We start from the raw sequence: 230,686 nt of genomic DNA, 5'->3' as shown, positions 1-230,686 counted from the left end.
CTGACAAAAGACTGACAAAAGATTTAATATTTATTTTGGAGTAAAAATCTGTGAAAATATAGTAATTTTAATTAATAGGAATAATTATGCAGAAGGAATTTTGATTTATGGAAAATTTGAAATTGAAGATGATAGATTTTACTGGAAAAAGTGAGAATGTTGTAAGCGAGCGGGATATGATTTTTTCTTTTAATAACGGAGAGATAAAAATATATTTGTCTTATGAAACAGGAGAACTGAAAAAAAATAGAAATAGTTAGTGAAAATGAGAAAATTGAAAAAGAAATTGGAATGGAAGCAGTATTAAAATTTAAGGGGAATTCGGTTATTTTGGATTATGAATATGGATTATATGAGTATGTGGAAATAGAAATTGAGGATAAGATGAAAAGATATTGGGTTGATGGAAAAACAGTTTATTTAAAGGAAAGGAAGAAAATTTTTTTAGAAGTTGAAATTTGGGAAGGATATTTGCTATTTTTTGATGATGAATGCAGGATGGCGGGATTTGGTACGGAATTTAAAAATCGGAAGGAATAAAAACTTTGAAAAGGCGGAATTATAAATGAATAAATATATTTTACTGATGTTGCTTTGTTTGTTAATAGGATGTAGAAATCAAGGAAATGATGTGGTAATAAAAGATATTGATGATGTTTATTTTTATCTGGAAAATAAGAAAAATCCTGAAAAAGCTCAATTAATGGCAAGAATTGTTTTTGAACTGGAAAGGGAAAACTATGAAGAAGCAGAAAAGTATTTTTTAAAACTGGCAAAATACGATAAAACTGCTTATGTTTCACTTGCGAATATGTATTATGAGCATATTGATAAAAAAGAAGGGGAAAAGAGATATGAAATAGCTTTTGAAAAAGGAAATAAAAGGGCAGGTACAATTTTGGGGATGATTGCTGAATATAATAATGATTATAAAAAGGCGGAAGAATGGTACAAAAAATCGTTGGATAAAGAGAATATGTTAGGATATAAATTTTTTGCTAAATTTTTATATAAAACAAATAGGAAAAATGAGGCTGAGAAATATTTCATAGAAGCTGGAAATCGTAAGGATGCAGATTCGATGTTATATTTAATAAAAATATATTATATGAAAAAAGATACTGAAAAATTGAAATACTGGCAAGACAAAATATTAAATACAAAAGAAATTTTTAAATTTGACGATGAAACGAATGATTTATTGAAATATAGTTTGTCAAAAGATAAGATAGATAAGGAGTTTTTTGAATTGTATATAAAAGGGGAAGAAAGTGTTTTAAAGAAAGACTATGAAACAGCAGAAAAATATCTTGTACAAATGGAAAAGCTAAAAAAAGAAGGAATTTTATATACAGCTGATTTTTATTATCGTTTTAAGGATGAAAAAGAAAAGGGGATAGAAAAGTATAAAAGGGCATACGAGAATGGTATAAAGGAAGCAGCGGCTTTTATGGGAATTATTGAGCATAGAAACAGGAATATCGATGAAGCAAAGAAATGGTATAAAATAGCGTCAGAAGCAGGAAATACTAATTCACAAATATATTTGGCACAAATTCTGAAAGAAGAAGGCGATAAAACCGAAGCTCTAAATTTGTATTTAAAAGCGGCTGAACTAAAAGATTATAGAGCGATAAATTATTTATTAAAATATTACTACAGAGAGAAAAATTTGAAAGAAATAAAAAAATGGGTAGATGTAGTTAAAAAATCAAATGGATTAAAAAATTATAGTGAAGCTGACAGTGGAAGAATAAGAGAATATGAAAAATTTTTAAAAGAAAAAGAGTAAAATGCTTAATTAATTGTGAAACAAAATTATGAATAGAGGTATTTTGATATGAAAATGAAAAATGGAGATTTTATGTTTGATGAATATGATGTAGTAAAAGCAAAAAGAAAATTATCTGATAAAGTTTTAAAGAATTCGATTGGAACAGTTGTGATGATATTTCCTGAATTTCCAAATGATTATACGGTAGAGTTTATGAAAGATGAGAAGACTTTGGATATTTTAGTTATTAAGGGAGAGGATATTGAAAAAATTAATATAAATTTGTAAACACAAATACTCTTGTTTTTTTACAAAAAATGTGGTACTCTTATAATATAAAAATTAATTTTATAATAAATACAATTATGTAACTATAATTGTATAAAATGGAAAGGACGAAGAAAATGAAAAAATACGATGCAGTAATAATTGGATTTGGAAAAGGTGGAAAAACTTTGGCAGGATTTTTGGCTGGGAAAGGTCAGAATGTGGCTTTGATTGAGAAATCGGATAAGATGTATGGAGGGACTTGTATAAATATTGGGTGTATTCCTACAAAAAAACTTGTTGACAGTACAAAAGTTCTTAAAAATAAAGGATTAAGCAGTATTGAGGAAAAGGAGAGTTTTTATACAGAAAGCATAAATAATAAAAATACACTGATTGGTGCATTACGTGGAAAAAATTATGAAATGCTGGCTACAAAGGAAAATATTGATATTTATGATGGATTTGGAAGTTTTGTTTCAAAAAATGTTGTTAATGTTGAAAGCAATGGGGAAAATGTTCAGATTGAAGGGGAAAAGATATTTATAAATACAGGTTCGACTACAATAATTCCTGGTATAAAAGGACTTAAAGAAAGTAATCACGTTTATACAAGCACTTCAATTATGGAACTAAAGGAACTTCCTAAAAAATTGACTATTCTGGGAGCAGGGTACATTGGACTGGAATTTGCTTCGATGTATGCTGATTTTGGGTCAGAAGTTACAGTGATTGATTTGGCACAAAGACTTATGCCTAGGGAAGATGAAGAAATTGCCGATAGAGCAAAGGCTATATTTGAGGCAAAAGGAATTAAATTTTTACTGGAATCAAAAATTGAGGAAATTATTGATAAAAACGGAAAAGGATATGTGCAAATTTCACAAGGAGCAAGCAAGAGCGAAATTGAATCAGACGCAATTCTTGTGGCAATTGGAAGAAAACCTAATACAGAAGGTCTTAATCTGGAAGCGGCAGGAGTAAAAACTGACGAAAAAGGTGCGGTTGTAGTTGACGAAACACTGAAAACAACAGCTGATAACATTTGGGCAATGGGAGATGTGAAAGGCGGACTTCAATTTACATATATTTCTCTTGATGACTTTAGAATAATAAGAGATAATCTTTACAATGGAGGAAATAGAACAGTAAACGACAGAAATGTAATTCCATACAGCGTATTCATAAATCCACCATTATCAAGAGTTGGAATGACTGAAAGTGAAGCAATTGCCAAAGGATATGAAATAAAAACAGGAAGACTTGAAGCAATGGCAATTCCAAAAGCAAAAATAGAAGGTGTAACAGATGGACTACTTAAAGCAGTTGTAGATGCAAAAACAGATAAAATATTGGGATGTACTTTATTATGCAACACTTCTCACGAAATGATAAACATTGTTGCAGCGGCTATGAAAGCTGAACAAAAATATACATTCTTAAAAGATATGATATTTACTCATCCGACAATGAGCGAAGCTTTGAATGATTTATTTGGAAGCGTGAAATAAATTGAAAGAATTGATTGTGCTTATATTTTTGAATTGATTGATGCTTTATAGCTTATTTAGATTATTTTTTGGTTTTTATAAATTACAATATTGAAATTAAGGGAATTTTAGAAAAAAATAACATTTGAAATTATATAAAAATTTTGATACAATAAATTTAAATTATTTTGTATCAATTGTTTCTATTTTATGAACTATAAAAAGAGAAAAGGAGGAGATGTTAAAATATGGAATTTTATAATTTTACTTATTTAGAAAACCAAAAATTTGTAACAGATAAATTTTTTCTTGTTGTAATAATTTTAGTGATAGCGTTTATATTGTTTGCATTTTGGAAATGGTTTAAAGGAAGCATTTCGCTTAGAGATAAACAGCTTAGTTTGCTTGGATTGATGTTTATTTTCTTATTTGCATTATATCATTATGATAATTATAGAGCTAGAAATAATGAAGAAAAAGTTTATAAAAATTCGGCAAGTGTTATAAAAAAATTATCTGAAAAATTTAAAGTTAGCGAAAATGATATTTTTATAAACACGCCTGAAATAACAGAGGACACTGTTTATAAAATAAAAGATAAATATTATCAAATTCACTGGGTAGGAACTAATATTTTAGTTGAACAAATGACAGTTCCTTATGTGGATGAAGTAAAAATGCTTAAAGAATAATAGCATGGAAAAAAATATAAAAGAAAGGAAGATGATGTAATTTTGGATTTCATAATTCTTGTAGCAATAAAACTTACAATTGGATTTATTGCGTTAGTTTTGTTCATGAATTTAAATGGACGGAGCCAATTGGCACCAACATCAACAGAAGATCAAATAGGTAACTATGTTCTTGGGGGAATTATCGGTGGTGTAATTTATAGTCCAAGTATATCAATAGTTCAATTTTTGATAGTTCTTTTAATATGGGGACTTTTAATGACAGTAACTGATTTTCTAAAAAATACAAATAAACGCGTAAAAAAAATGATAGATGGACAAGTTGTGTACTTAATAAGAGATGGAAAAATGCTAACAGAAAATTTTGCACAAGCCACACTTTCAATTCCTGATTTTTACACAAAATTGAGAACAAAAGGAGTTACACAAATATCAGATATAGAAGAAGCTTTTATGGAATCAAATGGACAGCTTATCATTATACAAAAAGGTGAAAATGGTTACTCAAATTTATTGGTTTCAGAAGGAAATATACAGGAAGATAACCTGAAACATATTGGAAAAGATGAGAAGTGGTTAAAGGATGAATTAGCTAATTATAATGTTACAGATCTTAGTGGACTTTTCATTGTTGAATATGGTAGTGATGGGAAATTATTTATTGTTAAAAAGTAATGGATAATCAAAAGAAGAAAAATACTCAAACAGCGATGGAATTTGCTATCTGAGTATTTTTTATTTATTTTGTTAAAAAAATTAAATTTATTTGACAATAATTGACTCGTTTGATAAAATTTTATAGATAAGAAGCTTTAAATAAAAATTTATAATTTGGAGGTGGATGTTTTGAACGAGGAAGTCCCGGAAGAGAGATTTAAAAATCTGAATAAATTAAAATTTACAAATTTATGCAAATACGGATAAAGGGAGTATCTTCGTTGCTGTTATTTTCCTGATTTTTATTTGCATAAAAATTTAAAAAAATTGAGAATGCAAAAAAGAAAGGAGATAATGATGAAAAAAAACATTATTCAAAAACTTATAGATGAAAAAAAATATTTTGAAATTAGAAAATATTTAAACGATTTAAACATTGTGGAAGTTTCAGAGCTGCTAAATCAGTTTGAATCTTCTGAATTAATAATGATTTTTAGGTTACTTTCCAAAAATAGGGCAGCTGATGTATTTTCGTATCTGGACAGTGAACATCAGGAAATGATTATTAAAACCATGACAGATGTGGAAACAAAAAATATATTTGATGAGCTTTATTTTGATGACATTGTCGATATCATCGAAGAAATGCCGTCGAATGTAGTAAAAAAAATATTAAAGAATACCGACGCAAAAGATAGACACACAATAAATCTTTTGTTAAAATATCCTGAAAATTCAGCTGGAAGCATTATGACAACTGAATACATGGATTTGAAAAAGAATATGACAGCTTCTTCTGCAATTTCTAAAATTAGAAATGTTGTAGAAGATATGGCAAATGTCTACACTTGCTATGTGATTGATGAAAGTAGAAAGCTGGAAGGGGTAGTTTCTTTAAAAGAGCTTATTACAAGCGAGGACGATGAACCTATTCAAAATCTTATGAATAGAAATGTAATAAGTGTTCATACAAATGATGATCAGGAAAAAGTTGCAGAAATAATAAAAAAATATAATCTTATCGTACTTCCTGTGACAGATAATGAGAATAGACTTTTAGGAATTATTACGATTGATGATGTAATGGATGTTGTGGAACAGGAAGCGACAGAGGATTTTCATAGAATGGCTGGGATTTCGCCTGTGGAGGAGTCTTATTTGAAAACAAGCGCCTTTACAATGGCAAGACAGAGAATTAGCTGGTTAATTGTACTTATGATTTCTGCCACATTTACTGGAAGAATTATAAGCAAATATGAAGATGTGCTGCAGTCTGTAGTTATACTTTCTTCATTTATTCCTATGCTAATGGATACTGGAGGAAATGCAGGTGCGCAGTCTTCAACAATTGTAATTCGTGCTTTGGCGTTGGGGGAAGTTGATACAAAAGATACTTTTAAAATATTAAAAAAGGAATTTCTTATTTCATTTATAGTAGCCATAGTTTTAGCGGCAATAAATTTTTTGAGAATTATAACTTTGACAAAGACACCTTTAAATGTTGCAATAACAGTTTCAGTAACTTTAATTTTTGTAGTTATAATTTCTAAAATAATAGGTGCTTTTTTACCAGTTGTCGCTAAAGCCTTTAAAATGGATCCGGCAATAATGGCAGGCCCTTTAATAACTACGATTTTAGATGCGCTTACTCTTACTATTTACTTTAGGTTTGCAACTATGTTTTTAAGTAATGTTATAAAGTAAATATTTTTATAAAATAATGTTTTATAAAATTTAAGAATATAAAAATTGATTGTCTAATCGAAGTTATATGATAACTAATATAGGAAAAATGAGGTGAGAAAAAATGAAAAAAATAAAAAGAATAATTGAAGATCTTTTAAAAGAAAAAAAATATTTTGAAATAAAAAAAGAATTAGATAAATTAAATGCAGTTGAAATTTCAGATGTGATAAATTTATTTAAACTGCCAGAGCTTGTAATAATGATTTTTAGACTTTTAAAAAAGGATAAAGCAGCCGATGTATTTTCATATTTGGACAGCGAACATCAGGAAATGATTATTCACGCTTCAACTGATGTTGAAACACGAGAAATATTTGATGAACTGTATTTTGACGATATTGTCGACATTATTGAGGAGATGCCGTCGGATATTGTAAAAAAAATCTTGAAAAATACGGATAGAAAAGATAGACATTTGATAAATCAGCTTCTAAAATATCCAGATAATTCAGCTGGAAGCATTATGACGACTGAATATGTGGATTTTCAGAAAAATATGACAGTTCAAGAGGCGATAGGACAGCTTAAAAAAACTGGAAAAGACAAGGAAAATATTTATACTTGCTATGTTACGGACAAAAATGGGAAATTGGAAGGTGTGCTTTCACTAAAGGAGTTGATTTCTAAAAAGGACAGTGCTGCAATTGAAGATATTATGAATACAAATTTTGTAAGTGTAAATACAAATGATGATCAGGAAAAAGTCGCAGATTTGTTTAAAAAGTACGATTTTATCGTTATGCCAGTCGTTGACCAAGAAAATAGGATTTTAGGAATAATTACGGTGGATGACGTTTTGGATGTTGTGGATCAGGAAGTTACGGAAGATTTTCATAAAATGGCTGGAATTACTTCACCTACAGATGATTCCTATTTAAAGACAAGTATCTTTACGATGGCAAGACAAAGAATCGGGTGGCTTGCAGTTCTTATGATTTCCGACACGATTTCTGGAAATATAATACAAGGTTATGAAAAAGTTCTGGCAAAGTCAATAATTTTAACGGCATTTATTCCAATGCTTATGTCAAGCGGTGGAAATGTAGGTTCACAATCTTCAACGGTTGTAATCCGTTCACTTGCACTTGGGGAAATTTCTCCAAAAGATGCCTTTAAAGTGATTAAAAAGGAATTTTCAATTGGAATAATGGTTTCAATAGTTTTGGCAATATTAAATTTTATAAGACTTGTAACACTTGAAAAAACTAATTTTATAATTGCTTTTGTCGTTTCATTGACACTTGTATTTACAGTAATAGTTTCAAAGCTGGTAGGAGCACTGCTTCCGCTTGGGGCAAAAATTGTGAAGGCTGATCCGGCGGTTATGGCAACACCTTTGATAACAACGATTTCTGATGCCGTAACACTTATAATTTATTTTAATTTTGCAACAATGTTTTTGAAACTTTAGTAAATTACGGAAATTAAATGTTTTAAAAATATAATTAAGTTTACAAAGCAGAAAAAATGTAGTATAATAAAAAAGTGAGTTTATTGGTATAGTACAATATAAAAATAAGCATATTTCAAATCGTGCAAAAATAAAATTAACTATTGATAAAGTGCGATAAATGTGTTATATTTAGATTGTAGGTATGTTATAAACTTATAGATAAAATTAACATTTTGAAAGTTGGTTTTATTACAAATTTATGAGAGGAAATAAATGATGAAAATAGGTAGAGAGTTTTCTGATAAAAAAAGCACCGGGAGGAATATTTTAATACTGATAGTCATAATAATTATACTATTCGCACTAAAAAATAGAATTTCCAGTTCATTTTCCTTTTTGGACGGGATTACTAAAGAAATAGATTTTAAGCTTGTAAAAGTTAAAAGTATGTTATATACTCAAACTTTAAAATTAAAATCTAGAGTACAGGACATCAGTTACATCGAAGAATATGTAAAAAACAATAAGACAAGAGATTTTGAACTGCAAAAAAATAAGGTTCAAAACACAGAATTAGCATATTTAAAAGTTGAAAATGAAAATTTGAGAAAAATGCTTGATATGCGTCAAAAAAATCCCGCTGAGTTTATTGCGGCAGATGTTGCATTAGTGGAAAATATAAATTATTCAGAGAAGTTTTTTATCAATAAAGGTCAAAATCAAGGAGTAAAATTAAATTTACCAGTTATGTACAATGGTTATTTAATCGGAAAAATCTCAAAAGTTGATGCGGAATATTCAGAAGTTACTCTTTTAACAAGTAAAAACTCAAAATTAAGCGTAACTTTGAATGGTACGAATTTACAGATTTTGCGTGGAAATGGAGATGGAACCTTTTCAGTACAAAACTTTAATGAAGGTTCAGTTAACGAAAAGACATTATTTAACATAGAAACTTCAGGTGTGAGTGATGTTTTTCCAAAAGGAATAAAAGTGGGGACGTTTAAATTAAAAGATTTAAATGCGTTCAAAAAAATAAAAGAAATCAGATTTACACCAGAATATGATATTTTTCAAATCCAAAATGTAATGGTTTATAAATGGAGCAGAAACGATGCAATTGACAGTCAAATTCAGACTCAGGTAAATTTGGAAAAAGAACAGGATTCAGAGAAATCTCACGATTCAGTGCAATAAAACTTAGTTTAACTTTTAAAATAATTTTTGGAGGATAAAAGATGTTTAAAAAATTAACAATGAGTAAATTAGTAATATTAATGACAATTTTTATTTCAGTTTTTTCTTTTTCAAAAGATTTTTGGGAAAAGAGAAATTTTACCGTAAATGTGACTGAAGATGTGACAATTAATGGTCAAAATAGAAGCAAAAGATATATAATGAGCTACAATTCAGGAACATTAAAATTGCAAATTACAGCTCCTAGCGTGAATCGAGGTGAAATTTACACATTTAGCGGAAACACAAAAACTGTTTATTATCCTTCTTTAAAACAAACTGTTAAACAAAAAGTTGAAAAAGATGAAGCAAATATTTTGGCAGTATTTAACAAAATAGCGAGAATAAATGGTAAAAAAACGCAGACTAAAAATGGAGATACATTTCATTTTTCAGGAAATTGGCTAACTTCAATTACTAGCAAAGGATATACAGTAAATTTCAGCGATTATAAGTTGTCAAATGGCTATTATTTCCCAACAAAAATTTCTGTAAAAGACGGAAATTCACAAGTGATTTACAGATTATCAAATTTTAAATAAAGGTTTTTATGAAAATTTTTAAAATAAATGGAATAATTTTAAAAAAAAAGGAATATGGAGAAAATAATTTATTAGTTACTATTTTTTCTAAAGAGATTGGTAAAATTGTGGCAATGTCATTTGGAATAACAAAGTCCAAAAAAAGAAATTTGGCCGCATATAATTCGATGAATGTTGTCGAATTTACCATTTCTAAAAGAAATAATTTTTATTCAATAAAAGAGGCAAATATAACAAAAGTTTTTAAAAATATTTTGATTGACATTGAAAAATTGGAAATTTCATTATATATTCTAGATAGTATAGATAAAATTTATGATGAAGTTGTGGAAAATGAAAGATTTTTTTTAAAATTGATAAATATTTTGAACTATATAAACGAAGCGATTAATCTAAAAAGAGGATATAAATATTATATTGTTGTAGCGTTCTTGCATAGAATTATGACTGAACACGGAATTTATGAAATTAGTGAAGTAAAATCACTATTAAAAAAAGAATTGTTTTTAGAATATAAAAAAATATTAGCTTTAAATAAAGATTTAAATTTTCAGAAAAAAGTTGAAGAGCATAAAAAAAATTTAAAAAAAATAGTTATTATTTTTGAAAAATACATAAATATGCAGTTGCAAGTGGAACTAAATGTACAAAAATTTATTTTGGAGGGAATTTATGGAAAATAAAAAGATAGCTGATTATATTCAGACGGACACGATTTGTTTGAATTTAAAATCAACCAGTAAGAATTCGGTTATAAAAGAACTTTTTGAAAATTTAAAGAAATGTGGTTTGGTAAAAGATGAAGAATTGGCGCTAAATGATATTTTTTTGCGTGAAAAAATGGGAACCACGGGAATTGGAAGGAAAATTGCTCTGCCTCATGCTAAAACTAAAGCTGTCAATGAGTTAATAATAACTTTGGGTATTTCTAAGGATGGAATTGAATATGAATCACTTGACGAAGATAAAGTAAATATTTTCTTTATGTTCTTATGTCCTGAAAATCAAACTCAGGAATACTTGAGAATACTTGCGAGAATCTCTAGATTTATTAGGGAAACAAGGTTTGTTGATTCTTTGTTAAGAGCAAGGTCAAATGAAGAAATTGAAAAAATAATAAGAGAAGAAGAAAATTAGGTGAAATTATGAGATGTCCGTTTTGTGGGAATGAAAATACTAAAGTAGTTGACAGTCGTGCATATTTTGAGGGGAATTCAATCAAAAGAAGAAGAGAGTGCGAAAAATGCGGTAAAAGATTTACTACACACGAAAAGGTGGCAGAGTTGTCGCTAAAGGTGATAAAAAAGAGCGGAGAAAAGCAAGTTTATTCTCGAGAGAAAGTCTATAATGGAATTATTCGTGCATTTGAAAAGAGATATTGCAATACTGAAAAAATTGAAGAAATTATAGATAGGATTGAAAGAGAAATTTTGACAGAGTATTCTGGTGAAATAAAATCGAGCATCTTGGGCGATAAAATACTTTCATATTTGATTGATCTGGATGAAATAGCGTATGTTAGATTTGCTTCTGTCTATAAAAAGTTTGATAGTTTGGACAGTTTTATTTTTGAAATTGAAAAAATTAGAAACGACAAAAAAATAAAAAATATAAAAAGTTGGGAGAGTAAATGAAAAGATTGATTTTTTTGTGGAATATTATTTTTGGATTGATTGTAGCATATCAACTTTATGATAGTATAATAAGATATTCTGGTAGAAAAGAAATACAAAAAAATATTGCATCAGTTAACAAGGATATAAAAAAAGCTACTGAGCAAAAGAATAAAATTATCCAAAATACAAATGATCTTACAGATGAAGATAAATTTGAAAGATATGCGAGAGATAATTTGAATTTTAAGAAAAAAGGAGAAGTTGCTTACAAATATTAAGTAATATTGCGAAATATGAGAAATTTATTTGATTCAAAAAGTTTGAGTGAAGAAGTGGAAAAATATAAAATAGAAGATGAAAAGAAAAAATATATTTTTAGAGCCAATACAAAATATATATTTTCATCGTCTATTTTTTTTATAGTAATTGTATTTATTGCATCAAATTCATTGTATAAAGGAATTACAGGAATTGAAAAATTATCAGGATTAAAAATTATTTTGATTTTAATTTTGTTTTTGTATGTTTTTATTTCTATTTTTTTGATATTTAGCTATAAAATCGTATTTGAAAATGACGCTATTTTTGTAAAAAATTTGAAAATAGAAGTTTCGAATATAGAAAGCGCAACTGTAAAAGTGGCAAAAGTGAGTGCGGCAAAAATTGATAAAGTCTTGGAAATAATAACTTTTGACAATAAAAAAGTACAAATTAGATTAAATATAAAAAACGAAATACTGTTATTAAAATTATTAAAAAATCGAATTGGTGATAAATTGATTTTTAGAATATAAAAAATAAATTTTAAAAATATAAAATAAAAATCAAAAAAATTAAAAAAATTAAAAAAAATAAGAAAAATATTTAAAAGAAAGGAAAGTGAGAAAGAAAAAATGGTGGAATTTTTTATTGCGTTTAGGCATATTGTGGAGAGAAAATTTCAAAGTATATTTTCCACGCTTGGGATTGCGATTGCTGTGACAGTTTTTATTGTGTCCCTGACAGTTTCAAATGGACTTGGAAGAAATATGATTAGTTCACTTCTTACAATGAGTCCGCATATTCTGATAAAGCACAAGCAAAAGAATTTTTTTGAAAATTATGACGAAGCAGTGGAGAATCTGAAAAAAGTTGACGGCGTAAAAGCGGTTATTCCAAAAATAAACAGTCAATCGATTATAAAGTCGCAAGGATTTGCAAGAGGAGTTTTGGCTTATGGGATTATGCCAAATAATGTAAAAAATGACTTAGATTTGAGAATAATTTCTGGAAATAATAATATTGAAGAACTAAATTCAATTTTGGTCGGAGAAGAGTTGGCAAAAGGAATGGGACTTAAAGTCGGTCAAGAAGTAAGTCTTGTTTCAGCGGAAAATAAAGAGATAAAGTTAATTGTACGTGGAATTTTTAAAACAGGATTTTTGGAGTATGATACAAATCTTGCCATTGTACCAATGAAAACTATGCAAATATTGGCAGAACAAGGAGAAGTGGCAACGGATATTTGGTTAAAAACAATTAATCCGCAGAAAGTTGAAAATGTTGAGAAAAAAATAATCTCAAATAATGTAATTCCTCATTCAGAATATGGAATTATGGATTGGAAAATGATTAATCAAAGTCTTTTGAATGCAGTTAGATTTGAAAAATTTGTTTTGGTCGCCATTTTAAGTCTTTTGCTGTTAATCGCAAGTTTCGCCGTATCGGTTATTTTAAATATGGTTGTCAGGGAAAAAATTAAAGATATTGGAATTTTAAAATCAATTGGCTATACAAATAAAAATATTCGTAGAATTTTTATGATAGAAGGACTTTTGTTAGGATTTTTTGGAATGGTAATGGGGAGCATACTTTCACCGATTGTTTTATTTATACTAAAAATATTGTTTAAAGTGTTTATGAGAAATGGAACTTATTATTTGGAAGAATTACCACTTTATATTTCAGCAAATGAATTAATTATAATATATGTCGTTACAGTCATAGTAATATTTATTTCAACTATTTTTCCAGCGTCAAGAGCAGCAAAATTAAAACCTGTGGAGGCTTTAAAATATGAATAAAATAATAGAATTAAAAAATATTAATAAAATTTATAAGACGAAAGTTGAAGAAATTCACGTATTAAAAGATATTAGTTTGACATTTAATAAAGGAGATTTTGTTTCCATTCAAGGAAAATCTGGAAGTGGAAAAACTTCACTTTTGAACATCGTGGGACTTTTGGATGAGCCGACAAATGGTGAAATTATAATTCATGGTGAAAAGGTTGACTATAAAAATGAAAATATGAAAAATATCATAAGAAATGAAAAAATAGGTTTTGTCTTTCAATTTCACTATTTATTAAATGAGTTTACAGCACTGGAAAATGTCATGATGCCGTCTTTAATAAATAAAAATATGACTCACGAAAAAGCTAAAAAGAAAGCGAAAGAGCTTTTGTCCCTTGTAAATTTGTCAAATAGAACTAAACACAAGCCAATGGAGCTATCTGGCGGAGAAAAGCAAAGAGTTGCTATAGCTAGAGCTATGATGAATGATCCAGACATAATTTTGGCGGATGAACCGACAGGAAATCTGGACACGGAAACGAGTAATATAATAAATGACTTGTTTATCAAAATAAATAAAGAAAGACAGCAGTCAATAATAATTGTAACTCACAGCTTGGAACTTGCAAATTTGGCAAAATATAAATATAAAATTGAAAATGGTAAATTTAATATGATTTTGCCGACGATAAAATTATAAAAAATGGTAGCTGATTATGAATAACAAGATATATCTTCATTATGATATGGACGCATTTTTTGCTTCAATTGAGCAGAGGGATAATCCAAATTTACGTGGGAAAGCGATTGCAGTGGGAAGTGGCGTTGTCACAACGGCAAGTTATGAAGCTAGAAAGTTTGGAATAAAATCGGCTATGGCGATGGCAAATGCAAGAAAATTGTGTCCACATTTAAAAGTAGTTTATCCCAGAAAAAATTTCTATTTTGCTGAAGGAAAAAAAATACAGGATTTAATAAGAAAAATCATTAAAATTTATGAATTTACTTCGGTAGATGAAGGTTATTTGGATATTACACAATTCATTTTTGCAGAAAATCAGACGGAAATAAAAAAAATTTCCAAAATTAAAAGATTTATAAAAAAATTTAAGGAATATATATACAAAAATGTGAATTTAACTTGTTCAGTTGGAATAGGTTTTAGCAAAGTTAGTGCGAAAATTGCAAGTGACGCTAACAAACCAAACGGATTTTTTATTTTTGAAAATAAAAATCATTTTATGAATTATATTTCTGAAAAAGATTTTTCAATAATTCCTGGAATTGGAAAAAAAACGAAAGAAATTTTAAACTTTCATTTTGGAGTGACAAAAGTTTCACAACTTTATGAGATCTCAAAAGATGAATTAATTAAAAAATTTGGTGCAAGTAGAGGCGAATATATTTATGATGTCATTCGGGGAGAACATTTCGCTAAAATTAATGTTGACAGAAAGAGAAAGTCTTATGGCTATGAGATAACTTTTAGTCAAAATGTTGATGAAATTTATGAGTTGCAGGAAGAAATAAAAGCGCAAGTAAAAAAGATTTGTCAAAAGTTAAAAGAGCAAAAAGAATTCGTAAAAACGGTTACAGTAAAAATAAAATATTCTGATTTTGCTGTTCACACTCGTTCAAAGACACTGGAAAATGTAACAAATGATGAAAAATTAATGTATAAAATTGCGCTTGAAAATTTTAATTATCTTATAAAAAAAGATGAAGTGAGACTCATCGGAATTTATGTGAGCAACATTTTTAAAAGAAGCTATATCCAGTTAAAACTGATTGATGCAACTTGACAAAACATAAAAAAACTGATAGTATTATAAGAGTGGTTAATGACTTTTTGGTCATAAATAAACATTAAAATATCATAATTTTGAAAATGAAATGTTTTAATGATTTTTTTAAAAAGAAGGAGGTTACATCTTGGCAAGAGAAATTTTAGAAAAAATAAAAAATGCTGAAAGAGAAGCTGACAGTATTATTTTAAACTCCAATGAAGCTGCAAAGGATATTTTAAAAAATATTGACGCGAAAATAAAAGCTGATAGTGAAAAAATACTTTTGGAAGCATCAAAAGAAGCAGAAAGCATAAAAAAATCTTCAGTGGAAAAAGCCGAAGAAAAAGTTAAGTTTCTTTTAGACAGCGAAGCGGAAAACATAAAAAAAATTCTTGAAATTGATGACATAAAAATAGACAAAGTCGTTGATTTATTGGCAGAGAGGATTGTAAAATAATGGCAATAGTAAAGATGAGTAAATTTGATTTGGTCATTTTTAATTCTAAGAGAGCGGAAATACTAAAAAGACTTCAGAGATTTAAAGAAGTCAATTTTGTCGATATAAATTTAAGTGATAGTGAAGATGAAAATGATGAAATCAACGAAAATAAAATTGAAGGTGTAACAAAATATGTGAACAATGAAGAATTGACACATATTGAAGAAAGACTTCATCAAGTGAGAAGTGCAATTTCCTTGATAAAAAAGTATGATGTGAGAAAAACTCGTTTGAGAGATGTCATTAAGGGAAATGAAAATTACACATTTGATGAATTGTATAAAAAAGTTTTGTCGTATGACTGGAAAAAAATATCTTCTGAATTAAATGATATTGGAGCTCAATATGCCAATATTAAGAGCAGAATTTCTAAAAAATACAGCAAGTACGATGAAATTGATTTATGGGAAAGACTTGATGTCAATCCGAAAGAATTAAAGCAATTAAAAAAAGTTAATTCTTATTTAGGAACTGTGCCGTTAAAATTAAAAGGCACATTTATTGAACAAATTTCAAATTTGAGTAATACTTATTATGAAGAATTGAAAATTGTAAAAGATGAAGTTTATTATCTTGTAATCTCACTTATTGAAGAAAATGAAGCCAAAAAACTGTCTGAAGTATTTAGAGATAGCAGTTTTACTGTGGCAAATCTTGATATAGATGCAGTTCCTCAGGATTATAAAGACAAGCTGCAAAAAGAAATTTCTGAACTAAAAAAAGAAAAAAGAAAATTAAAATCAAAAATCAAATCATATGGTGAAGATTTAACAGATTTGGAAGCAATCTATGAATATTTACAAAATAAAAAATTGAGAATCACCGAATCTGAAAAATTGGCACAAACAGAAAATACTAATATTATTAATGGTTGGATACCAACAGCAAAAAAAGATGAATTTGAAAAATTGATAAGAGAAGAAACAGATGGAAATTATTATTTAAGTTTTGAAGAAGCTAAAAAAGACGACGAAACGGTTCCAATCAAATTAAAGAATGGAAAAATTTCAACTAATTTTGAAACTCTTACACAGATGTATGCTTATCCGAGATACAATGAAATTGATCCAACGCCGTTATTTACACCATTTTACATCTTGTTCTTCGGTATGATGGGAGCTGATGTCGGATATGGATTAGTTCTTTTACTTGCAACAGCCATCACTTTAAAAATTGTTAATTTAAATGACAGTATGAAAAAATCAGTTAAATTTTTCTTTTACTTGAGTTTTTCAGTTATCTTTTGGGGATTTTTATACGGTTCGTATTTTGGTGCAACAATACCAAAAATGTGGCGTTTAATTGATCCTTCCAGCGAATATAATACACTTCTTATAGGTTCTATTGCATTTGGAGTTGTCCATATTTTTGTAGGACTTGGAATAAAAGCTTATATGTTGATTCGTGATGGAAAATCGCTTGAAGCAGTTTATGATGTATTATTTTGGTATATGGCACTTGCAGGTGGAATTGTATTTTTAATTTTCAAATTAAAGAATTTATCGCCTGTCGTAACTCAAGTTTCAATGTGGGTAATGATTTTAGGAATGGCTGGAATTATACTTACGGGTGGAAGAGAAGCTAAAAGTGTCGGTGCAAAACTAGGTGGCGGACTATACAGTCTTTATGGAATCTCAAGTTATATCGGGGATTTCGTATCTTATTCAAGACTTATGGCGCTAGGGCTTTCTGGTGGATTTATCGCTTCAGCAATTAATATGATTGCAGGAATGATTGCGGGAAATTGGGCTGGAATGATATTTGTGCCTGTGATTTTGGTATTTGGACATCTATTTAATATGTTTTTATCATTCTTAGGTGCATATGTTCATACATCAAGACTTATGTATGTAGAATATTTTGGAAAATTTTACGAAGGTGGAGGAAGACCTTTTAAAGATTTTAGAACAGAAACTAAAAAAATAAATTTAAAAGACTAAAAAATTAGAGAATTAATCTATAAATAAAAATAATAAATAATTTTAGGAGGAAATAAAATGAATTTGAATTTATCACAATTTTTAGCACAAAATGGGGGTGCAATATTTGCAACATTAGGAGCGGCATTAGCAACATTGCTAGCAGGAATTGGTTCTGCTAAAGGAGTAGGATTAGTTGGTGAAGTGGCAACAGGGCTTATGAGTGAAGAACCAGAAAAATTTGGTAAATCACTAGTATTACAATTGTTACCAGGTACACAAGGGTTGTACGGTTTCGTTATCGGACTTATGGTTTTAGGAAAAATAACTAAAGATCTTACTGTTGCAAATGGTTTAGGAATTTTAATGGCTTGTCTTCCAATCGCAATCGCAGGATATGGTTCAGCAATCGCACAAGGTAGAGTAGCGGCATCAGGAATTAGCTTACTTGCAAAAAATGAAGAACAAAATACAAAAGGTATCATTTATGCGGTAATGGTTGAAACTTATGCGCTACTTGCATTCGTAGTATCTATTATGTTGTTAGGTAAATTTTAATTAAAGAAAAAAGTTAATTAAAAAATTTGCGAAAAAAGGAGGCAGACAATGTCTAACATTGACAATTTGACATCGAAGATTTTAAGTGATGCGAAAGTTGCTGGAGAGCAGATTGTGAGTGAAGCACAAGAAAAAGCTGATGAAAAATATGAAAAAAGCATGAAACAAGTTTCACAAAAAAAAGAAAAAATTCTTGAATCAGCAAAAAAAGAACAAGTACTTTTAACTGACAGAATAAAATCAAGTGCAAATTTGAAAATAAGAAATGAAAAATTAAAAGCAAAACAAATAGTAATTGATAAAGTTATAGAAAAGTTAAAAGAAAAATTAGCAAATATGAAAAAAGAAGATTATATGGCATATTTAAATAAAAATATTGATAAAAATTCGATTTCTTCAAAAGAATTAATTGTAAAAAAAGAGTTTTTACAAGATGTGAAAAAAGAATTTAAAAACGCTAAAATTAAAGAAAATGAATTTGTAAGTTCAGGATTTATCATTGAGGAAAATGGTGTTCAAAAGAATTATACTTTTGAAGTAAAAATAGATTTTATGAGAGACGAATTGGAAGTTGAAATTTCAAAACTTCTTTTCTCATAAAAAGTAAACTTAGCTATGAATTACTTTAAAATTGCAAATTTAAAATATTTTTGCAATTTTAAGTAAAATTAAGGGAGAAAAAAATATGGATAGAATGGATTACGGTCAAAGTGTCGTAACTATTAGAGTATTAGAAAAAAGACTCTTAACTAAAAATAGGATTGAGCGAATGATAGAATCTGAAACTTGCGAAGAAGTTTTAAAATTATTGTCAGAAACTGAGTATTCTCAAGATATGACGGACATTCAAAATAGCAGAGATTATGAAAAAATTTTAAAAAGAGAAACAGAAAGAGTTTTTTCACTAGTTCGCAATATGTCTAAAAATAAAGAAGTTGTTGATATTTTGTCACTAAAATACGACTATCACAATTTGAAAGTATTGATAAAAAGCAAAGTTTTTGAAAAAGATAACACAAATTTATTGATGAATGCTGGAACGATTGATATAACAAAATTTAAGACAAAATCTGAAACTCAAAGTTTAGATTTGCCAGAAGAAATTTTGGAAGCAATTGCAGAAATAAAAAAAGAGGAAAATCTTACTCCGCAAAAAATTGATATTATTGTAGAAAAATATTATTTCAAAAATTTAGTAAATTTATCAAAAAAAATTGATGTGAAAGTTATAACAGATTATGTCAAAGGACTTATTGATTTTCAAAATATAATAACCTTATTTAGAGTTCAAAAACAAAATAGAGATGCAAAATTTCTGGACAGCGTAATATTTGAGGGCGGAACAATTTCAAAAGATAAAATTGTGGCGTCATTAAATGACAGTTCAGAAACAATTTTGAATAAATTTAAAAAAGAAAAATTGGGACCATATTTAGTAAAAGGTGTAGAAGTTTTTAACGAAACAAAAAGATTATCGGAATTTGAAAAAATATCGGATAATTACTTGATGGAATTAAATAAAGAATCTAAATACATTGTATTTGGACCTGAACCGCTATTTACATATCTTGTTGCAAAAGAGAGGGAAATTAATGCAATTAGACTTATTATGGTCAGCAAAATTAATAATATAAGTTCAGAGAAAATAAGGGAAAGGCTGCGTGATACATATGCATAAAATAGGTGTTGTTGGAGATAAAGATACAATTTTACCATTTAAAGCACTAGGACTTTGCGTGTATCCTGTAATAACTAAAGAAGAGGCAAGACATTCCATAGATGAAATGGCAAAAAATAACTTTGGTATTATTTTTGTAACTGAGCAGACAGCCATTTTGGTAAAAGAAACGATTGAAAGATATACAGATAAAATAGTACCGGCGATTATTGTCATTCCTAATAATCAAGGAACACTTGGATTAGGATTAAATAAAATAGATGAATATGTAGAAAAAGCAATAGGCTCTAACATATTTTAATTTTTTGAATAGTTAAATTAAAATAGTTTTCAAAATTTAAAGAAAGAAGGTAGATTAGTTGAAAACAGGAAAAATTATTAGAGTATCAGGACCTCTTGTGGTTGCAGAAGGTATGGAAAACGCCAATGTTTATGATGTGGTAAGAGTTTCTGATAGTAAACTTATAGGTGAAATTATCGAAATGAGAGGGGACAAGGCCTCTATTCAAGTATATGAAGAAACAGTAGGAATAGGTCCAGGAGAGCCTGTTTATACAACAGGAGAACCTTTGAGCGTGGAGTTGGGACCAGGATTACTGGAAGCGATGTTTGATGGGATTCAAAGACCGTTAAAAGAATATCAAAATATTGCTGGAGATTTTTTGACTAAAGGAGTGGAAGTTGCTCCATTAAACAGAACGAAAAAATGGGAATTTGAGCCGGTGCTAAAAGTTGGAGAAAAAGTGCAAGAAGGAGATATTTTAGGAGCTGTTCAAGAGACATCGGTTGTAAGTCATAAAATAATGGTGCCATTTGGAATAAAAGGGACGCTAAAATCAATAAAAGCAGGAAATTTCACAGTAACTGAAACAGTTGCAGTAATTGAAACTGAAAAAGGTGATGTAGAAGTTCAAATGATGCAAAAATGGCCAGTTAGAAGAGGTAGAAAATACGCAAAAAAATTAAATCCAGAAGCTCCATTGATAACAGGACAAAGAGTAATTGATACATTTTTTCCTGTAACAAAAGGTGGAACTGCTTGTGTACCAGGACCATTTGGTTCAGGGAAAACAGTTGTGCAGCACCAGATGGCAAAATGGGCGGATGCTGAAATTATTGTCTATGTAGGTTGTGGGGAACGTGGAAACGAAATGACAGATGTTCTTATGGAATTTCCAGAAATTGTCGACCCTAAAACAGGGGAATCACTTATGAAAAGAACAGTACTTATAGCAAATACTTCAAATATGCCAGTTGCAGCAAGGGAAGCTAGTATTTATACTGGAATTACGATTGCTGAGTACTTTAGGGATATGGGATATTCAGTTGCAATAATGGCGGATTCTACATCGAGATGGGCAGAAGCGCTAAGAGAAATGTCAGGGCGTCTTGAAGAAATGCCGGGAGATGAAGGTTACCCAGCATATCTTGGTTCGAGAGCTGCTGAATTTTATGAAAGAGCCGGACATGTCGTTTGTTTAGGAAAAGATGGAAGAGAAGGTGCGCTAACTGTAATTGGTGCGGTATCGCCTCCAGGTGGAGATATTTCTGAACCAGTATCACAGGCAACTTTGAGAATCGTTAAAGTGTTCTGGGGGCTTGACGCAAACCTAGCTTACAGAAGACATTTCCCAGCGATTAACTGGTTAAATTCTTATACTTTGTATCAAACAAAAGTCGATGGATGGATGGACAAAAATGTAGGACCTGAATTTTCTAAAAATAGATCAAAAGCTATGTCATTACTTCAAGAAGAATCTAGTTTGCAAGAAATTGTAAGACTTGTAGGAAAAGATACTTTGTCTGAGAAAGACCAATTGAAACTGGAAGTTGCAAAATCAATAAGAGAAGATTATTTGCAGCAAAATGCATTTATGGAATCTGACACTTATACTTCTCTTGAAAAACAAGATAAAATGTTAGCATTAGTTTTAAAATTTTATGATGAAGGAATAAGAGGTTTGGATAACGGAGCGTATCTAAACGAAATTTCAGAGTTAGCGGTAAGAGAAAGAATTGCCAGAGCAAAATATTTGCCAGAATCTGAATTAAATAAAATTGACGAAATTTCAAAAGAGTTGACTGAACAAATTGATAATTTAATTAACAAAGGAGGTGCATTAAATGCTTAAAGAATACAAAACTATAAAAGAAATAGTGGGACCGCTTATGGTAGTTGAGGGAGTTGAAGGAATTACTTATGAAGAATTGGTAGAAATTCAAACTCAAACTGGAGAACTTCGTCGTGGTAGGGTCTTGGAAGTTAGTAGAGATAAAGCGGTTGTGCAATTATTTGAAAATTCAGCTGGAATTAACTTAAAAGACTCAAAAGTTAGATTTTTGGGAAGACCATTATCCCTTGGAGTTTCTGAAGATATGATAGGACGTGTATTTGATGGGCTTGGAAGACCAAAAGACAACGGTCCTAAAATTATACCAGAACAGACACTAGATATTAACGGAGTTGCGATAAATCCAGTTGCTCGTGATTATCCATCAGAGTTCATTCAAACTGGAGTTTCAGCAATTGATGGGTTAAATACGCTTGTAAGAGGGCAAAAATTGCCGATATTCTCTGGTTCAGGTCTGCCACACGCTGATTTGGCGCTGCAAATTGCAAGACAGGCGAAAGTTTTAGGAAAAGATGAAAAATTTGCGGTTGTATTTGGTGCAATTGGGATTACATTTGAAGAAGCGCAGTTTTTTATTGATGACTTTACAAAAACGGGTGCGATTGATAGAGCGGTGTTATTTATGAACTTGGCAAACGATCCTGCGATTGAAAGACTTGCAACTCCTAAAATGGCTCTTACTTGTGCTGAATATTTGGCATTTGAAAAGGGAATGCACGTGTTGGTAATACTTACTGACTTAACTAACTATTGTGAAGCGTTAAGGGAAGTTTCGGCTGCAAGAAAAGAAGTTCCAGGTCGTCGTGGTTATCCAGGATACCTTTATACTGATTTATCAACAATTTATGAAAGAGCTGGAAGAATTAAAGGAAGAAAAGGTTCAATTACACAAATTCCTATTTTGACAATGCCTGAAGATGATAAAACTCACCCAATTCCAGATTTGACTGGATATATTACAGAAGGACAAATTATTTTATCAAGAGATTTGTATAAGCAAAATTTGATGCCACCAATTGATGTTTTACCATCACTTTCGAGATTGAAAGATAAAGGGATTGGAAAAGGTAAAACTAGAGAAGATCACGCTGATACGATGAATCAGTTATTCGCAGCTTATGCGACTGGAAAAGAAGCTAAAGAACTTGCGGTAATTTTGGGAGAATCGGCGCTATCTGAAACAGATAAAGCATTTGTTAGATTTACAAATGCGTTTGAATCGCAATACGTGGCACAAGGATTTGAAAATAATAGATCAATTGAAGATACACTAAATTTAGGATGGGATTTGTTAAAAATATTACCAAGAACAGAGCTTAAGAGAATTAGAGACGAATATTTGGAAAAATATTTACCAAAAGGTGATGAATAATTATGGCAAAATTAAATGTAAATCCCACTAGAATGGAGTTATCAAAACTAAAAGTCCGTCTAAAAACTGCAACAAGTGGACACAAACTTTTAAAAGATAAGCAAGATGAACTTATGCGGCAATTCATAGGCTTAGTGAAAGAAAATAGAAAATTGAGGTTAAAAGTTGAAGGTAAATTACAGGATTCGTTCAAGGACTTTTTATTAGCTCGTGGAGTTATGTCAGATGAGATGCTGGAAGATGCGATTACTTTTTCACAGCAGGAATTAGGTGTAGATATTAAGACTAAAAATGTAATGAGTGTAAATGTACCTAAAATGACTTTTAATCAAACTGAATCTGAAGAAATTGCCTACCCTTATGGATATGCACAGACTTCGGCGGATTTAGATGATGCAATTGAAGGTTTAAACAAAGTTATGAGAAATTTACTGGAGTTAGCAGAAGTGGAAAAAGCGTGTCAATTGATGGCGGATGAAGTTGAAAAGACAAGACGGCGTGTTAATGCGCTAGAATATATGACAATTCCGCAATTAAAAGAAACTATCAGGTTTATCCAAATGAAACTGGATGAGAATGAAAGAGGAAGCATAACAAGACTTATGAAAGTCAAAGATATGATGGCAAAAGATAAAGAAGCATAATTTTATTAAATGCGCTAAAATATTAAAATTATAAAAATAATATTTTAGCGTAATTTTTAAATATAAAAAATAAATATTATCGGACTTATTTTGTAATTTTACAAAAAAATTTTTTAAAATAATTAATTTTAACTTCTTTAATTTAAGAAATTATTTAAATTAATAAATTAATTGACTAAAAAAGAAGAAATAAAAAAATATAAAATACAAAAAATAATAGAATAGAATAAAAAAGAAAAGAAAAAAGAAAGGAACTAAAAAATAAAATGGTAAAGTTAATAGCGATAGATATGGATGGAACTTTATTAAGTGAAAAAAAACACATTGAAGAACCGCAAAAAAAAGCGATTCACAAAGCGATAGAAGCTGGAGTGAAGGTCGTTCTTTGTACAGGAAGACCACTTTTTGGGATATTGCCACCTTATAAGGAATTGGAGCTGGAAAAATATAATTTGGATGAATATGTGCTTTTAAACAATGGATGTTCAGTTCATAAAACTACAGATTGGGAATTACTTGCTTTTGAAGAAATTACAAAAGAAGATGTCGTATATTTGAATGAGTTGAGAAAAGGTTATGATTTGGATTTTACGGTTTCAAATGATAACGATTACTTTGTGATTGGCGAGAGAGCAAATGAATATACAAAAGAAGATGGAAAATTAGTCTATGTTGAAGTTCAGCCAATTTCAATTGAAGAAGCGACAAGTGGAAAGCATACATTTTTTAAATCAATGTTTTTAGGTAATGAAAATGAAATCACAAGATTTGTAAAAGACAAGGGAGAATTGATAAATAGCAGATACAGTGGCGTATTAAGCCAAAAATATATTTACGAAACATTGCCAAAAGGTGCAAATAAAGGTGTGGCGTTAAAAAAATTAGCAGAAAAGTTAAATATTCCAAGAGAAGAAGTTATGGCAATTGGAGATGGAAATAATGACATTGAAATGCTAAAATTTGCTGGAGTTGGAGTCGCTATGGGAAATGGAACTAAAATGGCTAAAGATGCGGCAAATTATATAACTGACACAAATGAAAATAATGGAGTGGCGAAAGCTATAGAAAAATTTTTGGGGGAATAACCCCCCAACTTTATTTAGATTTATTAAAGTTCAAAAATTCATTTATAAATAAGTCAATATCCCCGTCCATAACTTTTTCAATATTTCCTTCCTCAGCTTTTGTTCGGTGGTCTTTAACCATTTTATAAGGCTGAAATACATACGAACGAATTTGGCTTCCCCATTCAATTTTTGATTCTGCGCCTTTTATATCGGAAATTTCTTTTTCCCGTTTTTCCATTTCCAGTTCAAATAGTTTCGCTTTTAATATTTTCATCGCCGTCTCTTTATTTTTTAGTTGAGAACGCTCATTTTGGCAAGTTACGACTGTATTTGTGGGAAGATGTGTAATTCTAACTGCTGAATCAGTTGTATTTACATGCTGTCCTCCAGCACCACTTGCACGATAAGTATCAATTTTCAAATCTTCACTGCGAATATCAATTTCCACTTCGTCGTCAATTTCTGGAATGACATTTACAGCGGCAAATGAAGTGTGTCTCCGAGCATTTGAATCAAATGGCGAGATTCTCACAAGTCTGTGAACCCCTTTTTCTCCTTTTAAATAACCATATGCGTAATTTCCTTTAATATTTAGCGTGATACTTTTAATTCCAGCTTCTTCTCCAGCAAGTGAGTCTAAAATTTCAACTTTAAATTTATGATGGTTCGCCCATCTGTCGTACATTCTGTAGAGCATTTGTGCCCAATCACATGCTTCAGTTCCACCAGCACCAGCATTTATCGTAAGAATTGCACTGTTCATATCATATTCTTCGTTTAAAAGTAATTTTGTCTTAAAATTTTTTATTTCTTTGTCTAAATCTGATATTTTTGGTTCTAGTTCAGTTTCAAAAGAGTTATCGCCCATCTCAATAAATTCTACAATTGTATCAACTTCTTCGTAAGAATTTTTTAGAATATCGTATTCTTCCAATAATTTTTTTTTATTATTTAAATTTTTTAATATTTCTTTACTATCTTTTCTATTCCAAAAATCGTTTTCAAAAGTCTTTTTTTCCAAATTATCAATTTCGTTTTTTAAATTTTCTGGGTCAAAGATGCCTCCTGATTTCTTCAATATCAACATTATTTTGTTCTTGCTGTTTTTTTATTTCAAATAAATCCATATTTTTACCTCTCTTTTTTCTTTTTTGTTAATAAAATTGTTAAAAAAACATAAATCATATTTTATTTACTGACAAGAGCTCAAGACTTCTTATTGGGAAAATATAAATATTAAAAGAAGCTGCTCTTCCAAAAAAACAGCCTCTCATTAATTTCTTAAAAAATTGAATAGTAATTATTTTCTCAAACCTTCAACAACTTTACCAGTTTCTTCGTTGTACCAAACTTCGTTTACTAATGGTTCTTCTTTAACGTAAGATAAAATATTGTTAAATGTTGCTTCAGCAATGTTATCTAGTGCTTCTTTTGTCAAGAATGCCTGGTGAGAAGTTAGTACAACATTGTTAAATGACAACAATCTAGCTAATAAATCATCTTCTAACACACTTGCTGATTCATCTTCAAAGAAATAGCTACTTTCATTTTCGTAAACATCAAGTCCTGCTCCACCGACTTTTTTATCTTTTAATCCTTCGACTAGTGCTTCTGTGTCAATCAATCCACCTCTGGCAGCATTAATTATGATAACACCGTCTTTCATCTTAGCAATAGTTTCTTTGTTAATTGTGTGTCTTGTTTCAGGGAATAATGGGCAATGTAATGAGATTACATCAGATTTTGCAAATATTTCATCTAATGTCACATAAGTGAAATTTCCTTCTTTTGCAGCTTGTTCATTAGGGAATTTATCATAACCAATAACTTTCATTCCTAATCCATTCAAAATTCTTATGAAAATTCTTGCTATTCTACCAGTTCCAATAATTCCAGCAGTTTTTCCGTTTAAATCCATTCCAGTTAATCCTGCTAGGCTGAAGTTTCCTTCTCTTGTTCTGTTATAAGCTTTGTGAGTTTTTCTATTTACTGACATAAGTAGAGCTAGTGCATGTTCAGCAACAGCATATGGAGAGTAAGCTGGTACTCTTAAAACAGTAATTCTATTTTCACGAGCTGCTTTTAAATTAATGTTGTTGTAACCAGCACATCTTGCTGCAACCACTCTTACTCCATTTTTTGAAAGTATGTTTAATACTTTTTCGTTTAAATCATCATTTACAAATGTACAAACAACATCTTGGTATTTTGTAAGCATTACATTTTTTAAACTTAATTTTTCTTCAAAATATGTAATTTGCGCACCAAATTCTTTGTTCCATTTGTTAAAAAACTCAATGTCATATGGTTTTGCATCGAAAACTACAATTTTCATCTTAAATTCCTCCTAAATATTATTATAATATTATTATAGTAGAAAAAATCGATTAAGTCAAATAATTTTTAGACTTTAATAAAATAAAAAAATTTTTATAAATATAAAGTTTGAAATAAAAAAATTTTAGTGATATAATTAAAATTATAAAAAATATAGAAAGTGAGGATTTTTTATGCTAAACGATTATCATATGCACTTTGAATACGGAAGTTACAAGGATGAATTCGCAAATCCTTTTTTTGAACAGGCTAAAAAAATGGGACTTAATGAAATTGGAATAACGGAGCATACACACGGGTTTAAAGAGTTTAAGGACTTGTATTATGAAGAGTTGATTCTAGATGACAGTGAAGTTGGAAATTTTCAGAAAAAATGGCTTGAGCAGAAAACGAAGTTTGTTCACACGCTCGATGAATACAAAGATTACATAGATTCGTTAAAAAAACGAGGTTATCCTGTGAAATGGGGGATTGAAGTTTGTAATTTCAAAAATCAAAAAAAAGCTCAAGAAATTTTGTCAAAATATGAATTTGATTATTTAATAGTCTCAATTCATTTTATAAAAGGCTGGGGGTTTGATTTTAGCGCATTAAAACATAAATTTACAGATGAAAATTTAACTCAAATTTGGCGTGATTATGCAAAAGAGATTGAAAATGTAGCAAATACTGGATATTACGACGTTTTAGGACATCCTTTTAATTTGAGATTATTTAAAAATATTCCAAATCCAAATGAAGTTGAAGATTTACTTGAAAATACAGCAAAAGTTTTGAAAAAAAATAATATGATTGTGGATGTGAATACAGGGACTTCTTATCGTTATCCGATAAAAGAAATTACACCATATGAAGATTTTATGAAATATGTGAAAGAATATGATATTCCAGTGATTTTGTCAAGTGATGCCCATTACAGCGAACATGTGGGAATGAATATAAAGGAAGCGGCAGAATATGTGAAAAAATTTGGAATAGATGAAATTGTAACATTTGATAGGAGAAAAAGAACTTTGGAAAAGATATAAAAATAAAATTTTTTAGCATTTCAATTTAAATATTTAGCAAGGGGATATTTCCCCTTGTTATTAAACAAAATTTATTTTTTATTTCAAAAGTCCCCAATTTTTAGCAATATTCCCATTTGCTTTTAACGGCACTTTTTCAAATTTTACTGTGTTTTCCATAATATCTTTAATTTTTGTCATATAAGTTTCTTCAAATCCATCTTTTACTTCAAAAATTAATTCATCGTGAACTTGCAGCAGCATTTTTATATTTTCATCGTTTTTCAACTCTTCATAAAGTTTTATCATGACAATTTTTATAACATTTGCCGCAGTTCCTTGAACGACAGTATTTACAGCCATTCTAATCGCCTGTGCCAAAATATTTTTATTTTGTGAGTCAATTCCTTTTATATATCTTCTCGTTCCGAAAAAGGTTTCTACAAAACTATGAAGTTTAGCAGTTTCAGTCACAATATCCAAAAATTTCTGAACTCTTGGATATTCTTCAAAATAAGTTTTTATATATTGTGCGGCATCTCCAACTGAAATATTTAGCTCTTTGGACAATCCAAAGTTGGTTTTTCCATAAAGAATACTAAAATTAATGACTTTTGCAATACTTCTCTCTTCTCTTGAAACTTTCTCGCCGTCATTTTTTAAAAATATTTTTCTTGCAGTTAAATCATGTAAATCTTTGTCTTCTTTGTAAGCGAAAATTAAATTTTTATCTTTTGAAAGTTCAGCAAGAACTCTTAACTCAATTTGTGAATAGTCAAATGAAATCAAGCTATGTCCACTTTTTGCAACAAATCCAGTTCTGATTCTAATTCCATCATCGGTTCTCACAGGAATGTTTTGCAAATTTGGATTAGCTGAAGACAGTCTTCCAGTTGCAGTTCCATTTTGATTAAAAGTCGTGTGAATGCGGTCGTCTTTGTCGGCATACTGCGGAATAGGCTCAATGTAAGTTGAAAGTAGCTTTTTAAACGCTCTATATTCCAGCAAATTTTTTGCAATTTCCCGTTTTTCATCGCTTAGTTCTTCATTATTTGCAATTTTCTCCAAAACTTCAACATCGGTTGAATATCTCGTCTTTGTCTTTTTCACGACTGGAATTTGCATTTTTTCAAATAAAATTTCTCCTAGCTGTTGTGAAGAATCTATGTTAAATTCTTCATTTGCGATCTTGTGAATATTTGAAATCAATTTATCAATTTTTTCGTTTAATTCATTTTCAAAATCTTTAAAATATTTTTTATCAATTTTAATTCCATTTTCTTCCATTTGTGCAAGTACGGGAATTAGCTTACTTTCTAAATGTTCGTACACATCAAATAAGCCGTTATTTTTAAGTTCAATTTTTAATATCTTTTCAAGATGATAGATATAAAATCCACGAATTGCTAAAAAATTAGCTTTTATTTCATCGCTCAGTTCACTAAAATTTCTTTTTCTTCTCTCTTTTTGAAATTCAGTTTCAAATGGTGCAATTTCAATTCCCAGCTCATCTTTTATAATATTTTCAATTTCATTTTCCCCTTCAGTTTCAAGGACATACGAAGCAATCATAACATCAAAATAATTTTCACATCTAAGTGTGTAGTCAATTTCGGTATCTTTATTTCTTAAAGGCGAAAAAGAATAATTTTTTCCAGAAATAATGACATCAAAATAATTTGAGTGCTTTTTCATATATTCTTTTATATTGTAAGCGATAATTTCTTTTTTATTTAGCTCTTCATAAATTTTAAAAACATTTTCAGAATCGTTATTCTCCATTTTTTCAAACAAATTAATCTGAACAGTTTTTTCGCCGTTTAAAACTTTTTCTAAATCGCTGTTTAAAAGAACAATATTTTCGCTTCCGTCAGAAATTGAAAGTCCAAATATATTTTCAAAAATAGAAACTTTGTTTTCCATTTTTTTTATTATTTCGTGGGCTTCATTCCAATTCACAATTTTATAGTCTATATTTTTTTGCGAAATTTCTTTTTTTATATCCAAAATATTCAAAATATCGAATTTTTCTGAATTATTTTTATTTGAATAAAAACTTGAAATTCCATTGTAAATAGGATTTTCTCTGTCATATTTAGCTTCTTCTTCCAAAATTCTTTTTTCTTTTCTTTCATTTCTTCAAGTTCTTTTTGTAATTTAAGCTGAATTTTTTTCTTCTTCACTGATTTTATCAGAATTTTTTAAATTTTGATTTAAAACTTTTTTCTTTCTTCTTCTAGATTTGCACTAAATTTCTTAAATTCCGTTTTTTTGTAAATTTCCAAAAGTTTTTCAAAATTTTTAGTCTCAAATTTTAGTTTGTTTTTGTCATATTCTATTTCAAGTTCCCTTTTTACAGTCGCAAGATCTCTACTCAAAAAGGCTTTTTCTTTATCGTTTATAAGATTTTCTTTTTGTTTTCCTTTTAAATCTTCAATATTCTTATAAAGATTTTCCAAATTTTGGTAAGTTGTTATAAGTTTTACACCGTTTTTAGGCCCAATTCCTGTAACGCCTGGAATACCGTCGGACTTGTCTCCCATAAGTCCAAATAAATCAGGAATTTTATCAGGAGTAACTCCCAAATAGTCGACGACATCGTTATCATTTCTTATATATTTAAAATTCGAGTCTTTGTCATTTCCTTTGCCAAGTAGTGCAATGTTTATTTTCCCATTTACAAGCTGAGCTAGATCTTTATCTCCTGTTATGATAAAAGTTTCTATCGGTTCCTCATCTTTTGAAAAATGTGTTGCAAATGTCGCAATTACATCGTCAGCTTCTTGTCCTCTTTTTTTATATTTTGGGATGTTGTAGCCGTCCAAGATGTCCATTATAATATCCAGTTGTGCGACAATTTCTTCTGGCATACTTTCCCTATTGGCTTTGTATGTCTCAAGCTCATCACTTCTTTCAAGCTCCTCTCTTTTCACATCGAGACAAGCAACCAGATAGTCGGGACTAAATTCTTTTATGACATTTTCTAATGTATTGATAAATCCAAATGTAGCTCCTGTTGGAAGACCTTTAGAGTTTCTCATTCCCATCAGTGCAAAGTGGCTTCTGTAAATAATTGCACTCGTATCTAATATTACTGCTTTTTTCAAGTTAAAACCTCATTTCTAAATTTCCATTTCTAGTTTAATCATTTTAATATTTTTTCTAAGCGGATTATTTTTAAAATCTTCTGTCTTTTTAAATCCAATTTTTTCATAAAATTTTATCTCATTTTCCAAATCGTCTGAAACATAAGTAAAAATTTTCTCAAATCCTTTTTTGTAGCAAAATTCCAGAATCTTAGTGAGAAGTAATTTTTCTAATTCTTTTGCACGGTAATTTGGGTGCAAAATAAACCATCTAAGCTCGGCTTCTTTATAATCGTTTACCATAATGCAAGAAAATCCTATGATTTCGTTATTATATTCGACAATCCAGATTTTGTCACTTTTTTCATCATAAGTTTTAAAAAAATTTGAAAAAGAATTAACAATATTTGCTTCAAACGACAGCGGAAAATTATACTTTTGGATGTAAATTAAGCTATAAATATAAATTAGATAACTTATATCACCATACATCAAAGTATCTCTAATAAAAATATTTTCCAAGTTAATTTTTTCGTTCACATCCAAAATCATTTTTATCGAAGACATATCTTTTACAAGTCTTTCACGATCATAAATATCCAAATTAGAAAATATTTCTTTAGTTTTTTTGTCAGACATTCTGTTAAAATTTTTTAATTTATTTTTTCCTTCTTTAGTCAAATCGAAATAATAAAGCCTTTTATCTAAAAGCGATAATTTCTTTTTAACCAAGTTAAATTTTTGAAATTTTCTCAAAGTTCTGTTTACAAAATTGCTTTCCAAATATAAATTCCTGCAAATTTTTTTGGAAGTGCAATCTCTTAAATTATTAATTTCATTTAATATTCGATATTCATTTAAAGAAAAATTATAATTTACAATATCTTTATAGAAATTTTTTATAATATTGATGTAATAAAAATTAAAATTTCTCATAGTTTCAATTTTCTTTTTTTCGTATTCCATCTAAAAATTTCACCACCCAAAAAATTATACCTTTAGTTATAATTTTTAATGTTTTAACACAGAGATTATACAATTATTTTACATAATATGCAAATTTTTAATTTAGAAGTGACTTATAAGAAATATTTTTAAAAAAATTGTAAAAAAAATTGAAAAATGGTATAATTATATTGATTTTAAGAAGTTTGGGGAGTAAGTAATTGTAAAGATTTTTGTTTTTGTAAAAGTTTTTACTATTATTTGCTTCTCTTCTTAAAAAAATAAAAAAATTAGGAGGAAAAATGTTTGACGAAAAAATATGTGAATTTGATTTAGGAAGACAGAAAATAAAAATAAGTACAGGAAAAATAGCTAGACAAGCGGGAGGTTCTGTAGTTGTTAGTTGTGGCGGAACGATGCTTCTAGTCACAGCTACTCGAAGTAAAGATGTAAAAGAAGGACAAGATTTTTTCCCGCTTACTGTGGATTATATCGAAAAATTTTACGCTTCCGGGAAATTTCCTGGTGGATTTATAAAAAGAGAAACTAAGCCAGGGACTGATGAAATCTTGATTTCAAGACTTATTGACAGACCGATTAGACCACTGTTTCCAGAAGGATTTTTAAATGCAGTGCATATTGTAATTACAGTTATTTCTTATGATGAAATTAATTTTCCAGAAAATTTGGCGACTATTGGAGTGTCAGCGGCGCTTGGATTATCGGATATACCATTTGCAGGGACGGTTGCTGGAGTTACAGTTGGGTACATTGACGGCGAATATATTTTAAATCCGACGGCGGAAGAACTTTTACAGAGTGAAATTCAACTTTCTGTTGCTGGAACTAAAGAAGCCGTTACAATGGTAGAAGCAGGAGCAAAAGAAGTTAGTGAAGAAGTGATGTTAGAAGCGATAATATTTGGGCACGAAAAGATTAAAGAAATTTGTCTTGAGCAAGAAAAATTTTTGTCTCAATTTGATGTGAAAAAGTATGAATTTGATAAAAAAGAAGTTCCATCTGAAATAAAAGAATTTGTTGACTCATTTGAAAATGAAGTGGAAAATGCGATTATGACTCCTGGAAAACTGGAAAAATATGAAGCAATTGACAATTTGGAAACTGAATTATTTGAAAAATATTTAGAAAAATTGGAAAATGATGGAAATGAAAATCTGAAAGATAAAGACTTTTTAAAAGATTTGGAAAAGGCTTTTAAAGGATATTACAGAGATGTTGAGAAAAAATTGGTAAGAAACGCTATTTTATATAAAAAATATAGAGCGGATGGAAGAACTACGACACAGATCAGACCGCTTGATGTGGAAATTGATACACTTCCTGTGCCACACGGTTCAGCTTTGTTTACAAGAGGAGAAACACAGGCGCTTGTCGTTGCAACGCTTGGAAGTAAGGAAGACGAGCAAATTATAGATGGAATGGAAGATGAGAGCAGAAAAAAATTCTTCTTGCATTACAATTTCCCACCGTATTCAGTTGGAGAAGCAGGATTTATGAGAGCACCTGGTCGGCGTGAATTGGGACACGGAAACTTGGCTGAAAGAGCACTAAAATATGTAATGCCAGATGAAGAAACATTCCCTTATACAGTGAGATTAGTTTCAGAAATTACAGAATCTAACGGTTCATCTTCGCAAGCAACTATTTGCGGCGGTTCACTTGCACTGATGGCAGCTGGAGTTCCAATAAAATCAACAGTTGCAGGAATTGCGATGGGACTTATAAAAGAAGGGGAAACATTTACTGTGTTAACTGATATTCAAGGTTTGGAAGATCACTTGGGAGACATGGACTTTAAAGTCGCTGGAACTAAAAATGGAATTACAGCAATTCAAATGGATATAAAAATCGAAGGAATTACTAGGGAAATAATGGAAATTGCGCTAAAACAGGCTTTGGATGGAAGAATGTTCATTATTGATAAGATGGAGCAGGTGATTTCCAAACCAAGACCAGAAGTTGCTAAAAATGCTCCAAAAATAGAAATATTTAAAATTAATCCTGATAAAATTGCAGGACTTATCGGGTCTGGAGGAAAAAATATAAGGGCAATTATTGATGAAACTGGAGTTTCTATTGATATTGAAGATGATGGAAAAGTATCAATTTTTGGAAATGATACTGAAAAAATGGCAAGAGCTTTGGAACTTGTCAAACTTCAAACTCAGTCAGTTGAATTGAATTCAATTTATGAGGGAAAAGTTACAAAAATTATGAAATTTGGTGCTTTTGTAGAAGTTTTACCAGGAAAAGAAGGACTTCTTCATATTTCTGAAATTAGCGATAAAAGAATTGCAAAAACTGAAGATGCGCTAAAAGAAGGTGATATTGTAAGAGTAAAAGTAATTTCAATTGAAAATGAAGATAAATTTAATTTGAGTATCAAAGCGTTAAATAATTAATAAAATTTAAATTAAAGTTAAGGAGTGATGTTTATGAATTTACCTAATAAATTAGCAACATTAAGAATTATTTTAGTTATTCCCTTTGTCATGGTTTTGACATTGGCATTAAAAGCTGAAAATTCAGCGTTTGAAATAACTATGAGAATTTTGGCGACAATTATTTTTGCAGCGGCTTCTATTACAGATTACTACGATGGGAAAATTGCCAGAAAATATAATTTAGTCACAAATTTGGGAAAACTTTTGGATCCGCTTGCCGATAAAATTCTTGTAATTTCAGCTTTGGTAACACTTACAAAGTTTGACGAAATAAGCCTTTGGTTTGTACTTATAATCATTTTTAGAGAATTATTAATAACAGGGCTTCGTTCGATTGTAGCGGCGGAAGGTGTTGTAATTGCAGCGGGAAATTTAGGAAAATGGAAGACATTTGTTCAAATGGTCGTTTTGGTAATTATAATTTTATTTCCATTAAGTTTTAAAATAAATAATATATTGCTTTTAATTCCTGTTATTTTAACAGTTGTGTCAGGAGCAGAATATCTTTTGAAATGTAAAAAAATTTTAAATAAATAAGGAGAATTTAAAAATTGAATTTTTTTCTAATTGCTGATATAATTAGCGTGTTGTTAGATATATATGAAACCATCATCGTTCTTAATGTTTTAGGCTCTTGGATTGATCCTTTTAATAATATGGCTTTTTTTAGAATTATTAAAAAAATTTCTGATCCATATCTTAAAATATTTAAGGTTAATATATTCATTGGAGGAAGAGGTTTTGATTTTTCAGCTATTATAGGATTGATGGTTTTAGAATTTATCAGAAGCCTTTTTGGTATGGCTTTTTAAAAAATAGTTTTTTTATAAAAATATTACATTTTTGAAAGTGACGTAAAAATAAAATTTTGAAATGGTAATTTTTTTAGTTGCCATTTCTTTGTGTAAAAACTTTTTAAGGAGGGAAATTTTGCAAAGAAAATATAAAAAAGTTTATTTGGATATAAAAGGAAAAATTATAGATGGAACTTTTAAGTCGGGAGAATTTCTGAAAAGCGAAATGGAACTTGCAAAAAGTTATTCATATTCCAAAGATACAATAAGAAAGGCACTTTCAATGCTTGAATTTGACGGTTACATTCAAAAAATAAAAGGAAAAAATTCTCGTGTTTTGGAGTATGGGCGATTTAAAAATAGTCTGTCGAATTTGCAGACTTCACAAGAATTAAATAAAATTGAAAAAATTGACATAAAAACAAATGTTATAAGTCTTTATGTAGTACAAGGTGAAGAAGAAATTATGGAAATTTTTGGAGTGGATGAAAAAATTGATTTTTACAAGGTTGTGAGAAACAGAGTTTTAGATGGGGAATCCTTGGAGTATGAAGTTGCATATTTTGATAGGAGAATTGTGAGATTTTTAAATAGGGAAATTGTGCAAAATTCTATTTACAATTATTTAGAAAATGAATTGCAACTTAAAATTTCACATTCTAGAAGGGAGATAAAATTTCGCAATGCAACTTGCCATGAAAAAAAATATTTGGATTTAGGGGATTATAATATGGTTGTTTCAATAGAAAATTATGTTTATCTTTCAAATGGTACGTTGTTTCAATATGGTATAACTTCTTATAAACCTGATAAATTTGTATTTTCAACTATGGCAAAAAGATAACTATAAAAAATTTAAAATTAGGAGGACAAAATGAAAAAATTTTTAAGTTTAGTTATAATATTTTTATCTATTTCTTCACTAAATTTTTCAAAACCAAGTATTTTTAATAAAAAGGAACTTGCACCGATAAAAGTAAAAGAAATAGTGCTTTCAAAAATTCCAGGCGCAACATTTGCAAATATTTTGGAATTTGACAAGGAAAATGACTTTTACAGAGGTGAAGTAAAATATCGAAATATGACTTACAATTTTAAGATTAATCCTTATAATGGAAAAATTATTGAGTGGGAAGAAAATGAGATAAAGATAAATTAATAAAAATAAAAAAACCCAAGTTTCTCTGAGTAGAAATTTGAGTTTTTTTTAATTATCCTTGCATTCCTAAATATGCAGCTCCTAAAATTCCAGCATCATTTCCAAGTTTTGCTGTAACGATTTTCAATGTTTCAAGAGTTGAAGGGAAAGCCACTTCTTTTATTTTTTCTTTAACTTTGTCGAATAAGAAATCTCCACTAAGTGCAACTCCACCACCAATTACAACAATTTCAGGATCCAAAATATTTAATAAATTACCAATTCCAAGTGCTAATTTTTCTGCTTCATAGTCGACAATGCCAAGTGAAAATTTATCACCTTGTTTTGCAGCGTCAAATACATCTTTTGCTTCTAAATCTCTTCCCTTTGTCATTTTGTACAGCAGATTCTGTTTATTCACTGCAAGACGGCTTTGAGCCTCACGGATTATTCCCGTAGCTGAAGCATAGGCTTCCCAACAGCCTTTTTGTCCGCAACCGCATAATTTTCCATTATGTTCAATTTTTATATGTCCAACTTCTCCACCAGCACCATTTAGTCCGCTTATAAGTTTGCCATCTACGATAATTCCGCCACCGATTCCAGTTCCAATAGCTAGCCCTAAAACATTTTTATAGCCTTGTCCAGCACCTTGCCACATCTCACCTAGTGTTATGACATTTACATCGTTGTCAGCCTTCACTGGAATTCCAAGATTTTTTTCAAATTCAAGTGCCAAGTCAACACCGTTTTTCCATGGAAAATTTGCCCAGAATTTTACTATCCTATTGTTTAACACGGGTCCGGGAACACCAATTCCAACTGATTTTACGTCACTAAAACTGACATTACTAGTTTCAATTTGTGCTTTTAAAATATTTGAAAGTCTTTTTATTGTTTCTGAGAAACCTTCAATGGAATCTGTTTTTGCGATTGTGGTAAAAATGATATTTCCACTTTCATCAACTAAACCTAATTTTGTGTTAGTTCCACCTAAATCAATTCCAACATAATATTTCATATTTTCTTCTCCTCAAATTTTTATTAAATAATTTACTTTACTTATAGTTTACCTCATTTTTTTTTGATTTGCAAGTCTAAAAATTATTAACTTTTTATTCAATTATTTTTTTAATTGTAAAATACTTTTAAAAATGAAAAATATAGACTTTTTTTCCAAAGATGAATAGTTAGATTAGAATTTTAAACTGAGTAAATTAAGGTAAAAAAAAATAAAAATATTGGAATTTCTAAGAGAAAAATAGTATAATAAAAAATAAAAAATTATTCAAAATTATTGAAAGGACTTAAAAGAATGAAATTTAAAAATATATTAACGTCATCATTTTTAGCGGCAGCTCTTGCTAGTGGAACAACTATGGCAGAAACATCAGTTTTGCAAAATAAACAAGTTGTTCAAAATACGAATGTATCTAGTGACATGTACAGAGCGCAAGATGCATTTGCAGCTGTTTATGACAAAGCAAAAGATTCGGTTGTAAATATTAGAACAAAATCGACAATCGTGGTGGAAACTTATAATCCGTTAGAAGCTTTCTTGTTTGGAACTTCAGGAAGAAGACGTGAAAAAAAAGAAACAGGAAGTTTGGGATCAGGATTTATTATTTCAAGTGATGGTTATATTATGACAAATAACCATGTTATCAATGGTGCGGATGAAATTTATGTAAAAATGTCAGATGGACAAGAATATTTGGCAAAACTTGTGGGAACTTCTCCAGAAGTTGACATCGCCATATTGAAAGTTATGGCAAATAGAACATTTAAACCGCTTAAATTTGCAAATTCAGACAATATAAAAATAGGACACTGGGCTATTGCGTTCGGAAATCCTTTAGGATTAAACAGTTCGATGACAGTTGGAGTGATTGGTGCATCTGGAAGAAGTTCACTTGGAATTGAGCAAGTCGAAAACTTTATCCAGACAGATGCTGCAATTAACCAAGGAAATAGTGGAGGTCCTCTGCTTAACATCAATGGAGATGTAATTGGAGTAAATACGGCAATTTATTCAACAAATGGTGGAAGTGTTGGACTTAGTTTTGCGATTCCATCAAACCTTGCATCAAATGTAAGAGATTCAATCCTAAAATCTGGAAGATATGAAAGACCTTATATTGGAATTTCTGTGCTAGATTTGACACAGGAAATAAAAAAACAAAGAAATATTCCATATTCAACAGGAATCATGGTTCAGCAGGTTTATTCAGGTTCTCCGGCTGCAAAATATGGACTAAAAGTGGGGGACGTCATTCTTGAAATAAATGGAAAAACAGTGACTTCTGCGGGAGCGTTTATTGGAGAATTGGCAGCTAAAAAAGTAGGGGAAACTGTAAATTTAAAAGTTTTCTCAGGTGGAAAAGAAAAAAATATATCGATGAAATTGGAATCATTTAGTTATTCTAATCAACAGACAAATACTCGAAGAAGATAATTTGAAAAATAAAAAAAGATTCTCTCAAAATTGAAGGAATTTTTTTATTTATTTAAAAAAGTTTGAAAATACTAAAATAATTCTTGATTTTTATATAAAAAAAGGTATAATACAAGTGATGAAAAAAACAAATTAAAATTAAAATTAAAAATTAAAAAAATTATTAATAAATTATCACTTATTTACTCATCTTAAAACTATTTTTAAATATTTTTTTGATTTTTATTTAAAAAAAAGTGAGGTACAGTTATGACTAGTAACTTAAAGGAAATAAAAAAACAATTAAAATCTTTTGCAAAAAGAGTTAAAGATTTTAAATATACCGATTCAGCACTTATTACATTTTTACTTACTGGAATGATAGCAATCAGCGGTATTTCATTTAATCTTTATTCAGCTCCGGATGAAATAAAAGTGCAGACGCAAGCGATAAACACGTCGGTTATGCAACTTAAAAGAGACTTTAAGCGAGCAAGACAAGAAAATAATAAACTTCTAAGAAATACAAATTTGGAATTAATTCAATTAATGGAACAGGGAGATCACGTAGTTAAATCACCTTGGAGCTCTTGGCAATATGGAATGAATTATGTGTATAACGACTGGCAAGGAACTTATAAAGGTCGTGGAGATAAAAAGGCAAAATATCCTTATGAAGGAGTTTATCAGAGAAGTTTGGACATTTACGAGAGATCAGTTTCGCCAGACAGTGACAAATACGGACTGTTAAGCAGAAACAGAAGACCAAATTTTGCCTTGGGTTCAGCCGCTGGATACGGTATAGGAAGTTTCAAACCTGTTAAGGAGCCAATTGTACCATTTGAAGTGAACGCAGGGATACGTCCAAGAAGCATAAATAAATCAGCAATAAGAATAGCAGATAAGACTGCGGTTACACCTACGTTGCCAGAAGCAATTAGTTTTACACCGCCAAAACCAGTTATTAGTATTCCAAAAGATCCGTTTACTCCAAATCCGCCGACATTTGCGATAGTATTGGGAGCAGATTGTAATGTTGGGTGCAATAGTAGTCCTAGGGCAAGACAAAATCAAAATACTAGTTTTGCTTTAAATACAACAAATCAAGCTGTATATAACATACAATCTATATTACACTATACATGGCCAACTGGAGGGTTACCATATGGACTTCCACAAGAACAAGCTGGACTCGCATTTAAAATGTATTCGGATACACGTAATGATTTTACTTTAGGAACAACAATTCCATATAATGCTACTACAAATGGTAGTCTTCATTGGGGAGCTTCAACAGCCGCTGGAAACACAGCAAATGAATACTATTTTAACTCATATAACTTTGGAGATAATACTGAATTTGGAGCAATTTCTAATTCCGATAGTACAACAGATAAAAATCATCAACATTTTTTTGTGGGTGGTTCTAGATTTATTGAAAATGATAATAGCGGCTCAACTAATGTAAGAAACGAAATTCCAAACGGAAAAACTGTAAATTTGGGAGGAATCTTAACTTTAGGATTAGTATCTCAAGGTTGGAATACAGATCAAGTAAATAACGGAAAAATTACAGATGAAAAAGAAAAAGAAGATGGTTGGATAAAAAATATGACCTATAATACAGATACAGATATGGATGGAGTAAATGATTCGTTATTAATACATGGACCTACAGAGGATTATTATGTAAAAAGAAATGAAGATGGTTATGTAGGATATAAAGTGGGGATAGCATTAGTAGAAGAAGATCAAGTACAAGGTGGTAAAATATTAAATGATAGTAATGGAGTGATAGATTTTAGAGGAGAAAGATCTATTGGACTATATACTTATCTTACAACATTAGTATCAAATAGACCTATGATTAACAAGGGGGAAATTAATTTAAGTGGAAAAGAAAGTTATGGTATGAAACTAGGTTCTCATACTACAAGTGCTGTAACGTTTACTAATGAGGGAAAAATAAATTTAAGAAAAAACGTAAATGCTAAAGCAGATAATTCAGCAGCAATGGCACTTATGGAGGATACAAGTGTTACAACAAATGTAAATTTGGATAGAGGAAAAGCTATAAATGAGTCATTAGGTACTATTAAACTTGAAAATGTACAAAATTCGTTAGGAATGTTTGTTAATATAGACTCAGATATGACAAATAAAGGTAAAATTCAAATAGATTCAGATATAGCTGAAGTTGATACAGATCAACCTATGAACGTAGCAATGAGAGCTGATTATGGAACTGGGCATGGAGGGACTCAAGCTGTTGGTTTAAATGCTGAAGTAATAAATGATACTACTGGTGAAATTAGCTTAAAAGGGAAGTTTGCAATTGGACAATTGGCAAGATTATCTACGGCTACAAATAAAACAGGTGGTAAGATAATAACTAATGGTGATGTAAAAAATTCTATTGGAATGTCTACTTTAGGTGGAGTACTTAATAATGATGGAACAATAACAGTAACTGGAAGTGGAGTTACAAAAAATATTGGAGTATTTTTGAATAAGTATGAATTATCAGGAACTACATATAATCCAAAAGGTACTTTAGGAGCAAATAGTAATATAACTGTGTCCGGAGATAGCTCAACAGGTATATTGATTAATGGTTTATCAACTGGAATGCCAGCTTCTTTAAAGTATGGTGGAAATGTATCAGTTACAGGAAATGGAGTTTCAGGAATAATTGTTGGAGATAATGATACTGGTAAGGCTGAAGTAACAGTAGAAAATGATGGTACAGTAACTGTAAATAATGGAACATCAGCATCTGCTGGAGTTTATGAATATATGGAAGGTGCTAATAAGAAGAAACAAGGTTCTTATGGTATTATTGTAAGTAAAGATTCAAAACTTGTAAGTGATGGAACTCACAAGATTAATGCTGATATTAATATAAAAGGGCAAGAATCAGTTGGACTATATACTGGTGAAAATGCTAAATTAGATGTTAACAATCACACAGTAAAAGCCTACGAAGGAGCAGTAAACTATGATGCTGAAAAAGGTTCTACATTGACATTGACAGGAACAGGAACTGCAACTACAGGGCAAAAGTCATTGCTGTTCTATACAGGGTCAGATAATGCAAACCAAGGAAAAGTTTTAATAAATGGAACTATGACAGCAACTGTTGAAGGTGGAACAACTCCTAATACTAGAGGTAACGCTTTTCTTTATGTAGGAAATGGTGGAGACTTTGGGAAATCTCAAATTGAAAACTGGGCAAAGAATAACTTTGGAGATGGAACAAATACAACTTTAGGGCATTTAACATTAAATATGAACAGCGGTTCAAGACTTTTCATTGCACAAAATGTTAAGATGGACCTGTCTGATACGACTGGAAATACAGTTTCAACTGCTACAGGTGCACATATAAATGGAACTGACTATAAGACATTCATGCTGTATTTAAGCAAACTTGCAATCAACCAGGATGTAAATTTAGATGATGCAACTGACGCATATAACCAGCTTGAAATTTCAAATTCATCAATAACAAATGCAAATACTAAGACTATCACAGGAACAAAGGCTGATCAGGTTGCAATGGCACAAGAAAATGATAAGGTTTTATATCATAGAAATGATGTTGTCTTGTCAAATGAAGGAACAATTAACTTGAGCGGTGCAGGTTCTACAGGAATGTATGCCAAGTTTGGAGAATTATACAACAAGGCAACAGGAGTTATGACAATTGGTGACAAATCAACTGCTATTTATGGTATTGATGATTCATTGATTGAAAATGCAGGTAAGATCACAATAGGTTCTAATTCTACAGGACTGTATTCAGAAGGTTCCACATCACAGACAATAAAAAATACAGGAACTATAGAAACGTCTGGAAATGATTCGGTTGCGATTTCCTACAAGCCAGATGCGGGACTTGGTTCAGGAACAGTGCTTGAAAATACAGGAAAAATCACAATGACAGGTGACAGAAATACAGCAGTTTATGCAACAGGAACACCAGGATATACAGCTAAAAACAGCGGAACAATCACATTGGGAGATTCAGCCTCAATTACAAGTCCTAATGTCGGGCTTTACACAGATCATAATAGTGTACCATTGCAAAATACAGGAAAAATAGAATCTGGAAACAATACAATTGGAGTATATGGACACAATGTAGAAAATTCAGGTGACTTGAAGATAGGAAATGCTGCAATTGGAATTTACTCTCAAAGCGGAAATGTTAATTTAACAGGAGGAACAATTACAACTGGAACAGATGAGGCAGTTGGAGTTTACACAGTGGGAAGCGGACAAACTGTTACAAACAGCGGAACTGCATTCAACATTGGAAACAACTCATTTGGATTTGTAAACGTCGGAACGGGGAATACAATAACTTCAAGCATTTCAAATGTAGGGCTTGGAGACAACAATGTGTACATGTATTCAAATGATACTGCAGGAACTGTGACAAATTCTACAAAAATAACTTCTACTGGAGAACAGAACTATGGAATCTATTCAGCAGGAACAGTAACAAATAATGCAGATATTAATTTGTCAAGCGGAAAAGGAAGTGTGGCAGTTTACAGTATAAAAGGTGGAACTGCGACAAATAATGCGACAATTACGGTAGGAGAGTCAGATGTTGCAAACAGCCTTTACTCAATAGGTATGGGTGCAGGATATTCTACAACTGATACAGGAAACATTGTAAATAAAGGAACAATTAATGTAAATGGAAAACACAGCATAGGTATGTATGCAAGTGGAGCAGGAAGTACGGCGACAAATGATGGAAACATTGTATTGAATGCAAGCAACACGACAGGTATCTACGTTGACAATGGAGCGACAGCAATTAATAACAAATCAATTACGACTGGTCCAGGAACTTACACAAATGCAGTAGGGGTATATCTTGGAAAAGATTCTAAACTGATAAATAACAAAGGCGCAACAATTAACATAAATGCCAAGAACGGTGTGGGAGTTTACTTGAAAGGTGGAATAGTAGCAAACTACGGAACAATCACAGTAAATGGTGCTTCTAAAACAAATAACAATGATGTGGACGGAAACATAATATACCAATTTACAGTGCCTGAAACAGGAAAAGGAGTAGGCGGAGTAGCAATTGATGCACCAGCAGGAGCTCAGACTGCTACAATCACACTAAATGGAGTGCCGCAAACACCAGTGGTAGTAAATACAAAAGGTAGAAACCCGATAACAGTATCAGCTTCAAGTATTGGACTGTATGTAAATACATCAGGAGTTGACTACACAAGATCAATAGACGGATTGCAAAACTTGACAAGTGAAGCAGACTTAATTATTGGTAATGAAGCGGCTGAGTCAACAAACAGCAAATATATATTAGTAAACGATCCTAATATAATAAATCCGTATAAAACAGCAATGCTAAGCAATCCAAACATTAAATGGAATGTGTACTCAGGTTCAATAAGTTGGATAGCTACTCCAACACTAGATCCGAATGACGGTTCAATAACAAGCCTATATATGGCAAAAATACCGTATACAGAATGGGCAGGAAAACAGGCTACGCCAGTAGACAGCACAGATACATACAACTTTGCAGACGGGCTTGAGCAAAGATACGGAGTTGAAGCTTTAGGAACTAGGGAAAGACAGGTATTCAGCAAATTGAATGGAATTGGAAACAACGAGGAAGTATTACTGTACCAAGCATTCGACGAAATGATGGGGCACCAATATGGAAATGTTCAACAGAGAATAAATTCCACAGGAAATGCTTTGGACAAGGAATTTAGTTATTTGCATGATAACTGGAAAAATTCATCTAAACAAAGCAACAAAATTAAAGTATTTGGTCAAAGAGATGAATACAAGACTGATACAGCAGGAATAATTGATTATACAAGTAACGCCTACGGTGTGGCTTACGTTCATGAAGATGAAACTGTAAGATTGGGAAATTCTTCTGGATGGTATGCAGGAGCAGTAAACAACAGATTTAAATTCAAAGATATAGGAAAATCAAGAGAAAATCAAACTATGGTAAGAGCAGGATTATTCAAGACAATGACACCAGCAAAAGATTATAATGGTTCACTTAGATGGACAATAGCAGGAGATGTATTTGCAGGAAGAAATGAAATGAAACGTAGATTCCTAGTAGTTGATGACATCTTTAATGCAAAAGCTGACTATACATCATATGGTGCGGCATTCAAGACAGATTTGGGATATGATGTCCGTTTGAGTGAAAGAGCACACCTAAGACCATATGGAGCGTTAAAGATGGAATATGGAAGATTTACTGATATTAAAGAAGATTCAGGGGAAATCAGACTAGAAGTTGACGGAAACGACTATTTCTCAGTAAAACCGGAAGTTGGATTGGAATTTAAGTATGTACAGCCAATGGCATTAAAAACAAACTTGTCAGTAGGACTTGCAGCAGCGTATGAAAATGAATTGGGAAGAGTTGCAAACGGTAAGAACAAGGCAAGAGTAAGATACACAGAGGCCGACTGGTTTGGAGTTAGAGGAGAAAAGGAAGATAGACGAGGAAACGGTAAATTTGACCTTAATGTCGGAATTGACAACACAAGATTCGGAGTAACAGTAAATGCTGGATATGACACTAAGGGAGAAAATGTAAGAGGTGGACTTGGATTTAGATTGATTTATTAGTTAAATTTTTGAAAATACAGTAAAATAAAAAAATAACTCTTTATAAATTTTAGAATTCATATTGAGTTATTTTTTTATTTTTTTACAGTTAATTTATTTTTTAAAAACGATGGAATAACTCAGTAATTTGTGATATACTTAAAGTGCAATTTTAGTAAAAAAAATTAGGAGAAAATTGAAAATGGAAACGAAAAAAATTAATAGAGTTGCCTTGATTATGGCGGGAGGAAGTGGTACTAGATTTTGGCCCTTGTCGACTAATGAAAAGCCGAAGCAATTTTTGGACTTGGTGTCGGAAAAGACAATGATTAAAGAAACAGTTGACAGAATTTTGAAACTGATACCAAGTGAAAATATATTTATTTCAACAAATATAAATTATTTGGAAATTGTAAAAAAGGAGTTGCCGCAAATACCAGTAAGGAATATTATTTTTGAGCCAATGGCACGGGATACTGCAGCTTGTATTGGGTATGCTTCGCAAATAATTGACAAAATTATGGGAAATAGCATTATGGCTGTGTTGCCGTCTGATCATTTGATTGAAAAGGAGGATGAATTTTTAAAAAGCCTTGAATTTGCATTTGAGGCGGCAAAGGAAGACAGGATTATTACGCTTGGAATAAGACCTTCGTATCCTGAAACTGGGTACGGATATATTGAATATGTGAAAAAAAATAAAAGTTGCGAGAAAAAAGATGGACTTTGCATATACAAGGTTAAGAGATTTAGGGAAAAGCCAAATAAGGAACTTGCGGAAAAATATATTGAGCAGGGAAATTTTTTATGGAATAGCGGAATATTTGTCTGGAAGACGAAGTTCATTTTGAGCGAGATAAAAAAACATATGGATTCGCACAAAAGTGTTTTGGAAAATATTGAAAAATTACTTGAGAAAGTTGATTTAAAAGAGTTTCATGGAGAAAAATTGAGTAGTTATGTCAGAGATGAATTTAAAAATTTTGAAAAAATCTCGATTGACTTTGGCGTGATGGAGCATACAAAATCTGTGAGCGTGATTCCTGTGAATATTGGTTGGAATGATGTTGGAAGTTTTAAGTCACTGGGAGATATTTTTTCAAAAGATGACAAGGGAAATGTTGTAAAATCTGAAAAATTTGAGAAAATTGACTCTGAAGGAAACATTATCATCAACAAGGAAAATGATAAAATGATTGCAACAATTGGACTGGAAAATATTGTTATTGTAAATACAAAAGATGCACTTCTGGTCTGTCATAAGGATAAAAGTCAGGAAATTAAAAAGATACTGGATAAAATTGAAAAAAATAAAAGTTAAGGAAGTTTAAGAAAGATGAAAAATAAAAATAAAATTGATGTTATTGATGAAGGAAAAAAAGTTTTTGAAATTGAAATAGACGAATTAAAAAAAGTTAGAAATAAAGTTGATGAAAATTTTGAAAAACTTGTGAATATGATTTTTAATTTAGAAAAAAATAAAGTTGTAATTACAGGGATTGGAAAATCTGGAATAATTGGAGAAAAAATAGCTGCGACTTTGGCTTCAACTGGAACAAGTGCCATTTTTGTAAATTCAGCAGAAGCGCTTCACGGCGATTTGGGAATGATAAGCTGTGGGGATATTGTCATAGCAATTTCAAATAGCGGAAATTCAGATGAAGTTTTGAGCATTTTGGATCCAATAAAAAAAATTGGAGCAAAAATTGTCAGCCTTACTGGAAATAAAAATTCAGCACTTGCGAAACATTCTGAAGTTGTAGTAAATATCGGAGTTGATAAGGAAGCGTGCCCAATTGGTCAAGCGCCGACAAGTTCGACAACTGTAACACTTGTCATGGGAGATGCAATAGCATCAAGTCTTATGAAACTTAGAAATTTCACAAAAAATGATTTTGCAAAATATCATCCTGGTGGAAGTCTTGGAAAAAGACTTTTGTTGCATGTGTCAGATTTAATGCACATTGGCGATGAATTACCTGTACTTTGTGAAGATGATCCGATAGAAAATGTCATTATGACTTTGACAAAAAAGAAGATGGGAGCTGTCTGCATTTCTGAAAATGGAAGAATTAATGGAAAACTTAAAGGAATTATAACAGAAGGAGATATACGACGAGCATTGCAGCACAAAGAAAAATTTTTTGGCTACAAGGCAAAGGACATTATGACAAAATCGCCTATTTTTATTCATAAAGAAGCGATGGCACTGGAAGCGTTGAAACTTATGGAAAATAGAAAAAATGAAATTGGAGTGCTTCCAGTTACGGAAGATGGAAAAGTTATTGGAATTATTAGAGTGCACGATTTGGTTGGGTTAAAATAGGAAAATTGGATTAAAAAAAATAGAAAAAAATAGAAAAGATAGAGAAAGAAAAAGAGAAAGGAAATTGATGGATAATAAAAGTTTATTAAAGGGAACGCTTGTCTACACGCTCTCAAATGTTGTCACAAAAATGGGTTCACTTGTATTTTTACCGATAATCACAAGGCTTTTGACCGTTGAAGAATATGGAATTGTCGGAATGTTAGAGCCAATTGCCACGCTTTTTGCGGTATTTTTAGGACTTGGAATTTATAATGCGCAAATGAAAAAATATGTGGATTTAAAAGATGATCCAAAAGAATTTGGAAGTTTCTTGTTTTCTTCGTTTTTTGTCATAATAGTTTTTAACTTATTAGTTTTTTTATTTTTAATAACGCCGTTTTCAAAAAAAATATTTTCATATATAATTGACTTAAATAAAATTGATTACAATTCACTGATTATTTTAACAATTGTAATAGGATTTGTAAATGCTTTAAATACACTTGCAATAACACTTTTTAGAATGAAAAAGATGTACAGAAAAGTTGCATTTGGAAGTTTAATCAAACTTTTTTCAAATTATTTCTTAGCGATATATTTTATAAAATATATGAAGTTAGGAGCGCTTGGAAATCAAATTGCAAATTTTGCGGCTGTAGTTTTGCTTTTGATTTATTGCTTTAAAGATTATTTTGGAAAATTTAATTTTAAATTTAAGAAAGAATATGTAAATTATTCACTAAAAAATGGATTGCCACTAATTTTCATTGAATTAACTGACCAAATTGTAAATTTTAGCGACAGAATCGTTTTGGGAAAATTTATTCCAATTGCAATTGTTGGAGCTTACAGCCTTGCATTTACTGGTGGAAGGGCGCTTTCAGTAATAACTGGCTCGTTTATAAACAGCTGGACTCCAGAGTTTTATGAAGCAATGAAAACTGATAGAAATAATCCCAAAATTACAAAAAGTCTTGAAACATTTTTGGGAATAATTTCGTTTGCATGTGTAATTGCGCAGCTTTTTGCGCCAGAAGCGATAAAACTTATTTTTCCAAAAAGTTATGCCGCTGCAATTGACTTTATTCCGTATGTTCTTGCGGGAATTGTGATACAGGCGCTTGTATGTCTGGATTATTTTTTCCATTTTCATGAAGACAGCATGTATATTTTCTATTTTTCAGTTTTTGCGATGGCTTTTAATTTAATTGGGAATTTAATTTTGATTCCAAATTTTAAAAGTTATGGGGTATTTATTGCATTGTGGACAACAATTTTAGCATTTTTATTGAGAGCAGTTGCCGAAATGGTCGTCATAAAAAGAAAATATCATATTTCTTTTAATTACAAAAAAATGTTTTTTTATTTGATAATTTTATTAAATCCAGTGATTTTTTATCTGTCAAATCATGAAGTTTCGTGGATGAAATTTGCGTTAAAAATAGTTTATTTGGGAATTATTGCAAAAATACTTATTAATAAAGAAGTTGCTGAAAAAATAAAAAATATTTTTAAAAAATTTGTGAAAAGATGAAATAAATAGGAGAAAATTATGAAATTTACAATTTTTACGCCGACTTACAACCGAAAAGAATTACTAAAAAAATTATATGTTTCATTGCAAAATCAGACTTTCAAAGATTTTGAATGGCTGATTGTCGACGATGGCTCAAATGATGGAACGAATGAACTTGTAAAAGATTTTTTAAAAGAAAAAAAACTCGACATAAAATATTTTTTTAAGGAAAATGGCGGAAAACAGAGGGCGTATAACTTTGCGCTGGAAAAAGCACAAGGAGAATTGTTTATCTGTCTTGATTCTGACGATGAATACAAAAATTATGGGCTTGAAATTATTTTAAAATATTTAAAAAAATATGAAAATAACAAAAATTTAGCTGGAATGGGCTATCTTTCAACTTATCCAAACGGAAAAATTATAGGAAGCGCTTTTCCAAAAGACGAATTAATTGCAACACAGTTTGAAGTTTATAACAAATACGGCGTAACAGGAGATAAAGGGCTTGTATTTTTTACAAAAATTATAAAAAAATTTCCGTTTCCTGTATTTGACGGCGAAAAATTTATAACTGAAGCTGTCGTTTATAACAGAATTTGCAGAAATTATAAAATGCTTTATGTCAATGAAAAAATTGAAGTCAAAGATTATCAAAAAGATGGACTAACGGCAAAATATAACAATTTGCTGCTAAAAAATCCAAAGGGACAGGCGCTTTATCATAACGAAATAAATTTTGAAAAATTATCTTTTAAGCAAAGGTTTTTAAATAACGCAGTTTATTACAAATTTTGCAGATTTTCAAATTATAGCTGCTTAAAATCTTTTAAAGAGTGCAACAGCAAGTTATTTTTTGTTTTGGGAAGTTTTTTAGGATTTATTATGTGGTTGAAAGATAAAAAAAATTTTTAGAAAAGAAAAATTATTAAAATTTATAATAATAGCAAGGGGTCAAGCCATCTTGTCAAATATTAAATTTTATAAATTTTTATAAAATAAAAATAATAAAAAAAGGAGAAAAATAAAAAAATGAAAAGAGATAAACTGTTATTTTTAATATTTCATATATTTGTAATAGCTTTTGTGTTATTTTTAAAAGTGGCAGTACATTTTGAAAACATAAAGTCAGATATGAAATTTTTAGAAGTTTTGCTTATGTTTGTCTATATTTATGTATTCTTAACAGCAAAAGTTTATTTAGATTGGCTAAATTCCTATATGATTTTTTTGTACACCACATTTTTATTCAATTTTACGAGAATTTTTTTAGATGTTGTAAATTACCGTGAATTCGGCTGGGCAACAAAATTTGCCAATTTTTACTTTTATTACGATGTCCGAATAGAAATTATAACAATATTTTTATTAGTTTTGCTATTTACACATCTAGGATTTTTTATTGGAATTATGAATGAAGAAATCTATGAGTTAAAAAGCAGCGTAACACTTCAAAAAAATCCCATTTTTGAAAATTTAGGAATGTTCTTATTCATAATTTCATTACCAGCTCTAGCTTACAAGATGCTGCTTCAGTTAAAAGTAATTTTAAGTGCTGGATACGAAGCATATTACACAGGAATTTTAAAAAATGTCGAATATCCCGTTTTTACAAAAGGAAGCGGAACAATAATGACAATCGGATTTTTAATATTTTTAATTTCCATTCCTAAAAAAAAGAAATTTTTATTCGTTTCGGCACTTTATTTAATGGTAAAATTATTGGATTCATTCAAAGGAGCAAGAGCGATTTTCTTAACTCAATTATTATTCGTTATGTGGTATTACGCAAAAGTTTATGGAATAAAGATAAAACCAAAGACAATGGTAAAATTAACGGCTTTTACAGTAATTTTTTCCCAATTTCTGGTCTCATTCAGAAGTAAAAAAATATTCAGTTTCGACTTAATAAATTCAATCTGCAACTTTTTATTCTCACAAGGAGTAAGTTACTTAGTTTTAGGATACACAGTCAATTTCAAAGGCAAAATCGTGGGTGCAGGTCCATATCCTTACATTTTACAAGGACTTTTTGGATTCAAGCCACAGTCAATGGACACGCTTTACATGACAAATTCATTAGCTGACAGATTGACATACGAGCTAGATCCCACAGCGTATTTAAAAGGAGAAGGAATAGGTTCAAACTACATCGCTGAAATGTACGATTTAGGATATATTTGGCTAATTATAATCTCAATTTTATTGGGAATCGCAATCATAAAATATGAAAAATATGTTGTAAAAAACAGATTTTTATTGCTTACAAGCTATTATTTCATCCCAAATTTATTTTACATTCCAAGAGGTTCATTCTTTGGAGATGGATTAATCAAAAATATGGCGCTATTAGTGGCAGTTTATGCAATTGTTACAAGTATTGACTACATGTATAAGCAAATTGAGAAAAAAAGGGAATTGGAGAGAATTAAAGTTTAAAAATAAAAAAATTATAAAATTTTTTATAAAATAATAATAATAATAATAATTTTTATTATAAAAATATTTAAAAATTTAATATAATTTGATTTAAAAATAGGAGAAAAAATGTCAGAAAAAAAATTATAGATAAAAAAATATATTATGTCTGGATAGGAAATACAAAAAAGCCAGAGATTTTTTACAAATGCTTGGAATCTTGGAAAAAGAATTTACCAGATTTTGAGATAATTGAGATTAACGAGAAAAATTTTGATATGGAAAAACATCTAAAAAAGAACAGATTTTTTCGTGAGTGTTATGAGAAAAAATTGTGGGCGTATGTTTCAGATTACATGAGAGTTCATTTTATGTATGAAAATTCAGGAATCTATGTGGACACGGATATGGAAATAATAAAAAATTTGACACCAATTTTGGAAGAAAAAATTTCTTTTTTTCAAAATCAAAAAGATAAAATTTCAAAAAAAATGGAATTTTTTATTGGCTACGAAGACAAAAAACATATAAGTGTAGGTATTTTTGGAACAACGAAACATAATGAAATTTTAAAAGAAATAATGGAGTTTTACGAAGCTGACATTTGGGAAAAACCTATTTGGACAATTCCAAAGATTTTTACTTATGTTTTTGAGAAAAAATATAATTTGAGCGAAAAAAGAGAAAATATTTTAAAAGATGGAGAAATTGTAATTTTTCCAAAAGAATACTTTTATCCATACGGTTATCACGAAAAATACACAAAAGATTGCATAAAACTTGAAACTTATGGGATTCATTGGTGGAATGACAGCTGGAGCAGCTTATCTGCAAGTCTTTTTTTGGAAACGAAACATTTGAAAGGAATTCCAAAAATTGTAAAAAAAATACGGATAATTGCCAGGTATTATTTGAAAGAGAAGAAATGAAAATAGATTAAATATTAAATAAAACAAAAAAATATATAAATCAATATAATTTTTATTTTATCCAAGGCATTAAAAAAATTATAAAACAATTATAAAATATGTTACAATAAGTCTAAAAGTCTAAAACAAATAATTTATAAAAAGAAAGGAAGTAAATAAATGTACATAGATCCAATAATAAAAGGAATAGAAATATCAGATATAAGAAAAATTCATGAAAGATTGTCAGCTTATAAAAATGTAATAAATATGACAATTGGGGAGCCAGATACGGATGCACCGCAAAAAGTAAAGGAAGCAATCGCTTATCATGCTTTAAACAGCCCAATCAAATATTCACCTGTAGGTGGAATGCCTGAATTAAGAGAAAAAATTGCAAAATTTTATAATGAAAAATTTGGAGGGAATTACAACAAAGACAATGTTTTAGTTACAGTTGGTTCGACTGAAGGACTTTCTTCTACACTTAAAACAATTCTTGCAGAAGATGACGAAGTGTTAATTCCAACTCCAGCATACGTTGGATATGAGCCATTAATTAGGGTTGCAAGAGCAAAAACCATTTTTATGGATTTGGAAGAAAATAATTTTATTTTGACTGAGAAAATCTTGGAAAAATATATTACATCAAAAACTAAATTAATAATTTTGACTTATCCAAATAATCCTTCAGGAATTACATTGCCGAAAGAAGAAATGATTAAAATAGTGAAATTTTTGAAAGATAAAGAAATTTATTTGTTAAGCGATGAAATTTACGCTTCAATCGCTTTTGAAAAATTTACTTCTTTTGCAAAATATTACAATGAATTAAAAGAGCAGTTAATCGTTGTAAATGGATTTTCAAAATCACATTCAATGACTGGACATAGACTTGGTTATACACTTGCAAATGAAAAATTACAGGCTCAAATAAAAAAAATAAGTCAATATACTGTGACAAGTGCTTCTACATTATCTCAATATGGAGCAATTGCTGCACTCGACTATTGTTCAGATACAACTGAATTGTCAGAAATTTATAAAAAAAGAGTTTATTATTTTGTGGAAGAATTGGAAAAATTAGGATTTAAGTGCTTGAAACCTAAAGGGGCATTTTATGTATTTGCGACATACAAAACAATTGATAAGTTTAAAAATGTAGGTTCTTTTGATTTTATTTTGGATTTGTTGGAAAAGACTGAATTAGCAATAATTCCAGGAATTACATTTCAAGTGGAAGGATATGTGAGATTTTCGATTGTGCATGACTTGCCTGTATTGGAAGAAGCGATTGCAAGATTGAAAAAATATATCGAATCTAAATAAAAATAGAAATTAATTTTTAAAATTGCAGAAAATTTGTTTGGTAATCTTGTATAAATGATGGGATTACCAAATTTATTTTTAATTAAAGTGAAAAAATTTTATGGGAAAATGGAGATGGAATGGAAAATAAAGAGAAAAAAATTTTAAAAAAAGGTGATAAAATACAGCTGAAAATAGCAGGACTTAATACGAAAGGTCGTGCATACGGCTTTTATGGAGATGATGAAAACAGGATTTTTCCAAATATAAATGCTGCTGAAGGACAAATTGTTGAAGGAATTTTTGTGAAGAGAAGAAGAAAGTATGAATTGATTCGATGTGAAATTATTGATTTTGCAGGTAGAAAAAATGCGATTTATGACGAAATTGCTAGACAAAATGGTGGTTGTAACTATCAGTATTATTCATATGATGAGCAACTTGCGATAAAAAATTCTAACATTGAAAAAGAAGTGAAGAAAATTGCAAAATATGATTTTACTTTTGAAGAGCCGGTTAGAAGTGTCGAAGTGGAAAAATATCGAAATAAAATGGAATTTAGTTACGGAAATGCTATGAAAGACGGGCCTATGATTTTGGGACTTCATAAACAAAACAGTTTTCATGATATTGTTGAAGTAGATGGATTGAAATTGATGGATGATAACTTTAATAAAATTTATGTTTTTTGTAATGAATTTTCAAAAGCGACAGGGCTGGATTTTTATCACAGATTGGATCATATTGGTTTTTTTAGAAATTTAGTTATTAGAAAAGTGGATTTTACGAAACAAATTTTGGTAAATATGGTTACGACAACTCAAATTGAAGATGAGAAAAAATTGGAATTTCAAAAAGATTTAGTTGAAGGATTGTTGGCTTTGAAGCTTGAAAATGGATTTGAAATAACAGGAATTTTACATACATTTAATGACAATTTTTCTGATTCGGTTGTTTCTGAAAGTGAGGAAATTCTTTTTGGAAAAAGAGATTTGGAAGAAGAAATTTTAGGATTAAAATTTAAAATTAGTCCATATAGTTTTTTTCAAACAAATTCAAAAACAGTGGAAAAATTATATGAAAAAGTGCTGGATTATTTGGATGAAATAGAAGGGGAAAATATTCACAATTCAATTGTATTTGATTTATTCAGCGGAACAGGGACAATTGGGCAAATTGTTTCAAAAAAGGCAAAACAAGTTTATGGAATTGAGCTTGTGGAAGAGGCTGTTGAAAAGGCGAATGAAAATGCAAAATTGAACGGTATCGAAAACGCTCATTTTATCGCAGGAGATGTTTTTGAAAAATTAGATGAGTTTGATAAAAATGGAATCAAGCCAGATATTATAATTTTAGATCCACCTCGTGCAGGTGTTGGAGAAAAGACGCTTAATAAATTGCTAAAATATGATGTGAAGGATATAATTTATGTGTCTTGCAATCCAAAAACATTTAATATTGATTTGAAGGTTTTGCAGGAAAATGGGTATGAGCTGGTAAAAATAGCTACAGTTGATATGTTTCCAGTTACACAGCATATGGAAGTTGTATCAAGGTTGAGAAAGATTGAAAAATAAAATATTAATAGGGAGAAGATTTTAATTGATTTTCTCTTTTTTTAATTTGTTTTTTATAAAAATGCTTGATAAAATTATAAACATTAATTCATTAGTTAAATTATCAAAAATTTATTTCAAAAATATATAAAATATATATATTAAAAAAAATCTTTATTTAAGACAATTGGCAAACTTCTTAATTTAATTTTAAAAATAATCTTATTGAAAAATTTTAAAAAATAAGATACACTACATATATGAATTTTTTTAAAAAGAAAACACAATATATTGTGTTTTTTAGTTTGAAATTAAATATTAAACTTAAAAATAAGAAAAGGAGAATGAAATATGAAAAAAATAATTAAATTTGAAAAAAATGACTGCAATCCATGTGCGATGGTGTCGAAGTTTTTAGATAAAAAAGGTGTAAAATATGAAAGAATAAATGCTTTTGACAATCCAGAAATGGCTATGAAGTTTAGGGTGAGAACAGTTCCAACTGTGATTTTGATGGAAAATGACGCTGAAGTAAAAAGAGTTATGGGATTCAAAATGGAAGAATTAAACGAAATGGCTTCGGAATTGTAGAGGAGAATCTTATGGTTATATATTATGACTCAAAAACTGGAAATGTTCAAAGATTTATGGAAAAAATAAAAGGCGAAAGACCAAACTGGGAAATTATTAAAATTAGTTCTGATTTGGAAGTCAAAAAAGATGGGCATTTTGTTACATTTACGACAAAAATAGGTGAAGTTCCAGAAACTACAGCTAGATTTTTGGAAAAGAACAGTAAATGTATAAAGTCGATAAGCTCCAGTGGAAATATGAACTGGGGAGTGTATTTTGCTGTTGCAGCAGATAAAATAAAAGAAAAATATAATATCCCAGTTTGTATGAAATTTGAATTATCTGGAACAAACAGAGAAGTTAAACATTTTATTGATTATGTTGAAAAAAATAATAAATAAAAAAACTTTACTTTAAAATTTAAAAGTTTTTCTGGGAAAGATTTACAAAGTTATAAATTTTACAAAATAAAAAAGAAAGCGAGAAAAATAAATAATGGTAGATAACAGAGCAAAAAAATGGATTTATCTAAATAATGAAATAATGATTAAAAAAGGGGAAGATTTTCAGCTGGAAAAAGACAAAGAAGCGGTTTATTCATATTTTGTGGATTATGTCAACAAAAATACAGTTTTTTTTCATAATTTGGAAGAAAAAATGAGATATTTAATAAAAAACGATTATTATATTGATTTTTACAAAATGTACTCGCATGATGAAATTAAGGAAGTCTTTAAACTGGTCTATGACAAAAAATTTAGATTTGCATCATTTATGAGCGCTTCAAAATTTTATCAAAGCTATGCGTTAAAAGATGACACGGAACAAAAATTTTTAGAGAGATATGAAGACAGAATTGCAATCGTTTCGCTATTCTTAGCACAAGGAGATGTGGAAAAAGCAAAAGAATATGCACTTATGTTAATAAATCAGGAATATCAGCCAGCAACGCCGACATTTTTAAACTCTGGGAAAAAAAGAGCTGGAGAACTTGTTTCTTGCTTTTTAGATGAAATGGGAGATAATTTGAGCGGAATTGGATACGTTTTTGACTCTTCAATGAAACTTTCTTCACTTGGAGGAGGAGTTTCAATTAACTTGTCGAAAATAAGAGCAAGAGGAGAAGCGATAAAAGGTGTGGAAGGAAGAGCTTCTGGAGTTTTGCCGATTATGAAGATTTTAGAGGATATTTTTTCTTATGCAAATCAATTGGGACAAAGAGCAGGAGCAGGAGCTGTTTATTTAAATGTTTTCCATTCGGATATAAATGAATTTTTGGACTGTAAAAAGATAAATGTCGATGAAAAAGTGAGAATAAAATCACTTTCAACAGGAGTAATAATTCCAGATAAATTTTTAGAACTTGCTAAAGAAGGTGAAGTTTGCTACACATTTAATCCGCATACAGTATTTTTGGAATATGGAAAATATTTAGATGAGATGGATATGAACGAAATGTATGAAAAATTAATCGATAATCCAAATGTCAAAAAGAAAAAAGTCGATGCAAGAGAAATTTTAGTAAAAATTTCACAATCTCAAAAAGAGAGTGGTTATCCGTATATTTTTTTTAAAGATAACGCAAATAAGGAACATGCTTTGAAAGAGATTGGATCAGTTAAATTCTCAAATTTGTGTGTTGCTCCGTATACAAAAATTTTAACAAAAGAATACGGTTATACAGAAATTGGACAGCATGAAAATGAAAAAGTTCATGTTTGGAATGGAGAAGAATGGAGTAAAACTACAGTTATTAAAACAGGAACTGACCAAAAGTTATTAAAAGTTAGTACAGATAATTTTCAAACTGTAGATGTAACACCGTATCACAAATTTTATATCAAAGATGAAAATGAAAAAGTTGTTGAAAAAAGAGCACATGAACTTAAAGTTGGAGATAGACTTATAAAATTTGATTTGCCAAAGTATGAAAATGAAAATCGTGAAATACTTGAAAATGCTTATGCAAATGGATTTTATTCAGGTGATGGTTGTGAATATGATGTGAAAGATAGAAAAAATCTTACAAATAAAATGATTTATTTGTATGGAGAAAAAAAAGAACTTTTAGATAAATTTGATAATTTAGAATACAGTAAATCAGAAAATGAAGATAGAATAATTTTGAATTATTGTAAGGGACTGAAAGATAAATTTTTTGTACCTTTTAACTATGAAATTTCAAGTATTGTTAAATGGTTAAGCGGATTGGCAGATGCAGATGGCACTGTTTCAAAAAATAATGGAAATAATTCATTACAAATAGCTTCAACAAATTTGGAATTCCTTTCTAATATTAGATTATTGCTTCAAGAAATTGGTGTTTATTCAAAAATAAACAAAATGCGAGATGCTGAAATTAGAGAACTGCCATTAAATAATGGAACTGGAGAATATGGGAAATTTGAATGTAAGCCATTATACAGATTGCTTATAACGCATAAAAACTTACAAAAACTTGTGGAGTTAGGATTTGAAACATTTAGATTGAAATTTGATTTGGAACATACTCCAAATAGAGATGCTTGTGCTTTTGAAAAAATAACTGCTGTAGAAGAAATTGATGGAGTTTACGATACATATTGCTTTACTGAAGAAAAAAGACATATGGGAATGTTCAACGGAATGCTTTTAGGGAACTGTACTGAAATAATGCAATTATCAGAAGTTTCAGATATTAATGCTTATTATGAAGAAGATACGATAAGAAGAGGAATATCATGTAACTTAGGTTCGTTAAATATTGCAACTGTAATGGAAAATAAGAGAATAAAAGAAGCTACAAAAGCTGCAATTGATTCACTTACAATGGTTTCAGATTTAACAAACATTGATGTTGTTCCAACAATAAAAAAAGCAAATGAGGAATTACATTCTGTAGGACTTGGAGCAATGAATTTACACGGATTTTTAGCTAAAAACTTTATTATGTATGAAAGCAAAGAAGCACTTGATTTCTGTAATGTATTCTTTATGATGGTTAATTTTTATTCATTGGAAAGATCAATGGAAATCGCAAAAGAAAGAGGAGAAACATTCAAAGATTTTGAAAAATCTGAATATGCCAACGGAAATTACTTCAATAAATATGTAACAAAAGAATACATACCTCAAACAGAAAAAGTAAAATCACTATTTGAAGGAATCTACATCCCAACAAAAGGAGACTGGGCAAACCTAAAAGAGCAAGTAATGAAACACGGAATCTACAATGCCTACAGAATGGCAATAGCTCCAAACCAATCAACATCATACATTATGAACTCAACAGCCTCAGTAATGCCAGTAGTTGACACAATCGAAGTAAGAGAATACGGAGACAGTACAACTTTCTACCCAATGCCGTACCTGACAAACGACAACTACTTCTTCTATAAGTCAGCATACGATATGGATCAAAAAAATATCTTGAAACTAATTTCTGTAATCCAAAGACACGTAGATCAAGGAATCTCGACTATTTTGTATACAAAGAGTACGGACAGCACAAGAGATTTGGCTAGACTTTATATTTATGCACATAGGCTGGGGTTGAAGTCGCTTTATTATACTCGGACTAGGAAGGCAACTATTGAGGAGTGTATTTCATGTTCAGTTTAGGAAAAGTAATAAATATAATATATAGTATTATGGATTTTTCGAAAAAAATAGAAAAAATATTGGATAAAATGAAAGAGATCTTATTTAAAAATGAAGAGATTAGAGTTTCAGCAGCCTATTTATTTAGAATAAAAATAGAAAATAAATATTTATTGGTAAAAGGAAATAAAATTTCTCAATATCAACCAATAGGTGGAGTTTACAAATATAAAAATAGTTTTAAATCAAAAATGAATGAATGGGAAGCAAGAGAAGAGGAAACAGAAAATTTTTATGAAAAAAATGATATTAGGATAATAATAAAACGAAAATATATTTCTGAGTTTAAAAAATGGTTTAATAGTAAAAAAATAGAGAATGTGATTATAAAAGAGAATTTGAAGAAGAAATTATAAAGAAAGATATTTTACCTGAAAATGTTAAAATTAATTTTGATTTTATAAGAACTATAGATTTGGGAATAAAGTATTCAAAACATTTTGAAAGAAAGGAATTAAAAATATTTGATATTATTCAAATAGAATTAGATAAAGAATCAGAAAATAAAATATTAGAGTATTTAAAAAGATCTGATTATTTATGTTTAGCTAAAGGAAATGAAATAAAAAAAGAGACTTTTGACTTATTAAATAAAACTGAAAAAATAAGCGAACACTCAAAATATATTTTATAACAAAACTAGGGAGAATAATGGAGTATTCAAAAAAAATAATTAAAATTTTGGAAGAGATAGAAGTTTCTGAAAGTAATTACGAAAAAGCGGAAAATAGATATAAAAATATTTCAGAATATATTTGTAATTCGGAATTAAAAAAATTTAATCCAGATATATTTATTCAAGGGTCAATTAAGTTAGGAACAGCTATAAAACCGATAACAGAAGAAGGAAGTTATGACATTGATATTGTTTGTTGTTTTGAAAAACTTTCTAAAAATGAAATAACACAAAGAGATTTAAAAAATCAACTTGGTAAAGAAATAATAAATTATTCTAAAAAAAATAATATGAAGAATAAACCTAAAAATGGAAAGCGTTGCTGGACAATGAATTATATTGATAAAGATAATTTTCATATTGATATTATGCCATGTATTCCTAATAATCAAAATAGTAATAATATCGTTGCTTTAACAGATAAAAGAAATAAAGAATATAATATAATTACCAACAACTGGGAAATAAGTGTTCCTAGAGATTATTACAATTGGTTTATTAAAATTTCTGAAAATGAAAAATATAAAAAAGCATTTGCTGAAAACGTAAAATTAAACATAGAAGAAATTCCAGATTATAAAATAAAAACACCGTTACAGCAAATTATTCAAATTTTAAAAAGACATGCAGAAATAGAATTTAGTAATAACATGGAGTATAAGCCTTCATCAATAATTATAACGACTTTAGTAGCTAAAACTTATGATAATTTAATTAAAGAAAAAAAAATTAGGAATTTTGATGAATTATTGATAGAAATTGTAAAAAAATTGAAATATCATATAAATAAAAATGAAAATGGCAATCCCTGTATTTTAAATCCTGTAAATGAAAAAGAAAATTTATCATTGAAATGGGAAGATGATGTTAAATATTTTAATGAATTTAATAGATGGATAGAAAAAATAAACAAAGATTTTTATTTACAAGAAAATGTATTAATGGGAGTAGGAGAAAGTTTAAAAATTGAAAAAAGTATTTACGATAATGAAAAATTAGTAAAAGAAATAAGTCATCATAAAAAACCTGAATGGAAAATGGTTAATGAAAAAGAAATAAAAATTATTGTAAAATATGAGATAAGAGGATTTAGAGAAAGAAAAATAGAAAGTAATACGCCGATAAATAAAAATGCTAGATTAAAATTTGAGATTAATTTAAATAATACAGAAAAATATGAAATATATTGGCAAGTAACGAATACAGGTAATGAAGCTCAAGAAGCAAATTGTTTAAGAGGAGATTTTTATAACTCTCATATTGAAAAAGGCAAAAAAATTAGAAGGGAAAAAACAGCCTATATAGGTAAACATTATGTAGAGGCTTATTTAGTAAAAAACGGAATATGCTATGGAAAAAGTGAACCTTTTGTAGTAAATATTGTTCAAGAATTAAAAAATCCATTAACTATGTAATTTAAGATAAAAAATGAGTGATTTGAACTTGGATTAATAAATAAAAAAATAAAGTTTTTTAGAAGGGAAAATGAAAAAATGAAGAAAAAAATATACAAAGCAGTAAACTGGAATACCCCAGAAAATGATTATGTAGAAACTTTCTGGGAACAAAATATTAGACAATTTTGGATTGATACGGAATATATTCCGTCAAGGGATATTGACAGCTGGAATGCGCTTAAGCCTGAAATGAAACTGGCTTATTTACATGCGCTTGGAGGACTTACAATGCTTGATACATTGCAAAGTCATACAGGAATGCCTAAAATTATTGATCATATTGATTCACTGCAAAATCGGTCAGTGCTTTCTTATATGTGCATGATGGAGTCGATTCACGCAAAATCTTATTCGACAATATTTACAACAGTGGCCTCAACTCGTGAAATAAATGAAACATTTAACTGGGTTCAAGAAAATCCGCATTTGCAGTATAAAGCCAATAAGATTGACAATTATTATCAAAAGATGAACAATCCAGAAGCTTCAAGAAGAGATATTGCGATGTCTTTGGCAGCTTCAGTTTATTTGGAAACTTATTTGTTTTACAGCGGATTCTTTTTGCCGCTTTGGTTAGCTGGACAGGGAGAAATGGTGGCAAGTTGTGATATAATTAAGAAAATTATTGCGGACGAGTCAATTCACGGAGTATTTGTTGGACTGCTTTTCCAAGAATTATATAATTCATTTGATGAAGAAACTAAAAAGGGAATGAGAGATGAATTAAAGACATTGCTTTATGACTTGTATGAAAATGAATGCAGATATACCGACGAAGTATACGGAGATATTGGACTTACAGGCGATGTTAAAGAATATATTAGATATAATGCCAACAAAGCGCTTATGAATTTGGGATTTGAAGAAGAGTTTGAAGTAAAAAATGTTAATCCAATTGTGTTAAATGGACTTAATGTGGAAACTACTCAACATGACTTTTTCTCTAAAAAATCTACAAATTATGAAAAAGCGTTGGAAGTTGTGCATTTGCATGACGATGACTTTGGATTTGATGATGATGACGATGATGATTTTGATATATAGTTCTAAAAATTTTTAAAAATAAAAAAACATTAAAATTATTGTTTAAAAATTTTTAATTTTTTGAGTTATGTGGTATAATAGTACTGAAAATTAAAAATAATTTGAGTTTAGGAGTGGCTAAGTATGAAAAAAATTAGAAAAATTGGGATTATGTTTTTAGTTTTGGCAATTTCTATAAGTGTGATAGCTTGTGGAAATCAAAATAAAAGTAAAAAAGTAAATGATTTTTCTTCTAAAACAGAGAAAGAAAGTGAAGAAAAATTGAAAGCTTCTTATGGTGATGGAGAAAATCGTGATTTTACAACTGATGGAAAACTTCACGAAGATAAATTTCTTAATAAAAAATTTGGATATACTGATACTTCTGATGAATTTGAAATAAAAAAAGATGCAAAAGGATATTATGTCATAAGTTACTATTATGATGAAGATAATGAAGCTGCTCAAGCAGAAAAGGAAGTAAGAAGATTAAAAGTTTATAAAAATTTTGCGCTTGTAAAAGAAGATGGCGATAACAGTATGGTCTATGCTTATGACACAAAATTAAAAAAACTTGTATTTTTAAATTCAAATGGTAAAATCTTTTTGGAAGCAACTGAAATGGAATAAAAAAACAATTTTAGAATAAAAAAGTGAGAGTATTCAGAGTTTTTTATGTAAATTTGTATAAAAAATTGTCAAGTATAGCGATTTTTTAATAAAAAGATAGCAAGAAGTCTCCAACTTCTATAAGTGGGAGTAGTTCACAATATTTGCATATAAAAAATTTTTATACACTAAAATTTGAGATAAAAATTAGGGAGAATATATTTTTCTCCCTTTTTTATATTATAAAAATTCTTTTTCAAATTCATCTTCGCTTAGTACTCTAATTCCTAAATTTTGAGCTTTTTCTAACTTACTTCCAGCTTTTTTTCCAGCAATTAAAAAATCCAAATTTTTTGAAACGGCAGATAAATAATTTCCACCTTTTTCTAAAATTATATCTTTTATTTCATTTCGTTTGTATTTTTGCAATTTTCCAGTTGCAAGGAAATTTTTTCCTTTTATAGGATTATCTCTAACTTCTTTTAGTTCGTCCTCTTCAAATTTAAATTTTAAGCCAATCTCTTTAAGTTCTGTAATAATTTTCCAGTTATTTTCGTTATTTAAAAAAGTGTTTACGGCAATTGCAGCTTTTTCTCCAATTCCTTTTACTTCCAAAAGTTCTTCAACTGACTTTTCTTTTAAAACATCAATATCTTTAAAAGTTTTACTCAAAAGGTTGGCGTTAAATTTCCCAACAAATGGGATTCCAAGAGCATACAGAACTTTGGAAAAGTCTTGATTTTTACTTTCGTTTATGCTGTTTAACAAATTTTCAACGCTTTTTTTTCCCATCTTTTCCAAATTTTCTAATTCATTGCGATAATTTTCCAAAAAATAAATATCAACTACAGTTTTAATTTTTTCAAGTTCAATAAATTTTTCCACAATTTTTTCTCCCAGACCTGAAATGTTCATGGCATCCCTTGACACAAAATAGGAAATTTCTCTTTTAATTTTTTCAGGACAGTGTGGATTTAAGCATTTTAGTGCAACAAGGCCCTCTTCTTTTACAAGTTTTGTACCACAAGCAGGACAGTTTTCAGGTTCTTTTATTTCTTTTTCAGTCCCTTTTCTGTCATCAAATACGACGTTTACGACTTGCGGTATAATTTCTGCCGCTTTTTCGACAATCACATTGTCCCCAATTTTTATATCTTTTCTACGAATTTCATCAAAGTTATGAAGACTAGCTCTTTTTACGACCGACCCTGATAAATTCACAGCTTCCAGTTCTGCAACAGGTGTCACAACTCCCGTTCTTCCCACTTGAAAAGTCACATCCAAAAGTCTTGTTTTAACTTGTTCAGCAGGAAATTTATAAGCGATTGCCCATCGTGGACTTTTTGTCGTGTAGCCCAAAGTTTCATAAAATGAGAAATCATTTATTTTTATGACAAGTCCATCGGTTTCATAATCCAATTTTTCTCTTTTTGTTCGCCATTTTTCAATAGATTTTTCAAGAATTTTAAAGTCGGAATATTTCTCAAAGACTTTAGTTGTCTTAAATCCCAGCTTTTCAATAAATTTAATACTTTCCAAATGTGTTTTAATTCCATAATTTTCCGCATTGACCAAATAATAGAGATAGCAGTCAAGTCCTCTTTTTGAAACAATTGTGGAATCCAGCTGTCTAATTGTTCCTGAAGCTGCATTTCTTGGATTTGCAAAAACTTCTTCCCCATTTTCTTCCCGCTCTTCGTTTATTTTATTAAAATTTTGAATCGGCAAAATAATTTCCCCACGAACTTCCAGCGAAATCGGCTCTTTCAGTTTCTTCGGAATAGATTCAATTTCCATAATATTTTCCGTTACATCTTCTCCGATTTTTCCGTCGCCACGAGTGACTGCTCTAGCTAAGTTCCCATTTTCATAAATAAGGCTGATACTAAGTCCGTCCAATTTCAGTTCCAGAATATATTCAATTTTTTCAGAAAAATTAATTATTTTTTTCACTCTTTTGTCAAAATCTTCGATTTCAGCGATGTTATAAGTATTTGATAAACTTAGCATAGGAACTTTATGTTCAACTTTAGAAAATTTATTACTCGCAGTCCCTCCAATTTTTTCAGTCGGAGAATCATCAATTTCTAAAAGAGCGGGATATTCTTTTTCCATCTCTTTTAACTTTCGCAAGAGTCCGTCATATTCCATATCTGAAATAATTGGATTATCTTCGTTGTAATAAAAATTATTATATTTTTCAATTTTGTTTTTCAAATTTGTATAATTTTTTAATATTTCATTATCAAGTGAGTTCATTTTTTCTTTTTCCTTTTCTTTTTTAATTTTTTTTATTTTTAAATTTAGTATATCATTTTTTGAGAAAATTATAAATAAAAATTTTTAAAGAGAGAAATAGAAAATGAAGTTTTTTATTTATTGCAAAAAAAATTTAAAAAAATTTTGAAAAAACAAAAAAATATGGTAAAATAAGTTCGTAGGAAAAGTTCCTACCACTCCAAGAATTAAAAAATAAGGAGAAAAATCAACTCAAAGTCAGTAAATATAAGGTTTAGGAGTTACGGAAAATGAAAAAAAACATCAAAAAATGACAAAATTTAAGCAAAAAAATGTGATTTTAATGTCTGAAAAAATCTCTGTAATACTGATAAATAAAGGATTTTATTGAAAATACGGGTTGAAGTAGTGTATCCATTAAAACAAGGATTGAAACTCTATGACGGGAGTTGCTGCAACAAAAAGTAATGCAGTGTTGAAGTAGTGTATCCATTAAAACAAGGATTGAAACCCATAAATGAAGATCCTTCTACGTCATAGAACACGTTGAAGTAGTGTATCCATTAAAACAAGGATTGAAACTAAATCTTCCTTCGATAAATTTATCTAACGCTGTAGGTTGAAGTAGTGTATCCATTAAAACAAGGATTGAAACATCGTAAACCCCAGTATCTTTATGGTGTTGTTTTAACTGGTTGAAGTAGTGTATCCATTAAAACAAGGATTGAAACTTTAGAAGATTCTTCAGATTCGTACGAAATGAAAGTAGGTTGAAGTAGTGTATCCATTAAAACAAGGATTGAAAAAACAATAATGCAATATTATCTTTCAGAATTATTCTATACTTCTGTTGAAGTAGTGTATCCATTAAAACAAGGTTTAAAATTATCATTCGAATATTTTTATTAAATTAAAGAAAGTGTAAGAGCTTTCTTTTTTTAATTAATGATAAAATAAAAATATATTGATTTTTAAAATTATATTTTGTATAATAAAATATATGCTTATAAGCAAAGAAAGGAAATTAAAATGGGAACATTATTTAAATTATTTTTTTCATTTGCAAAAATGGGACTTTTCACATTTGGTGGCGGATATGCTATGCTTCCAATGATAAAGTCGGAAATTGTTGAAAAAAATAAATGGGCTACAGAAGACGAAATTATGGATTATTATGCGATAGGACAAGTGACTCCGGGAGTTATTGCGGTAAATACGGCAACATTTGTTGGACATAAAGTGAAAGGTCTTATCGGATCTATATTTGCAACGATGGGAATGATTGTCCCTCCTATTATAGTTATAACTTTGATTGCTTTATTTTTGAAAAACTTTTCTCACCTTATGGTCATAAAATACGCTTTTAACGGAATCCGTGCATGTGTCTGCGTACAAGTTTTTCAAGCTATATTTATGATGGCAAAAAAATCACTTCCTGACTTTATCTGTATTGTGATATTTATTCTTGTAATTGTATTTTCAGTTACAAATATATTAGATCCGACTTTGCTTGTGGTTTTAGCTGGTGTGACAGGGATTATTATTAAAAATTTCACAAGAAAAAAAGATGGTAAAAAAAGTGACGAAGCTAGTCAGAAAATAGGAAATGGAGGCGGAGAAAAATGAATGAAATAATGAAATTATTGCATTTATCAATTGAATTTGGAAAAGTTGGACTTTTTTCAGTTGGTGGAGGACTTGCCACTTTGCCGTTTCTTTATCATATGGGACAGAGAACACATTGGTTTACCGCTAATGATGTGTCGGATATGATAGCGATTTCTCAGTCAACACCTGGACCTATGGGAATTAATATGGCAACTTCAGTTGGATTTACAATAGCAGGGCTATGGGGAGCAGTGGTTGCACCAGTTTCACTTACAGTTCCATCAATAATAATTATTATTATGATTTCCCACGCATTAAGAAAATTTCAGGATTCAGTTTTAGTGCAGGATATTTTTTATGGATTAAGACCAGCTTCAATTGGACTTATTGTTACAGCGGGAATTAGTGTAGCAAAAGGGTCTTTACTTGATATAGAAAAATATCATTTGTCAAAAAATATTGTCAATTTATTTGATTACAAATCCATTATTTTGGCAATAATTATTGCAATACTTACAAAGTTTAAGTTTAATCCGATACTTTTAATTGTATTATCGGCAATTGCAGGAATAATTTTCAAATTTCAATAAAATAAATAAAAAGAATAAATTAAATTTAAAAATTAATAAAATAAATAAAAGGAGTGATTTAATGGCAACATCACAATATAAAAATTCATATGATTTTTTACAAAATGATTTAAAAAATAGAATTTTACTGCTAGATGGAGCTATGGGGACAATGATTCAAAAGCAGAATTTGACTGCGGATGATTTTGGCGGTGAAAAATATGAAGGGTGTAACGACTATCTTGTGTTGACAAAACCTGAAATTATTAAAAATATTCATAAAGAATATTTGAAATCTGGAAGTGACATCATTGAAACAAATAGTTTTGGAGCTTTGGACATTGTTCTAAAAGATTATGATTTGGAAGACAGAGCTTTTGAAATGAGTAAAAGAGCGGCGGAGCTTGTAAATGAAGCAATTTTAGAGTACAGAAGTGAAAATCCTGATGATACTAGGCATCTTTATGTTGCAGGAGCTTTAGGACCATCTAATAAGTCAATTAGTGTTACTGGAGGAGTTACTTTTGATGAACTTGTCCATACATATTATACAGCTGTTTCAGGGCTTTTAGCTGGTGGAGTGGATTTAATCCTGTTTGAGACAATTCAAGATACGAGAAACTTAAAAGCTGCATATTTAGGGCTTAAAAAGGCTATGGAAGAAAATTATACCGTGCCGCTTATGTTGTCATTTACGATTGAAAGCACAGGAACGACACTTGCCGGGCAAACTGCAGATGCCTTTTATTACGCTGTAAATCATATGCATCCATTTTCTGTCGGATTAAACTGTGCAACTGGACCTGAATTTATGACTCAGTTTTTAAAGACATTAAATGATATTTCAAATACTTATATTTCTGTTTATCCAAACGCAGGGCTTCCAAATGAAGATGGAGAATATGAAGAAACTCCAGTAACTTTGGCAAATAAATTAGAACCTTTTTTCAAAAATAAATATTTGAATATCGTAGGTGGCTGTTGTGGAACTACGCCAGATTATATTAAAGAGATTAAAGAGAAAACTGTGAACTATGAACCTAGAAATATTGATAAAGATAAAAATTTTAATAATTTATCTGGTCTAATTTCACTTGAAACTCCTAAAGATAGACCAATTTATGTGGGAGAGCGAACAAATGTAATTGGTTCAAGAATATTTAAAAATCTTATTGCACAGGAAAAATTTGATGAAGCGACTGAAGTTGCAAGGCTTCAAATTAAAGGCGATGCCGATGTAATTGATGTCTGTCTTGCAAATCCAGATAGAGATGAAGTTTCCGATATGAAAGCATTTTTGGAAAAGGTTTCAAAATTTGCAAAAGTGCCGATAATGATTGATTCGACTGATATAAATGTTGTTGAAAAAGGGCTGACTTATCTTCAGGGAAAAGGGATTATTAATTCGATAAACTTGGAAGATGGGGAAGAAAAATTTAAGAAAATGGCTGAGGTTATTAAAGAATTTGGGGCTGCGGTTGTTGTGGGACTTATTGATGAAGAAGGAATGGCTGTTTCGCTTGAGAAGAAAATTAAAGTGGCAAGACGAAGTTATGAGCTGCTTACGAAAAAATATGGAATTGATGAAAGAGATATAATTTTTGATACGCTTGTTTTCCCGGTTGCGACAGGAGACCAGAAATATATTGGTTCTGCAAGTGCGACAATTGAAGCTATTCGAGAAATAAAAAAAGAAATGCCTAATGTTAAAACAATTTTGGGAGTGAGTAACATTTCGTTTGGATTGCCGATTGCGGGAAGAGAAGTGCTAAATACTTATTATATGAATAAAGCCTATGAAGCTGGGCTTAATTTTGCGATTGTAAATACTGAAAAAATTATTCCGATGGATGAAATTTCAGATGAAGAAAAAGAGATGTCAGAAAATATTTTGTTTCATACAGATGATGAAAATGTTTCAAAATTTGCAAATTTCTATAGAGATAAAAAAGCGACTAAGAAAAAAGTTGATGTAAGTAACTTGACGGCGGAAGAAAAAGTTGCAAATTTGGTTGTTGAAGGAAGTAAAAAGGATTTGACTATTTTATTAGATGAACTTTTGAAAAAATATACTCCAATTGAAATAATAAATGGGCCTTTGATGACTGGAATGGACGAAGTTGGAAGACTTTTTAACAAAAATGACTTAATTGTTGCGGAAGTTTTGCAAAGTGCGGAAGTCATGAAAGCGAGTGTCGCACATTTAGAGCAGTTTATGGAAAAAGACGAGTCTTCTGTGAAAGGTAAAATAATTATGGCAACTGTAAAGGGTGATGTGCACGACATCGGGAAAAATTTGGTTGGAATAATTATTGGAAACAATGGCTACGAAGTAATTGATTTGGGAATTAATACTCCTGCGGAAAAAATTCGAGATGCTGTAGTAAAAGAAAAAGCTGATTTTTTAGGACTTTCGGGACTTCTGGTGAAATCTGCAGCTGAAATGGTGAATACTGTTGCTGTTTTGAGAGAAGCGGGAATTTCTATACCGATTTTCGTTGGAGGAGCTGCTCTTACAGAAAAATTTACAGTTAATAAAATTGAACCAGCTTACGAAAATAATATTGTAATTTATTCAAAAGATGCGATGACAGCACTTTCTGATTTAAATAAAATGATTGACGAAAAGAAATTTGAAGAATTTAGGGAATATTTGCAAAAACGAAGAGATTTACTTTTAATAAAAGATGAAAAAGAACTGCAAAAATTAAAAGCAAAACAGACAGTTAGCGATATTAAAGATAAAGACGGAACTTTTGACTATTCTAAAATTGAAATTCCAAAATATAATTTTGAGAAAATTTATAAGCCTGAAACTTTGAACAAGCAAATTATTACAAATATAAAGGCAAAAGATGTATTTCCGTTTATCAATTTACAAATGCTTATTGGAAAACATTTGGGTCTTAAATGGATTGTTGGAAAAATGCTTGAAAAACAAGATCCTCGTACAGTAAAAATGTATAATGAAATTAAAGAGATTATTGAACACGGCGATGAATATTTTGATATAACTGCAATTTACAAATATTTTCCTGTGCGGCGAAAATATGGTAAAGAAAAAAACGAATTTTCGTTGGAAATTTTATCCGATGATTTGAGTAAAGTTATCGAAACATTTAATTTTCCAAGACAGAAATACGGTCAATATTTGTCATTAAACGATTATGTAAATCCTGATGGAATAGATTATGTAGGATTTTTTGTTGCAACAGCTGGAGAGAAGTCAAGAATTGTGTCTAACGAATTAAAAGCAAAAGGTGAGTTTTATAAAGGACATTTGGTAAATTCGATAGGACTGGAACTTGCGGAAGCTACTTCTGAGTATATTCACCAAATTATGAGAAAAGATGTGGGAATTATTGATAAAGAATTGCAAACAGAAGATATATTAAAAGCAAATTATCAAGGTAACCGTTATTCATTTGGATATCCAGCGTGTCCAGATTTAAGCGACCAGAAAAAATTGTTTAAATTGTTAAAACCTGAAATTTATGGAATAAAACTTACTGATGAATTTATGATGTATCCTGAAGCATCTGTAAGTGCTATCGTATTTTCACAGCCATTTTGCAAATATTTTAATATGTAAAATTTTATTTAGTTATATTTTATTTATTGAAAATATTTTAAGAATAAAAAATAAAATAAGGAAACTTAATTTATATTTTTAAGTTTCCCTATTTTTTAATAAATATATTTTAATTAATTACCATTTATATTTTTCTTAATGTTATCCCATAGCTCTTCGCCTTTTTTCATCACTTCCTGTCCAATTTGGCTAGATTGAACATCTTTTATTCCTTTCTCAATACTTTTTAGCATTTCTAATGCTTTTTCAACTGTCACTTGTTTTGAAGAATATAACTCTTTTCCTTGTTCTAACAATTTTGGACATTCTTTGTCAAAACTTGCATCGCCTGTTTGAACACATTGAGCGTTTTTAAACATTTCATTGGATTTTTTTACATTTTTAAGAGCTTTTTCTCCATTTTTTATACCTTCTTCAGCTTCTTTATTCTGAACATTTCGAGTAAAGGCGCTAAGTAAATCCTTTGTATTTCTTTCACTTTCTTCAAACATTTTGTTTATTCTATTTTGTTCTCTTCTTACATTATTTTGTATAGCTGCATCATTTTCATTTTCAGATGAACTATTTAAATTCTTGTTAGTTGCAGGGATATTTTGAGAGTCAGAAGAATTAGTGTTATTATGACTTTGTACAGTTTCTCCATTTGGTCCAGTTGAAACTTCAGGCATCGAACTTGTTGGCTGCAGTTGAGTCTGAGCTGTGCTGTCAGATCCCATGCCATTATTTTGAGTAAGTGAATAGATATTGTAAACCCCGCTTATTACAAAAACTACAAAAGAAAAATAAAACAAATAGCAAATAACTTTATCAGTCGAAGTCTTTTCATCTCTCAATTTCCCTTTTGCCTCATTCTTACCCATTCCATTTTCAACAAATTCCTTTAATTTTTTATTGTCTTCCACAGTTTTTTTTATGTATGGAATCCCTGCCAAAATTGCTACAACTAGCGAAAATATAAGTAACATTATCATCATTACCATAAAAAATCATCTCCCTTTTAATTATAAAAAATACAAATCCACACACAATGCGGATTTTTACTTGTATAACTCACTTTATGTTTTTTATTTTTTTTTATCAAAAGCGTATCACCACTCGATAATTTTACAATTTCAGAATTTTCAAAATAAGTTATTTCAGCATTTCCTTGCACCAAAATTACAAATTCATTCTTATCACAACTTTGCCAGTCGGTAGTTTGACCTTCTGAAATAATTCTTTCGATTTTTATATTTTTATTTTTTTCCAAAATTGTTATAATTTCTTCATCATTTTCAAAATTTTCAAATTTTTTCAAATCAAAAATGTTCATATTCACCTCAACTATCGTGTTCCTTTTCAGTTTCTGTAATATCTATAAATTTAAATGTCCTTTCTTTTTTATTGTTTTTCCCTTTTTTATTTTCCAATTGTGCCACTCTTTGTGCCATTTCATTTTGTTTTTTTATTAACTCGTCCAACTTGTAGTGCAAATCTTCAATTACAATCTCATTTTTTAAATTCACTTTATAATCATTCAAAGACTTTTTCTCATCAAGTTTCTTTGATTTGTTTTGATTAATTATAATAAGTGAACAAAATAAAAGCATAACAAAAGACAAAATTGCATTTAAAATTACAAAAGAATAAGAGTCAAACTGTTTATTAAATATAAATATTAAATTTATAAAAAGCCAGATTGCCACAACTGCGATAACTAAGTTGATAAATTTTTTGCTTCCAATAAATCTTGAAATTTTATTTGAAATTTTTACTTTTTCATCTTTTTCTTCTTTTATAACTTTAGAAACTTTTTGCTCTAACAGCATATGTATTATTTCTTCTCTTTTTAAGTCATCATCTACACTTTTAAGCATCTGTTTTAAAGAAATTCCTTTATTTTCAATGCTTTTTGATTTTGTTTTGACCGTTTTCAATTTTTTACTCCTTTTCATAATTTTTTGTCCTTCTCCCGTTTATTATGATAACATTTTAATAAAAAAAATACAAGCATTATACCAAAATACATTTAAATTTTTTTACTATGAATTCACTAAAAGCTCTTTTAGTAAAGTATAAATTTTAAGTATACTATTAATATTTTTTTATTAATTCAAAGAGCAAGATATGTTATTTTCAAGTGCACCATCTATTTTTATATATTTTAATTTCCCATTTTTGTCAGATCTTTTCAATTCGCTATTTTTATATATAATTATAATTTTTCCAACTCCTTAACTATATCTTCAAGATCTTTAAAAAAAGATGCACTATCATAAACTTTTCTTCTCATTTCACTTTCTCCCCAAAGTTTTTCAATTTTATCTTTGCCAGAATACTCAGACGGAACATTTCCTAAATACTGTAACGAGTTTATTTCGTGTTGTTTATATGCATTACCTGAATATTTTTTTTTCACATATCCAGAAAGTTCTATTTCATAACTGAAATCTAGTTTTTCAACTGATTTAGTTTTACTTTCCTGAAATATAAATTCTTTTTTTACCGTTTGTCCATCGCTATTTTTAACATCTTTTACTTGAGATAAATTTTTTATTTGGCTAGGATACGTAGAAACTTGATAATTGTCTGTTACTTTACAGTTTATTTGAACTTCAGCCTCACTTGAATATTTTGTATAAACTCCAACTTTGGATAAATGACCATTTATATATGCAGGAACATGGCTATTATCACAACCAGAAATGTTATATTTTACGTAGGCTTTTTTAGAATACTCTGCAATTTTCTCTTTTGAATCTTTAAAATTAGGGATAATTTCTTGTGCCTTTTTTAATTTTTCTATTGATTCTCTGTATCCATGTTTACTTACAGCACCAGAAGTTCGTATAGCACTTTGGTAAAGCTTGTCTGCTTCTTGATAATCAGCTTTTTTTTTGAGTTCTCTAATTTTTATATACATATTTTTATAATTTCTCTGATATTGTCCATAAGTTTTTTGTGCTGCTTCGTTTAATTTTTGTGCTTCACGGTATTCTTCAGCTTTTTCTTTTATATTGGCATATTCTATGAGTTTATCAGCTTCAGCTTGGGACATTTTTCTTGATATTGATTCATATTTTAAAATTTTATTTTCATCTATTTTTTTAATTTCACTTAATTCTTTAGTATAACCAATCATATTTCTGTAATATTCATCAAGTATTGAAATAATATCTCTAGAATATTTACCTTCCAATTCTCTTGTTTTTATACGTTCATCTATAATTTTATAAATTTCGCCTAAAAGTTCATCGTCATCATATTTTGACAAAAAATCAGTAAAATTTGAAGATTGAGAGTAAACATCAAATAATGCATAAATTTTATAAAGTCCTTCATAACCATCTTGTCTTTCTTTTAAATTACTGCTTCCAGTTTCTGTTTTATAATAATTTACAATATTAGAAAACTTTTCCATAATTTCATTTTTAATATCTGGTTTAATTTTTTCAACTTTGTTTGGATGTTTCTCAAAATAACTCAAAGTAAGATATATGCTTCTTATATACTCTTTATTATCATACGCCTCTTGTGCCTTTTTTAATTCACAAGATACAATGGTAAATAACAGCAATAAAATTAAAAATATTTTTTTCATAAGAACAGATCCTTTCAATTAAAATTTTTTATTTTTTTATTATTTTAACTCAGATACATCTATATACTTTCTAGAATCATCAAAAATATATTTCCTATTCCTTCTCCCACAGATTTTAAAAAATTCAATCTCACTATCATAGATATACTTTGAAGTAGATAAATTTTTAGAAAAATCCTTTTTAATTTGTTTTCTAATTTTTAGTTCTCCATTTTTTTTATAATATTCACAGCTCCATTTATCAGTTTCGATTTCTTTACAACTCATTATTTTCGCTCCATTAGAATTATATTCTTCATACAAATCTTTTATTTCCATATTTATCATATCGTTATTTTTAGCAATTCCAGTATATTTCAAATTTCCATTTGGATAATAAACTTTTTGTGTTTGATTTTCAAGAGTTCCATTTTCAAAAGTGTATTCCCTCTCAATTTTTCCGTTTTTTCCAAAGATTTTTATAGTCTTTGGCATTTGATAACTCTGTCCTTTTTTGTTAGTTTGTAAAACTTCCATTTCTGATAAAACTTTTTTGTTGCCATTATAGTAAATAAATTTTCCGTTTTCTTTTCCATTGGATTTATATTCTGTTGCTAAAATTCCATTGATATATTGATTTTCTGATTTTAAAAATCCATTTTCATAAATTTTTTGTGAAGCAGTTTTTTTATTTTTATCATATTTTTGAATAATTACTTGATTCTTTTTTTTGTCAATCTCCTTTGTCTCTTCAATATTTCCGTCCAGAAAATATTTGTAATAAGAAATGAGGTTTCCGTTTTCATAAAAATTTATATTTTTTATGTTATCTTTTATTTTTTGAACTGTAATTCCAGTAAATAATTTATTATTTTCTTTTTCATAAGCGAGATTATTATTTAGTACAATTTGTGTATCATAATCCAATATTTTTTCTGCTTCAATATTTTTTATTTTTGAAAAATTTTCCAATTTTGAAATATCTGAAATATTTTCCAAACTTTGAGATTTCGCTATAATTGGTAAAAAGCAAAATGTACTAACTAAAATTATTTTTTTTTTTTATTTTTCATAACTATAACCTATCCATCGCATCAATTATTTGATTTAATTCTCTTTCTAAATTAGATTTTTCTAAAATTTTATTTCTCATTTTGGTTTCACCTAAAGGTTTTTCTATTTTATCCTTATCTTTATATTCTTTTGGAATATCTCCTGTATATTGGAGTGAATGTACTTCATTTTTTTCTGAAAGATTATTTGAATATCTTTGTTTTACAAGACCTGATACTTCTATTTCATAGTTAAAACTTATTTTTTCGATTGCTAAACTTTTAATTTTTTGAAATATAAACTCTTTTTTAACCTTTTCACCAGCATTATTTACAATTTCCCTTATTTCTCTCAGATTCTCAATATTGCTAGGAAATGTAGAGATATTATAGTTATCAGTAACTCTGCAATTTATTTGAACTTCAGCAGAATTTGCAGAAGTTTTCTTACCAATGACATTTTCCAATTTTTTATCTAGATATTTTTCAACCCAGCTATTGCTGCACCCAAAAATATTATATTTTATATAAATTTTATCTTTATATTTTGAAATCAAACTTACAGAATCTTTATAATTTGGAATAAGTTCATTTGCTCTTTCTAAATCCCAAACTGCGTTTCTATAGTCATTTCTAGTTTTAGCATTTTTAAGGCTTGATAAAGCGATATTATATGCATTTTCTGCTGCTTGCAAATCAGCCTTTTCTTTTAATTCCTTTGTTTTAATTGAGACTTTTTTTGCATCTTGGCGAGTTATTACAAAAAGTTTATCAGCTTCTTCGTAAAATCTCTGTGCTTCTCTATAATTTTTTTTATTTTCACTTGCATTAGCAAATTCGATAAATTTATTAGCTTTATTTTTATTTATCTGCTTACTTATTTGTTCATATTTTAAAGCCATTTCATTGGATATTTTTGGATTTTTTTCCATAGAATCAATAAATTTTAAGATATCTTCATAGTAATTATTTATATCATTCGTCACATCTTTAAAATGGTCATAACCATAATATTCATAATTATAATTATTATTTTTTAATCTTTGCGTGATTATTTTTTCAATATTATTCAAAGATTCATCCAAAGGGTATTTTTGTTGAAAATCCGAAAAAGCTGAAGAGTTTTTATAAGTGTCAAATAATGCATAAATTTTAACTAATTCTTCATAACCTTTCTGTCTTTCGCTCAAATCACTGCTTCCTGTCATCTCTTTATAATGATTTGTAATATTCAAAAATTTCTCCATAATTTCATTTTTTATTTCAGGCTTAATTTTATTAATTTTTTTTGGATTTGTTTCAAAATAATTAAAAACTAATTCTATACTTTTTAAATATTCCTTTTTATTATAAGCTTCTCTGGCATCTTCTAATTCACATGACACAATCGTAAATAGCAGCAATAAAATTAAAAATACTTTTTTCAAACAAAACACATCCTTCCAATAAAATATTCTCTTTTTTACTTAAATTATACCATATTTTCGTTTATATAAAAGCTAAAATTTTATTTTTTTTGTCCCTCATCTTGCATATTATAAAAAATAATAGTATAATTATTTCATATAAAAAAATGAAAATGAAAAGAGGTATGTTATGAACTATAAAAGTACGAGAGAAATTAATCCAAGCAATGTGAAAAGTTCCACTTTTGCAGCACTTCATGGACTTTGTGAAGATGGAGGATTATATATTCCAGAAAAATTGCCAGATGTAAAATTGACTTATGATGAATTAAAAGACTTATCTTATCAAGAAATTTCAGAAAAAATTATAAAATTATTTTTTACAGAATTTTCAGACGAAGAAATAAAAACTGCTATAAATAATGCCTATAACAGCACAACTTTTAACGATAAAAATATCGTTCCAGTTCATAAATTAAATGACAAAGTGAGCTTTGGAGAATTATTTCACGGAAGAACATTGGCGTTTAAAGATTTAGCTTTATCACTTTTCCCATATTTACTTCTTTTAAATAAAGAAAAACAACAAGAAGACAAAAAAATCTTAATTTTAGCGGCAACTTCTGGAGATACTGGAAAAGCGGCACTTGAAGGATTTAAGGATGTTGATGGAATTAACATTGTCGTTTTTTATCCAAAAAATGGAGTTAGTCCAATGCAGGAAGAACAAATGAGAAAACAGCTTGGAAACAATGTGGAAATCGTTGCGATTAATGGAAATTTTGATGATGCACAAAGCGCTATAAAAGTAATTTTTTCAAGTGATGAATTTAAAAAATATGCAAATGAACACGATGTTATGTTTTCAAGTGCAAATTCAATTAACATCGGAAGATTATTCCCGCAAATTATATATTATGTGACAATTTATGTAAATTTGGTAAATGCTGGAACAATTAAAGCTGGGGAAGAATTTAATGTAGTGGTTCCAACTGGAAATTTTGGAAATATCTTAGCAGGATTTATCGCCAAAAAACTTGGAATACCAATCAAAAAATTTATTTCAGCTTCAAACAAAAACAAAGTTTTAGCTGACTTTTTCCAAACTGGAACATATAATAAAAACAGAGACTTTTATGCAACAAATTCACCATCAATGGACATTCTTCTTTCATCAAACTTTGAAAGGTATTTATATTATGCGTTAAATGAAGACAGCAAGAGAGTAAGCGAATTAATTAAAAACTTGCTTTCAGGCGGAGAATTGTCAGTAAGCGACAAAGAACTTAAAAATATTCAAAATGAATTTTACGGAGAATTTGCAAATGATGAAGAAACTGTAAGTGCAATTAAAAAAATTTATGAAAATTACCATTATTTAATGGATCCCCACACAGCCGTTGCCTATTCAGTTTACGAAAAACTGGATGAAAAACATTTGGACAAAGACATTCACACTGTAATAATGTCAACTGCTCATCCATTCAAGTTCCCAGCTCCAATTGCAAAAGCGTTGGGAATTGATGATACAAAAGAACCTTATGCAATTTTGGATGAAGTCTCAGAAATCACTGGAGTGAAATTTCCTGAAAAATTGACTGAAGTTAGAAATTCTGAAATTAGATTTTCAGATGTGATTGATAAGGCTGATATTCAGAAATTTGTGAAAAATTATATAAAAAATTTGAAATAATTAAATAAGTTTATTAAATAATTTGAAAATAAAAAACTGTATATGAATAATTAATAAATAAATTCAAATACAGTTTTTATTTTTTAATTTTATTCTATATCAATTCTGCCTTCCAGCGATTTTCCAAGCGTTAAAATATCGGTATATTCAATATTTCCGCCAATTGGGATTCCACTTGCAATTTTTGAGACTTTTATATTTTTTCCTTTTAAAATTTTAGTCAAATATAAATTTGTCGTTTCTCCCTCCAAATCTGGATTTAGAGCTAAGATAACTTCCTTGACAGAACCATCTAATCTATTAATTAAATTTTTTAAATTCAAATCTTCAGTAGTTATTCCATTTAGCGGGTCAATTTTTCCACCTAAAACATGGTAAAGTCCAAAATAAGTGTCCGATTTTTCAAAAGCAATCACATCTCTTACACCTTCCACGACACAGATAACATTTTTATCCCTTTTATCGTCTGAACAAATTTCACAGATGTCGTTTTCTGACAGATTTCCGCAAATTTTGCAGTGCTTAATTCCAAAATGTGAAGTTTTAATCGTATTTAGCATTTCATCAATTTCATTTTCGCTCTTTTCCAATATATCAAAAGCTATTCTTTGTGCACTCTTTCTTCCAATTCCAGGAAGTTTCGCAAAGACATCTATCAAATCATCTAATTTTTTCATTTTTTTTACTTTTCTCCTTAATTTTTATAATTTTTTTATAATTTTATTACTAGTATATTTTGAAAATTATTCAATTCATTTTCTATTTCAGAAGTTGATAATATTTTCATAGTAACTCTGTCGGAGTAGTTTTTTTCCAATATTTCAATTTTATATTCATCTTTTTTGCTGTTCAAAAAAAGTTCTATCTCTGAAGTATATTCATATTTATAGTCTATTATAAATGTTGATTTTTGTATATATTCCACAATTTCGGCTTCATTTACAGCAAGTTTAGCTGTTTTGGCATAATTTCTGATAAGTCCTCCAGCTCCCAATTTTATTCCGCCAAAATATCTCGTTGCGACAATTGCCACATTGTAGACATCTAAAATATTTAAAATTTCAGCCATAGGTTTTCCAGCAGTATTTGAAGGTTCTCCGTCGTCGTTGTATTTAAAATATTCCTTTCCATTTTCAATGACACGGTACAAAGGAACATTGTGAGTAGCGTTTGGATGCATTTTTTTAATTTTTTCTATGAAATTTTCACCTTCCAAAACTGTAGTAATAGGCTTAATATAACCAATAAATTTAGATTTTTTTTCTTCAAATTCGATTATAGTTTCTTTTTTTACTGTTTTCATTTTAATTCCTTTAACCAATTATTAATTAATTATTATAATTATTAATTTTTAAGATATTATTTATTTATTTGTTTGTTTTTGCTTCAGAATCTCTCAAAAGTTTTGCAACTTTTGTGTCTTTTAATTTTTGTCTATAAGTTTCATAAACTTTTTCATCTTTAATTGTTGCAGAAGCTAGATATAGCAGTGCATAAAGCGTCATTTCTTTATCTTTTGTAAATTCAAATTCTTTATCTTGCGCTTTATTAGAAACATTGTTTATATAGTAATCCAGCGCTTTTAAGATTCCATCATTTTCTGAAATTTTTTCAATGTTGTTAGTTTCCATAAGAAGTTCTAAATTTCTGTAAATATCGTCTGTCAAAGAAAATTTTTGTTTATTTTTTTCATCTGAAAAATATTTTAAAATTCTTCTAAATTTTTCCACATTTTTATCAGTTTCTTTTGAAGAATTTCTAATTATTTTATTGATTTCATCCAGACTTTCTTCAAAATTCATATTTTGATTGTCATTTTCATCGTCATCGTCAGCAATACCATTTATAATTTCGCCAGTATTTTCATCATAAAAAGACCCAAATGGCAAATCATCAGAGCTGTTTGATAACTTCTCATCTCTGTAATTTTCAATTCCAGAATAGATAAAGTCCAGTAAATCCATAACAGGAGTTCCATTGTAAATTTTCTTTAATTCATTTTTATATCTTTTTTCATCTTTCTCTTTATTAAATACGGTATACAAATTCACTTTATTAAGCAAATTATCAAATTTTTCGTTATATTTTTCCCCTTTTTCCAAGTATTCTTTTGCCTTGTTAAAGTCTTTTTTATCAGAAAATATGTACCCACTTGCAATTAAATCGCTAACATAAAAATTTTTATTATCTTGTGTGTAAAGATTTTGCAATTTTTCCATTTTATCATCAAAATCTTCAGAAAAATCATCTTTTATTTCATAATCTAACTCGATAGTTTTATCAATTATTGTTTTATTAACTCCAATTTTAGAAAGTTTATCTTTAATATTTTCAGCTCTTGTATAAGCCAAAGCGTTTAAACTAATTATAAAAAATATTAAAAGTAAAAAATTTTTTTTCATTTTCCCTCCATCTAATTAATTAATTAATTAAAGTTATTTAAACTCAAATTTATTTATTAATATTATTTTTTAATTATCTCATAAATAAATAAAATTTATTTTGTTTTATTTTATTTTTATTGTAACATTTTATCCAAAAATTTGCTATCTTTTTCAGTTTCTTCTTTAATTTTTGACGCAACCCAAGTGTCTTCCAAACTAGAAATATTGACTGCTTTTTTTAGTTCGTCTGAAATTTGCTCGTTCATTAGTACAACATTAAAATATAATATAACTTCTGCACGAAGATTATAATTTTTTACTTCATCGCTGACTTTTGTAGTATTCACATTTTTCAAATATTCTGATACAGCTTTTTCAATTTCACCGTTATCATAATAATTTCTAATTTTGTTTAAAAAATATGTAAGTCGCATAAAGTGATATTCTTCATCTGAAACTCCTATTTTTTCTCTATCTTTTTCTTCCTTCAGCAAATTTAGAACTTTTTCAGTTTGGATTTGTTTTTCTTCAAAGTTATTTATTGTAAAAAGTTTTGCTAATTCAATAATTACAGGAGTATTTTTGTAAGTTTTAGAAATTTGGTTCATATAATTTTGGAAATTTGAAACTTCACCGTTATCGAGTGAATAGATCATTTTTGAAAAAATTTTTTCATATTCATATGGTGTATATTTTATAAATAAATTCAAATAATGTTTATAGTTTTCTCCCAATTTTTCTCCAAAAATTGTAATTAAATCCTGTGAGATTATATAATTTCTCTCATCTTTAACAAAAAGTTTTTTTAATTTTTCAATTCTTTGCGAAATAATTTTTTCGTCATCTTCAAAATATTGTGTATCCCTTATTTCATAGTTAAGCTTTATTGTTTCGTCAATAATTTCTTGTTTTATCCCTATTTTTGACAAAGTGCTTTGAATTTTTTCTTTTTGTGTAAATCCATAAATTTTTATATTCATTAAAAAAACTGCTAATATTAGAAAGAATTTTTTCATTTTTATCACATCCCAGAAATTTTATGTATTGCACTATAATTATATCCTATTTTTTTTAAATTCAAAATTTTTTTATAAAAATAAATTAAAATTCTTGAAATACTAAACAGTTGTAAATAAAAAAATAAAAAGGGAAAAAGTTATAAAACTATTCCCCAAAAATAATTATTATTTTAATTTTTAAATTTTTTAAAATTAGAAATTAACTATTCTCCAACTCTTTCTACTCTTAATGTATTAGTTGTTCCTTCTTTAGAAATTCCAGTAACTAATACTACTAAATCACCTTTTTTAGCTTCTTCGTGATTAGCTGCAATTTCTCTTGCTTTTGCAAAAAAGTCATCAGTTTTATCTAATCCTTTTTCTACATAAGCTCTAACTCCTCTTACTAATGCCAATTGTCTAGCAGTTTGTTCATTGTCAGTTAATGCGATTATAGGTACAGTTGGTCCATATTTTCTAATCATCTTAGGAGATCTTCCTGTTTTTGTCCAACATACGATTAATTTAGCATCCAATGATTGTGTAGTACTTACTGCACCGCTTGAAATTGCTTCTGTAACAGAAATATCTGCTCCTGGAGTTTCAACTGGTTTGAATTTTTTAAATTCATCTGTTCTTTTTGAAATAGTAGCCATCATTTTAACAGCTTCTACTGGATATTTACCTTTTGCTGATTCTCCTGATAACATAACAGCATCAGTACCGTCTAAGATAGCATTAGCAACGTCTCCTGCTTCTGCTCTTGTAGGTCTTGGGTTTCTAATCATTGAATCTAGCATTTGTGTAGCTGTAATAACTGGTTTTCCAGCTTTATTACATTTTCTGATCATCATTTTTTGCATGAAAGGAACTTCTTCAGCAGGAACTTCTACTCCTAAATCTCCTCTTGCTACCATGATTCCATCACTTAATTCCAAGATTTCATCGAAGTTATCAACACCTTCTTGGCTTTCAATTTTAGGAATAATTTGAATATTTTTTCCGCCATTATCATCTAATACTTTTCTTACTTCGGCAACGTCAGATGCTTTTCTTATGAATGAAGCTGCTACAAAGTCTACACCTTGTTCACAACCAAATTTCAAGTCAGCAATGTCTTTTTCAGCTAATGCTGGTAAACCAACTGAAACATCTGGCAAATTTACACCTTTAGTTTCTCCTAATTCTCCAGTATTTGTAACAACACATTCAACTTCTCCAGCTTCTTTGTTGATAGCTTCAACTTTTAATCCAACTAAACCATCATCTAATAAAACAGTACTTCCTATTTTTAAGTCGTCTATGATTCCAGGATATGAAACTGAAAATTTACTAGCATTTCCAACAAAATCATAATCTGTTGTCATAATTACTTTTTTACCAGTTTCTAGTAATACATCTTTTCCACCTTCTAATTTTCCTGTTCTGATTTCAGGACCTTTAGTATCTAATAAAATCCCTATTTCTTTACCAGTTTTCTTCATAACTTCTCTGATGTTTTTGATTCTTTGTCCGTGTTCAGCAAAATCACCATGAGAGAAGTTTAATCTCATTACATTCATTCCGCTTTCTACCAATTTTGTAAGCATTTCTACACTTTCAGTTTTTGGTCCAATTGTACAAACAACTTTAGTCATTTTAATTTTCATTTTGTCTTTTCCTCCTAAAAAATATCTTTCATTGTCTTTATATCAATGAATCCTGCAAAAACCACAGGAAAATTCATTTACTAATATTATAGTGATAACATATTTGCTATTACATAGTCGGCTGAAGATGCCTTTGAATAGTTTTCCCAAGCGTAAGATAATTTGTGAGTTGTAACTTCTTCACTTTGAATTCCAACCATCAATCCACCTTTTCCTTCTTCTATTAATTCAACTGCTTTAACTCCTAATCTTGTTGCTAGAATTCTATCAGATGCTGTAGGTGCTCCACCTCTTTGAATATGTCCTAATATAGTTACTCTTATACTTGTATCAACTTTTTTAGCCAATTCGTCTTTAATTTGCACAACATTTCCTACTCCTTCAGCAACAACGATTATATCGTATAATTTACCCTCTGAACGTCTTTTTTTGATTACTTCTGCCAAGTCATCAATTGAACTTTCAGTTTCTGGAATCATAACTCCACTTGCTCCGCCTGCTATTGCAGAATAAAGAGCTAAATCTCCACAGTTTCTTCCCATTACTTCTACTAAATATGTTCTTTCATGAGAAGTAGCAGTATCTTTCAATTTTGAGATGGCGTCCAATATAATATTTAATGCTGTATCATAACCAACTGTATAGTCAGTTCCAGCTACGTCATTATCAATAGTTCCTGGTATTCCGATTGTTTTAATCCCATGTTCTTCATACAAGTAATGTGCACCATGGAATGAACCGTCCCCGCCGATTACAACTAGTCCGTCAATTCCATACTTCTTCAAATTAGCTGCAGCTCTTGCTCTAACTTTAGGATCTTTAAATTCTGGAAGTCTTGCTGATAGTAGAATTGTTCCTCCTTTATCAGCAATTCCGCTTACATCTAACAATGTTAATGGAAAGATTTGATCTTCAAGCATACCTTTATATCCTCTTCTTATACCATAAACTTCCATTCCTTTGTTTATAGCGGCTTTAGTAACGGCTCTTATAGCAGTATTCATACCTTGTGAATCTCCACCACTTGTTAATATCGCAATTCTTTTCATTATAGTTACTCTCCTTCTAAAACGAGTTTTATTTTTCTTACCTTTACAATTTAATATTATCATTTTTGATTTTGAATGTCAATACTAAAATAATTTTTTCTGTTTTTTTAATATTTACGGCATTTTTATTAATCCTATAAAAATAGGAAATGTTGTTTCAAAAAGTTTGACAAATAAAAGAAAATGTAGTAAAATATTTTTACGCTTAGAATTGGTGGCTAATACCAAATATAGCGAAAAAAATAAAAATAATGTGGAGGTGAACTTAAATGTTTGCAGTAATTAAAACAGGTGGAAAACAGTATAAAGTAGAAGTTGGAACTGTGTTAAAAGTGGAAAAATTAGCAGCTGAAGTTAATTCAGAAATTGAAATTAAAGAAGTTCTTATGGTAGGAGAAGGGGACAATATAACAGTTGGTACTCCTTTTGTAGAAGGTGCAAAAGTTGTAGCAGTAGTTAAAGAACATGGAAAAGGTGAGAAAAAAATCAACTTCAAATACAACAAAAAAACTTATTACAGAAAAAAAGGTCACAGACAACAATATACAACTATTGAAATTAAATCAATATAATTAGTTTTTAAAGAGAAAAATGATAAAGATAAAAATAAAGCGAGAAAAAAATAGAATTGTGTATTTTAAAATTAGTGAACATGCAGATTATGCCAATCACGGTGAAGATATTGTATGTGCTGCGGTTTCGTCGGTTTCACAGATGACTTTAAATGGAATTTTAGAAATTTTGAAGTTAAATGGAAAAGTAAAATATGAAATAGACGAGAGTGGGAAATTAATTTGTGATTTGCAAAATTCTAATTTATCGGATGAAGAATTTAAAAAAGTTGACATTTTGACAGAATCAATGTATTCTTATTTGAAAGATATTGTATATGAATACAAAGAATTTGTAAAATTTGAGTAAATTAAAAAATTAGCGAAAGAATAAACAAGGAGGTCAGAAATGATATTAAAATTAAATTTACAGTTATTTGCCTCAAAAAAAGGACAAGGTTCAACTAGAAATGGTAGAGATTCAAATCCTAAATATTTAGGAATTAAAAAATATGATGGAGAAGCTGTAAAATCAGGAAACATTATCGTAAGACAAAGAGGAACTAAATTTTATGCAGGAACTAATGCAAAATTAGGAAAAGATTACACTTTATTTGCAGTAGCAGATGGATTTGTAAAATTTGAAAAATTTGGAAAAGGTAAAAAAAGAGTTAGTATTTACCCTGAAAGAGTTGAAGCATAAATAAATTAAATAAAAAAATAAACTATCTCGTGCAATTGATTCGAGATAGTTTTTTTATATTCATTTACTTATAAAAAAATTTTATTATAAATCTACTGTTTAAATGAGAAAAGGTATTATTAAAAAAACTATTTATACATCTCTTCTAATTTTTCTTGTACGTTTTCATCGTTTAAATAGTCGTCATATTCCATTTCTTTCTCAAGAATTCCTTTTGGTGTAATTTCAATTATTTTGTTTGCAATTGTCTGAATAAATTCATGGTCGTGTGTCGTAAATAAAATTGTTCCTGGGAATCTTTCCAGAGATTTATTTAATGAAGTGATACTTTCCAAATCCAAATGGTCGGTCGGATTATCCAAAAGTAAGACATTGGCATTCGATAGCATCATTTTTGACAGCATACATCTAACTTTTTCTCCTCCTGATAAGACTTTTGCTTTTTTTGTAGCTTCTTCACCAGAAAATAGCATTCTTCCTAAAAATCCTCTCACATATTCTTCGTGCTGGTCGTTTGAAAATTGTCTTAGCCAGTCAATTAGCGATAAATCCACACCTTCAAAGTATTTGGAATTGTCTTTTGGAAAATAACTTTGAGAAGTTGTAACACCCCATTCAATTTTTCCTTCATCAGGCTCAATTTCTCCGGCTAAAAGTTGGAAAAGAGTAGTTTTGGCAATATCATTATTTGACAAAATTACAACTTTGTCACCAGTATTTATTGTAAATGAAATGTTATCAATGACTTTTTCCCCATCTACAGTTTTTGATAAATTTTCCACTTTTAACATGTTGTTTCCAGCTTCACGCTCAGGTTTGAACTCAATATACGGATATTTACGGTTTGAGATTTGCATATCTTCAAATTGTAGTTTTTCTAATTGTTTTTTACGGCTAGTCGCCTGTTTTGATTTTGAGGCGTTGGCAGAAAATCGAGCAATAAAGTCCTGTAATTCCTTTTTCTTTTGTTCCAATTTTTTGTTTTGATTTCTTATTAATTCTTGCATTAATTGATTTGATTCATACCAAAAGTCGTAGTTTCCAACAAACATTTTAATTTTTCCGTAATCAATATCGGCAATGTGAGTACAAACTTTATTTAAAAAGTGTCTGTCGTGTGAAACAACTAAAACTGTTGTATTTTCCAAATCCATTAAAAAATCTTCCAGCCATTTTACAGCATGTAAGTCAAGTCCATTTGTAGGCTCATCCAATAATAAAATATCTGGATTTCCAAAAATTGCCTGTGCTAATAGCACTTTTACTTTTTCTGGCTCAGTCAATTCTTTCATTAATTTATGATGCGATTCGGCATTGACTCCAAGTCCAATTAAAAATTTTTCAGCATTTGTTTCTGCATCCCAGCCATCTAATTCAGCAAATTCCCCTTCCAGTTCAGCAGCTAGATTTCCATCTTCTTCGGTAAATTCTTCTTTTGAATAAAGTGCTTCTTTTTGTTTCATGATGTCGTATAATTTTGTATGTCCCATCATTACGACATTTAATACTTCTTCATCTTCGTAAGCGAAGTGATCCTGTTTCAAAAAAGATAATCTTTTTCCTTTGTCTATAATAACTTCTCCCGAAGTTGATTCCATTTCTCCTGTTAAAACTTTTAAAAATGTAGATTTTCCTGCCCCATTTGGACCAATTATTCCATAGCAGTTTCCTTCTGTAAATTTTATGTTTACTTCGTCAAAAAGTTTTCTTGAACCAAATTGAACTGATAAGTTACTTGTAGATATCAAATAAATTCCTCCCTGTTAATATTTTATTTTATAATTAGTTATATTATATCAAAAAAAGTGCTTAAAATAAAGAAAATTTTAAATTTTGTAATAAATTACTTTATTTTTTTTGGAATAACTGATAAAATAAGAAAGAGAAAAATTTTTGAATGAAATTTAAAATTATAGATAAATTATAGAAAGGAAAATAAAAATGGATAGCAGTTTTAAATTTTTAAAAGGAGAGAAAATGTTACATCCAACAACTGGAATAACATTGGAGTATTTGGCAAAATCTGATGCAGTATGCATAGTTTTGTTTAATGAAACTAAAGAAAAAGTGATTTTGGTAAAACAGTATAGACCTGGACCAAAAGGCTATATGGTAGAAATTTGTGCTGGATTGATAGATCCGGGGGAAAATCCTGATGAAGCGGTTTTTAGAGAGCTTAGAGAAGAAACGGGGTATGTTAAGGAAGATTTAACGGATATAAAAAAATTGCCGCATGGACTTTATGTATCTCCAGGATATACGACTGAAAGTTTGCATTTTTACGGCGCAAGATTGAAATCTGACAAAATTAAACCAAAAGAACTGTCACTTGACCACGGAGAAGACTTGAAAGTTTTGTGGGTCGATGTGAAAGACATTTTGAATGTTACACGGGATATGAAAACTGTACTTGCGGTAACTTATTTTTCAAAATTATAAATAAAATTTAGTTTACAAAAAAAGAGAGGTGCTGGATGAAAAATGTAAAAAATAAAGAAAATTTTGAAAAAGATTTTGAAGAAAGTTTAGAAAATAGAAAAAATAAAGAAAGTAGTGAAGAGAGTAAAAAAAGTAAAGAAAATTTAGAAAATTTGCAAAATTCAGAAATTTCAGAAGAAGATGTAGAAAAATTAAAAAAAGAAATTAGAGAGCGTATTTCGGACGATGAAGAAGTTGAAGAAGAAGAGGAGGAAAGATTTTCGCCTGAGGAAATGGCGCAGGAAATCCAGAAAATTGAAACTGAAAAAGAGCTGGAAGAGTATTTGGATGACAATCATTCAATTGATGTTGCAGAAAGTTTTGAAGAACTTAAAGACGATGAATTAATGAGAATTTTTGAGCTTATGAGCGATGAAAATAAAGCAGGAATTTTGGAACAAGCGGATGAAGAGCTGCAAACTAGAATTATAGATTTACTTTCAGATGAAGAAGCAATTGATATTTTAAGCTATATGTCACCAGACGATGTTGCCGATATTTTGGGATTTATTGATATTCAAAAAAGTAAATCGATACTTAATAAAATGAAGCGTTCACAAGCAAATAAAATAAGAGAGTTATTGGGTTATGAAGAAGATACTGCTGGAGGTATTATGACGACTCAGTACATAGCATTCAAAGGAAATCTTGAAGTAAAAGATGTCATGAAAAAATTAAAAGTGATTGCTCCACGAACTGAAGTTATAGAGACGATTTTTGTGACAAACAAAAAAAAAGAGCTGATAGGCGAAGTAGATTTAAGAGATATTTTAATTTCTTCTGATGACACAAAATTAGTGGATATTATGGACGATAATCCCAAATATGTCTATGTCGAACAGGATCAGGAAGAAGTGGCAAGGCTAGTTTCAAGATATGATTTAAAAGTAGTTCCAGTTACAAATCACAAAAAAATTATTTTGGGAATCATTACGATAGATGACATAATAGATGTAATTCAAGAAGAAAATACAGAAGATATTTTAAAATTAGGAGGAGTTTCGGAAGAAGAAGAAATTTATTCAAGTTTTTGGTTTTCAGTAAAACAGAGACTCCCGTGGCTTGTAATAAATTTAGGAACAGCTTTCTTGGCATCGTTTGTTATAAAATTATTTTCAGGAACTGTGGAAAAAGTAGTTATCTTGTCATCAATAATGACAATTATTAGTGGAATGGGTGGAAATGCAGGGACACAGGCACTTTCAGTAACAATTCGGGCATTAGCATTGGGAGAAGTCGATTTTAAAGATACAATAGGAATAATCGCAAAAACTTTTTTGGTTGGAGCAATTAACGGAGCGCTTTTAGGAATTTTGTGTGGCGCAATAATATGGGCATTTTGTGGAAATTTTTATATGGGTCTTATTGTGTTTTTAGCGATGGTAGGAAATTTAGTAATCGCCTGTATGATAGGTTTTTTGATTCCAATTACACTAAAAGCGATGAAAATTGATCCAGCGATGGCATCAGCTGTCGTGCTCACAACTGCGACAGATTGCTTTGGCTTTTTGATTTTTTTAAGTTTAGCAACGGTGTTCTTGAATAGATTAGTTTAGAAAAAGGAGAAAATTGTGATAATAGTTTATATATTGATATTTTATGTTTTATATTTTATTTTTAGAAAAATATCAGAAAAGATAAAATATAAATCTGAAAAATTGGAAGAGTTAGATGGGGAATTTATATTTACATTTATAAATCGGATTAAAAAAAAAGAAATTTATTTTAACATTAATGAAGTTACTATGGCAATACTTACTAGAATGTTTATAAAAAGAGGAACTTTTCAGACTATGAATTTTAGAATTTTTTTGGTCGATGGTTATAATTTAAGACTTAGAAAAAAACAGGATTGTCTTATATTTTTAAAAGCGTGCCGAAATAAAAGAAAAGAACTTTATCAAAAAATTTTGGAAATGATACCAGCGGGAGCAAGTATAATTACTATACTAGAAAAGGAATTGGATAATTTTGAAAACTAAATTTTAAGAAAGGAAAAAAATCACTGTGGGTGTGTTAAAGTTTTTTAGAAAGAAACGAAAAGAAAGATTGATTATCTGCTTTTCAAAAGATAAAACGGAAGAGAAAATTTTAAAAAATTTTTTTGAAGCATACGCTGATAAAATAAAGTCAGTTACTAATGAAGCTGACAAAGAGATAACATCAAAGACAAAAAAGTTTTTTTTGGTTTTAAAAAATGATAGAAAATTGTCAATTCAAGTAAATCCAAGTCCCAAATATATTTTGGAAACTGAATTTTTTATGGAGCTGTTTTTAGAAAAGTTAAAATTTGAAACTTTTAAAAATTTGAATGAAAAAGAAATTTCAAAATATACTAGAATATTGATAGCCGTTGAAATGTTAAATAAAAATAAAAGAGACGATGATGAACTTTTAAGAAAAAAAGTAACTGAGTTTTTTTACGGATTTCAAAAATTTTTAATAGCAAAAAGATTAAAACATTATCATTATGACAAAAAAAATCTTGTGCGAGATGAAGAAAAATGGGATTTCTCAGATTTTATTCCGCCACTTTCTGAAAAAATGTTTGAAAATTTTGAGCAGACAAAAGAAGATGCTGACAGAATGGAAAGAAATATAAAGTTAATGGAAAAAGATAAAATGCCGTTTTACGATAAAATGGAAGTGAATATATCTGAAAAAGATGTAAAAATAAGAAAAAAATGGGAAATTATAAGAAAAGTTGTGGCAATTGTTATAACTAGAATTGCAGCGCAGACATTTCTTGAGAAAAAAGAGAATATGTTAAAAAATTTGAGTGATATAATTGAGATTTTTGAGAAGAAATATCAGTTTAAGGAATTTTTAACAAAGCGGGAAAGAGAATTTTTGGAAAATAAAAAGGAAAATTATCAATTAAATGTGGAGTTTTATTTTAGACTGGAAACGGCGCAGACACTTTTATGGGTTTTGTCCATTGATAAATTGCCAGATTTAAATAATTTTTCTGATTTGGCGGAGATAATTGAGATTTTAGAAAATGAAAATTTAAAATCATTTGCAAGAAAGTGTGAGATTCGTTCCAAAAATCAGATTTTGGATGTATTAGATTATATGTATCGATTAAATTGGGCGAATGTTGAAATAAAATTAAATGGTTACAGCAGAATTGTAAATGAAAGTATTTTATATTTTACAAGATTGGGCCTTGAATGGGTGGTTCAGAGTGATATACCAATGGAAGAAATAGTTATTCATACATAAAAATAAAAAATAATATAAAAAAAGCGAAAAAAATCTCGCTTCTTTTTTATTTTATTAAATAAATCTTTGCCAAATCAAATAAAAATATCATAACAAGCGACACCGAAACAATAATTCCAAGTCCAAATCTTTTTAGTGATAAAAAAGCAACGACAACCATTCCAATCAATATTTTTACAATGTCATAAGGAGTTGTACCGCCTGAAGTGAAAATATCCGGAAAAATCATAAGTGCCAGTACCGAATACGGCAATGCCTCAAAAAATTTATTCATTATTGGATTTTTTGGAATCTTTACAAACAGCGGCAAAAGCCTTAAAGCCACCGTTACCAACGCCGAAATGACAATTACTTTAAAAACTTCCAAATTATTCATTTTCTTTTACCTCATCCTTTCTATGTCTTACCGCATAAATTAAACTTGAACCTATCATAATTAAAATCATTGCCCATCCGCTACTTACTTTATTTAAAATTGGCAAATACATAAATGCCAGTTTTGCGGCAATTACATAAATTACAACTTCAAAAAACTTTGGCAATTTTTGCAGTGACATCACAAGCAAACTAAAATATATCGAATATAAAATAAAACTTAGACTTGCACGAAAAACTTCTGGTATCATATTTCCAAAAAGTGAGCCTAGAACAGAGCTTCCAGCATAGCAGAAATATGGAACTGTATTTAGCCCAATTATATACCAAGGTGAATTTTCTTCCTTTATAATCGCATAAGTTATCGTTTCATCAGTAAGTCCAACTCCAACAAGTATTTTTTCAAATAATTTAGTTCCATTTTTTAATTGCCTGAAAATTAGTAAATTTAAAAGCAAATATCTCAAATTTATCATAAGTACTGAAATTATGACTTCAATCACTGTAGAATGCTGCACATAAACCATTTTCAAAAGCATAGCTTCCGAGCCACCGGCATAAATTCCAAATGACATCGCTGCCGTAACAATCGTATACATTCCATTATTTTTAGCAATCAGCCCAACTGTCAGACCAAATGGAATATATGCAACTCCCATTCCAATTCCAGCTTTTAGGCCTTTTAAATATTTTTTTGTGTTAATCATTCTTTTTCCTTCTGTTATTTATAGTTATTATTATTTATATTTTTTAAATAATAAATATTAAAATTTCTTATTAAATAAATAATATTATTTAAAAATTATATCACAATTTTCTCGTTAATTTAACCTTTTTAATTTAGAAAATAAAAAAAATTAGGAAATATCATTCGAGAAATAAAAAATAAAAAGACAAAAATTATTTATTGTGGTAAAATATAAAAGCAAAATAGAGATAGAAAGGAGAAAGAAGTGTTATTTTTGAAAAATGGTGTTGATGTTTTTGGAAAACAAATTGAGCTTTTAATTTTAGACGATAAAATTTTTAAAGTTGGCGAAAAAATTTTGGAAAGTGAAATTGAAGAATTTAAGAAAGAAAATAGCGACAAGAATTTAAAAATTATTGATTTGAACGGGAAATTAGTAATGCCAGGAGTTATTGATATTCATACGCATATGAGAGAGTAGATTTACTCATAAAGAAGATTTTGCAACAGGAAGCAGAGCATGTGCTAAAGCAGGAATTACAACATTTTATGATATGCCAAATACAATTCCGACGACGACAAGTTTAAAAGCGCTGGAAGAAAAAAGAAATTGGTGGCTAGAAAATCTATTGTAAATTATGGATTTCATTTTGGTGGAAGTAAAAATGATAACACCAGTGAAATAAAAAAAGTTATTGAAAGCGGCAAAGTAAATACTGTAAAAATATTTATGAATGTTTCGACAGGAGAAATGCTTATTGAAGATGACGAAATTTTAAAAAAAGTGTTTGAAAATTCTAAATTAGTGTTGGTTCATGCTGAAAATGAGATGATTGACAAAGCACTAAAACTTAATAAAGATTATGGAAATGGACTTTATGTCTGCCACATTCCGTCAAAAGAAGAATTGATTAAAGTTTTGAATGCGAAAAAAGATAAGGATTTTAACAACGAAAAGCATCCCATTTATGCAGAAGTTACACCACATCACTTGTTTTTGAACGAAGAAATTAGAGAAAGTACCAAAAGAAATAAAATGCTTTTGAGAATGAAACCAGAACTTAGAACAAAAGCTGACAATGAATTTTTGTGGGAAGTGTTAAATAATGGTGAAATTGATACAATTGGAACGGATCATGCACCACACCTAATTTCAGAAAAATTAGAAAAGATAACTTTTGGAATGCCAGGAGTGGAAACTTCACTTGCTTTAATGCTAAATGCCTATAATGAAAAAAGAGTGAAATTGGAAACAATTCAAAAACTGATGTGTGAAAATCCTGCAAAAATAATGAAAATCAGAAAAAGAGGAAAACTAAAAGAAGGATATTTTGCAGATATTATAGCTGTTGATTTATCAAAAGAATGGACTGTTGGAATTGACGACACAATTGAGTCAAAATGTGGATGGACACCTTATGAAAACTGGAAATTAAAAGGCAAAAATATTTTGACAATTGTTAATGGGAAAATTGTTTTTGAAAATGGAAAATTTAGTGATAGGTTAGAAAATGGAAGGGAAGTGGAATTTTATGAGTAAAAATTTAAGTTTGGAAGAGAGAGTGGCAAAGGCGTTATTTGATGTAAAAGCGGTGAAAATCAATGTAAATGAGCCTTTTATATTTGCGTCTGGAATAAAAAGTCCAATTTATTGTGACAACAGATTTGTCTTGGGATTTTCTGATGAGAGAGATGTCATTGTAGATGGATTTGTACAGGCAATTGACAGTGATGCAGATGTAATTGTGGGAGTTGCAACTGCGGGAATTCCTTGGGCCTCATTTATTGCGGACAGAATGAAAAAACCTCTTGCGTATGTCAGAAATAAACCAAAAGATCACGGAGCTGGAAAACAGATTGAAGGTGCTGAAGTCAAAGGGAAAAAGGTTGTTGTAATTGAAGATTTGATTACGACTGGGAAAAGCAGCTTAATTGCCGTTGATGTGCTTCAAAAAGAAGGAGTGGCTGATATGGAAGTAAAATCAATTTTTACTTATGGATTTGATGCCGCAAAAGAAAATTATGACAAGTTTAACTGTAAATTTAGTTCCCTGTCAAATTTTAATGTTTTGATAAATTTACTTAAAAATACAGATTATTTGACAAAAGAAGAAGCAGAAATTGCACTTGAATGGAGTAAAAGTCCAAATACTTGGGGAGTTAAATAAATTTGAATTTTTCTCAAAAATAAAATAATTTGAACTAAAATCAAAATATTTAAATTTTAAAATTTTGAAAAGATAAATTAAAAAAATGAAATGAAAAAATAAAGGATAAAAAAATCGCTGATTATTTATAATTTCAGACTTCTAAAAAGTTAAAATTACAAATTTTCAGCGTAATTTTTATTTTAAAATTATGGATGAAGTTTTGCTAATTCTTCGATGTCAATGTCAGCATCGTAGTCGACATTGTCAAAATCAAATCCATTTAATTGCATGAATTCTTCTCTTGCACCTTTGTAATCACTAACTTCCTTAAAGTTCTCAGGTGTTACTTTGTCCCATAAAGCTTCTACCTCAGCTTGGACATCTTCTCTCATTTCCAAGTTGTCAGGTCTTAATCTTCTCTCATCATCAATTACACGGTTATTTCCATAAACCATATCTTTTAGTAATCTATGTTTTTGCTGAATTGTTCCTTCGTGAATTCCTTTTTCTTTCATAACTTTATAAAGTAATGCGGCATATAGCGGGAATATTGGAATAACAGCACTAGCTCTTGTCATTAGCGCTTTACTTAGTGAAACATATGCTTCTCCATTGACTTTTTCTTTTAAATAGTCATTTAAAATATCAGCTGTATGTTCTAAATCTCTTTTTGCAGCTCCAATTGTACCGTCTTTGTAAATTCCGTAAGTTACTTTTGGTCCTAAATATGAATAAGCTACTGTTTTAAACCCATCTGCTAGGACATTTGCATTTGAAAGAGCTTCAATCCACAGTTTCCAGTCTTCACCACCCATTACTTTTACTGTGCTCTTAATTTCTTCAGGTGTGGCAATTTCCATTGTAGTTTCTTCCATTGTTTCTTTTTCAAAATTTATTGTAGGACCTGTGATTTCTTCTTTTGTAGATTTTAGTGCAGATCTGTAAGTTTTTCCATCTTTTGGGTCAGTTCTCACTCCACTTGCCAAGCTATAAATTACTAAGTCAATTTTTCCACCAAATTCTTCTTTTATGTATTTTATGACTTCATCTTTCATTTCGTTGGAAAAAGCGTCCCCAATAAAATTTTTTGCAGGAATTCCTTCTTTTTTTGCAGCTTCAGTAAAAGCGATTGTGTTCCACCAACCAGCAGAACCAATTCTTTTTCCTTCAACACCTTTTTCAAATGCGACTCCAATTGTTTCGGCTCCAGTACCGAAAGCTAGTGAAATTCTTGTTGAAAGCCCGTATCCCGACGATGAACCTATTATTAAAACTTTTTTTGGTCCTGTATATTTATCTTGTGATTTTATATAGTCAATTTGTCTTTTTACAAATTCTTTTGCTCCTATTGGGTGATTAGTCAGAGCTAATCCACCTTTTAATCTAGGTTTTATTACCATTATTTCCTCCTAATTTAATTATTAAAAAAATCATTTTTCATACATTTATCTAAATAATACCATATTTTTTATATTTTTTACAAGAATTATTTTTTTTAAAAATAAAATTTATAATTTTGATAATCAAAGTAATTTATTTATTTTTTTTAAATTTAAAAAATTGTATAAATATTTTAAAAAATGTGATATGATATTAAATGTGAAAGTTTTAAAAGTAAAAAAGGAGAGAGAAAAATAAAAATATGGAAAAAATTGATATTTTAGGATTAAATTTGGAAGAGTTACAAGAAAAATTTCTTTTGGCAGGACTCAAAAAATTTAATGCAAATCAAGTATTCGACTGGCTTCACAGCAAACTTGAGTTTAACTTTGACAATTTTTCAAATATTTCAAAAAAAGATAGAGAAATTTTGAAAAAAAGCTTTTTTGTGAAAAAATTAGAATTTAAAACTCATCAAATTTCAGAAGACAAGGAAACGGAAAAATTTCTTTTTGAATTAAATGATAAAAAATTTATTGAGAGCGTATTAATAACTCACAAGAATAGGTACACGCTCTGTGTTTCATCGCAAATTGGATGTCTTATGAACTGTGATTTTTGTGCGACAGCTTTGATGGGTTACGAGCGCAATTTGTCTGTTTCAGAGATTTTGCTTCAATATTACTACGTTCAGAAAAATCTTTTAAAGCGTGGAAAAAAACTTGGAAATGTCGTTTATATGGGAATGGGAGAGCCTTTTTCAAATTATTGTGCCGTGCTTTCCTCAATAAACATATTAAATTCTGAAAAAGGACAAAATTTTTCTAAAAGAAATTTTACAATTTCGACGAGCGGAGTAGTTCCAGTGATAAAAAAATTTACAGTAGATGAATCTCAAATTCATTTGGCAATTTCTCTTCATTCGGTGAGAGATGAAATTAGAAATCAAATCATGCCAATAAATAAAACTTGGAATGTAAATAAATTAAAGGAAGCACTTTTAGAGTATCAGAAAAAGACAAAAAATCGAATCACGTTTGAATATATTTTAATTGATGAGTTAAATTGCGAACCAAAAGATGCAAGAGAATTAGCGGAATTTTTAAGTTCGTTTAACTGCCTTGTAAATCTCATTCCATATAATCCCGTTGGAGGTAAAATTTATAAGACGCCGTCAAAATCAAAGCAAAGAGAATTTTATAAGATATTAAAGGATAGAAATGTTAATGTGACGCTTAGGGAAACAAAAGGTCAAGACATTGCGGCAGCTTGTGGACAATTAAGAGCTGAAAATCAATTAGAAAAAAACAAAATAACTTTTTGAAAGGTAGGACTAACAGATGAAAAAGGAGAATTCAGAAAAAAAAGAAAAAGTAAAAAAACCAAAAAAGAAATTTAAACTTCGTACTTTTCTTTTAAAAGTTTTTTTATTTTTTTGTGTAATTGGGATAGGAGCGGGAGCATATTTAGTTTATACTGTGCAAAGAGAAACGCCAGTTGATTTAATAGATGGATATGCGCCAGTTTCACCATCGGTTATTTATGATATGAATGGAAATCAAATTGATACGATAATGGTTCAAAATCGTGCACCAATTGGGATTGGAGATATTCCAGAAGATGTACAAAATGCTTTTTTAGCGATAGAGGACAGAAAATTTAGAAGTCATCACGGAATAGATTTTATTCGTACGGCTAGAGCGATATTTTTGACGGTTACAGGAAAACGCCGTGAAGGTGGAAGTACAATAACACAGCAACTTGCAAAAAATGCGTTTTTATCACCAGAACAAACTGTGTCAAGAAAATTAAAAGAAGCGATTTTGGCGATAGAAATTGAAAGAAAATATACAAAAGATGAAATTTTGGAAAATTATTTAAATACAATTTATTTTGGACAAGGTGCCTATGGAATAAAAAATGCGGCAATCAAATATTTTAACAGAGAACCTAAAAATTTAACAATTGCACAAGCAGCAATTTTAGCAAGTCTTCCAAAGTCTCCAACAAAATATTCAAAATTGAAATATGCGCTTGAAAGACAAAAAATAGTCTTGCATCAAATGAGAGAGTACGGATTTATAAATGATGAACAGTATAATGATGCAATTAATGAAAAAATTGTCTTTAAAAATGGGGATATAAAGAGCCGAAATGAAGAAGAGCAAATTTCAACTTCAAACGTTGCGCCAGAGTTTACAACAATTGTGTTAAGTGAATTGAGAAAAATTTTGAAAATATCGGAAGAAGATCAGAAATTTTTATTTGACGGTTATAAAGTTTACGCAACTGTTGATTTAGATTTGCAAAGAGCGGCATACAAAGCTTTTAACAGCAATTACAATCTAAAAACCAAAGCTGAGTTAAACGGAGCGCTGTATTCGATAGATCCGAGCAATGGGTTTGTAAAAGCGATGGTTGGCGGGAAGGATTATAAAAAAGGAAACTTTAACCGTGCTGTGAGTTCGCTGCGGCAACCAGGTTCATCATTTAAGCCAATAGTGTATTTAGCAGCGTTGCAGAAAAAAATGACGATGGCTAGTGTGATGGAAGATTCACCAATAAAAATCAACAATTGGTCGCCTAAAAACTTTGATGGAAGTTATAGAGACAGTATGACTTTAGACAAGGCAATAGAAATTTCAAACAACATAATTCCTGTAAAATTATTGCAGTATGTGGGAATTTCCAAAGCTGAGAAAGTCTGGCGAGATGCTGGAGTGGTTGGAGGAGATTTTCCTAAGAACTTTACATTGGCGCTAGGGTCAATTTCTACAAAACCTTCAGATATGGCGATGTTTTATGCAGCACTTGCAAATGGAGGTTATCAAGTTGAGCCACAATATATTTACAAAGTTGAAAATAAATATGGTGAAGTCATTTATGAAGCGAAACCTAAAATGAAAAAAGTTTACGATTCAAAAGATGTGGCAGTTCTTACATATATGCTAGAAAATGCTGTAAATTACGGAACTGGTCAATCGGCAAAAGTATTTAAAAATGGTCAGTTAATTCCAATGGCTGGAAAAACTGGAACGACTTCAGATTATGTGTCAGCTTGGTTTACAGGCTATACACCAACTCTTGCGACAGTCGTGTATGTTGGAAATGATGACAACAAGTCAATGGGAACTGGAATGACAGGAGGATCAGCTGCAGCACCAATTTGGAAAAACTATATGCAGTCGGTTGTGGATTTGCCAAATTATAATGTCGGAGTATTTGAGTTTATTGACGATTACATCAAGAGAAAAGATTTGACAACGAGAGATATTGACTTGGAAAATGGACTGCTTGATACGGACGGCGTAAATAAGAGAACGATGTTATTTAAAGCTGGAACAGAGCCGATAGAATATGACAATAAATTTAGAGGTGGAATAAGATTTTAAAATAAAAATTACTCACTTAATAAATAATAAAATAAGTGAGTAATTTTTTTAATTTTAAAACTAAATAAATAATAATTTTATTATGAATAAAATCGCTAAAATAACCATAACTGTTGAAACAGGTCTTTTATCTTCTTTTTTTGCAAATAAATTATAAAGTAAATTTATTAAAACATATGATAAAATTCCTAATGTCAATCCATCTCCAATGCTATATGTAAGTGCCATCGTAGTGATTGTGATAAAAGCTGGAACACCTTCTAAAACATCGTGCAAGTCAATTTGCTTAACTGAGCTCAACATCAAATATCCTACATAAATTAAAGCAGGAGCAGTTGCACATGCAGGAATTGCTATAAATATTGGTGAGAAAAACATTGAAAATAAAAATAAAACTCCTGTTGTAATTGCTGTCCATCCAGTTCTTCCTCCAGCTAGAACGCCTGTCGAACTTTCCACATAAGTTGTAACTGTCGATACACCAAGTGTTGCTCCCAAAGTTGTTGCAATCGCATCAGCCATAAGGGCACGACCAACATTTGGTACATTTCCATTCTCATCTAGCATATTTGCTTTTGAACAAACTCCAATAAGAGTTCCTACTGTGTCAAAAAAGTCTACAAATAAAAATGTGCAAATTATGACAAAAAAGTTGCTAAATGATCTCAAGTCTTTAAAAAATGAAAAATCTAATTTTCCTATAATCGGCGTCATTGACTTGAATTCAAAAATTCCTTTTGGCAAAAAGATTTTTAGTTCAGCTGCTTCTTTTGGATTTATTATCGCAAATAGCCAAGCTAGTATTGAACTTACTACGATTCCATAAAGAATAGAACCTTTAACTCGTTTTTTATCTAAAATGGCGATTACGAAAAGACCAATAAATGAAATTATCACCGCTGGTGAAAAGTGTCCCATGCTGACTTTAGTCGACTCATTTGCAACTACAAGTCCACTTCCAGAAAATCCCACAAATGCAATAAAAACTCCAATTCCACCTGTAACAGCATGTTTCATGTTTTCAGGAATCGAATTTACAACAGCTTCCCTAATTTTAAACATTGTCAGTAAAATAAATATGATACCTTCAATAAATACTGCAGTTAAAGCCATTTGCCAAGTTGCTCCACCCTTTAGGACGACAGTAAATGCAAAAAAAGCATTTAATCCCATTCCAGACGCTAAAGCAAAAGGTAAGTTTGCGATAAGTCCCATTATAAAGCAACCAAGTGCCGCTGAAAGACAAGTTGCTGTAACAAGAGCTCCTGCATTCATACCAGTTTTGGACAAAATATCAGGATTTACTGCAATAATGTAAGCCATTGTAAGAAAAGTTGTAAGTCCTGCACCAATTTCTTTTTTCATGTCAATATTTTTATTTGCCAAAAGTGGAAAAAGCCTTTTAAGACCTGATAGATTTTCCAATTTTATATCGTTTGAATTATTCATTTTCTTTTTTATCTCCTTTATTTTTTTCAATTTTTTTACTTTTTTCGCTGTTTTCGTTATTTTCTGCGTTATTCAAAGTCATAATAATTTTTTCAATTTTTTTATTTTTTACCATCTGCGGTTTAAAAATAACTTTTCCAATTTGTATTGGCTCTATATTTTCAGAATCTTCTGGAATATATCCAAGTTTTTCGATTAAAAATCCACTTAGCGTGTCATAATATTTAGAATCCAAATTAAAATGAAAATTGTCATTTAAGTCATTTAAAGAAATTTCACCATTTACTAAATATTTATTTTTTGAAAATGGCAATTTTGTTATCATTAAATCTTCGTCGTCAAATTCATCTGATATATTTCCCATAACTTCTTCGATTAAATCCTCTAAAGTGACAATTCCTGAAAAACCACCGTACTCATCAATTAAAATAGCAATATGTTTTTTTTCCATCTGCATTTCACTAAACAGTTCATTCACATTTTTAGTTTCTGGCACGAAGTAGGCTTCTTGTACCAAACTTTCAATATTTACATTTTCAAATCCCTTTTTATAAGCTTCGATCATCAAATCTTTTGTCATTAAAACTCCGATTATATTATCCGCTTCTTCTTCATAAACTGGGATTCTAGAATATCGCTCGATTTCCTTTGCTTCAAACAATTCTTTGACCGAAATATTTTTATTAACCAAGAAAACTTTCGTTCTCGGAATCATAATTTCCCGTGCAATTTTTTCGTCAAATACAATTATATTTTCTATCATTTCTTTTTCAGCTTCATTAATTACACCATGTTCTTGACCAACTTCTACAAGCGAACGAAGTTCTTCTTTAGAAACTTTTTCTTCAATATTGTCTTCTTTCATTTTCAAAATAGTCAAAATTAAATTTGTCGAAAGTGTCAAAAATTTTACAAACGGTGAAAATATTTTTGAGACGAAAACAATAACATCAATAGTACGAAGTGCAATTGTTTCAGAGTCCCTGAGCGCGATCCTTTTTGGAATAAGTTCTCCAAAAACAAGAGTTATATATGAAAGCAGGAAAGTCATTAAAATCATAGAAAACTGACTTGCATAAGGAATTTTAAATTTTTGCAAAAAATCAGAAAAATAGTGCGATAAACCAGTCGCAGCCGATGCAGATGCAAAAAAACTTGCAAGAGTTATTCCAACTTGAATTGTTGATAAAAATTTACTTGGTTCACTAAGTAAATTATTTAATAAAATTGCTTTTTTATTTCCTTCTTCAATTAAAATTTTTATCTTGTTTTTATTGACTGAAACAATGGACATCTCCGCTGCAGAAAAAAAAGCATTAATTCCAGTTAAAATAATTATTATTACTATTTGTAATAATAAATTGCCCTCGGACATTTTTTATTCCCTCCTAAATTTTTTTATTAACGATATTATAACATATTTTTTTAAATAAAAAAAGGAAATGACAAGATAAATTGGAGAAGTAAAGATTTATATTTAAGGGAGAAATTGAATTTCTCCCTATTTTTCTAGTTTAAATTGTTTCTAAAAATGATTTTGCATTTTTGATTTGCATTTTGACATTTTGAATCGAAGTTCCACCGAAGGAGTTTCTTTTATTGACACAGTTTTCAATCGTAATTTCATTTTGAATGTCTTCTCTGAATATTTCAGAAAAATTTTGAAATTCAGAAAGTGTCATGTCTTCAATTGCAATCTTTTTATTCTCACAGTAAGAAACGATTTCTCCAACAATTTTGTGTGCCTGTCTAAATGGAACGCCGTGTTTTGCCAAATAATCAGCCACATCAGTCGCATTTAAAAATCCGTATTTCATTGAGTCAAAGATTTTTTCTTTGTTTACTGTAACAGTATTTAACATTGAATAAAAAATTTCGATGCAAAGCTTGATGTTGTCAATTGAGTCAAAAATTCCTTCCTTGTCTTCCTGCATATCTTTATTATAAGCAAGTGGAAGAGCTTTCATTGTAGTCAAAATTGCCATCAAATTTCCGTAAATTCTTCCAGTTTTCCCACGCACAAGTTCCGCTATGTCGGGATTTTTTTTCTGTGGCATAATCGAAGATCCAGTTGCAAAAGCGTCGTCCAAATTTATAAATGAAAATTCAGATGTGCACCAGATAATTATTTCTTCAGAAAATCTTGACAGATGCATAGAAATTACCGAAATAATCATACCCAATTCAATTATAAAATCCCTGTCGCTCACAGAATCTAAGCTATTTTCAGTCGGTTTAGAAAATCCAAGTTCTTGTGCAACAAAATGTCTATCTAAGTCAAAAGTTGTTCCGGCAAGTGCTCCAGCTCCAAGCGGCATTTCATCACTTCTTTTTAAAAAGTCATCAATTCTTGTGATGTCTCTTTTAAACATTTGAAAATAAGCCATTAAGTGATGAGAAAACAAGATAGGCTGTGCTCTTTGCAAGTGCGTATAACCTGGAATTATTATATCTTCATATTTTTCCGATAGGTTCAAAATAACATTTTCAAAATTTACAAGAAGTTTTTTAATTTTTTTAGCTTCTTTTCTCACATACATTCTCACATCAAGTGCCACTTGGTCATTTCGGCTCCGAGCTGTGTGAAGTTTTCCAGCAACAGCGCCAATAATTTCAGTCAATCTTTTTTCAATTGACATATGAATATCTTCGTCTTCAATTTTGAACTCAAAAGTTCCATTTTCAATTTCGTTTTTTATTTGAAGCAGTCCATTTTCAATTTCTTTTTGTTCTTCAGAAGAGATAATCCCTTGTTTACCAAGCATTCTGCTGTGAGCGATACTTCCTTTTATATCTTCTTCATACATTCTTTTGTCAAAAGTAATAGATGCATTAAATTTTTCTAGTAATTTGTCAGTTTCTTTGTTAAAACTACTTTCCCACATTTTTTTCATAATTTTATTTTTCCTTTCTTATAAAAAGTATTATTTTTGCTATTATTATAACAAAAAAAGAGATATTTAAAAGTTCAAAAAGTTGTATTAATTCAGAATATATTATCGGACGTTATTTTTATAGTAAATTTATAAATCAAATAAATTAAATAAAATTTGCATAAATAATTAACAATATATCTTAAACGACAAGTTTAAAATCTTTTTTCTTAAAAAATTAAAATAAAAAAGGGAAACAGAATCCCTTCCTATAATTAACAATATTATTTCATAACTTTTCAAAAAAAATTATAACGTAGACTTATTTCAAGCTATTAATTCCAGCGAGATTTATAAAATTCCAAGGCTTGTTGTAATGTGGCTGAAAGAAAAAGTCTAAAAATGCTAAATCGTCGATTGTCATTTTGTTTTGAATGCAAACAGACAGCGTGTTTATTGATTGCGTTAAATCGAATTTTGAGTTTAGCTGAGCTCCTAATATCTGTCTTGTTTTTTTGTCAAAAATTACTTTTAGTGTAACAGACTCATAAGTTGGCATAAATTCAGGTCTGTAATTATCGACTGCAATTGCGCTTTCTACATCCAATCCAAATGATCTTGCACTTTCTTCAGTAAGTCCAGTTGCAGCCATGTTATTTTCATAAATTTTAATTCCTGAAGTTCCTTGTGTTCCTGGATGTTCAAATTTATTTTCAGAAATATTTAGTCCAGCTAGAGTTCCCATTCTAACTGCATTTGTCGCAAGTGGAATATACATTTCCTTTTGAAGCGGATTATAAAAAACTGAGCAGCAGTCTCCAGCAGCCATCACATCTTTATTGCTGGTTCTCATAAATCTATCAACTTTTATAGCGCCGTTTGGAAGCGTTTCTAATTGATTTTCAAAAAGTTTTGTATTTGGAACAAAACCTACACACATAATCACTAAATCTGCTTCATATTCATTTTTGTCAGTGATAACTTTTGTTACAATTCTGCTATTGTCATTATCTCCAATAAATTTTAGCACTTTTTCGTTCGTTGCAATTGTAACTCCATTATTTTTCAATGTATTTTCTGCCACATCTGTAAATTCTTTGTCAAAATATTTACTCAAAATTCTTTTTTCAGCGTCAACCAAAACAACTTCTTTTCCATTTTCTTTAAATGCTTCGACCAATTCAACACCGATATAACCTGCACCGACAACGACAACTTTTTTTGACGACTTACTTTTTTCAATAATTTTATTGGCGTGATTATAATTTTTACAAAGTAAAATATTTTTTAACCCAATTCCATCAATTTTTGGAATAATTGGCCAAGAACCTGATGTAACGATTAATTTATCATAAGTTTCTTCAAATTCTTCGTTATTTTCCAAATTTCTAACTTTTAATTTTTTATTTTTTACGTCAACATCTGTGACATCGTGCTTCATCCGAGTGTCAACTCCAAGCTCAAATAATTCTTCAGGCGAAGAATAAAAAAGCCCTTTTGGATATTTGACAACTCCACCAATATATAGTGCGATTCCGCAAGATAAAAAAGAAATGTTGTCATTTCTTTCAAATACCGTAATTTTAGCATTTGGATTCAATTTTTTTAAGTTTTTTATAGCTGCGGTTCCAGCGTGAGTACATCCAATAACGACTACTTTCATGAAAAACCTCTCCTTTATAATTAATATTATTTTTTCGATTAATAAATTATAATATTTATAAAAATATTTTTTTTATTAATTTGTAGTTATTATAATTATACTACAAAATTTAAAAAAAACAACAATTAAAAATATAAAAAAATATAATTGAAAAAATTTTCAAATAATGTTAAGATTAATTTGTAATAATTTTGCTTTTATAAAATTTATAATTTATAAAAAACAGAAAAATAAAATAATGGAGATTTTTAATAATTATGAAAAGAAAAACTATAAAAAATCAAGTTGAGATAAATGGAATTGGACTTCACAAAGGAAAACAGATAAAAATGGTTTTAAAGCCTGCGAGCAAAAAAACTGGAATTGTTTTTGAAAGGGTGGATGTCTGTGATAAGAATAATATCATAAAAGTGAATTACAAAAATTTGTTTGATTTAGAGAGAGGAACGAATATTCAAAATGAAGATGGAGTAAAACTTCACACAATTGAGCATTTTATGTCGACACTTTCAGTTTGTGGGATTACTGATGTTTTTGTGGAAATTGAAGGAAATGAAATGCCAATTTTGGACGGAAGTTCAATCAGGTTTGTGGAAAAAATTAAAAGTGCTGGAGTTTTGGAACTGGAAGAAGAAATAGAACCTTTGATTATAACTGAGCCTGTTATTTTTTCTGATGAAAAAAATGGAAAATATGTTTTGGCGTTGCCATATGACGGGTTTAAAATTTCTTACACAATAGATTTTAATCATACATTTCTAAAATCAGAATATTTTGAATTTGAAGTAAATTTAGAAAATTATGAAAAAGAAATTGCAAGTTGCAGAACTTTTGCATTTGACTACGAAATAGACTTTTTGAAAAAAAATAATCTTGCTCTTGGAGGAAGTTTGGACAATGCTATTGTGATTGGCAAAGATGGACCATTAAATCCTGAAGGGCTTCGGTATGAGAATGAATTTGTGCGACATAAAATTTTGGACATAATCGGAGATTTGTATGTTTTGGGAACTCCAATTAAAGCACATATAATTGCAATAAAAGCTGGACATTTTATAAATGCAAAATTAACTGAAATGATTGCAAAAAAATTTGAAATATAAAAAAATTTATATTTTTAAAATAAAAATTTTTATTAAAAAAACTTGTAATTTATAAAAAAATAAAATATAATATAGATAATTTAAATAAAAAAATAATTAGGAGGGAATTTTAAGATGGAAACAGTTATGAATATAGAAGATATTATGAAAATATTGCCACATAGATACCCATTTTTATTGGTAGATAGAGTGATAGAAAAAAATGGGACAGATAGTTTGGTCGCCATTAAAAATTTGACAATGAATGAAGAATTTTTTCAAGGGCATTTTCCAGGAAAACCTGTTATGCCGGGGGTATTGCAAATGGAAGCACTTGCACAGGCAGTTGGGCTACTTATGCTAGAACCTGGAAAGATACCTTTATTTATGTCAATTGACAAATGTAAATTTAGAAAACCTGTTGTACCTGGGGATCAATTAAGACTTGAAGTGGAAAAATTGAGCGTGAGAAGAAATATTATCGTTGCTAAAGGAAAATGTTTGGTTGATGGAGCCGTAGTGAGCGAAGGAGAATTAAAATTTGCAGTAACAGATATGTAAAGACGAATGAAAACGAGAGGTATTAATTTATGAGTTTAAATAATATACATCCAACGGCAATTGTTGATCCAAATGCTAAAATAGGGGAAAATGTAAAAATAGGTCCATATTCGGTAGTAGGTCCTGAAGTTTCAATAGGAAATGGAACAGTCATAGAATCTCATGTTGTAATTGAGGGTGAAACTATAATTGGAGAAAATAATTATATTTTTTCCTTTGTGTCAATCGGAAAAGTACCACAAGATTTAAAATTTAACGGCGAAAAAACTAGAGTTATAATTGGAAATAATAATAAAATTAGAGAATTTGTTACAATTCATAGAGGGACAATTGATAAGTATGAAACAAGAATTGGAAATGACACTCTTGTTATGGCATATGTTCACATTGCCCACGACTGTATTATTGGAGATCACTGCGTTCTAGCAAATGCAGCTACTTTTGCGGGACATGTGGAAGTTGAAGATTGGGCGGTTGTTGGTGGACTTACGGCGATACATCAGTTTACAAGAGTTGGAAGACATGCAATGATTGGTGGATGTTCAGCTGTGAATCAGGATGTAGTTCCTTATATGCTTTCTGAAGGAAATAAAGCGAGAGCCGTTTATATCAACATTGTAGGGCTTAAGAGAAGAGGATTTTCTGAAGAGCAGATAAAAACTTTAAGAGAAGTTTATAAAATTATCTTTAAGAAAAAATTGAAATTGGAAAAAGCGCTGCAAATTTTGGAAAAAGATTATAAAGATAATGAAGACGTGGTAAAATTAGTCGAATTTATCAGAAAGAGCAAAAGAGGAATTACAAGATAAAAATTAGTGAAATAAAAATTAACGAAATTTAGTGAGAAATCTCGAATTTCTATAAATAAAAAAATTTATTGAATCAAATTAATATAAATTTTCTCAAAATAAATAATTTAGAAAATTAACTAGGTGTATTTATTTTGGGTTAATTTTTTTATAAATTTGTATTTACAAAAAAAGATAGAGGAAAAAATATGGAAAAAGTGGGATTAATTGCCGGAAATGGCAAGTTGCCAGAATTATTTTTAAATGCTTGTCAAAAAAAGGGGATTGAGATATTTTGCGTCTATTTGTTTGAGAGTGTTGAAGAGAGTGTGAAAAATTATAAAAATTCGGTAAAATATAGCGTAGCACAAGTTGGTAAAATTATTTCTTATTTTAAAAAAAATAATGTTTCTCATCTGATAATGCTGGGAAAAGTTGAAAAAAATCTCATTTTTTCCAATTTGAAATTTGATTTGACGGCTACTAAAATTTTGCTTTCGACTAAAAATAAAAAGGATAAAAATATATTAAAAGCAATAATAGATTATATTGAAAGTGAAAATATAACAGTTTTACCGCAAAATTATCTTCTTGATGAATTTATGGCAAGTGAAGAAGTTTATACAAAAGCAAGTCCTGATAAAAATGAGAAAAAAACGATAGAAATCGGAATAGAAGCAGCAAAAATGTTGACAAGTATTGATGCTGGACAAACTGTCGTCGTAAAAAATGAGTCTGTCATTGCGCTTGAAGGAGTTGAAGGAACGGATAGGACAATTTTACGAGGAGGAGAACTTGCTGGGAAAAAGTGTATCGTTGTGAAAATGGCTAGAAATGATCAAGATTACAGAATTGATATTCCGACGATTGGGCTTGAAACTGTAAAGAGAGTGGCGCAGATAAATGGGCGTGGAATAGTTATTGAAGCAGACAAAATGATGTTTATTGATAAAGAAGAAGTGATTGATTTTGCAAATAAAAATAAAATATTTATAGTGGGAATTAAATTTTAGAAATATTTTTATGGAATTTATTTTAAATTTACTTTTATAAAGAAAAAGAAAATAGGTAAAATTATGGAAAAAACTAAAAAAGTATTTATTTCTTGTGGTGAAATGTCGGGAGATTTACATGCTTCTTACATTGTGGAAGAAATGAAAAAGAAAGAAAATCTTGAATTTTATGGAGTTGTTGGAGATAAGTCCATCGCAGCTGGAGTAAAAGTGATAAATCATATAAAGAATAACGATGTGATGGGATTTGTGGAAGCTATAAAAAAATATTGGTATTTTAAGGAAAAATCAAAAGAATATATTAACTTTATAAAAAAAGAAAAAATAAAAACAGTAATTTTTGTTGATTTTGGTGGCTTTAATTTAAAGTTTTTTGATTTGGTAAAAAAAGAAATTCCCAATATAAGAACAATTTATTACATTCCGCCAAAAGTCTGGGCCTGGGGGAAAAGCAGGATTAAAAAATTGAAAAACTTTGATGATGTCGTTGTGATTTTTCCTTTTGAAAAAAAATATTTTGACAAGACGCTTGAAAAATTTGGAAGTGATTCAAAAAGAAGTTTGAAAGTTCATTATTTTGGGAATCCATTTGTTGATAAATATAAGTTTAGTGAATATTTAGGAGAAAAAATTTTACTTTTGCCAGGAAGCCGTGAGCAGGAAATTGAAAAATATTTGCCTGTGATTTATGAAGTTTTGACAAGTCCAAAAGTTAAAAATGAAAAATTTATAATGAAGCTTGCGGATAAATCACATATTAAATATATTGATAAAATAAATAAAAAGTTTAATATGAATTTTAAAAGCTTAAAAAATCTGGAAATTTCATTTGAAAAAGTTGAAAAAATTAGAGATGAATGTAAGTTTGCAATTGCGACTTCTGGTACGGTCACATTTGAAATGGCTCTTATGGGGCTGCCTGTCATAGTAGTTTACAAAACTTCTAAAATAAATGCTTTTATAGCGAGAAAAATCGTTAAAATAAAATATATTACTTTAACTAACTTAAATGCTGAAAAAGAAATTTTTAAAGAGTTGCTGCAAGAAGATTTTTCATCTCAAAAGATTTTGGATGAAATGGAAAAAATGGAAAAAAATAAAGAAAAGATTGTACAAAGTTTGAAACTGGAAAAAGAAAAATTTGGAAATTTTGGAGTTTTGGAAAAAATTTCGGAATATTTAATTTCTAAAATTCAATAGTATGATTTATAGTATAATTTTGAAAAAAGAGGAAAAAATATGGGAAAACAAGATGAATTGTCAAATAATTCGATATTTAAATTATTTGTAAAATATTTTATTCCAACACTTATAGGTTCAGCTGTGGTTGTTTTGTACAATATCGTAGACAGGTTTTTTGTTGGAAAAATTAGTGAAAAAGCACTTGCAGGTGCTGGAATAGCGTTTTATATAGTTATGCTTATAATTGCTTTTTCAATGTTAATTGGAGTTGGAGCGGGGACAATTATTTCGCTTAGGTTAGGGCAAGGTAAAAAAGGTGCGGCAAAAAAAGTTTTAGGAAATACAATTACAATGTTTGCAGTTTTAGGTATTTTTTTATATCTCGTGCTAATATTGAATATAAACACTATTTTAACATATTCGGGAGCAAATAGTGAAACTTTGCCATATGCAAAAACATATTTACAAATAATTATGTTTGCAATATTACCGCTTTTTTACTCTTATGGACTGACTAATGTCTTAAATTCAGTAGGAGCACCTAACGTTGCAATGTTTTCAATGTTAATCGGTGCAGTTGTCAATATTATTTTAGATTATGTGGCAGTTATGATTTTACATACTGGAATTGAAGGTACAGCTTATGCAACATTGATAGGAAATGTGCTGTCAGCAGTATTTGTTTTATATTTTTTAACAGCTGGAAAATTTCCTTTTAAAGTTAATTTATTTGGGTTTAAGCTAGAAGAAAAAAGTAAATTGGTTTTGCAATTTAATAAATTAAAGTTGGATAAAAAAATTATAATGGACGTTTTATCAATTGGAATGTCGCCATTTTTACTACAAGCCGCAAGTTCTCTTGTGGGAGTGATTACAAATAAAATTGTAGATATAAATGGCGGAACTTATGGAGTTGCAATTATGACTATTATAAATTCATATTTGCCGCTGATGACGATGAGTGTCTATTCGGTTTCACAGGCAATTCAGCCAATTGTGGGGTTTAATTATGGAGCAAAAAATTATGAAAGAGTTAGAGAATCGCTACTTACAGCAGTGTATGCTGGTGTCGGATTATCTGCAATATTTTGGGCAGTTGTAATGATTTTTCCAAAAGAAATGGTTTTATTTTTTAATGAGAAAAGTACGATTTCTGCTTTGAAGGAAGGGGAAAAGGCTATGAGAATTTATTTTTCTCTTGTGATTTTGTCGTCTTTTGGAATCATTATACCGAATTATTTTCAAGCAACAGGACGTTCTAAATATTCTGTAATTTTAAATTTATTGAGACAAGTTATCATCTTTTTAATAGTTGTTATAATTTTTTCAAACATATTTAAGTTAAATGGTGTATGGTATGCACAGCCATTTACAGATTTTGTATTTTTTATAATACTTGCTGTGCTTTGGTATAAGGAAAATAAAAAGATGAAAGATTTAACTGCTGCAAGAGAAAATGAAAAAATAGCAATTAGAGAAAAAAGAGAAAATTAATAAAAAAAGAGGTAAAAATTATGAGAGTAATAATACTTATGGTGATTTCCTATTTGCTGGGAAGTATTCCAAATGCACTATGGATTGGGAAAGTTTTTTGTGGAATAGACGTGCGGGAACATGGAAGTAAAAATACTGGCTCTACAAATGCAGCTCGTGTTTTAGGACCAAAATGGGGTCTCTTGACATTGGTTTTGGATATTTTAAAAGGATTTGTTCCAACACTAATTGCAGTTAGCTTGAAAATGGACTTTTTTCAAAATCTGACAAATATTAAAAATATAGATTTTGTATTAGTTGGAATTTGTGCTATATTGGGACATATTTTTTCCATATTTTTGAAATTTAAAGGTGGAAAAGCCGTTGCTACAACGCTGGGAGTATTTGTGATACTTGTACCAAAAGCTATATTATTTTCAGCAATTATATTTTTTATAGTTTTTGCAATTTTTAGATATGTGTCGCTTTCTTCAATCTGTGCAGCAATATTACTTCCAATATTTATATTTTTAATGTATAGAGATATTTTAATTTACACATTTTTGGGAATTTTAATAGCGATATTAATAATTTTAAAACATAGAAGCAATATTGAAAGATTAAAAAATGGGACTGAATCGAAATTTAGCTTAAAAAATAAAAAAGGAAAGTAGGTAAAAGCAATGTCAGGAAACAAAAAAAATATTTTAGTAATAGGTGGTGGGAGCTGGGGAAGCTGCCTTTCAAAATTATTAGTTGAAAATGGTCATAATGTCTATTTGTGGGAGTATAACGAAGAGGTTAGAGATGTTATGAAAACTACAAAAACAAATCCAAATTTTTTGAAGGGAATAAAATTGCCAGATGAATTAAATATCATAGACGATTATGGAAAGGTTTTAACTGATGAAAAAAAATATGGAAAAATAGATATTGTATTACTTGCGACACCAACGCAATTTTTAAGAGGTGTTTTAAAAAGATTGAAAAATTTCTTAAATTATAATATAATACTAGTAAATGTTGCAAAGGGATTGGAAATTTCTACTAAAAAAAGAATTTCTGAAATAGTTGATGAAGAATTAGAAAACAAAAATTATAATTATGTTTTATTAGCTGGGCCTACTCACGCAGAAGAAGTAGCGCAAAGATTACCATCAGCAATACTTTCAGTTTCAAAAGATGAAAACTCAGCAAAAATTGTACAGAAGACATTTAGTAATAGTTATTTCAGAGTTTATACAGGGACGGACCTAATGGGAGCAGAACTTGCGGGGGCATTAAAAAACTGCCTTGCAATAGCAGCTGGAATCGCCGACGGTCTAGGTTATGGAGATAATACAAAAGCTGCGCTTATTACTCGTGGAATAAACGAAATGTTTGAAATTGCGAAATATTATAATGCAAATCAAAAGACATTTATGGGATTATCTGGACTGGGAGATATTATCGTAACTTGTACAAGCCGTCATAGCCGAAATAGATACGTAGGAGAAAAATTAGGAAAAGGTGAGAAAATAGAAGATATAATAAAAAATATGCAAATGGTGTCCGAAGGAGCTGAGACAATTAAAGCGCTTTACAAAATTATAAAGGAAAATAATTTAAATGCACCTATTTTTACAGCACTTTATGAAGTTATTTACAAAGGAAAACCAGTAACCGATTTGGAGAAGACATTTATGAGTAGAGATTTAAAATCAGAATTTTCAAATTAAAAATTTTAAAGAAAAAAGTGGGAGTGTGAAATGGAAGAAAATAACAATTTAAATTTGATGTCGTTATATTTAAGTGATATTCAAAAGTTTAACTTGCTTTCAAAAGAAGAGGAGTACGATTTATTAAGACGGATAAAAGAAGAAAATGATGAACAGGCAAGACAGTTATTAATATTATCAAATTTAAGATTAGTAATAAGTACTGCCAAAAAATCTCTGGGAAATGGACTTCCATTAATAGATTTAATAAGTGAAGGAAATATAGGATTAATAAAAGCAATAAATAAATTTGATTATGAAAAAGGTCACCGATTTAGTACATATGCGGTTTGGTGGATAAAACAATCCATTAAAAAGGCAATCATAAATATCGGTCGGGACATTAGAATACCATCGTATAAATATGAACAGCTGTCCAAAGTAAACAAAGTTATGAAAGATTATATGGCAACTCACGGCGAAATGCCATCAACTAGTTACATTGCCCAAAAAATTGACTTAAAAGAAAATAAAGTAGTTTTGCTTATGAATGAATTCCAAGATATGATTTCGTTGAATGAAGTAGTAGGAGATAATATTTTTTTAGAAGATGTTATTGGTAAAAATGATGATGTCGAAGAAAAAATTATAAAAGAAGATCAATTACTGGAAATGCGAGAATTACTAAATAATGTTTTAACAGAAAGAGAAAAGAAAATATTGGAGTACAGATATGGACTTTACAACAATAAAATTTATACTTTGAAGGAAATTGGCGAAATGATGGGAATTACCCGGGAACGAGTGCGACAAATAGAAAAAAAAGCGATAACAAAATTAAAAGAACATTTGAAGAAATATAAAGATATATTATAAAATTAAAGAGGTGGAATTATGTTAAATATGACGGTTGATAGAAAAGCGTTGTTGAAAGCGATTAATATTGTCGAAAAAGCTGTAACAGAAAATAAAATTAGGGAAGTTTTATCTGGGATTTACATTGAAACTTTTGACAATAGAGCGGTTTTGAGAGGAACTGACCTGGAACTGTCGATAAATACTGAAATCGAAGCTCAGATAGAAGAACATGGGAAAATTGTAATAAAACATGAATTAATAGAAGAATTTTTGAAACAGATTTCTGATGAAAAAATTGTACTTGCAGAAGAAGACGGAATGTTAGTGATAAAAACTAGCGCAACTGATGCAAATTTTTCACTTTATTCAGCGGAAAATTATCCAATTCAATCGAAACTTGAGAATGGAGTTGAATATGTGTTTTTAAAAGAAAAATTATTAAATTATATTGAAAATGTAAAAATTTCAGCTGCGACAGATGTAGAAAACTTAGCGGTAAACTGTATCCGTTTAGAAATAGAAGAAAACAAATTAAAGTTAATTTCATCGGATACATATAGACTTACTTACATTGAAGAAGATTTGGAAGAAAGTCAAAGAAATAAAGAAAACTTAATTGTGAGTATTCCGCTAAAAACAATTGATGGACTTATAAAAATTATGAAATTAGTGGAAGAAAGTGAAATAATGTTAAAATCAGATGGTTCAAAAGTTTATTTTAAATTTTCTAATGTAGAAATTCTGACAAGAACGATAGATTTGCAATTTCCAGATTATAAATCAATTTTAAATAGCTCAAAACACGATAAAAAAGTACTTTTAAATACAAAAGACTTTTTATCCGTCTTAAAAAGAGCATCCATTTTTGTAAAGGAAAATAAAGAATTCAGAAATGGAGCAGTTTTTAAATTTGAAAATAATAAATTGACTCTTACAGGGACAAATGACAACGCTAGAATAAAAGAAAAAATAATAATTATTCAAGAAGGAGAAAATTTAAAAATTTCATTAAATGTGAAATTTTTAATTGATTATATTTCTACAATACAAGGAAAAGTGACAGTTTTAGAATTACTGAATGAAAAAAGTTCGGTTATTATAAAAGATGAAAATAATCCAAATTCACTTTATTTTACTATGCCACTAGCACTTAGAGAAAGTTAATTTTAAATTTTTAGTAAATATTAATCAGAAAGGGGAATAATACACAATGCCTATAAAAATACCTAATAATTTACCGGCAGTAGAGATTTTAGCAAAAGAGAATATCTTTGTAATGAAAGAAAGTAGAGCATTGTCGCAAGATATTCGACCTTTAAAATTTGTGATAGTAAATTTAATGCCGACTAAGATTGAAACAGAAACTCAGCTTTTAAGACTTCTTAGCAACACGCCGCTTCAAATTGAAGTTACATTTTTAAAAATGGCATCATATGTTTCAAAAAATACTTCAAAAGAACATATGGCAAATTTTTATAAAACATTTGACGACATTAAAAATGACTATTTTGATGGTTTGATTATAACAGGAGCTCCTGTGGAAAATTTAGAATTTGAAGAAGTAATTTACTGGAATGAACTTACAAAAATTATGAAATGGAGCAAAAAGCATGTTTACTCAACGATTTCAATTTGCTGGGGAGCACAAGCCTCTTTATACTATCACTATGGAATTAAAAAATATAAATTAAAAAAGAAACTTTTTGGAATCTATCCACTAAAAATAAAAATTTGTCACACTATGCTTTTAAGGGGTTTTGATGAAATTTTTAATATGCCGCAGTCAAGACATACAGAAGTAAGAGCTGAAGACATCGAAAAAGTGATAGAGTTGGAAATATTGGAAAATTCAAAAGAATCTGGAGTGAGCATTGTAAGAACTAAAGATAAAAGAGATGTCTTTATTATGGGACATTTAGAATATGATAGAATGACTTTGGCAAAAGAGTACGAAAGAGATGTTAAATTGGGTAAAAAAATAGAAGTGCCGTTTAATTATTATCCAAATGATGATCCTACAAAAATTCCACCATTTGTTTGGCGAGGACATGCAAATTTACTTTTTTCAAATTGGGTTAATCACCATGTGTACCAAAATACTCCGTATGATTTGAGAGAATTGAAAAATCTTTAATAAAAAATAAAACTGACCTAAAATTAAGATTTTAAGCCAGTTTTTTTATTGGAAATTTTAGTTATAATATTATTTTTATAGCTTCTTTGGGAAAAAATAATACTTTTTAAAAAATTACATTTTCAAGAAGCTGTGAATTCATAATATCATATGGCATAACCATTCCGCCACCATTTGAATCGAGATTGATATTTTTTCCGACTTTTAGTCCAGCTTTTTTAAATACGATGTAGACAAATTGTGAGCAGTACAACCTTTTGTCGAAATTTTTATCAAAAGTTATTCCGTAAGGTTTTGTGGTAGTCTCGTCTATTTCGTGAAAAAGAGCCTTTTTAAAGTTGTCATCTATATTCTTTAATCTAAATACAGCCACTTCCCTTTTTAAATTTTGCCAAGTATAAATCGGACTTTCGCTATATCCGATTGAATATGTTGGAAATTCTACAATTTTTTTATGTTCATTCAATATGGCGGCATGTCCCCACATAGTACGAAAACTAGAACCTTTAGATAGTACAAGAATATCTCCAGACTGTAGTTTATCCATATTCTGAATAATTTCTTTTGGGGAGTACCACTTATATTTTGAAGCTGATGACTGAGCTGATAAAGCTAAAGAAAACACAAAATAAAGAAAAAAGAGTAAAATTTTTTTATTATAATTTCTAAAAATTTTATTTTTCATAAATAAAAAATCCTTTCCCAAATTTATATAAATATTATATAAAAAACTAATAAAATAGTCCAGCATTATTTTATAAAATTAAAAAAAAAACATTAAAAAAAAATACAAATTTTAGAAAAAATAACTTGAGTTTTTATTAAGTTTATGGTTTAATTAAAGTAGAGGAGATTTTAATAATAAAATTGAAAAGAGAGGAGGAAAAACTATGATAGACAAAAATGCTATTTTGCTGGAAAGAAAGAAAAAAATAGATGCCAAGATGGATAAAATTAAACACAAGATAGTTGTGATGAGTGGAAAAGGTGGTGTTGGAAAAACAACTACGGCGATAAATTTAGCTTATGGGTTATCAGTAAAAGGATATAAAGTTGGTGTTTTAGATGCTGATTTACACGGTCCAAATGTCCCAATTATGTTTGGAGTGGAAGGAAAAAAACTTTCCAAGGTTTCTGAACCATTAAAAATTTCAGATAATTTGTGTATTTCTTCATTAAGTTTTTTCATTCCCGATGATAATCCTGTAATTTGGAAAGGTCCCCAAAAAATAACTGCCATAATGGAGCTATTGGAAGGTATAGAATGGAAAGAGTTAGATTTTTTAATTGTTGATTTACCACCTGGAACTGGAGATGAAACATTAGCAATCGCACAAAATATAAATAGTGCAAATGCTTTGATAGTTTCAACGCCACAAAATGTTTCGATTTTGGATTCAAAAAGAGCTCTGAAATTTGCAAAATTAATTAATTTAAAAGTTTTAGGAATGATTGAAAATATGAGTGGATTTGTGTGTCCTGATTGTAGTAAAGAAGTACATATATTTAAAAAAGGTGGAATAGAAAAAGTTGCAAAAGAAACAAAAACGGAATTCTTAGGTTCTGTGCCACTAGATGCCAATATTGTTGAATCAGGTGATAATGGATTGCCATTTATTTCAAGTGATTCATTAGCCTCAAGAAAAATGAATGATATTATTGAAAAAATTATAAAAAAAATAACAAGCTAACAAAGAATTTCAAATAATATAAAGAAAGCGAGAGGAAAAAATGAAAGTACTAGTATTTAACAAAAATGAGAAAACAAGAATGGTTGTTGGACAGCTATTAAAAGAACTAAGTTTCAATGTAATATTGGCAGAAACAGAAGAACAATTGTTGGATTCTATGAAAAATGAGGCATTGGACATAACATTTTTAGACACAAATTCATTTGAAGATTTTCAGCATTCAATCGACAGTGTGTTAAAATATAAAAGACAAAGCTATATAATTTTATCAATAGAACAAGATGACAGATATTCAAAGACAGAAGCATTATTAAATGGAATAGATGATTATGTTTATAATGATTTTAGATTAGAAGAAATTTCTGCAAAATTCAAGTCAATTGTTAGAATTTTAAATAAAAAATTAACAGAAGACGAAATGGGAATTTTGACAGCATATGACTTGACACTAAATCCTGCAAATAGAGAAGTAAAAAGAGCTGGAAATGAAATTGAGTTAACAAATAAAGAATTTTTACTGCTTGAATATTTTTTGAGAAATAAAAATAGAGTGCTTACAAGAACAATGATTTCAGAAAAAATATGGGATATTGATTTTGTTTCTGAAAGTAATATAGTAGATGTGTATGTGAACTTTTTAAGAACAAAAATTGACAAAGGATATGATGAAAAAATCATAAGAACTGTAAGAAGTGTAGGTTATATTGTAAAAGAATAGAAAATGGTTAATATTTCGTTGTTTTAAAACTGTAATAATAACAAAATAATAAAAAATGTAAATTTTCATTGATTTTATAAAAATAATATGTTAAAATATGTTAGATATAAAAAAAGGAAGTGATAATTATGTTTAAGCAAATAGAATTAGCATATGATTTTAACGCATTGGAACCAAACATAGATGCAAAGACAATGGAAATACATTATGGGAAACACCATGCAACATATACAAACAATTTAAATGAAACTCTAAAAAATAATGCGCCTGAGTTTTTAGAAAAGCCGATTGAAGAAATTTTAAAAAATTTGGATGCGTTGCCAGAGGGAATCAGAATAGCTGTTAGAAATAATGGAGGAGGGTTTTATAACCACAATTTATATTTTGATATAATGGGACCTGATGCGGGTGGTAAGCCAACAGGAAAATTATTAGAAGAAATTAAAGAAACATTTGGAAGTTTTGAAAATTTTAAAGATGAATTTTCAAAAGCTGCAGCTACAAGATTTGGTTCAGGATGGGCTTGGTTAGTAGTAAATGGAGAAGGTAAATTAAAAGTTACTTCAACAGCAAACCAAGATTGTCCGCTTATGTCTAATGTTACGCCTTGCAGCTGCTCACAAGGAACACCTATTTTGGCAATTGATGTTTGGGAACATGCATATTATTTAAATTATCAAAATAGAAGACCTGATTATATTTCTGCATTTTTTAATGTAATTAATTGGGATAAAGTTGCTAAAAGATATGAAGATGCAATTAAATAAATAATTAGATAGTTAGTAAAATAGCAAAAAAATATAAATAAATTTATGTGGGATTGAATTGATTTTCGTTCAATCCTTTTTAATTTCTATTTTTATTTTATGCAAAAATTATTTGACTTAATAATTTTTATTTGATATACTATAAAAAAGTAATAATTTTAAAAATATTTGAAATTCAAATTATAATTTATTTAAGGAGATGAAAAAAATGGCAACACCAAAAGTAACAACAGATATGAATATTATGGAAGCGGTAGAAAATTATCCGATTATTGCTCAAGTTCTTATGAGATATGGTCTTGGATGTGTGGGTTGCATAATTTCAAGCGCTGAAACTCTTGGGGAAGGAATTGCAGCTCATGGATTAAATCCTGATATTATTGTTGAAGAAGTAAATGCAATTTTGGAAAAACAGGAAAATATGTAAAAAATTATTTTATAAAAAAATTGTCTTAAAAGTTAAACTTTTAGGACAATTTTTTTTACATTATTAATAAAAATCCATAAATGATATTTGTAAGTAAAATAACTCCAACAAAAAATCTGTTTATAAATTTAAATATACTTTGAGAATTAAATGTTAATATCAAAATTATATTTATTATTGAATATATTAAAAATAATAAAGAAAAATTTTTAAATATAAAAAACTTCGAAGTTTTTATAAGCATAAAAACTGGAGGAAGCAAAAATTTGAATGAATTGCTAAAAAAAGTATATAAAAAAATTACTAAAACTTCAAAAAGCAATGTTAAAATTGTCACTCTTTCTGCAAATCTCGTTCTATTTTGACCTAAAAATAGTAATGATAAAATAGAATAAACTCGCACAAATATTAAAAGTAACGATAAAAAAGCAAATGTACTAATCATAAACTAAATCTCCATTTTATATTTTTGTTTTAATTATTTTAAATAATTTTATAATAAATTTTTTTGTCTTGCCATCTTTTCAAGTTCTCTTATTCTATCTTCAGTTGCAGGGTGAGTTCTAAAAAGATCTTGAAATTTGCCAAGGTTTGCAAGTGGGTTTATTATAAACATGTTTGCCGTTGCAGGGTTCTGATTTTCCATTGGAATGGCTTGACTGTAATTTTCCAATTTTATAAGTGCATTTCTTAAATATAATGGATTTCCAGAAAATTCTGCTCCAGCTTCATCAGCCATAAATTCTCTTTTTCTTGAAATTGACATTTGAATAATCATTGCAGCTATTGGCGCAAGTATTGAAACGAGCATAATTAAACCTATATTGTTATTTTTTCTTCTGTTGTCGCCAGAATTTGAAAAATAAGGTAAAAATCTTGTAATATTAGCAATGGCACCTGCAAAAGTCGAAGCTATCGTACTGATTAAAATATCACGATGTTTTATATGACCAAGTTCGTGTCCTAAAACCCCTGCAAGTTCGTTGTCATCCATTATTTCCAAAAGTCCTTGTGTACAGGCGACTGCTGCATTTTGGGGATTTCTTCCAGTTGCAAATGCATTTGGCTGTCTTTCAGGGATAATGTATATTTTAGGCATAGGCAATTCTGCATTTTGCGCTAATCTTTGGACAATTTTATATAATCTTGGATTAGAGGCGCTTGTAACTGGTTGACCACGATATGCTTTTATAACCATTTTATCGCTAAACCAGTAACTGTAAAAGCTCATCGCAGCGGCAATCAAAAGACCGATTAAAGCACCTTGCCGATTTCCCAAAAGTCCACCAATAAATGTAAATAAAAAGACTAATGTAAACATCAAAAAACCTGTCTTTAAAGTGTTTATAAACATATTATTACTTTTCCTTTCTTTTTATTATATTGTATTATATTAATTACATCTTATTATAATATATATTTATTTTTTTTTCAATTTAAATAATAAAAAATACGCTTTTAATAAAAAATTCAAAAGCATATTTTTTTAAATTTAAGATTTTAGAATTTTCTCAAAAATGATTGATTTTGTCAGCTTATAGAGTAAAACCATCAAAAGTACCGGAAAAACAATGCTTGTAAGTAGAATTATTCCAATTATAATAGGTGCATTTTCCATTATGCTGTGAGAAATATTATTAATTTCTGTTGAAAAATTATTAATCTTTTGTTTTGCAGTGTCTATTTGACCAGGAATGTTAAAAATACTTTTGTTTTGGTCTAAAGAGAGCATACTGTCTTTTATATTGTTAAGTCTATTTAAGTTTTGATTTAACTGGACAATTGCTGGAGTTTTATATTCTTTTTCAAAATAATTTGAAATCATAGAATTTACAAAAATTGTTCCAGGAATTACTGCATAAATATAAATTAAAACAAAAAAAGAATATTTTGAGATTTTTTTAAATATTTCTGTAATGCTATTTTTAAAAACAGTGTACGGCAAATAAGAAACTAGTGAAATAAATATAAGTATTGTAGCCAATTTTACTCGAAAAATTTCTTGATAAATAGTTTGAATTTTTAAAACTACGACGCTTGCCAGAGAAATTTTCCAAATGATATTTATCATATCGTAAACAGGCTGAATTATATCTCCGACTTCAATTTGCATTCCTAAAATCATATTCACATTGACAGTACTTCCTTCGATGACATCTGCCGCTCCTTTTAAAAGCGAAAGAGTTAAAAACAATCTTTGTGATTCTTTATAAGTTTTATCTAAATAAGGTCGAGTCAGATTTTTAAAAAAATTAAAAATTGTGTGCTCAAAAATTTTATCCATCAATCCGAAAATACATAAAAGTATTCCTAAAACAACTAAAATTATTATAGTTAAATCTTTTTTACTAAATTTTTTATTATTTATTTCCAATTTTATATCACCTCAATATTTATTATGTTTTATTTTATCTCTAAAATTTTTCTCACGACATAAGATGCAAGAACAAGTCCAGCAGTTCCTGGCACAAATGCGTTGCTTCCTGGAGTCGATTTTCTTGGCATTTTGTTATTTTTTCTGAATTCTGTCGGCAACTCCTCTTTAAATAATTCAGATTTATTTGGAACAAGTGGAATTTCTTTTGAAAAAACAACAGGAACATCTGTAATTCTTTTCTTTTTCAAAATTCCTCTAATCGTTCTAGCCATTGGACAAACTGAAGTATTTTTTATTTTTGCTATCTCAATCATCTCTGGATGCATTTTATTTCCAAATCCCATAGAAGAGATAATTTTTATTTTATTTTTTATACAAAACTCAATTAAATTTATTTTGCTTGTAACAACATCAATGGCATCGACGACAAAATCATATTTTTGATTCTCGAATATTTTTTCTACATCTTCATAAGTATAAATTAATTGTTTTATTAGCTTTACTTCACATTCAGGATTTATATCAAATATTCTAGCCCTCATCACTTCTGTTTTAGATTTTCCGATTGTGCTGTGAAGTGAATGAAGCTGTCTATTTATGTTAGATTCTGAAATTTCATCAAAGTCGACCATCGTAATATGACCAACTCCACTTCTCGCAAGAGCTTCAACTGTGTAAGAGCCAACACCTCCAACTCCAAATATAATAATTTTTGAATATTGTAATTTCTTTATATTATCTTCTCCAACTAACATCGAAAATCTTGCAAATACTTGATTCATTTGACCACCTTCCTTTTTTTCTTTTGAATTTTTCTTTATTATATCACAAAATTTTTAAATGTAAAGAATTAAAAAATTAAATATAAAAAAATAAAATTGAGAGTTGTAAAACAAAATATAAAAAAATACTTGCAAAAATATAAAAAGTATGATAAAATCATTAAGTAATATTAAATTAGAAGTAGAAATATTGTTTCTCACCTTTCCATCGTGTATTTAAAAAAGTTTTGAGATGAGTTAGGTTTATAGTTATTTTTTAAATATATATTTTAGTATCAAATTTTTTGATATATGAATTTTAATAACTATTTTGAGCAAGATGTTTCTTATATCTTGTTTTTTATTTGATTAAATTCTAATTTTAAGAAATTTAATAAATTTAGGAGGTGTTCTTTATAAGAGGGACTAATAAATTTGATGAACCTAGAATGAACGAAAGAATCAGAGCAAGGGAAATAAGAGTAATTGGTGATGACGGAGAACAATTTGGAGTTTTATCTGTTCGTGAGGCTTTGGCAATTGCGGCAGAAAGAGAATTGGATTTAGTTGAAATTTCACCGAATGCAACACCGCCTGTCTGCAAAATTATGGATTATGGAAAATTCAAATATGAGAAAACAAAAAAAGACAAAGAAAATAAGAAAAAGCAAAAAAATATTGTCGTGAAAGAAATTAGAATAAAACCTCATATTGATGAACACGACAAAGCAACAAAAATTTCTCAAATTAAAAAATTTATAGAAAAAGACCATAAAGTAAAAGTTAGTTTAAGACTTACAGGTAGAGAAAGATTACACGCAGATTCTGCAATCAAAGTGTTGGATGAATTTGCAAGTCATTTTGAGGAACTTGCTGTTATAGAAAAAAAATATGGAAAAGAACAAGTGCAAAAATTTATTTTATTATCACCAAAAAAATAATAAAATTAAATAAAAGAGCAATTTAATTTTTAAGGAGGAAAAAAATGCCAAAAATGAAAACACATAAAGGAACAAAAAAAGAGTAAAAGTTACAGGAAGTGGAAAAATTTCTATTAAACATTCAGGAAAAAGTCATATCTTAACTAAAAAATCTCACAAAAGAAAGAAAAGATTAGGACAAGATGCGATTGTTCCTAAAGGTGCAGAAAGAAAAATTAAAAAAGTTTTAGCTGGACAAGAAGGAAGATAATCAGTTAAAAAATAATAAATAAGAGATTAAAAATAGGCTGAATTTAAGAAATCAAGGAGGAAAGAAAATGCCAAGAGTAAAAACAGGAATAATTAGAAGAAAAAGACATAAAAAAGTTTTAAAAGAAGCAAAAGGTTATAGAGGATCAACAAAATCAAATTATAGAAAAGCTAATGAAGCAGTTAAAAAAGCAATGGCTTACGCAACTGAACATAGAAAACAGAAAAAAAGAAAAATGCGTGAATTATGGATTATTAGAATCAATGCCGCTACCAGATTAAACGGAGTTTCTTATTCAAGATTCATGAATGGGCTTAAAAAAGCTGGTATTGAATTAGATAGAAAAGTTTTAGCTGATTTAGCATTAAACAATCCTGCAGAATTTGCAAAATTGGTAGAAAAAGTTAAATAATAGTTTTAATTTAAAATAAGGGGCATAAGTTGCTCCTTTTTCTATATTTAATTTTTTATATTTAAAGACTTAAAATTAATTAATTAATTAAATAAAAAAATAATAACAAAAAAATAAAATTAAGGAGAAAAATGAGTAATAATTTTGAATTTGGAATAAAAAAACAGTTGATAACTAAAGAAGAACTTTCAAAAAAAGTAAAAGAACTGGGAGAAAAAATAACTTGTGACTTTAAAGATGAAAATGCTCCGCTAATAGTAATTGGGCTGTTAAAAGGGTCGGTGGTATTTATGGCTGATTTGATTAGGGAGATAAAACTGCCGCTTGAAATTGACTTTATTGAAGCGTCTAGTTATGGCGAAGGAACTCACACTACTAGAGAAGTTAAAATTTTAAAAGATTTGAGAAGTACGATAAGCGGGAAAAATGTGTTAGTTGTGGAAGACATAATTGATTCAGGATTTACATTGAAGAAAATTTTACAAATTTTAGGTAGCAGAAATCCTAAAAAAGTATCACTTTGTACGCTTTTGGACAAACCTGAAAGAAGAGAAGTGGAAGTGGAAGTTCAGTATGTTGGATTTGAAATTCCAAATGAATTTGTTGTTGGATATGGTCTGGATTTTGACGAAAAATATAGAAATCTTGAATATATTGGAATTGCAGAACCATCAGTTTTTGAATAGTTTAAAGGAGAAATTTTGAAAAAAATAAATCATAATAAAAATTATGCCACCAAAAAAAAATACGGTCAAAACTTTTTAAATGACAGTTCATTATCTGATAAAATTTTGGATGTGGCAAGTATTAATAAAAATACAGAAGTCTTGGAAATAGGTCCGGGACTTGGGTTTTTGACAAAAAAATTGATAACCAATTCTAAATTCTTGACTTCGTTTGAAATAGACGACGATTTGATTCCAATTTTGAAGAAAAAATTTGGGAAATATGAAAATTTTGATTTGGTTCACAGAGATTTTTTGGAAGTTGACTTATCCAAATTTTTGGAAAATAAAAAAGATGTGAAAGTGGTTGCAAATATTCCTTATTATATAACTTCGCCGATTATAAATAAATTGATTGAATATAGAGAAAATATTTCTGAAATTTATTTAATGATTCAAAAAGAAGTGGCTGAAAGAATTTCGTCTAAGCCACACAGCAAAAATATGAGCCTACTTACTCACGCAGTACAGTTTTACGCTGAAACAGAATATTTATTTACTGTTCCAAAAGAAAAATTTGATCCTGTTCCAAGAGTTGATTCAGCATTTTTAGGAATAAAAATTTTGAAGAATAAAAAGTATGAAAGTCAAATTTCAGAAGAAAAATATTTTAAATATTTGAGAGAAGCGTTTTCAAATAAGAGAAAAAGTATTTCTAATAATTTATCGAATTTAGGATTTTCAAAAGATTTTGTAAAAGAATGCTTGAAAAAAGTTGGCAAAACAGAATTATCTAGAGCAGAAGAATTTTCTGTGCAAGGATTCATTGATTTTATTGGAATTTTGGAAGGTTAAACTGTCTATATTTTATTGAATAAAAAATAAAAAGTTCTCTAGATTGTGGAGGACTTTTTTAGTTACGTAATAATTTTTTTTAGCAAAAAATTTTGAAAATCAAATATTTTTACTTTACAAATAATAAAATAATGAGTATAATATAGCAAATATAAATTGGGAGGAATTTTTTTATGAAAAAAATGGGAATTTTATTGCTTATTGGAGCATTAATGGCGATAAGCTGTGGCAAAGATACCGGAGCAAAGGAAGGTGGAAAGGCTGGTACAACAGCTGGAAAGACAGCTGAACAAGGGAAAACTGATTTAAGCAAGGAAACTGCTGAATATAAAAAGTATGTTGAAGGTCAAATTGATTTGCTTTTAAAGGATACAGAAAATTTTGCACAATTATTAAAGACTGGGAAATTAGACGAAGCTAAAAAAGTTTATCCGCTAATCCGTATGGCTTATGAAAGATCTGAGCCTATCGCTGAAAGCTTTGGAGAATCGGATATTAAGATAGATTACCGTCTTGTAGACTTCAAGGAAGAATTTAAAAATGAGGAAGGCTGGAAAGGTTTTCATAGAATCGAAAAAATATTGTGGGAACAAAATACTACAAAAGGAACTGAAAAATACGCAGATGATCTTGTAAACGACATTAAGGAACTAAAGGCAAAAATTGCCACAATTGAAGTAACACCTGATTTAATGGTTACAGGAGCGATTGACCTGTTAAATGAAGTTTCGACTCAAAAAATTACTGGAGAAGAAGAAGTGTTCTCACATACTGATTTATACGACTTTAGAGCAAACATCGAAGGAGCTCAGAAAATTTTTGAACTATTTAGACCTAAATTAGAACAAAAAGATGCTAAGCTCGTAACAACTTTAGATACTGAATTTAAAGCTGTAAATGCACTTCTTGATAAATATATGACAGATGACAAAAATTATAAATTGTACACAGAATTGAAGCCAGAAGATACAAAAGCTCTAGCTGAAGCAGTTACTAAACTTGGAGAACCTTTGTCGCAAATGGGAATTGTAATAGATGCAACTCCTAAAAAATAATATACTTATTCGGTAACTAATATGTTTAAGTATTATTGAATAGGGAATTAATTCCCTTTGTTAAAATTAACATTTAGATTATTGAACACATCTAAATAAAACTTACAGTATAAAAAGAGGTAAAATAATGAGTGATGAAAATGATAAAAAATGGTTTGATAAAAAAATATCACGTCGTGATTTTTTGAAAAAAGCAGGAATGGTTGGAGCAGGTGCTGCAATTGGAGCGAGCGGAGCGGGTGCAATTTTTGCAAATATGTTTAGCGGTAAAGCAAATCAGGTTGTTGGAAATGAAGAAATCTCATTTTATGGAGAACATCAGTCAGGAATTGCTACTCCTGTTCAGAAAAATGTTTATTTTGCGGTATTAGATTTACATTCTACGGACAAGGAAGAAATAAAGCAGATGTTTAAGGACTGGACAGATTATTCTGAAAAACTTATGAAGGGTGAACTTGTAGCACCAGAACTTGCAAATCATCTAGTTCCTCCAATAGATACAGGAGAAACAGTGGGATTAAATCCGTACCGTTTGACAATAACTTTTGGAATAAGTCCATCTTTTCTGGATAAATTGAAGATGGATAATAAGAAAATGGAAGAATTTAAGGATTTGCCACATTTTCCGAGAGACCAGATAAAGGACAAGTATAAAGGCGGAGATATTTGTATTCAGGCTTGTGCGGATGATGCACAGGTAGCATTTCACGCTGTGAGAAATCTTGTTCGTAAAGGTCGTGCCTTAATTACTTTAAAATGGACCCAAGCTGGCTTTTTGCCTATTGGAAATGGAAAAGAAACTCCAAGAAATCTTTTTGGATTTAAAGATGGAACAGAAAATCCAAAAAATAATAATGATTTTAAAAATGTTGTCTGGTATGATAAGAATAATTGGCTGAAAAATGGGACTTTTCTTATTGTAAGACGTATTCAAATGCATCTTGAAACGTGGGATAGAACTAATTTACAGGAGCAGGAAAATACGTTTGGAAGGTATAAGGAAAGTGGGGCTCCATTCGGAGAAACAGATGAATTTGCAACAATTGACATAAATAAAAAAGGACCAGATGGAAAACCAGTTCTACCAATTGATTCCCATGTTTATCTCGCCAAAAAAGCTGATGTTAAAATAGCACGTCGTGCTTTTTCGTATTCTAACGGAATAGATGAAGTGAGCGGACAGTTTGATGCGGGACTGCTATTTATATGTTTTCAAAAACATCCTGATCAATTTATAAAGATTCAGAACAGCCTAGGAAACGATGATAAGTTGAATGAATACATTACTCACGTTGGAACAGGAATTTTTGCTTGTTTTGAAGGGATAAAGAAGGGAGAGTACATTGGGCAGAAATTATTTGAATAAAAAAATAAGTACAATGCTATTTTTGTGCTTTATGCTATTCTTCACGAATATTATTGCAGAAGAAAGCTATAGCGGACTTTACATAAAAATTACAGACACAACAACGGCAATAAAAAATAATAACCAAAATGAAGCAAAAAAACTTTTTTCTGAAGTAAGAGATGAATTTAAAAAGGTTAAAAATGCTGATTCTACGCAAGGGAAAAAGGTACAGGAACTTTTAAATAAAGAAAAAGCTGTATTGTCAGAAGATGACCTGAGAGAAGTTACAACAGCACTGCTAGCTTTTGAAAAGGAGCAGAATCCTGTTGACGATAATGCAGAAAAGAAAAAGTTCCAGTCAAGAATGAATCCTGCTTTAGACGTGCTGGAAAAGGCAATTCAATCTAAAGATGTGGAACTTATGAAAAAAGAATATTTGAAATTTAACGGTGTATGGACAAGGAATGAAAGTTTTATAAGAAGCAGAAGTATTCCTTACTATGGGAAAGTAGAAACTGCGATGTCGTTTTTGAGAAGCTCTATGGAAGTGGAGCCATTTGATTATGACAATACAGTCAATTCTTTTAATGACTTAAAATCAACAATACGAGACTATTTAGATGGAAAAAAGATAGAAAATAATGTTTCAAGCACAATTACACTAAAAAAAGCTGTAGATATGCTGAAAGATGCTTTGGAAGCCTTTAAAAATGGGAATAAATCTAAAGGTCAGTCAAAAGTGAAAGAGTTTATTCAGGTATGGCCTACGGTTGAAGGCGATGTAAGTACGAGAAATTCAGCTTTATATACAAAAGTGGAAACACAGACTCCAATAATCATGGTAAAAGGTATCGAAAAAGAGTATCAGGAACAATTACAAGGATTAATTACAGAATTATCACAAATTGATACAAAAGCACAATATACGTTTATTGATGCGATGTTTATACTTCTTCGTGAAGGTGTAGAAGCACTTCTTATCGTTCTGGCATTGGTAAGCAGCCTGAAAGCTGCAAATCAGAAAAAAGGATTACGTTGGGTGTATGCAGGAGCTGCTGCTGGAATTTTTGCAAGTATGGTAATAGCATTTGCTCTTCAGGCGTTATTTCCTGCGGTATCTTCAGGAACAAATCGTGAAATTCTGGAAGGATTTGTAGGAATTTTTGCAGTTATAATGATGATTGGGATTGGATTTTGGCTGCATAGTAAATCATCCTTAAAATCTTGGAAAGATTATATTGACAGAAAAATGGATATTGTATTAAGTACAGGAAGTTTTGTTTCAATGTTTGTACTTAGTTTTCTTGCGGTATTTAGAGAAGGAGCAGAAACAATATTGTTTTATGTAGGAATTTTACCATTAATTTCATTGCAGAATTTGATTATCGGTATTGTAAGTGCGGTATTGATATTAATTGTAATTGCACTTGTTTTAATATATGCTTCTTCAAAAATAAAAATATATCAAGTGTTTTTTGTACTTACGTGGACAATTTATTTCCTTGCATTTAAAATGCTTGGAACAAGTATTCACATGCTGCAAGTTGTGGGGATTTTACCGTTACACGTAGTTCATTTTATACCTACAATAGAAATTTTGGGAATTTATGCAAATATGGAAGTGTTTATTAGTCAATTAATTTTAATTGTAATTATCGTGATTGCTGCATTGATAAAAAAGAGAAAAGATAAATAAAAATTTTAAAAGATGAAATATCGGAAAGGAATAGAATGGCTAAAATTGATGAACAGACGCTTGTGGAACATTTGAGTGAATTTAGGAAAAGACTCATTATTACAATTATATTTTTTATTGCAGCTTTTTTAGTAAGTTTGATATTTTGCTCCGATATTTACAAATTACTGACGGCTTCATTCAAGCAGAAGCTCACAGTTCTTTAATGATATTTTAAGCATTTATTTAATGCTGGCTGGAATATGTGCTTTTAGTTTGACATTGCCTTTTACAAGTTATCAGCTATGGGCTTTTATTCGTCCTGCTCTTAAGGAAAAGGAAGCTAAGGCAATTTTATCTTATGTGCCTGCAACTTTTATATTATTTGTTACAGGACTTTCTTTTGGATTTTTTATAGTAACACCTGCTTTACTAAATGTTTTACTATCTTTTGGCAAAGATTTGTTTAATATTCAGCTTACAGCAAATAATTATTTAACATTTGTATTACATACATCATTACCGCTTGCTGTAATATTTGAATTGCCCGTTATTGTGGCATTTCTAACATCGCTGCATATCTTGACACCGCAATATTTAATAAAAAACAGGCGATATGGCTACTTTATTTTGCTGGTAGTTGCAGTCGTTTTGACGCCAGCTGACTTTATAAGCGATTTAACGATGGCAGCACCATTAATTTTACTTTATGAAGTGAGTATTTCTGTTTGTAAATATGTCTACAAAAGAAGGAGGGATGATTAAAAATGGGAATTTTTCAAGATATAGGAGCACCGGGACTTATAGTTCTAATACTTGGTGCGTTGCTTATTTTTGGACCTAAAAGACTGCCTGAACTGGGAGAAGCTATAGGAAAAATGATTCGGGAATTTAAAAAGTCAGTTTCTGGAATTGACTCAGAGGCTGATGATAAAAATGTAGAAGATAAAAAAGAAAAAAAGTGTAAATAAATTAATCTTAGTTTATAAGCTATTTTTTGATTATTATATTTGAATTATAAAAGGCTTGGAATTATAACACTCCAAGCCATTCTCTTTTTTCTAATACTTCCATTTCGATATTTTTTTGTTTTAACGTTTCAATCGCTTTATCCATATCATCTAAAAGATATGAATTTGTAAGGATCTTTATTAAACCGTTCTGGTTATCAAGAGTTCTCACATTTCCTAAGCCATCGTATGCTTCTATGATTTTATTAATAAAGTCAATATGTTCTTTTTTTGTTTGAATGATGTATTCCCAGCTTTTCATTTTTTTTTCATTATTTTCCATATTTTTCAGCCTTTCTCCTTAAAATTTGTCCAAATACGAATATTTTCCGTTTGAATCTTTCCAGCCTAATATTTTTTCCAAATTCACATTCTGTGTTGATTGAATTATTCGTTTTTTTATGTCTGGATTATTTTTTACAAGCTGTGCAATTAATTCCTTTGTTTCACGGCGTTTGCTTGAAGTTCTTTCGGCAGCGACTGTACAGCCGCAGTTCATCGGAAGGATTCCGTTATTTCGTACCCACTTTATAATTGCTTTTTCTTCAACATAAAATAGAGGACGGATCAATTCTATATTAAAATTATCGGACTTTAATTTTGGTAGCATAGTTTCAAATTTTCCCATATAAAACATGCTCATAAGAGTTGTTTCAATAACGTCGTCAAAATGATGTCCAAGCGCAAGTTTATTGCAGCCAAGTGAAGTTGCTTTTGTATAAAGGCTGCCACGCCGCATTTTGGCACACATATAGCAGGGATAGTCTTTTGCGATTTTTTCTGCAATTTCAAAGATATTGTCATCATAAATTTCACAAGGGATATTTAAATGTTTTAGATTTTTTTTCAAATTTTGCAAATTTATTTCGTTAAAACCAGGGTTCATTGAAATAAACACGACTTCAAAATTTGTTTTACTAGCTCTTTTTAATTCCTGAAATAATTTTGAGAGTAAAAGGCTGTCTTTTCCACCAGAAACTGCCACAGCAATCTTATCGCCATCTTTTACCAGCTCAAATTCTTTTAGTCCACGAATAAATGGTGACCAAAGTTCTGAGCGATATTTTTTTTGAATGCTTCTCTCAATAATATCAAGCGATTGAAGAGGAACATTTGGTAAAACTGTTTTGCAGACTGCACTACCAAGTTTCGTAGTTGCAACAGTACTTTCAAAACCAGTAGATTCATCTTCATTTGTTAAATTCATTAAATACCTCCTTGCTTTAAAGTTTTAAAATTTGCTATTTTTTAAAATCGCCTGTTTGACCGTTATTTGCTTTTTCCAATAAAAACTTTACAAGTTCTCTAAAGTTTGAATCACTTATGTCATTGACACTTTGCGTACTTACAAATTTTCTTGAAATGGCAAGTGACTGATCTCTAAATGTCGGATTGTCCATTGAGTATAATTTTCCTTGAGAATTTTTTTTATCATATTGAGCTCCGATGACTTTATTGTTTTTTACTATCAATTTTACAAAAGTTGCATAATTAGCATCATATTTTTTTTCAACTGAATAAGTTCCATCTTTTAACTCTGAAAACGTTAGAACACTTGTAAAAAGTAAAATAAAGAATATTAATTTTTTCATTCTAAAATCCTCCTTTAAAATATAAAATAATTTTAATTATATTTAAATATATTATAGCATATTTTAAAAAAAAGGACAAAAAAATTTATTTTGATGAAATTTTTTTAATAAAAACCTTGCGTATCAGTTACATAACCTTGATTATTATAAAAGTTCCAGTTTCCATAAGGCTTATAATTTCTCAAAGTTCCTTTTGCTTTTACTTTTCCATTGCTATAATATTGGGTAAATTCTCCGCTTCCATTAGATAATTTTATTTCACGTTCTTTTGAACCGTCCCTATTGTATCCAGCAACTTGGTAAATTATTCCATTGTTATAGCTTTCGATCAATCTTTTTGAACCATTTTCATAGTTCCAAGTCCATTGACCATTTCTTAAATTTGAAGTGTAATTTCCTGTCATTCGAACTGTCCCATTTGTGTAGTATAAAGTTACAGGTCCATTTAATCTTCCATATTGATAAATACTCTCAGCAATTACAACACCGTTTGAAATTTTTACTTCTTTTCCGTTTTTTAAGTTGTTTACATATTCTACTGAGCCTGCAGGTCTTCCAAACTCATCAAAATCGTAAGCAATGCCATTTAGGACACCGTTTCTATAAGTCTTTATTGATTTTGAATATCCATTTCCATAAAACTCGATTTCTTCTCCATCTTTATTTCCGTTTGTGTAATTTGTAACTTTTAACAAATTCCCATTATCATAATACAAGTACATTACACCATCTAAAATTCCATTTTTATAAGGTCTTATAGTTCTCACTGCGCCAATTTCACTGTATTCAATGTAATTTCCTGTGAAAGGCTGTCCAGTTTCCTTTATTGTGGCAGTATTTCCAGAAACATTTACATTTGAAATTGTTCCATAGTATGAAGACATAGCTCTTGCAGAACCGCTTGAATATTCGCTGGTTCTTTTAGCTCTGGCATTAGTGTTGTAAGCGGCAAATGAAAAACTTCCAAACACTAAAAATGAAAATAAAACTAATATTGATTTTTTAAATTTTAACATTTTTCCTCCTTTTATCCTATAATATATTATAACAAGAAAAAGTTATAATTAACTTAGATTTTTTCACTAAAACTTAGTTATTACTGAAAATCTGTGTCATTTTTATTTTTAATTTCAGAAACAGAGTTTTCTTTTTTTATATTTTTTAAATCCATGTAAAGCACATTCAAGAAAATTAATGTTGCCATAGTAAGTAGAAGCAGATTAAACGAACTAGAGAATATAGTTAAAAAAATTTTAAAAATAAATCCTAAAATAGAAGTATTAGGAATTATTCCAAAAATGAATTTTATTGGTAGAAATATAAAATAAAAAAATAAAATTAAAATTATAATTGGCACAAGCAATCTAATTCGATTCCCTTTGCACAAATAAAAACTATATTTTATAGTCTGAAAAAAATCTAAATCCCTTAAATAAAGTAAATGTACAAAAAATAAGAAATTGAAAAATAAAAATAAAATAATAAAAATATCAATCATAGGAATATTCACAAAAGCTAAAATAACTCTGATTACCATTATATAAAAGAAAATTAAAAAACTTTTCTTAATTGTTCTAAAAAACAAAATTTTTTGGTTATTAATTTCTATAAGATTTCCAACTTTTTGAATGCCAGCTGAATTTATAATTATTTGTAAAAATAATAAAAATATAAGTGTAAAATCATTGATTTCTAGTTTCATATTTTCAATACAAAGTAAAATAATTTGTAAGACTAAATAAGAGACAAAAAAGAATGCAATAAATTTTTTTTCTTTTTTTAAAAGATGTTTAAAAATATCAAAAGAATCGTTAAAATAATCGCTTAGTTTGAAATATCCCTTATCTAATTTATTTTTCAAATTTTCAAAATCCATTTTAATTATCTCCTTTCATATCATATTTGACTTTTTTAGTATTATACCATATTTTTACAAATAATTACTAGACATAGACATCAAAATTTAAATAATAGATATTAAAAAATATTATCGGACATAATTAAAAAAACAATAGACAAATACCACATTTTTCTGATAAAATAAAATAGACAAAAATCAAAAAATATCAATTTAATAAAAATAAAGAAAGGAGGAAAATGAAAAAATACTATGATAACAAAAATTATCGGAGTTGGAGGAATGGGAATTAACTTTATCAATTATATGATTAAAGAAAAAATTAAAAAAGTTGAATATATAACAATAGACACTAATCTAAAAAACTCTGAATCAAGCTTAGCTAATCAAAAAATCTTTTTAGATACTGGAATTGCTAAATGTAGCAGAGAACAGGTGGAAAAAATTGCATTTCAATGTTATGGACAATTTTATGAACTTTTAAAAGATACAAATATTCTATTTTTAATCTCTGGAGTTGGCGGAGCGACTGGGAGTGGAATAACGCCAATTATTTTAGAAGTGGCTAAGAAACTCAAAATATTTACAATAACAATTATAGCTAGACCTTTTTTTCTAGAAGGATTTGATGTGATGAAAATTGCAAACGATGGAATGAGAAAGATTGAAAAGTTGACAGATAGCCTTATCATCATTCCAAATGAAAAGCTTTATAATTATATTGACAAAAGGGAACCACTAAATTCAGCTTACTGGCAAGCTAATATGCTTATTAAAGAAGGAATTGAAAGTGTTGTAAGTATTTTGACTGAAGTTGGATTTATGAATATTGATTTATTGGATATTAAAGCAGTGCTAGACCGCTCACGAGATACGATTATTCGTGTAGGAGAAGGATTTGGTGAAACAGCGGGAGAAAATATTTTAGCACAGATAAAAAAGAAAAATTTATTTGAAGGACAGATTCAAGATGCAAAAAGAGTTTTGATAAGTTTTACAACGGGAAATGACGTTCCATTGTCAGATATACAGAAAATCATTCAAGGAATTACCAATATTATAAAAGATAAAAATTTCAAACTTATTTGGGGGATTATAATAAATTCAAGCTATGAATTTAATAGAAAAATAAAAACTGTTATGATTTCAAGTGAACAGTGAAAAATGTATAAAGTTACAAACTTCTGAATGTTGTTATTTTGGAAGTTTTTTATTTTTATTCTTGATTTTTTTGTTTTTCTTGTTTTAAGTAAATTTTTGTGATAAAATAAGTTATAAATAAATTTTGAATAGACTTTGAAAATAAAGGTTGTCACATCAATTAAGAAAGGAGTGTGTGATAGTAATATTATCATACGAAGAAAAATGAAAAAATATATTAACAATATGAGCAAAAAAAATATAGTCTTATTGAACTTGCGAAAATTGTACGATTCTTATGGCTATAAAAAGATTTCTCTTCCGAATTTTGAAGAATATGATTTGTATAATGAAAATAAAGATTTTATTTTAGGAAATATACTTACAATTATGAATCCAAGCGGGAATTTATTAGCACTTAGACCAGATATTACTCTTTCAGTTGCAAAAAAAATCTCAAAGGAAAAAACATTAAAATATGATAAAGTTTATTATCAGGAAAACATCTATACGACTTCTAAATATATAGGCTATAGTGAAAAAGAACAATTGGGAGTTGAACTGATTGGGAAAGAAACATTATTTTTAAATTTTGAAATTGTGAGTCTTGCACTAAAAAGTTTAGAAATTATGAGTAAAAAAAATATGCTTGTATTGTCTCATGCTGGATTTATTTCTTCAATTTTTGAAAACCTAGAACTTGAATATGAAATAAAAGAAAAAATTTTTGAGTACATTAACAATAAAAATGTTCATGATATAAAAATAATTTTAAAAAATAATAAAAACATTTCAGACGAATTAAAAAATCTTATTTATGAATTACCAAATTTATCAGGAAATATAGAAGAAATTGAGAAAAAATTATCTAAATACGAATTAAATCCTAAAATTATAAAGATATTATCTGGGCTTAAAGATTTGTATAATTTGATTATTAAATTTCATAGCAGAAAAAAAATTATTTTTGATTTTTCGATTATTAAAAATTTGAAATATTATAATGGGATTATTATGCAAGGGTTTATTGATAAAATTCCAAATGCTGTGCTAAGTGGCGGAAGATATGATAAATTGTTTGAAAAATTTGGAGTTGATACTGGTGCAATTGGATTTGCTGTTGTTACTGATAATCTTAATGAATTTTATAAAAATGAAAATCAGAAGGATTTTGATATTTTGCTTTTGTATGATGAAAGTGATTTTGAAAAATTGGCTGAGATTGTTGATAAGCTGGTAAAAGATGGCAACAGAGTGAGAACCCAAAATATTATTTATAAAAATTATGATTTTGAAATTTTTAATTATGATAAAAAATATATTTTTGAGAATGGAGAATTGAAAATTGAAATATAAATTTTTGATGGAAATTTGATGGAAAGGTGAAAATATGTTAAATATAGCACTTCCTAAAGGAAGACTTGGGAATAAAGTTTATGAATTGTTTGAGAGCATTGGGTATGATTGTGATGAAATAAAAAGTGACAACAGAAAATTGATTTTTGAAAATCCTGACAAAAAAATTAGATTTCTTTTGGTAAAGCCGTCGGATGTGGCGGTTTATGTGGAAAAGGGGAGCGCTGATATTGGAGTTGTTGGGAAGGACATTTTGCTGGAAGATAATCCAGATGTGTATGAACTTTTGGATTTAGGATTTGGAAAGTGCAAGTTTGGAATTGCGGGACCTGTTAATTTTAAAGAAAATTTTGATAGACCTTTGGTTGTTGCAACGAAATATTTTAATGTGTCAAAAAGATATTTTGATTCGATTAATAGAGATGTGGAATTGATTAAATTAAATGGTTCGATTGAAATTGCACCGATTTTAGAACTTTCTGATGTGATTGTCGATATCGTGGAAACTGGAACGACTTTGAGGGAAAATCATTTGAAAGTATTGAATTTTATTGGTGATATAAGTGCAAGGCTTATTGCGAATAAATCAAGTTATAGATTTAATCACGATAAAATTGAAAATATTGTGAGAAAAATAAAAGATAAAATAGACAAAACAGACAAAAAATAATTAAAAAAATTTTTATAAAAAATAAATTTTGATGGAGTGATAAAAATGATAAAGACAATTGAATATTCAGAAAATTTGAATTTGGAAAAAGAACTTGCTAGAAGTCAGTTTTCTTATGACGATGTAAATGAAACTGTGGAAAATATTTTAAAAGATGTAAAAAAACGAGGTGACAAGGCCCTTTTTGAATATACAAAAAAATTTGATAAAGTGGATCTAAAAACATTGGAAGTTTCCGAAGAAGAAATTCAAAAAGCGTTTGATACAATTGATAAAGAACTTTTGGAAGTTATTAAATATTCGCATGATAATATTAAATTATTTCACGAAAAACAAGTTAGAAATAATTTTATTGTAAAAAAAGAAAATGGAGTAAGTTTAGGTCAAATTATTAATCCAATTGAAAAAGTTGGGCTATATGTACCTGGAGGAACTGCCGCTTATCCATCGACTGTTTTGATGAATGCCGTTCCAGCAAAAATTGCAGGTTGCAAGGAAATTATAATGGTCACACCGCCAACTTCAGACGGAACAATTTTACCATCGCTTTTAGTTGCTGCGAAAATCGCTGGAGTTGACAGAATTTTTAAAGTTGGTGGGGCGCAATCAATTGCCGCACTTAGTTATGGAACAGAAAGCATTCCAAAAGTTTATAAAATTGTAGGACCTGGAAATATTTATGTTGCAATGGCTAAAAAGATGGTTTATGGAGAAGTTTCAATTGATATGATTGCAGGACCAAGTGAAGTTTTAATAATTGCCGATGACAGTGCAAATCCAGTTCATGTAGCAGCAGATTTACTTTCTCAAGCGGAGCACGACAAATTAGCAGCTAGTATTTTAGTTACAACTTCAAAGGAACTTGCTGAAAATGTTGCAGAACAATTGGAAATTCAATTAAAAGAGTTGGAGAGAGAAGAGATTGCAAGAGTTTCGATTGAAACTCAAGGTAGAATTATTGTTACGAAAACGATTGATGAAGCGATAAAAATAAGTAATGAAATTGCTCCAGAACATTTGGAACTGGCAGTTTCTAATCCTTTTGAACTTTTGACAAAGATAAAAAATGCAGGTTCAATATTTATGGGACATAACACGCCTGAACCACTGGGAGATTATTTGGCAGGACCTAATCACACACTTCCGACAAGTGGGACGGCTAAATTTTCGTCGCCATTATCAGTTGATGACTTTATAAAAAAATCTTCATTTATTTATTATTCAAAAGAAGGACTTGAAGAAGTGAAAGATAAAGTTATAAAATTTGCTGAAAGTGAAGGACTTACAGCTCATGCTCGTTCAGTTTCTAAAAGATTTGAGAAATAAAATTAATTATAAAAAATAAATAATTATATAATTTATTATCTAAATTTAATTTAAATAAAGTATTAGTAATAATCGATAATTTAAAAATAAATTATATTGAATTAAATTGAATTAAACTGTATTAGATTAGATAAATTAGAAATTAGAGATTAGAAAGGAAAAATTTAAAAAATGAAAAAAATATTTTTGGGATTGTTTATTTTAGGAACACTTGGAATGGCTCAGCAAAATTATGAAGTTTATATAAAAAATGGGGTTAAAATTTCTCAAAGTGAAGCGGATAGAGATAGTAAAGAGATTGATAAAATCATTAATGATAAGATTATTTCAAGATATAACAACGAAGGAAAAAAAGTTTTAATGGAAAAGTCAAAAAAACTTTATAATAAATATCTGAATGATTTGTTGAGTAGCAAAATAAAAGATTTTCCTAAAAATCAGCAACAGCCATTGAAAGTTTTTTTGAGTAAATTAAGTGGAATCGTAGCACAAAACGGTCTTAATGAAATTGACAAAATGGAGATTTCTGTCAAAGAAATTTCATTTTTGGAAAAAAATAAAGCAAAAGTCAATGTATTAGTTAAGTATAAAGATACAGATGATGAAATTGATGATGAAATTATTGAAGGAACATTTAAAAAATCTGGTATTACCGATAAGGAAATGGAACATTTTGAAAAAATTAGCAAAGCAAAACTTGATAAATTTTATAAATATTTTGAAGAAGAGATAAAAGAAGAAATAAAAGATTCCGATTATGGTGAAAAAGTTATAGAAATAGAAATTAAAAAAGTTAATGGAAAATGGCAAATAGATTTTGATTATAATGATTTGATAAATGAGATGTTAAAAGGTTTGGAAGATAGTTTTAAAAGTATGAAAAATGACATTGACGATTAATAAGAAGATTTGTCTGAAATAATAGATAAAGTAAAGAAAAAATAAAGAAGGAGAAATTGTAAAATGAGTAAATTTTGGAATGATAAAATAAAGGAAATAGAGCCTTATGTTCCTGGAGAGCAGCCAAAAGATAAGAAATATGTCAAACTTAATACAAATGAAAATCCTTATTCGCCGTCAGAAAAAGTTGTAGAAAAAATAAAATCTATGAATTTAAAAGATTTGAAACTTTATCCAGATCCAGATGTTTCCAAACTTCGAGAAGTAATTGCTGATTATTTTTCAAAAAAGATTTCTGAAAAATTTACAAAAGAGCAAATTTTTGTTGGAAATGGCTCAGATGAAGTATTAGCACTTATTTTTATGACATTTTTTAACAAAGGCGACAAAGTTTATTATCCTGACATAACTTACAGCTTTTATCCAGTTTATGCGGATTTATTTGATTTAAAAGAAGTAAAAATTCCGCTAAACGAAAATTTTAAAATTGAAATTAATAAATATTTTGGAGTTGATGGACATATAATTATTACAAATCCAAATGCACCGACTTCGATTGCTTTGAAATTAAATGAAATAGAAAAAATAGTAAAAAATAATCCAACTCAGTTGATTGTTATTGATGAGGCTTATGTCGATTTTGGGGCAGAAAGTTCTGTTAAATTGGTGAACAAATATGATAATGTTCTCGTTGTGCAGACATTTTCAAAATCTCGTTCGTTTGCGGGAATGCGTTTGGGATATGCAATTGGTTCGGAAAATATAATAGAAGGGCTTAACAGATTAAAATTTTCATTTAATTCGTATACAATTGACAGAATTTCGATTGAAGCTGGGATTGAATCATTTAAAGATGATGATTATTTTGTAAAAACTAATACTAAAATTATTGAAACACGGGAAAAAACTGTAAAAAAATTGAAAGAATTGGGATTTAAAGTGCTAAATTCAAGTGCTAATTTTATTTTTATTTCACATAATAAAGTTTTTGCAGGAGATTTATATAAAAATCTAAAAGATAATGGGGTTTTAGTTAGATATTTTGCAAAAGATAGAATTGATAATTACTTGAGAGTTACCATTGGAACCGATGAAGATATGGAAATTTTTATTGAAAAATTAAATAAATTGTTGTAAAATATAAACATAAGGTATAAAGCAAGAGATAATTTAGTAAATTAAAAAATTATAATTAAAATTTATTATTTTTTAAAGATATTTTAATATAATTTTTGATTAAATATGTTATAATAAATTAATAATAAAATAGGAGTGATTTATATGAAAAAAATAGCTTTAAATTCAATTTTAATTTTAGGAGTTCTTGGTATGATGCAAGGATGCGCTAGTACCCATTCAATTTCATCTTTTAAACAACAAGGTTATAAAACAAAAGAAGAAATGGAAAAAATGGGAAAAGAAAATATTACATGTATAGTTGATTATGGAAAAACAAGTTGGTGTAAACAAAATAAATAGTTTTGTTTTTAATTTAGGAATAAAAAAATTGATAAGATATTTTGGAAGGAGATTATTTCTCCTTTTTTTATAAGTATACAAGTTATTTAGGTGCTCAAAAAATTTTGAAAAAAATAAAAAAAGATTATACTATTTATAAATGTAAGTCTAAAAAATATGATAAGAATTATAAAAAACAGAAAAAAATTATCTGAAAGGATTGAAAAAATGAGAAAATCTAACATTGAAAGGAACACATTTGAAACAAAAATAAAAATTGAATTGAATATTGATGGGACTGGAAAATATGAGAATAATACGGGAGTTGGATTTTTAGATCACATGCTTGATTTATTTGCAAAGCATGGGAGATTTGATTTGAAAGTTTGTTGCGACGGGGATACACAAGTTGATGATCATCACAGTACGGAAGATATTGGGATTGCACTTGGGAAATGTTTTTATGAGGCTTTGGGAGATTTAAAAGGTGTTAAGAGATATGGGAACTTTCTTTTGCCAATGGATGAGGCGTTAACATTGGTTGCAGTTGATTTAAGCGGAAGATATTTTTTGAATTTTGATGTGAATATTCCGACTGAGAAAGTTGGGACTTTTGATACAGAATTAGTGGAAGAGTTTTTCATTGGCTTTACACGGCATTTGAATGCGACATTGCATATAAAGAATATGACTGGAACGAATTCACATCATATTATTGAGTCGATTTTTAAAGGAGTTGCCAGAGCCTTGGCGGAGGCTGTGAGTATTGATGAAAAATATAAAGATGAGATTCCATCCACTAAAGGGGTATTAGTTTAATCAAATTTATTAACAGCTCAAAATAATTTTTTTATCTAGTCAAAATATTTTTTTGAGTGTCATGTGTGGCACTCAACTTTTTTTATTTCTTTATAAATAAAATATAAAATAGAATCTGATTAGTTTGAATAGTTGAAAAATCTTGAAAAAAATAAATTATACTATTATAATTAAAGTTATTAAGAAAAGTAAAAAATTAAAAAATAAAATAAAATAAATAGAAAGAAGTGGGAAGAGAAAAAATGAAAAAGATATTATTAGGGTTATTTATTTTAGGAACATTGGGAATGGCACAAAACAATTATGAAGTTTACATAAAAAACGGAGTAAATATTTCACAAAGTGAAGTTGATAACGATAGCAATCAAATTAAAGGAATTGTTGATAAAATAATTAGTGATTTTGAAAATCGTGACAAAAAAATTATACTTGAAAAATTTAAAATTATGATACCAAGAGAAATGAAAAACGATGATGATTATAAAAAATCTAGTGCAAAAGATAAAGAATTTTACGATAGAATGAATAAAATTATAGCAGATGAAATGATAAAAAGCTTAGATAAATCTGTTAAATATATTCCAAAATCTATTTCTTTTACAGGAAAAAATATAGCTAAAGTGGAAATAACAGAAATAGCACCTAATTTTGACAGTGATAGTGATATAAACTTTAATAATGCACTAGAAAAATCAGGAGTTACAGATGAAGAAATGGAGAATTTAGACCATATTAGTGATTTAAGTGATCAAAAAAAAGAGAGATTTTTTAAATATCTTAGAGATGAAATAAAAAAAGATTTGACGGAAACTACAGTTGAGAGTCGTATTCTTGAATTTAGAAAAATAAATGGAAAATGGCAGACAAAAGATGAATTATATGAAATACCTAAAATTTAGACAACAATTAAATATTTAAAGCGATAAAGTAAAGATTGAATAACAGCAATATTTATAAATGACTAGAAGATAAACTTAAATAGGAGAAATTAAAATGAAAATACAAAAAGAACTATTTTCACTTCAAGATAAAGAATATATGAAATTTTTAAGTAAATTGACACCAAATGTATCGGAGGATACAATTATTGGAGTGAGAATTCCTGAAATAAGAAAATTGGCTAAAAAATTGGTAAAGAATAATGAATATGAGGATTTTTTGAAGGAGTTGCCACATAAATATTATGATGAGAATTTGTTGCATGGAGCGATTATTTCAGAGAGCAAAGATTTTGAGAAATGTATTAAATTGCTTGATAATTTTTTGCCATTTATTGATAATTGGGCGGTTTGTGATACGATTTCTCCAAAAATTTTTAAAAAGTATAAAAAAGAATTGATTGAAAAAATAAAGGAGTGGTCTCAATCGGATAAAACTTATACTTGCAGGTTCGGTGTAGAAATGTTGATGACACATTTTTTGGATGAAGACTTTAAAAAGGAATATTTGAAAGTGGTAGCGAATATTCATTCTGAGGAGTATTATGTAAAAATGGTAGTTGCTTGGTTTTTTGCGACGGCACTTGCAAAACAGTGGGATTATGCGGTGATTTATTTAGAAGATAACAGATTGGATGTTTGGGTGCATAATAAGACGATACAGAAGAGAAAGTTTGAGAATTTCGTTGGAGAAGAAGGAGTATTTGAAAAAATTGAAGAGAGGGAAAGAAAATTAATTTTACGAATACTAATTACATAAATAGAAAGGAGATAAAATGGAAAAAGAATTAGAATCTGAATCTTTAACTTTATTTGAAAAGGAAAATGAAAATATTGAAAAAACTGAAACTATAAAAGTTAAAAATACACTTTTTACTATTTTAAATGGTGAGAGAGTTGATTTAGAAATTGAAGAGATTTTCGATAGCAACAGGTTTTATGAGATAAAGGCTGTCACTTTTTCAGCTGATGAAAGTTTTTTGAATAAATACCTGACTCCGTTTAAAAGTGTTGACTTGGTTATTGGGATACAAGATGTAGATGTCCAAGTTAGAGGGTTAAAGGCTTTGGAAAATGAAACCAAGAATTTGATTGAGAGTCAAAAGGCGATTATTAAAAAGAAACAAATCCGTTTTTTTGAGAATCTTTCAAGGGAGAATCAAGAAAGTATTGTGGAAGAAAAGTGGAAATTGAGAGTGCCAATAAGTTCGACAATTCATAGTAAATTTTATCTTTTGAAAAATGATTCAGAAACGAGATTGATTTTTGGATCTGCTAATCTTTCATTTCAGGCTTTTTCAAACAAAAGGAATCAATTTGAAAACATTGTCATTTTTGATAATTCTCCATTATTTAACCAGTTTGAAGAATATTTTAACGAAATTACTTTAACTTGTACTGATTTTATTACGAAAGCTATAAGAAAGAAGGCGAAAAGTAAAATTAAAGTTTTAGATGAAAATAATGATGAAAAACAGGAAGAGACATTTTCTGTGAGATTTACACAAGATGAAAGTGCCAAATTGCAAATAGATGTTTCAAAAGATGTTGTTAAAGAATTTAATGATGTGATTGTTAAAGAAGAAGATAGTGTTGCTTTGCCGATAATCGAGGAAATTAAAACGATTGATGAGAAACAGAAAATAATTGAGAATGAGAAAAAAGAGGAACTTGAAGTTGAAAAATTTGCTTATGAATTGTCGATTAATACTATTTCACGACAGGCTAAAAAGAAAGAGAGTATGGTTGTGACACCTGAAACATTTGCGAAAAAGATAAAACCTAAATTAGAGGTTAAAATTGCTATAAAATTGAATCAGTCAACTCCTGAAAGAGAATTATTATTTTCAAAAGATACCGACCGTGGATTCGGGTGTTCGGGATTATATATTGAAGAAAATGGAAACACGAAACCGTTTGGGCAGAAAGCTGGAAAAGAAGAGATAAAAAATTCTATTGAAAGTATTGTAAAATTGATTGAGAACTATAGAAAGTATGTAATTGACTATAACGATAATTATGGTTCAAGAATTATTGAGATTATTTTATATGCATTTACCTCGCCTTTTCTTCAGGATATTAGGTTCAAACTGGAATCTGATTCGGAAAAATTAGATGTTCCGCAATTTCTATTTATTGGAGGAACTGCTGGTTCAGGAAAAAGTAACTTATTGCAGATTTTACAAAAAATGCTGGGTCTTTCTAAATCAAAGCCTATTTTGTACAATAACATTATTCCGACTGGAAGAACAAAAAAAGCAGACACGATAACACAAATTCAACTATGGATGAATGAAAATAATGTAGCTCCAATTTTAATTGATGAAATTGACGAAGAATTTTTTTCAAACAAAGATAGAGGAAATAACCTGATTGTAAATGTTTCAAATCTTTCTACATCAAATTTTGATTTTACGCCTTGTTTTATTGGAACAACAAATGCTTTGGAATATTCGTTGCCACAACGGGCACAAAGAAGATCGTACTATGTGAAAAATGATAAAGTTTTTGACACAGAACTTAAGAAAAAATCTGTAAAAGCTTATACAGAAGTGTTTGAAATTATTAATGATACTCTTTTTCAAGATTTTGTTATTCGATTTGCAGAAAAATTGACAGATGACAATTTAAGCTGGAAAAATTATTCTTTGCATTCTTCTACAGGATTGATAGATTTCCTTTATTGGTCTCGTGAAATTTTTAAGGAATATTTTGAAATTGCTCAAATCGAAATGCCTGCTTGGTTTCCTGAAACTAGATATGATGACACTGTAGAAAATAATCAGTCTTTATGGAGAAAATTATACGAATATAATCATCAAGATTTTAAAATACAAAAAGAAAAAGGTGTATATTTATTCAAATTAAAAAGTTTAGATAGTGAAGAAGGACAAAGCAACAGATTTGGTACAAAAATTCTTCCATCTACAAAATATTTAAATGCATTATCACAAAAATGATAATAATTCTTCGGATATTATTGAAATTAAGATAAAGGAATTTCATGATTGGATAGGAGTGCCCTTGCCGAAGGGATTGAAACATAAGAAGACAATTCTGGATTTTTTTAAGAAAAAGAAAAGCGAAAAGTGATTTTCATTGTAATGTCAATTTTTTTGATATAATTTAAGTAGTTAAAGGGAAAGTAGGGATTAATTATGAAAAAAAAGAAAAAAGGACTAGCAATTGGAAATTCTGATTTTAAGGAGATTATACAAGAAAACGGATATTATATCGATAAAACAAAGTTCATAGAAGATTTGCTGGAAGACTTATCAAAAGTTAAACTTTTTACAAAGAAGATTTGGAAAAACTCTAAATTTGTCGATGTTAAAATATTTTTTTGATGTGAAAAATGCAGAGGAAAATAGAAAATTATTTGAAAATTTGTATATTTCAAAAAGTGAGTATATGGAAAATCAAGGACAAAATCCTGTGATTCTTATAAGCCTGAGAAATGCCGAGGCAGAAAATTGGGAGAATAGTTTTTTTAATATTAAGAACCTTGTAAAATCATTGTATAAACAATTTCAATATATTAAAGAGAAATTGGATGAATTTGATTTGGAAGATTTTTTAAGCATTGTTAAAGATAAGGATAATGCAGATTGGGAAAATTCATTAAAGAATTTATCAAGGTATTTATATGAATATTACGGGAAAAAAGTTATAATTTTAATAGATGAGTATGACACTCCAATGACAAGTGCTTGGAACGAAAGATATTATGAAAAGTCACGAAGATTTTTTAAAAGTTTTTATTCAAATACATTGAAAGATAATGAATATTTGCAATTTGCAGTTGTGACTGGAATACTTAGGGTAGCAAAGGAAGGGATTTTTTCTGGATTGAATAATTTGAAAACTTATACAGTTTTGAATAATAAATATGCAGAAAGTTTTGGATTGATTGAAACAGAAGTGAAAAATGCTTTGGAATATTATGGATTAGAGCAAAATATTGAAAAAGTGAGAAAATGGTATAACGGCTATAAGTTTGGGAATATTCAAATTTATAATCCGTGGAGTATAATTAACTATCTCGATGAAAAAGAAATAAATGTTTACTGGATAAATACATCAGATAACAGACTTATCCATACAGCAATAGACAATGCTGATAAAGATTTATTTGACGAATTAAAAGATTTATTCAATAATGGGACAACAGAGCAAATGGTAATGGCTTCGTCGAATATGGATAGATTGAAAGATCCACAAGAAGTTTGGCAGTTATTACTTTTTGGAGGGTATTTGACTGTTGAAGAAAAAATTGCTATGAATGAATATGCTTTGAAATTACCGAACTATGAAGTTAAAACATTTTTTAAAGATATGTTTGTTCAAAATTTAGGAGGTTTTAGCAGATTTAGAGAAATGATAAAAGCATTTAAAAACTTCGATTTTGACATATTTGAAAAACTTTTAAATGAAATATTTTTAGTGTCAATGAGTTATCACGATACTTCTAAAACAGAAAAACCATATCATACTTTTATTTTAGGAATGATGCTATATCTTGATAATGAGTATACAGTTTTATCAAATAATGAAACTGGCTATGGAAGGAATGATTTAGCTTTAAATCCGATAAATAAAAGAAATGTTGGATATATATTTGAATTTAAAGTGGCTAAAACTGAAGAAGAGCTTGAAGAAAGAGCAGAGGAAGCATTGAGTCAAATTGAAAATAAAAAATATCCTGTTTTATTAAAGGAATGTGGAGTAAAAGAAATTGTACATATTGGAATGGCATTTTTTGGAAAAAGAGTTAAAGTGAAATATAAAGTTGTGAAAAACTAAAAAATTTTTTTGAATGGTTGACAATATATAAAAAATAATGTAAAATTGTGTTCCTTGGCAGGGGAGCAAAAAAGGTCTCATAAAAAAGTGTTTTTATTTATGGAAAATTTTTTCTTAATTGCAACAATATATTTTTTTTGATATAATTTAAGTAAGTAAAAAAAGTAAAAAGATTTAATAAATTTCATAAAGTTACTGAAAATTTGAAAGAAATAACGAATCAAAAACAAGTAAAAAAAATTATATAAATTTATCAAAAAATAAAGTAAAAATGTAAAGAAAAAGAAAGGATTTTTAAATATGATTGCAGTTATTGATTATGGAGTGGGTAATCTTTTCTCTTTGCTATCTTCATTAAATTACGTTGGACTTGATACAAAACTGACTAATGATGTTGAAGAGATTAAAAATGCGAAAGGAATAATTTTGCTTAAAATTTTTTAGGGACGCTGTTTCTAATCTCGAAAAATATAGGTTAAAAGATATTTTGATAGATGAAGCGAAGAATGGAAAGCCATTTTTAGGAATTTGCCTTGGAATGCAAATGCTTTTTGAAAAAAGTTACGAATACGGTGAATTTGAAGGACTTGGACTTATAAATGGAAGTGTTGAGGAAATAAAAAAATATATTCCAGAAAATTCTGATTTGAAAATACCTCATATGGGATGGAACAACTTGAAAATAAATGATGAATTTAGAAATGATAAAATTTTGAAAAATGTGAATGTTGAAAATGAAGAATATGTGTATTATGTACATTCATATTTTGCAAAAACGGATATGAAAAATATTGTTGCATATTCAGAATATGGAACAAAAATTCCTGGAATTGTAAAAAATAAAAATGTTTATGGAATGCAGTTTCATCCTGAAAAATCTGGAGATACTGGATTGAAATTATTGAAAAATTGGGGTGAATTGATGAAATAAAAGTGAAATTGTAATTATTTTACTTAATTTATTCATTTTTTGGTTGATTTTGATTAATTGTGAAAGAGGTATTTATGAAGAAGATAATATTATTGATGAGTATTTTTGCAATAGTGAATTTGAATGCGAAAAGTCGAAGCGAGATGATAAGTCAGGATTTATCAAAATTAGGAGTTTCTCAAGAAATAATATTAAAAACAATAGAACTGGATAAGGAAATGCCTAATGTAGTGAGTGAACCTGACAGAGAAAAAGTAAAAAAATTGGCATTAAAGATTGAAGAATTGTTGAAAAAGAATGAGAAGAATTTTGTTCTGTCAGAAAACTTGATAAATATTTATAATGCACTTGGAAAAAGTGATGCAGAGAAATTAAATAATTTAAAACGATATGAAAAATATAATCCTTATGAAGTGTCGAAATTGTTTTTTTCAAATATGTATTATTCCAATAAGGGAGATTTTGATTCTTACAATAAAAATTATGAAATACTTAAAGAAAAATATCCAGATTATTTGATTACTAGAATTGCTGTAACATATACAATAGGAGAGGATGCAATTTGGAATGTTATGCAAACAGATGAAAAAGCAGCACTTGCAAGCTTAAATTCTATTATGAAAATGTGTGATGATAAGAAAAAAACGGAAGAATCACATATTTCTGATGAACAGGCTTGGGCATACAAATTAACAATGGGATGGTTTGCAATAAGTTTCTATTTAAATGAGAATCGTACACAGGATGCAATTGATTTTTATTATAAAAATTTTGAAGGAAAAAATAAGCCTAATAAAGAAATATTAGATTATAGTAAGTATCAGAATTGGTTTATAAAATCAGAGCTAGCAAAGTCAAATAAAAATGATTTCTATAATAATAAAAAATTGTTTGAAGAAAATTTAAAAAAAATAAATATGTTTAATTGATATTTTAAAAATAAATAATTATTGTAAAAGTAACAACATAAAAATTCAATAAAAGAATTTTTATCTTAAATATTATTATTAAAAATTTCAAAGTTTAACAAATGATAAAAAATTTTAAAAATAAAAGGAGAAAATAACAATGATAGAAATTTTTCCAGCAATAGATTTACATAACGGACAGGCAGTTAGATTAAGACAAGGGGATTATAACCAAGTGGAAGTATTTTTTAAAAATCCTGTTGAAGTTTTGGACTTTTTTAATAAAAATAATTCAAAGAATCTTCATATTGTGGATTTGGATGGGGCAAAAGATGGGAATACAAAAAATTATGAGGTCATAAAAGAATTGGTTGAAAAAAGTGATTTTTTTGTTCAAGTTGGTGGTGGAATCCGTGATGAAGAAAGAATAAAAAAATATATTGAATTGGGAGTAAACCGTGTTATTTTAGGAACGATTGCCGTTGAAAATGAAAAATTTTTGAAGGAAATGATAAAAAAATACGGCGATAAAATTGCAGTTTCTGTAGATGCGAAAGATGAGAAAGTTGCGGTTAAAGGATGGACTAAAACTGTAGAATTGAACTCGATTGAATTTTGCAAAAAATTATCGGATATAGGTGTGAAAACAATAATTTATACCGATATTTCAAAAGATGGAATGTTAAATGGTACAAATCTTGAAATTTATAAAAAATTGTCGAAAGTAGTTAATTCAGATATTATTGCGTCAGGTGGAATTACATTTTTAGATGAGATTAAAGAGCTTAATAAAAATCATATTTATGGAGCAATTGTGGGAAAGGCTATTTATTCGGGAAATCTTGATTTGAAGGAAGTTTTAGAAATTAGTAAATAATATTTTTTAATTATGTATGAAAATTTATAATAAGCTAAATAAATAAATTTAACAAAGAAAGTAGGTATAAGAATGCTTGCAAAAAGAATAATTCCGTGTCTTGATGTGAGAAATGGGAAAGTGGTGAAAGGTGTGAACTTTACTGGGATAAAAGAAGTTGACAGTCCAGTTGAGCTTGCTAAATTTTACAATAAATCTGGGGCTGATGAGCTTGTTTTTTATGATATTACGGCTTCGGTTGAGGAAAGAGGCTTGTTTACAGATATTTTAAAAGAAGTGGCAAGTCAAATTTTTATTCCACTTACTGTTGGTGGTGGAATAAATACGCTGGATGATTTTGATAGAGTTTTAAAAGCTGGAGCTGATAAAGTGAGTGTCAATTCAGGAGCAATAAGAAATCCAAAATTAATTGAAGAAGCTGCAAAAAAATATGGAGATCAATGTGTGGTTTTGTCAGTCGATGTAAAACGAATTGATGGAAAATTTAAAGTTTTTGCAAAAGGTGGAAGAGAAAATACTGGAATTGATGCGATAGAATGGTTTGTAAATGGTCAAGAAAATGGTGCTGGAGAAGTTGTTGTAAACAGTATTGACACAGACGGAGTTAAAAATGGATTTGACTTAGAATTACTTGAAATTTTATCACAAAAATTGTCAATTCCAATAGTTGCATCAGGTGGAGCTGGAAATATGGAGCATTTTAGAGATTTATTTAAAATTCCGGGAATTGATGCGGGACTTGCAGCTTCGATTTTTCATTTTAAGGAAGTGGAAATTATGGAGTTGAAAAAGTATTTGAAGAGTAATGGTGTTGAGATGAGAATTTGATATTTTTTAATAAGAAAAATTTTGAAAATGAACTAAGAGGAAATTACTATGAAAAAAGAAGAAATTTTAGAAAAATTAAAAGAGATTAATAAAAAGAAATATTCAATTTTAAAATTAGGACTTTTTGGTAGTTTTTCTAAAAATAGTGATACTGCTAACAGTGATATCGATATTCTTGTAAAAATGGAATTTAAAAATGGAATGTATCAAAATTTTTGCAATTTACACAAAAGACTTGAAGAAATTTTTCAAAAAAAAGTAGATTTAGTTGGTGAAAGTATGTTTGAGTATAAATTTAAAAATTCAAAAGTTCAGAAATATAAAGATGAAATAAAAGAAGAAATTTTACGGAGTGTAATTTATGTGTAAAAGGAAGAGAAATATACTTCAGTTTACTTATGACATTGAAGAATGTATTGATGTTATACAAGAAGAAATTTCTAAAGTTTCTTTTGAAGAGTTTGTTAATGATAGAAAAACAATCGGGTATATTGAAAGACAATTAGAAAAAATTGGAGAAGCTATTTCGCAAATTCAAAAGTTAGACAAAAATATTTTAACAGATATATTCTCAGATCATTCTTATTAGGAAAATATAAAAGGAATGAGAAATAGATTAATTCATGAATATTGGGGAACTAGTTTAGAAATGATTTACGAAGTTTCTGTTTTTGAGATGGAAGATTTATTAAAGTATATTTACTTATTGAGAGAAAAATTAAAATATTAAAATAAATAATTTTAGAAAAGAGGTAAAAATGAATATAGAGCAAATAAAATTTGATGAAAAAGGGCTTGTTCCTGCGATAATACAGGATTATTATACAAAAGAAGTACTGACACTTGCATATATGAATAAAGAAAGTCTTGAAATAACTTTAAGAGATAAGAAAACTTGCTTTTTTAGCAGAAGTAGACAAGAACTTTGGCTAAAAGGGGAAACTTCAGGGAATTATCAGCATGTTGTTTCAGTAAAATATGATTGTGATGCGGATGCTTTGCTTGTGGAAGTAAAAAAAGATGGGCCTGCTTGTCATACTGGTGCTGAGAGCTGCTTTTTTAACTCGTTGTTTGAAGCAGAAGATTATAGCAGTTTTACGCCTGAAAAACTTTATAAATTGATAAAAGATAGAAAAGTTAATCCAAATGAAAAATCTTATACGACTTATTTGTTTGAAAAAGGGCTTGATAAAATTTTGAAAAAAGTTGGAGAAGAATGTACAGAAGTTATAATTGGGGCTAAAAATAATGATAATGATGAATTGAGATATGAAATTGCAGATTTGTATTATCACACTTTAGTTTTAATGATTGAGCAAGGGCTTACTATTCAAGATGTGAAAGATGAACTAGCTAAAAGACATGTTGTTGATCATAAAGTTAAACAGGAGAAAATGGGCGGAGAATCTAAATAATAAATTTTAGTTTATTTAATAACAAGGGGACCTTATGCCCCCTTGTTAATGTTTTTAAAATATCTTAATTTTTTCAAAAACTTCTCCAACTGAAAAACTTTTAATTATATTTTTTTGAGTTTCACTTTGAGAAACTAAAATTTCAATTTCTCCATCTTTGTTAATATTTTGTGCAATTCCCGAAACAATCTCGTTTCCAAATTTTAATTCAATATTTTTATTTTTCAAATAATTTATTTCGTTAATTTGCTCTAAAATTTCTTCCCAAAATCCATTTTTTAAATTTTCAAATAATATTTTAAATTCATAAATAATATTTGTTATAATCTCATCAATTTCATATTTTTTGTTTTTTATCTGAGTCAATGAAACAGCCTTACTTTCCAAAAATTCTGGCAAGACATTATTTACATTTAAACCAATTCCTACAATGTAGACATCATCCGCCTTTTCCATCAAAATTCCACATAATTTTTTATTTTCCAAATAAACATCATTTGTCCATTTAAATTTGTAATCCAAGTCCTCAATTTTTTTTAATCCTTTTATTACAGCAAGTCCAGCAAGTAATGGCAATTTGAAATAATCTTCCATTTTTATCTCTTTTCTTTCATTTAAAAAGAAACTAAACATAGCCATCCCTTCAAGTGAAACCCAATCATTATTTCTACGAGCTTTACTATGTGTTTGAATACCAGCAGAAATAACGTCAAATTCCTCGTGGTTATTATGCTCTCTTCTCAAATAATCGTTTGTCGAATCAATTACATCAAATTTATATATTTTTACATTTTTTCTATTTTCTTTCATAATTATCTTTGCTTCCTTCTCTTTATTCATCATTATTTTTTTTGTTTATTCAAAATTTTATTATTTAAATATAATTAAAAGAACTCCTGCAGCAACAGCTGAACCAATTACACCAGCAATATTCGGTCCCATTGCGTGCATCAATAAAAAATTTCGTGGATTTTCTTCTTGTCCTATCTTTTGAACGACTCTTGCTGCCATAGGAACTGCTGAAACTCCTGCTGCACCAATCATCGGATTTACTTTTCCTTTTGTAAATTTATACATTATCTTTCCAAAGAGTACACCTCCAACTGTTCCAAAAGAAAACGCAATTAATCCTAAAATAATAATTTTTATTGTTGTAAGACTTAAAAAATTTTCTGCATTAGCAGTTGCTCCAACTGTCATTCCCAAAACTATTGTAATACAGTATAATAGCGCTCCTTTCACATGCTCAACTAAATTTGAAACTATTCCAACTTCTTTTATAAGATTTCCTAACATTAACATTCCGATTAATGGAGCCGATGATGGAACTAAAAGAATTACGATAATTGTGACTGCAATTGGAAAAATTATTTTTTCTTTTTGGCTTACAAATCTAAGTTGAGTCATTTCAACCATTCTTTCTTTTTTTGTTGTAAGTAGTTTTATAATTGGTGGCTGAATAACTGGTACCAAAGCCATATAGGAATAAGCTGCAATAGCAATTGATCCTAATAAATGAGGTGCAAGTTTTGTCGTTAAATAAATGGCAGTTGGTCCGTCAGCTCCCCCAATAATTCCAATTGAAGCGGCTTCTTTTCCAGCCAGTCCAAGCAAAATTGCTCCAATAAATGCTACAAAAATACCAAATTGTGCTGCAGCGCCCAATAACAAACTTTTTGGATTTGCAATAAGAGGTCCAAAATCAGTACTTGCACCTATCGCCAAAAATATTAGTGGCGGATAAATTCCAAGTTTAACCCCTTGGTACAAATAATATAAAAGTCCTCCTTTTTCCATAAGTCCTTCATTTGCCACAGCGGGTAAATTTGCAAGTAGCATTCCAAAAGAAATTGGAAGCAATAAATAAGGTTCATATTGTTTTTTTATTGCCAAATATAATAAAATTAAAGAAATTATTATCATAATAATCTGTTTTACAGTTATCATTGACAGTCCTGTAGTTCCATAAAGAATTTTTAGTAATTCCATATTAAAAACCACTCCTTTCCTTAAAGATTTTTCTATAAAATAAATTATTGCTATAATTAATAAAATTAGAATATTTTATAAAATTTCAAGCAATAATTTATTCAGATAATATTGCCAAAATATCATCGGAATTTACATTATCTCCCTTAGATACTTTAATTTCGCTAATAGTTCCATCTTTAGGAGCTACGACAGGATTTTCCATTTTCATAGCTTCTAGAATTACAATTTCATCTCCAGTTTTTACCTTTTGTCCAGCTTCAACTTTTATATCGACAATAAGCCCTTGCATAGGGGCTTTTATCGGTTCCCCGATTTCAACAGAATTATTAATTTTATTTTGTGTAAAATCATTTTTTCCCCGTATTTTTTGATCATAGTTTGAATTAGTTGAAATAGAACCTTCTTTTTCAGTAACAGTTTCCACTTCCACTTCATAAACCTTTTCTCCAATTTTGATTTTATATAATTTAATCATACTTGTCATACCCCTTTGAATTTCAATTTTATTTAATTTCTTTTATATTCTTTACTTTTATTTCACAATCTTTATTATTTTCAGATGCGTCAACAAGAGCTGTCAATAAAGCTACCAGCATTGTTTCATCTTTTATTTTTTCAATACTGAATTTTTCGTTTGTATTTAAATTTTCAGATTCTAAATTTTTTAAAGTGTTAATATCGTTTATTTTTTCATTTATGGTGTTTTGATCTTTTTCATTTGAAAAATATTTAAAAAATGATAATACAAACGAAATTAACAGCAATATAAAAAAAACAATTAACATACTTACAACAGTAATATAAATTGCATCTCCAAATGACACAGCCGAATTTCCAAATAAAATACTTTTCATTTTTCAAATTATCCCTTTCAAAAAACTTTATCCAAATTATATTTGAATATTTTTTAAAAAATTACATTAATATTATGAATTTCAATTTTTTCTTTATTTTGAGTTTTTTCTTTTGAATATTTTTTTCTAAATAGTCTCTTGCAATTTGTGGAAAACATGCATAAGTTAAAACATCTTCATCAGATTTTGCTAAATTTCCAATTTCCTTTTTCATTGTGTCATATTCATTTTTTAACAGATCAGCAGGTCTTCCTGTAAATATTTTTTCATTTCCAATTATGATTTTTTTTATTTCATCAGAAATTGGAACAGGAGGTTTCCCATACATTCCTCTTACATAATCTTTAATTTCTCTTGGAACCATTTGGTATCTTTTTCCAGTTAAAACATTAAATACAGCTTGAGTTCCAACCATTTGACTCATAGGAGTAACCAATGGTGGATAACCTAAATCTTTACGAACTTTAGGAATTTCCCTGAGAACTTCCTCATATTTATCCTGAGCATTTTGTGATTTTAGCTGGGACAACAAATTTGAGAGCATCCCGCCAGGCAATTGATATTCCACGATATTAGGTTCTATTTCCAAAGCTTTTGGATTTAAAAATCCATTGTCAATATATTTTTTTCTTATTGGCTTAAAATATTCTGCCACTTCTTTTAAAAATTCAAGATTTAATTCTGTATCGTATTTTGTTTTTTGCAGTGCTCTTACAAGTGATTCTGTAGGTGGCTGCGATGTTCCTCCACCAAAAGGTGAAATTGCAGTATCTACAATATCTACGCCAGCTTCAATAGCTTTCAAAACACTCATTTCAGCCATTCCAGCTGTTTCGTGAGTATGTAACTCAAGTGGAATTTTTAAAATACTTTTTAGTTCACTTACAAGTTTATAAGCAACGTCTGGTAGCAAAATTCCTGACATATCTTTTATTGCAATGGAATCTGCTCCCATATTTTGCATTTCAAGTGCCAATTTTTTGTAATATTCTATTGTGTGAACAGGACTTATTGTATAACAAATTGCAAGTTGACTATCTCCACCATATTTTTTGGTACTTTCCACAACTTTTCTGATATTTCTTGTATCATTTAATGCGTCAAAAGTACGAATAATATCAATACCATTTTTTATTGAAAATTTTACAAATTTTTCAACAACATCGTCAGCATAATGTCTATATCCTAATAAATTTTGCCCTCTTAAAAGCATTTGCAATTTAGTATTTTTTGCTCTTTTTCTAATTTCTCTGAGTCTTTCCCAAGGATCTTCATGCAAAAACCTAATTTCTGCATCATAAGTGGCACCACCCCAAACTTCCATTGCATAATATCCAACTTTGTCCATAGTTTCTATGATTGGAAGCATTTCGGCAGTTGTCATTCTGGTTGCCATAAGCGATTGGTGTCCATCTCGTAGTGATGTTTCTGTTATTTTTACTTTCATAAAAATTCTCCTTTTAGTTTAGTAAACAAATTTTTAAAACAGACAGTTATAGCGCACTCAAACTTTTTAAATTAAAAAATTATATATTTATACAAAAGTAGCTTGAATTTTACTAAACTGTCTTTTTATATTTATTCAAAAAATGCTGGTCCAGCGTTTACAATATGCTCTGGCATATGCGGATATTTTGTTGCAAAATTTTCTCTAAACATTTTTGCCAATTTTTTTGCAGCAGCCCCGTATGCTTCTTTATTTGCCCAAGTGTCTACAGGATTTAATAACTCGCTTGGAACATTTGGACAATATTGTGGAATTTCTACATTAAAAATATCATCATGTCTATATTCCACTTCATCCAATTCCCCACTTAATGCCGCAGTAACCATCGCTCTTGTATATTTCAAATTTATACGGCTACCCACACCATATGGACCTCCAGACCATCCTGTATTTATCAGAAATACTTTTGTATTATGCAATTCTATTTTTTTTCCTAACATTTCAGCATAAACAAATGGATCAAGTGGCATAAACGGTTCTCCAAAACAAGTTGAAAACGTAGGTTGTGGTTCTGTAATTCCACGTTCAGTTCCAGCTAATTTAGAAGTGAATCCTGTTACAAAATGATAAATGGCAGCATCTCTTGAAAGCCTAGAAATAGGTGGTAAAACACCAAAAGCATCCGCTGTCAAAAATATTATAACATTAGGAATTCCTCCAATTCCTGGAATTTGAGCATTTCTTATATGATCAATTGGATAACCAACTCTTGTATTTTCAGTTAAACTTTTATCATAAAAATCAAATTCGCGAGTTTTAGGATTCATCACGACATTTTCCACTAAACTTCCAAATTTTATAGCATTAAAAATATCTGGTTCATGTTTTGGATCAAGATTTATACACTTTGCATAGCATCCACCTTCAAAGTTAAAAATGCTGTGATCCGACCAACCATGTTCATCATCACCAATTAATCTGCGGTTGGGATCTGCGGAAAGTGTAGTTTTTCCAGTTCCCGAAAGTCCAAAAAATATTGCAGTTTCTCCTGTTTTAGGATCCATATTGGCAGAGCAGTGCATAGGTAAGACATCGATTTCAGGCATTATAAAATTCATTATTGAAAATACACTTTTTTTTATTTCTCCTGAATACTCAGTTCCACAAATAATTCCAACTTTTGCTTCATAGTCAATAATTATTGCAGCTGATGAATTTATTCCATCAATTTTAGCATTGCATTTAAATCCAGGAGCTGCAATTATTGTGAAATCAGCATGTCCATAATCGTTCAATTCCTCTTCAGTTGGACGGATTAGCAATTGATGAATAAATAAATTTTGACTTGCTCGTTCATTTATAATTCTAAATTTTTTTCTGCAAGCTGGATCAGCTCCGGCCATCCCATCAAATACAAATATTTCCCTGTTTTGTAAATACGCAATTAACTTATTATAAATAGATTCAAATTTTTGCTTTTCAATAGGTTTATTCACATCTCCCCAAGCAATTTTATCGTGAATTTGTGAAGTATCAACTATATATTTGTCTTTAGGCGAACGTCCTGTGTATTTTCCAGTTCGCACAACCAAAGCACCAGTTTCAGACAAAGTTCCTTCTTTTCTCCCTAACGCATGTTCAACAAGTTCAGCAGGTTTCAAATTTCTGTAAATTTTTGATACATTCACTATCCCCAGTTTTTCTAAATCTTTTGTCAATTTTTTCATAATACTTCCTCCATAAACTTTCTTTCCATTTTGAAAAAACTATTAGATAATCATAATTTAATAATTTTATATATCCATCTTAATTTTTCCTGACAATAATATTATCGCACATTTTTAAGAAAAGTCAATATCGTATAAAATTTAATTTTTTGAATTTTTTTCAGTTTTTATAATAAAAAAAACAAAATTATTATAAAAAAATATCAAAAATTCTAAATTTTCAAAATAAAGCCGTTTTAAGAAGAAAAATAAAAATTTAGAATAAAATATCGAATAAGTTGAAAATTCGCTCTTAAAATTGATATATGAAGGTCAAAAAAATTTAAAACAATGTAAAAAAATTAGTGTTATATCTTCAAATACAGCCACTAATTTTTCAAAACTAAATTCTATTTATTGTAAAGATAAATCAAAAAATCTAATTAAACTCCTAAAAATGATAACTAAGTTTCGTTTTAAAATTTTGCAAAGTTCTATAAAAGTTCTATTTTTTTAATTATTTTATTTTTATATTGTTTATTTTATCAATTAATTGAGCATTTGCATCTTTATACAGATGCGAATATGTGTTTATCGTAGTTTGCAAATTATCATGACCCAATCGTTTGCTTATGGCTGTAATGTCAGCTTTTAAAAAAAGTAAATATGAAGCGTGGGAATGTCTAAAGTCATGAATCCTTATTCTTTTTAAGCCTAGCACATTTGTAAACTTTGTCAAAATGTATCGGAGTCTTGCAGTTTTTATTTCAAAAATTCGTTTTGTAGATACAATATCAAAATTCTCAAAATAGTATTTTAAATCATTTAATAAAATTTCCGGAATTAAAATTTTTCTCTTTGAACCTAAAGTTTTTGGAGAAGTAATATAAACTTTTCCTTTAACCTTTGAAAACGTCTTATTGATATTTATTGTCTTACTTTCAAGATCTATATCTCCAAATGTTAAAGCCATAAGTTCGCCAACTCTCATTCCAGTCCAAAATAATGTTTTAAAAGCCATCGCTTCCACAAAATATTTTTTACCGAATTCACTTAATTTGTTTATAAATGTATCAAATTCTTCAAATGACCAAATATTCATTTCATTTTGATTTTTTTTTGCTCCGAATGAACCTAAATTTTTGCATGGATTTTCATTTAATCCCTGATATTTCACAGCCCAGCTAAATAAACTTTTTAGTGCAGAAAATAAACTTGATTTTGTGTTTTCACTAAGTTTTTTATTATTATTTGTTTTTTCAAGTATTTCGTTTTGCCATTCCCGAATTACAAAAGGAGTAACTTTGCAAAGCTCCATTTCTCCAAAAAAAGGCAAAATATGTGTATTAAAAAGAGTCTGTGTTGTATTTACTGTAGTTGGCTTATATCTTTTTTTATAGTCATCAAAATATATTTCGTATAAAGAATTAAGAGTCATATTCATTGACTTTGAAATTTTCAACTTAAATTCATATTCATATTGCTGTGCATCTTTTTTCTTTTTAAATCCAGTTTTTTTATATTTTTTGTTTATACCTTTATAATCTTTGGCATAAAACATAGTATACCAAGTCTTTTTATCCGCATTGTAATAAACTGGCATTTTAAGATTCTCCTTATTTTAATATTTTTCAATTTTATTATATCACATTTTTTTAGTAATAAAAAGAATAATTTTTTATAAAAAAAATAAATTATAATATATTTTTATTAACTTAATAATTGACATTCAAACTAATTAGGAGTAAAATATATCTAAACTTATCTAAGATTAAATTTTTTGTGTTTAAAATTTAATTTGGGGAAAATACTTTTTTAGGAGGATATTATGAAAATGAGAAGTCAGTTAAAAAAAGGATTAATTGTTTTAGCGGGGATTGCAATGCTGAGTACGAGTCTTCTTGCAAAGGAAATAGTAACGTATCCAAAAGATAATAAAGCTACTCAAGCGTTAGGATTTGAAAAACTGGAAAATTCATTTGGTATTTCTTCAAGTGCCAAAGGAAACACTGTTTATATTAATTCAGGTGGAAAACCTCTTGAACGTGTTTTTGGAGCAGTAGAAGACAACAACAACAAATTTCCTGAAATAAAAAATAATAAGGTAATTATTAATGGTGGAGTTCTTGCAACAAATGGGTTTTGGGAAAGAGATGGAGTAAAAACAGTAAGAGGCGGAAGTGTTTATGGTGGTGCTGGACAAAATTCAGTAGTTAGTGACAATGAAATAATAATAAAAGGTAACTCAAAAATTGGTGGTAATGTTTATGGTGGTTATAGCCATAGAGGTTCTGTTATAAACAATAAAATTGTAATAGAAGGAAATTCTGTACTGTTTGGAAAAGAAAGTATACTGTTTGGAGGAAGAGGAAGCCGTAATATAAATGTGAAGGATAATAAACCTGCACCTATTGATGTGATAACTGGAAACACACTGGATCTAAAGGCAAAAAATGTGAAAGTGAAAGATGTTAAAAATTTTGAAAAAATTGTATTTGAAATATCTAATGCAAATAGACAAAATGACAAAATATTGATACTTACAAACAGCGAAGGAGCAGCTCCAGAAAAGCCTGAAGTTGTAAAAATTTCTTCAAAAATTACAGATATATCTGAAACTGAAAAAGAAAAAATACTGGCTGAAAAAAATAAAGCGATTAATCTTGATATAAATGTAATTTTTCAAAATAAACCTTCAAAAAATATACGAAATTTAAAAATTGCTCTAATTAATGCAGAAAATGGACTTGAATTGAGTAAACTGCCTGAAAACATAGAAAAAACTGAAAAAGGTTATAAATACAGTGTAAAATTTGAAAAAGATGCAAAAAATTTGTATGCTGTAATTAATGCAACTCTTTTAAAAAATTAGTGTAACAAAATTTTAAAAAATATAAAAAATAAAATTGAAATATTTAAACTTTATTAAATATTTCGATTTTATTTTTATTTATAATTTTTATATGACTACATCTTTAATTATTTCAAAAGGAATTTTATTTTTTAGTTTCCAAAGTATCGTCATTGGCTTATCGCCATAACTTTTGTAATAATTCGCGTTTCCTAGATAAATAAATGGGTTTGTCTTTTTATTGTCTAAAAATGCAAATTTTCTTACAAAAATATGAACTTTTATACCTTTTTCCCTGTGTTTTATAAACATTTGACCGACACTTGAGGTGTGGTAAGTTTTGGGTTGGCTTATCCATTGAATTATGTCATCTGAATGTAGCGAATTATCATATTTTAAATTTTCTTGTAAAATATGAGATTTGTCGTAAGTTACAAAAAGGCAAATATCTTTTTCAGTATTAGCATATCCAGCTCTCCAGCTTCCTTTTGGAACTTTTGAATCCAACAAAATCTGTAACTCAATTCGTTTATATTCCTTGTAATTTATTAATATATTTTCATTAAATTGACTAATATCATTATTTTTAAATTCCGACAAACCTAAAATTATGAGCTGTTTTAATCTTTTCAAAAAATTTTTATCTTTAAAAAAATTATTTTTATATTTTTTAGAAATTTTATAGTTTTTATTATTTTTAAATTCAGAATTTGATTCAAAATCCAAAATTTCATCTTCTATCAGCTCTTTTAAAATTCGCTTTATTAAATAAGTATTTTTAAATTCCAAAATATTAAAATAATTTTTATATTTTTTCAAAATATCGTTTTCCGTAATATTTTTAATTTTTTTATCTTTATCTAAAAATAAATCCATAATTAAATAAGTAAACGGCTCAACTAAAGTTAATTTTTTTTCTAAATATGATAAAAATTCGATATTTGAAAAATTTAATTCATCAATTGAATTACTTTCTAAGTTTTTTTGTGCTATGTAAAAAGAACCGTATTTTGAACTTAACTCGATAAATAATTCAATATTTCTATCAAAATCTAAAATTTCTAAAATTTCATCATCATTTTTTCCAATTTCATTTTTAAAGCTGTCATATGCTTCCTTTAACATTATTTTAGAATTAAAATTGATTTTTTCTATTTTATTAATTATTCGTTCTTGACAAATTCTATCCAGTTCGACATATGATGCCATTGGTATATTTTCAAAATTAGTTTTTATTTCTTTTATCAATTTCTCTTTTTTGCTGTACAAAATATTTTTATTGTTTAACATTTCTTCGTAAAAAAATTTTGCAATGATATAGTCTTTTTTGTGATTTCCAATAAAATCTATAATTGTCACAAAATCTTTATTTTCACATTTTCTAAGTCCTCGTCCAATTTGCTGAGTAAAAATTGTAGAAGAAAAAGTCGGCCTTAAAAATAAAAGCAAATTTATATTCGGAATATCAATTCCTTCGTTTAAAATATCTACAACGCACAAAATTTCAGATTTTTTATTTTTAAAATCTTCTAAAATCTTTTCTCTTTCAAATTTTGAAGTTTTTGAAGTCAATATTTTCGAGATATATCCGTTTTTATTAAAATTTTCATTCATAAAACTAGCATGATTGATATTTTCACAAAAAGCAATACAGCTCATCTTTTCACCATCAAATCCGATTTTTTTAATGCTCTCAATTATATAATCAACTCTTTTATTATTTGACAGATTTTTAACTAAAATATCTTCCTGATATTTTCCGTTTTTATAAGGAATTTTCTCATAATCAAATGTTTCGTCATTTATTCCAAAATAGTGAAAAGGTGCAATCAAATCCTGTTCCATTGCTCGTTTCAAACCCATTTCGCCAACTAAATTATAATCACAAAGTTCTAAAATATCTTTTCCGTCCATTCTTTCAGGTGTTGCAGTAAAATTTAGAAGAAATTTTGGATTAAAATAGTTTAGAATTTTGGTGTAACTTTTGGCACTTGAGTGATGAAATTCATCAATTACAATATAGTCAAAATAATCTTTAGAAAATTCAAGATAATTATTTTGAAGCGATTGCACAGTTGCAAAAATAATTTTTTTCTCAGTTTCTTTTTTTCCTCCAAAAATTCTTCCAATCTTATTTTCTCCAATTTTCATAATCTTTTTACAAACTAAAATCGCATTTTCCAAAAGTTCTTCTCTATGTGCTAAAAACAAAAACTTCTTTTCCTTCTTTTCAAAAAAAATTTTTATATCCATCGCTGCAAGATACGTTTTCCCAGTTCCAGTCGCAGCAACCACAAGTCCTTTTTTATTCCCTGATTTTCTAGTATTTTTTAGCTTTTCCAAAATTTCTTTTTGCATACTATTCGGTTCAAAATGATTTTTATTATTTTTTATTTTTATATAATCAAAAGTTTTTTGAAGTTTCAAATTATTTTTATAATTTTCGTACTCAAAGACAAAATCTTCACTAAGCTCAATGGTTTTGTCTCTGTTCCAAAGATTTTTAAATTGTGAAATTGATTTTTTATAAATTTCAAAAAAATTACTTTCTGTAAGTTTAACATTCCATTCTTCTGCAGAATACAAAGCGCTTTGGCTTATATTTGAAGAACCTATTATGCAAGTATGATATTTATTTTTTTCAAATAAATACGCTTTTGTGTGAAAACTCTCGCTTGAATTATTATAAACTTTCACTTTTATATTTTTATAACTGAGAAGTTTTCTTAATGATTTTGAATCTGTTATATTTAAATAAACAGAAGTTATAATTTCACCTTTGATTCCTTTTTTTTCAAGTTCGTCCAATGTGCTCAAAAGTATTTGAAGTCCTGAATATCTTATAAAACTCACGATAAAATAAAACTTTTTGCAATTTAATAATTCATTTTTTAAATATATAAAAAAATTTTTAAATTTTGTTTTTTTATTTAAAATAAGCTCGTTTAAATTTCCTGTTATATCTTTTTCTTTTTGTTTTAACGGAATTTCAAAACGAGTATTTAGTCTATTTTGAACAAAATCTATAGCATCTTGATAACTGCCATCTTTTATTAAAAAAGAAATTTCTTTTGAGAAATACTCAATTAACTCAAATTTTAGTTTTTCTTCATAATCTTTAATTTCTACAATTTTTTGACTTTCATTTTTTAAATTCAGATCATCTTTTTGCAAAAGTATACTCATTTTAAAACAGATCCCCTATTTATATTAATCATTCTTTTTCCAAAAAATTAAATATTCGATTTTTAGAAATTTCATTTTTAGTCATTTTATAAAAAATTCTAAACATTATTAAAACGTCGTAGTAACTTCCGTGAAACTGATTTTCTTCAAATGGAACTTTATAATACTTAGCACATTCAATAAGTTTTGGCCATTTGTAATTTCCACAATTATTTTCAATTTTTAAAATATCAATATTTTCTTTCATTGTATCAAACTGATTTTTTAGTGCAAAATCCACAAAACTTCTGTCAAACTTTATATTATGAGCTACAAAATGGTCAGTATCCTGACAAAACATAAAAAAATTGTCCATATCTTTTTTAAAAGTCAAAGGATAATCTCCTATTTTATCTTTAAGTTTTTTTCGTTCAAGTGCAATTACTTCGTCAGTTAGTCCATTTACATTAATTGCCCCTTCATTCATTTCTTCATCTTCTTCTCTAAAATAAAAGCGGTTAAATTCTGAAACTTTTAACCATTCACTTTTTCCAAAATTGTAATTTACTTTTATTGCTGACATAGATAAAACGGAACTTCCCTGAAATCCATTTGTTTCTACATCAAAAAATATAATATTTTTATTTAAATCTTTATCTTTATTCACTTTTTTCTCTTTCTTTTTTTTCTTCTATTTTATCTTATCTTATTCAAATATTTATTCAAAAATTAGTCATTTAATTTTAAAACTGATAAAAATGCTTCTTGTGGAATTTCGACATTTCCAATCGCTTTCATCCGTTTTTTTCCTTCTTTTTGTTTTTCTAATAATTTTTTCTTACGGGTAATATCTCCACCGTAACATTTTGCAAGGACATTTTTACGAAGCGCCTTTATTGTTTCTCTTGCGATTATTTTTGTTCCAAGTGCCGCTTGAAGCGGTATTTCAAATTGCTGTCTTGGAATTACATCTTTTAATTTTTCAACTATCGCACGCCCTCTATAGTAAGCATTATCCTTATGTGCGATAAATGAAAAAGCATCCACAGGATTTCCACTGACTAAAATGTCCACTTTTACTAAATCTGATTCTTTATAGCCAATCATTTCATATTCAAACGAAGCGTAACCTTTTGTTCGAGATTTTAACTTGTCGTAAAAATCAATTACAATTTCTGCAAGTGGTAAATCGTAACTAATCATAGTTCTTGTTTCATCAAGATAATTCATATTGATAAATGTTCCTCTTTTTTCCTGACAAAGTTCCATCACATTTCCAACATAGTCTTTTGGAACAATAATTGTACCTTTTACATAAGGCTCTTCAATATATTTTTTCCCTTCAGGAAATTCAGCGGGATTATCTATAACTTGCATTTGCTGCTGTTCCAATGTAACATGATATTTAACTGACGGAGCTGTGGAAATTAAGTCGATGTTAAATTCTCGACGAAGTCTTTCTACAACGATTTCCATATGAAGTAGGCCTAAAAATCCACATCTAAAACCAAATCCCAATGCAAGAGAAGTTTCAGGAGCATAAGACAATGAAGCGTCATTTAACTGTAATTTTTCAAGAGCTTCTCTCAAATCTTCATAATCATCAGTAGAAACTGGGTAAATTCCAGCAAAAACCATACTTAATGCTGGTCTATATCCTTCAAGTGCTAAATCTGTCGGATCTTGAACATGAGTGATTGTATCTCCAACTTGTGTATCTTTAATTGATTTTATTCCTGTGATGATATATCCAACTGAACCGACTGTCAATTCTTTCGTTTCTTTCATCTTTGGTGAAAAAATTCCAACTTCAAGGACATCAAACTCTTTACCAGTTGACATAATTTTAATTCTATCTCCTTTAGAAATTTTTCCGTCAACAATTCTAATATATGTAATAACTCCCCTAAAATCATCATAGTGAGAATCAAATATCAACGCTTTTAAAGGTTTATTTACGTCACCTTTTGGCGCAGGAATATATTTAATTATTGCTTCTAACAAATCTTCAATTCCGATTCCCGTTTTTCCAGAAACAAGAACTGCTTCATCAGCTGGAAGTCCTATAACATCTTCAATTTCTATTTTTACTTTGTCAGGATCAGCTGACGGCAAATCAATTTTATTGATTACAGGAAGAATTTCCAAGTCATTTTCTAAAGCTAAGTAGACATTTGCCAAAGTCTGTGCTTCTATTCCTTGAGCTGCATCGACTACTAAAAGCGCTCCATCACAAGCTGCAAGCGAACGGGAAACTTCGTAAATAAAATCCACATGTCCAGGAGTGTCGATTAAATTTAATTCGAAAATTTCACCATTTTTAGCTTTATAATTAAGTGTAACAGCTTGGGCCTTTATTGTTATACCTTTTTCACGCTCTAAATCCATGCTATCTAACACTTGGTCAACCATTTCTCTTTTTGTTACCGTTCCAGTAAATTCTAATAATCTGTCAGCAATTGTTGATTTACCGTGATCAATATGTGCGATTATAGAAAAATTTCTTTTGTTTTTTTGATTTAACATTTTTCCTCCAATTAATTAAATCTTTTATCTAATGTTTTTTTATCTTCTTCGTATTATTTTATCATACTTATTTTTCAAAAACAACTGTGTATTTATAAATCTGCAATTCGTCTTTTGCAAAAATTCACTAATGTAAGAACAAAATAACCGTTGTTTTTTACAACAACGATTATTTTAAAATTTTTCAAAAAATTAAAGAATTATAATTTTTAAATTTATAAAAAATTATTTACAATTATTCCATCTTCAATCCCATAATTAACTGAAAATTTACTTGTCGCTTTTAATTTGTAATCAAAATTTTTATCGAAAATAATTTCAAAATTTTGGAAACCTTTTATTCTAAAAATAATCTTATTTTTTATAATTCCAAAAATTATTTCAGGAAAATCTGAATCTATTATCTTGGTTTCTATTATATTAGGAAGTTCATATTTTATATTTTTTTTTAAATTAAAATCATCATTTATTTTAACATCCAGTTTTGTTAACATGTTATTATAATTAAAATAATTTTTTAATTTTATATTTTGTTGTGCATCAAATACTTTTTTTATCTCATTTTCATTAATTTTAAAAATAAACAGATTATTAAAATCTGATAATTCATTTAAATTTTCAATAATAATTTCATTCCGATTGTCATTATTAACATCAAAAAAATCAATATTATATGGATTCCCAACAGTATGTATTTCAAGCTCAATTAAATAATCTTTATCCCCCTTATAATATAGATAACTTTTAATATTTTCATCTGAAAGATTGCTTAATAGATAAATATATTTTTTATTATTATTTAAATTCACTTCTCTCTTTTGTAATATTGTATACTCTTTTTTACCAACTTTTATTTTAGGATTTTTAAATTCATTCTCTATGTAATTGTTATCAATTTTTTTTATTGATTGCATATAAAGAATTATTTTTTATAAAAAAATTCTCTAATTCATTATACTTATTTTTTCCTAAAATTTTTTTAAAAGATAAAATCGTAGAATAACTCTCTATATCTTTTGTAAAATTATATAATGATTGATAATTTTTTAATAATCTAGATGAACAATCTCTATCTTCACATTCATAAAAATTTACAAAATAGTACATAATTGCCCCCATTTTTATATTTTTTAAAATATAGATTATTGCTTCTTCATCTTTCCTTTCCTTAAAAAATTTTGTTAATTCAGTTCTCATCTGATTAAACTCATCTTTTTTATAATTATTATAAAAATTATCTAATGAGAAATTATCTCCTTTTAAATATTTTTTCTTTAATAAATAATATTCATTATTTTTTCCACTACAGAAAACTATTCCAAAAAATACTATAAATAAAACAAAATATTTTTTCATTATTTCCCTTTCTTAATTATTTTTTTATATTAGTAATTCTTGTTGGAATAAAAATTAACTCTCCTGTTTTTTTATCCACACCAACTAAACCAGTATTTATTTTCCCATTATCTATTGCTTCATCAACTGCTTTTTTTACTGGATTATTTTTGTCTAGTTTACTTGATACATTTTTTACCCAGTCAGGAGACATCTGTCTCGTTCCATCTACACCTTTATTTGAAACTCTCATATTTCCTGATTTTGCAATCTGTTTACTATCAAGTATCCAAACTTCTCCAGTTTTTTTAAATATTTTGACATCAAAATTTTTTGTATTAATTATTTAGAACTTAGAACCTAGAGAAAATTATTATTTAGTTTTTTATTTCATCCAAAATGTATTCTTCTATATAAAAATTAGAAATATGTGAAGAAAATCCTTTTATTTTTTGATATTCAGTTAATGATCTTAAAGCTACTTCTCTTGTATAATAAACTCCTAATATTCTACCTTCCTCATTCCATTTGTATTTATCACACAAATTTCCATAATCATATTGATGTGATAAAACCCATATATTCATATATTTACCTCTTATACAATTCATTGTATTCTTGTGTTGATAATTCTTTCATTTTTATTTATTTTTTAATAAATCCCTTATTTCAGTTAACAAAATTTCTTCGTTAGATTTTTTTGGTTCAACTGGTGGTTCTTCTTTTTCTGGCTTAATTCTTCTCATTTTATTTACCGCTTTTACCACTAAAAATATAGAAAATGCGATGATTAAAAAGTTTACAATATTTTGAATGAACATTCCATATTTTACAGTTGCCTCTCCTATTTTAAGACTTAATCCTGAAAAATCAATTCCTCCTATTATAAGTCCAATAATTGGCATAATTATGTCATCTACTAGTGATGTTACAATTTTTCCAAAAGCTCCCCCAACAATGACACCAACTGCTAAATCTAGTACATTCCCTTTTGAAATGAATTCTTTAAATTCTTTAAACAAAATGAATTTCCTCTCTTTCTTGTATTTATTTAATAACATTTTATTATAACTAATTTTTTCGAGAAATGCAATATTTTATTTAATTTTATATCTTACATATTTATTCTTTTCTTTTAAGAAATTTGCATCTTTCGTCATGAAAGCCGTTACAACGAATCTCAATTTTCTTATACTTGGATTTTGGGAAATTACGACAAAATAATTAAGATTATTTATTTTTTTTTGATAAAAATGTTCTTTCTTGGATTTTGACTGCTTTGTCACAACATCAGGATTTTTAAGCACTTCTTTTATTATCTCAATCGTCATTTCAGGATGTTTTACCAAAATATGATTTTCAAATTGAAACTTGTCCATCACGACTTTTTGATGTAGTTTTGCGTCAAATTCGTAAGTTTCTATTCTTTTTCCTGTTTTCGTATATCTCAATTTTTCTTTTACCATAATTTTACCATTTTCTATTTCTTAAAACTTTTCTTATCAAATCTCTTCTAAAAGTGTATATTAAAACAAACCAAATAATTAAATATATTATTGCAAATATTATTAAATTAACAACAATTCCATATTTATTTTGAAATTTTATCATGCTTGAAGCCCAATATGAAATCATCGAACTTGCAAATGTCACTCCTAAAATTGCAATATATTTTAGGTTTCTTAATTTTACATATTTTTTGTTTAGCGAAATATACAAAATTATAAAGTTCACCATTGCAGAAAATGAAGTTGCAAAAGTTAAGCCTACATGTCTATACTGCTTGTATAAAAGTGCATCTAAAACTATATTTGTAAATATTGCAGTAAACGATGAAATAACAGGTGTTTTTCTATCTTTATAGACATAATGGCTTCTTGTAAGAAGATGTATTGTTGAGAAAAATAGAAGTCCTAAAGCATAAAATTGTAGTGTTTCTGAAGTAACTTTTACAGCGGCTGCATTAAATTTTCCTCTTTCATAAACTAATCTCACTATCTCTTTTGCATATCCAAATAAAATCACACTTGATGGAACAATTAGGAAAGAAAGCATATATAATCCTTGATGAACAACTCGCTTTACTGTTCTGCTGTCATTTTTTACAACAGCTTTTGACAATGTTGGGAAAATCACAACGGCTAGTGAAATTGCAAAAACTCCTATCGGAAGCAAATATAATCTACTTGCATAGTTTAATGCACTTGCTGTTCCTGCTGGAAGTGAAGTTGCAAATCTGTTGTCAACAATTTCATTTATTTGATAGCCAAAAATTCCGACTAATGTTGGAACCATTAAAACAAACATTTCTTTCACATATTCATCTTTTAAGTTTAAAATAAATTTATATTTTTTCATAATTTGAAAAAATTGCGGAAGCATTATCACTAACTGAAAAATTCCAGAAAATAAATAAGCCACACCAAGCCCGTAAATCCCTATTTTATTTTTTAGCATTAAAGTTCCAACTATGATTGTCAAGTTAAATACGATTCCCATTGATGCTGAAACTGCGAATTTTTTGTAATTATTTAGTAATGACGACACAACTCCAGATAGTGCAATGAATAAAAAGTAAAAAGCTACGATTTTTAATAAGTTATTTGCTGCATCAAATCTTTTTGGGTCGTTAAAACCTGTTGTCACCTTTAAAATTTGTCTGGAAAAGAATATCATAATTATAGAAAGTGTCGATGTAAATGCAACTATTAAATTTAAAAGTGAAAATACAAAGTCATCTGTTCTCTCTTTTCCTTTTTCTTCCATTCCACGGTTATAAATTGGAATAAATACCGTTCCAAGCGAACCTTCTCCAAATAATGTCGTAAAAAAGTTTGGAATTTTTGTAGCACTGACATAGGCATCCGTCATTCCAGTCGCTCCAAAAACGCTTCCGATAATCATTTCTCTTATAAGTCCTAAAATTCGGCTTAACATATTTATTATCATTACTATAAAACTAGATTTAAACATTTAATTTCCTTTAATAAAATATAAAATTTGCATTTTTATGGATAACGCATAATCCTTTTATTTTTATTTTATTTATTATTTATAAAAATTTTTATACAATTTTTGTTATGAAAAAACTGCCCTGATCAATAATTATATCAATTTCGCCATTTTTAAACATATCTAAAATACATAGAAACATTGTAACGATTCGTATTTTAGAAAATTTATTTTTTAGTAAGTGGCTAAACGTCACTTTTCTTTTATTTTTTATATTTTCTGTAATTTCAAGATGTGCCTCTTCTGCCGTATATTCTTCTTCCAAATTTAATTTCATATTTTCCTGCACATATTTTTTCATATCCTTGGGATTTAAAATATTTTGAAAACTCGCAATCAAATTTTCTAAAGTTAAACTGGAAATATCATATTTCACAATTTTATCTCCAAAATTTTGATTTCCCATTCTTAGATGACTAATATTATATTCATTTTCCTTTTCTGCAAATAACTGTGCAATTTCTTTAAATAATTTATATTCCAAAATCTTTTTTTCCAAATTTTCAACTTTTTCAGTTTTTTTATTTTCATTCAAAACTGAATAAGCCTTTATTTCCACTAAATCTGTAGCCATCGCAAGAAATTCCACTTTTATTCGCAAATTTTTTTCCTTTTGGCTGTGAATATATTCTAAGTAATCATCAATTATTTGAGAAATATTAATTTTGTGAATATCCATTTTCTTTTTTCAATCAAGTGAATGAGAAGATCTAAAGTACTTCAAAATTGTCGATTTTTACATTAATTGTATTTTTTATCATAAATTTTTCATTTCCCTTTATTTATTTCTTCATTTTATTTCTTATCTCCATCTTATTTCATTTTCTCTATCCTGTTCTTTTATTTTTTTAACTTCATTTTTCCAATATTTGCTATCTTTATCAATTTGATTTTTTAATTCATCAATTGAATTAAATTTTATTTCTTTTCTAATATTTTTAAAAATTTCAATCAAAATATACTTTCCATAAATATCTTTGTCAAAATCAAAAATATGCGTTTCAACGCTCAAATTATCCTTGTCAACAGTAGGATTTCTCCCAATATTCATAACCCCAGTATAAGTTCTACAAATACCCTTTTCATAAAAATAAATTTTTACTCCGTAAACCCCAAAACTTGGATAAACTCTGTTTTCAAATTTTAAATTTGCCGTGGGAAATCCAATCGTCCGACCAAGCTGCTTTCCATGAATGACTTTTCCCAAAATTATAAGATTGTGTCCAAGCAATTTTTTTACTTTCTCCAAATTTGTTTCTTTTATATGCTTTCGTATATTCGTGCTACTTATGACTTCCAAATTATCATCAAAAACCGCTTCTTGAACTTCAAGCTCAATTCTGTTTTTTTCCAAAATCTCTTTTAAAATCTCTGGATTTCCAGATTTACCTTTTCCGAAAGTAAAATTGAAGCCACAAAGAACCTTTTTTGCATTCAATTTTTCAATCAAAATCTTTTTCACAAAATTTTCTGGCGAAAAATTTCTAACTTTTTCAAATTCTTCAAAATATAAGTAGTCAATTCCTTCATTATCCATAATAAAAGCCTTTTCAGATTGATTTGTTATTCTCGTATGCCTTTTATCTGGATATTCGTTGAAAGTGTAAACCACCGTTTTATAACCATTTTCTTGTGCTTTTTTTACACCTTTTTGCAAAATTTTCCTATGAGCCTTGTGAACTCCGTCAAAGTTTCCCAAAATTACAACTGCTCCAGTTTTTTTTAATTCATTCAAATTATCTTTTAAACTAAAACAACTAATATTTTCACTTTTCTTAAATTCTAAAAATCCAATTACGTTGTCCCGATTTTCAGTAATTATTTTTATACTCATTTTTTATTTTCAACTTTCTGCAATAAAATTAAGCCAATAACTTTTTTATATAAATATTCATTGGACTTTATAATTTTACATTATTTTAAATTACTTTTCAAGCATTGTTTTTATTTTTTAAAAAATCGGCTATAACTAGCCAAATTAAAATTTTCAATATTATCCATAAATTCATCAAAACTATTTGCAACTTTTGTCAATTCAAATGAAAAAAGTACAATATCATCTGCAAAATAGACACCTTTATCAATTTTATTAAGAAAAAATAAATTTGAAAAAGAGCCGTTATCATCATAATCATTATCCAAATATAAATCATTCCAAACACAAACATAGTTTTGTAAAAAATTGCTTTCATATTGAGCATTCAATAAATTTTCCAAGCTGACAAGTTTGTAAAGCAAGATTTTTTGATAAAATAAATTTTTAGATTTTTCTTTCAGATCTTTCATTTTTTCCCAAGTCGTTCCAGCATACTTCTTGATAGTTTCTCGATATTCTTTAACTTCTTCCAATGAAAATTTTTTCAAAACTTTAGAAATCTCCAGTTTTAATTCATTCATAAAATCTATAACTTTTTTATCCCCTTTATCAATTTTTTCATTAAAAATTTCTCTATATATTTTATCAAATATTTCTTTAAATTTTTTTATTTTTTCAAAATCAATAAAATTATCAAAACTTTTCTCTGAATCTTTTAAACGAATAATTCCAAACAAAGTTAAAAAAATTCTTTCAACAAAACTGTACTCTCCATCATAAAGAAAATCATCAGAAAAATCCATACTCAAAAATGAAGTTTTTACATTGACTTTAAACAAAATAACTTCATATTCTCGCAAGAGTTTTTCATATTTAGTTGGAAACATTTCAAAAAATTTAGAATTAAAATAATCACTCTCACATTCTCGTTTTCTACTATTCTCAAAATCAATAATATTGTAAATATCATTTTTAATCATCAAATTTTTCTCTCCAAATATAAAATCACATTTCAAAAATTTCTTTCATATATTTGGAAATATTTTCAGTAACATGACTCGCATTTACAATATATTGTTTTTTTGTAAGCTCATCTCCAATATATCCGTGCAAAAAAGCTCCAATACAAGCACTTTCAATTAAATTATAATTTTGTGCGACAAGTGAAGTTATAATTCCAGTAAGACAATCTCCCATTCCGCCATTTGCCATGTGCGAGTTTCCTGTGCTATTTACAAAAAGTTTGTTTCCATCGGTGATTATCGTATTTTTTCCTTTTAGAAGTAAAATTACTTTATATTTTTTTGCAAATTCTTTTGCTTTTGTAAATTTATCTAAAAGAATGTCTTCTGATGGTAATCCTGAAAGTCTTGAAAATTCTACAATATGTGGAGTTAGAACCGCACGATTTTCTATTTTTTCAAATAATTTAGGATTTTCTGAAATTAAATTTAGCGCATCCGCATCCAGCACCAAATTTATCGTTTTATTTTTATTATTTTTTTCATAATTTAATAACTTTTCTAAAATTGTCAATGACTTTTCATTTTTGCCAATTCCATATTGCAATCACATCTGAATTTAAAATATTATTTTCTATTTTTTGTAATTCATTTTTAAAATCACTTTTAGAAATTGTTCTTGAGTCATTTATATTTAGAAGCATAACTTCAGATAAAATATTATTTTTTAAAATATTTTCCGATGTCAAAAGAGTCACAAGCCCAGCTCCTGCTCGAACGCAAGAATTTGAAGCTAGGACACTTGCACCAGAAAATTCTTTGCTTCCTGCATAAATTAATACTTTTCCAAAATCCCCCTTATGAGAATTTACATTTCGAACTTTATGCACATTTTTTATATCTAATTTTGTCAAGTAATATTCATTTACAAAATTTTTAAAAAAGTTTTGATTTAATCCAATATTTTTTATTATAATTTTTCCAAAATATTTTGAATTTTTTGTGTTCAAAAAAGCCTTTTTATAAGTTACAAATGAAATTGTTTTATCTGCTTTTATGCAAGTTCCCATAATCTCGCCGTCATCTCCGCTTATGCCTGAAGGAATGTCGATGGAATAAATTTCTTTTTGATTTGAATGCTCATTTACAATTTCTATAATTTTTTTGTAAACTCCTTTAACTTCTGAATTAAGCCCTGTTCCAAAAATCCCTTCGATTATGCACTCACTTTGTAAAATCCAGGTTTTTAATTTTTCTATATTATCTGACATCTTAATTTCAATATTTTTACAAATATCATAATTAATTTTGCAGTCGCAACTTAAATTTTCAAAAGAAACTCCAAATATTTTCACTTTTTTACCTTTTGACCAAAGCTGCCGTGCAATCGCATATCCATCGCCACCGTTATTTCCTTTCCCACAGACAATCAAAAAGTTATCAAGTTCTTCATCAATTTCATTGACAAAATCAATTGCCGCATTTTCCATTAAAACAATACTTGGAATTTTTAAATTATCTATTGCATAGCGATCGATTAATTTAGTCGTTTCATTACTTCCAATTAACATTTTAATATTTTGTTCCTTTCTTTTCTTTATTTTTCTTCTCTTTTTCTCTTTTTTTAGTTTTTAATTAAAAAAAATTTTTATACAATTTCTTTTAAATATAAAAATCATATTCAAAAATTATTTTTTATGAACCATAAATCCCGTAGCTTGTTGTGTTGCCATTATTGTCACATCTGAAATTTGAACATGTTTTGGCTGATTTGCAACATATAATGCCACATTTGCAATATCTTCAGGTTTTAATGCTTCAATTCCCAAATAAACATCTTTTGCCCGTTCTTTATCCCCATGAAATCTAATTTCACTAAAATCAGTTTCCACAATTCCTGGCTGCAATGTACTAACTTTAATATTTTTGTCAATCGTGTCAATTCTAATTCCATCGCTCAAAAATTTTACTGCCGCTTTTGTTGCACAATAAACCGCTGCTCCTGCATAAGCATAAATTCCAGCTGTCGACCCCATATTAATTATATGCCCTTCATTATTTTCAACCATGTTTGGTATAATTTCACGACTCACATACAAAAGACCTTTTACATTAGTATCTATCATTATTTCCATATCTGTAATACTATACTCTTGAAATTTTTCAAGCCCCAAAGCTAATCCCGCATTATTTATCAAAATATCTATTTTAGAAACTTTTCTCAAAATATTTTTTACCGTTTTTGAAACTTTATCATATTTTGTCACATCTAACTCAAAGATATAGACATTTACTCCAAATCTTCTTTCAATATCAGCTTTAATTTCTTCCAACTTTCCAATTCTTCTCGCACACAAAATCAAATCATCGCCATTTTTCCCAAATGCATAAGCAATCGCCTTTCCAATTCCGCTTGACGCTCCTGTTATAAATACATTTCTTGACATTTTTTTCTCCTTCTAAATTAAATTTTTTTATTATTTATAAAAATTTATGTATATTTTATAGTAAAAAAAATTCAATTGATTTTTATAAAAATTATTTTTAAATATCTAATTTTTATTTAAAAACTAAATCTAAATTTCAAAATCTTCAAATTTCCCGTTTTTCATAATCTTAAGACTTTTAAATCCAATTTCTTTTACAAGTTCTACACTTTCTTTAAAATAATAATCAATATTTTCCACAGAATGTGCATCTGAAGAAAGCGTAATCGGAATATTTTTTGATAAAATCTTTTTTAATATGAAAGCACTTGGATACGGAGTTTTTGTCCATCCTCTTGAAATTCCTCCCGTATTTATTTCTACAATTATATCAGTTTTTGAAATTTCACCTAACACTTCGTCAACTTTTTTATTATACCATTCTGAATTTTCATCAAAGTATTTTCCGTCACCATTAAATTTTCTCACCAAATCCAGATGCCCCAAAATATCTGGCTTTTGAGTATGAATCATTTCGATTATATTGTCATAATAAGCACAAATTAAAGATTTTTCATCGTCATTGTCATAATTTTCAATCGCATAAGCCAAAATTTCTGGAGTATTATCAACGCAGTAATATTTATCTTTTACTTTATCTTTTACATAGTGAACTGAACCTATTCTATAATCAAGTCCCAAATTTTTATCCAATTTTGGATTAAATCCAGAATAAAAATCTGCTTCAATTCCAATATAAACTTGAATTTTATCTTTATATTTCTCTTTCAAAATTTTCAGTTCTTCAATATATTTAAGAGTTCCTTCCAAAGACATATTCGGCTCTTTATCAAAATAAACATAAGAATGTCCTGATAATCCAACACTCACAAAATTTTTCTCAATCGCCGCCAAAATATATTCTTCAGCTCTATTCTTCCCATCACAATAAGTTGTGTGCCCGTGCAAGTTTGATGGAAATGATATTTTTTTTTGATTTTTCATCGCTATCAAATCCTTTCTTTCAAAACTTTATTATATTTTATTTTTATTATATCATACTAAAAGTAGTCGTTCAAAATAAAAATAAATTTCTCTATTTAAAAATTTTTTATTTGTATTTTCTATTTCAAAAAATCAAAAAATATAATGTATTGCAGGAATCCCATGCAAAGGTATGAAAACATAATCCATATTCCCGATATATTTTCTACAATTTTTCCTGTTAAATCTTCTTTTATAAATTTCCTTAATTGAAAAATTGATACACAAAATATTGACAATAATAAAATTATTCCTGTAAAAAAATATTTTTTTCCAAAAGCATTATTTAATCCCGCATAATAATTCTCATGTAATCCTAAATAAATAAATATAATTTCTATTGCGAATAAAATTATTAATGTTAGAACCGCCCTCTCTCTTCCTAATATTTTACTGTAAGTTTCGACTCCATATTCTTCTTCTGATGATTTTCTAGTTTTTCTCCCTATTTCTAAAATAATTCCATTTATATAGCTCACGAAAAATAGTGAAAAAATCGCTGACGAATGTGCTTGCCTTTGAACAGAAAAAGAATATTTTTCAGTAGAAATAACGAATAATACAAATAAGAGCATTACAACAATGTGCGATAACGCATATAAAAAATTCTTTTGTAATCCATTCTTTTACAAAAATTCTTTTGTCATCAAAAACATATATCCCCAAATTAATAGCGCAAAAAAGATTAATCTCACATCAATAAGTAAAATTAGTAATACTTGTATTATTACCGTCCCTATTCCTATCTTTTTTAGCTCTTCTAAACTTATAATTCCTCTTGGAACTGGTCTATATGAACGATATTTTGAATCTTCCTCAAAATCTTTAAATTCGTCTAATATTCTTAACTGAAAAAAAAGCAAAACATTATAATAAAAAGCAGAATTACATTATTAAAAATTTCAGCGCTACTAAAAATAAACATTTTAAAATCTTTATTTGAAACTCTACTGAAAAAAAATGCTGATAATGTAAAAACTAAAATAAAAATTCCGTTTTTCACTAATGGAAATCTTTCATCTAGATATATTTTAAAATTTTTAATTTTACTTTTGGATTTTCTTGGTAATTTTTTATCCATAATTTTCACCAGTTTTTACCTTTCATAGATATTTTTAAAATTAAACTCATAATTCCTTAGCTTAAAAAATTTATAATTTTTTTATTAGCTTTTCTAATTTATTGTAGTCTATTTTACTATTGTGCCTTTTATCTAAAGGAATTTTCTTTTCAATCACTTGAGAAATATTAAATTTTTCACACAATTTTTTAATTTCTTTATTTTCCAAGATAGTTCTCGTGTAATTATCTTCTTTTTCTATAATCATATATAGCTCTTCATTATTTTTAGATATTAAAGCACATTTTTTTACTTCTTTGCAAAAAGAAAAAGCTGTTTCAATCGAAAGTGGATAATAAATGCTATTTTTTATCTTCACTCTTCCCTTTGCTCTGCCTAAAAGAAATAATTCGTTATTTTCATTAATATATCCCATATCCCCTGTTTCATGCCATTCTTTATTTGGATCACTTTTCACATTAAGATAGTTTTTTAAGACATTTTCTCCTTTGACAAGTATTTCTCCTGCTGATTTTTTCAATATTTGCTGTATTTTTTCAAAATCACTTTTGGAATATTTCTTTAAATTTTTTTCATTTAGTTTTAAATTCTCTTCCAATTCTAATCTTTCTATTTTCAAATCAATTTGATCAACTTTTTTTCCGACAAATAGCCCAGCTCCATTTTTCATAGACTCTATTTGTTTTTTTGTAATAGTTTCAAAATTAAATATTGAGATTGGTTCTACTTCTGAGGCTCCGTATAATGCACGAACTTTACTTTTTGGAAAAATTTCTAATAAATTATACATCAGCTTTGGAAAGACAGGTGCTCCTCCAGTAAAAACTCTTTGAACGCAATCAAGTTTAATATTATTCTTTTTAGAAAATCTTACAATATTTTCTAAAATTGATGGCGGTAAAATTATGTTCTCAATATTTTTAGATTCTATCTGTTTAACAACACTTTTAACATCAGTTTTTATTGGCTTTCCAAAATTTATATCTGGTATCAAAGTGGTAGTTCCTGTACATATATGCGATAATAAAAACATAGGAAATGAAGAATACGCCTGTGTATTTTCTGAAAACTGAATATTTTTATCCAGAACATTGTGCTGACCTAGCAAAAATCCGTGTGTTCTCATTATTATTTTGGGAAATCCTGTACTTCCGCTTGTAAAACTGATTAATGCTGGTGTATCTTTTGAGATTTCGTAATCATCTGAAATTTCAATTTCGTGATATTTAGAATCTTTCAAAATATTTTTGTAATCAATCTTAATTGGAATTTTTCTAATTTCTTTTAAAAAATTTCCTAAAAATAATACTTTTTTTGAACCGATTATCGCATTTGGAGAAATCATTTCACAACATTTGTTTATATGGTTTATTTTCGCATAAGGGTCAATAAATACAACTTGCATTCCCATTTTTAATATTCCAATTAAAATTATATAAAATTTTAGGCTAATCGGAACAAAAAGAACAACTTTATCTCCTTTAGAAAAATTATTTTTTTTTAAATAATTATAGACAGCTTCCGACTGAGTGTCAATTTGTGAGAAAGTTGCTTCTGTGTTATTTTTTAAGTCAATTATTGCTGTTTTATTGGGAAATTTACTTTTAACTTCCCTTATTTTGTCAATAATTGTCATATTATCTATCTTCATACTATTTTGTCTATTTTGTATAAAAATTATATAGATTTATATAATTTTTCTATACAGCTCCTTTCTTAATTTTTATTTATAATTCCTTTATAAATAATGCGTATTTCCTAAAAGGCTTTGCTACATGTTCTGCCATATTTTTGGAAACATTTGATTTAAAGGTCAAAGCTAAAATAAGTTTATTGTATTTTGACTTTTCAACTTCATCAATTATCGCATCTAATAATATATATCCCAATCCTTTTCCATTAAATTCTGGTATGACTCCTCCTGTTTTAAAAATTATAGTTTCAGTTTTACCTGCTCTTTCTATCTCTAAATAATCAGGAAAGGCGAATGCAAAACCAATTAATCTTTTTTCAAAATATAGAAGTTTGAAAAAATTTGATAAAAATTTTTTTTTATATTTTGAATACATTTTCATAAAAATATTTTTTTCAAGTTTTGTGTATAAAAAATTATTTTTAAATGATTCTGTGGAAATATCATATATTTTACTAAAGAGTTTTTCAAAGTTTTTAGTATCTGCATTTTTTATAGAGATTTTTTTATAAAATGGAAAATTTTTTATTTTCTCTATTTTTTCCTTCAAAGTTTTTCTATTTTCAGTATTTTCCATAATTGAAGAAAAATAATATTTAAATGGAGAAAATCCTATATGTTCTATGAATTTCACTTCTTCATCTTCATTCCACGGTTCCATAAAAAAAGGTTCTCTATCTCCTTTTTCCACAACATATCTATATCTATTCCAAGTAGTGCCATTTAAAGGGCCTATTATTATCTGAAATCCTTCTCCTTTTAAAATTTCAAATAATTTTTTAAAAAGAATATCTATCTTATTCAAATTTTTTTGTAATTGAAAAGTTTTTATATTTCCAATATATAAGGTTTTTTTGCTTTTATAATCTGGTACATCATTCCAAAGGTACATACTTGAAATAATATTTTTGTTTTCATCATAGAATCTGACAATTTCAGAAGGTCTTTCCATCAATATTTTTTCTTTTTCTGATTCTAAAAATTCATCGTTTTCGATAATTTTAAGTATTTCATTCTTTTTTAAGAAATTATATCTTTCTATTTTCAAAATTATCACTCCTTTTTATAAAAATTACTTTATTGATACTAAATATATTCTATTATTAAGAGTAATAGACTGCAAATAAAAACTATTATTGTTGTAAAAAATACTTTTTTTTCTCCACCATGACTATTTTTAAAAAAGTTTTTTGGTATTTTATCAATAAAAATTGTATACAATAGTATTCCTGCAATTAAAAATACAATATTTTCTAAAATTATTTTTAAATCTATAGATTTTAATAAAATCGCATAATTTATTATAAAAAATAGTAATGCCTTTATTATACTGATAAAAATAAGCTTTTTATTTAATTTATTTCCAGTTAATTCTGTCAAATGTGAAGCATTGTATCTTATTATATTTATAATTCCAAAATATAATGAAAAAATATAAATATAAATATTCAAAATTGATTTTCTCTCTAAGAGAATTCCAACAATAATCCAGAAAAATGCCAGGAATCCAATAGTGAGAAGACCTTTTAAAGAATCTTTTTCCTGTCTTTTAACTTTTGGGGTGTAATGGTAATAACTCACATATAGCATTAAAGGTGGTAAAAGAAAAGAAAATCCTCCTAATACAGTAACGACATACATAAAAAAGAGACTTCCAACTTGAGCGGCATTTGTCAGTGTAGTTTTTTTCTGTTAAGGTAAACTATTGTTAACAATCCTAATATTAAAATTAAGCGATTTACCAAATCAACTGTATCTTTCTGAAGGTTTAATCTCAAAAAAAGGTAGACGTACAGCGGAATAAAAAAATTATCTAAGCCGTTCCATGAAATTGCTTCTATAATCATCGTTAAAGTACTAATAAGCAGCGAAATTAATACAATATTCATATTTTTTATGTCACTAAAAAGAAGAAAAAAATTGCTGCATAAAATATATGTTGATAGAAAAAAGATTATTGACCCTTCTAAAGATTTTGTTCCAAAACCTGTATCATATTTATACTTTCCATAAAATTTACCTATCAGCGCTGCAAAAGCATCCGAGAACATTAAAATTACAATTGGTAAACAATACATTATTTTATCATCACTAGAAAATATCCACAAAAAAGCGAGAGTTGATACAAAATACACATCTCCCCATGTTTTCCTGCTTTTTGTTTCAAGGACATCTTTTGCTCCTGTGTTTTTAAGATTTCTCACTATTGCTATAATAGCAAAAAAACATAGCACTAAAATTATTACAGAAATTTTAGTTTTAAATAAAAAGGGAAGTGAAACTCCACAAATTCCTGTTCCTATATGTAAAATCTTTCTATTTAATTCTGAATCAAATTTTTTTGCTTTCTCAAGTTTGTTTAAAATAAAAAAGAAAACGAGAAACATTACTATAATTGCCATAATTAGAAATATTTCATAAGGCATTATTTTCATTTTATCACCCTTTCAATAACAAAATCTGTATAAAAAAATGTTTTATCTCTTTTATGAAGTTCTTGATCTATTTCTTTCAATCTCTTGAATCTCTTTGAAAATTGATTTTTCAACTCTTCCATTTCAGAATTTCTCTTCACAACTAAATTCCAATATGCTAATAAGGCATTATCTGAACAGTTTTTATAAATTATTTCCATTAATTTCGCATAGTTTTCAACAGACATATATTCAAAAATATCGCTTAAATTAAATTTATCTATTTTAAAATCAATTTTTTCTAAATATTCTTCAAGTGTATCACAAACTATTTCCAATTTATTCAAATTAGATTTTATTTTTCCAAAATTTTCTTCAGTTAAAAAATATGGTAATGAATCTAAACGATAATTTTGAGTTAAAAAATAATTTATGTACGGATTTTCGTGTGGATCCAATTCAGTAGAAGCATATTTTATTTGTGATAACATCGTTGTTGCAATATCCTTTTCCACATATTTAAAAAACTCTTTATCTCTTCCAAGTTTTCCAATAACTAAATTTGAAAAGAATATTCTAAAAGTTAATTTCCATCTAAAATTTTCCCATTTTTTATCATAAAATTTTTTTCTTTCTTCCAATGACTTTTTTTCAAAAAACTTATTTATTGTTTTTTTACTATGAATGAATGGCAGAATTTTATGATTAAAAATTCTAAAAAACTTCTCTAATTTCCCTGCATGATTAACTCCTCTTTCAATAATTTCAATATTATAGTCCCAATACTCTTTAGTTTTTTCTTGAAGATTTTTTCTTATTTCTTCATACATTTCTTTTCTAATTTTTTTTGTATTTTTTTTGTTATCTCTTGATATAACTCCAAAAAACAAAATCATTTCTTGATAATCAAATTTTCTTATTATCTCTCTTTTTAATTCCAAAAGATATAATTGTGGAAGACTTAAATCAATCGCAATCACTTTTTTAGGATTTTTGGAAAGCATCGAAAATATATTATCTCCAGCAGAAGCAATTCCAAGACAAATATCATTTTCATTTATATCCAGCGCTTCTAATAATATTTCAGTATCTTCCCAACATTGTGAATATCTTATTATTGAAAAATCAACCTTATTCTCTTTAACTTCACTTTTCATAAAAAAATTACTCCTTTTCCAATTTTGAATCAATTTTTTTTATAATTCCTGTACTACCATCAAATTCTACATAATCTCCTGTTTTTAAAATAGTTGTTGCATTTTGAACTCCAACGATGGCGGGTATATTCATTTCCCTTGAAATAATTGCACTGTGGGAAAGTAAACTTCCCTTTTCCACAATAAGTCCCTTTAATAAAGGAAATACCATTACCCAGCTTGGATCAGTAGATTTTGTTATCACTATATCTCCTTCTTCAACTTCAGTTTCCATAGGATTTAAAACCACTTTTACAATTCCTTTAACAATTCCTTTGCTACAAGCAGTTCCCGTTAGTTCATTAAAATTTTTATTTTTATTTGTTTCCGTTGTCAAATTCTCATAATAAAATTCTTCAGAAATAAACCCTTTAGTCAAAAATCTGTCAGGAAGTGCAGGAATTATTTTATAATGCTCATATTTTCTCTTTCTAATTTTTACTATTTCTTTTAAATTCGTATCAATAGCAGACGCATCAATCAATCCAAAAATTTCATTTATAGTTAAATAAAATATATCTCTCTCATTTTCAATAATATTGCTGTCTTTCATATGAATTCCTATTTGCCTGAATACTTTTCTTATAATTCCGTAAGCTTTCGTTCTTTCATATCTCAAATTTTCTCTTATTTTAATAAATTTTTTAGCATTTGAAATTGATTTTTTCAATATCATTTTTTTTACTATCCCAATTTTAAGATTTTCATAAATTTTTTTTTGCTCCAAAGAAATATCTCTTTTTTCATGTGTATTTTTTTCTTTTTTTAACGCAAGAGAATATAACATTCTAAATAAATATATTGGATTTTCTCGCAAAGTCAGAGATTCCAGTTTTAATTCATGAACTGTTCTATCTCCAAATTTTTCCAAATATTCATTCAGCAATTTATTAAATTCCAAGTTACTTGTAACAATATCAGTTTTATTTTTTATAATATTTTTTATTTCTTCTTGTAATGAAGTATCTTTTTTAATGATTTCACTTAATTTTTCCATGTATTTAGATGGCTCAACACTTATCATATTTTCACCTTTTTGTGCAATAAGTATATTGTGAATTTCTTCAGCATCATTTTTTATAAATTTTTTCATTATTTTTTTTGAAATACCAAACCATATCATGACCAAAAAATCATTTATTAAAGGCGTTTCCCAATTTTTCAAAAATTTATTTTCAAGCAAAATATAGTATTTTTGTAATTCAGTAATATCCATCCTAGATAGATTATATTCTTTTGAACTCAATGTTTGATCTATAATCTGACAAAATCTCTTCGCTTTTTTCTCGATGGAAAACATATTAAAAAAAATTGAGAATCCAGCTCTCGCCTTTTTTAATCCTATGACTTTTTTTTCAAAAAAATTCATATTTTTAGTTGCTTCCAACAAATTTTCTTCTAAATTTATTCCAGAAAGCTTTTGTTTTACTCCCATCATCTGCTCCATAAAACCGCTATTTCTTTTGGAATTAGGCAATAAGAGTAAAAGTTTATACCAATTTATAAGGTTATAATAAACTCTTCCATTTAAAATTCCTAACATATTTGCATAAATCGGCTCATAGCTATCCATTATCTTTTTTGAAATTCCGACAACTTTGGAAAATTGCTTATATACTCCTGCATACGCATTTTTTATAAAACTAAAAGTCAAGGGTAAAGTAATTTCGGGATAACTTTCCACAATATTACTATTATCCCAAATAATAATATTTTCTTCAATTAGATTTTCACTATTCTTTTTCTTTTCAGTTCTGCTCTCAAAAGTTGTAATCGGTCTTGCTTGTAAAATATACAATTTTTTATTTTCAAAAGCCCACTCTATATCTTGTGGAACACCATACACTTTTTCAATATTTATAATATTTTGAACAAGTTCTCGTATCTCCTTTTCATTCAAAACTTCTTTTTCCTCATGAATTTTTTCTCTCTTTATACTTTTTTTCTCAAAATCTAAACTTTGCTTCAATGTTTTTATTTTAATCTCTTTACTCACTAACTCAAGGTTTTTATTCACAATATACAAATCTCCATCTTCATCACCGTCAACGATGCTGGTCCCCAATCCAAAAACACAGGATAACACAACTTCATTTTTATTATTATTAATTGGATTTGCACTAAAAGCTACGCCAGATTTTTCAGAATTTACCATTTCCTGAATAATTACTGCTGGAACATTTATTTCATTATTAATATTACCTTCTTTTCTATATTTCATTACATGATTTGAAAATGAAGAAATCCAAACTTTCTTTATTTTATTCAGCATTTCTTCTTTTTTTATGTATAAAAATGTTTCAAATTGACCTGCAAATGAAAAATTCTCACTATCTTCCTCAATTGATGATGAACGAACTGCGTAATATTTATCATCTTTTAAAAATTTTTGTAATTCTTCGATAAAATTATTTTGAATTGTATGATTTTCTATAATATTCCTTATAATTTCTATATTTTGAGTTTCATTACTTTCAAAAATATCATTCCAATTTTCTACATCAATTTTTTTTCTTATTTCTTTTAAAATTACTTTTTTAAAATATTCATTCGTTATAACCAAAAAATATGGAACATTAAAGCCATTCTTTGTCAATTTCACTAAATTTTCAGCCTTTTTCCCTATTTTCAAATTTTCACTATTATAATTTTGAAAAACATCATAAATATATGACATCTTAACTTCCTTTCTAAATTTATTTTATTATTATTATATCATACAAAATTAAAAAAAACTATTTTAATTCTAAAATTTGCATAAAAAAACTGTAAATGAAAATTAATTCAAATACAGTTTTTTATTTTATAACAAACTTGAAAAAATTTATTCATAATTCTTCAAAATATCTTTTAAGTTTTCAGGAGCGTAGAGATAAACACTTATAAAAGTATGATCTAACATTCTATATATCTCAATTATTTTTTTTGAATTATACAATATTAATGCTCCTTTGTACTCTTTTACATTCAATTTCTCTTTTAAAACTTTACTCGCATTCTTTTTATAATCTTCGATTATTTTCGTATGTTCCTCATCCGTCGTAGATGAATCAAAAACTGCTGAAAATAATTTATTTTCAGAAAAAGCGAAGCTATTTAATTGCCTTTTTATGCCTAATGGATCTTCTATATTTTCATAATAGTAGACAGCATAATTTCCATCATCATGCGAATCTGACAATGGCTCACTTTTTACAATATTTTTCAATTCTTTTGGAGAAATCCCAAAATTGATTTTATTCGTAACTTTTGCATTAACAGTTCCTGCAAAAACAGTCGTTGAAAATAACATCATCATAAATAGTAAGAATTTTTTCATTTTATCACTCCTAATAAATTATTTTGAAAATTGATTCAACATAAGTATACCGCATAAAAAGTAAAAATCCAAATAAAACATAATCTTTTCAATTGTTCTGAAATAAAAAAAGAAATCTAAGATCAATATCTCAAATTCCTTTTTTTATATTCTAAATTTTTCTAATTTTAATAATTTTCCAAAAAACTATTTAATTTTTTCTAAAGTATTTTGCACTCTCTTCAAAGTTCTTTCTTTCCCAATTGCTGCAATTACTGTATATAAATCAGCCCCTCTAGCTTTTCCAGTAACAACTGCTCTAAGCGGCATTAACACAGCTCCAGGTCCTTCTCCAATTTCATCTTGTAATTCATGTAAAACTTGTTTTGCTTCATCTTCTGAAATTTCTTCATTTAAAGCATCAATTTTTTCAATAAACAAATTAATTGCTTTTTTCCCAGTTTCAGTTTCTAGTGAATCTCTCAATTTTTTTACCGATTTTCTAGCTTTGCTATTCATTCCTTCTTCAATAACTGGAAGCTCGAATTCATCTTCAAAATAAATTGAAGAATTCATTGGCAACTCTTTTAATGTATGTGAACCTTCTCTCGTAATTTCCACGATTCTTCTCAGTTTTTTATAATCTTCGTCTGATAAGTTTTCGTCAGCATAATATCCAGCTTTCACAAAATATGGAATCGCTAATTTAGTCAATTCGTCTAAATCTTTCAATCTCATATGATGATTATTTACCCAGCCTAATTTAACCAAGTCAAACACAGGCCCTCCAAGCGAGATTTTATCAAACGAAAAGTTTTCAATCATTTCTTCAATTGTAAAAATTTCTTTATTTTCCCCAAAGCTCCATCCCATTAAAGCCAAGAAATTTAAAAGTCCTTCCTTCAAATAACCTTCTTCTCTGTAATAGTTCAATGAAACTGGATTTTTTCTTTTAGAAATTTTAGTTTTATCCGCATTTCTCAAAAGTGGCATATGATACCATTTAGGCTCATCCCAACCAAACGCTTTGTACAATTGAATATGTTTAGGCGTAGACGAAATCCATTCTTCCGCTCTAATAACATGTGTAATTCCCATCAAATGGTCATCCACGATATTTGCCAAATGATAAGTTGGAAATCCATCAGATTTTAACAATACTTGGTCATCAATTTTACTATTCTCAAATCTAATTTCTCCTCTTAAACCATCATTTACAACAGTTTCCCCTTCATAAGGCATTTTAAGTCTAATAACATAAGGCTCACCAGCCGCTAATTTTGCTTCAACTTCTTCTTTCGACAAGTTTCTACAATGACCATCATATCCAGGTGCTTGTTTCATCGCCACTTGTCTTTCTCTCAATTTTTGCAATCTATCTGGCGTACAGAAACAGTAATACGCTTCGCCTTTTTCCACCAATTTTTCAGCATATTCTTTATATATTTCAAATCTTTCTGATTGCCTATAAGGACCTCTATCCCCGCCAACATCTGGACCTTCATCATAATTAAGCCCAAGCCACTTCATCGCATCAAAAATTTGTTGTTCCGAATCTTCAGAAAATCTCGTTCTATCCGTATCTTCAATTCTCAATAAAAAATCTCCACCATTATGTTTTGCAAATACATAATTAAAAAGACCAATGTAAGCAGTTCCCACATGTGGATCTCCAGTTGGAGATGGTGCTATCCTAACTCTCACTCTTTTGTTATCATTATTTGACATTTTTTTCTTTTTTCTCCTATCTATTTTGTTATTCTTTTTATATTATATAATAAAATGAATTATTGTGCAACAACTATTGTGTAAATTCCAATTATACAACAACGGTTATCTAAAAATTCTAACTATCTTCTTTTAGGTTATATTTTTTTACATAATCTTCCATCATTTTCACTGCTATTGGCCTATTAAACCTTCTTGCAAATTCAATTACTGTTAGTCCCCATTTATCTTTTACTAAAAGAGGAAGTCCTGGTTGAGAAAATATCAGTTGGTATAACGGTAACATTTCTATTTCAGGGGTGCCGATATTAAATAATTCTTTGAAAGAAACCGTTTTCTCTTTCTTATATATTGTTGTTATATCTGCTCCCTTTTCCAATAATGTCTTACACAAAATTGTTGTTTTTACTATATCTTGCCATCCAAGAGAAAATAATGGAAAAAACATACTCATTCCATCTTCTGTTATTATTTTAACATCAGCTCCTTTATTTATTAGAAAATTTGCTATTTTATATCTTTCTTTTGATTTTGTATTACATAATGCTGTGAAAAGTAAACTTCGTCCTGATGGACTTATTTCATTTTGATCTCCTTCTTTAAATATTTTTAAAAATTCTTCATATGTTCCCATATCTGCTGCTGAATAAATTGTCATAGCTTTGTCCTTTCTCTATTTTGTAGGTATTTTCATTTGTTGTTTTTGAATTATATTTTGTATATTATTTATATAATCTGGCTTATATTCTAATAATGGTACTGTTTTGTATTTTTTTCCACACCTTGCTTTAAATCTCTATTTATAAGCAACTTTCACTTTTTCTGTTCAGATTATTAAATATTTCTATAACTATATTTTAACAGAAAAATTTCTTTTTATCCATAACAAAAATCTCCAAATATTATATAGTTATTTTACCATATATTATTTAGAGGTTTACACAAAAATTTTTACACACCCTATTCATATGTAGTATTCCTCTAAAAGGAATAAATTTAACAGATCGTATTTTCCTGAAGGTATTTCTTTATTTCCAAAAAAATTATCAATTTTATTTTTTATTTCTATAATATCTTCTATTTCATTTAAAATATCTTTATTTTCTGGCAAAATATCTTCATAAGGTAAGCTTATCATTATACCATCAACAATTTTTTTATTTCTGCATTTTTCAAAAATATATCAATATTTTTATTATCAAATAAATATCTCCCTGTATATTTATCTTCATCGTATTCAAAGTTTATATTTTTCTTATTTTTTTAAATATTTTTTTATTTTTGGAATTACAGTTTTTATTTCATCACCTATTTTTATGCTATCATCATTTAAATGTATATATTTTACATCAAAATATAATGTTTGATATTCAGGTTTTTCAATATTTTCTGAAAAAATACAGCATATAATGGACTTCTAATCCATCATAAATAAATTTTATATCTATTGATTTTTTTATTAGAAAACTTTATATTTATTTCATTCGGAAATGAAAATACTTTTATTATTTTTTTTAATGATATTCTTGTTATTCCATTTATTCCATAAGTTTCATTTATAAAAGTTTCTGTCATCATCTTTTTTTATTCCCTCCTCCGCTCTTCAGCATGTTCAGGTTTCCGTTCTCATCTCTTGTTGTCAGTATTCTCTTTATTCCGTCTGTCGTCCTCTCCGAGTTCCCTATCAGGTCCCTCAGCTTCATTATATATAAATTTAGACTTCTAGCTAAATTTTGGGTGCAGTATGCTTCAAGTTTATTTAATTTCTCCAAGGTATAAGATCATTTATATAAATTTCAATACTAAGTTTTTTTATTTTATGTGTTAATTCTCCAACTTTTATATTAATTTGTCTTATTTCTTCATTTTTTTCTGAATCTTTTCCGTCTGAAGTAACAGATACAAAATAATAATCTAACAATGGATCAAATTTTCCTAAATTTTGACTCCATTTTCGAAATTCTTCTTCTATATCCTTTTTTACATCTTCACGAAATCTGCTAATTTTTCCGTATACTAAATAGTTAACTATACATAAATAACTTATTAAGGATAAACTATGTGACTCTTTAATATCTTTTCTATTGTTTAAATTTTTTCTTAGTTCTAAAAATTCTTCTATTGCTTTTTTTAATTCTACATATTTTTCCATTTTATATTTCCTTCCTTAATTTTTAACTATTCTGGATATTTCAAGACTTTAATTCCTGGTATTTTCCAAGGCTCTTGTATAAATATTTGTTCGGTTTCCATTCCACCCATTTCCATACCTTGCTTTAAACTTCTATTTATAAACAGATTCCACTTTTTCTGTTCAGACTATTAAATATTTCTATAACTATATTTTAACAGAAAGATTTCTTTTTAACCGTACAAAAACCTCCAAATATTATATAGTTATTTTACCATATATTAGAGGTTTACACAAAAATTTTTACACACCCCACTCCAATTCTGATATTAAGTTAATTTAGTCCTAATAACGGCTTAAATGTGTTGTTCATTTCTACAAATTCTTCATAGGTAATATCTGCCTTGTCATTAAAGATAATGTATATACCCTTTTCAAGTAACAGAACTTCATTCGCTTTCCCTTTGAGTCTTTCTAGAATCTCTTTCTTAGGTATTTTTATTAGCTTAGTGTAACTCTCTTCATTGAAATACATCACTGGGGATAGTGTAAATAATACATCTTCCAGCATTCCTATGTTACAATTTTTCTCCTTCAGTTTTAAAAATTCAGGATTTATACTTTCTCCATAAGTTCTTGTTTCCGGAGTTCTTCCTTCCTCATAAGCACCATTATAAGCTACATATAAATCAGCAACATAAGGATCAAAAACATTTATCACCTTTGGAAGATCATCATATATTATTTTCTTATAGTCTATCAGCTTATATGTTATTTTAAAATCATACTCCAGAGAATCCCATCTTCCTTTCTCTGAACTTTCATCTCTCCATATATAATCTCCTGATATCGAAACTCCTTTTGTTTTAGAATTTTTTGTACGATAATAGGCTCTTATTTCTACACCAAAATCTGGCACTTCTGGAATCTCACTATCTTTCAATCCTAAAGGTGCTTCCAGTTCTGACAGTCCTTTCATAACTTTCTTATGTCTTTTTTTTATTGATTCATTTACATCTACTTTTCTGTATAGACGAATTGCTCTTTCTACTTTTTTCATTTCTTTATTTCCTTTCGTAGAATTTATAAAATTAGGATAATGGGATGTTATTTTGATTTATATTTTAGATTTTGAATTTGCACAAAATTCTGGACACTCTCTCTTCTAAAAATTTTCTTTAAAGTTTTCAAACATTTCTTGAACTTCATTATCATTATAAATATCTTTATAGGCAACAACAATAATTTCAAGTTCTTTTAAAAAATTTTCTTTAGAAATTATCTCGACATTCATTTCGTCTCTAGAGTTTCTGAATCTTTCTTCTTTTAAATCATTAATATTTTTATATTTCAATAATGCAACATCACTTTTTTCAAGTTTTTCTTTGTATTGAAACCCTACTACACCTCTACCATCATGATATTCTAATTCAATATTTTCATATTCTATTTCAATTTTATTTTTCAAAATATTTATAATAAATTTTTCTAAGTTCGTTTTAGGCAATATATACTTTTTTTCTTTTTTATTCAAAATTTCTTTTAATTTTCCTTCTTTTAATAAAAACGAATAAAATTTTTTTAATATATTGATATCCCAATAATTGATATATTTCCTATTAAAGTTTATGAAATTATAATTATAAATATTTTCTTTTTTGTTATATTCAATCAGAAAATTTCTTAATTTATCTCTATTAAAAAAATCATTTAAATCAAATTTTATCTTATATTTTTTCAAATTATCTGTATATTGTGTATAATTATACAATTCTTGTTCAATAAAAAGCATAAAATCACTATAATCTGCCATATTTTTTAGATAATATAAATAAAAACTATAAAATAACTCCTCATACGAATAATATACTCTGATTTCCTTAGCTTCATTTAGTTCTGCTATGTACAAAGAACTTTCATTACTAATATAATAACCATAATTTTCAATAATACTTGTTTTAACTTCTCCACTTTTATAAATTTCAGAAATTAAAAAAGCAAAATTTCCTATTTCATTTACTAAATTATTAAAAAAATCATATTTATTCATTTTTAAATTTTCAAAATAATTATCTTTTATTTTTTTTAAGCTCACTTTATTTCCCACCTTTACTTAAACCTCTATTTAAAAACAACCTTCACTTCTTTCCCATAAAATGCAACCCCAATCTTCAAAATATTCTTTATCCCTCTTGCCTTAAGCTTCGTATCATATTTCTTCTCATCAATCTGCTTTAACGCCTTCTGCGCTTTCTCTTCCATCCCCTTTTTCGTCTTCGATATTTTAAATTCCATAAGATACGCCTTCTCATTGCTTTTTATCGGAATCATCGCAAGGTCATATCTCCCATATCCACTCTCATCATTTGAAATAATTTCATATTTCCCCATCAAAAATCCAACAAGCCCTATCATAAACACCTGATAAATCTTCTCCATTTCCTTGTCCAAGTCAAAATGACTTAACATATTTATCATTATTTCTCCCAATGTCTTCTCAAATTTCTTAATATCTCCATTTTCAAGTGCTTTTATCAAAGTATTAGTTTTCATTTCTGTTCCAAAAAATCTGTTCAAGAACATATTCCCAAAATATTTCCGTATTTCCTTATTTGGAATTCTCAAGTTATAAACATCTGTATATTCTGAAGTTACATCTATTTCCTTCTGCTTTTCATCTTTTGTTAAGTACCCACTATATAAGAGTAATTGCCATATTTCATCATCGTTATTTAAAAGGCTTTTTATCGTAGTTCCATCCGAAATATATTTTTCAATGCTTTCTCCATCAGTAAACCGTTTTAAGTCATCATAAACACTTTCCCCAGCATGATCAAGCATATTCTCTAAAAGCGTATTCCCCGAAACATTTGCCCAATATGCTTTAATTTCTTTTTCTCTCACATAATTTACAATAGACCAAGGATTATACACTTTACTTTCTCCAAAAATATACCCATTATACCATTCTCTAACCTCTTCAATTTTATATTTCATATCAAAATACTCAAGCATTTCAATCACTTCGCTCTCAAGAAGTCCAAAATATTCTGAATAATCCTTACTTAAAATCGTATTTACATAAAGATTATTTAAACCAGAGAATATCCCTTCTTTTATGATTCTAGTTATTCCTGTCAAAACACCATATTTCAAGGAATTATTAGTCTTTAATGCTGAGCTGTAAAATGTTTGAAAAAAATTTATTGCTTCATTGTAGTATCCTTTATCAAAAGCATTTATTATTGGAGCATCATATTCATCTATTAAAATTATTACACTTTTTCCATAATATTCATAAAGATAATTTGATAATAATTTTAAAGAAGTTCCATAATTTCCTTTTTCCTCTTCATAAAATATTTTATCAAATTTTATCTTATCCCGTTCATCCATTTTTTCTCTCATATCTTTAAATTCAGCATATAAATCAGAAATAAGAGACTTTAAATCATTAAAGGTTTCTTCCCAGCTATTTCCTTTCAAATCTTTCATTGAAATGAAAATTACAGGATATTTCCCTTGTTGACTCATATATTCACTATTATATATTTTCAAATTTTCAAAAAGCTTTTTATTTTCTTCTTTATCTTTTACATCAAAAAAATATCTTAACATCGACATATTCAATGTTTTTCCAAATCTACGTGGTCTTGTAAATAATGTAACTTTTGATTTATTCATTAACATTTCGTCTATTAATAAAGTTTTATCTGCATAATAATATTCATCTTGTATCAACTCTTTAAAATCTTCAATCCCCACAGGAACAGCTTTTTTTCTCATAAAATCACTCCCTCTTTTATTTTCTTTGAATTTCAATATATTAATTATACCATAACTTGATATTTAAAATAAAGTCGTTTGAACTCACTGTGACGCTTTCTTTTTAAATTTGAGGATTTGAAATATTTTGAGAATTAATTTGGGAGTATGGACTGGAGAGTATTGATGGAAATCTAAAAGAGACTGCCTCGACTTCGATTCTGAATTTGTACAAAAATTTTTACACACTCTACCATATATTATATTTTGTGTTTATACAAAATTCTGGACACTCTTATCAATATTGTTTCATCTTTTTTTACTTATAAAATTTATTGGGTGAAAAGTTGTTTTAAATATCCAAATTATATGTGATACAAAAAAATAATCCCTGTCTTTTTAACTTAATTACTTCATTATTTTTAACAATTACATTTAAGCAACACATTGTAATCATTATTCCTAATAATAATTTTTTTATTTCACTTTTTTATCTAAAACTTTTTACCAATCTTTCATCAACTCTAAAAAGAAATTTTTAGAATAATCTCTCATATCATTAAAACTTATAACGGCAAAAGTATTATCATCAATTTTTTTTATAATTTGATTCAATTTAATTTTCTTACTATTACTATTGTCTTCAAATTTGTTAAAGTATGTATTTTTATTTATTTTAACTAAATTTTCTTTTTTTGCAAATTCTTCAAAATTTTCATTATAAATATGAATTGGTAGTAAAATGGATTTTCCTAGATAATATCCAGATAATTCAAATGATTTTTTTTTATTCAATGTTTCATTAAGAAGACTATTATCACTATTCTTTAACCATAATCCTTTAGGTATAGAAATTTGTACATTACTATTTCCAATCTCTATCTTTTTTTATTTTCAGTAAGAAGCAAGGTATTTAATCTCTTATTATCACCATAATAATAAGGACTTTCAGATTTAGGAGGAGGCAATAACCCTTCCCCCATCATTGTAGCTATTGTAAAACAAGAATTTAAACAGAAAATACTTATCAAAATCAATAATATAAACTTCAACTTTTTCATCTTAATTACCTACTCTTTCTCTCAATTTTTTTAACTGTTCATTTATATTTTAAGATTTTTCTCTATTTATTTCAGGTTTTGGCATATTTAAACCTTCATCAGGATTGATATTCCTATATGGATTATTTCTTGGAAAATCTTTGTTCAACTGTTCTGTTAAGGCATTATCCCTTGCATTAAATAAATCCTTATCCATATCTTTTCCATAGTCCGGATTTACTCTTGAAACATTCATATACACATCTTTTACATTTTCCTTTCTTTGTTCAATCAAATTTTCCTGTTTCAAATCTCAATAACAACACTTAAAATTTATTTAACAATTTAATATCTAAATATTTAATTACCAATCTTTCATCAACTCTAAAAAGAAATTTTTAGATTTATCATTCATATCAACAATACTAACAACAGCAAAGACATTATCATCAATTTTTTTTATAATTTGATCTAATTTTCTATTTTTACTATTTTTTTCAAAATTTAAATAGGTATTTTCATTTAGTTTAACTAAATTTTCTGTTTTTAAAAATTCTTCAAAATTTTCATTGAAAATAAATATTGGTAAAAATAGTTCTTTTCCTAAATAATATCCGTGTAATTCGAACGATTTTTTTATATAAATAATTATTAATAAGCCCATCTGATTTTTTTAACTTCAACCCACTTGGTATAGAAATTTGTACATTACTATTTCCAATCTCTATCTTTTTTATTTTCAGTAAGAAGTAAAGTATTTAATTTCTTATTATTACCAAAATAATAAGGACTTTTATATTCAGGAGGAGGCAATAACCCTTCCCCTGCATTGTAGCTATTGTAAAACAAGAATTTAAACAGAAAATACTTATCAAAATCAATAATATAAACTTCAACTTTTTCATCTTAATTACCTACTCTTTCTCTCAATTTTTTTAACTGTTCATTTATATTTTGAGATTTTTCTCTATTTATTTCAGGTTTTGGCATATTTAAACCTTCATCAGGATTGATATTCCTATATGGATTATTTCTTGGAAAATCTTTGTTCAACTGTTCTGTTAAGGCATTATCCCTTGCATTAAATAAATCCTTATCCATATCTTTTCCATAGTCCGGATTTACTCTTGGAACATTCATAAGCATATCCTTTACATTTTCCTTTCTTTGATCAATTAATCTTTTTTGTTCTTTCAAAGCATTTTCATATTTTCTCTCTATTTTCAATCACTTCTATAGCTTCTTTTGACCAATTAAAGTTTTTATCCTTATAAAAAATCTTATTATTCATAACTGAAAAAATATTTTTATATTTTTCAGAATTATCATAAAAATAGATTTCATCAAATTTTAAAATCACTTGTTTTAAATTTTCTAAAGACTCATAATATCTTTTTTCAACTATTTCATCAGCTATATTATGACCACCTTTTTCAACTCTATTTTTTATTCTTTTTTTTGCTATTTCAGGACTATTAACTCCAACATAGAATAATTGTAACTCATAACCTAATTTTTTTGCCTTGTCAATAGTTTTTAAAATAGTTTTCCCAGTTAAAGTTGTTTCCTCATTAAATGATTTTCCATGTTTTAAGCAGTCATTTCTTATATTTATCGCCATTTTTGCTGCTTTTATTTGATCAGAATTATTCTTCCAATCTCCGATTTTTCTAACAATTTCATCTGTATTAATTCTTGTACTGTATTTTATATTATTGTCTAAATTTTCAGAATTATACAGAGTTGATTTTCCTGCTCCATTTACTCCCGCAAAAATATATAAAACTTTTTTCATTAAAACACACCTTTTTTTATCAATTCGTCTTGCTTTGTTTCCAAAATTAAATTAAACAATTTATTATAAAAAATTATATCTTCTTCTTTTTCAGAATTTGACATTAATTCATTAATATCTTTTTGATTTAATTTCAATATAAATTCTTTTAAATTCTCTTTTTTTAAATCCACTTTTTCCTCCCAATATTTTTTTATTATTCTCAATATTTTTGACTAATTAAATAATAATTTTTTATTTTCCTTTATGTTTCTGTTTCTTTTTCTCCTGTTTCACTGAACCTCTCACGACTGAAGTCGCGAGGTTCTTAAGTACTATTTAGTTTCTTTTGAATATCTAGTATTCAAATACTAGCTAATTTCCTTAAGACTTTAATGGACAAACTCTCCGTTGAGAATATTTACGTCCTGTTGGCTCGGTTCAAAACCAGTTTTTATTTTAAAATCCCATACATTTTAATGTTTTTACATTTCCTTTTTTTATTCTTTCAATTTCTTCATTATGCAATTTAACAAAATTTTTAAATTCTTTTTGTGCTTTTTCTATACTTACTTCTTCTAAATTTTCTTTTACATTCTTTATTAAAAATGCAGAATACAAATCTCTTTGTATTTTATTTCCTAATATTTCTACCCATCTTTTTGATAGACTTTTCTTTTCATATTCATTTGTACTATGATTTAGTTGACTAGCTTTTACTTTAAAAGTATCAATTTTTATTATATTTTTTCCAATATATTCTAATTTTCTATTTATTATTTCAATTAATAATGCAGGTGCTCTATTTGATAAAGATTTTCCAAATCTCTTTTTCTTTTTAAATTTTCCAGTTTTTTCAGACATTTCAGTTTTCTTGCTTCTTCTCTGTAAAGCTTTAAAATTCATATTTTCAACTTTTACTATTGTTCCAATTTCTAGTATACTATTCGCTAAAATATTATGAGATTGCTTTCTTTTATCAGCGATTTTTCTTTGTATATTTGCAAGTTTTAATTGAGTTTTTAAATATGATTTACTCTTTTTCCATTTTTCTTTATTTTCTATATTAATAATACCATCAGCATTGTATTTATTAGGATTGTTTGCTCTTCTCTGTCTATCTAGTTTTCTTTGTAGCCTTGTTTTTTCTTTTTCATTTATTTCTATATTTTCAGCTAAAATCTTTAATTCTACTTTATTATCACTAACGATTGCTATTGTTGAAGTTCCTATATCAATTCCAATTTCATTTTCTTCTCCAACTTTATGTTTTTTAGGAGGTGTTCCCTCAAAAGTTATTTGAACGTAGTATTTATTTTTTCCATTTATAACTCTTTTAAGTAACCTGCAATACAATAACTTATCTAAAAAACAGCTTTGCGCATATTTATCATTATTTTTTATTATTACAGGAATCTTTAAGCCTAACCAAGATATGCAACAATCTTCTTTAAAAAATCTAAGTCCTGTAATATTACCTTTTTCTCTAACAGAATAGAAATTTTCATAACTTTTAAAATATACTTTTTTAGCTTTACTATACTTAAATTTTTCATAAGTCGCAAAAGCTCTTTCAGCCAATTCTTGTCCCATTTGAGAACCTATATTCTTTTTAAATTTTTGTGTCATAGGTTTCACATATTTATTTAATTCAAATTTAGATATTAAATATTTTTTATCTAATTCTTTATATCTTTTAGATTGCTCTTTTTTATCTAAATTACTGATTTCTTTATATTCAGAAGAATTTATCATTTTTCTATGTCTTTTAAGAATTTCACTAAGGCAAGAATTATATATCATTCTGGCTATGTTTAGTCTCTTTTCTAAAATATGTTCTTGCCATAGTTCAGTTTTTAAAGCTAATGTCAATACATAATTCGCCATAGTTCCTCCTTCTCATCTTTCTTTTTGAGTTTGGATATATCTTTTTATTTGTTCTTCAGTATTTTCTGAAACAGTTGCAACAAAATAACTAGGGTTCCATAAGTGTCCATTCCATAACTTATTTTTTATCTCGGGATGTTTTAAAAAAAGTTTTCTTGCAGAAATTCCTTTGAATATTTTCAAAATATTAGGTATGAAATGTTGAGGACTACATTCAATTAATATATGAACATGGTCTAAATCTGTTTCCATTTCTACTATTTTTATATTATTTTCATTAGAAATTTCAATTAGTAATTTTTTTAAAGTTTTTTCAATATCATCAATTAATACTTTTCTTCTATATTTTACACACCATACTATATGGTATTGAATTGAATACATATATCCTCTTCCAAAATTAATATTTACCATATTTTATCACCATTTTTATTATACCATATGTATTTAACTATTTCAAATTTTTTCGTCTCCAAAAAATATGCCATTCATCTCATTCCTTGCGTCGGGAGTGTTCTGGCATAATTCATAAAAATTTTCTCTGTTTTTCAAATTCTTTTTCTTGTTTTGTTTTTACTTTTCGTTCCTTTTTATTCTCTTCGTATTGTAATTTTAGAATTTTTTCTGATTTTTTCAAAAATTTTTTACTTTGAAGTTCTTTTTTTATTTCTCGTTGTCTCCGTTTTGGATTTTTTGCTTTCTCCCTAAAATTTGACTTCATTTCATTACTAAATCGAAGATTATAGAACTTTTTTAATATAAAATCATAAATTTCATATTCTTTAGGTTCCGAACCAAAAGTTACTTTACAAACTGATAAATTATCATTTTCAAAATTTTCAAAAATTCCTACCCAAAACGGATTTTCAAAGAAAACTGTCAACTTTCCTGAAATTTTTTTCATAATTTCAGCCTCCTTTAAAAAATTTATAATAAAGAATGGACAACCTAAGGAGGCAGGTTACTTACATTACTGCGTCTGGACTACCAACCAGAACTGTGTTTTTATCTTTATTTATATTTATCGACTTTTTACTTTTTTATCTTGCAACAAGAAGTAAAACTCTTTGCTCAATTATTTCCAAAAGTTCTTAAAGTGGTTTTTTTGCTTTTTTAAACACTCTTCATCCCTATACCCAAAACTTACCACTACAAAAACTCCATATTCCTTTAAATATACACTTTTTTATAAAAATGTTTTCATTTTAAAATTTTGTAGCCCTCTTATATTTAGAAAATCCTTCTCTTAGTGCATCTTTATATTCTTTATCTTCATACTGAATTTCCAAAAGGTGAGAATGGTATGCAGACTGACTAATCTTTTTCTTTTGAACTTTATCATAAAATTCAACAAAAATAACTTTAAATTCCATTCCTTTATTTTTACACCATTCACCAATAGTGTCAATAATATCAGGTCTCTGAAGAGCAACTTCCTTTGCAGTCTGTTCTTTATTTTTTCCATCGGTAATAACTTCTATTATGTAAAATCTGCCATCTTTTGTTGCAGCTGTCAACCCTATTCTCTTAAATTTTTTACGTAATACATCCTTTATTTCCTTTACCTCTTCTTCAGTCAGTTGCTTAGAATCATTAGTTTGGGACTTATTGAATTCTGGTATTTTTAATTCCATTAATTCCTTTTCATATTTTGCTTCTATCTTTTCCAGTTTTTGTAAATATTCTTCCTGTTCTTTTTTACTAAGTTTATCAAAATCAGTTTTTTCCTCTTGATTTTGTTTCACTTGCTCAGCAGCTGTATTTTTTTCAATTTTTTTATTCTTATCTACGCTACTTTTATTTTTATTTCCACATGCAAATGCCATTACTAAAGACATAATTAAAAAAATTTTTTTCATAAAAATCCTCTTTCTGTCAATAAATTAATTTATAATTACGAAATTTCCTATTTTATTTTTTCAAATCAAACACATCTTTTTTTAGAAAAATATTTCCTATTTTAAAATCTTGTGGCTCTTGCATATTTAGAAAAGCCTTCTTGCAATGCTTTTTTATAATCTTTATCTTCATATTCAATTTCTAAAATATGAGAATGATACATTGACTGACTAATTCGTTTATCTTGTTCTTTGTCAAAAAAAGCAACAAAGATAACTTTAAACTTTATTCCTTTACTTTTACACCATTCTCCGATAGTATCAGTAATATCGGGTCTTTCTATTGCTACTTCTTTTGCAGTTTGTTCTTTGTTTTTAGGATTGGTAACGTATTTACTTATAAAAAATCTTCCATCTTTTGTTACAGCTGTTACTCCTAAATTTTTAAAATTTTTTTTAAGCATTTTTTTTATCTCTTTTATATCATTTTTACTTAATTGTTTTGAATCATCATACCCATTAATTTTTAAATTCATTAATTCTTCTTCATATATTTTTTCTATTTTATTCTCACCGCACGACACCGTTAATAATAAAATTAACACAATTAAAAGTCTTCTTTTCATTCAAAGCTCCTTTTTATTTTCTTCATATCGTAATTTTAGAATTTCTATAAATTATTCAATTATTTCCAAAACTTCTGAAAGCGGCTTTCTTATTTTTTTAGGCTGTTCTTCATCCCTGTACCCAAAACTTACCATCACAGAAACTCCGTATTCACTTAAGTCAAGAAGTTCCATATCTGACAAATATTTTTCGACTTTTTCTTTATTAAATCCTTCAATTGCACAGCTGTCAATTCCCAAATAAGCTGCAACAGTCATCATATTTCCAAGTGCAATGTAAGTTTGCTTTGAAGCCCAGTCGAAAAGAGTTCTTTCGTTTTCCAATAATTTCATATTTTTTTCCTGCAACATTGAAAAACTATTTTTCTTAATTTCAAAAACATCATCTGGCAATTTTTTTACATCTTTATAGCTATGTCTGAAAAATTCACTATCCGCAGTAATTCCCTTTTTAGCCAAAATTATCACAATTTCTGTTGCTCTATTCAAGCTATTTATAGCTCCAGTTGAGAACTCCTTAAAATCTTCTCTCATCTTTTCATTTCTTAACAATAAAAATTTCCAAGGTTCAAGTCCAAACGAACTTGGCGACAATCTCGCACTTTCTATAATTGTTTTCAAATCTTCATCAGACACTCTCTTTTTTGTACTAAACTTTTTACATGCATATCTTCTATTAAATACTTCTATAATTTCTTTTCTTTTTAATTCTGTATCTTTTGACATTTTTACCACTTCTTTCTTTTTATATCTAATCGTTAAAATATATCTGAGAATTTCAGATTTACATTATTTTTAATATTTCTTCTCTAAAAAATTTATAAATTATTACTCAACAACCTCATAAACTTCCGAAAGTTTTCTTCTAGTTTTTGGAGTAATCTCTTCGTCTCTATATCCAAAACTTACAAAATATGAAATTCCATATTCCTTCAAATCAAACACACCTTTTTCAGAAAAATACTTTTCAGCTATTTCTTTATTAAATCCTTCAATCGCACAGCTGTCAATCCCAAGAGCCGCAGCCATATTCATCATATTTACCATTGTAATGTAAGTCTGTTTTGAAGCCCAGTCAAATAATGCTCTTTCACTTTCCAGCAACTTAAAATGCTCTTTTTGAAATTTTGTAAAGAATTCTTTTCTGATCTTCAAATTTTCATCAGAAATATTTTTTATTTCCTTCCCAATTCTATCAAAATACTCGCTATCACCAGTAACACCTTTTCTAGCTAGCACCATAACAATATGGCTCGCCCCATTCAAGCTATTAATCGCCCCCCAAGCAAACTCTCTCATGTCATTCAGCATTTCCTCATTTTTCACAAGAATAAATTTCCAAGGCTCAAGCCCAAATGAACTAGGAGAAAGTCTCCCTGCCTCAATAATTGCCATAAAATCTTCGTCTGAAACAACTTTTGCCTTATCATATTTTTTGCACGCATATCTTCTGTTAAATATTTCAAGCATTTCCTTTTTTGTCAATTCTTTATTTTTTGTCATTTTTATCACTTCTTTCTATTATTTTTTGTAGTTTCATCTTGCTTTATTAAATATACTATTTTTTATTCGAAACGCATGTAACTACTCGTTTCTGATATTTTTCAATTTCTTTAAATAACTTTTCCTGATTTTCAGTTTTAGGCATTTCCCCCAAATATTTATACTTAAAAAAATATTCTAGCAATAAATCTGAATCATAAGGGCTACTTAACCAATCCGTATAATCATAATCTGTTTTTATTGTCATTTTTTTATCTACAATTATAGTTATCGCCTTCCAAGTTGTCCGTTTATATTCTAAAAATAACTCTTTCAAGAATATTAATGATTCATACACCTTTCCAAAATATTCATAATATTCTTTTTCGGGTACATTATACATTTTAGGAATCTCTGTACAACACTTATATTCTTTGTTTTCAGTCGTATTAAAGTAAAAATTTACTTTTCCACCAAAATTATCATCCATATCTGCACGAAAGTACATTTTTTCCCATTCATCTGATATTCCATATTCTAGCTGATATGCCATATCTTTTATTATACTATTTAATTTTTTAAAAAAATCTTCTTGTAATTTTTTCAATGTTCCACAAATCTCCTTATTTTTTATCGTATAGTTATTTCCAAAGGTATAAAAATTCTAATAAACAGAGCATTTTTTACATTTAATTTTCTTACTTTATTTTACATTTTCTAGTGAAAGTCTTAATTCCTTGCTGCCGTAAATTCTATTCCTGCTTGATTTTTAAAAATTTTGCCTACACAACTATCTAAAAAAGATTTTACTGATTTTTTATTTTCTCCATCACGTCTTCATCAAACTTCCCATTTCTCAACATCTCAATCTCAAATTTATACGGCGGAACTTTTTTAGCCTTTTTATCATCGCTCAAAGCCACATAAGGTGTTTCCAAAATCTTTGGCAAATGAGAAAATTTTTCAAAATGTGCAATTTTATTTAACACTTCAAAGCCAATGTTTCCAAATCCCAAATTTTCGTGTCTATCTTTATGTGCACCACACACATTTTTACTATCATTCAAGTGAATAACTGAAATTCTGTCAATTCCAACAATTTTGTCAAACTGTTCAATAACTCCTTCAAAATCATTCACAATATCATATCCAGCATCGTGAACATGGCAAGTATCAAAACAAACTGTCAGTTTATCCTTTAATTTTACACCATCAATGATTTTTGCAATTTCTTCAAAACTTCTCCCAATTTCCGTACCTTTTCCAGCCATCGTCTCAAGTGCCACAGTAGTTTTCTGCTCTTTTGTCAAAACTTCATTCAATCCTTCAATAATCTTATTAATCCCAGTCGACGCACCTTCCCCAACATGAGCTCCAGGATGAAGCACTATTCTAGGTGCACCTATTGCATCTGTTCTTTCTATTTCCGTTCTCAAAAATTGCACTGCAATCTCAAATGTTTCAGGCTTTACCGCATTCCCAAGATTAATTATATAAGGAGCATGCACAACAATATCATCAATGTCAATATTATTCTCTTTCATAAGTTTAAGCCCAGCCTCAATATTCAGTTCTTCGATTGGTTTTCTTCGAGTATTTTGCGGAGCTCCAGTATAAATCATAAATGTATTCGATCCATAAGAAACCGCTTCCTTAACCGATCCCAAAAGCATATCTTTCCCACTCATTCCCACATGTGATCCAATTTTAAAAATTTCTTTTTTTGACATTTCTTTTTTACCTTTCTTTATTTCTATTGTTTCTTTTTTCTCTTTAAAACAGGAAGTTCATCATACATCGCTTCAAATAAATTTTTCAAAAACTCTTTATTTTCAACATCATCAACAAGCAACATTTCCTTTGCTCCTTCATAAGGAATTTCATGCAAAGCATTCAGAATAAGCTCTTTTGCCGATTTTACAGCCTTTACAAGAAACCTGTCATCATAAATCCCACCAATAACTTTTTCCCTATAATAAAGAATATATTCTCCCATCATTGCTCTATATCTAATATTTTCCACTTCCGACAACTGTTCCAATACAAAATTTAAATATTCTTTACTTGAAGCCATATTTAATTCATTCCTTGCTTTTTTCTTTATCTTTACAATTTTTAACTATATCAGGAATATCTTTTACTACATCTTCAATTAATTTAGAAAAATCTACTGCATTTTTAGTTGTAATAACAGATCTTCCAGTATCTGCTTCAATCTCTTTTCTAGTATTTCCTGCTATTGTTCCACCTCGTTTTGCAACTTTTTTATTTTCTTCCAAGCCATTTGAATTATGAATATTAGTTAATTCTGCTGTTGCAGCTTCTGCAAGCATATTAAGTACAAGCATCCCTTAAATTCTCTTTTTTTAATCCTTTTAAATCTTTATATTCTCTAGTTGCCAACCCAGACCATGCCTTTGAAATTTCATCTGTAAAAATTGCATATTCTATTCCCTTCTAACTTGAATCGCCTGTAATCTCTGATTTATCCATTCTTTTGAATATCCTTTTTTCAAATATGTTTCCAATGCCCTGTCAATAGTTAGTTCTGGATCTGTATCTATTTAATTCTTATAGATTATCTTCCTAATTCCTTTATTAAGTCTTTTACAATTTCATCATCTGGAACATACTTTGTTATAAATTTAGGCTTTCTTTCCGCCGTTTTAAAAAATCTTTGTAAAACATCTTTTGCAATATTGTCGTATATTTTTATATCCAGTTTCTCCGACAATTCCTTTTGCAATTCAAGATAAGATGGCATATCGTCCCCATAAGTATCTTCAAAATTTTCTCGCCCTTCTGGTTCAGCTTTTTCCACTTTCTTTTCCAGCATTTCAAAATTTTCCAAATATTCCCTATTCGCATAATTCCACCAAAAATTAGCACAATTTAAAAGTAGTTCAAACCATTCCGCCAAATTTTCAGCAATTCTCCCGCATTCAAGCGGAAAATCAAAACAGACATAGCCAATGCTGCCATCTTCCAGCAAAATATAAACTCCAGCTCCACCATCTTCGGTAAAAACTTTTCCATCAATATTAAATTCATAATCTGGATATTCATCCTTTACCAATGTTAAATCTTTAAAGTCCAATGCAAATAATGCTTCTGTTTTTTCTCTCAAATCTTCATTTTCTGAAACCATTTTAAATAATTCAGCTTGAGTATATTTTTTATTTTTTGTTAATTTTTTTGTATTATCAAATGTAAAATTTTTCAATCTCTTCAAATTCCTTTCTTTGTTTCTAACATATAATTAGTTTTTAAAAATTTTTTAAATATTTATATTAATATTATATCAAACGATTTTAAGATATGCAAACATATTTATTTTATTAAAAAAATAATTTTGTTCTGCTATTTTGTAACATAAAAATCATAAAAATAAATATTTGATTTTTTTTCTTTTAAATGTTATCATATAGTTTAGCAACCTGAAAAATATTATTTTAAAAATATAAAAAAATTTATTTTATAGAAAAGGAGAGATTTATATGTTATTTTCAAAGCAATCGGCAGAAGAACGCCGTGAAATGATTTTAAATGGAAATATTTTAACAACACTTTTATTTTTATCCGTCCCAACTCTCATGGTTGGAATAATTCAAGCGTTAATCCCGCTTTCAGACGGACTTTTCTTAAATAATTTAGGTGGTGTACTTGTCGCAAGTTCAGTTTCATTTAGTCAACCAATTTTAAACACAATGATAGCTCTCTCGCAGGGACTTGGTGCCGCTGCAATGGCAATGATTGGAAAACTCTATGGTCGTGGAATTATTCGTGCTGTAAAAGAAACAACTTTACAAATTTTTGTATTTAGCTTTTTTATCGGTTTAGGATTAATCCCAGTCTGCGTAATTTTAGCTTTTTTTATAGCTGAATATACAACTCCAGAGATAAAAAATAATGTATTTATTTATATCTCGCTTTATTCATTGGTCATTCCATTCAATTTTCTAGCTTCGATTTATAATGCGATAAAAAATTCCATTGGACGACCAGAAGTTCCCCTAATAAGAATTTTTATCCTGCTTATTTTAAAAATTATTTTCAATACAGTTTTTTTATATTTTTTTAAATTAAAAATATTTGGAGCGGTAATTGCAACATTTTGCTCATATGTTGTCGTAACAATTTGGATGTATCATGATTTGTTTATAAAAAAAGATGATATGCGTCTAGAAATAAAAAAATATAAATTTATTCCTCCTATCGTGAAAAAATTACTCCGAATAGGTTTTCCATCAATGATAAGTTATATGTTAATTCAATTAGGCTTTTTCTTAATAAATACAGAAGTGGAAAAATATGGTGCAATATCCTTAAATGCTCAAGGAATTGCATCAAATATAAATTCAATTTGTTTCATTTTACCAGCTTCCATTGGAATAACCGTTACAAGCATGGTAAGTATGAACATGGGAATCGGAAATATTAAAAAGTCTAAAAAGATTTTTTACTGCGGAATAGCAACAAGCATAGTTATAGCAATTTTAATAATTGCTTTAATTCTTCCTTTAGATGAAGTATTAACTTTATCTTTTACAAGGGAAAAAGCTGTTTTGGAAATTGCGAACAAAGCTTTAAATATTTATACTTATTCCGTGATAAGTTTCGGAATTTTCTGCGTTTGTCAAGGAGTTTTCATTGCTCTTGGTCGAACAAAGGTTCCAATGTTTATGTCTGTATTAAGAATTTGGTTCTTTAGATATTTATTCATTCTTTTTACAAAGTCATTTTTAGGAGTTTACTCTGTTTTTTGGGGAAATTTATTTTCAAATATGTGTGCTGGAATTTTATTTTTTATTTTAGTTTTAAAAATAAATTGGTCAAATAAAAATGTTTAGATTAAATTTATAAAATGTTTATTTGCTTCTAAATTTACTATAGAAATAAAAAAAATCAAAGATATATATGAGGAAACCATATTTAAAATAGTAAAAAAGAATATTAAATATAAATAGCAAAAGAACACATAGAAAAAATCCTACGATAAAAAAAGACATAACAGAAATGTATGATAACGGAAGAATACAATTTTGAATGGCTATGCTGCTCTACTTTGAAACGATAGTAAAAATAAGTTAGAAGCGTCAAATTATCTTATAGTTTTAAATTTTAAAAGAGACATTAGTCTCTTTTTTTATTATCGACTATTGACTATTTGGATTATATGAACAAAATATTTAATATTTTTTTATAACAAATAACGTCCGATAATATTTTTTGAATAGAGATGTTTTATTATTAAAACTAAAAAATTTGAATAAATAAAAAAAAAACTCTAATAACTATTTATAGTCTAATTTTTACTATAAATAATTACTGGAGTTTAAAAATTACTTTATTTTAATCTTTAATTATTAGATTCTTTTTTCATAAAATTTGAAGTCACTATTTCATATACATAAAATAAAATGCACATAATTCCTACTATCACTCTTAAAATTGCTGTGATATTTGTATCAAAATCCAACCAAATCATTACTGAATTTGCAAAAGTTAATATTGAAATTGCTATTAAAAAAAAATTTTTTGTATTACACATGCAAAAGATTAAAGAAATTGAAAAAAATATATACGCTACTCTTATTAATCCTATCCGCATTGCCAACTCTTGTGAGGAAGTTACCAAATCATTGAAATATGGCGAACTTTCCAAAAAAACTCTTGAAATATCTACAGACATTGAAATTGCAATAAAAATTAAAAATGTGATATTAAAACTTAAATTTTCTTTATTTCCTTTTTTGTAAACAAAAAAAATTGTCCAAAAAAGAAAAATCCAAAAAAGAAAACTTGTAGAAACCAAATGACTGGTTATATAATGAATTCTATTATTGGAAAATTCTTTAAAAATAGTGCTATAAAAATCTAAATTTAAAGTTATAAAACGAAAAGATATAAGTATTCCCACTAAATTTCTAAATAAATTTACAAATTTTCTTATTTCTGACGAATTTTTGTTAAATTTTTTTATTATTTTTTCTTCTATTTTTTTAGTTTTCATAAAATTCTCCCAAACTAACTTTCATTTTCAATAAATCTTTTTACCCATTCAACATAAGTTGAATCTGTAATATTTAACGCTTCTAAATTGGCTAAAAAATTCTCTTCATCATCAAAAATATTAAAAATAATCGGTGCTAAAACTTTTAATGTCTGAGTTTCAAATATTCCTTCAATATTCATACTGTAAATCAAAGGTTTTTGTTCTTTTAATAATTGACTGTTTGTTCTTTTAACTTCATACAGCAAAGCTAGTAAATTTATTTTTTTCAAGTCATTTTTTCTATCTTCCAAAACTACATCAATCTGGTCTGAAAGAAGTTTCTTATATCGCCAGGAATGATGTTTCTTGTATTCTTTCGGCTCCAATAAAAATTTTAATTTCTGAGAAAATAAAACTAAATTCCCCATATCTTTCTCATATTTTATCGCAATATTTCTATCAAAAAAATTATTTATTTTTTTCAGCAAATCATTTTGTACCTGAAAAAGATTTTGTTCATCATATGCTCTACTTACAAGCATTAATTTTTGCTCATTAAAAACATCATACAGATAAATTTCTATTTCATATCTTTCAACATTTTTAGTTTTTAAAATATTTCCCGACAAGATATAATTTAAATTTGTATTTGATTCCCTTATTTTTTTCATATAATCAACACTATATTTTGATTTTGGAACAAATAAATTTTCACCTCGATAAACAATTGCTACCTGATAATTTAGATTTGTTTTATAGTGCAAATTTTCATTTAAATAAAGTGGCAAAGAAATCGCCAAGTTCTCTGCAACTTCAGATTTTTCTCCAATCGAAGTCAATGGTAAAATCAAAATATTAGGTTTCACTCTTTTAGTTTGATTTAACAAAAATTCTGGTTTATTAAACTCATAGTACCAAATTGGTTTATTTGTTGAAAAAAATTTATTTTTTGGAAGCAACTTATTTTTTTCATTTTTATTTCTACTCTCTGTCTTTTTTATTTTCAACTTTAAAAATTTTTCTTCCAATTTCATAAATTTCCTATAATATTCAATCCAAGGATATTTTGACACAAACTTACAAAGTTCCAGTCCTTCGTTATATTTTCTTTTTGAATAATAGTATTCCAATACATTTAAAGTCGTCTGAACTCCGTGTTTTTCAGGAGTATAATATGGCAAGACATATTTCTCAAATTCCTCATACATCTGATTTAAAATATAGATACTCGAAGTAAGACTCATTACTTCAGAATTATAACTAGATTCTTTTAATGCCGACATCAAATAAAAATTGCCCATTTCCCTATTTCCGTGCTTAAAAAAAACTACAGCTTCCATGACTTTTGCACGCCAATTTCCCTTTATTGAAGATAATTTTTCCAATTTACTTTCATATTCCAAATTGCTTCTCTTTTTCACAATATCAAAATATCTTTTAAATGCTACTGAGGAATTTGGATTTTTTTCTAATGCATCCAAATACTTTTTTCAGCTTCTGAATACTTTTCTTCCATTTCCAACGCTTCTGCATAAGAAATACAAAGTGACTCCGTCATATTTTCGCTGTTTAAATTTCTCTCATAAAGCTCTATTGCTTGTTCTGGAGTACCTGTCTTAATATAAAACGTTCCCAGCAAATTTAATTTTCTCTCAAAATTATGGTCTTTGGCATAGAACCTGAAAACAGCTTCTTTGACTTCGTTGTATAAATTTTTTGAGAAAGCATCTATAATTACTGGATGTAAATTTTCTACATTATTCCAGTTCTTCTTTATTGCAGGCTCTAATTTTTTTGTATCCATTCTTTTTTTCATTTTTATTTCTTTTCCAAAATTGTCATAACAGGAAACTTCTTCTAATTCACTAGCATCTTTGACTATTTTGAATTCATCAACAAATTTTTTTTATTAGTTTCGGTTTCTTTTTTTTCTCTTCGGAATTATGTTTTTTTCCTCAGGTTTATTAAAAAAATCAAAAATTCCCATACATTTTTTCCTCCTAACTTCGAACTTCTAAAATTTTACAATTGACAATTATTTATAGTCAACTATTATAATAGGTGGTTTAAAATTTCCATTTATTTTATTAAAAAATTTAAGCAAATTTACTTTTATTTTGTTTTCCAAATGAACACTTAGCACTTCATATAACAGTATACCATAAAAAGAAATCTTTTGCTATCATATGTTTGAAAATTTTGAATAACAATTTTTTTAATCTTCTGACCTTCAATTCCAATAATTTCTTTCTTGAAAATAATCTAAGGCTCAAATTCAGCGTTCCTGCTTTGGAAATAGCCATCTTCAGCATACCCATTATCAATTTTATATCCACAAATTTTTTTTATTCACTTTTTAAAAATTTTATATTTATACTGCTTTCCAAAAGATAATTTTGTATCACAAGTTTCTCTTTCATCTTCGTAATAATAGACGAAATTATATTAAGAAAAAATTTAAGAAGCCGAAAAGAACTAATAGGATAAAATTTAGTTTAAATATATTTGATTTCATTCATATATATATGAAATAATAAATTTTATAACATCTTTATAATTAATTAAAAAACTTTATTTTTTATCTTTTATTAATTTAAAATTTATGCTAAAATATACAAAAAAGAAAGGAATCTTATTAAAAATAAGTATGTTTGCGATTATTTCAACTTACAAAAAGAATCTAGACGAAGTTGACAAAAAAAGAGAGGAACACTTGGCATATGTTAAAAATTTTATTCTTTCTGGAAAATTTTTAGTTGTAGGAAGAAAAAATCCTATTGACGGAGCTGTTATTATTGCTCATAATGTTACAAAAAAAGAATTGGAAGAAATTTTTGAGAACGATCCATATTATATGAATGGCTTGGCAGAATATGCGATAACTGAATTTAATCCAGCGTCTTTTGCAAATGGACTAAAAGATATTTTGGAAAAATTAAAAAAATAAAAATTTTAAAAAAAAACATATAAAATTTTATTAGTTAAACTAATTTAATAATATATGTTTTTTTATTAATTTATAAAATATGTTCCATAAAATATCTTATCTGGATTCGCCACCAAGGCCAGTCGTGAGCGACATCAAATCCCCAGTAATCAAACCAAGCAGGAACTTGTTTTTCACATAAAATTCTATCAAGTTCTCTATTACTTGGAAGAAGTTCTCCTTCCCATGCCCCTTGTCCAATACAAATAATTATATTCTTTTGTCTATACAAATCCAAATAAGGGTGATTCCAAGGCATATCTTTCAAAAAGTCAACCACCGAATTGTTGTAAACCAAGTCATCCATATAGTTACCAAAAACATTCTCGCATCAAATTGTCCACTTAAAGAAATTAATGTATCAAACAAGTCTGGTCTACGGAAAAATAAAATTCCAGCGTGAGATCCACCCATACTGCATCCTGTAACAATTATATCGCTTCTCCAAGAAATATATTGGATTCTAGGAACCATTTCATAGCAAATGTGCTCAAACCATCTCTCCTGCATTTCGATTCTATATCTAGGATTTCCATTTAAATCTGACCAGCTTTCAAGATCAACACTTCCCACACAAAAAACTTGAATCTTCCCCTGTTCAATAAAATCCGACAAAACATCAATCATTCCAAATTCTTCATATTGATTGCAATTTCCATCTTGTGAAGGAAATACCAACACTGGCTTTCCAGAATAACCATATCTTTTAAACTCCACTTCTCTATCAAGTATGGGACTATACTCTCTTATATATTCTATTTGCATATTCTCTCCTTATTTTTTCTCGTGAACCATTTTTTTGAATTCGTTCATTTCTTCTTCTGTTTTAAATTTTGCGGTATACATATAATTTCCCATCGCTCCAGCGAAAATATCCGGCATTCTTTCATCCATCATAATTTCATTTGCATATTTTTCTTTTATTTGTTCATGTGAGTAAACATATTCGTTGTTATCTCTTCTACTTGCATAAAAACAATAATTTTTTTCAAGATTTTCGTTTAAATTGGCATTTCTTATTTCATCAAAAGCTACCATATCAGCCCAAATTTGATAGACATCCGTATTGTTTGCATAATTGTACATATCTGGTGTATATCCACCTGCAGGACGCATATTTGTTTCAAGTCCGATATAATCACCTTTTTTACCCAACCCTTCTTTATCTTTTCTCAATTTGAAAAATTCCAAGTGAATAAATCTACTTTTTACTCCAAATCCTTTTACTGCAACTCTTCCAATTTCAAGAAGCTTTTGTGGCATTTCTTTTTCAACATAATAATAAACGTCTAATCCTTCATTTACCACATCCATAATTGTTGGTTCAAAAATCCCTGTTTCAAAAAGTGGCTCTCCTTTTGAATTTATAATCGCATCATAGGAAACCAAATCTCCATCAATATATTCTTCCATTATATATTTTACGTCTTTATTTAATGTTTTAAAAAAAGTTTTTAATTCTTCTTCATTTGAAATTTTATGAGTGTCACTTGCTCCAACACCGTTGTCAGGTTTTACAATAACAGGATAACCTACTTTTTCAATAAATTTTTTAGCTTTTGCCAAAGTTGTTACCATTGAATAATCTGCTGTTGGAATTCCAGCTTTTTTATAAGACTTTTTCATTTTTGATTTTTCTTTTATTCCTGAAATTTTATTAAATTGGATTCCTGTCGTAACATTAAAATCTGTACGAAGTCTTGAATCATTAACTAACCAATATTCATTATTTGATTCAATCCAGTCTATTTTCCCATATTTATGTGTAAAAAATCCCACAGCTTTTAAAACTTCATCATAATTTTCTAAAGACGACACTTTGTAATACTCAGTCAGAGCATCTTTTAATTTGACATCTAAACTATCATATTCGGCATCTGCTATTCCTAAAACAGTTACTCCATTTTTTTAATCTGTCACAAAATTCCCAGTTTGTCTTTGGAAATTGTGGTGAAATATAAACAAAATTCATATTTTACTCATCTCCTTAAAAATAATTTATTTATTGTTTTTATTATATTCTTCCAAGGCATGTTTTAAAACTTTCATTCCATTTTCAATTTCAATCAAGTTATGTGTACAAAATGAAAATCTAGCTTCTTTAGTCCCTTTTAGGTGTCGTATAAAATCCATGCAAATGACAATGTCTGATTTTTATATCTAAATTCTGTAAGCAGCCAAATTACAAATTTTTCAATATCATCCACAGGTAATTCCGCAACCAAATACAGGGCACTGCTAGGCTTATAGGTAATAACTCCTGGAATTTTTGTTATATTTTTAAAAATCATATCTCTTCTAACTTTATATTCCAATTTTGTGTTGTCTATATAAGTGTCAAGAGTGTTAATCAAGTTTGCACTCGCATATTGCTCAATTGTCGATACAGAAAGTCTAGCTTGACAAAATTTTAGCGCTTGAGCTATAAACTCTTTATTTTTTGAAGCTATAACTCCGATTCTTGCTCCACATGCACTATAGTGTTTTGAAATACTGTCAACCAAAATAACTCTGTCTTCAATTTCTTTCATTGTTAAAAATGACTGATATTGCGATTCAATCTCTTCATCGTAGATAAACTGTCTATAAACTTCATCGGAAATTACAAATAAATTATATTTTAGTGCAATTTCTTTTATTATTTCCATCTCTTTTTTTGTAAATACAATTCCTGTCGGATTTGATGGATTTGAAAATAATATCGCCTTAGTTTTAGGTGTAATCAATTTTTCAATTTCTTCCTTCTTTGGAAGGTGATAATGATTCTCGATAACAGTTTCAATTGGAACTAATTTTGCATCAGCCGCTCTTAAAAAACTATCATAATTTGTGTAATAAGGTTCTGGAACTAAAATTTCGTCACCTGGATTACAAATTGTCTGAAGTGAAATCTGAATCGCTTCACTCCCACCTTGAGTTATTAAAATTTCCTCTGTTGAAATATCTATTCCCACTTTTTTATAAGCTTTTACAAATGTTTCTCGGAGCTCCAGTATTCCTGCGGAATTTGCATATTTTACAATTTTTTCCTTATAATTATCCAATCCTTCAAAAAAAGTATCCGGAGTTTCCACATCAGGTTGACCAATATGAAATTGGTAAACTTTTACTCCTTCTTTTTTTGCTTCATCAATATAAGGAACAAGTTTCCTAATCGGTGAATATTGCATATTTTGTACTCTATCTGAAAATCTCTCTTTCATTTTCCCTCTTTTCTTGTATAAAAATTAACTTATTTATTATTGTATTTTTCATTTAATGCCTTTAGAATCGCAAATGTTTCTAAATCAATTTTTCCATCATATTTTGATGGTCTGAAATGATGCTGAAATACTTTTATTACATTTTGAGTCTGTTTATCCCATCCGTTTGTAATATCTATTGCATAACCAAACTTTTTTAACTCAGTTTGTACTACTGATGGTGTAACGGTATTCCAAGCACTTGAATATTGTGCTTCATAGGCTTGTTTTCTGTCATTATCATACCACATTCCAATATTATATTTTTGATATAATTCTTGCCAAGGGAATAAAGGACCTGGATCAGATTTTCTTTGAGGCGCTATATCTTCGTGTCCCAAAATATTTGTTGCAGGTATCTGATATTTATCAGCCAAGTATTTTACAAGAACAGCGACATTTTTTATTTGAAAATTTTTATATGGAACGAATGATCCATGTGCATCACCATCATTTACAATTTCAATTCCAACTGAACTATCATTTAGATTTTTAGTTGTTTTCCATTCACTGGCTCCTGCGTGCCAAGCTCTTTTGCTTTCATCTACTAAATAATAAACTGGATCATTTTTTTCGTCAGAAACTAAGTAATGTGCGCTCACTTCCTCTTTTGTCAAAGTTTTAAGCGAACCTTCCTTTCCAATCGCTGTATAGTGAAGAATTATAAATCTTTGTCTATAATTTTGCCCTTCCGAAGTGTAGTCAGAATTTATCGTAATATTTCCTATTGAGTTTCTAATTGTCTGATTTCCGCTTCTAACTGGATTTGGATTTGGATTTGAGTTTCCATTATTACTTGCGCCATTATTTATTATAATTTCAACTGGCTTTTTAACATCTTTTGAAGAATCATTATTATTTGCATTTAAAAGACTTGCAAATGCTAATATTGATATTATCATCAAAACTTTTTTCAAAATTTTTACCTCCTATGCTTTTTATTTTATAAAATTTTTACCATTTTTATTTATGGTAACATTTTTAAAAGTTAATTTCAACAAGAAATTTTTTCAAAACTCTTTTTGCTTTTAAAATTTTTACTAAAATATTATAATATTACATATAATTCTTATTTTACCAAAATTCCATTGTTCTTTCAAGTTATTTTGAAAATTTATTAAATAATTTTACTTTATTTTAATAATTTTTTATTTATAAAAAATAAAATTATTTGAAATTTACTAAAAAAATCACAATCAATTTAATGACAATGACTGTGATATTTTTCTTATTTTTTGCCAATAATTTTTTCCTTCATTTTATATAAAAAAACTCCAGCCGCAACACTTACATTAAGGGATTCAATATTTCCATATATAGGAATTATTGCTTTTATATCCGAATTATTTATCATATAATCTGAAACTCCACCACCTTCATGCCCAAAAATAAAAGCATTTTTTTCCTTTAATTCTATTTTCTCATATGAAACAGAATCTTTATACAATGCTGTTGAAATTGTCAAATAATTATTTTCTTTCAAAAATTTTACAATATTTTTAGGCGTTTCATAAATGACATTTAATTTGAAAATCCCGCTCATAGTCGCTCTCACAGTTTTTGGATTATAGACATCTACTGACCCTTTCGTAAGAACCAAGTTATAAAAACCCGTTGCAATCATTGTTCTAATAATTGTTCCAACGTTTCCAGGATCTTGAATATCATCTAAAATTACAACGTCACCTTTTATATCTAAAATCGTATTCAAATTTTTGGAGTATAAAAAAATTATTCCTTGACTATTTTCCTGTGTTGAAACTTCGTCAAATAAATTATCTTTTAAAATTGTCAAATTTTCATTTTGAGAAATATTATATTTTTTTTCAAAATATTCAAATTTTGATTCTTTCACAATAATTTTATTAAAATTTATATTTTCGCCTAAAAATTTTTCACCTTCAGCTTTAAAAATACTGTTTTCATCCCTATACTTTTTTTTATCCAACTTTTTTAACAATTTATAAAACTTATTATCTGAACTTGCTATTATATCTTTCATTAAATTTATTTTCTCTTTCTCTTTTTTTCTTCAATAATTAAATTTTTTATAGTTAAATTATATAAAATCTTTAAATTTTTTTATTTATCTTTATTATTTAAAATTTTCTGGCAATTTTTCTCCACCTAAAATATGATAATGCATATGAAAAACTGTTTGTCCACCATTTTCATTTATATTTGTAATAACTCTGTAACCATCCTTAGAAATTCCCAATTTACGAGCAATTTTTGCAATTGTCAATTGCAATTTTCCTAGTACCAGTACATCTTCTTCAGTTGCTTCATCTAAATTCTTAATTTCTTTTTTAGGTATCACAATGACATGAACTTTAGCTTGTGGCTGAATATCATAAAAAGCCAAAAAATCATCATCTTCATAAACTATATTTGCTGGTATTTCTTTATCTATTATTTTTTTAAAAATTGTTGACATAACTTTTTTTATCCTTTCTATATTTATTCTACTGTTATCTCTTTTATCTCCATCTAATCTGCCTAAATTATTTTTTTTGCAAGTTTCATTTAACTTTATTTTTTAATTAAATTAAAATTATCTTTCTATTTTATCGACTCTTCTAGCATGTCTTCCACCTTCAAATTCAGTATTTATAAATGTTTCAACACATGCAAGTCCCAATTCATCTCCAATTACTCTGGCTCCCAATGCAATGACATTCGCATCGTTGTGAAGTCTAGCAAGTCTTGCTGTAAATTCATTGTGAACAAGTGCTGCTCTGATTCCTTTAATTTTATTTGCTGCAATTGAAATTCCAATCCCTGTTCCACAGATAAGTATCCCGTATTCAGCTTTCCCGTCTAAAACTTTTTCACCTACAAGTGCTGCAATATCTGGATAATCAACCGATTCCAATGAATCCGTTCCAACATTAATAATCTCGTGTCCTCTTCCTTTGAGCGCCTTTACCAATTTTTCTTTAAATTCCACTCCTGCGTGATCATTTCCGATAACTAATTTCATCTAAAAATCCTCTTTCTCAAAAATTTTTTATTGTATTTTAATAAAATTTATTTTTTTAAAATTTCTAACATCTCTTTTGAAATTCTTTTTAATTTTCCATTTTTATCTACAAATACATTTACTGTTCGTGCTTTTGCTTTTAAAACTTTATTAGAGTCATACATTTCATAGTAAAATTTTATTTTTATACTATTGATTTCTTCAATTTTTACAAAAATTTCAATTTCATCGTCATATTTAGCCGAGTCAATATATTCGATATTAAGAGACTTGACTGGCAAAATAAATCCCATATTTTCTATGTTCTTATAGGGTAAAATATCTCTAAAATATTCAGTTCTTGCAATTTCCATCCATTTCAAATAATTTGAGTGATAAACAACTCCCATTTTATCAGTATCATAATAATATATTCTAAGTTTAAAACTCTTCATAAATTTTTCCCTTACATCTCTTTTATTTCAATTTTTACAGATCTCTTGTCTTTTTTGGCAATTGAAGAAATGAGAACACGAAGAGCCGTGATAATTCTTCCATTTTTTCCGATAACTTTTCCCATATCTTCTTTTATCACATTAATTGTAACATCAATATGTCTACCTTTCTCACTGCTTTCAATCATATAATTTTCCGTAGAATCCAATAAATTTTCAATCCAAAAATTTATCGTTTCAAAATATTTACTCATTCTTTTTTCTCTCCCGTCTTTTAATTTTCTTTTTCACACTTAAATAATACAATATTGGAAGTTAATTTGTCAATATTATTTTAAACAAATCTTTTAAATAAGTCTTTAAAAGATAATTTTTTTATTGATTTTCTTGAATTTTTTTAAAAATTAATAATTTTTTTAAATTTTTTTATATTTGATAAAAAACCTTTAATAATCAATGTTTTATCGAAATTTTTCTGATTTTTTTGCCATTTTTCTAAGATAAAAATATAATTTATCAAACAATATAAAAAGTGTGCCTTGCTATAATGTGTATACCAAAGTTCAAAGGTAGATAGGAGGTTACAATGAAAAAAATATTGATACTAGCTGGAGCTTTGCTTATTTCTGCAGTATCTTTTGCAGACTTAGAAAGTACAATCAAGAATCATTACAAAAATACTGATTTGACTATAAAAAGAGAGGTGGAACCTGCGAATAGTTATAATAGCTATGCTAATCCTACTTCAAATGCAGTAAGAGATAAAGTTATCAGTTTTGCACAAACTAAATTAGGTTCGCCATATGTATGGGGTGCTACAGGACCAAATACATTTGATTGTTCTGGCTTCGTTGGTTATGTTTTCAAAAAAGCTGCTAATGTAGACTTACCTAGAGTTTCAAGTTCACAAGCCGCATATAAACCAAGAATTTCATCAATGAACATGAAAAAAGGTGATTTAGTATTTTTCGAAACAACTGGAAAAGGTAGAATTTCACATGTAGGAATTTATATGGGAAATAGCCAATTTATTCATGCTTCTTCTGGAGGTAGAAAAGTAATGGTTTCTAGTTTAGACAGTAGTTTTTACAACAAAACATTTAGATGGGCAATTAATCCGTTTAGTTAAAAAGTCAACAATTTGTATTTAATTTAAAATTTATTTTTTACATAATATTTATAGCAAGTTTTCTGTTACTTGTAAATCAATCAGAAAAATCAATATAATTTTCAAATTGTAGAATTGAAAATTAAAATTAAGACTTTGGAGGAGATAATATCTATACAGATATTATCTCTATTTTTTATAAAAAAAGAACCTTAACTTAAGATTCTCCTTTATTTTTTATTTAATTTTTTCAAAAATTCACAATTTTTTTGCCAATTCTTTCAGATATTCTTTTGCTCTATCTTTTAATTCAGGATGTCTAAGTCCAAATTCAACATTTGCTACAAACATTCCAAATTTATCTCCAGTATCATATCTATTTCCCTCAAAATTGTAAGCGTATAACCTGTCCTTATCTTTTTTCATTGCTAAAATAGCATCGGTTAATTGAATCTCTCCACCTTTTCCAGGTTTTGTGTTTTTTAAATACGAAAATATTTCAGGCTCTAAAACATATCGTCCCAGAGCTGCCATTCTGCTTGGTGCTTCTTCAATTGAAGGTTTTTCAATAAAATCTTCCACCATCACAGTTTTTGCGTCAATTTGATTTTTCGGTTTTATGATTCCATATTTAGAAACATTTTTTTGTAAAACTTCCTGTACTCCTAAAATATTTCCTCCATCTAATTCACTGTACTTTTCAATTAATTGCTTTGTTACAGGAACTTCTCCTTTTGATTTATCTGTATAAATGATATCATCTCCCAAAAGTACGACAAATGGTTCATTTCCAACAAATGCTTCGGCACAACTTATTGCATGACCTAGTCCAAACGGTTTTTTCTGTCTTACATAATAAATATTGGACATTTCGGAAATTTTATTCACTTCTTTGAGCAATTCTAATTTACCATTTTCTTCCAATGTCTTTTCTAATTCAAAAGAGTAGTCAAAATGGTTTTCAATCGAAACTTTATTCCGACCTGTAATAATTAAAATTTCTTCAATTCCAGATTCCACTAATTCTTCAACTAGATACTGAAGCGCCGGTTTGTCAACGATTGACAACATTTCTTTCGGCTGTGCTTTTGTTGCAGGTAATACTCTAGTCCCAAGACCCGCTGCAGGAATAACAGCTTTTCTAATTCTTTTCATACTTTTCTCCTTAACGCTTATTTTTTAAAAATAAATTTCATCACTGTAAGTCACAGAATCCAATCGGTCAAACAAAGATATTCTGTCAAACAACTCTTTTCCTTGCGTACTTCCCACTACTCTGTATGTTTTCGTTTTCATATCATAAACCAATTTACCAATTACAAAAAATTTATTTTCATCTATTTGTCCGTAAAATCTCACAACTTCACTATCTGGAAGATTTTCTTTTTTTATTTTTGCTGTATTTATTGTTTTCAAAAGATTTTTATATTCATCCAGCTTTTTATAAAAAGTTTCTTTAAATTCAGAATTTGTCGTATTGTTATCAACTTTAATTGCAATACCTATATTCAGGTCATAATTCCCATTTTGCAGTAAATAATATACCATTTTTGTCCCATCAGAATCACAAAAAATTTCATTAGCTTTATTTCCCGATTTTATTTGAGAAATCACTCTTTTCAAAAGGTCATCTGATTTGTTTAAAAATTCGCAAGAGTTAATTTTTGTCAATTCATTCTGAGGCTTGTCTATAACATTAGCACCGGCATTTACTTTTGCAAAAGATTGTAAACTAAGTCCCGCAATTAAAAATATCATTAATTTTTTCATATTTTTTTAATCCTTTCGTTTTTGACTTGTTAATTAATTATATAATATTTTTTTAATTTTCACAACATTTTTATTTTTTATCCCAAATAAAAAATTTTATATTTGACAAAAATTCTCTGAAATGTGATTTTGGAATAAAAATCAAAGGAGTCTTGGCTGGTAATCCGTAAAATTTATATCCTTCTTTTTCATATCCCAAAGACTTTGCAATATTTTTTGCTCTAAAAATATGATAGTTATTTGTCACAATCAAAATATTTTTTTTATTTTTTTGTGGATTATCTTCTTTTATTTTTTTAAGTGAAAACTCAAAATTTTGAATGGTGTTTCGAGATTTATCTTCTAAAATAATTCTTTCTTCCGAAATTCCCAATTTCAAAAGTTCCCTTTTAATCGCTAGTGCTTCCGAAATTTTTTCATTCGACCCTTTTCCTCCAGTTGCTATTACCTTTACCGAATTATTTTTCTGTAAGAACTCACTAGCTTTTTTAATTCTCTCTACAAGTGACTCACTTGGTTTTTCACCATAAACTCTAGCTCCTAGAATGATCACATAATCTATTTTTTTATTTTTATAAATTAATTTATCGTCATTTTTATACTCTTTTATCACAAAATATTCTTCCAAAATAAATGCTACAAAAATTAAAATAACAAATATTTTCAAAATAGTAAAAATTATATTTTTCATAAAATCTCCAATTTTTTATTTATTATTATTTTGTATGACAATCAAAAATATTTTCATTACTTAAAGTTACAATATTTTTATTTAATAAAATAAAAAATAATGAACGTTTCAATTATACAACAAAAAATGATTTTTTCAAAGTGTTAATTTTTTTGTTAGATAGATTATTTAATTGTAAAAAATTTAATGTCCGATAATAAATTAAAGTTTCTTTTATAAAAATAATTTAAATTTTTAAATAAAATAAAAAAGAAGAAATTCAAAACTTCTTCTTTTTAAATTTCAAAATTTATTTATTTTAAAATTAATTACTGATTTTCAAAACCACCTGTATATAATTGATAATAAGTTCCTTTTTGTGCGATTAATTCCTCATGATTTCCTCGCTCTATTATTTTTCCTTGATCCAAAACCATTATCACATCTGAATTTTTTATTGTTGATAATCTGTGCGCAATTATAAATACCGTTCTTCCTTCCATTAATTTATCCATTCCATCTTGCACAATTTTTTCCGTTCTTGTGTCAATGCTGGAAGTCGCTTCATCCAAAATCAATACTGGCGGATCGGCAATCGCTGCTCTTGCTATCGACAAAAGTTGTCTTTGCCCCTGAGAAAGACTTGCACCATTTCCACTTAAGACTGTGTTGTAGCCATTTGGCAAATGAGTTATGAAATAATCCGCATTTGCTAATTTTGCTGCGGCTCTCACTTCTTCATCTGTCGCATCTAATTTACCATATCGTATGTTATCAGCAACCGTTCCAGAAAATAAATTTGTATCTTGCAAAACTATTCCAAGTGAAGCTCGTAAATCTGACTTATGAATTTTATCAATATTTATTCCATCGTAACGAATTTTTCCAGAATTAATATCATAAAACTTATTTATTAAATTTGTAATCGTAGTTTTCCCAGCTCCTGTCGCTCCAACAAACGCTATTTTCTGCCCTGGCTTTGCAAATAAATTTATATTGTGAAGTACTGTTTTATTTTCATTATAACCAAAAGTTACATTTTCAAAGACAACATCTCCCAGAAGTTTTGTATAAGTTACTGTTCCATCTGAATGAGGGTGTTTCCAAGCCCATTTTCCAGTATGTTCTTTTACTTCTGTAATATTTCCGTGTTCATCAATTTTCACATTTATCAATTTTACATAACCTTCATCTTTTTCAGAAACTTGATCCAATAGCTCAAATACTCTCTGTGCCCCAGCTGCCGCCAATATAACTGAAGTTAGCTGCTGTGCAATTTGAGAAACTGGCTGATTAATCACTTTTATAAACTGCAAAAATGAAACTAATCCGCCAAGGGTGAATCCCGCAATGTTGTTATAGACAATTATTGAACCAATAACGGCAGTCAGCACAAAATTAATATTTCCCAAATTTCCTACTGCAAATATATTGGCATATTTCATCGCTTTGTCGGCACTTTTAAATAATTCTTCATTATACTTTTCAAAATTTTTGTTCGCTTCTTCTTCATACGAAAAAACTTTTACAACCCGCAATCCTTCGATTATTTCTTCAACATATCCGTTTACAGCTCCAATATTTTTTTGCTGTGCGACATAATTTTTTGAACTTCTTTTAGAAATTTCTTTTGTCGTAAAAATCATTACGATTATCATAAAAACGACAAAAAAAGTAAGTGGCACATTTAAAATAAACATAGAAATTAAAACTCCAATAATTGTGACAATTGATGAAATTACCTGTGACAAGCTCTCCACCATCATCGCTCTTAAAGTGTCAATATCAGTTGAATAAACACTCATAATATCCCCATGCGCATTTGTGTCAAAAAATTTTATTGGCAAACTTTCCATATTGACAAAAACATCATCTCTTAAACTTTTTAGTGTTCCTTGAGCGATATAAATCATCATAAGTCCATAAATGTATGAACAAATGACTGCAAATCCATAAACTGCTATCATTTTGGAAATAATCGCCAAAAGAAGTGAATAATCAATACTTTTATGCAATTTATATTGTTTTACGCTTGGCACGATAAAATTGTCCATCAGCTCTTTTGTAAACATTGTCCCACGAACCATTCCAAGGGTGCTTAATAAAATGAATATTATAACTAATACAGTCAAAATTTTATTGTGCTCAAACATATATTTTAAAAGTCTGAGTAAACCTTTTATTTGAGATTTTTTTGAATCTTTTTTCTTTTCTTCTAGTTCTTCTTTTCTTTCTTTTTTATTTTTTTCCTCAATTTTTTTCATTATTTTTCACTCCCTTCTGTCTGTGATTCGTAAATTTCTCGATAAATCTGACTAGATTTGATTAATTCTTCGTGTGTTCCAAAATTTACGATTTTTCCTTCATTCATGACAATGATTTTATCTGAGTCAATTATTGATGAAATTCTTTGTCCGATAATTATTTTTGTAATATGTGGAATTTCATTTTTAAACGCATTTCTTATTAATTTATCCGTTTTCGTGTCAACTGCGCTTGTTGAATCATCTAAAATTAATATTTTAGGATTTTTAAGCAATGCTCTTGCGATACAAAGTCTTTGTCTCTGTCCACCAGAAACATTTGTCCCGCCACGCTCTATATAAGTATCGTATTTATCAGGAAACTTTTGGATAAATTCATCAGCTTGTGCCAATTTACACACATGCTCAATTTGACTGTCCGTTGCATTTTTATTTCCCCAACGAAGATTTTCTTTTATTGTTCCAGAAAAAAGCACATTTTTTTGCAAGACCATCGCTACATTGTCACGAAGCGTCTTTATATCATAATTTCTAACATCTTTACCACTTACAAGAACTTCTCCGCTTATCACATCATAAAGTCTTGGAATAAGCTGAACAAGTGCCGACTTTGAACTTCCCGTTCCGCCGATTATTCCAATGGTCTGTCCAGAATTTATCTTTAAATTAATATTTTCCAAATTTAATATTTCAGGATTATTGCTATAGCTAAAATTTACATTTTTAAACTCAATATCTCCATTTTTAACTTGTTTTATGGGATTTTGCGGATTTTTTATGCTTGACTCTTCATTTAATACAAGTGCTATTCGTTCCCCTGATTCACGAGATAAAACGATATTCACCATAACCATAGCCATCATAAGCAGGCTCATCAAAATGTTTGTTGTATACGCAAATAAACTTGTCAGCTGTCCAGTTGTCAAATCTCCTACAACAATCATTTTTGCTCCTAGCCAAGATAGCAGTAAAATACATGAAAATATTGTAAGCTGCATTGCTGGTGCAATAAAAACTATCATTCGTTCCCCTTTTAACATCAACTCTTTTAATTCTTTTGTAGCTTTTTTAAATTTATTTGTTTCATACTTTTCTCGAATAAAAGATTTTACAACTCTAATTCCGTTTATATTTTCCTGCAAATTTATGTTCAAATCATCATATTTTCTAATCGCACGAGAGAAATAAGGATGAACTCCAAACATTATAAATGCCAAAACGCAACTTAAAAATATAATTGCAATTAAAAATATAACTGAAAGTTTTGGACTTATTAGAAACGACATAAACATCGCTACAACAAGCATAACTGGCGCTCTGCAAAATGCTCTTATCAAAAGTTGGAATGACATTTGAATGTTATTTACATCGGTTGTAAATCTTGTGATAAGTCCAGCTGTGGAGAATTTATCAATATTTGTAAATGAATATTGCTGTATTTTATTAAACATCGCCCATCTCAAATTTTTAGCAAACCCAGCAGAAGCATGTGACGCATATCTTCCCGCCAAAATTCCAGCTGTAAGTGAAACCATCGCGATAACTAGCGTAAATGCTCCAACTTTTACAGTAAAGCTCATATCTCCCTTATTTAATCCCAAATCAATGATTGAAGCCATAAGTGTCGGTATAAGCATTTCCAGAATAGCTTCTAGCGCAATAAAAATTGGCGCAATTAAAGTACTTTTTTTATATTCAGCAATATGTGAAAACAGTGTTTTTACCATATTCCTTCCTTTCTCAATACTTCAAAAATTTTTTTATATTTTTGAAAGTACATTTTCTTTTAATTTTTTCTTAAAATAAAAAAACTAGCAACCTTTATTGCTAAAATTTAAATTTTAATATTTAACTTTAATATTTAAAAATTTTTTCGTTTTGATATTATACCACAATCTTACTTTGAATTAAGTTATACTTTTATAATTTTTTTCTTTTATTTAGAAAAATTCTGATTTTAATTTTACTAAAAATATAAAAGTTTACTTGAATTTTTAAATAAAAAGTAGTATAATTATTGAATAAATAAAAATATAAAGATTAATACTCAACATTTTATAATTATATAATTATAGAAAAAATAAAAAACTAGAGTGTTAAAGAAAGAAGGAAAAAAGATGACTGAAAAAATCTAAAAATTTTAGGATGGCTCGGAACATTACTTTCTGTAATAATGTATGTATCTTATGTTCCGCAAATAATGGGAAATTTACATGGACATAAAACATTTTTCCTACAACCATTAGCTGCAACAGTTAACTGTGCTATTTGGACAAGTTATGGACTTTTAAAAGAAAAAAAAGATTATCCGTTGTCAGCAGCAAATTTACCAGGAGTTATTTTTGGATTTCTTGCAACAGTTACAGCATTTTAAATAATTTAATTTAAAAAATTAAACTCATTAAAATGATTATCGGTCGTCTATTAATGAGTTTTTTTATTTTTAATATCTATTTATATTCATTTAAATCAATTCCTTGATCTAGTGCTGCAAATACACAGCCGCAGTAACATTGTCTGTAAATATCATATTCAGCACACATGTCAACTGAACGCTTGTAGCCGTTATTTTTCTTAAAATCCGATGGCAAATATTTTACATCAAAAATTTCTTGAATTTCTAGCCCTAAAGTATTTATGAGCTGACTATTTTTATGTGGACTTAGTGTCAAAGCGCTCCCAAAGTAGTCAAATCCCAGTTTCTGCGCTTTTTTAGCCACTATATCAAGTCTCATTTGAAAGCAAATTGTACATCTTTTTCCTCCTTCTTTTTCATTTTCCAGACCTTTTACAGCACGATAAAAATCAGCAGGTTTATACTCTTCTTCAATAAATCCAACATTATTTCCAGTTTTTTTATTAAATTTTTCAATAAATTCCTTCTGCACCAAAGCTCTTTTTTCATACTCAGCTCGGGGATGAATGTTGTTATTGGCAAAAAGTACGGTAACATCGGCATATTGCGTAAGAAACTCCAAAACATAGGTGCTGCACGGCGCACAACAGCTATGAACCAATATTTTCGGTCGAATTTCATTTTTTTTCCAATCATCTATTAATTTCCCCAAAATTGTGTGATAATTAATTTTTTGATTTGGATTCATTTTTTCAAGTATTTCTTTCGCATTTTTTATATTTTCTTCTATCAATTTCTTTACTCCTTTTTTTAATTAAATTAAATAAAAATGATACTATTCTTTTGTTAAATAGTATCAAATTATTATTTTCTTTTCAAGTTTATTATTTCTTTACAAAAAATTATTTAATTCCAGGATATTTTATGCTATTTCCCCAGTAAATTCTATCAATCATAATAGCTTCTTCAGGTAAGTTTACATCTTTTAGCACCCATTTCTTAAATTCATCAAAGCCAGTTCTGTCAACGATATAACCGATATGCTCTTTTGGAAGACTTCTATCTATATATTTGTCAACATATTCATAAGTATTTTTCATAATTTTTATAATTGATTCTTCGTCTGCCCACAAAAGCCAATCTTCAGCAAGTCTTGGATTTTGCTTTCCAGTTCTTCCCATTATCGCAAGTTTATAGTATTTTTTGGGTGATCTTGTCCACGCTCCTGTAGGACAGTTTAAGACACATTCTCCACAACCTATGCATCTGTCATGATCTCTCACAGGTTTATAATTTTTATATGTAATCGCTCCTGTAGACAATTTTTTACATTTTCTTTCACACATTCCGCACGAAACACATCTTGATTCATCCAGTTCAGGCTTTGCCATTCCGATTATTCCAAAATCGTGCATTCTTACTTTTTGACAATCATTTGGACAACCAGTTAGAGCAACTTTAAAGTGAAAATCATTTGGGAAAATTACTTTTTCTATTTTTTTAGCTAACTCAGTTGTATTGTAGGCTCCTTTTGGACAAACTTTGTTTCCAAT

Annotated in this window: 230 protein-coding genes, 6 pseudogenes and 1 CRISPR repeat array (2 of these 237 running past the window's edge); of the genes and pseudogenes, 120 read left to right on the top strand and 116 right to left on the bottom strand. The window is 28.2% G+C overall.

The window, feature by feature from the left end; translation table 11 throughout:
- From AB8B22_RS06210 to AB8B22_RS06065, 30 genes are all read left to right on the top strand, one after another.
- Positions 1 to 44 carry the end of a hypothetical protein gene (locus AB8B22_RS06210; protein WP_369710462.1) on the top strand. 355 nt of this gene lie to the left of the window's left edge, so only the last 44 of its 399 coding nucleotides appear in the window; its start codon lies off the left edge, out of view; its stop codon occupies positions 42 to 44.
- 63 nt (positions 45 to 107) lie between these two features.
- Positions 108 to 260 carry a hypothetical protein gene (locus AB8B22_RS06205; protein WP_369710461.1) on the top strand — a complete coding sequence of 51 codons (153 nt, stop codon included), beginning with the start codon at positions 108 to 110 and terminating at the stop codon, positions 258 to 260.
- A gap of 31 nt (positions 261 to 291) precedes the next feature.
- Entirely contained in the window at positions 292 to 540 is a 249-nt protein-coding gene (locus AB8B22_RS06200; RefSeq protein ID WP_369710460.1) for a hypothetical protein, read from the top strand.
- A gap of 25 nt (positions 541 to 565) precedes the next feature.
- On the top strand, positions 566 to 1,792 hold the full coding sequence (locus tag AB8B22_RS06195) for a tetratricopeptide repeat protein (protein ID WP_369710459.1): 1,227 nt from the start codon (positions 566 to 568) through the stop codon (positions 1,790 to 1,792).
- A gap of 48 nt (positions 1,793 to 1,840) precedes the next feature.
- The gene (locus AB8B22_RS06190; protein WP_369710458.1) at positions 1,841 to 2,062 is read left to right on the top strand and encodes a DUF4926 domain-containing protein; all 222 of its coding nucleotides are present in this window, start codon (positions 1,841 to 1,843) and stop codon (positions 2,060 to 2,062) included.
- A gap of 116 nt (positions 2,063 to 2,178) precedes the next feature.
- The gene (locus AB8B22_RS06185) at positions 2,179 to 3,552 is read left to right on the top strand and encodes an FAD-dependent oxidoreductase (protein WP_369710457.1); all 1,374 of its coding nucleotides are present in this window, start codon (positions 2,179 to 2,181) and stop codon (positions 3,550 to 3,552) included.
- A 227-nt stretch (positions 3,553 to 3,779) separates the two neighbouring features.
- Positions 3,780 to 4,223 carry a DUF3290 family protein gene (locus AB8B22_RS06180; RefSeq protein WP_314081382.1) on the top strand — a complete coding sequence of 148 codons (444 nt, stop codon included), beginning with the start codon at positions 3,780 to 3,782 and terminating at the stop codon, positions 4,221 to 4,223.
- A 42-nt stretch (positions 4,224 to 4,265) separates the two neighbouring features.
- Positions 4,266 to 4,898, top strand: coding sequence for a DUF421 domain-containing protein (locus AB8B22_RS06175; protein WP_369710456.1), 633 nt, complete (start codon positions 4,266 to 4,268; stop codon positions 4,896 to 4,898).
- 339 nt (positions 4,899 to 5,237) lie between these two features.
- On the top strand, positions 5,238 to 6,584 hold the full coding sequence (gene mgtE / locus AB8B22_RS06170) for a magnesium transporter (protein ID WP_369710455.1): 1,347 nt from the start codon (positions 5,238 to 5,240) through the stop codon (positions 6,582 to 6,584).
- Positions 6,585 to 6,687: 103 nt separating this feature from the next.
- Positions 6,688 to 8,037 carry a magnesium transporter gene (mgtE, locus tag AB8B22_RS06165; protein ID WP_369710454.1) on the top strand — a complete coding sequence of 450 codons (1,350 nt, stop codon included), beginning with the start codon at positions 6,688 to 6,690 and terminating at the stop codon, positions 8,035 to 8,037.
- A gap of 255 nt (positions 8,038 to 8,292) precedes the next feature.
- Positions 8,293 to 9,216: a rod shape-determining protein MreC gene (gene mreC / locus AB8B22_RS06160; protein ID WP_369710453.1), complete on the top strand. Its 924-nt coding sequence runs from the start codon at positions 8,293 to 8,295 to the stop codon at positions 9,214 to 9,216.
- A gap of 41 nt (positions 9,217 to 9,257) precedes the next feature.
- Positions 9,258 to 9,797: a hypothetical protein gene (locus AB8B22_RS06155; RefSeq protein WP_094080296.1), complete on the top strand. Its 540-nt coding sequence runs from the start codon at positions 9,258 to 9,260 to the stop codon at positions 9,795 to 9,797.
- Positions 9,798 to 9,805: 8 nt separating this feature from the next.
- On the top strand, positions 9,806 to 10,480 hold the full coding sequence (gene recO, locus AB8B22_RS06150; protein ID WP_369710452.1) for a DNA repair protein RecO: 675 nt from the start codon (positions 9,806 to 9,808) through the stop codon (positions 10,478 to 10,480).
- Positions 10,470 to 10,934: a PTS sugar transporter subunit IIA gene (locus tag AB8B22_RS06145; protein WP_094080298.1), complete on the top strand. Its 465-nt coding sequence runs from the start codon at positions 10,470 to 10,472 to the stop codon at positions 10,932 to 10,934. Before recO ends, AB8B22_RS06145 begins: the two co-directional genes overlap by 11 nt.
- Before the next feature lie 8 nt (positions 10,935 to 10,942).
- Positions 10,943 to 11,431: a transcriptional regulator NrdR gene (nrdR, locus tag AB8B22_RS06140; protein ID WP_094080299.1), complete on the top strand. Its 489-nt coding sequence runs from the start codon at positions 10,943 to 10,945 to the stop codon at positions 11,429 to 11,431.
- Complete coding sequence (locus AB8B22_RS06135; protein WP_094080300.1) at positions 11,428 to 11,691, top strand: FtsB family cell division protein; 264 nt, start codon at positions 11,428 to 11,430, stop codon at positions 11,689 to 11,691. Before nrdR ends, AB8B22_RS06135 begins: the two co-directional genes overlap by 4 nt.
- A 15-nt stretch (positions 11,692 to 11,706) precedes the next feature.
- Complete coding sequence (locus tag AB8B22_RS06130) at positions 11,707 to 12,207, top strand: hypothetical protein (protein ID WP_314081361.1); 501 nt, start codon at positions 11,707 to 11,709, stop codon at positions 12,205 to 12,207.
- Between the two features lie 99 nt (positions 12,208 to 12,306).
- Positions 12,307 to 13,476 (top strand): ABC transporter permease, encoded by a 1,170-nt coding sequence (locus AB8B22_RS06125; RefSeq protein ID WP_094080301.1) that lies wholly within the window; start codon positions 12,307 to 12,309, stop codon positions 13,474 to 13,476.
- Positions 13,469 to 14,167, top strand: a complete 699-nt coding sequence (locus AB8B22_RS06120; protein ID WP_094080302.1) for an ABC transporter ATP-binding protein — start codon at positions 13,469 to 13,471, stop codon at positions 14,165 to 14,167. Before AB8B22_RS06125 ends, AB8B22_RS06120 begins: the two co-directional genes overlap by 8 nt.
- 16 nt (positions 14,168 to 14,183) lie before the next feature.
- Positions 14,184 to 15,269 carry a DNA polymerase IV gene (gene dinB / locus AB8B22_RS06115; RefSeq protein WP_369710451.1) on the top strand — a complete coding sequence of 362 codons (1,086 nt, stop codon included), beginning with the start codon at positions 14,184 to 14,186 and terminating at the stop codon, positions 15,267 to 15,269.
- Between the two features lie 130 nt (positions 15,270 to 15,399).
- Positions 15,400 to 15,711, top strand: a complete 312-nt coding sequence (locus AB8B22_RS06110; RefSeq protein ID WP_094080304.1) for a hypothetical protein — start codon at positions 15,400 to 15,402, stop codon at positions 15,709 to 15,711.
- On the top strand, positions 15,711 to 17,693 hold the full coding sequence (locus tag AB8B22_RS06105; protein ID WP_369710450.1) for a V-type ATP synthase subunit I: 1,983 nt from the start codon (positions 15,711 to 15,713) through the stop codon (positions 17,691 to 17,693). Before AB8B22_RS06110 ends, AB8B22_RS06105 begins: the two co-directional genes overlap by 1 nt.
- Positions 17,694 to 17,750: 57 nt before the next feature.
- The gene (locus AB8B22_RS06100; protein ID WP_172826468.1) at positions 17,751 to 18,230 is read left to right on the top strand and encodes a V-type ATP synthase subunit K; all 480 of its coding nucleotides are present in this window, start codon (positions 17,751 to 17,753) and stop codon (positions 18,228 to 18,230) included.
- 48 nt (positions 18,231 to 18,278) lie between these two features.
- A complete protein-coding gene (locus AB8B22_RS06095; protein WP_369710449.1) occupies positions 18,279 to 18,830 on the top strand; it encodes a V-type ATP synthase subunit E in 552 nt (183 codons plus the stop codon).
- 85 nt (positions 18,831 to 18,915) lie between these two features.
- Positions 18,916 to 19,908 carry a V-type ATP synthase subunit C gene (locus AB8B22_RS06090; RefSeq protein WP_094080306.1) on the top strand — a complete coding sequence of 331 codons (993 nt, stop codon included), beginning with the start codon at positions 18,916 to 18,918 and terminating at the stop codon, positions 19,906 to 19,908.
- Positions 19,901 to 20,209, top strand: coding sequence for a V-type ATP synthase subunit F (locus AB8B22_RS06085; protein ID WP_094080307.1), 309 nt, complete (start codon positions 19,901 to 19,903; stop codon positions 20,207 to 20,209). Before AB8B22_RS06090 ends, AB8B22_RS06085 begins: the two co-directional genes overlap by 8 nt.
- A gap of 58 nt (positions 20,210 to 20,267) precedes the next feature.
- Positions 20,268 to 22,040 (top strand): V-type ATP synthase subunit A, encoded by a 1,773-nt coding sequence (locus tag AB8B22_RS06080; RefSeq protein WP_094080308.1) that lies wholly within the window; start codon positions 20,268 to 20,270, stop codon positions 22,038 to 22,040.
- Positions 22,033 to 23,412, top strand: coding sequence for a V-type ATP synthase subunit B (locus tag AB8B22_RS06075; protein WP_369710448.1), 1,380 nt, complete (start codon positions 22,033 to 22,035; stop codon positions 23,410 to 23,412). Before AB8B22_RS06080 ends, AB8B22_RS06075 begins: the two co-directional genes overlap by 8 nt.
- Positions 23,413 to 23,414: 2 nt before the next feature.
- Positions 23,415 to 24,056: a V-type ATP synthase subunit D gene (locus AB8B22_RS06070; RefSeq protein ID WP_369710447.1), complete on the top strand. Its 642-nt coding sequence runs from the start codon at positions 23,415 to 23,417 to the stop codon at positions 24,054 to 24,056.
- Between the two features lie 266 nt (positions 24,057 to 24,322).
- Entirely contained in the window at positions 24,323 to 25,141 is an 819-nt protein-coding gene (locus AB8B22_RS06065; protein WP_369710446.1) for a Cof-type HAD-IIB family hydrolase, read from the top strand.
- Between the two features lie 10 nt (positions 25,142 to 25,151).
- Here AB8B22_RS06065 and prfB read toward each other — a convergent pair.
- Together prfB and AB8B22_RS06055 are read right to left on the bottom strand one after the other, a co-directional pair.
- Positions 25,152 to 26,250, bottom strand: a protein-coding gene (gene prfB, locus AB8B22_RS06060; RefSeq protein ID WP_369710445.1) for a peptide chain release factor 2 whose coding sequence is annotated in 2 segments (ribosomal slippage) — positions 25,152 to 26,186 and positions 26,188 to 26,250 — 1,098 coding nt in all. Because the reading frame shifts where the segments join, the coding sequence is not laid out codon by codon here.
- Positions 26,251 to 26,423: 173 nt separating this feature from the next.
- Positions 26,424 to 27,458 (bottom strand): 2-hydroxyacid dehydrogenase, encoded by a 1,035-nt coding sequence (locus AB8B22_RS06055; RefSeq protein WP_094080312.1) that lies wholly within the window; start codon positions 27,456 to 27,458, stop codon positions 26,424 to 26,426.
- A 175-nt stretch (positions 27,459 to 27,633) separates the two neighbouring features.
- On the opposite strand from AB8B22_RS06055, the gene AB8B22_RS06050 reads away from it, so the two are divergent.
- Positions 27,634 to 28,488 carry a histidinol-phosphatase gene (locus AB8B22_RS06050; protein ID WP_369710444.1) on the top strand — a complete coding sequence of 285 codons (855 nt, stop codon included), beginning with the start codon at positions 27,634 to 27,636 and terminating at the stop codon, positions 28,486 to 28,488.
- 78 nt (positions 28,489 to 28,566) lie between these two features.
- Here the strand turns inward: AB8B22_RS06050 and AB8B22_RS06045 are convergent, their stop codons facing one another.
- From AB8B22_RS06045 to AB8B22_RS06035, 3 genes are all read right to left on the bottom strand, one after another.
- Positions 28,567 to 30,579, bottom strand: coding sequence for a DNA polymerase (locus AB8B22_RS06045; protein WP_369710443.1), 2,013 nt, complete (start codon positions 30,577 to 30,579; stop codon positions 28,567 to 28,569).
- 101 nt (positions 30,580 to 30,680) lie between these two features.
- On the bottom strand, positions 30,681 to 31,574 hold the full coding sequence (locus AB8B22_RS06040; RefSeq protein WP_369710442.1) for a 5'-3' exonuclease: 894 nt from the start codon (positions 31,572 to 31,574) through the stop codon (positions 30,681 to 30,683).
- 15 nt (positions 31,575 to 31,589) lie between these two features.
- A complete protein-coding gene (locus AB8B22_RS06035) occupies positions 31,590 to 32,519 on the bottom strand; it encodes a helix-turn-helix domain-containing GNAT family N-acetyltransferase (RefSeq protein ID WP_314081325.1) in 930 nt (309 codons plus the stop codon).
- A gap of 281 nt (positions 32,520 to 32,800) precedes the next feature.
- On the opposite strand from AB8B22_RS06035, the gene pnp reads away from it, so the two are divergent.
- From pnp to AB8B22_RS06010, 5 genes are all read left to right on the top strand, one after another.
- Positions 32,801 to 34,921: a polyribonucleotide nucleotidyltransferase gene (pnp, locus tag AB8B22_RS06030; RefSeq protein WP_369710441.1), complete on the top strand. Its 2,121-nt coding sequence runs from the start codon at positions 32,801 to 32,803 to the stop codon at positions 34,919 to 34,921.
- A gap of 33 nt (positions 34,922 to 34,954) precedes the next feature.
- Positions 34,955 to 35,500, top strand: a complete 546-nt coding sequence (gene pgsA / locus AB8B22_RS06025) for a CDP-diacylglycerol--glycerol-3-phosphate 3-phosphatidyltransferase (RefSeq protein ID WP_314081321.1) — start codon at positions 34,955 to 34,957, stop codon at positions 35,498 to 35,500.
- 14 nt (positions 35,501 to 35,514) lie between these two features.
- The gene (locus AB8B22_RS06020) at positions 35,515 to 35,775 is read left to right on the top strand and encodes a YggT family protein (RefSeq protein ID WP_094080317.1); all 261 of its coding nucleotides are present in this window, start codon (positions 35,515 to 35,517) and stop codon (positions 35,773 to 35,775) included.
- Positions 35,776 to 35,893: 118 nt separating this feature from the next.
- Entirely contained in the window at positions 35,894 to 36,601 is a 708-nt protein-coding gene (locus AB8B22_RS06015) for a UTRA domain-containing protein (RefSeq protein ID WP_172826470.1), read from the top strand.
- Positions 36,602 to 36,631: 30 nt separating this feature from the next.
- Positions 36,632 to 36,916 (top strand): PepSY domain-containing protein, encoded by a 285-nt coding sequence (locus AB8B22_RS06010; protein ID WP_094080319.1) that lies wholly within the window; start codon positions 36,632 to 36,634, stop codon positions 36,914 to 36,916.
- Positions 36,917 to 36,968: 52 nt separating this feature from the next.
- Here AB8B22_RS06010 and AB8B22_RS06005 read toward each other — a convergent pair whose 3' ends face one another.
- Positions 36,969 to 37,916, bottom strand: coding sequence for an ROK family protein (locus AB8B22_RS06005; RefSeq protein ID WP_094080320.1), 948 nt, complete (start codon positions 37,914 to 37,916; stop codon positions 36,969 to 36,971).
- 294 nt (positions 37,917 to 38,210) lie between these two features.
- Here AB8B22_RS06005 and AB8B22_RS06000 point away from each other — a divergent pair, with 294 nt between their 5' ends.
- The 17 genes and pseudogenes from AB8B22_RS06000 to AB8B22_RS05920 all read left to right on the top strand — a co-directional run bounded on the left by AB8B22_RS06000 (position 38,211) and on the right by AB8B22_RS05920 (position 63,974).
- On the top strand, positions 38,211 to 39,350 hold the full coding sequence (locus tag AB8B22_RS06000) for a S1C family serine protease (RefSeq protein ID WP_369710440.1): 1,140 nt from the start codon (positions 38,211 to 38,213) through the stop codon (positions 39,348 to 39,350).
- Positions 39,351 to 39,599: 249 nt separating this feature from the next.
- On the top strand, positions 39,600 to 45,983 hold the full coding sequence (locus AB8B22_RS05995) for an autotransporter-associated N-terminal domain-containing protein (RefSeq protein WP_369710439.1): 6,384 nt from the start codon (positions 39,600 to 39,602) through the stop codon (positions 45,981 to 45,983).
- Positions 45,984 to 46,179: 196 nt separating this feature from the next.
- Positions 46,180 to 47,283 (top strand): mannose-1-phosphate guanylyltransferase, encoded by a 1,104-nt coding sequence (locus tag AB8B22_RS05990; protein WP_369711932.1) that lies wholly within the window; start codon positions 46,180 to 46,182, stop codon positions 47,281 to 47,283.
- Positions 47,284 to 47,298: 15 nt separating this feature from the next.
- Positions 47,299 to 48,288, top strand: coding sequence for a KpsF/GutQ family sugar-phosphate isomerase (locus AB8B22_RS05985; protein WP_369710438.1), 990 nt, complete (start codon positions 47,299 to 47,301; stop codon positions 48,286 to 48,288).
- Between the two features lie 67 nt (positions 48,289 to 48,355).
- Positions 48,356 to 49,804, top strand: a complete 1,449-nt coding sequence (locus AB8B22_RS05980) for a lipopolysaccharide biosynthesis protein (protein ID WP_369710437.1) — start codon at positions 48,356 to 48,358, stop codon at positions 49,802 to 49,804.
- 18 nt (positions 49,805 to 49,822) lie between these two features.
- A complete protein-coding gene (locus AB8B22_RS05975; RefSeq protein ID WP_369710436.1) occupies positions 49,823 to 50,701 on the top strand; it encodes a glycosyltransferase family 2 protein in 879 nt (292 codons plus the stop codon).
- A 117-nt stretch (positions 50,702 to 50,818) separates the two neighbouring features.
- Entirely contained in the window at positions 50,819 to 52,225 is a 1,407-nt protein-coding gene (gene wzy / locus AB8B22_RS05970) for an O-antigen polysaccharide polymerase Wzy (protein WP_314081300.1), read from the top strand.
- A gap of 113 nt (positions 52,226 to 52,338) precedes the next feature.
- Positions 52,339 to 53,133 (top strand): annotated as a pseudogene (locus tag AB8B22_RS05965) (glycosyltransferase); the annotation flags it as partial.
- A gap of 159 nt (positions 53,134 to 53,292) precedes the next feature.
- A complete protein-coding gene (locus AB8B22_RS05960) occupies positions 53,293 to 54,441 on the top strand; it encodes a pyridoxal phosphate-dependent aminotransferase (RefSeq protein WP_369710435.1) in 1,149 nt (382 codons plus the stop codon).
- A 119-nt stretch (positions 54,442 to 54,560) separates the two neighbouring features.
- Positions 54,561 to 55,997 carry a 23S rRNA (uracil(1939)-C(5))-methyltransferase RlmD gene (gene rlmD, locus AB8B22_RS05955; protein ID WP_369710434.1) on the top strand — a complete coding sequence of 479 codons (1,437 nt, stop codon included), beginning with the start codon at positions 54,561 to 54,563 and terminating at the stop codon, positions 55,995 to 55,997.
- 330 nt (positions 55,998 to 56,327) lie between these two features.
- Positions 56,328 to 56,567 carry a thioredoxin family protein gene (locus AB8B22_RS05950; protein ID WP_094080575.1) on the top strand — a complete coding sequence of 80 codons (240 nt, stop codon included), beginning with the start codon at positions 56,328 to 56,330 and terminating at the stop codon, positions 56,565 to 56,567.
- An 11-nt stretch (positions 56,568 to 56,578) separates the two neighbouring features.
- Positions 56,579 to 56,950, top strand: coding sequence for a class Ib ribonucleoside-diphosphate reductase assembly flavoprotein NrdI (gene nrdI, locus AB8B22_RS05945; RefSeq protein WP_369710433.1), 372 nt, complete (start codon positions 56,579 to 56,581; stop codon positions 56,948 to 56,950).
- Between the two features lie 94 nt (positions 56,951 to 57,044).
- Complete coding sequence (locus AB8B22_RS05940; RefSeq protein WP_369710432.1) at positions 57,045 to 60,149, top strand: ribonucleotide reductase N-terminal alpha domain-containing protein; 3,105 nt, start codon at positions 57,045 to 57,047, stop codon at positions 60,147 to 60,149.
- A pseudogene (locus AB8B22_RS05935) lies at positions 60,137 to 60,822 on the top strand (hypothetical protein). The gene AB8B22_RS05940 and the pseudogene AB8B22_RS05935 overlap by 13 nt, the downstream one beginning before the upstream one ends.
- 17 nt (positions 60,823 to 60,839) lie before the next feature.
- Entirely contained in the window at positions 60,840 to 62,279 is a 1,440-nt protein-coding gene (locus AB8B22_RS05930) for a nucleotidyltransferase (RefSeq protein ID WP_369710431.1), read from the top strand.
- A gap of 78 nt (positions 62,280 to 62,357) precedes the next feature.
- Positions 62,358 to 63,365 (top strand): class 1b ribonucleoside-diphosphate reductase subunit beta, encoded by a 1,008-nt coding sequence (gene nrdF, locus AB8B22_RS05925; protein ID WP_369710430.1) that lies wholly within the window; start codon positions 62,358 to 62,360, stop codon positions 63,363 to 63,365.
- 123 nt (positions 63,366 to 63,488) lie between these two features.
- Complete coding sequence (locus AB8B22_RS05920) at positions 63,489 to 63,974, top strand: hypothetical protein (RefSeq protein WP_369710429.1); 486 nt, start codon at positions 63,489 to 63,491, stop codon at positions 63,972 to 63,974.
- 219 nt (positions 63,975 to 64,193) lie between these two features.
- Here the strand turns inward: AB8B22_RS05920 and ligA are convergent, their stop codons facing one another.
- On the bottom strand, positions 64,194 to 66,212 hold the full coding sequence (gene ligA, locus AB8B22_RS05915) for an NAD-dependent DNA ligase LigA (protein WP_369710428.1): 2,019 nt from the start codon (positions 66,210 to 66,212) through the stop codon (positions 64,194 to 64,196).
- A gap of 378 nt (positions 66,213 to 66,590) precedes the next feature.
- A CRISPR array of direct repeats spans positions 66,591 to 67,077; the repeat unit is 37 nt; unit sequence GTTGAAGTAGTGTATCCATTAAAACAAGGATTGAAAC.
- Positions 67,078 to 67,220: 143 nt separating this feature from the next.
- On the opposite strand from ligA, the gene AB8B22_RS05910 reads away from it, so the two are divergent.
- The 3 genes from AB8B22_RS05910 (at position 67,221) to metH (ending at position 71,960) form a co-directional block, all read left to right on the top strand.
- The gene (locus AB8B22_RS05910; protein ID WP_369710427.1) at positions 67,221 to 67,817 is read left to right on the top strand and encodes a chromate transporter; all 597 of its coding nucleotides are present in this window, start codon (positions 67,221 to 67,223) and stop codon (positions 67,815 to 67,817) included.
- Positions 67,814 to 68,389, top strand: coding sequence for a chromate transporter (locus AB8B22_RS05905; protein ID WP_369710426.1), 576 nt, complete (start codon positions 67,814 to 67,816; stop codon positions 68,387 to 68,389). The genes AB8B22_RS05910 and AB8B22_RS05905 overlap by 4 nt, the downstream gene beginning before the upstream one ends.
- Positions 68,390 to 68,450: 61 nt before the next feature.
- Entirely contained in the window at positions 68,451 to 71,960 is a 3,510-nt protein-coding gene (gene metH / locus AB8B22_RS05900) for a methionine synthase (RefSeq protein WP_369710425.1), read from the top strand.
- Between the two features lie 113 nt (positions 71,961 to 72,073).
- Here metH and AB8B22_RS05895 read toward each other — a convergent pair whose 3' ends face one another.
- The 6 genes from AB8B22_RS05895 to AB8B22_RS05870 form a co-directional block, all read right to left on the bottom strand.
- On the bottom strand, positions 72,074 to 72,940 hold the full coding sequence (locus tag AB8B22_RS05895) for a hypothetical protein (protein ID WP_369710424.1): 867 nt from the start codon (positions 72,938 to 72,940) through the stop codon (positions 72,074 to 72,076).
- Between the two features lie 17 nt (positions 72,941 to 72,957).
- A complete protein-coding gene (locus tag AB8B22_RS05890; protein WP_369710423.1) occupies positions 72,958 to 73,272 on the bottom strand; it encodes a cupin domain-containing protein in 315 nt (104 codons plus the stop codon).
- Positions 73,273 to 73,279: 7 nt separating this feature from the next.
- Positions 73,280 to 73,894, bottom strand: a complete 615-nt coding sequence (locus AB8B22_RS05885) for a DUF1003 domain-containing protein (RefSeq protein ID WP_369710422.1) — start codon at positions 73,892 to 73,894, stop codon at positions 73,280 to 73,282.
- Between the two features lie 260 nt (positions 73,895 to 74,154).
- The gene (locus tag AB8B22_RS05880; protein ID WP_369710421.1) at positions 74,155 to 75,540 is read right to left on the bottom strand and encodes a hypothetical protein; all 1,386 of its coding nucleotides are present in this window, start codon (positions 75,538 to 75,540) and stop codon (positions 74,155 to 74,157) included.
- A gap of 39 nt (positions 75,541 to 75,579) precedes the next feature.
- Positions 75,580 to 76,518 carry a hypothetical protein gene (locus AB8B22_RS05875; RefSeq protein ID WP_369710420.1) on the bottom strand — a complete coding sequence of 313 codons (939 nt, stop codon included), beginning with the start codon at positions 76,516 to 76,518 and terminating at the stop codon, positions 75,580 to 75,582.
- 76 nt (positions 76,519 to 76,594) lie between these two features.
- The gene (locus AB8B22_RS05870; protein WP_369710419.1) at positions 76,595 to 78,007 is read right to left on the bottom strand and encodes a hypothetical protein; all 1,413 of its coding nucleotides are present in this window, start codon (positions 78,005 to 78,007) and stop codon (positions 76,595 to 76,597) included.
- A gap of 160 nt (positions 78,008 to 78,167) precedes the next feature.
- On the opposite strand from AB8B22_RS05870, the gene thrC reads away from it, so the two are divergent.
- Complete coding sequence (gene thrC / locus AB8B22_RS05865; RefSeq protein WP_369710418.1) at positions 78,168 to 79,670, top strand: threonine synthase; 1,503 nt, start codon at positions 78,168 to 78,170, stop codon at positions 79,668 to 79,670.
- Between the two features lie 89 nt (positions 79,671 to 79,759).
- Here thrC and recR read toward each other — a convergent pair whose 3' ends face one another.
- From recR to pfkA, 6 genes are all read right to left on the bottom strand, one after another.
- A complete protein-coding gene (gene recR, locus AB8B22_RS05860; RefSeq protein ID WP_369710417.1) occupies positions 79,760 to 80,347 on the bottom strand; it encodes a recombination mediator RecR in 588 nt (195 codons plus the stop codon).
- A 35-nt stretch (positions 80,348 to 80,382) separates the two neighbouring features.
- Complete coding sequence (locus AB8B22_RS05855; protein ID WP_369710416.1) at positions 80,383 to 80,973, bottom strand: IMPACT family protein; 591 nt, start codon at positions 80,971 to 80,973, stop codon at positions 80,383 to 80,385.
- Between the two features lie 64 nt (positions 80,974 to 81,037).
- On the bottom strand, positions 81,038 to 82,072 hold the full coding sequence (locus AB8B22_RS05850; protein WP_369710415.1) for a hypothetical protein: 1,035 nt from the start codon (positions 82,070 to 82,072) through the stop codon (positions 81,038 to 81,040).
- A gap of 116 nt (positions 82,073 to 82,188) precedes the next feature.
- Positions 82,189 to 83,034, bottom strand: coding sequence for a hypothetical protein (locus AB8B22_RS05845; protein WP_369710414.1), 846 nt, complete (start codon positions 83,032 to 83,034; stop codon positions 82,189 to 82,191).
- 242 nt (positions 83,035 to 83,276) lie between these two features.
- On the bottom strand, positions 83,277 to 84,695 hold the full coding sequence (gene pykF, locus AB8B22_RS05840) for a pyruvate kinase PykF (RefSeq protein WP_094080822.1): 1,419 nt from the start codon (positions 84,693 to 84,695) through the stop codon (positions 83,277 to 83,279).
- Between the two features lie 92 nt (positions 84,696 to 84,787).
- Positions 84,788 to 85,750, bottom strand: coding sequence for a 6-phosphofructokinase (gene pfkA / locus AB8B22_RS05835; protein ID WP_094080556.1), 963 nt, complete (start codon positions 85,748 to 85,750; stop codon positions 84,788 to 84,790).
- A 269-nt stretch (positions 85,751 to 86,019) separates the two neighbouring features.
- Here pfkA and rplU point away from each other — a divergent pair, with 269 nt between their 5' ends.
- The 3 genes from rplU to rpmA are packed head-to-tail and all read left to right on the top strand — an operon-like array spanning position 86,020 to position 87,004.
- Complete coding sequence (gene rplU, locus AB8B22_RS05830; protein WP_369710413.1) at positions 86,020 to 86,322, top strand: 50S ribosomal protein L21; 303 nt, start codon at positions 86,020 to 86,022, stop codon at positions 86,320 to 86,322.
- 19 nt (positions 86,323 to 86,341) lie between these two features.
- Positions 86,342 to 86,671, top strand: coding sequence for a ribosomal-processing cysteine protease Prp (locus AB8B22_RS05825; protein ID WP_369710412.1), 330 nt, complete (start codon positions 86,342 to 86,344; stop codon positions 86,669 to 86,671).
- A 39-nt stretch (positions 86,672 to 86,710) separates the two neighbouring features.
- Complete coding sequence (gene rpmA / locus AB8B22_RS05820) at positions 86,711 to 87,004, top strand: 50S ribosomal protein L27 (RefSeq protein WP_094080553.1); 294 nt, start codon at positions 86,711 to 86,713, stop codon at positions 87,002 to 87,004.
- A 128-nt stretch (positions 87,005 to 87,132) separates the two neighbouring features.
- On the opposite strand, the gene AB8B22_RS05815 is transcribed toward rpmA, so the two are convergent.
- Complete coding sequence (locus AB8B22_RS05815) at positions 87,133 to 88,752, bottom strand: ABC-F family ATP-binding cassette domain-containing protein (protein WP_369710411.1); 1,620 nt, start codon at positions 88,750 to 88,752, stop codon at positions 87,133 to 87,135.
- Between the two features lie 229 nt (positions 88,753 to 88,981).
- On the opposite strand from AB8B22_RS05815, the gene AB8B22_RS05810 reads away from it, so the two are divergent.
- From AB8B22_RS05810 to AB8B22_RS05795, 4 genes are read left to right on the top strand one after another with little or no spacing between them, the layout of a single operon-like run.
- Positions 88,982 to 89,443 (top strand): NUDIX hydrolase, encoded by a 462-nt coding sequence (locus AB8B22_RS05810; protein WP_369710410.1) that lies wholly within the window; start codon positions 88,982 to 88,984, stop codon positions 89,441 to 89,443.
- A 35-nt stretch (positions 89,444 to 89,478) separates the two neighbouring features.
- Positions 89,479 to 91,038 carry a magnesium transporter gene (gene mgtE, locus AB8B22_RS05805; RefSeq protein ID WP_369710409.1) on the top strand — a complete coding sequence of 520 codons (1,560 nt, stop codon included), beginning with the start codon at positions 89,479 to 89,481 and terminating at the stop codon, positions 91,036 to 91,038.
- 15 nt (positions 91,039 to 91,053) lie between these two features.
- Positions 91,054 to 91,464, top strand: a complete 411-nt coding sequence (locus tag AB8B22_RS05800; protein ID WP_369710408.1) for a hypothetical protein — start codon at positions 91,054 to 91,056, stop codon at positions 91,462 to 91,464.
- Positions 91,465 to 91,489: 25 nt separating this feature from the next.
- Positions 91,490 to 92,707, top strand: coding sequence for a DUF4272 domain-containing protein (locus AB8B22_RS05795; protein WP_369710407.1), 1,218 nt, complete (start codon positions 91,490 to 91,492; stop codon positions 92,705 to 92,707).
- Positions 92,708 to 92,753: 46 nt separating this feature from the next.
- Here the strand turns inward: AB8B22_RS05795 and AB8B22_RS05790 are convergent, their stop codons facing one another.
- Both AB8B22_RS05790 and AB8B22_RS05785 read right to left on the bottom strand, forming a co-directional pair.
- Positions 92,754 to 93,083: an AzlD domain-containing protein gene (locus AB8B22_RS05790; protein ID WP_369710406.1), complete on the bottom strand. Its 330-nt coding sequence runs from the start codon at positions 93,081 to 93,083 to the stop codon at positions 92,754 to 92,756.
- Complete coding sequence (locus tag AB8B22_RS05785; RefSeq protein ID WP_369710405.1) at positions 93,076 to 93,789, bottom strand: AzlC family ABC transporter permease; 714 nt, start codon at positions 93,787 to 93,789, stop codon at positions 93,076 to 93,078. The genes AB8B22_RS05790 and AB8B22_RS05785 overlap by 8 nt, the downstream gene beginning before the upstream one ends.
- A 246-nt stretch (positions 93,790 to 94,035) precedes the next feature.
- Between AB8B22_RS05785 and AB8B22_RS05780 the strand changes: the two genes are divergently transcribed.
- The 3 genes from AB8B22_RS05780 (at position 94,036) to pyrE (ending at position 95,938) form a co-directional block, all read left to right on the top strand.
- Positions 94,036 to 94,251 (top strand): hypothetical protein, encoded by a 216-nt coding sequence (locus AB8B22_RS05780; RefSeq protein ID WP_369710404.1) that lies wholly within the window; start codon positions 94,036 to 94,038, stop codon positions 94,249 to 94,251.
- Between the two features lie 132 nt (positions 94,252 to 94,383).
- A complete protein-coding gene (locus AB8B22_RS05775; RefSeq protein ID WP_369710403.1) occupies positions 94,384 to 95,310 on the top strand; it encodes a dihydroorotase in 927 nt (308 codons plus the stop codon).
- The gene (gene pyrE, locus AB8B22_RS05770) at positions 95,303 to 95,938 is read left to right on the top strand and encodes an orotate phosphoribosyltransferase (RefSeq protein WP_369710402.1); all 636 of its coding nucleotides are present in this window, start codon (positions 95,303 to 95,305) and stop codon (positions 95,936 to 95,938) included. Before AB8B22_RS05775 ends, pyrE begins: the two co-directional genes overlap by 8 nt.
- Before the next feature lie 188 nt (positions 95,939 to 96,126).
- Here the strand turns inward: pyrE and fabV are convergent, their stop codons facing one another.
- Entirely contained in the window at positions 96,127 to 97,320 is a 1,194-nt protein-coding gene (gene fabV / locus AB8B22_RS05765) for an enoyl-ACP reductase FabV (RefSeq protein WP_369710401.1), read from the bottom strand.
- 242 nt (positions 97,321 to 97,562) lie between these two features.
- On the opposite strand from fabV, the gene rlmN reads away from it, so the two are divergent.
- Positions 97,563 to 98,624, top strand: coding sequence for a 23S rRNA (adenine(2503)-C(2))-methyltransferase RlmN (gene rlmN, locus AB8B22_RS05760; RefSeq protein WP_369710400.1), 1,062 nt, complete (start codon positions 97,563 to 97,565; stop codon positions 98,622 to 98,624).
- Between the two features lie 16 nt (positions 98,625 to 98,640).
- A complete protein-coding gene (locus AB8B22_RS05755; RefSeq protein WP_094080541.1) occupies positions 98,641 to 100,692 on the top strand; it encodes a transglycosylase domain-containing protein in 2,052 nt (683 codons plus the stop codon).
- 60 nt (positions 100,693 to 100,752) lie between these two features.
- Here AB8B22_RS05755 and AB8B22_RS05750 read toward each other — a convergent pair whose 3' ends face one another.
- The 4 genes from AB8B22_RS05750 to AB8B22_RS05735 form a co-directional block, all read right to left on the bottom strand.
- On the bottom strand, positions 100,753 to 102,141 hold the full coding sequence (locus AB8B22_RS05750) for an NCS2 family permease (RefSeq protein ID WP_094080540.1): 1,389 nt from the start codon (positions 102,139 to 102,141) through the stop codon (positions 100,753 to 100,755).
- A complete protein-coding gene (locus AB8B22_RS05745) occupies positions 102,134 to 103,516 on the bottom strand; it encodes a hemolysin family protein (protein WP_314079957.1) in 1,383 nt (460 codons plus the stop codon). Before AB8B22_RS05745 ends, AB8B22_RS05750 begins: the two co-directional genes overlap by 8 nt.
- 139 nt (positions 103,517 to 103,655) lie before the next feature.
- Positions 103,656 to 105,035, bottom strand: a complete 1,380-nt coding sequence (gene argH, locus AB8B22_RS05740) for an argininosuccinate lyase (protein WP_369710399.1) — start codon at positions 105,033 to 105,035, stop codon at positions 103,656 to 103,658.
- A 301-nt stretch (positions 105,036 to 105,336) separates the two neighbouring features.
- Positions 105,337 to 106,677 (bottom strand): FAD-dependent oxidoreductase, encoded by a 1,341-nt coding sequence (locus AB8B22_RS05735; protein ID WP_369710398.1) that lies wholly within the window; start codon positions 106,675 to 106,677, stop codon positions 105,337 to 105,339.
- Between the two features lie 257 nt (positions 106,678 to 106,934).
- Here AB8B22_RS05735 and lpxC point away from each other — a divergent pair, with 257 nt between their 5' ends.
- From lpxC to metA, 11 genes are all read left to right on the top strand, one after another.
- A complete protein-coding gene (gene lpxC, locus AB8B22_RS05730; RefSeq protein ID WP_314079950.1) occupies positions 106,935 to 107,780 on the top strand; it encodes a UDP-3-O-acyl-N-acetylglucosamine deacetylase in 846 nt (281 codons plus the stop codon).
- 114 nt (positions 107,781 to 107,894) lie between these two features.
- Entirely contained in the window at positions 107,895 to 108,320 is a 426-nt protein-coding gene (fabZ, locus tag AB8B22_RS05725) for a 3-hydroxyacyl-ACP dehydratase FabZ (RefSeq protein ID WP_094080535.1), read from the top strand.
- Between the two features lie 29 nt (positions 108,321 to 108,349).
- Positions 108,350 to 109,129: an acyl-ACP--UDP-N-acetylglucosamine O-acyltransferase gene (gene lpxA, locus AB8B22_RS05720; protein ID WP_369710397.1), complete on the top strand. Its 780-nt coding sequence runs from the start codon at positions 108,350 to 108,352 to the stop codon at positions 109,127 to 109,129.
- 188 nt (positions 109,130 to 109,317) lie between these two features.
- Entirely contained in the window at positions 109,318 to 110,121 is an 804-nt protein-coding gene (locus tag AB8B22_RS05715) for an LpxI family protein (protein WP_369710396.1), read from the top strand.
- A 63-nt stretch (positions 110,122 to 110,184) separates the two neighbouring features.
- The gene (gene lpxB, locus AB8B22_RS05710; RefSeq protein WP_369710395.1) at positions 110,185 to 111,321 is read left to right on the top strand and encodes a lipid-A-disaccharide synthase; all 1,137 of its coding nucleotides are present in this window, start codon (positions 110,185 to 110,187) and stop codon (positions 111,319 to 111,321) included.
- A gap of 39 nt (positions 111,322 to 111,360) precedes the next feature.
- On the top strand, positions 111,361 to 112,797 hold the full coding sequence (locus AB8B22_RS05705) for an MATE family efflux transporter (RefSeq protein WP_369710394.1): 1,437 nt from the start codon (positions 111,361 to 111,363) through the stop codon (positions 112,795 to 112,797).
- A 20-nt stretch (positions 112,798 to 112,817) separates the two neighbouring features.
- The gene (plsY, locus tag AB8B22_RS05700) at positions 112,818 to 113,450 is read left to right on the top strand and encodes a glycerol-3-phosphate 1-O-acyltransferase PlsY (protein ID WP_369710393.1); all 633 of its coding nucleotides are present in this window, start codon (positions 112,818 to 112,820) and stop codon (positions 113,448 to 113,450) included.
- A gap of 9 nt (positions 113,451 to 113,459) precedes the next feature.
- Complete coding sequence (locus AB8B22_RS05695) at positions 113,460 to 114,494, top strand: NAD(P)H-dependent glycerol-3-phosphate dehydrogenase (protein WP_094080529.1); 1,035 nt, start codon at positions 113,460 to 113,462, stop codon at positions 114,492 to 114,494.
- Between the two features lie 30 nt (positions 114,495 to 114,524).
- Positions 114,525 to 115,349 carry a sigma-70 family RNA polymerase sigma factor gene (locus AB8B22_RS05690; RefSeq protein WP_094080528.1) on the top strand — a complete coding sequence of 275 codons (825 nt, stop codon included), beginning with the start codon at positions 114,525 to 114,527 and terminating at the stop codon, positions 115,347 to 115,349.
- 18 nt (positions 115,350 to 115,367) lie between these two features.
- On the top strand, positions 115,368 to 116,495 hold the full coding sequence (gene dnaN / locus AB8B22_RS05685) for a DNA polymerase III subunit beta (protein ID WP_094080527.1): 1,128 nt from the start codon (positions 115,368 to 115,370) through the stop codon (positions 116,493 to 116,495).
- A gap of 46 nt (positions 116,496 to 116,541) precedes the next feature.
- Positions 116,542 to 117,465, top strand: coding sequence for a homoserine O-acetyltransferase MetA (gene metA, locus AB8B22_RS05680; RefSeq protein ID WP_094080526.1), 924 nt, complete (start codon positions 116,542 to 116,544; stop codon positions 117,463 to 117,465).
- A 106-nt stretch (positions 117,466 to 117,571) separates the two neighbouring features.
- Here the strand turns inward: metA and AB8B22_RS05675 are convergent, their stop codons facing one another.
- Positions 117,572 to 118,150, bottom strand: coding sequence for a YiiX/YebB-like N1pC/P60 family cysteine hydrolase (locus AB8B22_RS05675; protein WP_094080525.1), 579 nt, complete (start codon positions 118,148 to 118,150; stop codon positions 117,572 to 117,574).
- 205 nt (positions 118,151 to 118,355) lie between these two features.
- On the opposite strand from AB8B22_RS05675, the gene AB8B22_RS05670 reads away from it, so the two are divergent.
- The 4 genes from AB8B22_RS05670 (at position 118,356) to AB8B22_RS05655 (ending at position 121,068) form a co-directional block, all read left to right on the top strand.
- The gene (locus tag AB8B22_RS05670; RefSeq protein ID WP_369710392.1) at positions 118,356 to 119,156 is read left to right on the top strand and encodes an Mrp/NBP35 family ATP-binding protein; all 801 of its coding nucleotides are present in this window, start codon (positions 118,356 to 118,358) and stop codon (positions 119,154 to 119,156) included.
- A 40-nt stretch (positions 119,157 to 119,196) separates the two neighbouring features.
- On the top strand, positions 119,197 to 119,874 hold the full coding sequence (locus AB8B22_RS05665; RefSeq protein WP_094080523.1) for a response regulator transcription factor: 678 nt from the start codon (positions 119,197 to 119,199) through the stop codon (positions 119,872 to 119,874).
- Between the two features lie 128 nt (positions 119,875 to 120,002).
- Complete coding sequence (locus AB8B22_RS05660) at positions 120,003 to 120,641, top strand: superoxide dismutase (RefSeq protein ID WP_369710391.1); 639 nt, start codon at positions 120,003 to 120,005, stop codon at positions 120,639 to 120,641.
- A gap of 208 nt (positions 120,642 to 120,849) precedes the next feature.
- On the top strand, positions 120,850 to 121,068 hold the full coding sequence (locus AB8B22_RS05655; protein WP_094080521.1) for a DUF1858 domain-containing protein: 219 nt from the start codon (positions 120,850 to 120,852) through the stop codon (positions 121,066 to 121,068).
- A gap of 493 nt (positions 121,069 to 121,561) precedes the next feature.
- On the opposite strand, the gene htpX is transcribed toward AB8B22_RS05655, so the two are convergent.
- From htpX to AB8B22_RS05640, 3 genes are all read right to left on the bottom strand, one after another.
- Positions 121,562 to 122,422 carry a zinc metalloprotease HtpX gene (gene htpX / locus AB8B22_RS05650; protein WP_094080519.1) on the bottom strand — a complete coding sequence of 287 codons (861 nt, stop codon included), beginning with the start codon at positions 122,420 to 122,422 and terminating at the stop codon, positions 121,562 to 121,564.
- Between the two features lie 138 nt (positions 122,423 to 122,560).
- Entirely contained in the window at positions 122,561 to 123,442 is an 882-nt protein-coding gene (locus tag AB8B22_RS05645) for a hypothetical protein (protein ID WP_369710390.1), read from the bottom strand.
- Positions 123,443 to 123,471: 29 nt separating this feature from the next.
- Complete coding sequence (locus AB8B22_RS05640) at positions 123,472 to 124,227, bottom strand: tRNA threonylcarbamoyladenosine dehydratase (RefSeq protein WP_369710389.1); 756 nt, start codon at positions 124,225 to 124,227, stop codon at positions 123,472 to 123,474.
- 386 nt (positions 124,228 to 124,613) lie between these two features.
- Between AB8B22_RS05640 and infC the strand changes: the two genes are divergently transcribed.
- The 11 genes and pseudogenes from infC (at position 124,614) to AB8B22_RS05585 (ending at position 132,378) form a co-directional block, all read left to right on the top strand.
- Positions 124,614 to 125,147, top strand: coding sequence for a translation initiation factor IF-3 (infC, locus tag AB8B22_RS05635; RefSeq protein ID WP_094080516.1), 534 nt, complete (start codon positions 124,614 to 124,616; stop codon positions 125,145 to 125,147).
- Between the two features lie 44 nt (positions 125,148 to 125,191).
- A pseudogene (rpmI, locus tag AB8B22_RS05630) lies at positions 125,192 to 125,397 on the top strand (50S ribosomal protein L35).
- A 67-nt stretch (positions 125,398 to 125,464) separates the two neighbouring features.
- Positions 125,465 to 125,809: a 50S ribosomal protein L20 gene (rplT, locus tag AB8B22_RS05625; protein WP_094080514.1), complete on the top strand. Its 345-nt coding sequence runs from the start codon at positions 125,465 to 125,467 to the stop codon at positions 125,807 to 125,809.
- A gap of 131 nt (positions 125,810 to 125,940) precedes the next feature.
- Positions 125,941 to 126,495: a hypoxanthine phosphoribosyltransferase gene (gene hpt, locus AB8B22_RS05620; protein WP_369710388.1), complete on the top strand. Its 555-nt coding sequence runs from the start codon at positions 125,941 to 125,943 to the stop codon at positions 126,493 to 126,495.
- Positions 126,496 to 126,510: 15 nt separating this feature from the next.
- Complete coding sequence (rsmA, locus tag AB8B22_RS05615) at positions 126,511 to 127,329, top strand: 16S rRNA (adenine(1518)-N(6)/adenine(1519)-N(6))-dimethyltransferase RsmA (protein ID WP_369710387.1); 819 nt, start codon at positions 126,511 to 126,513, stop codon at positions 127,327 to 127,329.
- A 173-nt stretch (positions 127,330 to 127,502) separates the two neighbouring features.
- Positions 127,503 to 128,384: an iron uptake system protein EfeO gene (efeO, locus tag AB8B22_RS05610; protein WP_369710386.1), complete on the top strand. Its 882-nt coding sequence runs from the start codon at positions 127,503 to 127,505 to the stop codon at positions 128,382 to 128,384.
- 127 nt (positions 128,385 to 128,511) lie between these two features.
- A complete protein-coding gene (efeB, locus tag AB8B22_RS05605; RefSeq protein WP_369710385.1) occupies positions 128,512 to 129,750 on the top strand; it encodes an iron uptake transporter deferrochelatase/peroxidase subunit in 1,239 nt (412 codons plus the stop codon).
- Positions 129,728 to 131,428, top strand: a complete 1,701-nt coding sequence (locus AB8B22_RS05600; RefSeq protein ID WP_369710384.1) for an FTR1 family iron permease — start codon at positions 129,728 to 129,730, stop codon at positions 131,426 to 131,428. Before efeB ends, AB8B22_RS05600 begins: the two co-directional genes overlap by 23 nt.
- Positions 131,429 to 131,463: 35 nt before the next feature.
- Positions 131,464 to 131,634, top strand: coding sequence for a twin-arginine translocase subunit TatC (locus tag AB8B22_RS05595; RefSeq protein ID WP_369710383.1), 171 nt, complete (start codon positions 131,464 to 131,466; stop codon positions 131,632 to 131,634).
- 22 nt (positions 131,635 to 131,656) lie between these two features.
- Positions 131,657 to 132,172, top strand: a complete 516-nt coding sequence (gene tatC / locus AB8B22_RS05590) for a twin-arginine translocase subunit TatC (RefSeq protein ID WP_369710382.1) — start codon at positions 131,657 to 131,659, stop codon at positions 132,170 to 132,172.
- A 2-nt stretch (positions 132,173 to 132,174) separates the two neighbouring features.
- Entirely contained in the window at positions 132,175 to 132,378 is a 204-nt protein-coding gene (locus tag AB8B22_RS05585) for a twin-arginine translocase TatA/TatE family subunit (RefSeq protein WP_060918677.1), read from the top strand.
- Between the two features lie 61 nt (positions 132,379 to 132,439).
- Here the strand turns inward: AB8B22_RS05585 and AB8B22_RS05580 are convergent, their stop codons facing one another.
- The 5 genes from AB8B22_RS05580 to AB8B22_RS05560 form a co-directional block, all read right to left on the bottom strand.
- On the bottom strand, positions 132,440 to 132,700 hold the full coding sequence (locus AB8B22_RS05580) for a DUF4911 domain-containing protein (protein WP_369710381.1): 261 nt from the start codon (positions 132,698 to 132,700) through the stop codon (positions 132,440 to 132,442).
- Positions 132,701 to 132,718: 18 nt separating this feature from the next.
- Positions 132,719 to 133,624 (bottom strand): tRNA 2-thiocytidine biosynthesis TtcA family protein, encoded by a 906-nt coding sequence (locus AB8B22_RS05575; protein WP_314079894.1) that lies wholly within the window; start codon positions 133,622 to 133,624, stop codon positions 132,719 to 132,721.
- 34 nt (positions 133,625 to 133,658) lie between these two features.
- Positions 133,659 to 134,009, bottom strand: coding sequence for a pheromone cAD1 o protein (locus AB8B22_RS05570; protein ID WP_094080506.1), 351 nt, complete (start codon positions 134,007 to 134,009; stop codon positions 133,659 to 133,661).
- Positions 134,010 to 134,113: 104 nt separating this feature from the next.
- Positions 134,114 to 135,025 (bottom strand): toxin-antitoxin system YwqK family antitoxin, encoded by a 912-nt coding sequence (locus AB8B22_RS05565; RefSeq protein WP_369710380.1) that lies wholly within the window; start codon positions 135,023 to 135,025, stop codon positions 134,114 to 134,116.
- A gap of 80 nt (positions 135,026 to 135,105) precedes the next feature.
- The gene (locus tag AB8B22_RS05560; RefSeq protein WP_369710379.1) at positions 135,106 to 135,885 is read right to left on the bottom strand and encodes a hypothetical protein; all 780 of its coding nucleotides are present in this window, start codon (positions 135,883 to 135,885) and stop codon (positions 135,106 to 135,108) included.
- Positions 135,886 to 136,119: 234 nt separating this feature from the next.
- Between AB8B22_RS05560 and AB8B22_RS05555 the strand changes: the two genes are divergently transcribed.
- From AB8B22_RS05555 to hisIE, 20 genes and pseudogenes are all read left to right on the top strand, one after another.
- Positions 136,120 to 137,028 (top strand): cell division protein FtsZ, encoded by a 909-nt coding sequence (locus AB8B22_RS05555; RefSeq protein WP_369710378.1) that lies wholly within the window; start codon positions 136,120 to 136,122, stop codon positions 137,026 to 137,028.
- A 204-nt stretch (positions 137,029 to 137,232) separates the two neighbouring features.
- Positions 137,233 to 138,363 (top strand): ATP phosphoribosyltransferase regulatory subunit, encoded by a 1,131-nt coding sequence (locus AB8B22_RS05550; RefSeq protein ID WP_369710377.1) that lies wholly within the window; start codon positions 137,233 to 137,235, stop codon positions 138,361 to 138,363.
- A 34-nt stretch (positions 138,364 to 138,397) separates the two neighbouring features.
- Positions 138,398 to 139,033 (top strand): ATP phosphoribosyltransferase, encoded by a 636-nt coding sequence (gene hisG, locus AB8B22_RS05545; RefSeq protein ID WP_369710376.1) that lies wholly within the window; start codon positions 138,398 to 138,400, stop codon positions 139,031 to 139,033.
- A gap of 45 nt (positions 139,034 to 139,078) precedes the next feature.
- On the top strand, positions 139,079 to 140,359 hold the full coding sequence (hisD, locus tag AB8B22_RS05540) for a histidinol dehydrogenase (RefSeq protein ID WP_369710375.1): 1,281 nt from the start codon (positions 139,079 to 139,081) through the stop codon (positions 140,357 to 140,359).
- Between the two features lie 171 nt (positions 140,360 to 140,530).
- Positions 140,531 to 141,259, top strand: a complete 729-nt coding sequence (locus tag AB8B22_RS05535; protein ID WP_369710374.1) for a hypothetical protein — start codon at positions 140,531 to 140,533, stop codon at positions 141,257 to 141,259.
- Positions 141,260 to 141,322: 63 nt separating this feature from the next.
- Entirely contained in the window at positions 141,323 to 142,396 is a 1,074-nt protein-coding gene (hisC, locus tag AB8B22_RS05530) for a histidinol-phosphate transaminase (RefSeq protein ID WP_369710373.1), read from the top strand.
- 144 nt (positions 142,397 to 142,540) lie between these two features.
- Positions 142,541 to 142,738, top strand: coding sequence for a hypothetical protein (locus AB8B22_RS05525; RefSeq protein ID WP_094080497.1), 198 nt, complete (start codon positions 142,541 to 142,543; stop codon positions 142,736 to 142,738).
- Positions 142,739 to 142,945: 207 nt separating this feature from the next.
- Positions 142,946 to 143,536, top strand: a complete 591-nt coding sequence (gene hisB / locus AB8B22_RS05520) for an imidazoleglycerol-phosphate dehydratase HisB (protein WP_094080821.1) — start codon at positions 142,946 to 142,948, stop codon at positions 143,534 to 143,536.
- A 242-nt stretch (positions 143,537 to 143,778) separates the two neighbouring features.
- The gene (locus AB8B22_RS05515) at positions 143,779 to 144,435 is read left to right on the top strand and encodes a hypothetical protein (protein ID WP_369710372.1); all 657 of its coding nucleotides are present in this window, start codon (positions 143,779 to 143,781) and stop codon (positions 144,433 to 144,435) included.
- Positions 144,436 to 144,529: 94 nt separating this feature from the next.
- Positions 144,530 to 145,234: a DNA alkylation repair protein gene (locus AB8B22_RS05510; RefSeq protein ID WP_369710371.1), complete on the top strand. Its 705-nt coding sequence runs from the start codon at positions 144,530 to 144,532 to the stop codon at positions 145,232 to 145,234.
- 16 nt (positions 145,235 to 145,250) lie between these two features.
- The gene (locus AB8B22_RS05505) at positions 145,251 to 147,434 is read left to right on the top strand and encodes a phospholipase D-like domain-containing protein (RefSeq protein ID WP_369710370.1); all 2,184 of its coding nucleotides are present in this window, start codon (positions 145,251 to 145,253) and stop codon (positions 147,432 to 147,434) included.
- A 198-nt stretch (positions 147,435 to 147,632) separates the two neighbouring features.
- Positions 147,633 to 149,277 (top strand): annotated as a pseudogene (locus tag AB8B22_RS05495) (AAA family ATPase).
- 300 nt (positions 149,278 to 149,577) lie between these two features.
- Positions 149,578 to 149,721: a hypothetical protein gene (locus AB8B22_RS05490; RefSeq protein WP_369710367.1), complete on the top strand. Its 144-nt coding sequence runs from the start codon at positions 149,578 to 149,580 to the stop codon at positions 149,719 to 149,721.
- A 43-nt stretch (positions 149,722 to 149,764) separates the two neighbouring features.
- Entirely contained in the window at positions 149,765 to 150,208 is a 444-nt protein-coding gene (hisH, locus tag AB8B22_RS05485) for an imidazole glycerol phosphate synthase subunit HisH (RefSeq protein WP_369710366.1), read from the top strand.
- A 74-nt stretch (positions 150,209 to 150,282) separates the two neighbouring features.
- Complete coding sequence (locus tag AB8B22_RS05480) at positions 150,283 to 151,137, top strand: hypothetical protein (RefSeq protein WP_369710365.1); 855 nt, start codon at positions 150,283 to 150,285, stop codon at positions 151,135 to 151,137.
- 139 nt (positions 151,138 to 151,276) lie between these two features.
- Complete coding sequence (gene hisA, locus AB8B22_RS05475) at positions 151,277 to 151,993, top strand: 1-(5-phosphoribosyl)-5-[(5-phosphoribosylamino)methylideneamino]imidazole-4-carboxamide isomerase (RefSeq protein ID WP_369710364.1); 717 nt, start codon at positions 151,277 to 151,279, stop codon at positions 151,991 to 151,993.
- A gap of 72 nt (positions 151,994 to 152,065) precedes the next feature.
- Positions 152,066 to 152,821 carry an imidazole glycerol phosphate synthase subunit HisF gene (gene hisF / locus AB8B22_RS05470; RefSeq protein WP_369710363.1) on the top strand — a complete coding sequence of 252 codons (756 nt, stop codon included), beginning with the start codon at positions 152,066 to 152,068 and terminating at the stop codon, positions 152,819 to 152,821.
- A 48-nt stretch (positions 152,822 to 152,869) separates the two neighbouring features.
- The gene (locus tag AB8B22_RS05465) at positions 152,870 to 153,190 is read left to right on the top strand and encodes a nucleotidyltransferase family protein (RefSeq protein WP_369710362.1); all 321 of its coding nucleotides are present in this window, start codon (positions 152,870 to 152,872) and stop codon (positions 153,188 to 153,190) included.
- Positions 153,183 to 153,551 (top strand): annotated as a pseudogene (locus AB8B22_RS05460) (DUF86 domain-containing protein). The gene AB8B22_RS05465 and the pseudogene AB8B22_RS05460 overlap by 8 nt, the downstream one beginning before the upstream one ends.
- A gap of 28 nt (positions 153,552 to 153,579) precedes the next feature.
- Complete coding sequence (hisIE, locus tag AB8B22_RS05455; protein WP_369710361.1) at positions 153,580 to 154,236, top strand: bifunctional phosphoribosyl-AMP cyclohydrolase/phosphoribosyl-ATP diphosphatase HisIE; 657 nt, start codon at positions 153,580 to 153,582, stop codon at positions 154,234 to 154,236.
- A gap of 54 nt (positions 154,237 to 154,290) precedes the next feature.
- On the opposite strand, the gene AB8B22_RS05450 is transcribed toward hisIE, so the two are convergent.
- From AB8B22_RS05450 to AB8B22_RS05420, 7 genes are all read right to left on the bottom strand, one after another.
- Positions 154,291 to 155,079, bottom strand: a complete 789-nt coding sequence (locus AB8B22_RS05450; protein ID WP_369710360.1) for a biotin--[acetyl-CoA-carboxylase] ligase — start codon at positions 155,077 to 155,079, stop codon at positions 154,291 to 154,293.
- 27 nt (positions 155,080 to 155,106) lie between these two features.
- Positions 155,107 to 156,225 carry a sodium ion-translocating decarboxylase subunit beta gene (locus AB8B22_RS05445; RefSeq protein WP_369710359.1) on the bottom strand — a complete coding sequence of 373 codons (1,119 nt, stop codon included), beginning with the start codon at positions 156,223 to 156,225 and terminating at the stop codon, positions 155,107 to 155,109.
- A 97-nt stretch (positions 156,226 to 156,322) separates the two neighbouring features.
- Positions 156,323 to 156,703 carry an acetyl-CoA carboxylase biotin carboxyl carrier protein subunit gene (locus AB8B22_RS05440; RefSeq protein ID WP_369710358.1) on the bottom strand — a complete coding sequence of 127 codons (381 nt, stop codon included), beginning with the start codon at positions 156,701 to 156,703 and terminating at the stop codon, positions 156,323 to 156,325.
- Between the two features lie 28 nt (positions 156,704 to 156,731).
- On the bottom strand, positions 156,732 to 157,082 hold the full coding sequence (locus AB8B22_RS05435; protein WP_094080480.1) for an OadG family protein: 351 nt from the start codon (positions 157,080 to 157,082) through the stop codon (positions 156,732 to 156,734).
- 61 nt (positions 157,083 to 157,143) lie between these two features.
- On the bottom strand, positions 157,144 to 158,529 hold the full coding sequence (locus AB8B22_RS05430) for an oxaloacetate decarboxylase subunit alpha (RefSeq protein ID WP_369710357.1): 1,386 nt from the start codon (positions 158,527 to 158,529) through the stop codon (positions 157,144 to 157,146).
- A gap of 131 nt (positions 158,530 to 158,660) precedes the next feature.
- Positions 158,661 to 160,256, bottom strand: a complete 1,596-nt coding sequence (gene pckA / locus AB8B22_RS05425; RefSeq protein WP_369710356.1) for a phosphoenolpyruvate carboxykinase (ATP) — start codon at positions 160,254 to 160,256, stop codon at positions 158,661 to 158,663.
- A 496-nt stretch (positions 160,257 to 160,752) separates the two neighbouring features.
- Complete coding sequence (locus AB8B22_RS05420) at positions 160,753 to 161,838, bottom strand: tyrosine-type recombinase/integrase (protein ID WP_369710355.1); 1,086 nt, start codon at positions 161,836 to 161,838, stop codon at positions 160,753 to 160,755.
- Between the two features lie 225 nt (positions 161,839 to 162,063).
- On the opposite strand from AB8B22_RS05420, the gene AB8B22_RS05415 reads away from it, so the two are divergent.
- Positions 162,064 to 163,107, top strand: coding sequence for a hypothetical protein (locus tag AB8B22_RS05415; protein WP_369710354.1), 1,044 nt, complete (start codon positions 162,064 to 162,066; stop codon positions 163,105 to 163,107).
- Between the two features lie 87 nt (positions 163,108 to 163,194).
- Here the strand turns inward: AB8B22_RS05415 and AB8B22_RS05410 are convergent, their stop codons facing one another.
- From AB8B22_RS05410 to AB8B22_RS05155, 52 genes are all read right to left on the bottom strand, one after another.
- The gene (locus AB8B22_RS05410; RefSeq protein ID WP_369710353.1) at positions 163,195 to 166,272 is read right to left on the bottom strand and encodes a DUF3427 domain-containing protein; all 3,078 of its coding nucleotides are present in this window, start codon (positions 166,270 to 166,272) and stop codon (positions 163,195 to 163,197) included.
- A 28-nt stretch (positions 166,273 to 166,300) separates the two neighbouring features.
- Complete coding sequence (locus tag AB8B22_RS05405) at positions 166,301 to 166,918, bottom strand: exonuclease domain-containing protein (protein ID WP_369710352.1); 618 nt, start codon at positions 166,916 to 166,918, stop codon at positions 166,301 to 166,303.
- A gap of 62 nt (positions 166,919 to 166,980) precedes the next feature.
- Positions 166,981 to 168,777, bottom strand: a complete 1,797-nt coding sequence (gene lepA, locus AB8B22_RS05400) for a translation elongation factor 4 (protein WP_369710351.1) — start codon at positions 168,775 to 168,777, stop codon at positions 166,981 to 166,983.
- Positions 168,778 to 168,992: 215 nt separating this feature from the next.
- Positions 168,993 to 169,691 carry a hypothetical protein gene (locus AB8B22_RS05395; RefSeq protein ID WP_369710350.1) on the bottom strand — a complete coding sequence of 233 codons (699 nt, stop codon included), beginning with the start codon at positions 169,689 to 169,691 and terminating at the stop codon, positions 168,993 to 168,995.
- Complete coding sequence (locus AB8B22_RS05390) at positions 169,669 to 170,133, bottom strand: hypothetical protein (RefSeq protein ID WP_369710349.1); 465 nt, start codon at positions 170,131 to 170,133, stop codon at positions 169,669 to 169,671. The genes AB8B22_RS05395 and AB8B22_RS05390 overlap by 23 nt, the downstream gene beginning before the upstream one ends.
- 16 nt (positions 170,134 to 170,149) lie before the next feature.
- Positions 170,150 to 170,365, bottom strand: a complete 216-nt coding sequence (locus AB8B22_RS05385; protein WP_369710348.1) for a hypothetical protein — start codon at positions 170,363 to 170,365, stop codon at positions 170,150 to 170,152.
- A 124-nt stretch (positions 170,366 to 170,489) separates the two neighbouring features.
- Positions 170,490 to 170,699 (bottom strand): DUF7336 domain-containing protein, encoded by a 210-nt coding sequence (locus tag AB8B22_RS05380; RefSeq protein WP_094080471.1) that lies wholly within the window; start codon positions 170,697 to 170,699, stop codon positions 170,490 to 170,492.
- Between the two features lie 54 nt (positions 170,700 to 170,753).
- Complete coding sequence (gene mscL / locus AB8B22_RS05375) at positions 170,754 to 171,134, bottom strand: large-conductance mechanosensitive channel protein MscL (protein WP_369710347.1); 381 nt, start codon at positions 171,132 to 171,134, stop codon at positions 170,754 to 170,756.
- Between the two features lie 75 nt (positions 171,135 to 171,209).
- Positions 171,210 to 171,578, bottom strand: a complete 369-nt coding sequence (locus AB8B22_RS05370) for a helicase (RefSeq protein ID WP_369710346.1) — start codon at positions 171,576 to 171,578, stop codon at positions 171,210 to 171,212.
- 4 nt (positions 171,579 to 171,582) lie between these two features.
- Complete coding sequence (gene murJ, locus AB8B22_RS05365) at positions 171,583 to 173,085, bottom strand: murein biosynthesis integral membrane protein MurJ (RefSeq protein ID WP_314079817.1); 1,503 nt, start codon at positions 173,083 to 173,085, stop codon at positions 171,583 to 171,585.
- Positions 173,086 to 173,176: 91 nt separating this feature from the next.
- The gene (locus AB8B22_RS05360) at positions 173,177 to 173,803 is read right to left on the bottom strand and encodes a segregation and condensation protein A (protein WP_369710345.1); all 627 of its coding nucleotides are present in this window, start codon (positions 173,801 to 173,803) and stop codon (positions 173,177 to 173,179) included.
- A 123-nt stretch (positions 173,804 to 173,926) separates the two neighbouring features.
- Entirely contained in the window at positions 173,927 to 174,958 is a 1,032-nt protein-coding gene (locus AB8B22_RS05355; RefSeq protein ID WP_369710344.1) for a bifunctional riboflavin kinase/FAD synthetase, read from the bottom strand.
- A 110-nt stretch (positions 174,959 to 175,068) separates the two neighbouring features.
- Positions 175,069 to 175,920, bottom strand: a complete 852-nt coding sequence (locus AB8B22_RS05350) for a hypothetical protein (protein WP_369710343.1) — start codon at positions 175,918 to 175,920, stop codon at positions 175,069 to 175,071.
- A 25-nt stretch (positions 175,921 to 175,945) separates the two neighbouring features.
- Positions 175,946 to 176,476 (bottom strand): NAD(P)H-hydrate dehydratase, encoded by a 531-nt coding sequence (locus tag AB8B22_RS05345; protein WP_369710342.1) that lies wholly within the window; start codon positions 176,474 to 176,476, stop codon positions 175,946 to 175,948.
- A gap of 7 nt (positions 176,477 to 176,483) precedes the next feature.
- Positions 176,484 to 177,473 carry an NAD(P)H-hydrate epimerase gene (locus AB8B22_RS05340; protein WP_369710341.1) on the bottom strand — a complete coding sequence of 330 codons (990 nt, stop codon included), beginning with the start codon at positions 177,471 to 177,473 and terminating at the stop codon, positions 176,484 to 176,486.
- Positions 177,474 to 177,590: 117 nt separating this feature from the next.
- Positions 177,591 to 178,349: an SDR family NAD(P)-dependent oxidoreductase gene (locus AB8B22_RS05335; protein WP_369710340.1), complete on the bottom strand. Its 759-nt coding sequence runs from the start codon at positions 178,347 to 178,349 to the stop codon at positions 177,591 to 177,593.
- Between the two features lie 129 nt (positions 178,350 to 178,478).
- A complete protein-coding gene (locus AB8B22_RS05330; RefSeq protein ID WP_369710339.1) occupies positions 178,479 to 179,333 on the bottom strand; it encodes a histidinol-phosphatase in 855 nt (284 codons plus the stop codon).
- A gap of 119 nt (positions 179,334 to 179,452) precedes the next feature.
- A complete protein-coding gene (locus AB8B22_RS05325) occupies positions 179,453 to 179,947 on the bottom strand; it encodes a hypothetical protein (RefSeq protein ID WP_369710338.1) in 495 nt (164 codons plus the stop codon).
- Between the two features lie 51 nt (positions 179,948 to 179,998).
- Positions 179,999 to 180,235, bottom strand: a complete 237-nt coding sequence (locus AB8B22_RS05320; RefSeq protein WP_369710337.1) for a hypothetical protein — start codon at positions 180,233 to 180,235, stop codon at positions 179,999 to 180,001.
- 288 nt (positions 180,236 to 180,523) lie between these two features.
- On the bottom strand, positions 180,524 to 182,104 hold the full coding sequence (locus AB8B22_RS05315; protein ID WP_369710336.1) for an AMP-binding protein: 1,581 nt from the start codon (positions 182,102 to 182,104) through the stop codon (positions 180,524 to 180,526).
- Between the two features lie 76 nt (positions 182,105 to 182,180).
- Positions 182,181 to 183,194, bottom strand: a complete 1,014-nt coding sequence (locus AB8B22_RS05310) for a GNAT family N-acetyltransferase (protein WP_369710335.1) — start codon at positions 183,192 to 183,194, stop codon at positions 182,181 to 182,183.
- Between the two features lie 38 nt (positions 183,195 to 183,232).
- Positions 183,233 to 183,787, bottom strand: a complete 555-nt coding sequence (locus AB8B22_RS05305) for a hypothetical protein (RefSeq protein WP_369710334.1) — start codon at positions 183,785 to 183,787, stop codon at positions 183,233 to 183,235.
- A gap of 32 nt (positions 183,788 to 183,819) precedes the next feature.
- Positions 183,820 to 184,581, bottom strand: coding sequence for a diacylglycerol/polyprenol kinase family protein (locus AB8B22_RS05300; RefSeq protein ID WP_369710333.1), 762 nt, complete (start codon positions 184,579 to 184,581; stop codon positions 183,820 to 183,822).
- Positions 184,578 to 185,717 (bottom strand): DUF3419 family protein, encoded by a 1,140-nt coding sequence (locus AB8B22_RS05295; RefSeq protein WP_369710332.1) that lies wholly within the window; start codon positions 185,715 to 185,717, stop codon positions 184,578 to 184,580. Before AB8B22_RS05295 ends, AB8B22_RS05300 begins: the two co-directional genes overlap by 4 nt.
- Before the next feature lie 7 nt (positions 185,718 to 185,724).
- Entirely contained in the window at positions 185,725 to 188,433 is a 2,709-nt protein-coding gene (locus AB8B22_RS05290; protein WP_369710331.1) for a PEP/pyruvate-binding domain-containing protein, read from the bottom strand.
- Between the two features lie 147 nt (positions 188,434 to 188,580).
- Complete coding sequence (locus AB8B22_RS05285) at positions 188,581 to 189,075, bottom strand: hypothetical protein (protein WP_369710330.1); 495 nt, start codon at positions 189,073 to 189,075, stop codon at positions 188,581 to 188,583.
- Positions 189,076 to 189,261: 186 nt separating this feature from the next.
- On the bottom strand, positions 189,262 to 190,782 hold the full coding sequence (gene gltX / locus AB8B22_RS05280; protein WP_369710329.1) for a glutamate--tRNA ligase: 1,521 nt from the start codon (positions 190,780 to 190,782) through the stop codon (positions 189,262 to 189,264).
- 118 nt (positions 190,783 to 190,900) lie between these two features.
- Positions 190,901 to 191,440: an ankyrin repeat domain-containing protein gene (locus tag AB8B22_RS05275; protein WP_369710328.1), complete on the bottom strand. Its 540-nt coding sequence runs from the start codon at positions 191,438 to 191,440 to the stop codon at positions 190,901 to 190,903.
- A gap of 306 nt (positions 191,441 to 191,746) precedes the next feature.
- Complete coding sequence (locus AB8B22_RS05270) at positions 191,747 to 191,920, bottom strand: hypothetical protein (RefSeq protein WP_369710327.1); 174 nt, start codon at positions 191,918 to 191,920, stop codon at positions 191,747 to 191,749.
- 287 nt (positions 191,921 to 192,207) lie between these two features.
- Entirely contained in the window at positions 192,208 to 192,360 is a 153-nt protein-coding gene (locus AB8B22_RS05265; RefSeq protein WP_369710326.1) for a hypothetical protein, read from the bottom strand.
- A gap of 181 nt (positions 192,361 to 192,541) precedes the next feature.
- On the bottom strand, positions 192,542 to 192,934 hold the full coding sequence (locus tag AB8B22_RS05260; RefSeq protein ID WP_068153983.1) for a hypothetical protein: 393 nt from the start codon (positions 192,932 to 192,934) through the stop codon (positions 192,542 to 192,544).
- A gap of 313 nt (positions 192,935 to 193,247) precedes the next feature.
- Entirely contained in the window at positions 193,248 to 193,973 is a 726-nt protein-coding gene (locus AB8B22_RS05255) for a helicase (RefSeq protein WP_369710325.1), read from the bottom strand.
- A 105-nt stretch (positions 193,974 to 194,078) separates the two neighbouring features.
- Positions 194,079 to 195,008 carry a hypothetical protein gene (locus AB8B22_RS05250; protein ID WP_369710324.1) on the bottom strand — a complete coding sequence of 310 codons (930 nt, stop codon included), beginning with the start codon at positions 195,006 to 195,008 and terminating at the stop codon, positions 194,079 to 194,081.
- Between the two features lie 26 nt (positions 195,009 to 195,034).
- Positions 195,035 to 196,699: an AAA family ATPase gene (locus AB8B22_RS05245; protein WP_369710323.1), complete on the bottom strand. Its 1,665-nt coding sequence runs from the start codon at positions 196,697 to 196,699 to the stop codon at positions 195,035 to 195,037.
- A gap of 483 nt (positions 196,700 to 197,182) precedes the next feature.
- A complete protein-coding gene (locus AB8B22_RS05240; RefSeq protein WP_369710322.1) occupies positions 197,183 to 197,473 on the bottom strand; it encodes a hypothetical protein in 291 nt (96 codons plus the stop codon).
- A gap of 315 nt (positions 197,474 to 197,788) precedes the next feature.
- Positions 197,789 to 198,028, bottom strand: coding sequence for a hypothetical protein (locus AB8B22_RS05235; RefSeq protein ID WP_369710321.1), 240 nt, complete (start codon positions 198,026 to 198,028; stop codon positions 197,789 to 197,791).
- Between the two features lie 54 nt (positions 198,029 to 198,082).
- Positions 198,083 to 198,382, bottom strand: a complete 300-nt coding sequence (locus tag AB8B22_RS05230) for a hypothetical protein (protein WP_369710320.1) — start codon at positions 198,380 to 198,382, stop codon at positions 198,083 to 198,085.
- A 242-nt stretch (positions 198,383 to 198,624) separates the two neighbouring features.
- A complete protein-coding gene (locus AB8B22_RS05225) occupies positions 198,625 to 198,945 on the bottom strand; it encodes a hypothetical protein (RefSeq protein WP_060918193.1) in 321 nt (106 codons plus the stop codon).
- Positions 198,923 to 199,513: a zeta toxin family protein gene (locus tag AB8B22_RS05220; RefSeq protein ID WP_060918192.1), complete on the bottom strand. Its 591-nt coding sequence runs from the start codon at positions 199,511 to 199,513 to the stop codon at positions 198,923 to 198,925. The genes AB8B22_RS05225 and AB8B22_RS05220 overlap by 23 nt, the downstream gene beginning before the upstream one ends.
- Positions 199,513 to 199,686 carry a GNAT family acetyltransferase gene (locus tag AB8B22_RS05215; RefSeq protein WP_146960340.1) on the bottom strand — a complete coding sequence of 58 codons (174 nt, stop codon included), beginning with the start codon at positions 199,684 to 199,686 and terminating at the stop codon, positions 199,513 to 199,515. Before AB8B22_RS05215 ends, AB8B22_RS05220 begins: the two co-directional genes overlap by 1 nt.
- Before the next feature lie 265 nt (positions 199,687 to 199,951).
- A complete protein-coding gene (locus tag AB8B22_RS05210) occupies positions 199,952 to 201,379 on the bottom strand; it encodes an RNA-guided endonuclease TnpB family protein (RefSeq protein ID WP_369710319.1) in 1,428 nt (475 codons plus the stop codon).
- Between the two features lie 12 nt (positions 201,380 to 201,391).
- On the bottom strand, positions 201,392 to 201,793 hold the full coding sequence (gene tnpA, locus AB8B22_RS05205) for an IS200/IS605 family transposase (RefSeq protein WP_369710318.1): 402 nt from the start codon (positions 201,791 to 201,793) through the stop codon (positions 201,392 to 201,394).
- Positions 201,794 to 201,905: 112 nt separating this feature from the next.
- Positions 201,906 to 202,283: a YjdF family protein gene (locus AB8B22_RS05200; RefSeq protein WP_369710317.1), complete on the bottom strand. Its 378-nt coding sequence runs from the start codon at positions 202,281 to 202,283 to the stop codon at positions 201,906 to 201,908.
- A gap of 301 nt (positions 202,284 to 202,584) precedes the next feature.
- A complete protein-coding gene (locus AB8B22_RS05195; protein ID WP_369710316.1) occupies positions 202,585 to 203,238 on the bottom strand; it encodes a hypothetical protein in 654 nt (217 codons plus the stop codon).
- 101 nt (positions 203,239 to 203,339) lie between these two features.
- A complete protein-coding gene (locus AB8B22_RS05190) occupies positions 203,340 to 203,843 on the bottom strand; it encodes a hypothetical protein (RefSeq protein ID WP_369710315.1) in 504 nt (167 codons plus the stop codon).
- Positions 203,844 to 203,894: 51 nt separating this feature from the next.
- Positions 203,895 to 204,569, bottom strand: coding sequence for an NAD(P)H-dependent oxidoreductase (locus tag AB8B22_RS05185; RefSeq protein ID WP_369710314.1), 675 nt, complete (start codon positions 204,567 to 204,569; stop codon positions 203,895 to 203,897).
- A 102-nt stretch (positions 204,570 to 204,671) separates the two neighbouring features.
- Positions 204,672 to 205,346 (bottom strand): NAD(P)H-dependent oxidoreductase, encoded by a 675-nt coding sequence (locus AB8B22_RS05180; protein ID WP_369710313.1) that lies wholly within the window; start codon positions 205,344 to 205,346, stop codon positions 204,672 to 204,674.
- Positions 205,347 to 205,401: 55 nt separating this feature from the next.
- On the bottom strand, positions 205,402 to 205,932 hold the full coding sequence (locus AB8B22_RS05175) for an immunity protein YezG family protein (RefSeq protein WP_006804263.1): 531 nt from the start codon (positions 205,930 to 205,932) through the stop codon (positions 205,402 to 205,404).
- Between the two features lie 199 nt (positions 205,933 to 206,131).
- A complete protein-coding gene (locus AB8B22_RS05170) occupies positions 206,132 to 207,055 on the bottom strand; it encodes a deoxyribonuclease IV (protein ID WP_369710312.1) in 924 nt (307 codons plus the stop codon).
- 23 nt (positions 207,056 to 207,078) lie between these two features.
- Entirely contained in the window at positions 207,079 to 207,399 is a 321-nt protein-coding gene (locus tag AB8B22_RS05165; RefSeq protein ID WP_369710311.1) for a TfoX/Sxy family protein, read from the bottom strand.
- Positions 207,400 to 207,406: 7 nt separating this feature from the next.
- Positions 207,407 to 207,673: a hypothetical protein gene (locus AB8B22_RS05160; protein WP_369710310.1), complete on the bottom strand. Its 267-nt coding sequence runs from the start codon at positions 207,671 to 207,673 to the stop codon at positions 207,407 to 207,409.
- A gap of 230 nt (positions 207,674 to 207,903) precedes the next feature.
- Positions 207,904 to 208,548, bottom strand: a complete 645-nt coding sequence (locus AB8B22_RS05155; RefSeq protein WP_369710309.1) for a hypothetical protein — start codon at positions 208,546 to 208,548, stop codon at positions 207,904 to 207,906.
- Between the two features lie 274 nt (positions 208,549 to 208,822).
- Between AB8B22_RS05155 and AB8B22_RS05150 the strand changes: the two genes are divergently transcribed.
- A complete protein-coding gene (locus AB8B22_RS05150; RefSeq protein ID WP_369710308.1) occupies positions 208,823 to 210,175 on the top strand; it encodes an MATE family efflux transporter in 1,353 nt (450 codons plus the stop codon).
- Between the two features lie 509 nt (positions 210,176 to 210,684).
- Here the strand turns inward: AB8B22_RS05150 and AB8B22_RS05145 are convergent.
- From AB8B22_RS05145 to AB8B22_RS05130, 4 genes are all read right to left on the bottom strand, one after another.
- Positions 210,685 to 211,338 (bottom strand): hypothetical protein, encoded by a 654-nt coding sequence (locus AB8B22_RS05145; protein ID WP_369710307.1) that lies wholly within the window; start codon positions 211,336 to 211,338, stop codon positions 210,685 to 210,687.
- Between the two features lie 14 nt (positions 211,339 to 211,352).
- On the bottom strand, positions 211,353 to 212,801 hold the full coding sequence (locus AB8B22_RS05140) for a hypothetical protein (protein ID WP_369710306.1): 1,449 nt from the start codon (positions 212,799 to 212,801) through the stop codon (positions 211,353 to 211,355).
- On the bottom strand, positions 212,789 to 213,136 hold the full coding sequence (locus AB8B22_RS05135; RefSeq protein WP_369710305.1) for a hypothetical protein: 348 nt from the start codon (positions 213,134 to 213,136) through the stop codon (positions 212,789 to 212,791). Before AB8B22_RS05135 ends, AB8B22_RS05140 begins: the two co-directional genes overlap by 13 nt.
- 328 nt (positions 213,137 to 213,464) lie before the next feature.
- Entirely contained in the window at positions 213,465 to 213,656 is a 192-nt protein-coding gene (locus AB8B22_RS05130) for a hypothetical protein (protein WP_369710304.1), read from the bottom strand.
- A gap of 266 nt (positions 213,657 to 213,922) precedes the next feature.
- Here AB8B22_RS05130 and AB8B22_RS05125 point away from each other — a divergent pair, with 266 nt between their 5' ends.
- Entirely contained in the window at positions 213,923 to 214,267 is a 345-nt protein-coding gene (locus AB8B22_RS05125) for a YciI family protein (protein WP_369710303.1), read from the top strand.
- Positions 214,268 to 214,337: 70 nt separating this feature from the next.
- Here AB8B22_RS05125 and AB8B22_RS05120 read toward each other — a convergent pair whose 3' ends face one another.
- From AB8B22_RS05120 to AB8B22_RS05075, 10 genes and pseudogenes are all read right to left on the bottom strand, one after another.
- On the bottom strand, positions 214,338 to 214,574 hold the full coding sequence (locus AB8B22_RS05120) for a hypothetical protein (protein WP_369710302.1): 237 nt from the start codon (positions 214,572 to 214,574) through the stop codon (positions 214,338 to 214,340).
- Complete coding sequence (locus AB8B22_RS05115) at positions 214,571 to 215,071, bottom strand: hypothetical protein (RefSeq protein ID WP_369710301.1); 501 nt, start codon at positions 215,069 to 215,071, stop codon at positions 214,571 to 214,573. Before AB8B22_RS05115 ends, AB8B22_RS05120 begins: the two co-directional genes overlap by 4 nt.
- A 9-nt stretch (positions 215,072 to 215,080) precedes the next feature.
- Positions 215,081 to 216,124: an ATP-grasp domain-containing protein gene (locus AB8B22_RS05110; RefSeq protein WP_369710300.1), complete on the bottom strand. Its 1,044-nt coding sequence runs from the start codon at positions 216,122 to 216,124 to the stop codon at positions 215,081 to 215,083.
- Positions 216,125 to 216,304: 180 nt separating this feature from the next.
- Positions 216,305 to 217,509, bottom strand: a pseudogene (locus AB8B22_RS05105) (pyridoxal phosphate-dependent aminotransferase).
- Positions 217,510 to 217,538: 29 nt separating this feature from the next.
- Entirely contained in the window at positions 217,539 to 218,465 is a 927-nt protein-coding gene (locus AB8B22_RS05100; protein ID WP_369711914.1) for an N-acetylmuramoyl-L-alanine amidase, read from the bottom strand.
- A gap of 311 nt (positions 218,466 to 218,776) precedes the next feature.
- Complete coding sequence (locus tag AB8B22_RS05095) at positions 218,777 to 219,550, bottom strand: TrmH family RNA methyltransferase (protein WP_314079723.1); 774 nt, start codon at positions 219,548 to 219,550, stop codon at positions 218,777 to 218,779.
- Between the two features lie 93 nt (positions 219,551 to 219,643).
- Complete coding sequence (locus tag AB8B22_RS05090; protein ID WP_094080433.1) at positions 219,644 to 219,985, bottom strand: histidine triad nucleotide-binding protein; 342 nt, start codon at positions 219,983 to 219,985, stop codon at positions 219,644 to 219,646.
- 117 nt (positions 219,986 to 220,102) lie between these two features.
- Complete coding sequence (gene rpiB / locus AB8B22_RS05085) at positions 220,103 to 220,531, bottom strand: ribose 5-phosphate isomerase B (RefSeq protein WP_094080432.1); 429 nt, start codon at positions 220,529 to 220,531, stop codon at positions 220,103 to 220,105.
- 47 nt (positions 220,532 to 220,578) lie between these two features.
- Positions 220,579 to 220,965 (bottom strand): acyl-CoA thioesterase, encoded by a 387-nt coding sequence (locus tag AB8B22_RS05080; protein ID WP_094080431.1) that lies wholly within the window; start codon positions 220,963 to 220,965, stop codon positions 220,579 to 220,581.
- 11 nt (positions 220,966 to 220,976) lie between these two features.
- On the bottom strand, positions 220,977 to 221,219 hold the full coding sequence (locus tag AB8B22_RS05075) for a KH domain-containing protein (protein ID WP_094080430.1): 243 nt from the start codon (positions 221,217 to 221,219) through the stop codon (positions 220,977 to 220,979).
- Positions 221,220 to 221,551: 332 nt separating this feature from the next.
- Between AB8B22_RS05075 and AB8B22_RS05070 the strand changes: the two genes are divergently transcribed.
- Positions 221,552 to 222,094, top strand: a complete 543-nt coding sequence (locus AB8B22_RS05070) for a C40 family peptidase (protein ID WP_094080429.1) — start codon at positions 221,552 to 221,554, stop codon at positions 222,092 to 222,094.
- 237 nt (positions 222,095 to 222,331) lie between these two features.
- Here the strand turns inward: AB8B22_RS05070 and galU are convergent, their stop codons facing one another.
- The 5 genes from galU to AB8B22_RS05045 all read right to left on the bottom strand — a co-directional run bounded on the left by galU (position 222,332) and on the right by AB8B22_RS05045 (position 228,504).
- Positions 222,332 to 223,228: a UTP--glucose-1-phosphate uridylyltransferase GalU gene (gene galU, locus AB8B22_RS05065; RefSeq protein WP_369711913.1), complete on the bottom strand. Its 897-nt coding sequence runs from the start codon at positions 223,226 to 223,228 to the stop codon at positions 222,332 to 222,334.
- Between the two features lie 24 nt (positions 223,229 to 223,252).
- A complete protein-coding gene (locus AB8B22_RS05060) occupies positions 223,253 to 223,843 on the bottom strand; it encodes a hypothetical protein (RefSeq protein WP_237048615.1) in 591 nt (196 codons plus the stop codon).
- Between the two features lie 70 nt (positions 223,844 to 223,913).
- Positions 223,914 to 224,534, bottom strand: a complete 621-nt coding sequence (locus AB8B22_RS05055; RefSeq protein ID WP_094080427.1) for a YdcF family protein — start codon at positions 224,532 to 224,534, stop codon at positions 223,914 to 223,916.
- A gap of 308 nt (positions 224,535 to 224,842) precedes the next feature.
- Positions 224,843 to 226,777: an ABC transporter ATP-binding protein gene (locus tag AB8B22_RS05050; protein ID WP_369711912.1), complete on the bottom strand. Its 1,935-nt coding sequence runs from the start codon at positions 226,775 to 226,777 to the stop codon at positions 224,843 to 224,845.
- A complete protein-coding gene (locus AB8B22_RS05045) occupies positions 226,777 to 228,504 on the bottom strand; it encodes an ABC transporter ATP-binding protein (protein WP_369711911.1) in 1,728 nt (575 codons plus the stop codon). The genes AB8B22_RS05050 and AB8B22_RS05045 overlap by 1 nt, the downstream gene beginning before the upstream one ends.
- Positions 228,505 to 228,914: 410 nt before the next feature.
- Between AB8B22_RS05045 and AB8B22_RS05040 the strand changes: the two genes are divergently transcribed.
- The gene (locus AB8B22_RS05040; protein WP_369711930.1) at positions 228,915 to 229,151 is read left to right on the top strand and encodes a SemiSWEET family transporter; all 237 of its coding nucleotides are present in this window, start codon (positions 228,915 to 228,917) and stop codon (positions 229,149 to 229,151) included.
- 76 nt (positions 229,152 to 229,227) lie between these two features.
- Here AB8B22_RS05040 and AB8B22_RS05035 read toward each other — a convergent pair whose 3' ends face one another.
- Positions 229,228 to 229,881 (bottom strand): epoxyqueuosine reductase QueH, encoded by a 654-nt coding sequence (locus AB8B22_RS05035; protein ID WP_369711929.1) that lies wholly within the window; start codon positions 229,879 to 229,881, stop codon positions 229,228 to 229,230.
- 154 nt (positions 229,882 to 230,035) lie between these two features.
- Positions 230,036 to 230,686, bottom strand: the 3' portion of a protein-coding gene (asrC, locus tag AB8B22_RS05030; protein WP_369711910.1) for a sulfite reductase subunit C. The gene runs 327 nt beyond the window's last position; 651 of the gene's 978 nt are visible here — the last part of the coding sequence; its start codon lies off the right edge, out of view; its stop codon occupies positions 230,036 to 230,038.

Origin of the sequence: Leptotrichia rugosa, from assembly GCF_041200005.1 — a bacterium.
Lineage (GTDB): Bacteria > Fusobacteriota > Fusobacteriia > Fusobacteriales > Leptotrichiaceae > Leptotrichia > Leptotrichia rugosa.
This window is presented reverse-complemented; position numbering and strand designations above follow the sequence as displayed.

Bases quoted from the DNA above. Each gene is read 5' to 3' on its own strand.
- metH (WP_369710425.1), top strand. From the start codon at position 68,451: ATGGCAACATCACAATATAAAAATTCATATGATTTTTTACAAAATGAT.
- hisC (WP_369710373.1), top strand. From the start codon at position 141,323: ATGAGTAAATTTTGGAATGATAAAATAAAGGAAATAGAGCCTTATGTT.
- AB8B22_RS06100 (WP_172826468.1), top strand. From the start codon at position 17,751: ATGAATTTGAATTTATCACAATTTTTAGCACAAAATGGGGGTGCAATA.
- dnaN (WP_094080527.1), top strand. From the start codon at position 115,368: ATGTTAAATATGACGGTTGATAGAAAAGCGTTGTTGAAAGCGATTAAT.
- AB8B22_RS05910 (WP_369710427.1), top strand. From the start codon at position 67,221: ATGGGAACATTATTTAAATTATTTTTTTCATTTGCAAAAATGGGACTT.
- AB8B22_RS05300 (WP_369710333.1), bottom strand. From the start codon at position 184,581: ATGAAAATAATGCCTTATGAAATATTTCTAATTATGGCAATTATAGTA.
- AB8B22_RS05785 (WP_369710405.1), bottom strand. From the start codon at position 93,789: ATGATTAACACAAAAAAATATTTAAAAGGCCTAAAAGCTGGAATTGGA.
- AB8B22_RS05535 (WP_369710374.1), top strand. From the start codon at position 140,531: ATGAAAAAAATATTTTTGGGATTGTTTATTTTAGGAACACTTGGAATG.
- pnp (WP_369710441.1), top strand. From the start codon at position 32,801: ATGTTTGACGAAAAAATATGTGAATTTGATTTAGGAAGACAGAAAATA.
- efeB (WP_369710385.1), top strand. From the start codon at position 128,512: ATGAGTGATGAAAATGATAAAAAATGGTTTGATAAAAAAATATCACGT.
- recO (WP_369710452.1), top strand. From the start codon at position 9,806: ATGAAAATTTTTAAAATAAATGGAATAATTTTAAAAAAAAAGGAATAT.
- AB8B22_RS05230 (WP_369710320.1), bottom strand. From the start codon at position 198,382: ATGGGCTTATTAATAATTATTTATATAAAAAAATCGTTCGAATTACAC.
- wzy (WP_314081300.1), top strand. From the start codon at position 50,819: ATGAAAAGAGATAAACTGTTATTTTTAATATTTCATATATTTGTAATA.
- AB8B22_RS05450 (WP_369710360.1), bottom strand. From the start codon at position 155,079: ATGATGAATAAAGAGAAGGAAGCAAAGATAATTATGAAAGAAAATAGA.
- AB8B22_RS05330 (WP_369710339.1), bottom strand. From the start codon at position 179,333: ATGAAAAATCAAAAAAAAATATCATTTCCATCAAACTTGCACGGGCAC.
- lpxA (WP_369710397.1), top strand. From the start codon at position 108,350: ATGAGTTTAAATAATATACATCCAACGGCAATTGTTGATCCAAATGCT.
- rplT (WP_094080514.1), top strand. From the start codon at position 125,465: ATGCCAAGAGTAAAAACAGGAATAATTAGAAGAAAAAGACATAAAAAA.
- tnpA (WP_369710318.1), bottom strand. From the start codon at position 201,793: ATGGTAAATATTAATTTTGGAAGAGGATATATGTATTCAATTCAATAC.
- AB8B22_RS06075 (WP_369710448.1), top strand. From the start codon at position 22,033: ATGCTTAAAGAATACAAAACTATAAAAGAAATAGTGGGACCGCTTATG.
- AB8B22_RS05095 (WP_314079723.1), bottom strand. From the start codon at position 219,550: ATGAAAGATATAATAGCAAGTTCAGATAATAAGTTTTATAAATTGTTA.
- AB8B22_RS05315 (WP_369710336.1), bottom strand. From the start codon at position 182,104: ATGAAGATAGATAATATGACAATTATTGACAAAATAAGGGAAGTTAAA.
- AB8B22_RS05810 (WP_369710410.1), top strand. From the start codon at position 88,982: ATGTTACATCCAACAACTGGAATAACATTGGAGTATTTGGCAAAATCT.
- AB8B22_RS06005 (WP_094080320.1), bottom strand. From the start codon at position 37,916: ATGAAATATTATGTTGGAATTGATTTAGGTGGAACTAACACAAAATTA.
- AB8B22_RS05715 (WP_369710396.1), top strand. From the start codon at position 109,318: ATGGAAAAAGTGGGATTAATTGCCGGAAATGGCAAGTTGCCAGAATTA.
- AB8B22_RS06180 (WP_314081382.1), top strand. From the start codon at position 3,780: ATGGAATTTTATAATTTTACTTATTTAGAAAACCAAAAATTTGTAACA.
- rpiB (WP_094080432.1), bottom strand. From the start codon at position 220,531: ATGAAATTAGTTATCGGAAATGATCACGCAGGAGTGGAATTTAAAGAA.
- AB8B22_RS05525 (WP_094080497.1), top strand. From the start codon at position 142,541: ATGAAAAAAATAGCTTTAAATTCAATTTTAATTTTAGGAGTTCTTGGT.
- AB8B22_RS05385 (WP_369710348.1), bottom strand. From the start codon at position 170,365: ATGAGAGTTTCAAATAAAGGTGTAGATGGAACGAGACAGATGTCTCCT.
- AB8B22_RS05350 (WP_369710343.1), bottom strand. From the start codon at position 175,920: ATGATTAAAAATGATATTTACAATATTATTGATTTTGAGAATAGTAGA.
- AB8B22_RS05550 (WP_369710377.1), top strand. From the start codon at position 137,233: ATGAAAAAATATATTAACAATATGAGCAAAAAAAATATAGTCTTATTG.
- AB8B22_RS05050 (WP_369711912.1), bottom strand. From the start codon at position 226,777: ATGAAAAAAATTGAGGAAAAAAATAAAAAAGAAAGAAAAGAAGAACTA.
- lepA (WP_369710351.1), bottom strand. From the start codon at position 168,777: ATGTTAAATCAAAAAAACAAAAGAAATTTTTCTATAATCGCACATATT.
- AB8B22_RS05570 (WP_094080506.1), bottom strand. From the start codon at position 134,009: ATGAAAAAATTAATATTCTTTATTTTACTTTTTACAAGTGTTCTAACG.
- AB8B22_RS05395 (WP_369710350.1), bottom strand. From the start codon at position 169,691: ATGCAATCAATAAAAAAAATTGATAACAATTACATAGAGAATGAATTT.
- AB8B22_RS06000 (WP_369710440.1), top strand. From the start codon at position 38,211: ATGAAATTTAAAAATATATTAACGTCATCATTTTTAGCGGCAGCTCTT.
- AB8B22_RS05850 (WP_369710415.1), bottom strand. From the start codon at position 82,072: ATGAAAAAAAATTTTTTACTTTTAATATTTTTTATAATTAGTTTAAAC.
- AB8B22_RS05325 (WP_369710338.1), bottom strand. From the start codon at position 179,947: ATGCTCTTATTTGTATTATTCGTTATTTCTACTGAAAAATATTCTTTT.
- AB8B22_RS05305 (WP_369710334.1), bottom strand. From the start codon at position 183,787: ATGTATGTCGTTACTGTATTAGGAGGATTTTCTTTTCTTTTACCACCT.
- AB8B22_RS06065 (WP_369710446.1), top strand. From the start codon at position 24,323: ATGGTAAAGTTAATAGCGATAGATATGGATGGAACTTTATTAAGTGAA.
- plsY (WP_369710393.1), top strand. From the start codon at position 112,818: ATGAGAGTAATAATACTTATGGTGATTTCCTATTTGCTGGGAAGTATT.
- AB8B22_RS05895 (WP_369710424.1), bottom strand. From the start codon at position 72,940: ATGGTAATGATGATAATGTTACTTATATTTTCGCTAGTTGTAGCAATT.
- AB8B22_RS05360 (WP_369710345.1), bottom strand. From the start codon at position 173,803: ATGGATATTCACAAAATTAATATTTCTCAAATAATTGATGATTACTTA.
- AB8B22_RS05270 (WP_369710327.1), bottom strand. From the start codon at position 191,920: ATGATAAGCTTACCTTATGAAGATATTTTGCCAGAAAATAAAGATATT.
- AB8B22_RS06185 (WP_369710457.1), top strand. From the start codon at position 2,179: ATGAAAAAATACGATGCAGTAATAATTGGATTTGGAAAAGGTGGAAAA.
- AB8B22_RS05975 (WP_369710436.1), top strand. From the start codon at position 49,823: ATGAAATTTACAATTTTTACGCCGACTTACAACCGAAAAGAATTACTA.
- AB8B22_RS06155 (WP_094080296.1), top strand. From the start codon at position 9,258: ATGTTTAAAAAATTAACAATGAGTAAATTAGTAATATTAATGACAATT.
- metA (WP_094080526.1), top strand. From the start codon at position 116,542: ATGCCTATAAAAATACCTAATAATTTACCGGCAGTAGAGATTTTAGCA.
- htpX (WP_094080519.1), bottom strand. From the start codon at position 122,422: ATGTTTATAAACACTTTAAAGACAGGTTTTTTGATGTTTACATTAGTC.
- AB8B22_RS05145 (WP_369710307.1), bottom strand. From the start codon at position 211,338: ATGAAAACTAAAAAAATAGAAGAAAAAATAATAAAAAAATTTAACAAA.
- AB8B22_RS05135 (WP_369710305.1), bottom strand. From the start codon at position 213,136: ATGAAAAAAAGAATGGATACAAAAAAATTAGAGCCTGCAATAAAGAAG.
- mreC (WP_369710453.1), top strand. From the start codon at position 8,293: ATGATGAAAATAGGTAGAGAGTTTTCTGATAAAAAAAGCACCGGGAGG.
- AB8B22_RS05890 (WP_369710423.1), bottom strand. From the start codon at position 73,272: ATGAACATTTTTGATTTGAAAAAATTTGAAAATTTTGAAAATGATGAA.
- rpmA (WP_094080553.1), top strand. From the start codon at position 86,711: ATGATATTAAAATTAAATTTACAGTTATTTGCCTCAAAAAAAGGACAA.
- AB8B22_RS05505 (WP_369710370.1), top strand. From the start codon at position 145,251: ATGGAAAAAGAATTAGAATCTGAATCTTTAACTTTATTTGAAAAGGAA.
- AB8B22_RS05275 (WP_369710328.1), bottom strand. From the start codon at position 191,440: ATGACAATTTATTCAGCAGCAGATATGGGAACATATGAAGAATTTTTA.
- AB8B22_RS05090 (WP_094080433.1), bottom strand. From the start codon at position 219,985: ATGTCAACAATTTTTAAAAAAATAATAGATAAAGAAATACCAGCAAAT.
- AB8B22_RS05565 (WP_369710380.1), bottom strand. From the start codon at position 135,025: ATGTTAAAATTTAAAAAATCAATATTAGTTTTATTTTCATTTTTAGTG.
- thrC (WP_369710418.1), top strand. From the start codon at position 78,168: ATGAACTATAAAAGTACGAGAGAAATTAATCCAAGCAATGTGAAAAGT.
- AB8B22_RS05755 (WP_094080541.1), top strand. From the start codon at position 98,641: ATGAAAAAGGAGAATTCAGAAAAAAAAGAAAAAGTAAAAAAACCAAAA.
- rlmD (WP_369710434.1), top strand. From the start codon at position 54,561: ATGGAAAATAAAGAGAAAAAAATTTTAAAAAAAGGTGATAAAATACAG.
- AB8B22_RS06195 (WP_369710459.1), top strand. From the start codon at position 566: ATGAATAAATATATTTTACTGATGTTGCTTTGTTTGTTAATAGGATGT.
- fabV (WP_369710401.1), bottom strand. From the start codon at position 97,320: ATGGTAATAAAACCTAGATTAAAAGGTGGATTAGCTCTGACTAATCAC.
- argH (WP_369710399.1), bottom strand. From the start codon at position 105,035: ATGAAAAAAATGTGGGAAAGTAGTTTTAACAAAGAAACTGACAAATTA.
- AB8B22_RS05905 (WP_369710426.1), top strand. From the start codon at position 67,814: ATGAATGAAATAATGAAATTATTGCATTTATCAATTGAATTTGGAAAA.
- AB8B22_RS05735 (WP_369710398.1), bottom strand. From the start codon at position 106,677: ATGAAAGTAGTCGTTATTGGATGTACTCACGCTGGAACCGCAGCTATA.
- AB8B22_RS05435 (WP_094080480.1), bottom strand. From the start codon at position 157,082: ATGAAAAGTATTTTATTTGGAAATTCGGCTGTGTCATTTGGAGATGCA.
- AB8B22_RS05575 (WP_314079894.1), bottom strand. From the start codon at position 133,624: ATGAATTTAACAAATGAAGATGAATCTACTGGTTTTGAAAGTACTGTT.
- AB8B22_RS05995 (WP_369710439.1), top strand. From the start codon at position 39,600: ATGACTAGTAACTTAAAGGAAATAAAAAAACAATTAAAATCTTTTGCA.
- AB8B22_RS05950 (WP_094080575.1), top strand. From the start codon at position 56,328: ATGAAAAAAATAATTAAATTTGAAAAAAATGACTGCAATCCATGTGCG.
- AB8B22_RS05655 (WP_094080521.1), top strand. From the start codon at position 120,850: ATGGCAACACCAAAAGTAACAACAGATATGAATATTATGGAAGCGGTA.
- AB8B22_RS05180 (WP_369710313.1), bottom strand. From the start codon at position 205,346: ATGACAAAAAATAAAGAATTGACAAAAAAGGAAATGCTTGAAATATTT.
- murJ (WP_314079817.1), bottom strand. From the start codon at position 173,085: ATGTTTAAATCTAGTTTTATAGTAATGATAATAAATATGTTAAGCCGA.
- AB8B22_RS06010 (WP_094080319.1), top strand. From the start codon at position 36,632: ATGAAAAAATTTTTAAGTTTAGTTATAATATTTTTATCTATTTCTTCA.
- mgtE (WP_369710455.1), top strand. From the start codon at position 5,238: ATGAAAAAAAACATTATTCAAAAACTTATAGATGAAAAAAAATATTTT.
- lpxC (WP_314079950.1), top strand. From the start codon at position 106,935: ATGAAAAGAAAAACTATAAAAAATCAAGTTGAGATAAATGGAATTGGA.
- AB8B22_RS05260 (WP_068153983.1), bottom strand. From the start codon at position 192,934: ATGGAAAAATATGTAGAATTAAAAAAAGCAATAGAAGAATTTTTAGAA.
- AB8B22_RS06190 (WP_369710458.1), top strand. From the start codon at position 1,841: ATGAAAATGAAAAATGGAGATTTTATGTTTGATGAATATGATGTAGTA.
- AB8B22_RS06120 (WP_094080302.1), top strand. From the start codon at position 13,469: ATGAATAAAATAATAGAATTAAAAAATATTAATAAAATTTATAAGACG.
- AB8B22_RS05690 (WP_094080528.1), top strand. From the start codon at position 114,525: ATGGAAGAAAATAACAATTTAAATTTGATGTCGTTATATTTAAGTGAT.
- dinB (WP_369710451.1), top strand. From the start codon at position 14,184: ATGAATAACAAGATATATCTTCATTATGATATGGACGCATTTTTTGCT.
- AB8B22_RS05595 (WP_369710383.1), top strand. From the start codon at position 131,464: ATGGCTAAAATTGATGAACAGACGCTTGTGGAACATTTGAGTGAATTT.
- AB8B22_RS05660 (WP_369710391.1), top strand. From the start codon at position 120,003: ATGTTTAAGCAAATAGAATTAGCATATGATTTTAACGCATTGGAACCA.
- AB8B22_RS05555 (WP_369710378.1), top strand. From the start codon at position 136,120: ATGATAACAAAAATTATCGGAGTTGGAGGAATGGGAATTAACTTTATC.
- AB8B22_RS05675 (WP_094080525.1), bottom strand. From the start codon at position 118,150: ATGAAAAATAAAATTTTTAGAAATTATAATAAAAAAATTTTACTCTTT.
- AB8B22_RS05410 (WP_369710353.1), bottom strand. From the start codon at position 166,272: ATGAGTATACTTTTGCAAAAAGATGATCTGAATTTAAAAAATGAAAGT.
- AB8B22_RS05580 (WP_369710381.1), bottom strand. From the start codon at position 132,700: ATGGAAAATAATGAAAAAAAAATGAAAAGCTGGGAATACATCATTCAA.
- AB8B22_RS05125 (WP_369710303.1), top strand. From the start codon at position 213,923: ATGCTAAAATATACAAAAAAGAAAGGAATCTTATTAAAAATAAGTATG.
- AB8B22_RS05285 (WP_369710330.1), bottom strand. From the start codon at position 189,075: ATGAAAAAATTCTTACTATTTATGATGATGTTATTTTCAACGACTGTT.
- AB8B22_RS05480 (WP_369710365.1), top strand. From the start codon at position 150,283: ATGAAGAAGATAATATTATTGATGAGTATTTTTGCAATAGTGAATTTG.
- AB8B22_RS05670 (WP_369710392.1), top strand. From the start codon at position 118,356: ATGATAGACAAAAATGCTATTTTGCTGGAAAGAAAGAAAAAAATAGAT.
- AB8B22_RS06135 (WP_094080300.1), top strand. From the start codon at position 11,428: ATGAAAAGATTGATTTTTTTGTGGAATATTATTTTTGGATTGATTGTA.
- AB8B22_RS05335 (WP_369710340.1), bottom strand. From the start codon at position 178,349: ATGTCAAGAAATGTATTTATAACAGGAGCGTCAAGCGGAATTGGAAAG.
- AB8B22_RS05070 (WP_094080429.1), top strand. From the start codon at position 221,552: ATGAAAAAAATATTGATACTAGCTGGAGCTTTGCTTATTTCTGCAGTA.
- AB8B22_RS05695 (WP_094080529.1), top strand. From the start codon at position 113,460: ATGTCAGGAAACAAAAAAAATATTTTAGTAATAGGTGGTGGGAGCTGG.
- pckA (WP_369710356.1), bottom strand. From the start codon at position 160,256: ATGAAAAAATTGACAAAAGATTTAGAAAAACTGGGGATAGTGAATGTA.
- AB8B22_RS05885 (WP_369710422.1), bottom strand. From the start codon at position 73,894: ATGAAAAGGAGTAAAAAATTGAAAACGGTCAAAACAAAATCAAAAAGC.
- rlmN (WP_369710400.1), top strand. From the start codon at position 97,563: ATGGAAAAAATTGATATTTTAGGATTAAATTTGGAAGAGTTACAAGAA.
- AB8B22_RS05430 (WP_369710357.1), bottom strand. From the start codon at position 158,529: ATGAAAGTAAAAATAACAGAAACATCACTACGAGATGGACACCAATCG.
- recR (WP_369710417.1), bottom strand. From the start codon at position 80,347: ATGAAAAAATTAGATGATTTGATAGATGTCTTTGCGAAACTTCCTGGA.
- AB8B22_RS05080 (WP_094080431.1), bottom strand. From the start codon at position 220,965: ATGAAGAGTTTTAAACTTAGAATATATTATTATGATACTGATAAAATG.
- AB8B22_RS05930 (WP_369710431.1), top strand. From the start codon at position 60,840: ATGGAGTATTCAAAAAAAATAATTAAAATTTTGGAAGAGATAGAAGTT.
- hisB (WP_094080821.1), top strand. From the start codon at position 142,946: ATGAGAAAATCTAACATTGAAAGGAACACATTTGAAACAAAAATAAAA.
- AB8B22_RS05195 (WP_369710316.1), bottom strand. From the start codon at position 203,238: ATGAAAAAAATTTTTTTAATTATGTCTTTAGTAATGGCATTTGCATGT.
- lpxB (WP_369710395.1), top strand. From the start codon at position 110,185: ATGGAAAAAACTAAAAAAGTATTTATTTCTTGTGGTGAAATGTCGGGA.
- AB8B22_RS05940 (WP_369710432.1), top strand. From the start codon at position 57,045: ATGGTAGATAACAGAGCAAAAAAATGGATTTATCTAAATAATGAAATA.
- AB8B22_RS05035 (WP_369711929.1), bottom strand. From the start codon at position 229,881: ATGAATCCAAATCAAAAAATTAATTATCACACAATTTTGGGGAAATTA.
- AB8B22_RS05200 (WP_369710317.1), bottom strand. From the start codon at position 202,283: ATGAAAAAAATTTCAGGAAAGTTGACAGTTTTCTTTGAAAATCCGTTT.
- fabZ (WP_094080535.1), top strand. From the start codon at position 107,895: ATGGAAACAGTTATGAATATAGAAGATATTATGAAAATATTGCCACAT.
- AB8B22_RS06085 (WP_094080307.1), top strand. From the start codon at position 19,901: ATGCATAAAATAGGTGTTGTTGGAGATAAAGATACAATTTTACCATTT.
- AB8B22_RS05510 (WP_369710371.1), top strand. From the start codon at position 144,530: ATGAAAATACAAAAAGAACTATTTTCACTTCAAGATAAAGAATATATG.
- AB8B22_RS05440 (WP_369710358.1), bottom strand. From the start codon at position 156,703: ATGATTAAATTATATAAAATCAAAATTGGAGAAAAGGTTTATGAAGTG.
- nrdR (WP_094080299.1), top strand. From the start codon at position 10,943: ATGAGATGTCCGTTTTGTGGGAATGAAAATACTAAAGTAGTTGACAGT.
- AB8B22_RS05355 (WP_369710344.1), bottom strand. From the start codon at position 174,958: ATGAGTATAAAAATAATTACTGAAAATCGGGACAACGTAATTGGATTT.
- nrdI (WP_369710433.1), top strand. From the start codon at position 56,579: ATGGTTATATATTATGACTCAAAAACTGGAAATGTTCAAAGATTTATG.
- AB8B22_RS05265 (WP_369710326.1), bottom strand. From the start codon at position 192,360: ATGATGACAGAAACTTTTATAAATGAAACTTATGGAATAAATGGAATA.
- AB8B22_RS05165 (WP_369710311.1), bottom strand. From the start codon at position 207,399: ATGGCTTCAAGTAAAGAATATTTAAATTTTGTATTGGAACAGTTGTCG.
- AB8B22_RS05855 (WP_369710416.1), bottom strand. From the start codon at position 80,973: ATGAAAACAGTAAAAAAAGAAACTATAATCGAATTTGAAGAAAAAAAA.
- AB8B22_RS06095 (WP_369710449.1), top strand. From the start codon at position 18,279: ATGTCTAACATTGACAATTTGACATCGAAGATTTTAAGTGATGCGAAA.
- AB8B22_RS05465 (WP_369710362.1), top strand. From the start codon at position 152,870: ATGAAAAAAGAAGAAATTTTAGAAAAATTAAAAGAGATTAATAAAAAG.
- pgsA (WP_314081321.1), top strand. From the start codon at position 34,955: ATGAATTTACCTAATAAATTAGCAACATTAAGAATTATTTTAGTTATT.
- AB8B22_RS05060 (WP_237048615.1), bottom strand. From the start codon at position 223,843: ATGAAAAAATTAATGATATTTTTAATTGCGGGACTTAGTTTACAATCT.
- AB8B22_RS05160 (WP_369710310.1), bottom strand. From the start codon at position 207,673: ATGCTTGTACTTAATATGCTTGCAGAAGCTGCAACAGCAGAATTAACT.
- pfkA (WP_094080556.1), bottom strand. From the start codon at position 85,750: ATGAAAAGAATTGCGATATTAACAAGTGGTGGAGATTCACAAGGTATG.
- AB8B22_RS05880 (WP_369710421.1), bottom strand. From the start codon at position 75,540: ATGAAAAAAATATTTTTAATTTTATTGCTGTTATTTACCATTGTATCT.
- AB8B22_RS05255 (WP_369710325.1), bottom strand. From the start codon at position 193,973: ATGAAAAAAGTAGAAAGAGCAATTCGTCTATACAGAAAAGTAGATGTA.
- AB8B22_RS06200 (WP_369710460.1), top strand. From the start codon at position 292: ATGGAAGCAGTATTAAAATTTAAGGGGAATTCGGTTATTTTGGATTAT.
- AB8B22_RS05845 (WP_369710414.1), bottom strand. From the start codon at position 83,034: ATGAATATAAAAATTTATGGATTTACACAAAAAGAAAAAATTCAAAGC.
- hisF (WP_369710363.1), top strand. From the start codon at position 152,066: ATGCTTGCAAAAAGAATAATTCCGTGTCTTGATGTGAGAAATGGGAAA.
- AB8B22_RS05185 (WP_369710314.1), bottom strand. From the start codon at position 204,569: ATGTCAAAAGATACAGAATTAAAAAGAAAAGAAATTATAGAAGTATTT.
- galU (WP_369711913.1), bottom strand. From the start codon at position 223,228: ATGAAAAGAATTAGAAAAGCTGTTATTCCTGCAGCGGGTCTTGGGACT.
- AB8B22_RS05515 (WP_369710372.1), top strand. From the start codon at position 143,779: ATGAAAAAGATATTATTAGGGTTATTTATTTTAGGAACATTGGGAATG.
- AB8B22_RS05220 (WP_060918192.1), bottom strand. From the start codon at position 199,513: ATGAAAAAAGTTTTATATATTTTTGCGGGAGTAAATGGAGCAGGAAAA.
- AB8B22_RS05980 (WP_369710437.1), top strand. From the start codon at position 48,356: ATGGATAATAAAAGTTTATTAAAGGGAACGCTTGTCTACACGCTCTCA.
- AB8B22_RS06090 (WP_094080306.1), top strand. From the start codon at position 18,916: ATGGATAGAATGGATTACGGTCAAAGTGTCGTAACTATTAGAGTATTA.
- hisA (WP_369710364.1), top strand. From the start codon at position 151,277: ATGATAGAAATTTTTCCAGCAATAGATTTACATAACGGACAGGCAGTT.
- AB8B22_RS06145 (WP_094080298.1), top strand. From the start codon at position 10,470: ATGGAAAATAAAAAGATAGCTGATTATATTCAGACGGACACGATTTGT.
- hisG (WP_369710376.1), top strand. From the start codon at position 138,398: ATGTTAAATATAGCACTTCCTAAAGGAAGACTTGGGAATAAAGTTTAT.
- AB8B22_RS05665 (WP_094080523.1), top strand. From the start codon at position 119,197: ATGAAAGTACTAGTATTTAACAAAAATGAGAAAACAAGAATGGTTGTT.
- AB8B22_RS05340 (WP_369710341.1), bottom strand. From the start codon at position 177,473: ATGTTAATTGGAAGTAATGAAACGACTAAATTAATCGATCGCTATGCA.
- AB8B22_RS05380 (WP_094080471.1), bottom strand. From the start codon at position 170,699: ATGAATATATGGGTTTTATCACATCAATATGATTATGGAAATTTGTGT.
- hisD (WP_369710375.1), top strand. From the start codon at position 139,079: ATGATAAAGACAATTGAATATTCAGAAAATTTGAATTTGGAAAAAGAA.
- mgtE (WP_369710409.1), top strand. From the start codon at position 89,479: ATGAAAAATGTAAAAAATAAAGAAAATTTTGAAAAAGATTTTGAAGAA.
- AB8B22_RS05210 (WP_369710319.1), bottom strand. From the start codon at position 201,379: ATGGCGAATTATGTATTGACATTAGCTTTAAAAACTGAACTATGGCAA.
- rplU (WP_369710413.1), top strand. From the start codon at position 86,020: ATGTTTGCAGTAATTAAAACAGGTGGAAAACAGTATAAAGTAGAAGTT.
- mgtE (WP_369710454.1), top strand. From the start codon at position 6,688: ATGAAAAAAATAAAAAGAATAATTGAAGATCTTTTAAAAGAAAAAAAA.
- AB8B22_RS05245 (WP_369710323.1), bottom strand. From the start codon at position 196,699: ATGAGAAAAAAAGCTGTTCCTGTGGGGATTGAAGATTTTAAAGAGTTG.
- AB8B22_RS05150 (WP_369710308.1), top strand. From the start codon at position 208,823: ATGTTATTTTCAAAGCAATCGGCAGAAGAACGCCGTGAAATGATTTTA.
- pyrE (WP_369710402.1), top strand. From the start codon at position 95,303: ATGAGTAAAAATTTAAGTTTGGAAGAGAGAGTGGCAAAGGCGTTATTT.
- efeO (WP_369710386.1), top strand. From the start codon at position 127,503: ATGAAAAAAATGGGAATTTTATTGCTTATTGGAGCATTAATGGCGATA.
- AB8B22_RS06070 (WP_369710447.1), top strand. From the start codon at position 23,415: ATGGCAAAATTAAATGTAAATCCCACTAGAATGGAGTTATCAAAACTA.
- tatC (WP_369710382.1), top strand. From the start codon at position 131,657: ATGCTGGCTGGAATATGTGCTTTTAGTTTGACATTGCCTTTTACAAGT.
- AB8B22_RS06105 (WP_369710450.1), top strand. From the start codon at position 15,711: ATGGCAATAGTAAAGATGAGTAAATTTGATTTGGTCATTTTTAATTCT.
- AB8B22_RS05585 (WP_060918677.1), top strand. From the start codon at position 132,175: ATGGGAATTTTTCAAGATATAGGAGCACCGGGACTTATAGTTCTAATA.
- AB8B22_RS05490 (WP_369710367.1), top strand. From the start codon at position 149,578: ATGATTGCAGTTATTGATTATGGAGTGGGTAATCTTTTCTCTTTGCTA.
- AB8B22_RS05745 (WP_314079957.1), bottom strand. From the start codon at position 103,516: ATGTCCGAGGGCAATTTATTATTACAAATAGTAATAATAATTATTTTA.
- AB8B22_RS06055 (WP_094080312.1), bottom strand. From the start codon at position 27,458: ATGAAAATTGTAGTTTTCGATGCAAAACCATATGACATTGAGTTTTTT.
- AB8B22_RS05115 (WP_369710301.1), bottom strand. From the start codon at position 215,071: ATGCAAATAGAATATATAAGAGAGTATAGTCCCATACTTGATAGAGAA.
- AB8B22_RS05750 (WP_094080540.1), bottom strand. From the start codon at position 102,141: ATGAATAATTCAAACGATATAAAATTGGAAAATCTATCAGGTCTTAAA.
- AB8B22_RS05045 (WP_369711911.1), bottom strand. From the start codon at position 228,504: ATGGTAAAAACACTGTTTTCACATATTGCTGAATATAAAAAAAGTACT.
- AB8B22_RS05295 (WP_369710332.1), bottom strand. From the start codon at position 185,717: ATGAAAAGTGAAGTTAAAGAGAATAAGGTTGATTTTTCAATAATAAGA.
- AB8B22_RS06125 (WP_094080301.1), top strand. From the start codon at position 12,307: ATGGTGGAATTTTTTATTGCGTTTAGGCATATTGTGGAGAGAAAATTT.
- AB8B22_RS05370 (WP_369710346.1), bottom strand. From the start codon at position 171,578: ATGGTAAAAGAAAAATTGAGATATACGAAAACAGGAAAAAGAATAGAA.
- AB8B22_RS05705 (WP_369710394.1), top strand. From the start codon at position 111,361: ATGGGAAAACAAGATGAATTGTCAAATAATTCGATATTTAAATTATTT.
- AB8B22_RS05445 (WP_369710359.1), bottom strand. From the start codon at position 156,225: ATGGAATTACTAAAAATTCTTTATGGAACTACAGGACTGTCAATGATA.
- AB8B22_RS05415 (WP_369710354.1), top strand. From the start codon at position 162,064: ATGAAAATGAGAAGTCAGTTAAAAAAAGGATTAATTGTTTTAGCGGGG.
- AB8B22_RS05960 (WP_369710435.1), top strand. From the start codon at position 53,293: ATGTACATAGATCCAATAATAAAAGGAATAGAAATATCAGATATAAGA.
- AB8B22_RS05170 (WP_369710312.1), bottom strand. From the start codon at position 207,055: ATGTCAAAAAAAGAAATTTTTAAAATTGGATCACATGTGGGAATGAGT.
- AB8B22_RS05825 (WP_369710412.1), top strand. From the start codon at position 86,342: ATGATAAAGATAAAAATAAAGCGAGAAAAAAATAGAATTGTGTATTTT.
- nrdF (WP_369710430.1), top strand. From the start codon at position 62,358: ATGAAGAAAAAAATATACAAAGCAGTAAACTGGAATACCCCAGAAAAT.
- AB8B22_RS05055 (WP_094080427.1), bottom strand. From the start codon at position 224,534: ATGAAAAATATAATTTTTACTATTTTGAAAATATTTGTTATTTTAATT.
- ligA (WP_369710428.1), bottom strand. From the start codon at position 66,212: ATGAACTCACTTGATAATGAAATATTAAAAAATTATACAAATTTGAAA.
- AB8B22_RS06130 (WP_314081361.1), top strand. From the start codon at position 11,707: ATGAGAAATTTATTTGATTCAAAAAGTTTGAGTGAAGAAGTGGAAAAA.
- AB8B22_RS05390 (WP_369710349.1), bottom strand. From the start codon at position 170,133: ATGAAAAAATATTTTGTTTTATTTATAGTATTTTTTGGAATAGTTTTC.
- AB8B22_RS06050 (WP_369710444.1), top strand. From the start codon at position 27,634: ATGCTAAACGATTATCATATGCACTTTGAATACGGAAGTTACAAGGAT.
- AB8B22_RS05420 (WP_369710355.1), bottom strand. From the start codon at position 161,838: ATGCCAGTTTATTACAATGCGGATAAAAAGACTTGGTATACTATGTTT.
- AB8B22_RS05640 (WP_369710389.1), bottom strand. From the start codon at position 124,227: ATGAATCAAGTATTTGCAAGATTTTCGATGTTAGTTGGAGAAGATAAT.
- AB8B22_RS05190 (WP_369710315.1), bottom strand. From the start codon at position 203,843: ATGAAAAGAAGACTTTTAATTGTGTTAATTTTATTATTAACGGTGTCG.
- gltX (WP_369710329.1), bottom strand. From the start codon at position 190,782: ATGTCAAATAATGATAACAAAAGAGTGAGAGTTAGGATAGCACCATCT.
- AB8B22_RS06205 (WP_369710461.1), top strand. From the start codon at position 108: ATGGAAAATTTGAAATTGAAGATGATAGATTTTACTGGAAAAAGTGAG.
- AB8B22_RS05790 (WP_369710406.1), bottom strand. From the start codon at position 93,083: ATGAATAATTTGGAAGTTTTTAAAGTAATTGTCATTTCGGCGTTGGTA.
- AB8B22_RS05920 (WP_369710429.1), top strand. From the start codon at position 63,489: ATGAAAAAAATTAGAAAAATTGGGATTATGTTTTTAGTTTTGGCAATT.
- AB8B22_RS05290 (WP_369710331.1), bottom strand. From the start codon at position 188,433: ATGTCATATATTTATGATGTTTTTCAAAATTATAATAGTGAAAATTTG.
- AB8B22_RS06035 (WP_314081325.1), bottom strand. From the start codon at position 32,519: ATGGAATACGAAAAAAAGAAAATTGAAACTATGAGAAATTTTAATTTT.
- AB8B22_RS05075 (WP_094080430.1), bottom strand. From the start codon at position 221,219: ATGAGTAAATATTTTGAAACGATAAATTTTTGGATTGAAAATTTATTG.
- hisIE (WP_369710361.1), top strand. From the start codon at position 153,580: ATGAATATAGAGCAAATAAAATTTGATGAAAAAGGGCTTGTTCCTGCG.
- AB8B22_RS05560 (WP_369710379.1), bottom strand. From the start codon at position 135,885: ATGGATTTTGAAAATTTGAAAAATAAATTAGATAAGGGATATTTCAAA.
- AB8B22_RS05985 (WP_369710438.1), top strand. From the start codon at position 47,299: ATGAAAAATAAAAATAAAATTGATGTTATTGATGAAGGAAAAAAAGTT.
- hpt (WP_369710388.1), top strand. From the start codon at position 125,941: ATGAGTAATAATTTTGAATTTGGAATAAAAAAACAGTTGATAACTAAA.